The following is a 230,686-nucleotide window of genomic DNA, read 5'->3' as shown; positions in this document are numbered from 1 at the left end:
AAATGATAACTAAAACCTGTTTAACAATGCTGTAACCTGGCTATAGCAAAAGGTTTACTTACTCTTAAACAGGTCTGAAAAGACATTAAAATTCCGGATCATGAAAAAATTGAAGAGAAATTCTGATCATGAAGAATCGTTGCCGAGAGTTTGCCCGCATCACGGTAGAGTTTATTAAACAAAAACCCACCCATACTGATTCTTTTCACACCTATTGCTCCCAGCTCCTCAAACCCTGGCAACTCAGGCATACACATTACATTAACAGGCAGCTTAGTCGCATTGACAACCGCTGTAATATCTGTCTCACGGGTAATGCAGGGAACAAAAATTCCATCTGCACCAGCATTTTCATAACTTTCAATCCGGAGTAATGTTTCAGTCAGTGCATCGGACAGCCCCAGAAGAAATCCATCAGTGCGGACGTTTAAAAACATTTTCAGTTTATTTCTGCTGATATAATCTGAAACTCCGGAAAGAATTTTACTGAACTCAGCGACTGACTGCTGCTGGCGACTCAATCCGGCAACTGTATCCTCCAGGTTTATCCCCACGACACCAGCGTCATGTAATTTGCTTATATTCTCCGTAATACCGGTAATTGTCCGGCTATAGCCCCCTTCCATATCTACAGAAAAAGGAATCTGAACTACCTCAACCACTCTTTTGGCTAGTTGAAGTAAAATTTCGAACGGTAATTGCTCACCATCTTCATAACCAAATGAATTTGCGGCCGCCTGGCTGGATATGCCAATTGCTTTATAACCATTAGCCTCAAATACCTTTGCACTGTTTACGTCCCAGATATTTCCCAGTAAAAAGGGTACTGAATTTCGGTGCAGCTGCACAAATGTTTCAAAAGAATTCATACTATACGATTTATATGCTGTTTAAAAATTAATTCCAGACAAAGATATTGCTGGCTTAAATCTTAAAATTGTACAAATCGGAACAGAATGAAATTTAAGACTGTAACAGCAGATTAACAGGTGTAATATTATCCATATAGGCAGATGGAGTAAACCCCGTAAAGAATTTAAAATCCCTGATAAAATGTGACTGATCAAAATATCCGCAGGCATAAGCTATAGCAGTAAAAGGCTGTTCATTTTTAGCAATCAGCGTAAGACTGAGCTGGAACCTGTTTATTTTATCAAATGATTTCGGAGAGAGACCAGTATGCTGGTAAATCAGTTTCTGAAGATAACGTGGTGTGATATTATGTTTTGATGCGATATCGATAATATGACCGGCTGACACATCATGGCTGATACTCGATAAGATATCAGCCACTTTGGCAATTCTGAACGATTTTTTCTCATTGCTGATCAGTCTTTTCAACAGGAAATTCTCTATAAGCCGGATTCTCTGATCAATATCCCTGGTTTCCAGCAATTGTGCATGCAAAACTTTAACCGGACTACCAACGATATCAGACAGATCAGAAATCTGATCATTAAACACTCCAATTTCATCATTAAAAAAATAAGAAGCCGAATGTGTAAAAAACTTAATACCCAGCATCGTATGCTTACCTTTTGAACGAATGGACAAGGGTTTGGTAATCTGTCCCCATAATTCTACCGGTGGGGTTCTGAGAAATTTATTCTCCACCAAAGATTCCCAGCTACCCTCACCCAGATTAAAGATCACCTCCATATCTCCACTTGGAAACACTGTATCCTCAAATTCTGTTGCTGAATCAGATTCAAAGATATAGTAGTGCCTGATATATGGTTTTAAAATAGCTGAAGGAGGAAAATTCCTGAATTCCATAGCTTAAATTTAAGCATCTTTGCTAAATCCGGCAACTGTTTATTTACCTGTGTTACAACTCACTTAACAACCTGGTCAGTAATTTCCAGATATTTTCCACAGATCTTATTTCTACTTTTTCATCAGGTGAATGGGCTCCATAAATGTTCGGACCAAAAGAGACAATTTCCAGCTCAGGATGATGTTTAATAAATAACCCGCATTCCGAACCACCATGACCGCCATTGATCCTTGGTTTTTGTTTAAAAACTGTTTCATATACCGCTGCCGTTTGCTGAACTATACCAGCATTCAAATCAGCTCTCCACCCCGGATAATCTCCGGTAAAACTAACCTCCCAGTTGAATAGCTTATAAAGCATGCTCAGCACTGTACTCAGTTCTTTCTTTTTCGAGTCTACAGATGACCTGCAAAGATTCAATATACTCAGTTCACCATCCTTCAGCTGCAGTGTTGCCAGATTATTGGAAGTTTCCACCAGATTTACTATTGCTGAACTCATTTGATAAACTCCTGTAGGATTGATCATAACAGCTTCAATAACTTGTAATGAATCACTTACAGAAAGTCCTTTTCCATTATTCTGAACAGCTAATATATTGATCATCAGATCAGGTTCTGCACTATGATGCTCCTGCAACAGATCACTTTTCAATTTTTCAAAGGATGACAAAAATGCTGCAGTTGACTGAACTGCAAAAACAGCTTTACCCTCTCGTGGAATTGCATTCCGAAGCCCTCCTGCATCAATATCAATTAAGCTGACTGCAATCTCTGATTCTGCAAAAAACCGGAATAGAATTTTAATAGCATTCCCTCTGTTTTTATTAATATCTGCTGCAGAATGTCCCCCCTTTAACCCCTTAACAGTGATTTCAAAAGTATCCCAATTATTCTCTACAATCCCGTACTGCTGTGTTGCTGACACATTTACTGCTCCTGCACTTCCGATTCTGAGCAGATCATCGACCATGATATCCAGGTTCAGCAGTCTCCGGGCAGAGAAAAAATCAGCTTCCATTTCGTGTGCTCCGGTCATCCCGCTTTCCTCATTGACCGTGAATATAGCTTCCAGAGGCGGATGATCTAACTGAAGATCATCCAGTACACTCAGTATATAAGCCACCCCTATGCCATTATCAGCACCCAAAGTAGTCTGATTGGCAGTGACAAAATCCCCTTCAATTTTCAGTTCAATTCCCTGACTGTCAAAATCGAATAGCTTATCAGCACTTTTTTGCTGAACCATATCAAGATGTCCTTGTAAAGCAACTTTCTCCCGATGTTTATTTTTACCCTGTCCTTCTTTACAGATCAGTACGTTTCCTATAGCATCAGTTTTACAGAAAAGATTACGTTCGGCAGCAAATGCAATAATATAAGCCGCTATTTTTTGCTCTTTACGTGATCCCCGCGGAATAGCACTTATTTCTTCAAAAAAATACCAGACAGATTTTGGTTCCAGTGCAGAAAGTTTACCCATGAGTGATTTTATTTTTTAAAAGTTCTTTTTTTGACTCCAACCATTCTTTTCTCACTATACTCAATACTGCTGAGTCCCTTCTTGTGCCATCAATTTTGTATCCGTTACTTCTAAGTATGCCTTCAAAAGTACATCCAAGACTTTTTATCGCACGCATACTTCTTTCATTTTCACTATCCAGCCTGAATTCTATTCTTTCAAATTCCAGCTGTTCAAATATGAATTCAAAAAGCAGATATTTACAATGTTTATTGAGCCCGGTCCCCTGGAATTTCTTTCCATACCAGGTATACCCCAGTGATAAGTTATTACTGACCAGATCTATGTCATATAACCGGGTAGAGCCTGCATACTCCTTATTTTTTTTATCAAAGACGATAAACGTATAAGCTGTCCCTTTTTCCTGACGTGTCAGTGCAGTCTCTATATATTGTTTCATTCCCTCCTCACTACCCGCATCCTGCAGCGTATATTTCCAGAGTTCAGGCTCATCCACTCCAAATGCTTTTAAGATTTCAAAATCAGACACTTCTAATGGTCTCAGCTGCACATAATCATCTTCCAGTATATATTTTTTACGCTTATCGAATATAATGTTCATCCCGATCAATTTGTTCTGGTATAAATGTACACTGCATAAGGAGTATTGCAAATCAAATGCTATTCAATGATGTTGATTTTTTAATTCATTAGATATAAATGACAATGCAGATGAGCCGTTATCATCGCCTTTTGCGGTTATTTTCTTCTATAGGATAATTTAAGCCCTGTCAACAACAAGGCGACAGCAATCAGACCAATGCTTGCCCAGGCTGTATACCTGATTCCACTATTGATGATGATCCAGCCTCCTATCGTTGTTCCCATTGCAATACCCAGATTAGTAAAAGCTACGCCCAGACTATTGGCAAACTCCTCTGCTCCTTCCGCAGCAGAACTGATCCATGACTGACCTATTAAAAAACAGCCCGTATGTACAAATCCCCAAACAGCTGTCAGCATAATCGTATAAATATGATAACCACTGTTAAAATACAATATGGTGTAAATAATAGCCAGCATCAGTAAAAAAAACACCAGTGTAGCTGGCAGACTTTTACTTAATAGTTTGCCAGCCGCCCAGTTTCCTGCCACTCCCATCACACCAAATAACATCAGCATTTTACTGATTTCTACGCCGTTCAGCTGATTAATTTTCCCCATGAAATCTGCGAAATATCCATATACAGCAAACATACCTGCAATCATTAATGAAGTAATAACAGCCTGCAAAAGAAAAGCAGGTTTTCCAAGTAAACCCAATTGTGAGCCAACAGTCGTCTTCCCTGTGACAGGCATAGGCGGAATTAAGCATAAAACTGCAACAAGAGCCACCATATTAATTATACCAAAACCAATAAAAGCTGTCTGCCAGGAAAATAAATCAGCGAGATAAGTAGTAAACGGAACTCCAGCAACAGTCGCTATACTTACGCCTCCAAAGATTACCGCAGTCGCACTATGTTTATCTTTTTCCGGTGCATTGCTTACCGCTGCATAAATAGCAGCAGAAAAATACAAGGGATGCAGAAAGGCAGGTAATATTCTGGCAAACAACATTAGTCCGAAAGGTGGTGCCATTGCAGATAAAACATTGGATATTACAAATAACAGCAAAGCCGACAACATCATCTTTTTTCTGTCAATACCTGATGCGGCTAAAGTTACCCATGGCCCGCATAATGCTATAACCAATGCAAATCCACTCAATAACCATCCGGCTTTGTCCATGCCAATCTCATAATGCCGTGCAAGCTGAGGTAAAATACCAATCACACCGAATTCTGTGGTAATCACACCAAAGATCCCTAAAGCAGCAATATATTTTATCCTGTTCATCCTTAATAAGCTACACTAACAGCTACTTCCTTCCAGTCGGCAATAATCTGCTGAAAGGAGCTTATTTTTTGTTCGAGGCTATCTATAGTTGCCTGGGTAAAAGGAAGTCTTAGCGGTGGATTTTCCAGTTTGCTTATTTCAACAATTACCGCTGCAACTTTAGCAGGGTCCCCGCCTTGTGTTCCATTGACTTTTCTGCTTCTTTCACGGATGTCAGCAACGGCCGACTTATATTCAGGAATTTCTTCAGCTGTAAAAACAACTGATCTGCCAAAAAAATCTGTTCTCAGAGGACCTGGTTCTGCCAGTGTTACCTTTATCCCAAACGGAGCTACTTCCTGCGCCAGTGCCTCGCTCATCCCTTCAAGAGCAAATTTACCAGCAGCATATAAACCTCCGCCAGTACCTGCGGCGATTCCTACCCTTGATGAAATCTGAATAATATGTCCTTTTCCTCTTTTCCGCATGGAAGGCAATACTTCTTTAATTAATTTCCATACCCCAATAAAACTTATATCTATCTGATGACGCAGTTCAGCTTCAGTAGCTTCTTCCACAAAACCAAAAAGTCCGTAACCAGCATTATTAACCAGCACGTCAATTTTCCCAAATGCTTTCAGACTTTCAGCCACAACAGCAGACATCGCGGCAGTATCAGCCAGATCTAAAAACACGGCCTTACTCCGTTCGGGAAAATCGAGTTCAAAACGTTTTTTGTCTTCTTCATTTCTTACCGTACCAATGATTATATCACCAGATTCATGAATCTTCTTTGCCAGTTCTTTTCCTAATCCGCCGGAAACACCTGTAACCAGCCATACTTTTTGTTCTGTTCTCATATTTCTATTTATTATTGAATGATCGCTCAAGATTAGAGCAATTTTTTTTACTGCAAACTCTCTATTAAAAAATTACCTGTTGCTATAGCCATATCCTGATCATCAAGCAAAACCTGCATATGCCAGAAACCAGCGAAACTGGCAACGATAAATGTCGCCATCACTTTAACATCTTTATCCGGATTAACTTCTCCGCTTTCCTGTCCCAGTTTCAATAACTTTTCCAGAAAACTGATCAGCTCTGTAGTTTGCTGCTTCAGTAAACGATGAGTATCAGTATCAACGCTGGCCAGTTCAAATGAAGATTTTACAACCATGCAGGCTTTGTTTTCTGTAAAGGCCCGTTCTATGGCTTTCTGAATTATAGCTTTCACCGAACCAAAAGGAGATTTGGATTGGGCTGCTGCATTTTCATATTCATCCAGTGTCTGCTTGCTATATAGTTTTAAGCTTTCTATGAATAACTGGTGTTTACCCCCAAAAGTACCGTAAATGCTACCCGGATTCAGCGCCATGGCATTGACTAAATCCTGCATAGATGTCGCATTATAGCCCTTTTCCCAAAAAAGGTCTTTAGCTTTTCCCAGTCTTTCCGTTACATCAAATTCTTTGTTACGTGCCATATAGCAACAAAGGTACTATTATTGAATGATTATTCAACAATAATAATAAAATAAATACCTGATCAGATTTTACTTTACATTTGACCAACAAACCCACAAACAACGAGTCTAAACATATATGAATAAAGCTAAAATTCTATGGCTTGTACTGGCCCTTATTGCGGTGATAGCAGGAATATGGGTAACCATCAGTATTTCCCAAAAGAGTCAACCTCAGCCGGCAACTACAGACCAGCCTGCCAGAGCTATTGCGACAAAAGATCAGGATACGCTTGCTCAGAAGAATAACATGACATCAGATGCAATCAGTTTAAAAATAAGTGCATTTCAAAAAAAACCTTCCCTGACCACACTTACAGCGGTAGAAAATGAGATACGCAGCCAGCTGCCTCTGCTCAATATCGCAGACCGGTATAAATTACTGGATAAATGGGAGAAAGCACTTACCCCATTAATCAGCCGTCTGGACCCGGAACAGGGAAAATTGCTTTCAGCTTATGGTGCTACAATATATAACCCTGTTGAAGGAGAATCTGTAACCGACACCCAAAAGAAATTTGACAACGACTTTACCGCCAGTCTGGAGGCCAGCCAAAAATCTCTGTTACACCAATTAACAGCTCATCAGATAGAAATCACCACTGAAGAAGAAGTTGGGCCTGTTTTTAGCCTTAAACCACTTTACTGGAAAGAATTATTTGCGTCCTCCTTACCCGAAAGTGATCAGAAGTTCTGGGATCAGAAAGCATTTGAAAATGATCCTGTAATTGATTTTGATGCCGGACTGGCGGTTGACCGCATTACCCTGGGTGAATGGGCTTTTGCCTGGGAACAGTATTTAAAAAAATATCCAGGCAGTCATTATCAGAATCAGGCTAAGGAAAATTACCGGAGTTACATGAGCTATCTTTTAGGTGGTCTGGAAAACACAGCTACTCTGAATACAGAGACCAACAGCATTGAGCCTGATGTGGATGCCGATTTTGATACCATCATCAAACACCATCCTAACAGCACTGTGGCAAATTCAATTATTGCATTCAGAAAAAAGGTTAAAGAGGCCGGTGGTCAAAACAACCTGCAGTCAAACCTCTATAACCTGATTAATTCTATTCTTAAAAACACCAGATAAAGCTGTAATAATTACAGCTTTATCTTTACTCCACTATTCATTACAAAACCATCAACAGGAGCATATATATCCTTAAAAACCGGACTGGTAATACTCCCGGAATAAATTGCATCAAATTTCGTCTGCCGGACATCTGTCAGATTCTCAAAATTCATGAAAACCGAGAAATGTTTCCATAATTTCTCGGCCATTAATCCTGCTGTCCAGTAGCTTCTTCCGGTTGAGCCATCACTTAATCTTTGTTTACTAAAATAATAGGCTTCAGCACCAATTTTCCACTGGTCTTCCAGTTCATACATCAGTACATTATTAAGCCGGTGCCTGGATACCAGAGCATAAGTCGTACTGTTCCCTCTTGTCTCCTGATTTACATCAGCCATTGTATAACCAATAAACAATTTAAAATCTCTATAGCCAAACTTCGCATTGGTTTCAATTCCCTTCGTATTTAAATTGCCCTTAGGCTGTACATATTCAAGATTTCCATTGCCAGCAGGATTAAGCAGGATTGGATTATTGATACGGGTATAGAAAAAGAGCTGGTTAACACTGAAACTTAACAGATCATCAAACCATGCTGTATGGTAATTAATATCATAATTAGCTCCATAAGAACGTTCTGCCCGGGTATTTGCTACATCAACCGGGAGCACATTACGAAACTGAATCCGTTCAGCATCTTCCGTAAAAATACCCGGAGCCTTATACCCCAGGCCACCACTCAGTCTGGTGGAAAAATGATCATCGATCTTCCAGAGTGCCGAGATTCGCGGTAAGAAAAACAACCCATAATCATTATGATAATCACTTCTTATACCCGATTCAATTACAATTTTTCCGGAGACATTCCAGGTATGCTGAATAAAAGCACCAATAGTAGTATAATTATAACTTCTCAGTGCAAAATTACTATTCCTGTGTTCTCTGAAATTGTCTGTCAATAAATTGAGTCCTGCAATCCATTCCGCCTTATTGCCACTATGCGTATAATTCGCTTCACTATAAGTAGCTAACTGAGCACCGGAAAACAAGTAATCAGGCAGGCGGATACTCCGGTCATAATAACTTACCGCATTGCGGATGACTATTTTTTCTTTTTCATTTAGTTTGTGTTCCAGCTCGACCTGAGTACTATACCTGTCGGTTTTATTTTCTTCAAAATAAGTATGTGCGCTGTTTCCGTTCCCTTTAATATACTCCAGATCTCCCCCTAACCTTTTTTCATGGGTTAAATTCAATCCTGCCGAAAGCGTTGTTTTCTTATTGAAGTAAAAGAACATTTTCGGATTCAGCGTAAAACGATCAAATTCCGGTATTGCTGTCAGACCAATAGCTGCGGGATCATATGCCGTACCCTTATTATAGGCTGCATAAACTGTAACACCTGTCTGATTAAACTTCTGTGCATAAAAACTACTGAGATCCAACCCGAGAGCTGAGGTTCCGTTTAAAAGGAAATTAAGCTGCCGGCCGGCCGTTGGTTTCTTAGACACCAGATTCACCAGTCCGGCTATTGCCCCGCCCCCATACAAGGTAGAAGAAGATCCTTTGATTACTTCAACCTGCTGAAGATCCAGAGGAGCAATCTGCAATAATCCCAACCCACCCGAAAAACCGGAATACAAAGGAAAACCATCACGGATAAGCTGTGTATATTTCCCGTCAAGTCCCTGTATCCGGATACTGGAATTTCCACTGATTGCTGAAGTCTGCTGGGTCTGTATACCTGTACTTTCAGCAAGCATCATGCGGATATCTCCTGGTTTCATATTTCCTTTCTCATCCAGTTCTTCCCCCGCAATGACTTCTACACGTGTAGGAATACTGGAAATTGTTCTTGTACCCCGGGTAGCCGAAATCGTCACTTCATCCAATTCTTCCTCCGGTTTCACTGCTTTCAGTAAAACAAGCATTGGAGCAGTCTGAATTACAGGAAAAGTTACCAGCACGGTTTCCGGCTCAAAACCAGTATAACTAAATTCCAGTAACTGTTTACCAGCAGGGATATTACTCACCGTAAAAAGACCCGTACTATCTGCTACTGCATGAATCTGTGTCCCCTCCACTTTTAAAATTGCGCCTGGAAGAATATGATTTGTCTTAGCATCTTTAATGAGTGCTTTATAAATGTTTTGGGTATAAGCAGTCCCTGTAAAAAACAGTAATGCAACAACCACAATAATTTTCTTCATTATGTATTTGAAATTAAGTTATTACCATAAATATCAGCCTTAATGGCTATAAAAAATGTATTAACTCAATTGAGGAGGTTGCCAGACAGCAGTTGGGATCTGCGTTAACCCGCCACACAGATAGATTCCGTTTTGCACAGCTGGCCGGATAATAACCGGCTGACCGGTCAATAAACTAAGTGCTGTAACTGTAAATCCGGTACAGGTTCCGCAAACATAAAATGGAGAACATTCCTTACAACAGTCGTCACCCTTTTCCGGACAACTGTGATGCTCATCTTTCTGCCCCTTGTGTTGTACTACAGTATCACTTTCTGCTAATGCACAACAAGGCATTACAGTAAGCGTGACCACAATAACAGTTAAAAACAAGACCAGAAATTTCACACAGTAAAAGTATTGAATTTGTTTTTCTTATCCGTTAAAGGAGCCCGGTTTATTCTTCCTGATATAAAAATATTCCTGTTCCATCACAATTCCCTGTCCTTTATGTTCAGCCTCAACCTTCCTTAACTCCATTCTTCTGATCTTTCCACTGATAGTTTTTGGCAATTCCGTTACAAACTCAATGATGCGGGGCATTTTATAAGGTGAAAGCCTGTCTCTGGAATAAGAGAATAATTCATCAGCCAACACTCCCTCAGGTTTATAACCCGCATTCAGAATTACGAATGCCTTAACCTCCAGGCCTTTCAGCTCATGCGGACTTCCAACTACAGCAGACTCCAGCACAGCTTCATGTTCAAGCAAAACACTTTCCACTTCAAAAGGACCAATACGGTAATCTGAAGACTTGATCACATCATCGTCCCTGCCCACAAACCAGATATAACCATCCTCATCCTGATAAGCCTTATCCCCTGTATAATACAGACCATGTTTAAAGACTTCTTTTCTTTTTTCTGGATTTCCGAAATAGTCCTTAAATATGCCATTAGGTCTTCCGGTATCCATTTTAACACAGATATTTCCCTCCTCACCAACGGGCAATTCCAGACCATGTTCATCAGCAATTACCACATCATATAAAAAAGCAGGTTTACCCATAGATCCGAATTTAACTTCCATATCCGGCAGATTAGCTACCAGACAAGTGCTTTCAGTCTGTCCAAAACCATCTCTGATTAATATGCCGGTACCATTTCTCCAGGTCTCAATGACTTCAGGGTTCAGCGGTTCTCCGGCCGCAACACAAGACCTCAGGCTGAAATGATAAGATTTCAGATCTTCCTGGATCAGCATCCGTAAAACAGTAGGTGGTGCACAAAAAGTAGTAATCTGATGTTTTTCCATCAGTTGCAGTGTTTCACCGGCATTAAAACGATCCTTTTGATGAAAGGCGAAGATTGAAGCACCTATATTCCAGGGTGCAAAAAAACTGCTCCATGCAAATTTTGCCCAGCCCGGCTGAGAAATATTATAATGAATATCATCCTGTCGCAATCCTATCCACGAACTTGTGGTCAGATGACCAAAAGGATAACTCAAATGTGTATGTACAGCTACTTTAGGCATACCCGTTGTTCCCGACGTAAAAAACAGGAACAAAGGATCATCAGCCCTGGTGACTGCCCCGGCAGCATGATCTGCTTCCTTCGCTATATCTGCTGGTGTATACCAGCCTTCTCTGTGTCCTTCAGCAATGATTTTAACCAAAACCTTTTTCCCGCAGATATTTTCCGCCTCTTCAATCTTGGACGCATTCTCTGCATCAGCAATCACGACCTCCGGCATTAACTTTTCAAACCGGTAAACAATATCCTGAACACCCAGAATATTGGCAGCGGGAATCATCCTGAAACCTCCTTTAATTGCTGCCATCAGACTAAACCAGTTTAATGGCTGCAAAGACATTTGTGTCAAAATAACATGAGTTTGTTGTATCCCTTTATTCCTGAGAAAATTCAACACTCTGTTACTTTCCTGGCTGATCTGCAGAAAAGTAAAATTAAGGGTAACCTTTCCGTCAGTCCAGATTAAAGCATTTGCAGCGGGAGTTTCACTTACATGAATTCCCTCAAAAATATCAGTTGCCCAGTTAAAAAATTCCGGCTTTATAAGCTCAAGACTTTTCAGCTTTTCAAATTGCTTGTCTGCTATAATTCTGCGTATTGTTCTGAATGTTTTTTCCATAAGCTGAACCTAATTTAGTAATAACCGGTCAGTACTTCATCCAGATGACTAACAAAAGATATTGCATTCTCTATATTAAACAGCATTGGAGGCTTAATTTTCAGCACATTATGCAAAGGTCCATCCGTACTGATTAAAAAACCCCGGTCTTTCATTTGCTCTACAATCTCATTAATTTCCGGAACAGCCGGGCTTAAAGTATTCCGGTCTTTAATCAGCTCTACCCCCACAAACAGCCCTTTCCCTCTCACATCTCCAATGATTTTGTGTCTTTTCATTAAGTCCTTAAGCTTCTCCAAAAGATAATTACCGGTTTCCAATGCTCTCTGCTGCAACTTCTCTTCCTGTATCACACGCATTACAGCAATCCCTGTTTCCATAGATACAGGATTCCCTCCATACGTATTGAAATACTCCATGCCATTGTTAAAGGCTTTCGCAATTTCTTCTGTAACCACTACTGCAGCCAGCGGATGGCCATTCCCTATAGGTTTGCCCAGGACTACAATATCAGGTTCAACATCCTGCAGTTCAAAACCCCAGAATTTTTCGCCCACTCTTCCAAAACCAACCTGCACTTCATCTGCAATACATAATCCCCCTGCATTCCTGACCAGCTGGTAAACCTCCTTTAAATACCCTTCCGGTAAGGGGATCTGACCGCCAACCCCTAATAAAGTTTCACAGATAAACGCAGCAATACCAGTTCCTTTTTCCGCCAGACTGTCAATGGTTGAGGCAATTGATTCCGCATATTTCTTTCCGGCATTTTCATCATCATAACGGTAATTTCCGCGATACAAATCAGGATTCATTCCTTTATGAATATAAGACTGCTGCCCCGCCCCCCCTGGTCCGTCAAATTTATAAGGACTCAGTTCCATAGCGACAGTTGAAGTACCATGATAAGCATGATCCAGTACAATTACATCTTTCTGACCGGTAAAGAATCTGCTGATTCTTATGGCCAGATCATTCGCTTCACTTCCCGAATTCGTAAAATAACAGACTTTCAGTTTCGAAGGCAGAGTCGATGTGATCATTTTCCCGTATTCAATCAGGCTGTCATGCAGATAACGTGTATTCGTATTGAGTTTGGCCAGTTGCCTTTGCATAGCCATAACTACCGAAGGATGACAATGCCCGGCATGACTCACATTGTTGACACAGTCAATATAGGTATTCCCCTGATCATCGTACAAGTACTGCAGAGCACCTCTCACAATTTTCAGTGGTTTTTTATAACTGATACTCAGATTTGCACCGATATATCTGCTTCTTTCCTGTTTTAAGCCAGCATAATCATCGTCAGTTTGAAATGCAGAACCATATCCGCAGCATTGATAAAAACGGTCTGCAGCCATTAACGGATTAATTTTAATCAATTGATACAACAGCATCCAGGCTTGCATCTCAGATATAAAATGATGCTTATTATCACTTTTTGATCTTTGCATAGCCGAAGTAGTGACGCTCTTACATAACCTGGCAGCGATCAGATAATACAAAACAGAAAGTTCCTCCTGTTTAAGCGGATATTCCTCATGATAACTTTTGACCAGCTGCACTGCAATAACCAGCGGATCAAACTGCCTGAACATCGCATAAGTACAGGCAACAGCAACATTATTAATCAGATAACTTTCAACCATATCCCCAAAATCTATGATTCCGGTAACCCTGTTATCATTCACCAGCACATTATAATCATTAGCATCATTATGTATAACAGCCTTTCTTAACGAAGACAGTACAGGTACAACCTCCATTTCATATTGCAGCAGAAAATAGGAGACCATAGTTCTTTTCTCATGATCCCTGATATGCTTAAGATTTTCCCTGCTGTTCAGCACATTTGCCAGGTCCCACTCTGTAAAACGATAAGCCGCAGGATGTATAAATCCTGCCAGCTGTTTATCCATTTGACCAAGCGTAGCCCCCAGACTATCAAAAATTTCAGGCTGGGGAAACAAAAGGTCACCTATACAGGTTCCTCCCAGATAAGATAACACCCGGATATATAATTGTTCTCCGTTTTCCAGTATAGTTGTCAGTGCATCCCCGGCTGTATTATATATAACCTGTTGAATCACTCCACCCACCGGAGTACCGGAGAGATGCTGCATAACTTTGAGCTGAGCATCCAGGAAAAATGAATGTGGTAAACCAGCATTTACCTTACAGATAAAGCGGTTTCCCTGCTTATCATGTAATAAAAAATTCTGGTCTTCATAACCTGTCGTTTGCTCAGCCGAAACGTCAAGATTATAATATTTGCAGATGAGTTCTTTAATATAATTTTCAGAAAGTATCATAAAAGGGTGTTTTGTTGAGATCGTAATCTATTTTTCTTTAATATAAGATTTATTAACCTGGTTTAAAATCCGGCAGGTTAATGTGGCTGATTTATCTCTTCTTTAAGCAGGAGTAATAAATGTGCAGCAGACCAGCTGAAATTAATTGCATTCAGACCTTTGCCGGTTACAGGATGATAATTTTCCCTGATTGGTCCCTGTCCGCTTAAACCATTTGCATTTTGTAACAGTTTAGCCAATAATACAGCTGCCTGCTGATGATAACCATACCGCTGTAATCCATTGAGACCAAAATATACCTGATCTATCCAGACCGGGCCTCTCCAGTAACCCTTCAGCGGATCAAAGTCCGGATGATCAGCCGCGATGGTAGGTAAAGGAACTACCGTGTTAAACTTCCCGGCTTTCATCATCATCTTCATGACAGCTGCAGCTTGTTCCTGACTTGAAATTCCACCCCATAAAGGTATCCAGCCTTCAGGTCCGGCTACTTCAACCTGATTCCCGCCTATCAGTTTATCATAGTAAAAACCCTTATCCTGATTATAAAAAGTATCATTGAGTAATTTCTTCAAAACAGGAAGCTGTGCAGACCAGTTTACGGCTTCTTTATTTAAACCGATTGCAGAAGCGATCTTCGCTAAATATTCCTTTTCAGTATAGAGATAGACATTGAGATCAACAGACTCCTGATTTAATGACCAGGCATGATCATTATTTTTAAGTAATACGGCCCGGTCAAACCGGATTGCATTATCCATTCCGCTTTCCCATAAGGCCGCAGTTCTTGTTCCGTCAGTTGATCCGTATTCACAAAGTCCGTTCTGATTATGATCCCTGTTTTTATACCACCATTGATGATAAAGTGTTAGTTTAGGATACATAGTCTTTAAAAAAGACTTGTCCCCGGTACGCAGATAGATTTCCCAGGTTGCCCATGCAGCAAGAGGCGGTTTGGTATCACGCCAGTTATTTTCCTTTTGATCGGTATAAATACAATCAGCTATCATTCCATATTCATCCTGATAGTCAAACAGGGCAAGCATATTATCTTTTGCCAGCGAAGGAAAAAAATAACTGAGTCCTGCTGCCTGTTTCCAGCTATCCCAGCTCCAGAAGCCATAAAAACCCTGATAATTTAACGAAGGAAATACGCCATCATGCAATAAATCTTTAGCCTTACTGCGCCAGTTGGTTATCAGCGTTACTATAGCTTTAACGGCCAGTCTGCGTTGAGTACTATCCGTTAGTTTTACGCCAGGTGCATTAAAATAACTGTTCAGATATCCGTTCCAGCGTACCTTGTTAGCCAGAAGAGCCTGATTAAAATTGATATTTCCGATACTTACAGGTATCTCTCCGGCCTGCAGATAATAACTTTCCCGGCGTATATATTCATGAACCTCTCCCGGCATTAATATCCGGTCTGCAGTACCTGCCTCATATCCGCTGGCTGTCAATTGATAAGAAAGCTGTTCCTTACCCCCAAAATCCAGCTGAAAAACATGCTCCCTGCTAAAATTAATCCGGATACCATGCTCATTTTGCAAAAGCTGCGTATCCTTTAACAAACAGTTTCCCGACCAGCTTAGCTGGATATCTTTTCCCAAAGCGGACTCATTGGTAATCAAAGTTCTGATTACTGCTGTTCTGCCGGATACAAAAATCAGCTGCAGTTTAATCCGGAGTCCTTCGATCTTTATTTCCTGTTCCAGTAAACCCGGATAATAATGCAAATCTGTTTTCCCTCTGCTTAAATCCAGCTTTTTACCCGAAAGCTTTACTGTTAATTTAGCCAGTGTACCGGCCAGCCATTCGCCTTCCATATCCATGATTAAAGGACCAGTAAAAGAGCCATAATTGTTTTTTTCAGCGGGTAAAGTATAAGCATGCCATGCCCCAAAATCGGCAAATACATTGGTCTCAATTTTTGTGGGATCAGAGACCTCGTAACCCAGTTTCAGCACATCAGGATACTGATCCCTGGAATTTTGCCCAAAAACAGTATTCAGCATTAAGCTGAATACTAAAAATAAAAGTTGCTTCATTGCCTGTGAACTAAGGTTTACTGTTTTTTGCCCGGTCTGTCAGTACCTGTTTCTTAAAAACCGGTCTTAAAGTAAATGCGTATTTATAATCCTGATAAGGTAACCGGTACTCCGCATGTGTTTGTGCTCCCCAGCTGTTGTCCCCACCTACCCCTGTTTGCTGAAGATCAATATTCCACCAGATCAGCGGCTCGCTGATCATCGATCCGCCATGAACATTTTCAGGAGCATCTTTATCAAAATCCAGCTTTTGAAGATCAAAATGAAGCACTCCTATACTTAATTCAGGTTTACCAATGGCCATTAGCCCTGTTCCTTCCGCATTCAGTATTGCCGCCCACTTCACACCCGTGCGATAACCACTTTCCTGTGCCCTTGGATAAGGATAAAAAAGAGAATCTGCTTTCATTTGATACAAATCTGTATGTGCAGCATAATTTCTATCCGAATAATTATCAAATGGCCCTCTGCCCAGCCAGCTTACCCGGTCAAATTCCGGGTTTAAAATTACTCTCATTCCTACTCTTTGCATTTCAGGCTCATGGCCGCTTCCGGCTTTTAGCTGATAATTTACTTCAACATCCCCATTGCTATGAACTATATAAGTAGTGCGGCAGTTTAAACCAACCTCTGCCAGCTCATGAACAGCAGTGATCATTGCTTTATCCTTTGAGAGCTGACTTTTTTCAAAAGATATTAATCTTGCTTTTTTAAAAGCATGCTGCCAGACTTTACTTCTGATCTGTAAACTGTTTCCGATGTCATTGTCAGTTGCAGCACGCCAGAAATGAGGTTCCAGAGCCTCTTTAATCAGTTGCCGGCCATCAATAGAATATTCATCCAGTAAACCGTTTTTCTGATTAAAACCAACAGTAAATGCAGCCGTAGAATAACTTATCCTGTCCGCTTTGACTACAGAGTCCAGAGATACAGAAGGCTGCCGGTCGGTACCTGTAAAACGTACAGCTACCGGTAATTCAAACTGCTCTTTGGCTACTACAAAATTTCCGGGCAGCAGGGCCGATGCTTTTTTCAGATAAACCTCAAATGTCAAAAAGTAAGCAGTGCCGGGCTGAGGAGAAAAATCCGGAACATCCAGTTTGATTTCCCGCTCATCCTGCGCTTTTAAAGCGATGCTACCCAATTCACCTTTGGCAACAAACTGACCATCTCCTTTAATAAACCATCTGATTCCATAGGCTGACAGATCAGAGAAATCAAATCTGTTTTTCAGCAAAAAGGCATAGTTTTTAAGATCCTTTGCCTCAAATCCAACGTTCTGATATACTTTTTGCAATTCATAAGCCTGAGGATGAAAAGTCCGGTCTGCAGCCAGTAAACCATCCGCACAGAAACTGGTATCACTGGTTAAACCCACTTTCCCCATATCTCTGCCATAAGCCCATATTTTATTTCCCATTTTATCTTTACGGGCGAAAGTCTGATCCGCAAAATCCCAGATAAAACCTCCCTGCAATTGCGGATATTTATAGATTAAATCCCAGTCATCTTTCAGATTACCTCCGCTGTTTCCCATCATATGTGCATATTCACATTGAATCAAAGGCCGGTCGCGCCATGTTTTCACATAGTCTTTCATGACAGTCAGCGATTTGTACATCGGGCAATAGATATCCGAGTACCGGGCCTGTTTCGCGGCTTCATATTGTACCGGGCGTGTTTTATCCTTTTCCTTTAACCAGTTATAGCCGGCAATGAGATTCTCTCCAAAACCACTTTCATTTCCCAGTGACCAGGTTATAATACAGCTGAAATTTTTATCCCGCTCCCACATTCTTTCTATCCTGTCCAGATAGGCATTTTTCCAGTCCGGTTTATCTGATAAAGTTATCAGCGGTCTCATGCTCATCCCGTCACACTCAATATTTGCCTCGTCAATCACATACAAACCATACTGGTCACATAGCGAATACCATTTTTCTGAATTGGGATAATGACTACATCTTACCGCATTGATATTTAACTCTTTCATCAACCGGATATCCCGCAGCATACTCTCTTCAGTAATCACTTTTCCTGTAAGCATATCATGCTCATGCCGGTTAACCCCTTTAATTTTTATGGGTTTGCCATTGATTAAAAACAAGCCGTTTTTAACCTCTGCTGTCCGAAATCCGAGCTGATGCTGAATACTTTCCACCACTTTTCCGGCCCCGTTCAACTGGGTAATGGTTAACTGATACAGTTCAGGGTGTTCTGCATTCCAGCTTTTAACCTCAGCTATTTTACCGGAAAACTTTAATTGCTGAATATTTCTGATCCACTGATGAGACTCATACACGACCCGCCCGGAAGGATCAGCAATTTTAGCAATGACCTTTCCCTCTACCGGACGCTGCCCCCATGACTTATTGAAAGCCACATCAAGCTCAAAAACACCGTCCCGGTAGTCCTGATCCAGCGTAGCTTTAACCTTAAAATCAAAAATGTGAAATAACGGTCTGGCAATTAAAAAAACACTTCTTTCTATCCCGCTCAGTTTCCACATATCCTGCCCTTCAAGGTAAGTGGCATCGCTGAATCTGAATACCTGCAGCGATACCGTATTCTTACCTTTTTTTAACGCACCGGTAATATCAAATTCTGTTGGTGTTTTGCTATCCTTACTAAAACCCATATAAACATTATTAATCCATAAATAAAAAAATGAGTTTACAGCCCCCAGATGGATAAAGACCTTTTTTCCCTGCCATGCAGGATCAATGGTAAAATCTTTCTGATAAGATCCGACAGGATTATAATCACGCGGAACAAAAGGCGGATCAGGCGGGATGGGATATTCCACATCTGTAAAAATATATTTATCATAACCTTCCGTCTGCCAGTGTGCAGGTACTTTAATCGTTTTCCAGTTTCTGGTCTGCACCGGATTTTTAAAAAAGTCCAATGGTCTTAAAGAAGGATTTTGTACCAGCTTAAATCTCCATAACCCGTCCAGAGATTGCGTCTGAGCCTGCTCAGGAATAAACCAGGCATGTGGATGTACGGTATTTAAAGATGGTTTATGTGGATTTTCCCAGTCAGGATTTTGTGCAAACAGCTGAAAAGGAATAATGAAAAAACAACAGCTAATCAGGTAAATCAGTTTATTTAAATTCATGAATCAGAGGTAAAGAAAGACTATATTTCTATAGCCTTTCTGATCGTGTATTAATTAAGAGCAGCGTTTATTTAGCATCAGGATTATTGATAACTTCTTTCAGTGGTGTAGGATAAAAAGCCTGCGCAGGATTGAATTTTCTGCCTGCAGCCTGCATTTGCTGAGTGAGCAGTCCCCAGCGTCTTAAATCATAAAACCTGCTGCCCTCCAGGGTAAATTCCATTACCCTTTCATGTACAATCTGATTAAACACTGTCTGTTTGTCTCCCGCAACCGCATCCGGCAAACCAGCACGTTTGCGCACCTGGGTCAGGTATGCAGTGGCTCCAGCATTCCCCTGTTCATTGAGCACCTCGGCATACATTAACAACACATCAGCATAACGCATCAGCGGAAAATTGATCGCATTGGACATTCCTATCCTGTCCGGACTTGCAGGAATCCACTTTCTGAAGGCAATGGTTTGTGCACCTGTACCAAAAGTTTCGTTATAAGTACTTCCATAAACCTGCGGATCACTGCTGTTATTGAAATAAGGATCGTTAAAATATAAAGTCTGATACACCCTTGCATCATAATTTCCTCCTGCTATTTTACCTTCCTTCAGCATTTCGGCAAGCAGTCTGGGTGTGCCGTAAATTTCTCCGTAACCTCCAAGTTCTGAAGCTGCAACCCAGTCACTCAGATAAGAGCGGTAAATAGCTCCGCTTGTGGCGTCGGCAGATTGCTGCAGCTCAAAGACAGATTCCGGGCTGTTTTTTGTCACCCCGTTAAACATTTCCAGGAATTTCGGATCAAGCGAGTACTGACCTGAAACGATAACTTTCTGCAACCAGTTCTGCGCCTCTTTATAATAAGCTGCAGCATTGGATTGCTCATCCCCTGCGCGGTATAAATAAACTTTCCCCAAATAAGCCTGTACTGCACTTTTCGTAACCCTGCCCAGTTCAGTAGCAGGTCGCTCAGACCTTAAAGGCAAATCCGGTTCTGCTTCTTTAAGATCTTTCAGGATGAATTCATAAACCTCAGTTCGCGAAGAAAATGGTTTAGACAATTCAGCTTCAGAGGCAGGTACCTTATCCCTGATCATGACCTGACTGAAATTATTCAGAATCTTGAAATGATAATAAGCTCTCAGAAATTTTGCCTCTGCAACGATCTGCTTTTTACTTGCTTCATCAATTGCACTGGTATTCATGGCACTCACATGCTCAATGACCTGATTAGAGAAATTAATCCCCCGGTAATTCTCGCGCCATAACAGGTCAATTGCATAATTTCCAGAAGTAAACTCAAAAGTATAATGTTCTGTCCACCACGGATAATTATAGGCATCAGCCCCGGGAATCACATAATCTTCTCTGTAAAACTCCCTTACAGAACGTGCCTCCACATAATTATCCCAGGCAACAAACCCTTCCAGTTGTGAATAGGCTGCAGCCAGTCCTGAAAGCGCACGCTCTTTCGTGGTCCAGAAATTATCAACAGTTAACTGATCAGGAACACTTTGTTCCAGTTCACTTTTTTTACACCCGATGGCCGACAGCCAGAGACATAATATGAGGTATAATATAGTATTTTTCATCTGCTTAGGTTAAAAGGTCAGTTGAAGACCTGCCAGTAATCTCTTATTTTGAGGATACATCATTCTGTCCACGCCCGTATCCAATGCGCTGAATGTTCCGATTTCCGGATCAAGACCTGAATATTTGGTAAAAGTGACCAGGTTCTGACCGCTCAGATAGACCCTTAACCTGGTAATCTTCATTTTTTGAAGAAGTGAAGCCGGAAGCGTATAGCCCAGCTGTACCAGTTTTAATCTCAGGTAAGCACCATTTTCAAGAAAACGTGTCGATTCCCGGGCATTTCTGTTTGGATCACCCAGTACCGCCCTTGGCATGTCAGTCTGTGTATTTTGCGGTGTCCAGGCATTTAAAGTAGTTGTCAGGAAATTTCTGCCTGCATCCATTCCCTCCAGTTCAAAGCGGTTTCCATTATAAATCTTATTTCCGCCTACACCCTGCCAGAAAAGAGATAAATCAAAGTTTTTATAGTTCACTGCAAAATTCAAACTGTATTCAAATCTGGCAAAACCTGAACCCTGGTAAGTTTTATCAGCTTCGTTGATCACGCCATCACCGTTGGTATCCTTAAATCTGACATCCCCCGCTTTGGCATTCGGCTGCAGCAGATCGCCGCTGGCATTTTTGTAATTAGCAGCTTCTGCATCTGTCTGGAACAGGCCATTAGCCTCATACAGATAAAAAGCACCGATCTCTTTTCCAACCTTTGTTTGTGTAGGAATATGGTCTATACCATATCTTAAACCAGCTCCATAAAGTATCTGGTTCTGGTTCGCCAGGCTAATGACCCTGTTTCTTAGCAGACTAAATGCCCCGCCCAGATCAAAATTCCAGTCGTTTCTGCTAAATTTATAATTGGTTTCCAGTTCCAGCCCCTTATTGGAAATTTTACCCACATTCAGGATAGGGTCATTCAAACCCGCCGAAGGAGGAACTTCTTTGGTAATCAGCAACCCGTCAGTAATGTTATCAAAATAATTCAGGGAACCAGTCAGCTGATTATTGAACAAACCATAATCCAGACCTATGTTTTTAGATTTGATGGTTTCCCAGCGCAGATCTCTGTTTAATAAAGCATAACTTGCTGATCCCGGCCATGGCGTAGATCCTGAGCCCTGTACATAACCTCCGGACCAGTTATTTACCGTTGTGATTAATGCCTGATGATCATAGAAGCCCAGTCCGCCTTCATTCCCCAGTTCACCATAACTGGCTCTGATTTTTAAACTGCTTAACCATTTAACTTCTCTTAAAAAGGATTCTTTACTAATATTCCACCCTACTGAGGCAGACGGGAATACCCCATAACGCCTGTTTTCTCCAAATACTGAAGAACCATCTCTTCTGGCAGATACCTGCAGCAAATATTTCTGATCATAAGCATAACTGATCCTTCCCAGCGTAGATAACCTGACATACTTATTATTAGAACCAGCAGCGTTAAAAGTACCGCCCAAACCAGCTGTAATGGTATTAAAATTCGGATCACTAAATCCTCCCGGCACCTCTTTTTCTACAATCTTACCATTAACTACAGTTCTGATAATCGTTTTACCGTCAACAGTTGCGCTTAAAAACCTGTTTGTTTTTTCCTGAGCAGTATAGCCAGCAACGATCTTGAAGCTATGTTTGCCAAAATCAGTATCATAGTTGATCAGGTGCTCCATCAGGCGCTCCTTATAATTTAAGATCTTATTATAAACTCTCGGATAGGAAACCAGAGGATCATTGGCATTTGCCCTGAATGGTGGATTATGCGCATAATCTTCGGTCTGGCTGGTGATATAGTTTAAATTGGCTGTATAAGTCAGCCCCTTGTATAACTTCAGGCCGAACCTCATATTCCCGCCCAGATATTTGGTTTTGGTATAGCCTTCCAGAAAGTGATCCGCCGCAATCGGATTTTGAAATTTGGGCAGCCCGTTTTCAGTCAGCCCGTAACCGTATTTTTCATTGCTGTCCAGGACAGGCAGTAAAGGAGATTGAAAATAGCTGTCCTTAGTATCAAATTTAGCCGCTTCGGCCATAGTTTCAGCATAAATGATATTACTACCAACGGTAAGAATACCTTTGGTAAAATCATTTCTGAGCTTTACAGATTTCTTATTGAAGGAAGAACCGATAAAAGTACCCTTATCATCAGTCAGGTCACCGCTCAAAGCATAAGTCAGATAATCGCCGCCACCGTTTAAACCCACATTATAATTCTGAGAAATCCCCTGACGGTTAATCAGTTTCTGCCAGTCTGTATTATTCGGGCTGTTTTTAGTCAGATAGGCTGGAAAAGCCGAAGGCAGAATGCCTGCATTGGTATACATCTGGGTATGCAGTTTTTTATAACCTTCAGCATCCAGAAAACTATATTTAGCCGTCGGGTTAACTATACTGTAATAACCCGAAACATCTATAACCGGGGCTCCTTTTTTACCTTTTTTGGTGGTGATCAGAATGACACCGTTTGCACTGCTTGAACCATAAATAGAAGCCGCAGCCCCATCTTTAAGCACCTCAATAGAAGCAATATCAGTGTTACTCAGGTAATAGGGATTTCCGGGTACGCCATCTATAATATATAATGGCTGATGCACACCAAAGGTTCCAATACCCCTCAGCCGGACATCCGCTACCTGCCCCGGATTGCCTCCCGGGCTGCTGACACTTAGCCCCGCAACACGCCCCTGCAGGGCATTTACAGGATTATTTGAAGCTACCTGCTGTAATTTCTCACCGCTGACAGAAGTAACCGCACTGGTCAGATTACTTTTGCGCTGTGTTCCATAGCCAATTACAACCACTTCATCCAGACCTTTCATGTCCATTAATAAAACCACGCGCATTTCCCTGCCCGGGGTAACCTGTATTTCCTGTGTTTTGAAACTTACTGCCGAAAAAACCAGGATATCACTTGCAGAAGCACTGATCGTAAACCTGCCATCTTCTGCTGATCTGGTACTGGTCACAGCACCCTTGATTTTTATATTGATTCCTGCAATGGGCTGATCTGCCTCATTCAGGATTTGTCCTTTTACAGGGATATTTTGTGCAAATGCTGTATACACAGTAAGCATTATGACAAGCAGCCCGAACAGTAAATGGATTGGCCATCGTAGAATTTTAATCATAATATTTGGTTTGGTTAGGTTAATTCCCGGATTTGATCATCCGGTTATTTGTTTAATCAAACGTAATATTAACGGGGTTTAAAAACGAGATTTCCACCCCTACACCGCCCATGGCCTTACCCCTACAAGACCTCTACAAATTTCGAATAAAGTTCTTCAAAACTTCTTTAAAGCCCATTCCACCCCCTCAGCATATCATTAGAATGATTTGAGGAAATCATTCAGGTTATCCTGCTGGGTCAGATCAAAATGTTTACGCAAACGGTACCTTGCCATCTCTACAGATTTAACAGATATGTTATTTAAGGAAGCGATTTCTTTAATTGATAAGTTTAACCTGATCTGAGCAGACAACCTGATCTCATTCTGGGTCAGCGTCGGAAACTTCTGTCTCAGATTATAAAAGAAGTCCTGATATTTTGCTTCAATCTGTAAATTGAAGTCTTCCAGATATTTTTCAATATTAATATCATACCTGAATTTGTTGATCAGTTTATAGAGTTTTGAAGATAACTCTTCCTGATAAGTGTGAGCAAGTGTATTCAGTTCAGCCAGAAAATCAGTAATCAGCTCATTTCTGTGTGACATATAAAGCGCATAGTTCTTCAGTTCGGTATGATTAAATTCCAGTTTATTATTAAGGGCTACTTTATCTGAAACTGTAAGCTCCAGTTCTTTCTGAATCAGCTGCTGCTGCATTTGTGCCAGCTCCGCTTTTTTTCTTTGCTGCGCCCTGAGTTTATTGTAAAGTAAAAATCCGATCACAAACAGCAGCACAATAATAATGGCAAGTGTATTCCGCTGATAAGATTTAAGACTTTTTTCCAGGGACAGCGCTTTAATTTCTCTTTCCTTTTCCTGGGCTTCCCTTTTCATGGTCAGGGTAATGAGTGCATTTACCTTATTTTTAGACAGAAACTCTTCTCTTACCGTATTATATTTATCAATATTTATATAGGCTTGTTTATAATCTCCGGTAAGCTTATATAAAAGAGAGAACACCTTATAGTTATCCAGCAGATTTTCTTTTTTAGAATTTGAGGTAGACTGATCAATATAAGCTCTCGCTTTGTTTAAAGCAGCTAATCCTTCAGGATAACGCCCCAGTCTGATCAATGAAAAAGCCATCTGATTATTAACTTCCGCAAGTGACAGCAGATTACCTGTAGAATGCTGCATTGACTGGTTAAAATAAGTAATGGCCTGATTATAATCATTGGTATTATTGCTGCTTATACCCAGGTTATTATAAGCAGCGCTGATTAAAGCCTGATTTTTATACTGGCCTGCAATACTCAATGCCTGATTAAAATAGGCATTCGCTTTCCGGAATTCATTTTTCAGCTGATAGATCAGTCCGATTCCATTTAAAGAAACGGCAGCTTTATTTTGATTTCCCAGTTTTTTATACAGTTCATATGCCTGCGTATGGTATTTGAGTGCAAACTCTGCATTTTCCACATCATAATAAATCCAGCCCAATAAGGTATAGGTAGCACTGATCTTCTCCTGGTTAGCCTGCTTTTTATATATTTCCAGTGCGTTAAAGGCATACTCCAGGGCCAGGTCATAGATATCATTATAAAGATATCCTTCTGCCAGTACGCTCAGCGCGTCTGCTTCCTGTTCTTTAAATTTATTCTCATAAGCCATTAAATAAGCCTCATAGGCATAGGCAATAGCCTGGTTGGTAGAATCTCTGTTTAAACCAGCTGCTTTTTTATTGAGTCTGGTAATTTTTTCTCTGACAGGATCAGGAACAGCTTTGACTGGATCGGCTTTTGCATCGAAGCAAATCAGAGAAATCAAAAATAAAGCTATAAAACAGCATAGTTCTGAGGGTTTTACCCTTCCGTTTATTATCAGCATATCTGGTTATTTCTGTTTGTTTCCGTCAATCGGATCAAATCAGAAATTAAATATAAAAAATAAAAAAAGCCCGGTAATCAATTTATAGCTGATTACCGGGCTTTTATTTCTACCAGTATGAATTATGGTTTCCCTGTGGTCAGGTAATCCCAGCTCGCTTTAGTAAGCTCTGCAATAATCAGGTCAGTTGCTTTTTCATCTTCTTTAGTCATAGACACGAATGCAGCAACGGCAAAATGTTTTCCGTCAGGAAGAGTTACAATGCCAATATCATTGGAAGCTGCTGTCAGCCCTGATTTATTAGCGCCTGAGCTACCGGTTTTATGGGCGGCTAAAGTACCTGCAGGCAATAAACCTTTAATTTTGTCAGCTCCGGTAGACGTTTCGGTCATGACCTTACATAAAAATTCATGGGATGCCGGAGAAAGTATTTTTTTAGCATAAAACAGTCCCAGTAACTCTGTAGCAGCCTGAGGGGTAGTCCAATTGGTAAACTGGATCTGGTCATTCTGGTGCATTTGTTCTTCAGTAGCTGTAATGGCTACATCTTTTATCCCAAGATGATGAATATACCGGTTTACTTTTGCAGGGCCGCCAATCAACCTGAACAGGATATCACAACCATTGTTATCACTTTGCGAAACTGTAAAACTTAAAATTTCTGACAAAGGAATTTCAACTTCTCCGTTCGGGTATTTATCTCTTAACGGGCTCCAGGTATCTGGTAACAAGTCACTTTTTTTAACCATTATTTTCTGATCCAGCTTTAACTTACCCTGATCAACCTGATCTAAAACGGCAAGTGCAAGATGAAATTTATAGACACTTTGCATGGGTAAATGTTTTGTACCGTTAACCGTTAAGGTATCTCCATTCCGGAGATCTGTCAGCGAGAATCCAATGGTCGCTGAATGTGCATTGACAATACGCTGAAGCTTTTCCCGTAGTTCACTTTTCTGAGCAAAAGCATTGACTGAAATCATCAGTAAAAACACTCCGCAAACCACGCTCTTTATTCTAAAAAATCCTTTCATAATAGTAAACTAACGCTTAATTTTCATTTAGCGTACAAAAGTTTCAGGATAATTCTGCCTGCTCATCACAGTAATTAATCTTCTTTTTCTTAGTCCCTGGTTCTGAGATCTTAAGGAAGAATAAATTTCCTGTTACATGAAATGAGTCAATAAAATGTCCGAAAATTAAAAAAAAAGCTAAGTCACCACTTTTGAATAAAATATCCCCTATATTGCCTTTTAGGAAACATCATTAACCTCTTCCTATGAAAATTATTTTACCTATAGCTAATTTAAAGCGGGCAATTCATGACTTGGTATACATTAATTCCAAGCTGAATATTATCGAAAATTAAGATTGATTGTTCATCTCCCCGGGCTATGGAAAGTAAAGAAAACGTTAAACACAGAAATAAAGAACAGACCAAAAGAAAACTTCTTCAGGCCGTTGGCGAAATTATAATTGAAAAAGGCTATTCGGGTTTGGGAGTTAATAAAATTGCAAACAAAGCCGGCGTAGATAAAAAACTTATTTACCGCTATTTTGGCGATGGAAATCTGCTCGTGGAAACCTATATCCTGGAAAAGGATTACTGGCTTAGTCTGGCTGATAAACTGGAAGAATTTAGTGAGATACAAACTCCTGAAAAGGCCAGAGAAATTATAGCTGACATTTTAGAGCGTCAGTTTACCACCTTCTTTGAAGAAGAGGCTATGCAAAGACTGATCCTGGAAGAACTGACATCCAGAACCTCGCTGATGGCTGGTATCTGCAACATCAGAAGAAACATAGGTGCAAGTCTGCTCAAACATACTGACCCCCATTTTAAAAATTCTGAAGTAAATTTCAGAGCGGTAAGTGCATTGCTTATATCAGGCATATATTATCTGGTTTTACAGGCCAGAATTAATGGGGGCACTATTTGCGGAATAGATATCAATACTCCTTCAGGCAGAAAGGAAATTACCAAAACCATTCGTCATATTATCGAATGGGCTTATGAAATACCCAAAAAGAAATCAAAAGGCAACTAAAACATAATTTTTCAATAAACGCTAGAAATATCATGAAATATGAACTGCAGGAATTCAAGTCAATGGTTGACGCCTTACACGAAAGTGATGGGTTTGAAAGCTGGATGACCAGGCAGCGTAAGCTTATTGAAAATATGGCCTTTGAAGCCGGACGGATTTGTCAGCTATTTAAAGACATCAGTATGGAAAAGGATGCAGTACTTTTTACCAGGTACTTCCATCTGCATCAGCATTCCCTGGTCAGTATGGCAGATCAGGTTTACACTTTCCTGAAAGAACATACGCATGCTGATCATGAGCAGGAGGATCTTGAAAACGACGGAGAATTATCTTTACAGCGCTTATATAATGCACTGGTAAGTATTCTGCAGTTTATGCAGACACAGTTAAAGATCTTTTTTAAAACAGACGGAAAAGTTCCGGTCAGCTTTATAGAGCAGCATCAGTATCAGGAAGAACAGAATCATCTTTTCATAGAGAAAGCATTGCTGGAAAGAAGTATAAATTCTACGATTATCACGCATCTGATAACCGTTTTAAGATTTGAAGATCAGCAACCCAATGAAGAAATATCCTTTGCGGTATATACCTATGTACTCAAAGTACAAAAGGAACTCTTATTTTATCTGCGCGGGAAGGATGATGAAACAAATAATTACAGAATACTCAAATTACTAACCACCCTGAACCTGAACAGTATCGGGATATATGAACACTATCACGGGGTAATTAATGATAATCAACTACCTCATTTCAGGAACATCGGTTTGCAAAAACCTACAGATCCTATTAAAATGTCTTTACTCTTGTTTATTATCACTGAAATTAATTCTTTACATGCCCTGAAGCTGATCGCAAAAGAACTATATCCTTTAGAAAGCCAGGGCCCTGCCTGAAAAGACTGATCCAGGTTATTATTACTGGCAAAGCCAATCTCTCCTCCGGTAAAAAAGAGTGTTACAGCATCTGCAAGACAGAGTGCCGGCAGAGCTATGCCCGATCCTCCGCTGTCATTCAGGGTAAACTATTTGTTTTTTGATCCTGCAAACCTGGCATCTTATTAATCCTGAAAACTTTAGAATGCTTTAGAAAGAAAATCACTATAATTTGCAATATTATGCAAATTTGCTTTTATTTGCAGAGCTATGAGTACAATAACGAAACCAGAAAATTATATTAAGTCTGCACGCAGAGCCAACATGCTTAACTTTCTGCTTTGCGGTTTAGGCATTGCAACCTGGGCGCCAATGGTGCCTTATGCCAAAGAACGCCTGGCATTTAATGATGCAAATTTAGGGCTTCTTTTACTGCTTATGGGCGCGGGAGCACTGATTATGATGCCGGTAACAGGCCTGCTAATCCGTAAATACGGAAGCAGAAAGATTATGCTGATGGCAATAATTTTTGTAGCCCTGACTCTGCCACTGCTTCTGATGATGAATACGCCGGTAAGTATGGGCTGTATCCTGTTTGCATTTGGCGCATCAATAGGAACTATCGATGTGGCTATGAATGCTCAGGCAATCCATATAGAGCGCCATTATACCAAACATATTATGTCATCCTTTCACGGGCTTTTCAGTCTTGGCGGAATTTTTGGTCCGTTGTTGATGGGTGGTATGATTAAGTCCGGGCTGCAACCTGTCTATGCTTCCTGTATAATTTCCATACTGTTACTGACTATAGCAATCAGTCAGTATAAATCTCTGCTATCCAGGGATCAGGAACCTCAGACAGCTGAAAAAACAAAATTCTCGTGGCCGGGGAAAACAGTAATTTTCCTGGGTCTGATGTGTTTTATTGTTTTTCTGGCCGAAGGTTCAATTCTTGACTGGAGCGCTGTATTTTTAAAAGACATCAAAAACTTTGATGCAGCTATAGCCGGAACAGGTTATGCTGCATTTTCTATTGCAATGACTGTGATGCGTCTGGCAGGTGATAAATTTGTAGACCGCATAAGTCCGCAAAAGATAGTTCTGTTTGGTTCTTTACTTTCTTCCGCAGGTTTTTTAATTACTGTATTCAGCCCCTGGGGGTGGCTTACCCTGGCCGGGTTTATCCTGGTAGGTCTGGGAGCTGCCAATATTGTTCCTGTTTTATTCAGCGCAGCTGGTAAACTCAAAGATGTATCTGCCTCCGTAGCTTTGCCTGCAGTAACCACCATGGGATATGCAGGTTCACTTGCAGGCCCGGCGGGAATCGGAATGATTGCCTATTTCAGTTCACTGCCCATTGCATTTTGCTGTATTGCTGCCTTACTCCTGCTGGTAAGTATATCGTATCGTCAAAAATAAACCTGAATCAATTACAAAAAGCAGATTATTCCTGTAAAAATTGACGAAAAATGAATACTATTGATCATTAAATGAAAAAAGAACAACGTTTTAATTATATACTGACAAAACTGGACCAGGATAAAATGGTCGAATTTAATACTTTAAGTATTGAACTGAAAATTTCTGAAGATACCGTAAGACGTGATATTGAAGAGCTGGCAAAGAACGGCTTATTATCAAAGGTACGTGGAGGTGCCATACCAAGATCTGAGAATCCGCTTACCTTCAAAGATCGCATCGGCTATCTGAGTCAGGATAAAGAAGTGATTGCGCTTAAAGCATTAAGGCTGATCAAAAACGGGCAAACCATTTTTCTGGATGGAGGAACTTCAGTTTATACTCTTGTATCCTTATTTCCGGCAGATATTAAATTGACCGTAATCACTAATAATGTAGCTATTATTCCTCTTCTGGCACTTTATAATGGAATCAAAACTATAGTACTGGGCGGAGAATATACCAGAACCACCGAAAGTCTATTCGGACTGGAAGCGGTCAAAGGCGCTGAAAAATTCAGAGCAGATATTTTCTTTCTTGCGCCTTGTTCAATTGATGAAAAAGGAGTTACAGCAACCTATAAAGAAGAAGCCGAGCTCAAACAGGCGATGATTGCTTCAGCAGACCAGGTTGTCCTTTTATGCAACTTTAATAAACTGGACACCAAAGATCCTTACAACGTTTGCCGGCTTGAAGAGCTGACCTATATTATCACTGAAGAAGATATCAGTTGTAAAGAATTTGATTTATACAAAAAATCTGGTATTATCTTTCTTTAAACAGCTCCTTTCAATAAACCTCATTTCGTTTGATTGCCACCCGGCTTCCGGCAGAAAACCTTTTTTCTGCAACCTTATTTTTCTAAATTTCCAAAGAATTCTGATCATATCTTTTTCTTCCGGCTGAACAGTTGTTCTGAATGGATTGAGGCTAGTAGAAAATCTGTTGTATAGTAAGGAGGCAACAGCAAAAGGAACGTATAACAAATAATCAGATAAATTTTAAACAGGATATCAAAATAAGTATCTTGATCATTATAGTTTCAGGGTCAATAACCGTGGTGATTTGATTAAGAAAACGCTCATGAATAAATATATAAAGTACCTGCTGATATTTATTTCAATAACCGGCCTGTTTGCCTGTGTCAATATAGACCGGATGAGAGCATTATACGATGCCCAGCTTGATGTTTTTAAAAAGAATGATACTTATCACGAGGTACAATCGGTAACACATAAAACTCTAAAAAAGTGGATTGCCGAAGATTTGCAGGGAGTCAGGATACTTAAAAAGAGTGACTGGAAACTGGATGATGCCGTTTTTTTTAACAGCAAAAAAGACAGATGTTATTTATTACTCTTAATTCAGGATAAAGATCCGAAAGCAGAGCTGGATTATGTTTATATACTCTATGGTGCAAAAGAAAATGAGCAATGGACGCTCTATTTTTCAGGTCTTCCAACATTGGTTTTTCCAAGAAAAGAAGGTGATGATGGCAAATATCAGCCAGTTGCGATGACAACCCTGTCATTGTTAAGCAAGGATGAGATTCTTAAAAGCTATTATAAAGCTAACAGACGCATCAATGATGAATATGTGAATAAGGCCTATACAGCAGAGCTCAAAAAGAAACAGCAATTGTTTCTTCAAAAAATGCAGTAGAGATTTATCCCGGTTGTGATAGCTACTATGCGGCCTGCTCAGGATCAGCAGACAGTAGATTTTTATCCTCAGCTGATCACCTGATTATCAAAATCATCAAATCAATTAATAATTCCCTAAGCCTCAAATATATCATCAGAATATTTAAACAACCCTCAAATCATTAACTTAATTCAAAAGAATTATTTATTTTTTTTAGCGCAAACAATCCATAAACTCCATTTGTTACTCGTTACATACCATGACTATCTGATGACATAGTCAAACAGCTGACTGCTGCTTTACAACTACGCAGTCAGTATACTAATTCATAACTAAATAATAGAAAAAATGAAAAAAACCATCTTACCTCTCGCCCTTTTAAGCTTAACACTTTCGCTTGGGGTACATTCTGCTTCGGCACAAATTAAACTTAACAGTAAAGGTCTGGGTGCTTTGCAAAAAGGAGTTAAAGCGGCTACTTTCTCGGATGCTGATGCAGCAAAACTTGCTGGTGAAGCCGTAACCTGGATGGATGCCAATAATACAGTTGCAGGCCCTAAAGACCCTTATACCATCAGATTGAACAAAATATTCTCCAAACATGAAAATGAAGGCGGTCTTAAACTGAACTACAAAGTGTACAAAGTAAAAGATATCAATGCATTTGCCTGCGCTGATGGCAGTGTCCGTGTATTTTCTTCTCTGATGGACATTATGAGTGATGATGAATTACTGGGCATAATTGGTCATGAGATTGGTCACGTGGCCAATAAGGATACCAGAGATGCCGTAAGAAGTGCCTATAAAAGAGAAGCGATTACAGACGCAGCTTCTTCTCAGTCTGGCGTAGTAAATTCACTTTCACAAAGTCAGCTCGGAAGTTTTGCCAACGCCCTGCTTGACAGCAAATACAACCGTAAACAGGAGAGTGAAGCTGATGACTATTCTTATGAGTTTATGAAAAAGCATAATTATAAAGTTACTGCTTTAGCCAGTGCATTTCAGAAATTCGCAGATATGGAGAAATCATCCGGTGCCGAGAAAACTAAAACGGAAAGAATGTTAAGTTCACACCCTGATAGCGGCACACGTGCGGCAAAGATTTTAGAAAAAGCAAAAAAAGACGGTTTGTCTAAATAAGACTGAAATCCGGATAAGCTAAGCCCTGCTAACTGATCCGGTAATTTAAAAAACAGGCCCGGATTTTATCCGGGCCTGTTTTTTTATCCGTTTTCCTGTACAATAGCTTTTTTAGTGGTTAACGTAGCCCCTGTACTGGCAATAACTACACAGGCGATGGCCAGCCACTGATAAAAAGTAAGATATTCATGTAAAAGAAACAGCCCGCTTAAAGCCGCTACTGCAGGTTCCAGACTCATTAAAATACTGAATGTACGTGCAGGCATTTCTCTCAATGCATTGATTTCCAATGTAAATGGTATTGCGCTTGACAATAGTGCCAGTGCTGTTCCCAGTAAAAACAGAGCCGGAGTCATTTGCATCAATCCGCCGCTGCTGATTCCAATTGGAGCAACAATCAGCGTAGCAAACAACATCCCGACAGTCACCGCATCACCACCTTTCATAATTTTAGAAATCCTGCCTCCCAGGGCAATATAACCTGCCCAGAATGCCCCAGCTGCAAGTGCCAGGAAAACACCGAGTAAATCAATGCCCTTATTACTCCAGGGCGCAATAAAAGCAATTCCTGCTGCTGCAAGTAATACCCAGAGATAATCCTGTATACGTTTAGATCCAAATGTGGCCAGCATTAAAGGCCCTACAAATTCAAGTGTAACACCCAGACCTATAGGTATTCTTTTAATTGCCATATAAAAAACAAGATTCATAACGCCCAGACACAGGCCATAAGGAATAACTGCTTTCCACTGCTGCGCAGTAAGATTTCTTAAATTTGTCCGGTTAACGGCCATCAGGATCACAGCGGATAATCCTATCCGGATCAGCGCTGTACTTTCGGCTCCTAAAACAGGAAATAAGCCTTTTGCAATTGCGGCTCCCCCCTGTACACTGATAATGGCTAAAAGAACGGCTGGTATTGGTGGTATTGTAATTGATTTTTTAGAATTCATTTTCACTGCAAATTTAGCGATTAAAATATTTTTTCTCGTTAAATTAGGGTAGTGCAAATGCCGGAATAACCAAATGAACTATACGCAGATCAATCCTCCTGATTCACTCAAAAACTATATCAGGTATTGCTGGGTACTGAAAAGTACCGGGACGGACCCTGCTGTGAAAGTTTTCAGGACAATGGCAGATGGCTGTCCGGGGTTGCTTTTTCAGCCTTCAGCAAATGGAATTCTCTACAAAAACACTGATAAATTACCTGAAACCCTGCTTTTTGGTCAGAGCACAAAATATACGATATTAAATTTAGCAGGTAGTTTTAACACACTGGGCATCTATTTTTATCCCAACGCACTGCAATCCATATTTGGTGTTAACGCAATGGAGTTGACCGATTCCTGTATGGATCTGAATTTACTGGCAGAAAAAAATGACTTTTACCTGAAAGAACTACTGCTAACCACAAATGATAGCAATGAACAGCTGGAAATATTATTTTCCTATCTGAATTTTCAGATCCGGAAAAATAACAGGCAGGTTAACCTGCCGATGGAATATGCGTTATCCAGTATGATTACTTCAAATGGAAATATTCCGCTAAAAATGATACAGGATTATTTACGGCTTTCGGAAAGAAGCCTGGAAAGAAAATTTAAAGAATATATTGGAATTTCTCCAAAATTATTTTCCAGAATCTGTCGTTTTCAGGCTTCATTAAGCCAGTTAAGAAATCACGATTATGATAAGTTTTCTGATATCGCCTATGGCAACAATTATGCTGATCAATCTCATTTTATCCGTTCATTTAAAGAATTTGCGGGCTTCTCCCCTTTTCAATATCAAAAACAAGCCAGAGAAGTTGTTCAGAATCTCTCTGAATTAATTTAGGACAGCTGTCGGCTTTGTTCTATTTTAAAAATCCTGTACGCCATAGCTTTAGATCAAAATCATAAAGTTATGCAATCATCAAAAAACACAGAGAAAAAAATACTGGTTCTTGGCGGTACAGGAAAAACAGGCAGCAGAGTAGCAGACAGACTTTCCAAACTGGGCTATCCGGTAAGCATAGGTTCAAGAACTGCTGATATCCCATTTGACTGGGATGATATTTCTACCTGGAAACCTGCATTACAGAACATCAGATCAGTCTACATCACCTTTCAACCTGATTTGGCTGTGCCTAACGCCCCTGGCTGTATAGCATCCTTTTCCAGAATGGCTGCTGAAAACGGTATAGAGAAACTGGTTTTATTATCCGGCCGCGGAGAAGAAGAAGCCAGACACTGTGAGCAGATTGTAATCAACAGCGGCATCGCATGGACCATTGTCAGAGCCAGCTGGTTTTTCCAGAACTTCAGTGAAAGTTATTTTTTAACAGATGTCTTATCAGGCCAGGTTACCCTACCTGTGGGAGATATTCCAGAGCCCTTTATAGATGCGGATGATATTGCTGATGTAGCTGTTGCTGCTTTAACTCAGGATGGGCATTCGGGAGAAATATATGAAATTACTGGTCCCCACTTACTGACTTTTAAAGAGGTCATTCAGGAGATCGCCACAGCAGCAGGAAAAAACATAGTTTATAAGCAGGTATCCGCCGAAGAATATACTGCTTTACTGGTATCCGGTCAGGTACCGCAGGAATACATCGCACTGCTTTCTTATTTATTTACTGAGGTCATGGATGGCAGAAACAGTTATATCGTCAATGATGTAGAAAGGGCTCTGGGCAGAAAAGCCACAGATTTTAGCAGTTATACCCGTAAAACAGCAGCTTCTGGTATCTGGAACTAAGCATAAACGGAGGCCTGTCGGTGAGTCGTTTAAGTTACGTCAGTTATCGGGGTTGGTATAGGGTTGGTATACCCCGGGGGTATACCAACCCTATACCAACCCCGATAACTGACGCTTCTCTCTCTTATTTTGCAGCGTTATTGATATTACGCTCTTTTTTATGATGCTGCAATTGTATAAGGTTTATCTTGTCTGTTTACCTTATTCCGGTAAGCCCAGTAAAATACGATCGGGAAGATAAACAGGTTAAACAGCGTATCAGAGATTAATCCGCCGATTACCACAGTAGCCAGTGGTCTGGAAGTTTCAGAACCTATACCAGTAGACATCGCTGCGGGTAATAAACCTATAGCGGCCATCATCGCAGTCATGACCACCGGACGGATACGAGACTCCACACCGATTCTCAATGCATCAATAAATGTCCATTCAGGATGATTATGACGCATTTCTTTAATGTTAGACTTGAATTTGGTAATCAGTATCACCCCATTCTGCACACAGATACCAAACAAGGCTATAAAACCAATTCCTGAGGAAATACTAAAGTTGATACCCGTCAGCATTAAGGCAAATATCCCTCCTACTATGGCAAATGGCACATTATTTAAAACGAGTAAGGAATCTTTGATTGTTCCGAACAGAATAAACAGGATAAAGAAAATAAGTAATATACTAACCGGTACTACTTGTGTTAACCTGGTAGTTGCACGCTGCTGATTTTCAAAATCACCGGCCCATTCCATACTATATCCCTTGGGTAATTTAACCTGTGCATTGACTTTATCCTGTGCTTCTTTAATTGTACTACCCATATCACGGCCACGTACAGAAAATTTAATTGCACCGTATCTTTTATGTTTATCCCTGTAAATCATACTCGGACCAACCAACTTTCTGATTTCAGCGATTTCCCGCAGCGGAACTTTATTGCCTGATAAAGTTGGTACACGCAAATCGCCTATGGCAGCCGCATTATTTCTGAAATTCTCCGGATATCTGATTCTGAGATCAAATTTCCGCTCGCCTTCATAAATCTGGGTAGCGGCCTTTCCTCCGATCGCGGTTTCAATGACCGCATTGGCATCTGCAGTGGTCACTCCATAAAGGGCCATCTTTTCCTGATTCAGATTAATCTGCAATTCTGGCTGCCCGAGATTGCGCATAATCCCCAGATCCTCGACCCCTTTCACTCCCTTCATAATCTGGAAAATCTTTTCCTCTTTCTCTTCTATAAATTTAAAGTTATCACCAAATAGTTTAATGACGATAGATCCTTTGACACCGGATACCGCTTCTTCCACATTATCAGAGATAGGCTGAGAAAAATTGAGGTCTATACCCGGATAGAAGGCTAGTTTTTGCTGCATCCTTTCAATCAGACTGGCTTTACTTTCTTTTTTCTTCCACTGATCCTGCGGATACAGGTCTACGTGAAACTCTATATTGTAAAAACCTGTCGCATCAGTTCCGTCATCCGGCCGGCCGGTCTGGGAAATAACTTGCCTCACTTCCGGAAAACTCCTGAAAGTTTTACGCATATCATTGGCCAGTTTCACAGATTCTCCCAGCGAAGTACTCAAAGGGCCCGTCGCTCTGACATAAATAGATCCCTCATTAAGCTGCGGTAAAAACTCTGTTCCTAAAAACTTAAAACAGAACAGACTTACAGCCAGTATAATCATCGCGACAGGAAAAGCTATTTTACGACCTTTGAAACAGATATTAAAAAGCCGCATGGAGTTTCTGGTGATCCACTCCACAAAAATGTTATGTTTTTCACGCACATTTTTTTTCAGCAATACGCTCGCCATCACCGGAACCAGCGTGAAAGTTAAAATCAGCGCACCCAATAAGGCAAAACCAAGTGTCCAGGCCAGTGGAGAAAACATTTTGCCTTCTACTTTTTCAAAACTGAAAATAGGCAGTAAACCTACAATAATAATCAGCTTGGCAAAAAATATCCCTTTACCATTAACCAGACAGGCTTCTTTGATCATTCCCAGCTTACTCAGCTTATTGAATTTATCCATGCCTTCTTTTTTGGCCCGATGATCCAGGACGACGAAAATTCCTTCCATCATGACCACTGCCCCGTCTATGATAATCCCAAAGTCAATCGCCCCCATCGAGAGTAAATTAGCTGACATTCCTTTTAACCGCAGACAGATAAAAGCAAATAGCAAAGCCAGCGGAATAACCACGGCGACAATCACAGTAGTCCGCCAGTCGGCCATAAACAGAAATACGATCACTGTTACAAAAACGATACCTTCTGCCATATTATGCAGTACGGTATGGGTAGCAAAATCAACAAGATCTTCCCGGTCATAAAAAGTATCTATTTTCACACCATCAGGTAAAATAGTACTGTTTAATTCATTGACCTTAAGCTTCAGGTCACGGATCACGTCACTGGTATTTTCTCCTTTACGCATCACCACAATACCTTCAACTACATCAGGATCGCCATCCCGGCCTACCTGTCCCAGAGCCGGAAGTCTCGATTCAGTAACTTCAGCAATGTTTTTTACATAAATCGGGGTACCTTTAACATTATCGACGATGATATTTTTGATCTCACTGATATTATTCAGCAAACCAATACCACGGACTACATAAGCCTGTCCGCTTTGTTCAATGACATCTCCGCCTACATTAATATTACTTTTGGATACCGCTTCATAAAGCTGCAGTGCTGATACACCATATTGTACTGCCTTTTCCGGATCTATAGTAATCTGGTAAGCCTTGGTTTCTCCGCCAAAACTATTGACATCAGCTACTCCGGGTACAGAACGTATTTCCCGTTCAACCACCCATTCTTCCAGTGTTTTGAGTTCACGAACCGATTTTTTGTTGCTGCTTAAGGTATATCTGAAAATCTCCCCTGTCGGGCCGTACGGAGGTGAAACATTGGGTTTGGCACCATCGGGCAAATCGGCATCGCCTAAATGATTATTAATCTGTAAACGGGCAAAGGCATAATCCACATCATCTTCAAAAGTCACTTTGACTACAGACAGACCAAAAAGTGAAGATGAACGTATGGTTGTTTTTTTCTGGGTCGGATTCATCGCAATCTCCAGCGGGCGGGTCACAAACTTCTCCACCTCTTCGGCACTTCTGCCCGGCCATTGGGTAATAATAGTGACAGAGGTATTGGTTACATCCGGAAATGCGTCGATAGCGATACTTTTAAAGCTGAAATAGCCGCCGATCAGCAGTAGAAATGTCATAAAGAAAATGAAGAACTTATTCTTTAGGGCAAATGCAAGTACAGTTTTGATTACTTTATTCATTGCGTTGAATTTATACGGGGATAAAAGGTCAATTATTTTTTCAGCGATTCATACAGGAACAGCTGTCTGGAAGCAATGATCTGGTCACCTGGTTTTAGACCTGAGCTGATATAGGCATGATCTTCCAATCTTTTACTGATCGTGATGGGCTGGATATGCACGCCTGCTTTCCCATCTCTGACAATAACATAATTGCGGTCATTATCCAGCACAATCGCGCGGGTATTGATCACAGGTAAATCCTGATTGGATTTTGCACTCACCACCACATTGGCAAACATTTGCGGCTTTAACAGATTACCCGGATTCTCTATTTTCACCCTGGCGCGCATCACTTTCATGTCGGGATCAATCATATTGTAAACTTTATCTATATGACCGGTAAAAACTTTACCCGGATAGGCCAGCGTAGTGATTTTAACAGGATAACCTGTCTGTACGCTGGTGATGTCAGATTCATAAATATTGATCAGTATATAAACTGAGGATAAATCGGCAATAGTAAACAGGTTCTGGCTATTGTCAGCCCGTACCTGCATATTCCCGGTAACGTTTTTTTCAACGACATAACCGCTGATCGGTGCCTTGATCACATAACCGCGGCTATCGCTGTGATTGATAGACATCACTGAACTTGCGCGGTTATGTTCTGCCATCGCTTTCTGATAATCAGACCTGGCCTGTTCGAGATCCTTGCCGGAAGCCAGCCCGCTTTTATACATATCCTGAGTTGATTCCATTATTCTTTTGGTATTGCGCAAATCAGCTTCTGAACTGATCATATCTTTTGAAAAACCAGCTACTTCTGTACTGCGCATGGTAGCCAGTGTCTGACCTTTGGAAACCACATCTCCGAGTAAAACATGTACATCCCGGGTTATCCCGCTGACCATCGGGTAGATTTTGGCCATTTTATTTTCATCGGGTGCGATAGTCCCTGTGAGTGTAATTTCAGAGAGTGCACTTGCTTCTTTAACCGTATCCGTAACCAGGCTGTTCAGCAAACTGTCTGTCACTTTGAATTTAGTATCGAGCGGCTTCTCTGTCTGACGGGTGCAACCGGGAAACAGTAGTGCAGATGTACCCAAAGCAGCTGCAAGAGCTAATAATTTATAGTTGTACATAGAAATAGTATTATTGATTAAAAAATTGAGTGCCGGTGATATAGTTTAACTGTTCGAGTGAACTGATCCTGTTAAGCTGCAGATTATTGAGCTGAAGCGTATTGGTTTTATAGGAATCATAAAAATCGAGGAATTCAAGCAGGCTGATATTGTGCTTTTGATAGTTCTTAAAAACTTCTTCTATTAAATGATTAAAATCCGTCTTGAATGCAGGGTCAAAACTATTATACAATCTTTCCAGTCTGTCTGCACTCTGATAACTGTTATCCAGATCGCTCTGAATCTGTTCTTCCTGCTGAGTCAGTGCAAGCTGATCAGCATCTATCGCAATTTTTGCCTGTCTGATATTCCCCTGATTGCGGTTAAAAAGTGGCAGCGGGATACTAATGCCCAACCCGGTATAATGCCTGATATAACTTCCCTGTTTATCGTAAGTGACAGACAGTGTGACATCTGGCATAGCCATTGACTTCTGCAGTCTTAAATTCAGCTTACTGTAATCAACAGCTGAATGGGCTACTTTCAAATCATAACGGTTGTTATAAGCAGAATCAAGCAGGTTTTTATAAGTTACCTGCTGTAAAACATTTTTGCCATCCAGATTAAATTCCAGCCGGGGTACTATATATTTCTTCGCATCAGTCCTTATTAATAATTTAAACTCACTCTGTACGTCGTCAATCCCGTCTTTCAGCTCGTTCAGCTCAGATTGCAGAGTATATAGCTGAGACTGTATGCGCAGCACTTCTTTTAAAGCAATATTTTCTTTGGCATACTGCTGCTGAAAACCACTGAGTGTTTTAGACAGGGAGCTGATTTCTTTGGCATAGACTTTTGCGGACTGCTCCTGATAATAGATCTTGTAAAAGTCTGTTCGCAGGGTATACTTCAATGTTCGCAGCAAATCAAAAAACTGATATTCGGCCTGCTGAACATTGATTTTAGCCAATTGTATATTCTTATTCCTTTTACCTGCTGTTTGAAAAAGCTGGGAGATATTGGCAGCACGCTGTCCATTCTCTTTACTCATGTCAAAAAACTTTTTAGTTCCTGTATTGTACAATCCGGTTTCATAACCGAGTTGCGGATTCTCAAATAGCCTGGCGGTAATGACCTGTGCTTTCGCCTGATCAATACTGTAACGGCTGGCAATAAGACTCAGGTTGTTTTTGATAAAGAGATCTTCGGCCTCTTTCAGGGTTACACTCAGTGTGTCCCTTTCATTAGCATACCCGTCATCTCTGGCATAGGATGAATTGATATTCATCATAAAACATAGACATACCAGAAATACGGATAGCAGAAATTTAGATTGCATAGCTTTATTATTTGAAAAACAAAGCTATGTTAAGGGCATTAGGGGGCGCTTAATGCAAGGTTACGGGGGCATTAGAAGTACATTAGAATTGTTTAATGTGACCACATCCAGCCAACTGGATCAACTCACCGGCAAATAAAGAGAAAATACAGTGCCCTGCCCTAATATGGATTTTACCTCAATAGAGCCGTTATGCTGCCTGATAATATTATTGGTTAGCGAAAGACCAATTCCATATCCTGAAAAATTCAAAGCATTGGCAGAGCGGTAAAAAGGCTGGAATATTTTTTTAATATCATTTTCATGGATACCAATACCCCGGTCTCTTACGGTAATTGCCATCCGGCGGTTATCATAACTCACAGTACATAAAACCTCCTGCCCTTCTGAAAACTTGATGGCATTCTTAAGGATATTACTTATTGCTATAAATAATAACTGCCGGTTACCCTGCAGCGTTCTTTTAGATTGATCATCCGGTAAGTTATATACGATCTTAATCTGATCATTACTGGTCTTAAAAGCCAGCTCGTCTGCAATTTCCCAGATCAGCTCATCTATCCTGATATGCTGAAAGTCTTTATTATCCAGATTGGTCTGCATCAGCTCCATTAAGCTGTTAATGATATAATTTAATCTTTCTACACTGCCTACGATCTCCTGAAGTGCATGTTTATATTCTTCAGGCTTGCGGTCTTTCATTAAAGTAATCTCTGCTTCGCCCAGAATAGAAGTTATCGGTGTCCGTAATTCATGCGAGGCATTAGCCACAAAAGATTTCTGGCTTTCAAAAGATTGCTCCAGATGTTCCAGCAACTGATTAATGGCCGAAGACAAATTATCAGTTTCATCTGTTTTAGTCACCCGTACAGGCAACCTGTGATGTAAACTTGAAGCTCTGATCCTTTTCAGATTTCCTGTGATCGAGACAATAGGCTGCAGGGAAATACTGGCAAAAATACGGCCTATAAAAAAGGTGATGAAAAGGGAGCTGACAAAAAAAACAGACATAATCAGCCTCAGCTGCTGCATATCATGCAGACCTCTATCGTCAATTGCAGAAACAACGACTATAAAATTACCTGAGTTATCCGGATAATAAATTCCGGTAATCTGGGTATCGCCCTGCCTGGCATGAAGTGACTTTTTCCTGACTATTGTAGCTAGGAAATCATGCTTCCAGCTAATAGAATCGTCTCGGGTAAACTTGGAATTGAATTTATCATCATAAACCCGGATTGATTCATGGGTAAGCGACTGCGGAAACTTTCTGGCTACCTGTTTGAATATATCTTTTGACAGGTTATCTTCAGCAAGATAGAACTGCGCAACAATCACAGCTCTTTCATCGAGCTTATTCATAAAGGATTTTAAACGATTATGTTCAACCAGCAGATAAATGCCTGTCAGTACTACCAGAAGCAAAATGGCGAACATAAATGTAAACTGCAGCGATAACCTGTTCTTGACTTTCATAGGAATCCTTTCAAATTATCCTTTGATGACGTAACCCATTCCGATTACAGTATGTATCAGTTGCTTGTCAAAGCCTTTATCAATTTTTGTTCTCAGATAATTAATATAAACGTCAATCAGATTCGTGCCTCTGTTAAATGAAATACCCCACACAGCTTCGGCAATATATACCCTGGAAAGCACACGCTCTTTATTGGCCATCAGGACTTCAAGTAAAGTGAATTCCTTTGCTGACAGGATGATATTTTTACCTTTACGCGTCACTGTCTTTTTATAGCAATCCATTTCCAGATCATCTATTTTAAAAACTGTACCCGGCAGCACCTGATCCCTGCGGCGGCCTAAAGCCTTAATCCTTGCCAGCAGCTCTGCAAAATGAAAAGGTTTGGTCAGATAGTCATCGGCACCATTTTCAAGCCCCTGTACCTTATCGCTTACTGTATTTAATGCAGATAACATGAGAATAGGGACTTCCTTTTTCAACTGGCGGATCTGTTTACAAACCTCCATCCCATTGACGTATGGCAGAATAACATCCAGAATAATCAGCTCATAATCATTCTCCAGAGCCATTTTACAACCCATATTTCCATCATAAGCAACTGTCACAGTATTCAATTGTTCTTCCAGTCCCTTTTTAATAAATGCAGCAACCTTTGGTTCGTCTTCAATCATTAAAATATTCATGTTGTTCTTATTTTAACAGGCGCTTATTGCGCATTTACAAAGATAACCTGTACTCCCAGGTTTTTAACCTACATTAAAGAATTTTAATGTTGATTATCAATTTATTAGCAATAACAAGCATAGATAAATGAATAACTCTGATAATGAAGCTTCTGGAAATTAAAAGCAGATTAAAATATTCTCAGCAAAGAGAATCTGACAGGATGCGGCTCCTGAAAAATGCAGGAACCGCGTCATATTTACTCCATATAATCAGCCTGGCGGCTAAGCAGAGCACGGTATTTATTAAATACTGCTGTTTTGGAAACAAAGCCTATGTACATTTCCTGTTCATCTAAAACAGGTAATAGCCAGGCATTCTCTTTTTCCATTTTCTTCAGTACTATTTTCAGCGAATCAGTAGTAAATACGATGGCCGGGGCAGTCTGCATCAGATCATGTACAGTTAAATCTGCATTTGCAGGATTATTGATTGCCTTTTTCAATACATCCTCCACATAAATCAGCCCTTTGAAAATATTATCTTCTGCCACTACAGGGAATATATTTCTCCTGGACTGAAGGATCTCCGGTAGTTTTTCAGCTATAGTTTCTTCTTCATTCAATACCAGATAATCTTTCTCTATCAGGTATTTCAGCTTCATCATATGCAGCACAGTCGTGTCTTTATCTTCATGAGACATCAGTTCACCACTTTCAGCCAGAGGTTTGGTATAGATTGAATATTTGTTGGTACTTCTGTTGATCAGATAAGAAATCGCAGAAGTAATCATCAAAGGTACCATCAGCACATATCCGCCTGTTATTTCAGCAATCAGGAATATCCCGGTCAGCGGTGCATGCATAATTGCACTCAGTGAAGCAGCCATCCCGGCTACGATAAAGTTAGAGACATTGACATGGGCAATCCCCAGCGTGTTAATTGTAAAAGCAAGGACAAAACCAATCAGCCCGCCCATAATTAAGCTGGGTGCAAAAATACCTCCGTTACCACCCGCACCGAGTGTAACCAGCGTAGCTGCCGATTTCGCAAAGACAGTTATCGCAGTAAATAAAATAATCACTGCCGGTAAATTGCTGTAGGACGAAAATATACTATTGGTAATGACAGCACTGTAATTACCACCCAGCAGATTTTTAATGGTTACATAACCTTCTCCGTATAAAGTAGGAAAAAGAAAAACCATCGCGCCCAATACCACACCACCAGCCAGAACCTTTTGATAAGGATGTTTGATTTTATAGAACAGGCCCTTGATAAAATAATTGGCCTTGGTAAAATACATAGAAAACAAACCGATCAGCAATGCCAGTACAACATACCAGATCAGGGAATTGAACTTCCATCCTTCTGTAACCAGAAAGAACAATTGTTCATTATAAAAGAAACGGGCCACTACCGCAGCTGTTGCCGAAGAAAGCAAAAGCGGAATAAATGCGGGAATAGTAAATTCAGGTAACAGGATTTCTATTGCAAAAACTATCCCTGCAATAGGGCTGTTGAATGCGCCTGCAATACCAGCGGCTGCACCACAGGCCAGCAGCATCGTAGTTTCGCGGTAAGAGAGGCCTAAAAATCGTCCTACAACAGAACCAATACCCCCTCCGCTGGTCACGATCGGGGCTTCCAGTCCGGTCGAGCCTCCAAAGCCTACAGTCAGTGCCGCAGTAATGATCTGTGAATAGATATTATGCGGTTCTATTCTGCTTGACTTCTTGGATATGGTATAAAGTATAGGAGTCAGTCCGGTTTCAAACTTCCCTTTACGGATAAAACGCCTGACGTACATAACGGAAAGCAGAATACCAATAAAAGGAAATACCAGGAACAGATAGTACTTATACTGCCAGTGAAAACCATCCTGCAGGAAATCTTCAATATGATGGGTAATCGTTTTCAGCAGTGCGGCGGCAAGGCCGGCTAAAACCCCAACTATCATGGCTGCGATCACGAGGAAATTCCTATTGGAGATTTTTGTCCTTCGGTATTGATTTACAGCATCAAGATAATTGACTAGTCTTACGTACATTTCTTACAAATTTAAGAATCAAATTTATCTAACAATTTAATCAGTGTAGCAAAGTCTTTAGGATATGGTGCATCTATTTCTATATCTTCCCCATCCAGACCTTTAAATATGACATGTTTGGCATGCAGTGCGAAACGCTTCATAATAGGCAGCTCTTCGTCATCTTTGGAAATCCGGTAGCCTTTTTTAATACTGGAAAGGAATACTGGTTTACCTTTATAAAGTGTATCTCCGCAAATTGCAGCACGTTGCGTAGCCAGGTGAATCCTGATCTGGTGCATACGGCCGGTTATTGGTTTACATTCTACTAAAGTATAATGTCTGTAAAACTTGATAGAGTTAAAAATAGTTTCTGCACGTTTGCCTTCCTTCCTGTCTATCGTTACACTTCTGTTTCCGTCATTTAAGATAGGCAGGTCAATAAAAAGCTCATTAAAGGTGAACAAACCGTCAACAACGGCATGATACGTCTTTTTAATTTTGCGTTTCTCGAACTGCATGGAAACTGAACGGTAGGCTTCTGGATTTTTAGCAATAATAATTGCGCCTGAGGTTTCTTTGTCTAAACGGTGACAAACCTGGGCATCAGCTGAATACTGTTTGGCAAGGCGAAGTATATTCACTTCGCCCGAGCCGCCACGCTCGTCTAATGAGGCTACAAATGGCGGCTTATTTACGACGATATGATTATCGTCTTCGAATAGAATGAGGTCTTTAAAAGAAGGATATTTCAATGGTGTGGATTTATAAAACAGTACAAAAGTACAATTTCATCCTTTACCATTTGAAATAAGAATGTAAATGATTAAGAAAGTTCGAATTTATAGCCTACTCCTTTTACAGTTGCTACGTAAGTTTCGCCCAGTTTCTCTCTCAGTTTACGGATATGCACATCTATAGTCCGGTTAGTTACCACTACTGAATCTTCCCATATATTTTTAAGGATAGACTCTCTTGTATAAACTTTTCCAGGTTTAGAAGCCAGCAGATACAGCAATTCAAACTCTTTTTTTGCCAGTACTACTTTCTGTCCGTTCTGATAAACCAGGTAAGCTTCCCTGTCGATCACTAAATCCCCGATTTCAACTTTATTCTCAGAAACTTCATCATTACTTACGTTTCTTCTCAGAATGGCATTGATACGGCTAACTAAAGCACGTGGTTTAATCGGCTTTGCAATATAATCGTCAGCACCTACATTAAAACCTGCAATCTCAGAATACTCTTCACTTCTGGCAGTAAGAAAAACCATGAAAGTATTTTTGAACTCAGGAATAGCACGCATCAGACGGCAGGCTTCAATACCATCCATCTTAGGCATCATGATATCCAGAATGATCAGATCAGGGTGCACTTTTTTTGCAACCGCTATCCCATCCTGTCCGTTGCTTGCCAGGTAAACCTGATAACCTTCTTTTTTAAGATTATACTCAACTAACTCTAAGATATCAGGTTCATCATCAACTATCAGTATCTTTTGTTTTACGGCGCTCATGTCTTTAAATATTTGTTACGAAATTAAGTAATCATTTGTATAACTAGGTTAAAAGTAAGTTAACAAATTGTTAATGACACCCCTTAGTTTAACATTGAATTAGGGTTAACGTAAAGTCTTGCCTAAAAATGAATCAAGTTCTTCTGCTCTAAGGTTTTTCGCAATAATTTTTCCTGCCGGGTCCAGTACAAATGAGCTTGGAATAGCCTCTACCTGATACATTCTTACTGTAGGACTTTCAAAATCTTTAAGTTCGCTGGCATGTGTCCAGGTTAATCCGTCTGCAATTACAGCCTGTTTCCATGCTACAGGGTCCTTATCCAGTGATACACCTAAAATCGTGAATTTTTTATCTTTATACTTATTATATACTTTAACTACGTTAGGATTTTCCTGTCTGCATGGCTGACACCACGAAGCCCAGAAATCCAGTAAAACATATTTACCTCTTAAGTCTGATAATTTAACCGATTTTCCATCGATGGTATTCATCGTAAAATCAGGCGCGGTCTGCCCGATCTGTACTGATCTTAGTTTAGCCATTCTTACTAAAAAGTCAGTTACCGCTTCATTTTTATTGAAGTTACTTTTGATTTTCTCTGAGTAAGCAATCATTTCTTTCTCATAGTCACTTGGATTCAGTGAATTGATCGCATAAAATCCGGCAAGAGAGTTTGTATTATCCATCGCAAATTTCAGGATATAATTAACCAGGCCTTCATTCTCTTTAATCAGGGCAGGTCTCATCTGGTTGGCAATCGCATCTCTGTTGTTTGGCTGACTGGCTACATTCTCTTCAAACTGTGCCTGTAAAGCTGCAAGTTTAGCAACATACTGGTTTTTGTTTTTATTCAGTTCTTCCAGTTTATCGGCCTCTGCCGCTCCTGATAATTTATAGGCAAGGGTTTTATCTGCAAGATCAGCTTCCAGTCTGATCGCATCTCCATTTTTAGCAATCAGCATATATTCACTGTTATCAATCTTCACTCTGAAAAAATCTACCTCAGGTGTACTTTTGGTAAATTTAAATTCTCCTTTATCAGACAGGACAGTTGAATCCAGAGGTGTCTCACTGGCTTTATTTATTCCGTACAGATATACTTTTGATTGTGGTGTGGCATGTTCAAATTTCCCGCTGATCTCAAATTTACTTTTATCACTGCAGGCAACAAATGCAAGAGACGCAATTAAAAAGGTGGCTATTTTGTTCATATTGATATAGTATTATATAGATTAATCTTTATTTCAGTTTTTCCAGTAACAGTTCATTAATTTTCTGCGGGTCTGCTTTTCCTCCGGCCATTTTCATTACCTCTCCGACAAACAACCCAAGAACTCCCTTTTTCCCGGTTTTATAGGCTGCTACCTGTGGTTTGAATTTCTCCATTACCTGATCCACAAAACCAGACAGCTCATCATTATTTTCAACAATCAGCAGATTCAGCTGACCAGCGAGTTGTGCCGGATCGGCTTCAGGACTTTTCTGAATAGCCGGCAATAACTGCTGCAGCGCAATCTGCTGGGTAATTTTCTTTTCGTCTACCAGATTAACCACTGCTGCAAGCTGCGCAGGGCTGACTCCGAAATTAGTAACCGTTAAGTTTTGCTCACTTAACAGCGCTCTGACCGGACCGGTTAACCAGTTAATCAGACTCTTAGGATTTTTCACCAGAGCCAGGGCAGCATTCAGATAATCCAGCAGTTCTCTATCTTCAGCAAAAATTGAAGCTTCAGAGTTATTCAAACTAAAGTCTGCCATCAGCTTTGCTGTAATTTCACGGGGTAAGGCCGGCATTGCTGCTTTAATTGCGGCCAGCCATTCATCAGTGATATATAAAGGCGGAAGATCCGGATCTGGAAAATAACGGTAATCATTAGCCATTTCTTTAGTCCGCATAGGTGCTGTAGTTCCCTGATCTGCATCAAAGGTTAGTGTACTCTGAATAATTGTCCCCCCGGCAGTAATGATTTCCTGCTGACGGTTAAATTCAAACTCCATCGCCCTGCGTACATTACGTATAGAATTCAGGTTCTTCACTTCACAGCGTGTACCAAATTCTGTAGTCCCTTTTTCACGGATAGAGATATTTGCATCACAGCGGAAACTACCTTCCTCCATGTTTCCGTCTCCGGCGTCCAGATGCCTGACCAGCTTTCTCATTTCTGTAAGTAATACTGAAGCTTCTTCTGCAGAACGGATATCGGGTTCAGTTACAATCTCAATCAAAGGTACTCCTGCCCTGTTCAGATCTACAAAAGAGAAGTGATCATCCTGGTCATGCAGACTTTTACCTGCATCTTCTTCCATATGAATCCTGTTGATCCCTATTCGTTTTTCAGTACCATCACTTAAAACCAGATCAATATAGCCATGCTGACAAATCGGTTTATTATCCTGAGTAATCTGGTAGCCTTTTGGCAAATCAGCATAGAAGTAATTTTTCCGGTCAAAATAATTTGTCTGGTTAATTGTACAGTTCAGCGCCAATCCCATTCTGATGGCCTTACCGACTACTTCTTTATTCATTTTTGGTAATGCACCAGGCAAAGCCAGGGAAACCGGAGAGATATGCGCATTGGGTTCTGCACCAAAAGCTGCACTGTCTGAAGAGAATATTTTCGATTTTGTATTTAACTGAACGTGAATTTCTAAGCCTGATACCAATTCAAACACTGTGGGAGAAATAGCAGTTTTCGTACTCATTTAAGGGCAATAAATTAAAAAATGTCAAGAATTACTATCTCACAAATATAACCAAATAAGTTTATGACCATTGGTTTACAGCGCAATTATAATAATGGCACAAACTTTGACAATTTACATACACACACAAATTTGAATCGTTATGAAAAAATTACTTTTAATAGCTGTGATCGGGATCATTTCCCTTGCTGCTGCACCGGCGGCCAAGGCACAGGTGAGTTTAAGTATCAATATCGGATCACAACCACAATGGGGTCCCAGAGGCTACGATCATGTAGATTATTATTATCTGCCTGATGTTGATAGTTATTATTATGTACCCACCAGACAATTTGTTTATTTAAGCGGAAGCAGATGGATCCACGCCAGCTGTTTACCATCAAGATATAGCGGCTATGATTTATATGGGGGCAGAAAAGTAGTGATTAATAACTACGCAAATCCATGGAGAAGACACGATTATTACAGAACACAATATGTAAGTAATAATTATTACAGCAGACCGTCCAGAGTAGTAGTCAGAAATAACTACCGTTATGAGAGAAGAGACAGAGACTATAACAGAGGCAGAGGTAATGGCTGGGGAAGAGAAAACAACAGAGGAAACGGCTGGGGAAGAGGTGATCGCGGAGACAGAGGTGACCGTGGGGACAGAGGCAATCATGGTGGCTGGGGCGATCATGGTAATGGAAGAGGTCACAGAGACCGCGGCTAAATTATATTACCAATAAATTACTGATATTTTTATTCAGCTTTGTAAAGTATCACGATCTTTGGATTGTGGTACTTTCTTTTTATAAGCTGTTTACCACGATAAGTTAACCTGTATATCATGACTGAAAACATAGAAGTAATCCTGACACAGAAAGACATTAACCCAACGGCGATGCGTCTTCTGGTGCTCGATTTCCTGCTCAAACAGACTTCAGCAATCAGCCTGACTGACCTGGAAAAGGGCCTGGACCCTTCCGACAGAATTACTTTGTACCGTGCTTTAAAGAAGTTTGAAGAGAAAGGTCTGGTTCACAGTATTGATGATGGTACAGGTGCTACCAAATACGCCCTTTGCGAAGAGGATTGTGTAGCCGGACATCACCACGATTTACATGTCCATTTTTTCTGTAATACCTGCAGGGAGACTTCCTGTCTGCCTAAACACCATATTCCGCAAATTGCTTTACCCGAAGGTTTTAAATCTGAAGAGGTAAATCTGATTGTTAAAGGGGTATGTAATAAATGTGTTTAACCTTTGCAATACTATTGCGCTATAGTTTAAAGTACTTTTGTTCAAAGAGACTCGGAGAAGAATCAAAAAAAGCTTAGCTTAACGAACCTCTTTTGACTTAAGATACGATTATGGCCACAAAAAATAATGACACCTGCTGTGATACAGCAATAGTCACCGACAAAAAAACGACTGCACCGCAGAAAGAAAATAACGCTAAACCACATCATCATAGTCATGAAGGTCATACGCATGACGGCAAAAGTCACGCTGGTCATAATCATGCAGATCATAGTCATGACGACCACGATCATGACCATGATGGACATAGTCATGGTGACGGAGAAGATTCAGGTTGGAGAGGCCAGCTTCCCTTATTAACTTCATTAGCCATACTAGCAGTCATGCTGACCCTGGAATATGGCTTCGGAATTAAACCGGCAAACCCATGGTCGCTGCTTATTTTTGGTACTTCCTATTTACTGGCAGGCTATAATGTATTAAAGCTGGCTTTCAGAAAAGCCATGCGTCTGGATTTCTTCAATGAGTTTTTCCTGATGAGTGTAGCCACACTGGGTGCATTTGCCATTGGCTCTTATAGTGAAGGTGTGGCTGTAATGGTATTTTATTCCATAGGTGAATGGTTTCAGGACTCAGCAGTTGCCAATGCTAAACGTAGTATTAAGGCTTTACTGGACATCCGTCCGGATACGGTAGATGTAATCAGGGACGGCAAAACCGTTACTGTAAAACCTGTTGACGTTGAAATCGGAGAGTTAATTCAGGTAAGACCCGGAGAAAAAGTAGCTTTAGACGGGGAACTGGTTTCTGATAAAGGGACATTTAACACTTCGGCAATGACCGGAGAAAGTAAACCGGACGCTAAGGCCAAAGGCGATAGTGTGCTGGCGGGTATGATTAATCTGAACACCGCTATTGAAGTCCGGGTAGTGTCTTTATTCAAAGACAGTAAACTGAACAGGATACTGGAAATGGTGCAGGATGCAACAGCAAGAAAGTCTAAAACACAACTGTTTATCTCCCGTTTTGCAAAAATATATACTCCGGTAGTATTTGCACTGGCAGTACTGGTTGTCGCACTTCCCTATTTCTTTGTTACCGATTATGTTTTTGCAGACTGGCTGTACCGTGGCCTTGTTTTTCTGGTAATCAGCTGTCCTTGTGCACTGGTTGTGTCTATTCCACTCGGTTATTTTGGCGGGATAGGTCTGGCTTCAAAAAATGGTATTCTGTTTAAAGGCTCAAACTTCCTGGACGTGATGACTACTATCAACACCGTAGTGATGGATAAAACCGGTACACTGACTAAAGGTGTATTTAAAGTACAGCGCATCGTTGCAGTCGATGGAGACGAAAAAGAATTACTGCGTCTTGCAGCAGCTATAGAGAGTAAATCCACTCACCCTATTGCTATGGCTGTAACCCTGCATGCAGGTGATATATTACAGCACACCGCGATTGGTGAGGTAGAAGAAGTACCCGGAAAAGGCCTTAAAGGCCAGATAGATGACAAACAGGTCCTGGCTGGAAACACCAGGTTACTGGATCAGTTTAACATCAGTTATACTGATGAGGTAGCGCAGGAAGAAGATACGGTAGTGGTTTTAGCTGTAAATGGCCGGTATGCAGGTTTTATAACTATCGCTGATGAATTGAAAGAGGATGCTGTACAGGCTATTAAGGAGATGCATGAAATGAAAATACAGACTGTTATGCTAAGTGGCGATAAACAGGCTGTAGTGACTAAAACAGGCAGATTACTAGGTATTGACCGTGCTTTCGGTGACCTTTTACCAGAAAACAAGGTAGAAAAAGTGGAAGAACTGAAACAGCAGGGCAAACATCTGGCTTTTGTTGGGGATGGGATTAACGACGCACCGGTAGTTGCACTGGCTGATGCCGGAATTGCCATGGGTGGACTGGGTAGTGATGCTACTATTGAAACTGCAGATATTGTTATCCAGAATGATATGCCTTCAAAGATCGTTACCGCTATTAAAATTGGCAGGCTGACTAAAAGTATCGTATGGCAGAATATAGCACTGGCAATGGGCGTAAAAGTGATTGTACTGATTCTGGGTGCTGGTGGAGTGGCAACTTTATGGGAAGCGGTAATAGCCGATGTGGGTGTTGCCCTGCTGGCAATTTTAAATGCGGTAAGAATTCAAAAAATAAAGCTTTAGAAATAATATTTAAACGATATTAATCAGATAGAGTCTCATGGGTATGGGGCTCTTTTTGATTAATATTAAATTTGTTTGACAGGAAACACTTTTTTAATTTACTTGTTTAACTATATATGGAACATCTGCAACCTGAACTTAAACAGATAAACTTACTTTGGGAAGGACACAAATATGATTCAGTAGAGAATTGTGTGGTGACCATAGCTGAAAAAGGAACAGAGATTACCTCGGTCATTGTTGGACACTCCGGCGAAAAGCCTTTCCGTCTGGACTATACAATCAGAACTAATCAGCAATGGGAAACCGTATTTTTTGACATTAAAAGCCAGTTCAACGATAAAAGAGTAGAACTCAGTTTTGAAAGTGACGGAAAAGGTAACTGGACAGACCACGGAAGACCTCTTGAAGAGTTTAAAGGCTGTATCGATATTGATATATCGCTCACTCCTTTCACCAACACCCTGCCGATCAGAAGACTGGGATCCCGCCTTAAAAAAGAACAGGAAATCAAAGTGATCTATCTTGATATTTTAAATCAGCTGGTCAGACCTAATCTGCAGGAATATATTGCGCTCACTGATTTCTGTTATCAATACAGAAACGTAGACAGCGGTTATGAGGCATTGCTTACCGTAGACGAGCTTGGACTTGTAGTGGTTTATCCTTCACAATTTGTGAGAGGCACACACGTGGAGAGCAATTATTAATATTCTTTAAACGACAACAGGCTATCCTTTCGGGGATAGCCTGTTGTTTGATCTCAGTGTAAGAGTCGATCTTCTCTTATTGAATTAACGTTGCTGCTTTTTCCAGCACTTTGCTTAATCCATCCTTATTTTTCCCTCCGGCTGTAGCGTAGAAAGGCTGTCCGCCTCCACCACCCTGAATATCTTTTGCCAGTTCTCTAACCATATTGGAAGCATTGAGTTTCTTCTCTGCAACCAGGTTATCTGATAACATCACACTGATTCCAGGTTTGTCATCGATTAATGTCGTGAAAACAAGATAAAGGTTATCTACAATATCCTTAATTGAAAAGGCAAGATTCTTTACCGCATCTGCATTTGGCAGATCCACATGAACAGCAATCATATTAATCCCGTTAATGGTTTTCATATGATGCACGATCTCATGTTTAAGATTTCCTGAACGCTCAATCACAGCTTTTTCTGCTTCTTTTTTAAGTTTGTTATTTTCGTCTATCAAAGCCGTAACCGCAGCTGACAGGTCTTTATTTCCTTTAAGTAATGTTCTTAACTGACTGATTTCCTTGTCCTGGCTAACTACAAACTCTTCTGCACGATCAGCTGTAATAGCCTCTATACGTCTTACACCAGCAGCTACAGCACTCTCAGAAATGATTTTGAAATAGCCAATCTGACCGGTTGCCTGTACGTGTGTACCACCGCATAGTTCTTTCGAATAGTTATCATCAAAAGTGATAATACGAACAAAGTCGCCATACTTTTCACCAAACAAAGCAGTCACCCCGCTAGACAAAGCTTCTTCATAAGGAACTAGTCTTTGTTCTTTCAGCGAGATATTATCTCTGACTCTTTTATTAACGATATGTTCAATCCTGGCTAATTCATCCTCTGTGATCTTTGCAAAGTGAGAAAAATCGAAACGCAGGTAATCTGCATTAACCAATGATCCCTTTTGATTCACATGATCGCCCAGGACGCTTTTTAATGCTGCATGGAGTAAATGTGTCGCCGAGTGATTATTATTCGTTTGTACGCGCTTATCTTCGTCTACAACAGCCCAGAACTGACCATCTATGTCTTCCGGTAATGAATCTGCGAAATGTACAATCACGCCATTCTCTTTTTTGGTATCTGTAATCTCGACAGAAAACATTCTGCTATGATCTTCCAGACGCCCGGTATCTCCTACCTGACCTCCACTCTCTCCATAGAAAGGGGTTTTCTGCAATACAATCTGATACTGCTCTTTTCCTTTTGCAGTAACCTGTCTGTATTTTAATATTTTGGTTTCGATTTCCAGGAAATCATATCCTACAAATTCTGTTTCCGGATCATCATGAACAGTTATCCAGTCGCCGGTATCAATTGCAGTTGCGGCTCTTGATCTTGCCTTTTGTTTCTGGAGACTCTTCTGATATTCATCCATATCCACTATCCATCTTTTCTCCCTTGCCATCAGTTCGGTAAGGTCAATCGGAAATCCGTAAGTATCCTGTAATTCAAAAGCGAAGTCACCGGAAATGACCATCTGATCTTTCAGTATGCTGTATACCCAGGCATCTTCAAAAGATTTCTCCAGATCAATTGCATTTTCGGACATCAGGAATTCTGCCTGTTTAGCTGTGTAGTTTTCAAAACGCTGAATACCTGTAGCCAGTGTTCTTAAAAAAGAAACCTCTTCTTCCAGTACAACTTTCTGTACAAAATCCTGCTGCAGGACCAGCTCTTCAAAAACACCTTTAAATTGTTCTGCCAGTACTGGAACCAATTGATTTAAGAATGGTTCTTTCAGATCCAGGAATGTATAGGCATAACGAACGGCTCTTCTCAGAATCCTGCGGATTACATAACCTGCTTTATTATTTGCCGGTAACTGCCCGTCAGCGATCACAAATGAAATTGCACGGATATGATCGGCCATCACACGCATGGCGATATCTGTCTTTTCAGCAGTTCCGTAAGCTATACCTGATTTTTTTGCTATAAACTGGATCAGTGGCTGAAATACATCGGTATCGTAATTTGAAGCCTTATTCTGCAAAACACGGACTAAACGTTCAAAACCCATTCCTGTATCCACATGCTGCGCAGGCAGGGGCTGTAATGAACCATCTTTTAATCTGTTAAACTGCATAAATACATTATTCCAGATTTCAATCACCTGTGGATGATCTGCATTCACCAGCTCTTTCCCGCTAATAGCCGCACGCTCGTTATCAGGACGACAGTCCACATGAATTTCAGAACAAGGACCACATGGTCCCGTGTCTCCCATTTCCCAGAAATTATCCTTTTTATTTCCTAAGATGATTCTGTCTTCAGGAACATATTGTTTCCATAATTCGTAAGCCTCAGTATCTCTTGGCAGTCCTTCTTTTTCGTCTCCTTCAAAAATAGAAACATATAATTTATCTTTAGGGATACCATAAACTTCTGTCAGTAATTCCCAGCTCCAGGCTATGGCTTCTTTTTTGAAGTAATCTCCAAAACTCCAGTTACCCAGCATCTCGAACATGGTATGGTGATAGGTATCAATACCTACTTCTTCAAGGTCATTATGTTTACCGGAAACCCGTAAACAACGTTGGGTATCTGTTACTCTTGGGTATCTGGCCGGCGCCTCTCCCAAAAAGATGTCTTTAAACTGATTCATACCTGCATTGGTAAACATCAGTGTAGGATCATTTTTTACAACGATAGGTGCGGATGAAACGATATGGTGTTGTTTCGATTCAAAAAATGCTAAATATGCGCGTCTGATTTCTTGTGCTGTCATTCTTAGTAGAAATTATCCAACAAAATTAAAATTTTATTGCGGTATTCTACTAAAATCCCTTTACATTTGAATGCTTTACATAAATGCTATAAACCACTAAATATCAACAGAGAAGTATGCCTTACAAGGAACGGGAAATTAATAAAATGTATTACACGATGGGTGAGGTGACCGAAATGTTCAATGTAAACGCCTCACAAATCCGCTTTTACGAGAAGGAATTTGATGTTCTTCAGCCTAAGAAAAACAAAAAGGGCAACCGTCTTTTCACTCCTGAAGACATTGAGAATCTAAAGATCATTTTTCACCTGGTAGACGACAAGGGCTTCACACTTAAGGGGGCAAAAGACCACTTAAAAAACAATAGTGCAGACGTTAAGGAAAACCAGAAAATCATCGCTTCACTGGAAAAACTGAAAGACTTCTTACTGAAGTTAAACGAAGAAATTTAATTTATAAATTAACATAATTAACTAAATCGGGATTAACTTTGACATTATGATGTTAAAGTTAATCCCTTTTTCTGTTCAGTGCTCCGGGTTCCCAATACTGCGGATTTCTTTTCCGGGATATGGTATATTACTTCCGCTTGTTCTCTGCTGCTCCTGTACTGCTGTATTTGCCCAGCAGGAAGCACAGTTAAAGAAAATCGTCTCCTCCATTGCAGAAACCTTTACCGAACAGGAAGATCTTGCTGAGCTGACTGAAAGGCTTTCCTTTTACCTCAGCCATCCCGCAGATCTCAACCGGATTACCCCGGAACAGTTAAAAGAATTCTTCTTTCTTTCCCCGGTTCAGATCAGTAATTTCTTTACGCATATCCGGATAAACGGAAAATTTAAAGACGTACTGGAACTTCAGTCTGTCGAGGGCTTTGACCTCTCTGTTATTACCATGCTCACTCCTTTTGTCACAGTTAAGGAAGACCAGGGGATTGATTTCAAAAAAGCCGGTAAGGGCAGCAGCGAATTCACCCTGAGATATGGACAGTTACTGGAAACCCAAAAGGGATACAGTTCCCAATCCGGAAGCAAATATACTGGTGGGCCGGAAAGACTTTTACTCCAATACCGGTATAAACTTCATGACCGGGCCGCCTTCTTTCTGACAGCTAAAAAAGATGCCGGGGAAAGCTTTTTCAGCGGAAACAATAAAAATGGTTTTGACTTTATTTCCGCAAGTCTGTCCATAGGCAAAACCGGCCGGTTCAAAAAGATTATCGCTGGAGATTACAGCCTGCAATTCGGACAGGGCCTGAGTCTATGGACAGGCTCTTCATTCGGAAAAGGAGAAGATGTAGCAGGGGTAGCCAAAAAAGATACGGGGCTTAAACCCTATAGCTCAGCCAATGAATATTCCTTTTTCAGAGGAATAGGTGTAACATATAATTTACTAAAAAGCATTGATTTAACTTCATTTATATCATTCAGAGATTTAGATGCAACCTTAACAAAAACAGCAGATGGGAAATATACCCTTTCGGCTATAAACACCAGTGGGCTACACCGGACCGTTACGGAAAACGAGCGCAAAGGGAGTCTTGGATTATTACTTTATGGTCTCGCCGCAACTTATAGCAGCAATAATACAGACCTCGGAATAACAGCATATCGCTCCGGTTACCAGCATGAATTTATCACCGGCAATCAGCGCTATAAACAGTATAATTTTAGTGGAAGAGAACTTACCAATCTCGGGTTTCATTACAACCACACCTTCAGGAATATTTACTTTTTCGGTGAGGTTGCGCAGAGTATTCCCGGAGGTGCAGCTTTATTGAGCGGAGCTATGGCCAGCCTTTCACCCCGCATTTCTACGGTACTTCTTTTCCGGGATTACACAAAAGAACATATTAGCTTTTACAGCAAGGCTATGGGTGAAGGAACTACCGCTGCCAATGAAAAAGGCATTTATGGCGGCATTCGTATTAGTCTTTCAAAAAAATGGTCGGCAGCGGCTTACGGAGACTTTTTCTGGTTTCCATGGGCCAAATACAGGATAGACGAACCATCTGCGGGCTATGAACTTAGCGGCCGCCTCAGTTTTAATCCTGACAAGACATTTAAAGCTTTACTGAGCTGGAAAACTAAACATAATGAGCAGAATGCAGGTTCAGGCCAGCCTGTAAACCCGGTTGTCCCGGTAAGAAAAGATAATTACAGACTGGAAGTACACTGGCAGACCAGCAGAAAAACCACACTGCAAAACAGATTTGAGTTAACCCTTTATCAAAAGGGGAACGGGAATAAGGAGTATGGCTATATGTTTTATCAGGACGTCAGCTATCAGCCCATGTCTTCCAGATTTTCAGGCAATCTCCGGTTAGCTTTCTTTCATACACCTTCTTATAACAGCAGAATCTACGCCTATGAAGATGATGTTCTGCATGGGTCCGGATCGGGTGTTTACAGCGGCAAAGGAATCAGATCATTTCTGAACCTGAGTTACACCCTGTCCAGACACCTCAGGGTCTGGTCCAGGTATGCAGTTTACCTCTATCCCGGAGAGACAAAAACGGGTACAGGACTGGATGAAATCAATGGCAATACCAGGTCTGACATCAGGCTCCAGATACGTTACCGTTTTTAAATAAATGTCTATTATCTCTGCAAATGACCAGGTACGATCATCCCTCCATTTTCGGCAAGATTCTGCTGCCTTTTTGCATAGGAATTTCGGTTCTGCATGGACAAGAGAATACCAAATTAAATTTGCCTGTATTATTTATATCTGTTTCTATATTTATTTTAATATTAACAATCAATAATTTATACAGATTACTTAAAGTTTATAATCATAAGACAATTAGCTCAGTTTTAATCTATCTGTTCTTTTTATCTTTAGGGATACTCTGGTATTGTAATGCCAGTCAGCTTGAAAATTCCAACAATTTTTCGCGTTATCCCGCAGAATTTCTGCGTATATCTGTCGCAGATGAACCGCAGCAGCAAGACTCATTTTTAAGATTTAAAGCGAAAGTTTATACCGCTTACCAGGCAATGCAAAAACAGCAGACAACCGGATATTTACTGGTCACAATACTTCCTGGTTCAGGACATCTGCCGGAGCTCCATTATGGAGAGATTTATTACATACCGGCAAACTACAAGACTGTCGAACCTCCATATAACCTGGCAGAGTTTGACTTCAAATCGTGGCTGGCCCTGCAGCATATTCATCATCAGATACGCCTTGCCCCCCGGGAGCTGGTCTCTTCAAAAGAGTATAAAGGTTATGCCTTAATCAGATTTGCACTGGCATTCAGAAAAAAACAGGTCGATGTGTACAGAAAGCTGATCAGCGATGATAATGCTTTTTCTGTTGCCTCCACACTGATCCTTGGCTACAGGGCAGATTTAAACGCAGAGACCCTTAGCGCTTATTCAAAAACAGGAACTATTCATGCACTCTCCGTTTCAGGAATGCATGTAGGCATTATCTACCTGGTCCTAAACCAGCTCTTAAAATGGATGGACAGGAAATTGATACTAAAGTGGATTAAAGTCATCATCCTGCTTACACTAATCTGGTTTTATACTTTGCTGACCGGTTATTCTGCATCCGTTTTACGATCGGCCGTCATGTTATCCATGTTCATACTAGCCAGATCAGCTCATCAGCATACCGACAGCCGCCATATCTTATATTTCTCGGCGTTCTGCCTTTTACTCTACGACCCTTTTTTACTCTGGGATATTGGTTTTCAACTCTCTTATTCGGCCATTTCGGGATTGATATTTTTACAGCCTCAACTGGAAAAGCTGATCAGATTCAAATCATACCTGCTGCAAAAACCAGCGGGTCTATTGTCGCTTTCTGTTTCGGCTCAGGTCTTCACCTATCCTTTAAGCTGCTATTATTTTCACCAGTTCCCGGTGTTTTTTATGATCAGCAACCTGTTCATTACACTTCCAGTCATACTTTTGATGTATATTGGTATTATTCTCTTAATCTTTGATTTATACTGGCTATCACCACTGTTTGAATGGCTGATTATTTTCATGAATGAGGGATTAAAAAAAATAGCCGCTCTCCCCTACTCCAGCATCAGTGCCATCTGGTATACCACTACTGAACTGCTGCTGCTTTACCTTTTCCTGTTTTTATTCTTAGCTGCCCTGTCGCAAAAAAACAAGCTGCTGCTAACGTTTTCTTTATTACTATTCACCGGCTTTCAGACCCTGCAGACACAGGAGCAGATCAGGGCAGCACAGCAACACCAAATCATTCTTTTCAGCCTGAACAGAAACTACGCAGTAGGGATCATCAGTGGCCGGAAAGCAGTCTTAATCACAGATCTTAAACCCGGTGATCGGGCTTTCAGTTTCCATATACAGCCGGCACTGAACAAACTGAGAGTCGGTAAGATTACCTGCATAAAATGGAAGGAGAACATCCACTCAGATGAGCTGACAATTAAAGAACATCAGCTCCTGTTCAGAAACTTCAGGGTATTACTCCTGGACACTTCATTTAACCACCAAAAGATAAAGCATAAGCCAGTATTTGATGCAATCTGGATACATGACCAGCCAAAAGTAAAAATAACTGAACTGAGGCAGGATATCAGCTTCAGAAAAATATGGATAGATGCCAGCAACAGAAATTACGCTGTCCGGCAATATCTGCAGGACACTTTAAATTTTAGTGGATCGGCCATGGTATTAAGAAAAAATACGGGATATTTGATCGCTATCAAATAATTCATTTATAATCTTTATTCATGACATCATCCCTGGTATTATATACAGTAGAAAACCGTATTGCTACAATTTCACTAAACCGTCCTGATAAACGTAATGCCTTTAGTCCGGAACTGGTGAGTGCTTTAACCCAGATGCTTTTAACAGCATCCGACGATGAAGAGGTAAAAGTGATCATTTTAAAGGCCGTTGGTCCTGCTTTCAGTGCTGGTGCTGACCTTGCTTATCTGCAGCAGCTACAAAATAACACGCATGAAGAAAACGTGCAGGATAGTGAAAATCTAAAAAATCTCTTCACGACAATTTATTATTTGCCTAAAGTGGTTATTGCCCAGGTGGAAGGTCATGCAATTGCCGGAGGATGCGGGCTGGCAACCGTTTGCGACATTGTTTTTGCTGTTCCTGAAGCAAATTTCGGTTATACAGAAGTAAAACTCGGCTTTGTGCCGGCAATAGTTTCCTGCTTTTTAATGCGCAAAACCAGTGAAACTATAGCCAAAAAGATATTGCTGACAGGAGATTTATTTTCAGCAGAGCAGGCACTGGCCTATAATTTGATTACTTATGTAACAAATAAAGATGAAATTAGTCAGAAGGTACAGGATTTTGCGCAAAAGCTTTGCGATGAGGCTTCAGGAAACTCCTTAATGGTAACTAAACAACTGATTGGTCAGACTACGAATCCTGAATTGGAAAAGAGTTTGAATCTGGCAGTAAAAATCAATGCGCGGGTTAGAGAAAGTGACGACTTTAAAAAGGGAATCGCTTCTTTTATCAGCAAGGAAAAAATTAAATGGTAAACTATCAAAAACTAAAAATATGTTAAAATCGATTAAAACAAGTGTACTGGCTGTAATATTAATCAGCACTGCAGTGATTGCAAATGCACAGAAAAAAGTGAACGAAGGTACACTGACTTATGGTATTACCTATGATCTGACAGCTGAACAACAGTCAATGGCTTCACAGCTTCCGGCAGAAACTAAATTCAAATTCAACGGAAATATCCTGAAAATAGAAATGCAGCAGGGACCTGCTAAAATCACAATCATTTCTGATGGTATTCAGAAAAATGGCCTGGTACTGGTAGATGTACCACCAATTCAAAAGCAATATGCAGTAAAAACCACTAAAGAAGAAACTGAACAAACTATGGGTAAAACACCTGTATTAAGTGATTTCAAAGCAACTGGTGAGAAACTGAAAATAGGAAACTACAATACAGAAAAATACACTTACAAAGATGACAAAGGTGCTCCTTTTGAACTTTGGGCAACAACTGACATTCAGTTACCGGAAGGAATTATCGGTGAAGAATTCAAAGCTGTTAAAGGAACTCCTGTAAAATTCACCCGTGTACAAAACGGTGTAAAAGCAGTGATAACGATCAAAGCTCTTGCGGAAGACAAAGTAGGTCCTATTACCCTTGACGTACCTGCAGCTTATGAACTGACTACTATGGATGCTTTAAGAGCAATGGGTGGTCAGTAAGATCTGATTACCTCAAAAAAAAGCCCTCTGGAAGCTGCATTTAAACAATGTTGTTACCAGAGGGCTTTTTTTATGTCTATTTGCCCCAAACTGATAAATGGGTTTTAACCAGAACAAACAATGTATTACATTTGAATTACAGGAAAGATGAGAGAACCCCTAAAAACCGGGTAAAACAAAAATCCTGCAGGGACCACAGGTGCCAAACCAATTATAATTATTCAAAATCAAATGAAGCGGAAACTCATTATTTCAAAATTGACTATTGTCATCTTTGTTACTTCTTTTTACACCCTGCCGGCAAATGCCCAGCATAAAAAAGAAGGAATCAACTGGACTAAAGATGGTAACGGTTACTATCAGAATTCATACCGGGGAATAGAAATAGTCACTCTACCTAAAAACGAAACCAAAGTTTTAATCAGCAGCGCGCTGCTTACCCCGGCCGGACAGCACCAGCCATTAGCCATCAAGGATTTTGTGCTTTCTGCTGACGGAACCAAGGCACTGATCTATACCAACAGCAAAAGAGTATGGCGTTATGAAACCCGCGGAGATTACTGGCTGGCAGATTTAACTGCTAATAAACTAACGCAAATCGGAAAAGACAAACCCGCTTCTTCTTTAATGTTTGCCAAATTATCTCCTGATGCAAGTAAAGTTGCTTACGTAAGCGGACACAACCTCTATATTGAAGATATTAACAGCGGAACCAGTAAAGCGCTAACTACTGATGGTACGGAGAAATTAATCAACGGAACATTTGATTGGGCCTACGAAGAAGAATTCAACTGCAGAGACGGTTTTAAATGGAGTCCGGACGGCACTTCTATCGCCTACTGGCAGATTGATGCGGGTAAGATCAAGAACTTCCTGATGATCAATAATACCGATTCCATCTATCCGTTCACTGTACCTCTGGAGTACCCTATTGTAGGTGAAGATCCTTCTTCGTGCAAAGTTGGGATAGTCAATGTAAGTACCGGACAAACTGCCTGGGTAAAGGTTCCCGGTGATCCGATACAGAATTACATTCCAAGAATGGACTGGGTGCCTAATACAAAAGATCTGATTTTACAGCAACTGAACAGAGAACAGAATACCAGCCGTGTATTTGTGGCTGATACTCAATCCGGATCGGTATCAAATATTTATACAGAAACTGATAAAGCATGGATTGATGCTGCGCCGGAATGGCAATGGATCAACAATGGAAAAGAATTTATCTGGCCAAGTGAAAAAGACGGATGGCGTCATCTTTACCGCATCAGCAAAGACGGTAAAAAACAAACTCTGATTACCAAAGGTGATTATGATGTGATTGAAAGCAGCCTGGTAGATGAGAAAAACAACACTTTCTATTTCATGGCTTCCCCTGTAAATGCAACACAGAAATATCTGTATAAAACAAAACTGGATGGCAAAGGTAAACTGGAATCAGTTACACCATCTATATTTCCTGGAACACATAAATATGATATTTCTCCTAACGGTGTTTTTGCTCACCATAGCTATGAGAATGCAAATGTACCTGCCATCAGCGAATGGATGAAGTTAGACACAGGTAATCCTTTCACTATGGAAGGCAGTTTAACAAATCAGTTAGCCAGGATTAAACCACCTAAAAACAAGACTGAATTCTTCAAAATAAAAACTGAAGATGGCGTAGAACTGGACGGCTGGATGAAAAAACCGGATAACTTTGATCAGACAAAAAAATATCCTGTAGTATTTTATGTTTATGGTGAACCGGGTTCACAAACTGTGACAGATACTTATGGCGTTTCTTACAATTTCTTATATGATGGTGATATGCCAAAAGACGGCTATATCTATATTTCGATAGAAAATCGTGGTACACCAGCACCTAAGGGTCGTGAGTTCCGTAAATCTATCTATAAAAAGATCGGCACATTAAACATCCGTGATCAGGCAATGGCTGCTAAAGAAATTCTGAAATGGTCATTTGTAGATAAGGACCGTGTTACGATCTGGGGATGGAGCGGAGGTGGTTCATCGACACTTAACCTGATGTTCCAGTACCCTGAAATTTACAAAACAGGTATTGCAATTGCTGCAGTAGGCAATCAGCTTACCTATGACAACATCTATCAGGAACGTTATATGGGTTCTCCTTTAAAAACTAAAGAAGCCTATATTCAAGGTTCACCTATTACCTATGCAAAGAATTTAAAAGGAAACTTATTATATATTCATGGCACAGGCGATGATAATGTACATTATCAAAATGCTGAAATGCTGATTAATGAACTGATTAAAAACCAGAAAGTGTTTCAGATGATGGCCTATCCAAACCGTACACATGGAATTGGTGAAGGCGAAGGTACCAGAGAGCATCTTTCTAAAATCTACACTAAATTCCTGCAGACCAATTGTCCTCCGGGAGGCAAATAAGCCTGTTTTACTAAAAAAGCCCCTTATCCGATTACGAGATAAGGGGCTTTTTCAGTAAAACAGGAATTTATTTTCCAATCAGGCTCCCTGCCCTATATTGATCGTTAAGCCGCCATCCATCACATAAGTACTGCCTGTTACGTAGTTTGCTTCATCAGAAGCCAGAAACAATGCCAGATAAGCAATCTCCTCTGGTTTCCCTGCCCTGAGCAGCGGAATATTCTCTTCTGCACGCTCTCTGACCTTAGGATCATCTACTGCTTTCTGATTCATAGCTGTCAGAATCATTCCTGGTGCAATATTATTTACGTTAATCCCGAATTTCCCTACTTCCAGCGCAATTGTCCGCATCAGATTTTTGATCCCTGCTTTTGAAGCATTATAATCTGCATTACCCGGAGCATTAATTTCTTCATGAACAGAAGATATATTGATGATTTTCCCCGGCTTCTTCACTCCTTTGCGGTGCTGAATAAATTTCCTGCTACAGAAAAATGTACCATAAAGATTCGTTTTTATAGTTCTGTCAAAGGTAGCAGTATTCATTTCGTCAACCGGAATTCCGGAACCATTCACACCCGAATTATTTACCAGAATATCAATTCCTCCTAATTCTCTGATGACAGCCTCCAGCTTTTCTTCCACATCCTGTTCATTACTGACATCAAGTTTAATCAGCGTAGCTTCTGGCCCAAATTCCTGTACAGACTTCAACGCCTGCTGTCCTCTTTCTTCGTTGCTATGATAACAAACAATAACGTTTGCTCCGTTTTTAGCAAATTCAATTGCAATGGCACGGCCGATTCCGGAATCCGATCCGGTTACCAGTGCAATTTTGTTTTCCAGTTTCTTCATGTGCTGTATTTATCAATGATCTGCTGATCCTGTTTACAATTCAACTGTTTTAACTAACCCGGAAAGCGAAGATATGTTTTAGCTAATCTGACTCTTGACACAATCATTACCTGTAGCTAATAGTCAGCATCAAACTTTAAAGACAGCCGTTTGTTGTAAAGTCCAATGGCACTGATCTCATTTACGAATAAAGGTATATATTGTAAACAGGGAGGTTTTTACATCGACCCCTGGCATCCGGTTGATCTGGCTGTAACCACACATGGACATGCGGATCATGTAAAATCAGGCAATAAAGCTTATTTATGTCATGAGCTGACCAAACCTGTTTTACTGCAAAGACTGGGTGCTGATTTACCCGTCCAAACCCTGCCCTACAACAAGGAAATCACTATTAATGGAGTTAAACTGAGCCTTTTTCCTGCCGGACACGTAATCGGTTCTGCACAGATCAGACTGGAATATAAAGGTGAAATATGTGTAATTTCAGGAGACTATAAAGTGGAGTACGATGGTATCAGCACTGCTTTTGAACCTGTAAAATGCCACACTTTTGTTTCTGAAAGTACTTTTGGACTTCCTATTTATAAATGGCTGCCACAGCAGGAAGTATTTGGTAAAATCAGAAACTGGATTGCTGACAATCATGATCAGTTAAAAACAAGTGTATTAATAGCTTATAGCCTGGGCAAGGCACAAAGGTTAATTAAAAACCTTGCCGGTGACACCAATATCTATGTACATCAGTCTATTGCCAATTTAAATGATGGTTTTATCAGCGCTGGAGTTGATTTACCTCAAACCATCCGGATTACGCCGGACATCAGAAAGGAAGATTTACAAAAAGGTATAGTCATCGTCCCTCCGGCACTGGCAGATGGAAAATGGATGAAAAGCCTGATGAGTGCTTCAACAGGTATCTGTTCTGGGTGGATGCAGGTCAGAGCGGGCCGGAGATGGAAATCGGCCGATGCCGGATTTGCATTAAGCGACCATGCAGACTGGCCGGGTCTGTTATCTGCCATTAAAGCAACTACAGCAGAAAAAGTATTTGTTACACACGGATTCGTTTCCACCTTCACGAGATATCTCAATGAAACAGGGCTCAATGCCGAAGAAGTCAGTACCCGTTATGGTGAAGATGAGGAAGAAGAAATTTTAAAAGAAGCTTAATTTGAAAAGGTTTACTGAACTAATACAGCAGCTGGAAACGAGCAATAAGACCAACGATAAGATCGCGGCCCTGGTCAGTTATTTCAGCATGGCCGATGAAAAGGATAAACCCTATGTCATAGCTATGTTCACAGGTAAAAGACCTCGCAGACCAGTTACCACCGCCCTGATTAAAGAATGGGCTATAGAATTAAGTGGTATTCCGGCCTGGTTATTTGCAGAGTCCTATCATAGCGTTGGTGATTTAAGTGAAACAATTGCACTCGTACTTCCTCCGGCTAAACAGACCAGAGACCGTAAGTTACATGAATGGATTACAGACCTGGCTTTATTGAACGGACAGGAAGATGCAGTAAAAAAAGAATTTATCCTTCACGCCTGGGACAGTCTGGACACACAGGAACGTTTCATTTTCAACAAACTGATCTCCGGGAATTTCAGGATTGGCGTATCCAACAAAATGCTGGTCAATGCGATCGCTAAACAAAGTGATACAGACAGCAATAAAATCATGCACAGTATTATGGGGAAATGGGCTCCTGGTGAGATTACCTATAAAGAGCTGGTTGAAGGCGTACATGTAAATACAGATAATTCGTGGCCCTACCCTTTTTGTCTTGCCCATGCACTGGATACTGAACCAGAAATGCTTGGAGAAACCACAGCATGGCAGGCCGAATGGAAATGGGACGGTATCCGCGGACAGGTAGTCAAAAGGAACGGGGAATTGTTTATCTGGTCAAGAGGTGAAGAACTCGTTACAGATCAGTTTCCTGAATTACATTTTCTTAAAGATGAATTGCCTGATGGAACAGTACTGGATGGAGAAATCCTCTCTGTAAAAGATGGAAATGTTCAGTCCTTCAGTATTCTTCAGCAGCGGTTAAACAGAAAAGTCATCCATAAATCACAGCTAAAGGATGCCCCGGTAGGTTTTTTCTGTTACGACATACTCGAATTTCAGGGGGAAGATATCAGAACAGAGCCGCTGTCACAGCGTAGAGAAATACTGGTTAATATGCTGTCTGCATTAATAACCAGGAATATTGTTATTCTTTCGCCTGTTGTCAGTTTTGATACCTGGGCAGAACTGGCTGAAATCAGAAAAGGTTCAAGAGAAAACAACAGTGAAGGCCTTATGCTGAAAAAACGGGACTCTCTTTACCATAGCGGCCGCAAACGCGGTGACTGGTGGAAATGGAAAATCAATCCTTATACAGTCGATACGGTAATGATTTATGCGCAGAAAGGAAGTGGTCGCAGAGCTAATCATTTTACAGATTACACTTTTGCTGTCAGAGATGGTGAACAATTAATTACTATTGCTAAGGCTTATTCAGGTTTAACAGATAAAGAAATAAAAGAAGTTGATACATTCGTTAAAAAGAATGCAATAGAGAAGTTCGGCCCGGTCAGGACGGTAAAACCTGAACTGGTATTTGAAATTGCATTTGAAGGAATCGCTGAAAGCAAGAGACATAAAGCTGGTCTGGCTTTACGCTTTCCCCGTATTGCCCGCTGGCGAAAAGACAAAATAGCTGCAGAAATCAATACACTGGATGATTTGAGACAACTTTTAGCTTCTACCTTATGATACTCGAGAAAAGTAAAGGTTACAGACACGTGATCAAATGGCTGAAAAGTAAAAAGAAAAAGCCGTTTAAATTCCAGACTGATGCCTGGCAATACTACGCTGAGGGTTACAGTGGCCTGGTAAATGCACCTACCGGTTTCGGCAAGACATTTTCACTTTTTCTGGCTGTAATAATCGATGAACTGAATAATCAGCAGTCCCCTAAAACGAAGAAAACCAAAAGTTCAGGACTAAAACTGATATGGATTACGCCTTTACGTTCTTTAGCCAAAGATCTGGCAAGAGCGATGCGTGAAGTTTGTACAGAACTGGAAATTGACTGGCAGATTGGTGTCCGCAATGGCGATACCCCCCAAAACGAGAAACTGAAGCAGAAAAAACAAATGCCTGAGGTCCTGATTATCACTCCTGAAAGCATGCACCTTTTTCTGGCTCAGAAAAACGGCTCTTCCTATTTTGATCAGTTGCATTGTATCGTCGCTGACGAATGGCATGAACTACTAGGCAGTAAACGGGGCGTGATGACAGAACTGGCTATTTCCAGGATCAGAGGATTGGTGAAAGAAAAACATCCGGAAAGACTTTTAAGAATATGGGGCATATCTGCAACCATAGGTAATATGGACGAAGCCCTGGATGTTCTGGTTCCTTATCAGGATATATTAAAAACCACTGTTGTGGCCGATGTAGAGAAAAAGATAGAAATCAAGTCTATCCTGCCTGATCATATAGATATGCTGCCATGGGCCGGACACCTCGGACATAAACTTGCTCATAAACTGCTGCCCATTATTGAGAAAAGCAAAACTACGCTGATCTTCTGTAATACACGGGGTCAGGCAGAGCTCTGGTATCAGAATCTGCTGAAACTGGATGAAAACCTGGCCGGACAAATAGCTATTCATCATGGATCAATAGATTATGAATTGCGAAACTGGATTGAAGACGCAATTCATACCGGCATATTAAAAGCAGTGATCAGTACTTCTTCACTTGATCTGGGCGTGGACTTTAAACCTGTAGATACAGTTGTCCAGATTGGATCGCCCAAGGGCGTTGCCCGTTTTTTACAACGTGCAGGTCGTAGTGGTCACTCCCCTTACGAAACTTCAAAGATCTTCTTTTTACCTACCCATGCGCTTGAGCTCGTAGAAGCTGCAGCCATTAAAGAGGCCGCAAAAACTCAGAATATTGAAAGCCGTGAACCGGTGATTATGGCTTTTGATACGCTGATTCAGTTTATGGTTACCCTTGCTGTTGGGGACGGGTTTGACGAAAAGCAATTATATAATGAGATTAAAAGCACTTTTGCCTTCAGAGAACTGGAACAGTCAGAATGGAACTGGATGATGGCTTTTATTACTACCGGTGGTGACAGTTTAACGGCCTATACAGAATTCAGCAAAGTGGAAAATGAAGATGGCCTGTGGAAAGTTAAAAACCGTCAGGTGGCCATGAGACATCGTTTACATATAGGGACGATAGTGAGCGATGCCATGCTAAAGGTTAAATATCTGACAGGCGGATATGTGGGAATGGTCGAAGAATCATTCATTTCCAAAATGAAACCCGGCAACAGTTTTACTTTAGCTGGCAGGGTACTTGAATTTATCATGGTTAAAGAAATGACCGTGCTGGTGAGGAAAAGTAAACTCAAAAGTGCAATTACACCAAGCTGGTTGGGTGGAAGAATATCATTAACAGCTAACCTTGGTGCAATTTTAAGAAAAAAATACAACCAGACACTGGATAAAACTCATGAAGATGAAGAGCTGGATATTATACTGCCTCTGTTTGAACGGCAGGCCAGCGTATCTCATGTTCCCAAAGACGATGAATTTCTGATAGAACTGATTAAAACCAGAGATGGTTATCATTTTTTTGCTTACCCTTTTGAAGGCAGGCAGGTGCATGAGATTATGGCTGCCCTGATTGCCTATCGTTTGAGCAGGACTAAACCGATAAGTTTTTCTATCGCTATGAACGATTATGGTTTTGAGCTGCTCAGTGAACAGCCCATTCCACTGGATGAAGAAAATATAAAACTGCTGTTCAGTCCTGTAAATCTGGGAGAAGATATTGTAGCCAGTATTAATGCGACAGAAATGGCGAGACGTAAATTCAGGGATATCGCCTGTATTTCGGGCCTTGTTTTTCAGGGCTATCCGGGCAAATATGTAGCTAATAAACATCTTCAGTCTTCCTCATCCTTATTTTTCAACGTGTTTAGTGATTATGATAAACATAACCTATTATTGCGGCAGGCCTATGAAGAGGCTTTTTACCAGCAGATAGAAGAACCCAGGCTGGCAGCTGCTTTGCATAGAATACAAGCCGGAAAAGTAATTATTGTCAAAGCAGAGAGTTATACTCCACTATGTTTCCCTATTAAGGTTGATAGTTTAAGAGAAAATATGAGTACAGAAGAGCTGGGAGAAAGAATAGCTAAAATGACAGCTGAAGCAGATAAAAAGCAGACACAACGCAGAAAAAAGAATGACCATCAATTGTAAAGGAGAAGATCTGATATTAAGTCCGCAGAGGGCGATTTACTGGGGAGCAAAAAAGATGCTGATCATCAGTGATCTTCATTTGGGTAAAGGAGCACATTTCCGGAAAGCAGGCATTCAGATTCCTGTAAATATCAATACTGCAGATCTGAATAAACTAACTTCTCTGATTGATGAATTTACTCCCGACAGCCTGTTGATTACCGGTGATATGTTTCATCATCAGCTTAATAGCGAAACGGAAACTTTTCTTCGGTGGAGGGCTCAGTATCCAGAGCTGAGAATCATCCTGATCAAAGGGAACCATGATACGCTGAAAGATAAAGATTATACTACTTTAGCAATCGAAACCTATGACAAGGAGCTTTTATGTAAACCATTCCGGTTTATACACGACCAGCCGGAACTTACTGATGAGTACTATAATATTACCGGACATATACACCCTGGGGTAACTATATACGGAAAAGCACGCCAGCTGATCCGGTTACCTTGTTTTTATTTCGGAAAAACCTGTGCCATTCTTCCTGCTTTTAGTGTCTTTACCGGATTAAGTAAAATCAATGCGAAAGAAGGAGATCAGTTTTATGCCATTACACCTGAAAAAGTAATCCTGGTTTAATCTGCAGACTGAGCGATTAGTGAGAGTAACATATTGACAACAGTCTGATCAGTTTTAAAAGTCATATCGCTTTCAGACAGGTCATGAAGATGAATCCAGCGGAATGCCTGTAAAGTTTCAGGATCAAAATCGAATACTTCAGTTTTAAAGTTCAGTTTCAGCGTATCAACTTCTCTTACCAGATAGTAAATACTTATAATCTGGCTATCATTAAAAGAAGATTTTTCGTAGAAATCTGTTGTATAAAAATGACTTAGCACTTCAATTTCAGCATTACACTCTTCCATAAATTCACGTTTAAGTGCATCGATAAGGCCTTCACCATATTCTAATCCACCGCCCGGAAACTTGCTGAAGCTTCTGCCTCCGGATTGTTCGTCACTAACCAATATCTGATTATCTGCATTGATTAATAGACCGTAAACTCTTACATTGAAATAACTCATGGAATGAAATGTTTTGTATGCTGCTAAATTATTGTTTGCTTATCTGATAATCCGGATCGGCACAATAAGGGCACAAATATAAACAAACATATTACCCTTGCTATGATAAAAGCATTTTTATGTTACCGGCTAAAATGCTTTTTATTTTTAGTGGCATTTTCTATATTCCAGCCAATTTCTCCTGCAAATGCTTCTTGTCTTACCGGACAATCTTTGACTTTGCAATAATTGCAGCATTCAGGTAAACAAGGGTCTGCATGGATAAATAACTCTGTATTTCTTTCCCCGTTACCATTGATTAAATGATCAATTGATGAAATTTCAGTATGCACCTTATTCAGATCATAATAATAAGGAAGGGTAAGATGACAATCAATATGAAGATCTGAGCCATATTGCTGTGCTCTCAGGTTATGTACATCAATCCAGGATTCGTGTCTGTTTTGCTGAAGGATGTCTACGATCGTTTTAACCAGCTCCACATTACTTTCATCCATCAATCCCCCTACTGATTTTCTGGTCAGTTTATATCCGCTGTATACAATATAGAATCCGAGCAGAATAGAAATTACGCTGTCCAGCCAGTAAATCCTGGTCAGCTGAATTAACATGATACCTACAACCAGTCCTGCACTGGTAACTGCGTCTGTTAAAAGATGTTTACCGTCTGCTTCTAAAGTGAGTGAATGATGTTTTTTCCCGGTATTGATCAGATAATAACCAACCAGCATATTGATCAGTCCGGTAATTCCGATAATGATAGCACCGTCAACCAGCTGATGAATTTCTCTGGGAACAACAAGATCATATCCTGATTTGAAAATGATAATTAATCCGGCAATTGCGATGAGTACACCTTCGACAAACGCAGAGAAGAATTCTACCTTACCATGGCCGTAGGGATGATTCTCATCTTTGGGCAAAGTAGCCAGGTAGATACTGTAAAAAGCAAAACTGGTGGCCAGTACATTGACAATACTTTCAGCTGCATCAGTTAAAATTGCGTTGGAATGAGTGATAAAATACGCACCAAATTTGGCTAGCATCAAGATAACACTAATGCAAAGGGAAACGAGTATTGCTTTCTTTTTGGGTTGCAAAGGAAATGATTTAGCTCTCAAAAATACAGTTTCCAGACCATATTATAAAGTTGTTTCTATTTTATAGAATGACCCGATAATTACAATATTCGTAATTCTTAAGGTTTTAGTGCTTAAAATTTCAATTTTATAGCAGCAAATTGACTCAGGTTTTTATATTTGCTATCTTATAAGCGAATCATGACATTTTTATCGAACAGAATCAACAATCTATCAGAATCACAGACCATTAAAATGGCAAAGCTGGGGAGAGAACTCACCGCGAAAGGAATTGATGTAATTAATCTGAGCTTCGGAGAGCCGGACTTTTTTACACCAGAACATGTTAAGGAGGCCGCAAAGAAGGCTATAGATGAGAACTATTCTTATTATACTCCTGTATCCGGTTACCCTGAACTGCGAAAGGCGATAGTTGAAAAGCTGAAGAATGAAAATGGATTAACTTATACTTTTGATCAGATCGTAGTATCAACCGGTGCTAAACAATCATTGGCTAATGCGGTAATGTGTCTGGTTAATCCGGGAGAAGAAGTTATCGTACCTACTCCATACTGGGTTTCTTACTCAGAAATGATTAAACTGGCGGAAGGTGAAACTGTGTTCATCAACGCAACAGTAGAAAATGATTTCAAAATCACGGCTGATCAGCTGGAAGCTGCCATTACTCCAAAAACTAAGCTTTTTATGTTCTCTTCGCCTTGTAACCCAACAGGATCGGTTTACAGCCATGAAGAACTGGCAAGTCTTGCTGCAGTTTTTGAAAAACACCCGAATATTTACATCATCTCTGATGAAATTTACGAACATATCAACTTTGTAGACAAACATGCTTCAATCGCTGCTTTTGATGCGATTAAAGACCGTGTAATCATTATCAATGGTTTCTCAAAAGCTTATGCAATGACAGGCTGGAGAGTCGGCTATATGGCTTCTAACAGTGAAATTGCAGCAGCTTGTGATAAACTGCAGGGACAGATCACTTCAGGAACTTCTTCTATCTCACAACGCGCAGCATTAGGTGCTTACCAAAGCAGCCTGGACAGTGTAATTGCAATGAAAAATGAGTTCAGAAAACGTAGAGATTTAGTTTACGGCCTGCTTAAAGAGGTTCCTGGTATTAAGGTAAACCTTCCTGATGGTGCTTTCTATTTCTTCCCGGAAGTTAAAGAGTACTTTGGAAAAAGCGTAAATGGTCAGGTGATCAATAATGCTGAAGAATTATGTTTGTATTTGTTGAATGAGGCACATGTTTCAACAGTTACTGGTGAGGCTTTCGGTAATGAGAACTGTATCCGTATTTCTTACGCAGCTGCAGAAGAGCAGTTGGTTAAGGCTGTTTCAAGAATTAAAGAAGCACTGGCTAAATTGAGCTAGAGTTTTATTAGAATAATAAAAAAGCTCTGCTAAGATGGTTTTCTTGGCGGAGTTTTTTTAGATCTTTAATTTTTGGTTGTTTTACTATTGATGAATATCGGAATGTTTTTTAAATCCGATCCATCCAGATTCATAGAATGAATATAATTCAACTTGTCTCCCTTTTGAATGAAAAGTCTACCTAATCCTTTATTATAACGAATCACTCTAATAGAGGAGTTGTCAGATGGCAAAATCACTTTTTCCTGCTGAATTTTCATATCAATGTCTACTAGCACATAATAAGAAGCACAAATTATATTGTCTTTATTTATTAAAATAGGATTTGAATACCCTTTAGAATAAGAAAGACTATCATTCTTAAAAGACACTTTATTCAATACTGACTTCCCCTTTTCATAAAAGAAAACACCGCTTTCTGTTCCTTTCATATCAAGAATTAATCGATTACTATCAACATCTGAGATATTAGCTAATGAATAAGCCTTTAGATCCGATATTTTTGACACCTCCCCCCCATTCAATGCAACTGAATAAATATCAAAATCATGGGCAGCTCTATTCGCTAAAGGTGAGTAAGATGCATATTCATTAGCCTGAGCAAAATATATACTTTCCCCATTATTTGAAAAGACTGCCTCAGTTTTTATCCCGCTCGTATCCGTGATTTGTTTTAAACTATCTCCACTTATGTTTGCAATCCATATTGCTCCGTTAAAAGTATCAGGTATTCCGCCAACAAAGACTATTTTTCTTCCATCTGGAGAAAACCTGGGCCTGTAAACAGATATATGCTTATCAGAGTTAATAAGTAATTTTGGATTCTTACCGTCTATATCTGAATGAAACAGACAGGATTTACCTCCAATATTCCAGGTGAAAATTAAAGATTTCCCATCTGGGGATACATCAAAACTTTCCAGCCCATCCTTCATTTTACTGATTTCGGGATTAGAACAGGTTACAGTAATAATTGCAATTGATAAAAGATAAATTTTCCCCGGGCTACTAATTAACCTTTTTATAGTCATATAACTACTAATTCGTTTGTATCAACAATTTTAGAATAATAACCTTAGGATTACAGATTATTCATTTTCACAATATAATAAACAATTATCCCTCCTGTGATTAGAGTTATAGAACCATTTATATACCAAAATCTCTTGACCCATTCCCTAAAGAAATACATGTTAGATAAACTTATTAGAAATGTACCACAAACTAAACCAATAATAGCATAAATCCGTAATCCGAATGAAGCTGGATCACTTGAATCAGAGCCAGCACTGAAGGCAGGAATATATAAACTAAAAATTAAGCACAAGCCTATCCATAATAAGTACAAAATTATAGCGCCAAATCTACTATTTTTCATAGTGTACTTTTTTTTATTTTGGTATGGTGTGACGTAGGATTTGTGTACACTATCATAGCGAAAAATGATTCCTTCACTTATACTATTACTATAAGCAAAAATGAGCGTAAGATCAGGTTCCGAACAGACCCACTATGAAATATAAAGATAAACAGACTACACACAATACATTCAGGATCAATATTACCCCATCTTTTAAAAGAATCTTCTTTTTATACAAAAGAAATAATAGCGATATCTGTAATAATGCAAAAGAAAGTGACACCCAAATTGTTTTATTATTACTACTCACTCCACTACCAAGTAGACCAAATTGCACGAATGATGCTATAATTTGCAGGAAAAAGTACAATGCCACATTCAGCATGAAAGTCAAAATATATAGTATTATTTTTTTCATAATTAATTTACTGTTACATTAATACCATATGACCTCATTAGTTTAGCGAAATCATCTATTAACTTACTATTTTCGCCATTACTTTCCTGAAAGGATTTAATAAAAGCCCCAACTTCATTAACAAATGTCTGATTTTTATGAGACTCACCTACCTTACCCGATTTAGTATTTGTCTTAAAGCCAATATTATTACCCATGTCATCGCCCGATAACATATCCCAATCATGATCAATAGAATATGATTTGACACCTGCCGTGGCATCTATTGCATCAGACTGATGAGGCGCCATATTTAAGACATAATCAATTTCATGTACTGCATCTGCAAATTCTGATGCATTTTGTTTAATCATTTCCAATAAAGCTTCCGTATATCCTGCACCAAATGCAGCTCCCCTACTGTGAGTATATATTTGTATTTTTTCAACAATCTTCCCTGTTTTAGGATCTCTTTCAAGTTGAGAAAGAATTCTCTTAAAATCACCCTTTCCCACCTCATAGCCGGCTTCTCTTCGACCTTCAGCAGTCTGTCCTTCGATTAATCCAGAGTACCTAACCTCCTTTTTGCTAGCAAATCTATATAAATATCTATTGCCATCAACGAACATGGTGGACTGTAAGTACAAAGAGACAACTTGTAGATCACAAAACAACAACAGGCTGCATAATCAGATATGCAGCCTGTTGTTGTTTTGTGATCTACAGGTAACCTTACTTAAACACTGTATTTTCTTTTACATAATCTATATTATACGGATCTGATATAACATAAAGACTACCTTCTTCCTTGCTTTTTTGGGGATTATAGTATATTGTGAGATCTTTAGAAACCACTTTCACTGAATCTCCTAATCTTCTATCAACCGAAACTGTGCAATATAATTCTGCAGTATCCCCAGTAATCCTATAAGGATAGATACCTCCTTTAATCTGTTTGTTAAATTCATTAACGCTAGATCTCACATGCTTTAGCATAATTATACCGAATGCATGGTTAGTTGATTTTTCTATTCTCACGACTACTCCCTCAAATAATACATTATTATTCAAAGAATCATTTAATTTTACTGTCTCTTTACCTGACTTTTGATTATAATAAAAAATCGAGTAAAAAAAAACTATCAACAAAACAATATACAGTAAATACCTCATTATATTCATTTAAAGCCTTTTTATTTTATCAGTTGCTCCTGTTGCTATAGCAGAATCCACAGGATTTAGCGCGTTAAATACCTTATCAAGAACACTTCTTTGAGTGGTGGGCTTCACATCATTTAATAGCCATGTCCGGGATAACGTAGCGCTTACCGCCCCCAAATTACCACCTGCTCCGACTCCAACACTAACTCCTAATGACACACCCTTCCAACCTGGATCTTTTCCTGCCCCTGTAAATTTGCTAATATTTACTCCACCGCCTGCAACAACTTTAATATCGGCAAATATACTTGCAGATCCATATAACCTGCTGGACAAGGTAATGGAAATTTATGAACGCCTCTTTCAAGCTGAACGGAAAAAAACGAACTTCATAAAGCAAACAAGTATCCCCACAGCAGAAACTAAGTTGCGAAGGTTTCATTTCTCCTTCGCCCAAGCGAAGGCAGGCAGGTTTTTAGGTACACAAAAATACAACTTGAAGGTATAAAAACAATAATAGGCTGCATGAACACATATGCAGCCTATTACATTAACGACACAAAGCCCGACATAAGTTAGAGACAGTGTGATGAATGCTACCACTTAATTATCAAGCTTTAGTTTTGTTCTACGTGGTACAATGAATACTTACAATAGGAGACACTAGCTTACATCGACACCCAACGTTTCAAATATTTCAAGATGCGCATAAATCAATAATACAAATATTATTACGCTAAGAACTTTAAGCCAAATAGAAGAATCCTTATCCCTAAAAACACCTATAAGTAACATAATAAAACAAGGGACTAATCCAATAAAAAGCATCGTATGTATCCAACCAACCCCTTCCATATCGTGCCTGCCACCCGAGAAAAGTTTAATACCAATATCATTTAGTCCTATATACAAATAAGCCTATATACAAATAAGAAAGAACTGATTTTTCAATAACATTTAAACCATTATCGGTAAATACGATTAGTCCAATCATTACTGATATTATAAGAGGAGTGATCAAAATTCCCGTTGGTGGTAAAATATGGCCAATGATAATATTTAATAACAACACAAGCGTTAATAAGCCTATAATAGATATCTTTTGCAGTTTCATATTGCTTATGGATTTGGGGTTTTACCAGGTAAGACGGCGGGAGGTGATAAAGGCCATATAGTGACTGTTCCTGTTCTTTGCTGTTTTGGTTGCGGCAAGATAAATAATGTACCGCCTGGATTATTTTTAACAATGCGATCAAATCTTACATTAGGCATTAGTGTTAAAAAAGATTTGTCTTGCGGAGTTTGAAACAAATACCAGAAGATAAATCGGAGTTTTTTTTCATACAATTATTGTTTAGCTTCCACAATGTACCTTATGGGACTAAGAATTAAATTTTCAAACCTGTCTTTTTGTATAGAATTTTCTGATGAGCTAAAATCTCTGTTAATATCTTTCCAATTCCCCAAACGATCACCTTGATTAACACCTACAAAACCTATAGTAGTTGATCCCGAACCATCTGGTCTTGTCCAAACATGAACAATTTCCTTACTTTCCGGATAATAAAAATAGACATCATACCAATGATCGTTAGCATTAAATCGACCATCTTGTAAATTAAAAGAAATTGGGGGTACAAACTTTGGATTTTCATCTTTAAATTTGTTAATCGAATTAATTATTTTCCCTTCACTTGCTCTAATACCATATATTTCAGCATTAGGATAACTTCCTGGTGAATAAAGTTTAGCTAGTTTATAAAAGCCGAATCCGACTAGTAAGAGCAGCAATCCGAAACCTATTTTTTTTACGATATTCATATCAAATTTACTTGTGGGATTATAGCTTTGAATACACATTCAGCTCTTATAGTCTCATCAACGTGTTGTCAGTATCATTTCTGGTTCATTTTTATAATCTGTATATACAACCCGATCCTAAAAACTTATTTTAATCTTTTGCCCGCAATCCAAGTACAGCATCAAATTGCAATCTATTCAATGATTCAATTACTTGAACATTCACCTGATTAGATCCTTTAATTCTGGTTAGACAAGCAACTTCAGTAATATTACCTCCCCAGTATACTTCTTTATCTTTTTCCTTTAGAACTTTATAGAGGTGTTCGACCTTTTCAATATTAATTTTATATTTATCTGAAACAATCCAACCATTTATTCCCAGGCTATATTTCACAATGATAGACTCTTCGCCACAAGAATTTATTAAATACTTGATACTTTGATTTTTTTCGCCCGTATATAAAATCTCGAATATCGAAAGTTCACTGAACTGAATGTTATTGTTGTCTTCCTTCTCTTTGAAGATTTCAAAAAAACTCTTTCTACTGAAAACAGACGCATTATTTTTCTTTTCAAAATCAAGAAGACGAATAGATTTCTCATCGCCTTTTTGAAGCAAAGCCCTGTTGGTTTCATCATTCCACAATCTCAAAAAATCATCGTTCGAATATTGATTAAAGTTTAATGTACACCTCTCTCTATTTGAGCATGAACCTAGCATGACTACAGAGAGGAATAAAATAAAATATCTCATATTAATTAGCATCTCTGGAACAGCACTTTTTTTATTTTGTTCGCTTTTTAACAGGTTGTCATTCTGAGTTACGACTCTATAACTTTTCTTTAGTCAGTGTCGCATATTATATCTTCTTATTACCAAACCCAAGAAACTCATTCTGCAGTCTAATTTCCAAACCAGTATTTCATATCAATATCACATCTCTTTTTATCAACCATTCTTCCATTCAATACAAAATCTCTTCCTTCTTTGGACAATACTTCAAAGGAATTGTTAACTATTTTCCCACTCTCCATCTTCTTAGTTACAGTGATAATAGCCTCTGGAATATCAGGTAATCTATTCTATGAAAAATACCACGTTTTATTTTTTAATGTTCCCTGAATAATCTGGACCTGATCCAAATTTAATTCCTTAACGGTTTTCTCCAGAATTTACAGAAGACATTTGGTCTTGTCATTATTAAAATATCAAGTTTACTTGAAGTAATAAAAGAACTATCCATAATAGGATTTCTTTGATTTACATCTCCTAGATTTTTTAAATCATTTAATGCAGAACGCATAATCAATTTATACTCTTTCGTTTGAACAATACTATCCAAATTAGCTGAGTGACAATCAATTTTACTATCTCCACGTAGACAACAATTAAAAAAGAGAATCGTAATTAACGATAAAAAAAACTACTGTAATATTATTCGTGAATAATATTTTATCATAACAAGAACTTCCATCAAATACATCATATTATTTCACTGAGCTAGATATTTACCTAAACGATCAAACTAATAGTTTTTCTTATCGATAATTAGCAACAAGTTATAAACAGATAAACTACAAAATATAGGAATAGACAAATTATAAATAATATATTCAAAATTAATATTGGCTTATCTTTTAAAAAGATCTTCTTTTTGTATAAAAACAAGAGTAACAATATCTGTAATAGTGCAAAAAAAAGTGAAACCAAAATTGTTGCATTATCGCTACTTTTTCCACTACCAAATAAACCAAATTCGACAAATGATGCTATAATTTGTAGGCAAAAATACAACCCAATATTTAACACTAAAACCAAGATATATGTAAATATTTTTTTCATAATTAATTTACAGTTACATTAATACCATATGCACTCATTTGCTTAATAAAGTTACTTATTAACTTACTATTATCCCCATTACTTCCCTGAAAGGAGCTGATAAAAGCTCTTACTTCATTTACAAAAGTCATATTTTTATGTGACAAACCTGCGCTACCTGATTTTGTATTTGTCTTAAAGCCAATATTATTACCCATGTCATCGCCCGATAACATATCCCAATCATGATCAATAGAATATGATTTGACATCTGCCGGGGCATCTATTGCATCAGACTGATGAGGTGCCATATTTAAGACATAATCAATTTCATGTACTGCATCTGCAAATTCTGATGCATTTTGTTTAATCATTTCCAATAAAGCTTCCGTATATCCTGCACCAAATGCAGCTCCCCTACTGTGAGTATATATTTGTATTTTTTCAACAATCTTCCCTGTTTTAGGATCTCTTTCAAGTTGAGAAAGAATTCTCTTAAAATCACCCTTTCCCACCTCATAGCCGGCTTCTCTTCGACCTTCAGCAGTCTGTCCTTCGATTAATCCAGAGTACCTAACCTCCTTTTTGCTAGCAAATCTATATAAATATCTATTGCCATCAACGAACATGGCGGTATGGCCAGGGTTAGGAATCCCAGAACCAGCTATCGTTGCCAATAATTGACTATCCCAATATGTTTTACTATTGCGTTCACTATCATTACTTGTATTTCCTCCAATATAAATTGGAAGTTCACCATCTTTATCAATAAAGGAAGAAGGACTGTTCAATGCATATACATAAGGTGAAGCCATTTCAAGAAGTTGTGCTTTAGGATCTATTACACTCCACCTTCCTATCACCGGATCATAGAACCTTGCCCCGTAATCGTACTCCTCCAACTCCTCCTGTAACTCTTTCTTATTATAAAGATATTTATTAGTTCCCGCGCTTACAACTTTCCTTAGTCCAAACGCATAATAATCATCACTCTGTATTGGTTGTAACAGACCCGTCACCGGATGCTTGTTAAAACTATAACGCACATTGCCCAAATGATCACTCAGGTTATATTCATAACTGTAAGTTCCGCCGTTATTCCTGGCTAATCCTTCCTCAGTAGCAATGAAATCAATACTTCCATCAGTCTTGTGCTGAATGCCGCCGATATAATCCGTAACCTCCGATCCACTTGTTTTTCTCAGTTTGTTCCCAGTCGCATCATAAGTATAACTCAAAGTCTTATTACCCGTAACTTTCTCCGGCAAATTCAGGTAATTATAAGTCAGCGTTATCCCCTTCCCGCTATCCGTGATTAAGTTTCCATTGCTATCGTAACTATAAGTGCTATTGGTAGCCCCCTCTATTTTAGTCAGCTGATTCCCGGTATATCCACTATAGTTATTGATCACTTGACCTTCCCGGTTCAGCATCTTGATATTTCCCATCACATCATAAATGATGTTCTCTCCCAAACCTGGTGATACCGCTGAAGTCAACCTGTTTAGTTTATCATAACTGTATTTGAACGTATTATCAAATTTACCTTCTCCTCTACCCCAAACCTGACCAGAAATATTACCATTCCATTGAGGCACATCACCCTCAGTATATTTCAGCTGCAGATTGAACTCTTTGCCTGTAGCCTTGTTCAACCAGCCTCTTTCATTATAGGCATAATCTGTATGTTGTAGATAGTTCGATCCGTTATCCGTACTATGTAACTGTTTCTTCAGCAGCTGTCCGGTTTCAGTATAATCCAGCTGACTCAACACCACTTCGGCATCCTTGTTAATCTTTTCCAGTGTCGCAATCTTACGCCCCATATGGTCATAGAAATAACGATTGGCAATCTCTGTGGTCGTACTACCAGTGGTATGACTACGTGTACTCGCTGTCAGCTCACCCGCAAAATTGTAGGTATTATCTATAATATCCTTTCCACCCAGATGGTTCTCACTTTTGCTCTGAATCACCCGACCTTCATCATCATAATAATGAACTGAAAGCAATGAATTTGTCGTCCCCAAAGTAGTCACTTTAGTCCCGGTTAATAACGATTTAACCCGGTCACCCTTCATCTGGCTTCCTGATGGCTCACCAAAAGTATTCTCCGGAAAACTATAATCATCATAATAATTGATCACATGATAAGAACTTATCGAAGAAACCTCTGGAAAAGAAAGATTATCATAACCTATACCACCAGCAACTCTTTTCTCCCAAAGTACAGTCTGTGCATTGACAACTCCTTGTAAAGTAGTTCTATCATTCTCTCCGCTATATATACCCGAACTCACTACCCGCCCAAAAGCATCATATTTGGTAAACAACCACTGACCTGCTCCCTGATTCGCATCCCGGGTCAAAATCACCTGATCCAATGTATTATACACCATAGATTCCTGACCTTTGCCCGGAATTTTCTTTTCTACCAGTCTCTTCCTGCCATCATAATGATACCCGTAAATAAACTGCTTATAGACATCATCACTCTCAGAAAAAGTGCTGATACTTCCAACTCCCGGAGGCAATACATAGCGCAAATTGCCCAGATCATCATACACATAATATGTAGAAAGACCTTGCGCGTCACTTTCCCACACACGTTTTAAAACCACTCTGCCTTCAAAATCTTTATACTCATCTACTGTCCCTGCTTTTAAATCCGCAGCAACCCAGTTCTCATCTTTTGTCGTCGTTTTATATAATGTCCCTGCAGCATAATTAGAGCTAGCCGAGGCACCAGTTGTATTCACCACCCAAAGTTTTACCTCAGCAGCATTAGTTCCATACTCAATCTTCTGAGTATGCCCGGTAGTATTACCAGCAACTGGTTGCCATGCAACACCAGGTGCACCCTGTTCTAAAACACGGTTCAAGGGTGAAGACTCAAAAACAGTTACCCCATAAGCATTAGCTGTTGCTGCGATACCCGCCGGAGGCGTTGTATAGAAAGCCCCTTGTTCAGTTACCCCGCTACCTCGATACCCACCCCCGTTGCTCCCAATAGCATAAGGCTGATACTTTACCGCCTCACGTCCAAAAGCATCATAAACAACAGGCTGCACTACATCAGCAAAACTGGGACTACCCTGTACCGTTACCGTTTGTAGCGGACGGCCCAAGCCATCAAAGTATTGTATACTCTGGTTAACTTCACCCGTATTATAAGCATTCGAGCTCGCAGCAGCATCATCTTTTATACCAGGCTTTTTAAATATCCTGGTCAGTATATAATTCTGATCAGTACTTGGCTTACTCGAAATAGTAACCCATTTCCCAAAACTTGCACCAGTATAAATCCTTACTTTTTTTCCCGCAGGAATACGAAATCCAGACTTAAGTGTAATCCGCCGTTTAGCGGTAATCTCAGTTTGGCCGGTATATGCATTCAACACCGTATCCTGAGGAACCTGTGCCAACACACCACCTGTCACCATCAACAAGGAAGAAAAAAGTAAACCAGAATATCTTAATTTCATGAGACGTTAATTCTTATAACATATATATAATGCTTCCGATAATCCGTCCAATAAAAATGTAAGCTGTTGTATTACCCCTACTCTATATTTTACCTCATATCGGTCAGTCTGGGCATAAAAGAAGCAACTAATATAAATTGCGATAATTTATTCACAAAAAGAGCATATCATATAATCAATAAATATATAAATTATTTCTCCTCTACCCGTCTTCCTAATTAATGATAATCAAAAAAAACTTTGAATTATTATTAACTTCTTAAAAATCAAACCTATATCTACCAGACAAAAAAATCTCACCAAACCTCCTCCTAAATTTCATCTCAAAGTAATCATCCACATTCATGACTTTACAAATACCAACTCACTCTGAAATCTCTTTAACTTTGCACCTTCATCTCAGGATCACCTCAAATTATCCTGAGGATACATAAACGTTATGCAAGCATATACAATTGCGGAGATTTCATCATCAAACATCCGCCTTACAATTACTAAATTCGTCGCATTTACTTTTCTCGGATATTTCACTATCGGATTGTCACTGGCCGTATTACCAGTCTTTATTCATCATCAACTTGGCTATAGCCCAATGATTGCAGGTATAGTGATCAGTCTGCAATATGTTACTACATTTTTATTCCGCGGATATGCCGGAAATATTGTTGATAAAAAAGGACCAAAACCAGCAGTCTTAATAGGCATGGGCGGATTTGCTTTAAGTGGGATCCTACTATTTGTAGCTTATCATCTGCAAAACATCCCTGCACTGAGTCTCGGTGTTCTTGTACTGACCAGATTTATGACCGGTTTTGGCGAAGGTCTGATTGGTGCCAGTCCCGTTAACTGGGCAATCATTGCTGTTGGAGACCAGCATACCGGCAAAGCGATTTCTTTTAACGGTATTGCCAGTTACGGTGCATTAGCTGTTGGAGCTCCGCTGGGCGTTATCCTTCATAATGCTTACGGAATAGGCAGTATTGGTCTGCTGATAATCGTAGTCGGAGTAACCGGATTTTTCTATGCCAGAAGTCAGAAAGCCTTAAAAGGAAATAATAAAGAACCAAGAAAACCCTTCCTGCAAGTACTTAAAACAGTATCTCCCTACGGAATCTGTCTTGCCCTTGGTGGTCTGGGATTTGGAACAATTTCTACCTTTATCACCCTGTACTATTCTTCCTTAAACTGGACTGGCGCTGTTTTATGCTTATCTGTTTTTAGTGTCCTTTTTATAGTTGGCCGTCTGATATTCGGACGTTCTATAGAAACCTATGGCGGGATGAAAACAGCTATAGCCTGTCTTGCCATGGAATCCACAGGCTTGCTCATCCTATCTTTAGCTACTAATCCTCATGTTGCACTTATAGGCGCAGGTATAGCCGGACTTGGTTTTTCACTGATCTTCCCGGCACTTGGTGTAGAAGCCGTTAAAAGAGTACCAGCTTCCAACCAGGGAGCTGCATTGGGAGGTTATGGATTATTCATAGACTTATCACTCGGACTTACCGGTCCACTGGTAGGCGGTGTTGCCAGTCATTTTGGAATGCTGTACATTTTCCCTTTCAGTATGGCCGTTGTATTTACAGGTTTTATTCTCGCTGTACTGATCCAGTACAAACGGGGATAATTCAAGATAAAAAGGCCGGCTATTACAATTTAAGAATGTTGCAATAGCCAGCCTTTATATTTAGTTAATTGCAATATCCGCCCTGGCAGTGAATATCCTTTTAGGATCTCCAAACAGTGCAATACTTTCAATCATAGTGCCTAAGTTTTGCTGAACCACACCATTATATTTTTCAGTACCATTTAAGGTAATCACTACAGGCTTAGTAAAATCAACTTTATCAATATATAGTGTAATATTACCCGTTACACTACCTGACCTGTTGCCTGTTGTAATAGCAAATGTATTTCCAGTCTTAATGACTTTAAACTCTTTTTTCCCTGCTTTACTTAAGCCATCAAGTCTGACATGACCAAAACCTGTTCTGTATGCCCCGTCAGTATCATAATAAAGAAAAGATAAAGTATCCGGATAATTCTTTCTGGTTTGTTTGACCAGCCATGGCGATACATCATAATAATTAATTCCATGCCCTTTTCCAGGCTGAATAACCACAACATGATTAAATTGCCCCGGGTTTGCAGCAGTAGCACTATCTAATCTTTTTTTCCAGTCCGCTCCCATTGCATTTCTGCCAAAACCAGTATCAAACTCTCCTACCTCTACTCTGGTAGCAGTATTTCTCAGATTTTCTATAGCTGCCCCTTCAGGAGTTTCCGGCCCGGCCATTGGTCCTAATCCGGCAAAATAATCAGCAAAAAATGCCCCCATTCTGAAACTGCCATATCCGCCTTCCGAAATTCCCAGTATATAGGTTTTATCAGGATTAACATCTCCAGCCAGAACCGCTAACTGCCATGCTCTTAACCATGCTGTCTGTTGTGGCTTATAATACCAGCGGCCTTTTCTGTCATCAGCCATGCGGGGAATAAAATAATAACTGGGTGCATCAGCATATGCCAGTCCTAAACTTTTTGCAGCATTCCATTCCGAAGTATTCCCGGATGCACCCCATGGTGTGGTTGTACCCGGATAAGATCCGCCGCCATGCAGATTAATTAAAAAAGGATAACCAGTTACCGGTTTAGAACCTTTCTTCCTTAGCTGAACAGGCATACGTTCACCAGATGGGATATCCCATACAAAGTCAGCAGTACTATTCTCAGCAGGTCCGCTAAAAGTACTGAGTCTGCTGGAATTAGCAGCTTTCCAACTATCCCATAACAATGTCTTTGCCGAAGAGAAGTTGTTGCTGTTTACCAGCGAATCATAGTAATTTGTAGCCGGGTTTGCTAGATTACTCACTTCAATATTGCTGCCAAAATATTTGGTGACATAATCTTTGGTATCCTTACCGGTTCCGGTAAATAACCTGGCTGTAGAACTGACTGACGCCGACGGAGCTCCACCACCTTCTTTGAGCGCTCCAACTTTACTGCATGCAGTGACTGCAATAAAAGGGATCAACAATAGTGCTTTGTTTTTCATAATAATTAATTAATAGATGAATAATGATAGGTAATCATTCAAATATATTAATTATATAAACATGCAACAATGTGTATTGTATAAAAAAACGCCATATTATTATATAGCGTTTTTAAAAAATTCTTCTTCCTGTTTAAGACCTTATCGCCTCTACCGGATCCAGTCTTGAAGCTGAATAAGCCGGCCAGAAACCAGATATCATTCCGATAATTACCGATATACTGATTCCCATAATGATATTTTTCAGATAAAGAACGACCTCGACTTTAAACCCATAAGTAAACACCAGCGTTAAACTATACACCAGTAACAGCCCCAGTAACCCTCCCAGTACACAAAGTGCAATAGCTTCAAACATGAACTGCAGTAAAATAAAATAATTCTTTGCGCCGAGCGATTTTTGTATACCTATAATATTGGTTCTTTCCTTCACAGAAACGAACATAATGTTTGCGATACCAAATCCTCCCACCAAAATAGAAAAACCTCCAATTACCCAACCAGCTATTCTGACCATCTTAAACATCATATCCAGCTGATTAGAAATCATTGTTGTTTTGTTCAGTGCGAAATCCTCTTCAGATCCGGGTTTGGTCCGGTGTATAGCACGCATAGCTCCTTCAAGCTCACTTTCCACTTCTTCCAATCGAACTCCTTCTTTCCCTCTTACCGTAATCTGAGGCCCGTAATTACCATTCTGAACATCAAATAATCCTTTTGCCAGATTTAAAGGGATCAGCACGTTTTTATCCTGAGACATCCCGATCATGTCTTCACCCTCTTTCTTGAATACTCCAACTACAGTCACTCTGCGCCCCATCACTTTAATCTGCTTACCTACAGCCGGTTCCCCATTAAACAGGCCCTCTGCCACCAGCGCACCGATAATGGTAACCGGAGCACCTGATTTACCTTCGCTTTCTGTAAAATATCTGCCTTCCTGGAAATCCAGCGTCCAGGTCTTATCATAATCCTGCGTTCCCGCATTTAAAGTTACTCCACTTACAGAACTGCTTCTGTACTTGATGGTTCTGTTACCAGCCGAAGCTTCAAAAGAAATTCCATCAACATTTTCCATACGCTCTTTTAAAGCCGTATAATCTCTCAGACTCGGATCAGGTCTGTTAATATATTTCCACCAGGGATAATCTCCACCAAAACCCCATGGCCATTTCTGCACAAAAAGCGTGTTGGAACCTAATTTATCGACACTTTCCTGTAATTTATTTCTCAGCGTGTCCACACCAGAGAAAACAGCAATAATCGTGAATATACCGATCGTAATCCCCAATAAGGAGAGCATAGTTCTCAGTTTATTCTGACGGAGTGCATCGGCAGCAAACCTGAAACTTTCACCTATAAGTCTGAATATCATCATAATTACACTTTAGATTAAAAAAGGGTGAAAAGGTTACAGTAAAAGTCAGTTTATTATTAAAATTTATTTAACCGGGATAATCATTGTCACTAATCCGCGTTTATTCCTCAGTACGATCAAAAGCCTGAATACCACAAAAAAAAACAACCCTATCCAAATGAAAAATAGCATAAATTTATCAGAATAAATATTTATATACTAGTAAGCATTAATTTTCGTAAATTTGCGGCCTTAATTATTTTATAAAAACATGAAGTTATCTCAATTTAAGTTTAATCTACCTGAATCATTAATTGCCAATAATCCTTCAGAACACAGGGACGAAGCCCGTTTGATGGTTTTGCATAGAGACTCAGGCAAAATTGAACATAAAATCTTTAAAGATATTTTGGAATATTTTGATGATCAGGATGTAATGATATTGAATAACACGAAGGTTTTTCCTGCGCGTTTATACGGTAATAAAGAGAAAACCGGTGCTACAATTGAAGTGTTTTTACTACGTGAGCTAAATAAAGAACTACGTTTATGGGATGTTTTAGTAGACCCGGCACGTAAAATCCGTGTAGGAAACAAACTTTATTTTGGTGATGATGATTTGCTGGTAGCAGAAGTTGTTGACAACACGACTTCCCGCGGACGTACTATCCGTTTCCTTTTTGACGGTACTGACGAAGAATTCAGAAAGAATATTGAGATCCTTGGAGAAACTCCACTTCCAAAATATATCAAACGTAAAGCTACTGCACAGGATAAAGAACGTTACCAGACTATCTTCGCTAAACATGAAGGTGCTGTTGCCGCTCCAACTGCAGGTATGCACTTTAGCCGTGAGTTAATGAAACGTCTTGAACTGAAAGGAATCAACTTTGCAGAAGTAACCCTTCACGTAGGTTTAGGTACTTTCAGATCTGTTGAGGTAGAAGATTTAACTAAACACAAAATGGATTCTGAGCAATTCATTATTGAAGAATCACAGGCAAATATCGTTAACAAGGCACTGGCCGAAAAAAGACGTATCTGTGCTGTTGGTACTACTTCTATGCGTGCTATTGAATCTGCTGTTTCTTCAGGAAGAACACTTAAACCAGCCAATGACTGGACAAGTAAGTTTATCTTCCCTCCATATGACTTCAGCATTGCAAACTCTATGATCACCAACTTCCACACTCCTGAATCAACTTTATTGATGATGATCAGTGCATTCGGTGGTTATGACTACGTAAGACATGCTTATGACGTTGCATTAAAAGAAAAATATCGTTTCTACAGTTACGGTGACGCTATGCTGATCATCTAATTGTTTAAAACAAAGCTGATAAATAGGAGGATCTTTTGATTCTCCTATTTTTTTTGCCTAAAAAACTCAATACTACATTTAATTCTTAAAACCTGTTTTAAATTTATAATTTTAAGCAGCTCTTAATTTTCGTGTATTCCGCTGACCCAATAAACGAACAAATGAACTATTTTGCTATAATTGTTGCAGGTGGCAAAGGCAACAGAATGAATTTAGCTATCGCGAAACAATTTCTGGAACTGGATGGCAAACCTATTCTAATGCATACCCTGGAGGCCTTTAGTCAATGTGCCCTGAATCCGAAGATCATTTTAGTTCTGAATATCCATCAGCATCTGTTCTGGGAAGAATTATGCAGCAAACATGACTTTAAAGTTCCTCATGAGGTGGTTAAAGGCGGACAGGAACGCTTTGATTCGGTACGTAATGGCCTGAAAACAATTAAAGGCAAAGCAATTGTAGCTATTCATGATGCAGTGCGTCCTTTAATTACTCCAGAGCTTATCCTCCGGTCTTATCAGATGGCCGAAGAAACAGGCAACGCAGTTACTGCCATACAACCTGTAGATTCAGTTAGAATGAAACGCGAGGGACAGGCCTCAGAAGCCTTAAACAGAGACGAATTGTTTTTAATTCAAACACCTCAGACTTTCCAGATAGAACAGCTCAAAAAGGCTTATTTGCAGCCTTACAGAAATGAATTCACAGATGATGCTTCAGTTGTAGAAAGAGCCGGATATCCTATTAACCTGTTACCCGGAGAACGGAATAATATTAAAATCACTTATGAACAGGATCTGGAAATGGCCTCCTTCCTGCTCAAAAAGAAAGGCTTCTGATTTCTCAGAAGCCTCTGTCTATGATATTCGCTATGTCTTGCTGTTAAGCGGCCCTATTGATTATTTTCAAGATAATTGCAATTACAGCAATCACCAGTAATACGTGGATTAAACCTCCTACATCACCAAATCCGTGAAAGAAAAAGCCAATTACCCAAAGGATGACTAACACTACTGCAACTAAATAAAGTAAATTTCCCATAATAGTATTTTTTTGGTTTGTTAATTAAATGATTTGAAAGTTTAGACAAACTCCTGACAATTCATAAACAATCATCGTTCCAAAAAAAGAAAGCCCCGTCAACGGAGCTTCCAATTATGCGTATTCAAGAATACTGTTTAAATCGTATTTAAGCAGTTTTTAATATTCGTCTTCATTAAAGAAGAAGTCGTCTTTAGTCGGATAATCCGGCCAGATCTCTTCAATAGTTTCATACGGCTCACCATCATCTTCTAATGCCTGAAGGTTTTCTATAACTTCTACCGGTGCACCAGATCTGATACCGTAATCAATAAGTTCGTCTTTTGTTGCAGGCCATGGAGCGTCTTCCAAATGCGATGCTAATTCTAATGTCCAATACATATTCTATACTATTTTATTGTGCTTATTTATTTTGCAAAAGTATATTAAAAATACTGATGAAAACAAATTTTTTTCTCCACCATTTTATAGTCTTGGCAACCAGATACTTTCATCTGTTTTATCATCAAAACCAAGCTTTCTTGCCAGAACAAACAGATAATCGCTTAATCTGTTTAAGTATATGGTAACCTTATCATCAACAAAACTTTCTGTGGCCAGATGTACGGTCAGTCTTTCTGCTCTTCTGCAAATACACCGGGCTATATGACAATAAGAAACTACAGTATTTCCTCCTGGCAATACAAAGTGCTTCAGTTCAGGCAAAATTTCGTTCATTTTGTCCATCTCTTCTTCAAGCAGCGTGATATCAGTCAGATTTAAATCGGGGATTTTCATCTTTGATTTTTCCGGATCAGCAGCCAGTGAAGCACCTATGGTGAATAAACGATCCTGAATTTCCTTTAGTACCTGTTTTGCATGTATGTCAATATCCTGACATTGAATCAGGCCAACATATGAATTCAGCTCATCTACCGTACCATAACATTCTATACGGAGATGAAATTTTGGGACACGTGTCCCCCCGATTAACGAGGTTTGTCCCTTATCACCGGTTTTGGTATATATCTTCATTAATTATGTCCCATTTTCTCAAAGTTCTCTCCAGTCTCCATTAATTTAGAAAGACGGGGAGAAACAGTTTTAATGTCTGTATTCAGATAATCATTTTCAATCAGTCCGTCACGCATTCTGACAATACGGTGTGCATGCATCGCAATATCTTCCTCGTGCGTTACTAAAATGATCGTATTTCCTTTACTGTGAATTTCTTCCAGCAGCCCCATAATTTCAACAGAGGTTTTAGTATCCAGATTACCTGTAGGCTCATCGGCAAGAATAATGGAAGGATCATTGATCAATGCCCTGGCAACAGCCACACGCTGCCGCTGACCACCTGAAAGCTCATTCGGTTTATGGGTTACACGATTTCCCAGACCAACATTCTCCAGAGCTGTAGTCGCACGTTTGTCGCGGTCTTTTTTGGCAACCCCGGCATAAATCAACGGTAAAGCCACATTATCCAGCGAGGTGGATCTTGGCAGCAGGTTAAAAGTCTGGAATACGAACCCGATTTCCTGGTTCCTTACCTCAGCAAGTGCATCATCAGTCATATGACTTACATTAATGCCGTTGAGGATATAATCTCCTTTACTGGGTGTATCCAAACAACCCAAAATATTCATCAAAGTTGACTTTCCTGAGCCTGAGGGGCCCATTAAGGCCACAAACTCACCTTTATTAATCTGAAGTGAAACTGATTTCAGGGCATGGATAACCTCAGTCCCTATCACGTATTTACGGCCTATTTCTTTGATATCTATTAACGGTTTTTCCATCTGTGCCTTTATTTTAACAATGACAAGCTTTTAGTAGCTTCTGAGGTTAGACATCATCAGCGTCCTGTTGTTACAAACGAAATTATTTATCCAGTATTTTCGGTACAAGAAAGAATTCTTCGTTATGCAATGCAGCATTTTTCAAACCTTCACTGACTGTCAGCTCCTGTTTCACTTCATCCTCTCTCCAGACATTCACCTCAGGATTCATATAAACAAGCGGTTCCACATTTTTGGTATCCAGCTCATTTAACTTCTCCATAAAGGTGAGGATTTTGTTCATATCAGCCTGCAAAGTCCCCACTTCTTCCTCCGCAATCTCAATCCTTGCCAGGTCTGCCACCTTATAAATCGTCGCTTTATCTATGTTCATCTTTTAAAGGATATTTTATATCAGCTCAAAAATACTGTTTTGCCGGCAATAATTTACGCTAAAATCAGGACACTTTGCTGCAGACCGGCTTCGGTACACCAGTTAAGTTGAATACAGGAAACGTACGAATCTACCTCAGCTGCATCGCCTCTCCATAGCGAGTCCACCTTTTTGTTCAAAAAGGTGGACTCGACGTGGACTCACTGTGGACTTGCGGTGGACTCACAGAGTTGTCAGACACTTATTATATCGGTCATACACAGGCTATTCAAACATAAAAATCAATTATTCAACCTTCGGATAAGGGTTTTTTATTAATTTCGACCTCTGGAAGCCTGTACCGGCAGAATTTATATCTGCCAATTCATATTAATCATTACAGGTTTCAGTAAAAAAATCCGGGAAAATGAAAGAAATAGTAGTAAGTGGTATACGTCCAACAGGAAAATTACATCTTGGCAATTATTTTGGCGCAGTAGCCAATTTTATAAAAATGCAGCATGAATATAATTGTTTTTTCTTCATTGCTGATTTACACTCTTTAACTACCCACCCTACTCCCGGTGACCTGCATGGCCATGTTAGAAATGTACTCGTAGAATACCTGGCTTGCGGAATTGATCCTGAAACAGCAACAATCTATATCCAGTCTGATGTTCCGGATGTAACCGAACTGTATCTGTATCTGAATATGAATGCCTATATGGGTGAGCTGGAAAGAAGTACTTCTTTCAAAGACAAAGTCCGTTCCCAGCCGGATAATGTGAATGCGGGCCTGCTTACTTATCCTTCATTAATGGCTGCAGATATCCTGATTCATAAAGCTTTAAAAGTTCCGGTAGGAAAAGATCAGGAGCAGCATCTGGAAATGACCCGTACTTTTGGAAACCGTTTTAACCGTTTATATAATTCAGATTATTTCCCTGAACCTTTCGCGTTCAGCTATTCTGCCAACCTGGTTAAAGTTCCGGGTCTGGATGGAAAAGGGAAAATGGGAAAATCAGAAGGTGATGCGAATTGCATTTATCTGGCCGATTCTCCGGAAAATATCCGTAAAAAAGTATCAAAAGCAGTTTCTGATGGTGGCCCGACTGAAGAGAACCAGCCAAAACCAGAAGCGATTCAAAATCTGTTCGACCTGATGAAAATCGTTTCAACTGATGATACCATTGCACATTTTGACGAGCTTTACAATAAATGTCAGATCCGTTACGGTGACTTTAAAAAGCAACTGGCCGAAGACATGATTATTTTCAATTCTCCGATACGTGAACGTATCGAAGAGATCTCAAAAGATTCAGCTTATTTACGCAAAGTAGCTAATCTTGGTGCTGAAAAAGCAAGAGAAAGTGCTAAAAAGACAATAAAAGACGTTAGAGAACTGATTGGGTTCAAACAATTTTAATAATTTAATACATTAGCTTAAATTAAGCTCATCATAAATAGCATATGCATATAGCAATAGTTGGCAACATAGGCGCCGGTAAAACAACTTTAACAAGCCTGTTGGCTAAGAATTATGGTTGGGAAGCTTTGTACGAAGAAGTAGATAACAACCCATATCTGGAAGATTTCTACAGTGATATGAAACGCTGGAGTTTCAATCTGCAGATCTATTTCCTGAATAACCGCTTTCAACAGATTGTAGACATACAATCCAACAAAAGGGATGTTATACAAGACAGAACGATTTATGAGGATGCGCATATTTTTGCAGAAAACCTGCACGAAATGGGCTTAATGACCACCAGGGATCATCAGAATTACAGGGATATTTTTGAAAACATTACTTCTTTCATTAAGCCACCTGATTTACTGGTTTATCTGCGTGCATCTGTTCCTACACTGGTTAATAACATTCAGCGCAGAGGCCGTGATTACGAAGCCAGTATCCGTCTGGACTATTTATCAAAACTGAATGAAAAATACGAAGCCTGGATTAAAAATTACCAGTTAGGTAAATTATTGATTCTGGATAAGGACAAACTGGATTTCACGAATAATCCGGAAGATCTGGGTACTGTAATACAAGCTATAGAAGCAGAAATTCACGGACTTTTTTAAAATGGCTAAACTAGGAATTATCCCGGCCCGGTACGCGTCCACGCGGTTTCCGGGTAAACCATTGATTGATATCAATGGCAAGAGCATGATTCAGCGGGTTTATGAACAGGCCTGCAGTTCGGCCAGCCTGGACAAAGTTGTCATAGCTACCGATGATGAAAGGATAATTACCGAAATAAAACGCTTTGGAGGAGACTATGCCTTAACCCGGGCAGATCACCAGAGCGGTACAGACCGTTGTGCCGAAGTAGCTGCAAACTTCAGCGGCTTTGATGTGATCATCAATATTCAGGGTGATGAGCCTTATATTGATCCGGTACAGATTGACCTGCTGAGCTCCTGTTTTGAAGATCCGCAGGTAAAATTAGCCACCCTGGTTAAGGAAATTCATCATGAAGAAGAATTGTTCAATCCTAATATTCCTAAAGTAGTACTGAATGCTGCACAGGAAGCTATATATTTCAGCAGACAGACTATCCCGTTTATCAGAAATGCGGCTCCGCAAGACTGGGTAAAGACTTTTCAGTTTTACAAACACATCGGGATTTATGGCTACACCACAGAAACGTTGTTAAAAATCACACAGCTCAAGCCTTCCCTGCTGGAAATTGCAGAAAGTCTTGAACAACTGCGGTGGATAGAAAACGGCTATAAAATCCAAACCAGAGTAACTGATCTGGAGACCATTGCCATCGACACTCCCGAAGATCTGGAGAAGATTGTTAAAATCAAGGGCAATTAATTCCCTATCTTAGGGTTAAAATACCTCTGCATGAAAAGCATTTATACTTACCTTTTGACTTTACCCCTGTTTCTGGCGGCCTGTAACTCTTCTGAACCTGCCGGCGGAACCGATCCTGCATCCAATACTAAAACTGCTTTACGCTCTTTTAGTGATACCACCAAACTGGATACTTTCAGAATTGTACTTAAAGGTGATCAGCCCAAAAACATGGAGCTCGTTTTTACTATTACTCCTCAGGACGGACATCAGATTTATACAAAAACACTGAAGGCTACAGCATTGCTGGACAATTATAAAGAGAGTCTTGATCTGGAAAAAAAGAAAGCACAGCTAAAGTTCATGAAAGAAGAACTTTCCCTGTTTTTTGATGATGAAAATTTTATTGAGCCGGCAGTGACCGATACTGAAAAACCAGATAAGAATACACCAGACAAAAACTTTTTCGAAGAATTAAAAAAAACTGGCGTGAATGGTTTCAAATACCGTTTAGGCAAAGAAAGCAAGGTGTATATCGCCTGGTCTGAGCAGGAAAAAAAGGTAAAAAACTACTACGAATGTTGTAAATAAGCTGGAATGTTAGTGTATAATATGACCTGCTAATAATTGTCAGTGAATCCCCTGTTATTTACCCTGAATGCAGCTATTAAAGCCTTATTTTGACCAAAAACAAAACACTACAGAATAAAACAATAAATAATAACTCTGATAATCAAACAGTTACAATTAAAACTTGTTTTATTCATCAATGTGTATACTAAATTCTAAAATTAATATTAGATTTACCTTAGTGTTATGGCATAGCCTTTTAACATTCGTTTATACAAGCATATTCTAACCAAATATAAAATTGAAAAAGGCCAGGTAATTTACCTGGTCTTTTTTATATCATCTATAATCAGCTGATTATAGATATTCTATCAGATTAATAATTTAGTTTCCCAGTTCAACAATATTTCCGTAGCTTTGTATCCCGTACAAAAACAATAAAAACGCCTTTACAAGCGGCTTTTATTTCACAAACTCACAAACATGACTAAGTATATTTTTGTTACGGGCGGTGTTACTTCCTCATTAGGTAAGGGCATCATCTCCGCTTCATTGGCCAAACTTTTACAAGCAAGAGGTTACCGTGTAACCATTCAGAAATTCGATCCGTATATCAATATTGATCCGGGAACTTTAAACCCATATGAGCATGGCGAATGCTACGTAACAGAAGACGGTGCAGAAACTGATTTAGACTTAGGTCATTATGAGCGTTTTTTAAATGTTCCTACCTCACAGGCTAATAATATCACCACTGGTCGTATTTATCAGAATGTAATCAACAAGGAGCGTCAGGGTGAATACCTGGGAAAAACAGTTCAGGTTGTTCCGCATATCACTGATGAGATCAAACGTAATATGCGTATCCTTGGTGAAACCGGTGATTATGATATTGTGATCACTGAACTGGGTGGAACTGTCGGAGATATCGAATCTCTTCCATTCATTGAAGCTGTAAGACAATTTAAATGGGAAGCTGGCGCGAATAACGCTATAGTGATCCACTTAACACTGATCCCTTATTTAGCTGCAGCTGGTGAACTTAAAACAAAGCCTACACAGCACTCTGTTAAAGCATTACTGGAATATGGTATTCAGCCGGATATTTTAGTATGCCGTACCGAGCAGCATATTACTATGGATATCCGTAAAAAGATCGCCTTGTTCTGTAATGTAAACGTAAATGCAGTAATTGAATCTATTGATGCTTCATCAATCTATTCTGTTCCATTATTAATGATGAAGGAACAACTGGATAAAACAGTATTGAGCAAACTTAAACTGGCACAGAAAAACGAGCCGGATATGGAAAGCTGGAAGGACTTTTTAGGTAGACTTAAAAACCCTACAGCCGAAGTCAGAGTTGGTCTGGTAGGTAAATATGTTGAATTACCGGATGCCTATAAATCAATTATCGAAGCATTTATTCATGCGGGTGCTAAAAATGAATGTAAAGTAAGAGTAGAATACATTCATTCAGAAGAATTAAGTGCTGATAATGCAAAAGAAAAACTGGGTCATCTTGATGGTGTTTTAGTTGCTCCCGGATTTGGTAGCCGTGGTATTGAAGGAAAAATTGATGCTATTCGTTATGTCCGTGAAAACAATGTTCCTTTCTTTGGTATCTGTTTAGGTATGCAATGTGCGGTTATTGAATTTGGCCGTAACGTACTGGGCTTAAAAACTGCCAATACTACAGAGATTGATGAACTGACTATTGACCCTGTGATCAATATGATGGAAGATCAGAAGACAGTAACGACCAAAGGTGGTACCATGCGTCTGGGTTCTTATCCATGTGATCTTAAAAAAGGAACCAAAGCTTTTGCTGCTTATGGTAAACAACATATCAACGAACGTCACAGACATCGTTATGAGTTTAACAGTGCTTATTTAAATCAGTACGAAGAAGCTGGTATGATTGCTTCAGGTACTAATCCGGACAGTCATTTAGTAGAAATTGTAGAGCTTAAAAACCATCCGTTTTTTGTTGGTGGACAATTTCATCCGGAATTAAAATCAACAGTTGCTAATCCTCACCCACTTTTTGTTAAATTTGTCGCCGCTGCGATGGAGTATGCGAAGAAAAAAACAAACTAATACGCGTTTAAATAACAATAATGGATAAAAATACATTCACAGGATTGTTCCTGATCATGATCGTTTTGGCGGGTTCTTTCTATTTCTTCAAGCCTAGTGAGGCTGAAATGAAGAAAGAACGGGAGCGGATATCTCTTGATTCCGCTGGTAAGGCTGGTGTTAAACCTGCTGCCCTTGCTGAAAACGCACCTGCTCCTCAATTAGATTCAGCAGCGCTGAAAGGTCCTTTCGGCACAAGTATTTCTGGTACTGCAACTACAAGTGTATTAGAAAATGATGCTTTAAAATTAACTTTCACTAATAAAGGTGGTAAAATTAAAGCTGTAGAAGTAAAAGGTGAAAAAACTTACCTGGATAAACCGGTAGTATTGTTTGATGGTGACGAGAACATTTTCGGCTTAACCTTAAACGTTGGCGGTAAACTGGTAAAAACCAATGACCTTTATTTCACGGCAACAAAAACAGGTAATTCAATGGTGATGCGTGCTAATTACAACGCAGATAAATACATTGAGTTTGTTTACGATTTACAGCCGAACTCTCATAACGTTGGTTTTAATATCAACTTAAAAGGGATGAACCAGGTTATTCAGAGAGATAGTATCTCACTGGACTGGGAAACTGTATTACTTCAACAGGAAAAATCGTTGAAAAACGAGCAGCAGTATTCTGCTCCTTATTACAAGTATGTAGAAAAGAATCCGGATCATCTGAGCATTGCTAAAGATGAAACAGAGAATCTTTCTAAAGCCAAAATTGAGTGGATTGCCTTTAAGCAACACTTTTTCTCAGCTGTGCTGATTCCTGCTGATCCTTTTGCAAAAGTGAATCTGGGTGTAAAAATCTTAACTACACCAGGTCAGGTAAAAGGTTATGCTGCAAAAGTAAATCTTCCATTCAACCAGCTTGATGCACAGAGCTACAAGATGAAGTTCTATTTCGGAACCAATCAGTTCAAAGTATTAAAAGCGCAGGGACAGGAAATCGAGAAACTGGTAGAAATGGGTTACTGGCCATTGAAATACATCAACAGATTTGTTGTATTGCCAGTATTTAACTTCCTTGAAGGTTTCGGATGGAATTACGGTTTGATTATTCTGATCTTAACCATTGCCTTAAAAGTTGTATTGTCACCATTGACTTACAAGTCTTATATCTCTATGGCTAAAATGAGAATATTGAAACCAGAAATGGATGAGATCAAAGCCAAAGTAGGTGAAGACAATGCGACTTTATTACAACAGGAATATCTTAAACTCTACAAACAGGTGGGTGTAAATCCATTGGGTGGTTGTTTACCGATGTTACTGCAGTTACCAATCGTAATGGCTTTCTTCTTCTTCTTCCCGAATTTATTTGAATTAAGAGGACAGAGTTTCTTATGGATGCATGACCTTTCAACTTATGATGACTTCATTAAATTTGGATTTAGTATTCCATTTATTGGTGACCACTTAAGTTTAATGTGTGTATTGATGACTATTTCTACCCTGATTTATACTTATTTCAATAACCAGGTATCAGGCGCTACAGGACAAATGAAATACATCGGTTATATTATGCCAATCGTATTCTTAGGTGTACTGAACAGCTACCCTTCTGGTCTGAACTATTATTATTTCCTGGCAAACATGTTAACCTTTGGTCAGCAGTTCCTGATCAAATCAATGGTTAATGATGAGAAAATTCATAATATTCTTAAGGAAAACAAAAAGAAACCTGAAGAACAAAAGAAAAAATCTAAGTTCCAGACTCGTTTAGACGATTATATGCGTCAGCAACAACAAGCTAAAACTCAGGAAAAAAAGGATAAATAATTATCCGCTTTTTCAGCTGACAAAAGGCTGTCTTTCTTAATGAAAGACAGCCTTTTGTTATTTAATAGCTTTTAGCATAGCGCAATTGTTTATGAATTTTGTAAAATTTAATATACAAATGGCATATATTGGTGAAAAATTACAAATTTTAGAGTTAATTCAAATCACAACCACCAATTATGCAGAAACACTTTACTCTTATTTTCTTACTCTTTGCAACCGCTACTTTCGCCCAGAAAAAGCCACTTGACCATACAGTGTATGATTCATGGCAAAGTATTGGCGTCAAACAGTTGTCAGACAATGGACAATGGGCAGCTTATTCCATACTTCAACAGGAAGGTGATGCAAATTTGTACCTGAATAACCTGACTACAACTTCAAAGATAAATGTGCCCAGAGGCGAAAAGCTCAGATTCAGCGCAGATTCAAAATTTGCTGCTTTTTTGATTAAGCCTTTATTTGCGACCACCCGTCAGGAAAAAATCAAAAAGAAGAAAGCGGATGAAATGACGAAAGACTCTTTAGGTTTTGTTAACCTGACCTCTGCTGCAATTGTTAAAGTACCAAGAGTAAAATCATTCAAGATACCTGAAAATGCAGGAAACTATCTGGCTTATCAGAAAGAACCACTATTAGATACTGCTAAAAAAGCTAAAACCGCAGCAGAAGAGAAAGAAGATAATGCCAATGATTTCTTTGCTAAAGAAGATACGAAAGAGTCTGCTAAAAAAACAGGATCAGATCTGATTTTAAGAAATCTGGCAACTGGTGCAGAAAGAACTTTCAAATACGTTACTGATTATGAATTCAGTAAAAATGGAAAACAACTGATCTTTGACTGCATAGGCTCCAAAAAAGATAAAACAGTTAAAACAGGCGTATTTTTACTGAATACAGAAAAAGGAACAATCAAAACACTGGTTAACGCTAAAGGCCATTTCAAAGAATTCATTTTTGATGAAGCAGGTGAGCAGGTTGCCTTTTTAGGTGAGACTTCGCCAGAGAAAAAAGAGATTAAAGATTACAGCATTTATTTCAATTCGCTTACGCTTGATACCGCCCAGGCTTTAGTGGATTATGAAATTGATGGCATGCCAGCCAAATGGGCAGTTAGCGGAGATGGAAAATTGACTTTCAGTAAAGATGGTAACAAGTTGTTTTTCGGTATCGCACCAGTAAAAAAAGAGAAAGACACCACATTGGTTGATTTTGAACATGCAAAACTGGATATATGGGGTTATAAAGATGATTATTTGCAACCTATCCAGTTAAAAAACGCTGCTAAAGACGCTAAAAGAAGTTATTTATCAGTAATCGATATTTTTAGCAGTGACCCTAAAATCGTTCCGTTAACTGACATTAAACTTCCTGAAGCAAGTATCGTTAAAGAAGGTGATGCAAATTTTGTCCTGGCTGCTACAGATTATGGAAATCGTGCGCAAACACAATGGACGGGTGCCAGAATAAGTGATTATTACCTGGTTGATACCAAGACGGGCACCAGAAAAAAAATCATATCTGCTCTGGATGGTCAGGCAACTGTTTCTCCGGGTGGAAATTATGTATTATTCTATAACAATAAAACAGGAATCTGGTCTACTTACACAGTAGCTACAGGCAAAACAACGGTATTAAATGCCAGCATAAATGTAAAATTTGCTGATGAAGACAATGATGTACCGGATGATCCGAGAGTTTACGGTATTGCAGGATGGACTGAAGAAGATAAGCAGATTTTAATCTATGATAAATATGATATCTGGAACTTTACACCAGATGGTAAATCGGCACCAAAAAACATGACTAATGGATTTGGCAGACTGAACAGCATTACTTTCCGTTACGAAAAATTAGATACCGCTGCACAGTTTATCAGCAAAAGAGATGACATGTGGTTAAGTGCCTATAATAACCTAACTAAAGAAAGAGGCTTTTATAAGACAAAAGCAGGTGACAACAAGAATCCTGAATTAGCAGTAATGGCTAAATTCAAATACTCTTCATTGGTTAAAGCTAAAGGAGCAGATCGTATGATCTATGATAAAGCAAATTATCAGACTTCTCCAAATGTATATGTATCAACTGATTTAAAAACAGAGACGAAATTAAGCAATACCAATCCGCAGCAGCAGAATTATAACTGGGGTACTGCAGAGCTGGTTAAATGGACTACACCGAAAGGACATCAGTCTGAAGGTATCTTGTATAAGCCTGAGAATTTTGATCCGGCTAAAAAGTATCCGATGATAGCTTATTTCTATGAGAAACTTTCGGACGGACTTTACAGTTATCAGGCTCCTGCCCCTACTCCATCAAGATTGAATATTTCATTTTTTGTAAGTAATGGCTACCTGGTATTTGCACCGGATATCAGTTATGAAAAAGGATATCCAGGAAAATCTGCTGAAGAATATATCAATTCGGGCGTAGAATCACTGAAAAAGAACAGCTGGGTTGATGGTACTAAAATTGGTATCCAGGGTCAGAGCTGGGGCGGCTATCAGGTTGCCCACCTGATTACACGGACCAGTATGTATGCCGCTGCATGGGCTGGTGCGCCAGTGGTAAACATGACTTCTGCATATGGTGGTATCCGCTGGGAATCGGGAATGAACAGACAATTCCAGTATGAAAAGACACAAAGCAGAATTGGTGCAACTTTATGGGAAAAACCAGAGTTATATATAGAGAACTCTCCTCTTTTCTCGCTTCCTAAAGTGACAACGCCGGTAGTGATTATGGCTAATGACGCTGACGGAGCTGTACCATGGTATCAGGGAATTGAAATGTTTACAGGTCTGAAAAGATTAGGTAAACCTGCATGGTTATTAAATTATAATAATGAAGCGCATAACCTGGTACTTCGTCAAAACAGAAAAGATATCCAGATTCGTGAACAGCAGTTTTTTGATTATTATCTGAAAGGTGCTAAAGCGCCGGTTTGGATGACAACAGGAATTCCTGCTACGGAAAAAGGTAAAACATGGGGTTTTGATCTGACGGACGACAAGCCTTAATCAGACATTCTTCGTTGTGATCATAAAAAAGGATCTGTATTCTACTGAATACAGATCCTTTTTTTTTACTTTCATAGCTTCAAACTAAAATATGGCATTAAATTATTTATGGATTGCGTTTTTCATCATCGCATTCGTTGTTGCACTGATCAGATTAATCTTTTTTGGTGATACTGAAATATTCAAACTTATAGTAGACGGCACTTTTGAATCTGCCAAAGTCGGGGTAATGGATATTGCTTTACCACTGGTAGGGATCATGACTTTATGGCTTGGGATTATGAATATCGGGGAAAAAGCTGGTGCTATTAATTTTCTATCCCGTATTATCGGTCCTTTTTTCAGCCGTATCTTTCCTGAAGTACCTAAAAATCACCCTGCCACAGGACATATGGTGATGAATTTCTCTGCTAATTTACTGGGTCTGGATAATGCAGCCACTCCTTTTGGTTTAAAGGCCATGCAGAGTTTACAGGAAATCAACCCGGATAAAGATACTGCCAGTAATGCGCAGATCATGTTCCTGGTACTGCATACTTCCGGTCTTACGCTGATTCCACTGAGTATTATGGCACAAAGAGCTATACTGGGTGCTGCAGATCCTTCGGATATCTTTATTCCCTGCATGATTGCGACTTATGTGGCTACTGTAGTTGGACTGATCGCCGTTGCTATCAAACAAAAAATCAACCTGTTTAATTCGGTAGTGATTTCCTGGCTGGGCGGCATTACTTTGTTTTTAGTGGGGATGATTTATTATTTCACTAACTTCCTGAGTAAAGAACAGATAGAGGTAGTTTCCAGAGTTGTCTCTAATTTTATTCTTTTTTCCATTATTATAGCCTTTATTTTAGGTGCCGTTCGCAAAAAGGTAAATGTGTATGATGCATTTATAGAGGGAGCAAAAAATGGTTTTACAACCTGTATTACGATTATCCCTTATCTGGTAGGTATGCTTGTTGCAATCGGAGTTTTACGAAATTCTGGTGTACTGGGGTATATTGTTGATGGTTTTACCTGGTGTTTTGTACATTCGGGGATCAACGCAGACTTTACCCCTGCTCTGCCAACGGCACTGATCAAACCACTGAGTGGCAGTGGTGCAAAAGCAATGATGGTGGATACGATGAAAACTTTTGGTCCTGATTCATTTGTAGGCCGTCTGTCCTGTGTTTTTAACGGGTCAGCAGATACTACTTTTTATATTGTAGCCCTTTATTTTGGTTCTGTAGGTATTAAACGTACACGTTATGCCATTCCGTTCGGGCTTCTGGCAGATTTAGCAGGAATTATAGCAGCTGTATTTGTGGCTTACCTGTTTTTCCATTAATCATAAACTCATTATCGCCCTGCAAAATCTGGCTTATCATAAAAAATGCCCCTCCTGAATTATCAGGAGGGGCATTTTTCTATATATGGATTATGCTAACTTATGAACTTTCAGATGGCTTATGATCTTCTCAAGCACGCCAGGTTCTACATTTGTATACTTAGATGACCGCCATGTGGATGATGGCTGATCAAGCCAGACGCAAAAGGAATGATAACCATCAACAATAACGGCGTAGGTTTCATGAAAATCATCCTGAATTCTCATGCAAAAACCTTTGACAGGCTTACCCTGTACATCAAACTGGAAATTGAGATAATTACTTAACATAGTCATATCTGGTTAGTTCATCAATCATAACAAATATGGTTATCAAATGTTTAACTAATTTTAAGTTGATAATACTTTTCTGTTAAATTCCTGGTTAACATTTAACATTATAGAGCCCCTTAGTTTAATCTTCACCTTATTTTTCAAATCTTATAAATTGTTTTACTGAGGTCAAAAAAGCACTGTTCATGTATTTCGGGTTGTTCCCCGGCCGAATTTCTTTATTTTTAGCTTTAGCAAACAAATAACCCTATGGACAAGAAACAAATCACCGCAGTTACAGAACTGGACCGTTCACATTATCTGACTAAAGTATATGCAGGCGGACATTTCATTTATGCGGATGAACCTACTGATGTTGGTGGAACTGATGAGGGTATGAATCCTGGTGCATTGCTTTTAGCCAGTTTAGGAAGCTGTACCGCAATTACCATCAGAATGTATGCAGACAGAAAGAATATGGCTTTAGAGAGCATTAGAATTCATCTGGCGATCTGTAACGAAGAACAGATGGATGCCGGAACTAAGATTACCAGGGAAATTGAGTTTACCGGAGACTTATCAGAAGCAGAAATAAGCAGACTGATGCAGATTGCAGATAAATGCCCTATTCACAAAATCTTAACTAATCCTATACAAATAGAAACTACTACCGCATAATTCCGGGAATCTGGTATAACATATAAATTAGTACAGCTTGTTTTAAGCAGCAAGCTGTGCTTTAACAATTTGAACCAGGTGATCTATATCAAAGGGTTTAGCCAGAAAGTTATCAGGAGATCCGGGCAGCAGCAAATCACTCAGCTGATGACTAGCCGAGATGATTACCACAGGTATTTTTTTGAATTGCTCGTGCGCTTTCAATGCTTTACAGATTTCTCTGCCATCTAAGCCACCAAGCATTACATCAAGTAAAATCAGATCCGGAGAAATTTGCTTCACCATATCCAATATATTATTCCCGTTAGCCAGCGTGATCACTTCATAACCTTCTTCTTCCAGGATAAATCTGATAACGTCCAGGATAGCCTTATCGTCATCCACTGCCAGAATTTTCAACATTTATCTTTCATATTTACTTTATTCACAGCTATTTACGTGCCACATAGATTATATTTTCAATAATTATTTATTTTACTAAAATTATTAGCACATTTGTATCAGCCTATAGCTCTATAAATGTTAAAATATGCAGTAGTTGATATTGAAACTACCGGCGGTTTTGCCTCCGGTAATGGGATTACAGAAATCTCCATCCTTATTCATGATGGTTTAAAAGTCATAGAAAGTTTTGAAACACTGATTAATCCCAGACAGGACATCCCTGTTTATATTCAAACACTTACCGGTATCAGTAATAAAATGGTTTATGATGCGCCGCTTTTCGAAGAGGTAGCCCCTAAAATTTATGAGCTGCTGAATGATAAAGTATTTGTTGCGCATAACGTAAATTTTGATTTCTCTTTTGTCAGGCATCAGCTTGCCCAATCGGGATTTGTACTGCAGTCAAAAAAGCTTTGTACAGTCAGAATGAGCAGAAAAATTATCCCTGGTCTTCCTTCTTATAGTCTGGGTAAACTCTGTTCGTCATTGCATATTCCTTTAAATGACCGGCACCGTGCCGGTGGTGATGCTGCTGCAACGGCATTATTGTTAACATTGCTGCTGGAAAAAGATACGGAAGGCGCCATCCCGCTTTCCTTACATAAAAGTTCTAAAGAACAGCTGTTACCTCCAAATTTATCAAAGGATAGTATCGAAGCTTTACCGGCTAACCCGGGTGTATATTATTTTAAAGATCAGAAAGGAAAAATCATCTACATTGGTAAAGCTATTAATCTCAGAAAACGGGTGTACTCCCATTTTTCAGGAAACAAGATCAATCAGCAGAGACAGGATTTTCTAAGAAACATTTATGAAGTAGATTTCACGATCTGTGGTACTGAACTCATGGCGCTGATTCTTGAAGCATCAGAAATACAGAAATACTGGCCAGAAAAAAACAGGGCTTTAAAGCGGTTTGAGCAAAAGTATGCGCTTTACGATTTTGAGGATCAGAACGGCTATGTCCGTCTGGGAATTGACAAATACAAGAAAAACACGAATGCGTTGTACACATTCAATAGCCTATTGTCGGGGCAGAGTTTGCTAAGAGGCATGATTACCGAACACCGGTTATGTGAAAAACTGTGTTTTATTCAGAAAAACAGATCTGCTTGTACTGCTCAGGAGAAAGGTGGATGTAATGGTGCCTGTCTTGGCCAGGAAGATCCAGCTGAATATAATCAGCGGGTAAATGAGGCAATCTTACATTTAAAATCAGCTCTTCCCTCCTTTGCACTGATAGATTCCGGAAGAAACGAAGAAGAAAAGAGCTGTTTATGGATCGAAGGAGGTAAATTTTACGGTATGGGCTATATTTCTTTTTACACTGACATCACGGATCTGGAAAACCTGAAGTCTTGTATAGTACCTTATCCATCAAATGATTATATCCTGAATATGGTTCTTTCTTATGCAGAATCGCATCCTCAGCAAAGAATAGATATTTTAAAATCTATAGCCTTGTAGAATTATTTTCAAATAGATTTGCGTTTAAAGTACTTTAATCCTACCTTTGTCGCTCCAACAAGGGAAAACGCATCCATAGCTCAGCTGGATAGAGCAACGGTTTTCTAAACCGTAGGTCATAGGTTCGAATCCTATTGGGTGTACAAGATTTATTTCTTAATTAGAGGCGACGTTGCTCCAGACGTTGCCTTTTTTTGTTTAGAGGTTTTCCAACAGCTTTTTTTCCTATACAATCTTTAGTATATTCACATACAGGTCCCGCCCATTGCGGACAAAGCAAATATTAGTGTGGCAAACAGTTACATTAACCCAACCTGATATCTGTAGTTTTTCTGACACATAAATGAGTTAGCTGCATTAATAACACGTAAAATGAATAATACAAGAGTATATCAAATGTCTTTTGCTGGTGTCTATCCTCACTACATTCAAAAAGCAGAGAAAAAAAACCGCACAAAAGATGAAGTAGATACGATCATATACTGGCTAACGGGATACGATAAACAAACTCTGCAACAGCTTATCGACAACAAGACCAATTTTGAAGACTTTTTTGCTCAGGCACCACAAATAAATCCAAATGTTTCAAAAATTACAGGCGTAATCTGCGGTTACCGTGTGGAGGAAATCGAAGACGGGCTCATGCAAAAGATACGTTACCTGGATAAGCTGGTAGATGAATTGGCAAAAGGAAAGGCAATGGATAAGATTTTAAGAACGTGAAAAACACTGAGATCACCTGCAGGCAGTATAGGGTCGAACCTGGAGTCAGATAGTCCGGTGAAAGTATAACTGTCGTAAATCAGACTGTAAATTGTCGTATACACCCCTCCTCTACAGCTGTTTTTACTTGCATCTTTGATAAAGCAAATATAAACAGTGGAGCAGCTACCATATAAAAAAACGGGCGAACCGAAAAGCCAAATGAGTAGGAATACAAAAAAATGATTTTATGTCAGACAACAAAGTTTCATTGCACAGAGTTATTAAGGCCTCACCTGAAAAGATATATCGTGCCTTCACTGAAGCTATAGCAATCGCTTCATGGTTGCCACCGTATGGTTATCTTTGTACAGTACACAATATGAATGTACAGGTAGGCGGTACTTTTAAGATGTCATTTCACAATTTCACAACTGGCAACGGTCACTCCTTTGGCGGAGAGTATTTAGAGCTCAAGCCCAATGAGTTTCTGAAGTATACTGATAAATTTGATGATCCAAACCTGCCTGGTACAATGACCACTTCTGTTTGGATTCAAAAAACATCTGTTGGTACAGAATTAAAAATATTGCAGGAAGGGATACCTGCTATGATACCTGCAGAAATGTGTTATCTGGGCTGGCAGGAATCACTGGAAAAACTGAATAAGCTGGTTGAACCTGAGATACCTGATGCCTGATACTTATTAGAAGTATATCCAGAATGCCTGGATATACTTTATTGTATTTTATCTGGTAAGGTTCCAAATATTTTACCGCACGGAACAGGTATGCTTTTCCATTGATTCAACTGTTAAATGAAGCTGGCTTTGATATTGACAGCCAGAATATTTCACAAAAAAGGTGATTTTAACCAACCTCGTAAGCCTGGTTAAAATCACCTTTTAACAAACAAAAAATCTGTTTCTTTCGCTTGTATTTCTTATTGGCAATAAGCTAATCAGCCTTCCGCCGCTGCTCTCTGATCGCCTTTTTTTTAAATGATTGCTGTTACAAAGTTTTCTTTTGGAGTTCTGACCTTTTTCATATTCACCAGCCAGTCATTGGCTTCATCTCTATAACCTAAGGCTAAGATCACCGCACTTTTCAGCCCCAGTTCTTTCAAACCCAGCAACTCATCTAAAGCTGGTGGTAAAAATCCTTCAATCGGAGTTGCATCAACTCTTTGTTCTGCCGCTGCTCCAATTGCCAGACCAAATGAAATATAAGCTTGTCTTGCAGCATGATTTGCATGCCACTCTTGCCCAAGAGGTTCATACATACCCCAAAGTGTCGCTTTATAATCATCCATTGCAGCAGCTGGCAGTCCTCTTTCTGCAATAGTTTTATTAAAGACCTCTTCTATTCTTTCTAAGCTGTAACCATCCCAGGCTGCAAAGACCAATAAATGCGAAGCATCAGTAATCTGGCTTTGGTTATAGGCAATGGGTTGTATTTTCTCCAGTAATTCTTTATTAGAAATCACAAAAACACGAAAAGGCTGTAACCCTGATGAGGATGGAGCAAGTCGCGCTGCTTCTAAAATATAATCAAGTTTGTCTTGTGGGACAACTTGTCCGTTCATTTTTTTTGTGGCATATCGCCAATTTAATGCTTCCAGTAAGACCATTTTAAAAAAATTAATTAACGAGGCAAAAGTAAGAACACTTTATGTACTTTTGTCATCCAGTTACCAAAAGTAACAGTGACAAAAAGTATACTAACTAACATATGATGGAAGAGAAAGTTCAAACCCTAACAGAAAAATGCAGTAAGACTATACTTTCTGTACATGACGCTATGGATATCTTAAATGGACGCTGGAAGATTACCATTATAGGTGCACTCTTCTTAGGTAAAATGAGATTTACAGATCTTTTACGTGAGATAAATGGGATTTCCGGTAAAATGTTAAGCCGTGAACTAAAAGATCTGGAGATCAACCAGCTTGTTACAAGAACGATATTAAATACTCAACCCATAGGTGTTGAATATGAACTTACCGAGTACGGCCGCACCCTGGAAAATGTTCTTAAAGCACTATCTGCCTGGGGAACGGATCACAGAAAAAGAATTACCGGTAAATAGAAGATTTATATATTATCAGCATACCAGCTCCTGCCACCGAAGAATATTATTTAAACTTCACCTCCCAGTTTACCGTTGCATTCTTCGTTGTATTAATAATTAGCTCTGCTATACCAGAATTCCCCTCAATCATTTTAACCTTATACTTCCCTGCTGAAACATTGCAAGTTGAAATCTGGTAACCATTGGTAGCAATGATCACTTTGTATGTATCATCTTTGATCACATCTGAAACACCTTTAAGTGTTTTCTTTTTACTATTCCATATGCAATCCTTCAAGTCTAAATAGCCCTGCATAATATGACGATTGGTCGCAATAAACTGCGGATGATTTTCTTTAGCGTGAACAGACATCATTCTGATTTCACCTGGTCTTAATTGTTGTTCAAAATGGTCACCACCATTAATCAACCCAACTAAACCATTATTCCAGAAATCATATATATTAAAGATCACAGCAGCGATATGTACACCTTATTTAAGGCCTTTCCTGATATGCAAATTATTCCTGCCCGTGCAGACAGCAGCGTAAATTACATTTATCAGTTTGGTTCAGGCAATACCGTTTGTAGTGTAAGTGAACTTGTAGGTACACATACCGGGCCGTTGGATCTCGGTAACGGAAGGGTTATTCCTCCTACAGGTAAGAAAATCCATGTACTTTTTTGTACAGTTGCCAATTTTGTTGATGGAAGAGTCAACAAAGAATACCTTTTCTGGGATCAGCTACTGCTATTACAACAGTTAGGAGTAGTTAATGTAAAATCTGTTCCGGCAAGTTCTCTTAAAAAATAATTAGCCTCCAAATTCAGCATCACATCGCTTGACAAACAGAATTCAGTTATGATTAAAGGCGAGGCAAAAAATAGCCTTGCCTTTGATTATAACTATTTATTTTTTGACAGCCAGGAAATCAGCAGTGAAATTCCAAAAACCAGACTCAGTATAAAACCAATCAGAGCCAGAACTGGAATTCCATTAAAATAAGGCGGTTTATCAGCCAGTACCAATATAGCCGAGCTAATAAATAATCCGGACATCAGTATAGCAAAGACCAACCGGTTCATCAATCGGCTTATCAGTTTTTTAATCAGTGATAAACCTTCAATTTCCTGTACAACTTTCAGATCTCCGTTATTAAGTTTTGCCAGAACAGACTGCACATCATCCGGCATAGTTTTCAGTGCATCTGTTAATGTTCTTAAAAGCTTCATTCCACTGATTTTCAGATTTTCAGGACTGAGTTTACGAATGGCAATTTTGAATATATAAGGTTTTAAACTCTCAATAATATTCAGATCAGGGATCAATGCTCTGCCTATACCTTCAATTAATACAATTCCTCTTACCAAAAGATAAAGATGTTCTGGCATCAGGATTTCATTTTCATTCAGAATAGCCGAAAACCGGCTTAATACTTCTTTGACGTCAATTTCCTGCAATGATGTACTGTTCAGTAAATTGAAAAAATGATGAATATCTTTTTCCAGTTTCTTTTCGTCACTGATATTGAAACGTATCGCCATCTTTTTGATAGTAGCAATCAGTCTGCGGGCATCCTGTTCTATAAAATGAGAGATAAAATCTTCCAGCAGCTCCTTTTCTTTCGGAACCATACTGCCCATTGAACCAAAGTCAATGAAAGCAATTTTACCACTATCCATTACTAAAAGATTGCCCGGATGAGGGTCGGCATGAAAGAAGCCATGCTCCAGCACCTGTACCAGATAAAGATCAAGACCCCGGGAAGCAATCGAAGCAGGATTCAGCCCCAAAGCAATGATAGCTTCTTTATTCGTTATTTTTACCCCCTCAACAAACTCCATACAAAGTATATTGTCGTTGCTTAACTCCGGATAAGCCTTAACCAGATAGATAGTATCCACCCCTTTAAAGTTTCTGTTGAACTTCTCTATATTAGCCAGCTCATTCAAAAAAGAAAGCTCCTGAAAAATAGACTTTTCAAACGCTTCGAGTACTTCATTCAGATTGATCTTCCGGAACAATTCACTATAATTAGTCAGCAGTTTTGCTACATCTTTCATGATGAGCATATCTGAAGCCACGACCTCTCTGATTCCAGCCCGTTTTATCTTCAACACTACAGGCGCACCACTTTTTAATTTAGCTTTATAAACCTGCGATATGGAAGCAGATGCAAAAGGCTCCGTGTCAACACTTTCAAAATACTCATCAGGATCAATACCTAATTCTGCTTCGATTCTTTCTTTGACGTCCAGAACCTCAATTTCTACATTATCCTGCAGTTTTTGCAGCTCAACAATCATTTCTGCAGGCAGAAGGTCTTCTCTGCTGCTAAATGCCTGTCCAAATTTCACATAAGTTGGCCCCAATTCTTCCAGCGCCATTCTGATCCGTTCATAAACAGTCAGAGATAACTCCGCTTCTGCTGCCTGCTCATTGTCATCATCAGAAGGCAACAAGCTTTTGATATTACTTCTGATTAATAATTCCTCAAATCCATATTTCACAAATATGCTGACAAGTGAGACTGTTCTTTTGAGTTTCCTCTTTTGATTAACCATCATATTTTATTGATTTAGCAGCTATGCGTTCCAAAAGATAGAGAAAAATCCATGCCAGAATAAGATAATCTGTCCACCAGCAGGATTAAACAGCCAATCTGGTCAATAATCGCCTAACCCTTATATAATCCGTACCTTTACCAGTTAAATGAATATTTAATATGAAAGATTATAGTGATTTGATTAATAGCGATAAAAATTCCGGCAAGATTAAAGATCTTGAGGATGCACTGGATGGTGTAGAAATAACCTACTCCCGCTGGCTGATTAATCGTGAAAATATTCATACGGGTGAGAAACCAGACAAACTTGGAAATTACTTCCGTTATTTCTATGACGAAAATGGCATACAGTTTTATGTAAAAGACTCACTTCCTATTGATATAAAGAATGCTTGCTGGTCAGCTTTCAGAGGAATCTTTGTGAACAAGCAATAATCGCCTGAAGCGAAACAAAACAGGCAGAGATCATCAAATTTCTCTGCCTGTTTTATAGCATCCTGCGCCGATTCCCTGTAATTCAATTGCTATTTTGCCTGAATTTCCATGAAGTCCAGATTTCCATTTCTGTTGTAAATTAACATATGAGCTATCCTGTCAGCAACCTCTTTGTCATTAATCAGGTCCACCAGATGTAAACTGCCATCAAAACCAGAAGTAATACCCGCAGTGGTCAATATCTTCCCGTCCTGTACATAACGAACATGCTCTACTATTTTGACTTGAGGATATTTTTTAAGTATATCCAAAGCCTGATGATGAGTAGTTGCCTCCTTATGATTTAAAATACCGGCTTCAGCCAGCAGAAGTGCCCCTGTACAGACAGACATCGTCACTACTGAAGATTTACTTTGTTCCTGCAGCCAGCGAATCAGTTCCGGATGCTCTTTTGATAACTGAAGAATAACAGGTGGAAATGCGCCGGGAATAACCAGAATATCAGCCTGAGGGGCATCATTTATAGTATAGGTAGCATTCATTTTCAATACATTGCCTTCTGCATTAACCGCTTTTTTAGTTAACGATACCGTGTACAGGTTATAAACAGTATCAGCATGATTTGCTTTGGTAAAAATATCTACAGGTCCATTCAGATCCAGAGATTCTACCTGATCAAAAACTAAAAACGCAACATTAATCTTCTTTCCTTTTTTAAAATTGAGTTGAGGTTCTTTTTTAAGAGTTTGTGCATTTAAGGCAGCCATAGAGAGTATGATTACCGCCAGTATCAAAATTACTTTGAATATTTTCATTGATTTATATATTAAAATTGTTCTTGTATTCCTGCTGTCAAACAGGCCGTTTCCGAAATTACAATTGCTAATTATTGGGGCATACGGATTCCTGATCATATGCATTTCAAGTCCTGCATATGACAATTATGGACGTTATATCATCCTTTGATAAATTAGCGTGAGGGATAAATTGGAGTACTATTTTGCCACAGCATCCATGAAACTTAAATCACCATTACGGTTATAAATAAGTATTTGTGCAATCTGATCTGCTACAGCCTTACCGCTGATCAATTCGCTTAAGTATAAAGCACCATCCAAACCTGAGGTAATCCCGGCAGTAGTTAAAACTTTGCCATCCTGAATATAACGAAGGTTTTCTACAACCTTAAATTTCTCATTTTTCCTTAACAAATCAATTGCGCTGAAATGCGTGGTAGCCTGTTTTCCATCTAAAATACCTGAAGAAGCTAAAAAGAAAGCACCGGTACATACAGACATGGTTACCTCAGTCGATTCATGTTGTTTTTTTAGCCATGTTATCAGTTCAGGATGATCAGCACACAATTTGTTGATCTGCATAGTGGACCCGCCAGGCATAATTAAGATATCTGCTTGCGGGGCATCTTCAATCGTATAAGTAGCATTCATCTTAAACACATCTCCCTGCGCTTTTACTGCCTCTCTGGTTAATGAAACCGTATATAAATTATAAACCGGATCCATTGTGTTAGCCTTAGTCAAAACATCGATCGGGCCATTTAAATCTAAAGCCTCCACATCGTTGAAGACAAAAAAGGCTACGTTGATTTTCTTGTTTTTTTTGAAATTGAACTGATGACCGGTTTGCGCATTTACCGATCCGAATGACGTGAAAATAACCGCCATTATTAGTAGAAACTGAATACTTCTCATTGGATTAATCGTTTTGTATGAAGCAAAGGTAGCCCTTAACAAAAGCGACAGCAATGACAACTTTCAGTCAATTTCTGCCAAACATAATCACCAGCATTTTTATTGTTTTTCTGGTCTCTGTCCAAGAAATGAACCATCTACGATAAACAATTTCACGCCCTGTTCAGAATAGGTCCGGTGAGAGCTTAATTCATCTGAAACCTGATAAGACATTCCTTTAGTTAGTTTATATTCACTCCCATCTGCTAATTCTGAAACCATTTCACCTTCAATACAGTAAATGACATGTCCTTTGGAGCACCAATGATCTGCCTTATAATTTTTTGAATATTCCACTACTCTAATGCGTAGATCGCCATAGTCTATGGTTTTCCAGAGTGCAAATCCAGTCTCTCCGTTATGTCTGGTTGCAGGAATATTTTCCCAGTCTGTGTTTTCAAATGCAATACCTCCTGAATCCATATTTATACTATTTTTTATTACAAGATAGGATTTTCCAGAGTCTGAAGATCATATAATTTGATAAAACCAGTTCGAATACAGTTAGCTAAATTCCTGGGTTTGTGCCTCTCAATTATAAACTTCTGTATTCAAACCAGTTTATTTAATCTTTTGATTACTGGGCACCGATTCCTTCTTGTGCACCAATTCCTGTGATAAGTGATTTGAAAGTCACCGTATCTGTTACGGCATCCTGCTGTAACGGGAAATAACGATTATTCTCATTACGGATAATTACCGGGCCACCCATATTAGTCATATCACCAATCGGACGCCAGTCATCTGGCCTGTATAGTTCAAAACCAAGGTTATTGTAATATTCCAGTGTACCTCCTGTCTGATACAGATCAAGCATTACACCTTCCCAGTCATGAGATCTGTTTAAAAGACCAGCTGTATTATGATAAACCTTTGCATTGGCAGGTTTCATTCTGGAAGGAAAACTCTGCATGTACTCCTGCATATCCGGAGTAGCCTGTAATTCAAAGGCAGAATATTTCCAGCTGTTCCATACAATATTATTATAGATCATGACATTTTTAACTTCAGATTGAAAGGATGCGCCCCATGCACGGATCGCATTTCCCTGATGATTAGTGATTTTATTATCATGGAATGAACCATTTCCTCTTGCCTGGAATATACCATTATGGTACCCGTTAGGCGCATTGGGATCGGCATACAGTGTATTAATATTATCCACTGTATTCCCGGCGATTTCATAATTTTCCGCGGATCCCAGATAAACCACATTTCCAATATCAGGACAGTTTTTAACACTGCAGTTCAGGAACTTAAAATTAACCATCAGACTTACTATTCCTTCATCTGTAAAACCACCGCCACTATGGAATCCTGTACCTGTGTTTTCAAAAGTTAATCTCTCAAATTTCCAGTCTTTTGAAGCTGTACTATCTGTACCATCATAGACAGTTTTGTTTTCGTAGGCAATCGTATAATTACCTACATTTTTGAAACTTATATCATGCAGATAAATACCATTGCTCTGCTCTCCGATAGAAAGCGCACGATATGGCTGATCAATAATTGCCGCTCCCCATAACTCCAGATTATCAGCCTGGCCGATGTCAATGGTACCACCATTTAAAACTACTCCTGTTGCATCTATTCTAACGTTTGTAGCCTTCTGCACATAGATATAATTATAATTACCAGATACAATCCTGATACTGGCATTTACCAGAGGATCCAGTATAAGTTGCCCCGAACCTGTGCCCACATTTACAAAATCAGGATCTACCGGAACGATAACCGGCGAAGCAACTGCTGTTGCATATGCCTTTTCAAAATCAGTACTTGCAATAGAAGGTCCTGCAATTTTACCATCCGAATAGGTAATTTTACTACCCTCTACTACATAGGTGATGACCTGACCATTGACAATAATTGACCCTGTTTGATTTTGTGCGGTTACTGCCGCCGCCTCTGCTGCTGCTTTATTCATAATTTATTTATTTTATATAATTGATTATTTGAAATTCCAGTATTTTCTGACTGACTCAACAGCTCCGTTCAGATGAAACAGACTTGTATCAGATTTTTTGTTGTTGCTATCCCGCAGCTCTTTATTGTAAGGAGTAAGTTGTCCGGACAAATCCAGTTGTCCCCCCTTCTCCACCGCTCTGTTGATCTTTTCATTTAATAAGGTGATATCCGCAATCCGGAGTCTGTTCATTTCATTAACGACGTTATACTGCCAGAAATTTAAGACTACGGAGAGGATAAGCATAGTTGCAAAAGGGTTCTTCTGCACGGCAGAAAACAATCTGTCAAACATTCTTTCAATCCATGCGGCCTTTCTGTCAATCATATCCTGTGTTTCTGCCTGTGGGTTTTGTAGCTCTTCCATTTTGTTAAGTTTTATAGGTAGTGTAAGTCCATTATTTTTTCTACTTCATAAAATTTGCTAATCATTCTATATTTTCATCAGTATACCAGCAGCAATTACATTTCCCTATAACCCTTTGAACAACCGATCCCATAACACTAAAAATCAATGATTTGCAATTATGTATTTCTTGTATAATTCTATTTTTTGTACATTTACTTCGTTGTACACTACAAAGATAATATAGAATATTCTATATTTGCAATATATAAATAGAATATTCTTTAAACAAAGATGGAAAATACTGAAAATCAACGCCTTAAAATTTTTAGAAAATCACTCAATAAGACTCAGATAGAGTTTGGAGCAGTAACCGGGCTAAAACAAGGCAGCTTCGCAGATGTCGAAAGAGGTAAAGTGAAGGTATCCGGAGATATCAAAAACGCATTAAATAAAGAATTTTCTTTAAATATAGAATGGCTGGAAACCGGCCATGGAGAAATGACAACTGATAGTGTTAAACCCAACGCAAGAGCTATTGGGGAGATACAATATCCACTTGAGTTTACCGACTCTCCTTTTATTGATCTGGGAGATGGTCAGTACCTGATGGTCGTACCATTAGTAAATGAATATGCTTATGCAGGTTATTTATCCGGTTATAAAGATCCAGAGTATTTAGAAGTATTACCAAAGCATACAATTATCGTGGACAAATATCATAAAGGCAGTTACAGAGCATTTGAAATAGTTGGAGACAGTATGGATGACAATACCAAAGAAAGTATCAGTGATGGTAGTATTGCCACAGGCAGAGAAATTCAGCAGCATTTATGGACTTCCAAATTCCATACCCACCGGTTCAAAGATTATATCATTGTACATAGAAAAATGGGAATTATAGCCAAACGCATATCAAACCATGATATTGAAACTGGTATTATCACCTGTCACTCATTAAATCCTGATAAAACTACTTATCCGGATTTTGATATCCAGCTTGATGAAGTAAAGCAAATCTTTAACATAGTTAATGTGCTGCAAAAAAGATAACCAGCATCAAAAGAGCTTATCACACCTGATTTATTCTCTGATAAAAAAATTCCAGGAATAAATCAGGTGTGAAGAATAGTTTCACGTATTTTTACCGGTGTACAGCATCAAAATAGCATTCTGACAACATCATCCTTAGTAATCAATTCAAAAGAGGCAAAGAATAGCCTATAATCTGTTTTACGGGTATAAAACCAAGCTTTAAATAAACCTTCTCTCCAGCTTCAGAAGCATGTAGCACACAGGTCATCCTGCCGTCTTCAATACACGCTGTCATCAAATGAACAGTCATATAATATGCCAGTCCCTTACCTCTGAATTCAGGTAGTGTTCCAATCATGTGCAAACCAGCGTTCCCATATCGATCATAAAATACAAGCCCACAGGCAGCAGGTGTTTCATTAAAATACCCAATGAATAACCTGATGCTGTGATCATTAGCTGAAAGTAATTCTATAATTCTGCCATCAACCTGATATTTAAATGAAGCAGAAGCAATAGATGCAAACAAATCAGCTTCCGCAGCGCCACTAACGGTCTTAAACTTATATTCCGATGGCTGTTCTATAAAACCCAATCCGGACAAATCAATTCTCATCCCCCTTTGCTTCATTTTAGGAATAAACCCGGCTTCCGATAAATCCTCCTGATATAGATTACTCATTGATTCAGTAAGTGTGAGCATATTAGGCAAACTTCCATTACCTATCTGAGCCGATATTTTTTCAAACACATCTGTTTTTGGATCCATATCATTTTTCAGGCTGAATATTCTTTTTGGCCAGTCTGAATTTTTAGGATAAACCGCCTTAAAGTCCTCTGCAGATAAGATAGTCTTAGATAGATTACCTGTGAAATCCCAAAATTCAAACAGGTTATCAATAACAATTTTCTCGTCTTGTATCATATAAATTATATTGTGATACAAATTTACATACCAGTCAAAAATCATTGTAGACCAGTAATATTATCATGGATAGTCCAGTGATATTACAATCCTGATACTATTCTATAAATTACCTTATTTCTATTATAAAGTTATATAACAGAAATTCGTACATCTAATTTTTCAAATTAAAACATATGAAAGTTTTTCTGACCGGAGTTACAGGTTATATAGGTGGTTCAGTAGCAAAAATATTAATCGATGCAGGTCATCAGGTGACCGGCGTGGTGCGCAGCAAAGAAAAAGCAGATGCTGTTTTATCACTGGGAATTACACCCGTAATTGGTACATTGAATGATACAGAAATATTAATCACACAGGCTAAAAAAGCAGACGCAGTTATTAACACAGCCAACTCTGATCACAGAATTGCTGTTGAAACTTTTATTGAAGCACTGAAAGGAACGGGAAAGGCCTTTATTCATACTTCCGGATCAAGCGTTGTGGGTGATGATGCCCGCGGTGACTCAACATCTGCAGAAATCTTCACTGAAGAAACCCCATTTAAACCAATGGATATCAGAGAAGAAAGAGTCGCTATCAATGATCTGGTGCGTCGTGCAGGAGTTAATAGCTGGGTCAGATCCATAGTCATTGTACCAACAATGGTATATGGTGATGCTTTGGGGCTGGATGTCCAGAGTGATCAGTTGCCAGTGATCTTTAGAAAATCAAAAGAAGCGGGTGCTGGCATCTATGTTGGAAAAGGGCTTAACCGCTGGTCCAATGTACATATAGCAGATTTAGCCAATTTATATCTTCTTGCCCTGGAAAATGCAGCTTCAGCCTCTTATTTCTATGCTGAAAATGGAGAAGAGTCTTACGGCGATATTGCCGGATATGTCAGCCATGCACTGGGATTTGGCGGTAAAACGATCAGCTGGCCGGTAGCAGAGGCAATAGCTGAACTGGGGGACTGGGCAAGATTTGCCATAGCTTCAAACAGTCGTGTCCGCGCTGTGCATGCCCGTAAATTATTGGGATGGAAACCTGCAGCTCAATCTGTTTCAGAGTGGATTGCTTCAAAAGCAATTTAATTCAGCATTCTGCAGGATACAGAATGCTGAAGATATAATCTTACTGGAATAGATAAATGTCCATCATTTCCTTTACAATACGTTCAAAGACGATTTTTGCCTCACCATAATTACCCGTATTAACCAGGTTATTAAAGTCTTGTATCTGTAACCTGTGTGCATGCCCTTCAATGCTGTTACTATCCAGAACAGCATTGAGTTTTTCACTTATAGCAGGGCTGACAGAATAATACATTTCAACGAGCGGGCCGTTATCATTGTATTTTAACAGATATTCATCCCGGAAATGAGTATTCAGATTTAAACTATCCGGATGAGAATAGCTTTTGCTTATATTTTCAGTATGATGACCAACCGATCTTGGATCAGTTGGAGAACATGTCGGAGGACAAGGCATAGTGAAATCAAACACATCCAGACCATCCCCCCATGAATTTACGGCTTCAAAAACAGGCTTGTTTTTGATAGATATATCTGAGATAGTATCATCATAACCAAAATTAAAATTGATACCCACACATCCTTCGGTATCCAATAAAGAGAGCAGACTTCTGATCCCAATAAATGAACCACGCATTATTTTATTATAATTATGATGAGGGTAGTAAGCACTGAATCGTAAAGTATGATTGTATAAAAGCTCCCAGCTCCTCTCCAGACTTACCCAGGTACCCTTATCAGTCAGATAACCCTTATACTCTACCATAATATTCGGAATAGAGAGATGCATTGAAGTTATATTGCATGGCATCAGCAGCAATACTCTTGATTCAGGATCATCCGCATTTTCAAAACCATACATAAATCTGATTCCGGAAATCTTATCAGAATGCTCAAAAGACTTCAAAATAGTCTCTTTTGAAAGATATACAGCAGTCTTTTCCTCAGGAAATCTCTGCTTAAATCCACTTTTCAAATAATCCGACAGCTCCACACTAATCCTTTGGCCTACATCCTGTGCAGCTCTTTTGGTAGCAATAGTTTGTGTTTGCATAATCTGGTTTGTTAAGGTTTGAGTTGTTTTGTCTATTAAAGCTAAAACAATTATTCCATTGAATAATGGAATCCGATCTACTAAATTCAACTAAAAAACATTCCTGTTTAGTGTACGATGCATTAGAAAATACCGTGCAGACCTGTATGTTAAATTAAATTATGCAATTAATGCGTGCTATTAATGCATGCTATTGATACGGATACTCGCCTTAATCAGCGCCAGCGCTTTAATATGTTTAAGGTGCATATCTTTTGGGGAGTGATTGATATGCTGACTGACTAACCTGACATATTCCACTCCAAGATCAGATTTCTGAATATATCTTACCATAGTGGCATCATCCCCGTCTATATTTACAGAAAGCAGATACATTTCACCATAGAAAATCCCATCTTCAATATTCCTTACTTTTTTATAAATAGCGATATCTCCGCTTTTCAACAAAGGATACATACTATCCCCTTTGATATGCAGAGCACCATCACTTTTAGGAAGGCCAGGTATAGTGATATAATCTATTATACTTCCATGCCCTTCAAATAGATCAACCAGACTTAACTGTGCACTACTATCATACAGTGGTACCCCCTCATCCTTTCTATGCTCTGTTTGAATGACCGGCTGTCCCGCAACAGGTTTTAAAGTTTCTGTTTGAATGACCCTCATCGGGCCCGAGTTATTAAACATCCACTCCAGACTTATTTCGAGTTCATTACACAATCTGACTATGAAATCTACCTTTGGAATAATTTTACTCCGGTAATTCCTGATATTGGTTTCACTCGTTCCCATTTTAGAAGCGAACCTCGAGTTATTATCATCAAAAAATTCTACTGCGATATCGTTTACTTTTTTGATTATATCCATTTCAATTCAGGTAATTTATGCCAATTGGCAAATGTAGATAAATATGCAAACAGATAGCAACAGATATCTTGAAATACAACTACCTTCTTTTCAACTCCTAACCTTAAAAAATCAGCTTCTTTTAATTTTTAAATCAAATTGCACAAATTTAACCCAGATATTATTCTAATAATCTACCTTTGCACGCGCTAAAACAGCGTATATCAACAAGAATATCAATCTTAATACAGCTGTAAAATCTCCCCGGATCATTTTATAAATGATTGAACGGAGAATTGCCTACAGAAAAAATATTATAAAACAACATTTCCCTTTCGCAATGAGTAAGTTTCTATATGGAATTGATTTTGGAACAACCAATTCTGCTCTTTCTATTTATGATGAAGAAAAAAATGAAATCATCAGTACAATTACAGTCCCTTCCCTGTTGTATTTTCAACAGGAACAAAGTGCAACACAGCCATTAAACTATGTAGTAGGTGAAAACGCCATTGATGCTTACCTGAGTGATGGTATGAAAGGCCGGTTTATCAAATCCATCAAGCAAATCTTATCAAGAAGCAGCTTTATAGAAACACGGATACATAACAAAAGATACAATGCATCAGATCTTGTCGCATTAATTCTTAAGGATCTGAAGACCAAAGCAGATGAAATTATTGGATACGATTGTCAGAAAGCAGTTATCGGAAGACCTGTATTTTTTGATGATGACAGTACATCAAAAGATACACTTGCGCAAACCCGTTTAAGTAAAGCAGCAGAAAATGCAGGCTTTAATGAAGTACGTTTCCAGTTTGAACCTATCGGAGCTGCATTTGCCTACGAGAAGACTATCAAAAAGAAGGAAAAGGTACTTGTAGCCGATTTAGGTGGAGGTACAACAGATTTCACTTACCTGATTCTCGACCCGGATAATGTAGGCAATAAAGACAGAAGAAATGATATGATTGCTTCCGGTGGTATTTATATTGGCGGTGACAGTTTTGATTCAGCATTTATGTGGGATAAAGGGACACCTTACTTTGGTAAAAACACTTTATATGAAGCCACTCCAGGCAAAATCCTGACCGTTCCGATGTCACTTTTTGCCAATATCTGTACCTGGGACAAAATGAACTTTTTCAACGGACTCAGAATACAGAAAGACTTACAGGATTATTATCATTATTCTAAAAAAGACCGCAAATTTAAAAACCTGATCACCCTTATTGAAAACAACCTGGGTTATTCCGTATTCCGTTCTATAGAAAAAACAAAGATCACCCTGTCAGATGAGCCGGTATCTCAGTTTAGCTATTCCAATATGGAAATAGAGATCGATGAAGAAGTTTCTAAAGAACAATATGCTGCTGTAATCGAAAAAGATATTAATAAAATCAGTGTCTATCTGGATGAGTTCATGCTGAAAAACAACATTAAAGCAGAAGAGATCGACAGTTTGTTTCTAACTGGTGGAAGCTCACTGGTTGGAGGTGTACAAAACCTGTTCAGAAATAAATTCCCTCACATCCCGGTAAACTCAGGAGACAACTTTACCAGCGTTGCAAAAGGACTGGCTTATAGCGGTTATTTGTTTGATGCCGACTAAGCTGAGCTGGAATTCGAACACAAGAAGCCAAGTAATAATCCTGTATAATAAACTGAGCTGATTTTCATTAAAACTGCCTATGATACTTATCATAGGCAGTTTTTGTTTTATACAACAAAAATACCCGGGTTTTTCTTCTTCAGCATACCGGAATAAAAACAGCACATCTAAATCAAATCCCCTGTTCTTTGTAACGATATCTAAAACGTATTACACTGATAAACAGAATACAAACATTTTACATTCTACTAAAATGAACAGAAAATGAACGGGAACAACCTTTATTGTTTTTCATTGGTTTGCCTAATTTCATATAGCAAAACAAGCATTTATGAAAACAACAGCTAACAAAAAGTTACAAGCCTTCCGTGTCGGCAGATGGCTTCCATCCGATCAGACTATCCTGGAAAAATGGTTAAATGATTTAATTGCTGAAGTCGAAAAGGATAAACATCCTTTGCTCCCTGTAATTGAAGAATTTAAGGAATTAATAGAAGATGATCCGGAAATCTTTATGTGGTTCCATCTCATGTTCGAGGAGGTTCCGCGCAAACCGCCTTTTAATAACAATCCCGCCGGACAACCACAGGTCAGAAACTATCATTTGATGTTAAGGCTGATCAACAGAATAATGACCAAAGCCCCGGAATTCAATGAAACAGGATTGGTCGGTTTTCCTATTAACGCTATTCTGGACTGGTCTATGGGTACTACCGCCGGTTATGCCGCTTTTTTAAATGAAAAAGTCAACTGGCAATTAAAGAGAATCCTGACCGAATGGTCAATTTTTCTGTGCTCCAATGATTCAAAGTATGTATTGAATGAAGATCCTAAAACAGGATGGTTTGGTGCAGATGCTAAAAAAGCAATGCCCGATTTTGATAAAGAATTTAAATGCGACCCCTCCCTGCCCTATCACGGATTTAAATCCTGGGATGACTTCTTTACCAGAGAATTCAGAGACGGCCAGCGGCCTCTGGCAGATCCGGATAATGATGCCGTTATAGCAAATGCATGTGAATCTGCGCCCTACAGAATCGCCCATCAGGTAAAACAGCATGACAAATTCTGGATTAAAGCACAACCATATTCCCTGGAACATATGATGGCCAATGACCCACTGCTGGAAAATTTTATCGGAGGAACAGTTTATCAGGCTTTTTTAAGCGCTTTAAGTTATCATCGCTGGCATAGCCCTGTAAGCGGGAAAATTGTAAAAGCCTATGTACAGGATGGTACTTATTATGCCGAGGCATTGTCAGAAGGCTATGATCCTGCCGGTCCGAATGACTCACAAGGCTACATCACTGAACTTGCCACAAGAGCGCTGATATTTATAGAGGCCGATAATCCTGCGATCGGGCTGATGTGTGTCATGCCAGTTGGAATGGCCGAGGTTTCTTCCTGTCAGATTACAGTTTATGAAGGTCAGCATGTCAAAAAAGGAGAACAACTAGGGATGTTCCATTTTGGAGGTTCTACTCATTGCCTATTCTTTGGACCACAGGTCAAACTGGTATTTGATATGCATGGACAGACTCCGGGGCTTGATTCCAGCAATATTCCATTAAAATCAAAAATCGCAACTGTGATAACCTAGAAAAAAAATCAGATCAAGACCTAATCACAAAAAAGAAACACCTTGGATTAATTCATTTTATCAAGGTGTTTTTTTGCTTAAAGAGTTCATATTGTTCTGATGATTATTTTCAATTCGACACAAGTATAATTTTGCCTCTGGAAATTTTGCAAAAAACATCAACATAACTTCAATCACATTGTTTATGGTTAATGGATGTGATACTTGATTCTAATATATATAGAGATGATATTCTACTTAGATCGAAATATTTTGATCTTCTGAATGATTATTTAATCAAAACAAATTCCTCAATAGTCCTCCCACAAATAGTACTTGATGAAACTAAAGAGCTGTATTTAAGAGCACTTCAACAACGACAATCTAAAATTCGTACTAACATAAATGAATTAAATTTAGCATTAATAGATAAAACAATACATAATTCACCACCTACGATTGATATTAATTTAGAGGTTGAAAAATATGAGCTTTATATCAAGCGGCGTCTTAATATTAAAAAGGAAAAAGTCATTCCCATTAATAATGATTTTCTTCCTGAGATTATTAAAAGGTGTATCAAGAGACAGAAGCCGGCAGGAGAAAAATACGAAGCTAGAGATACATTAATTTGGCTAACTATTAAACAATACTGTGAAAATACTCATCAAAAACAAGTTACTTTAATTAGTAAAAACCATAGTGATTTTGCTGGATCAGATAAGAAAACATTAGAGAGATCTCTAATAGCCGAATGTGATTTATTACAAATCAGAATAAATTATTTTCAATCTGTCGAAGAATTTATTGCTGCACACGCAACTGAAATTAGTTTTATAAATGAAGATTGGCTTGCAGAAAATCTAGATTTCGAAGTCTTAAAAACAGATGTATTTGATTCCCTGAATAACAGTAATAAAAAAACTGTTTATTCTTATTTCACACAAAAAACAAAGAACAAACAATTAATCTTCAAACCATTATTAATTCAACCCTATGATGATGATTTTTTCATATATGAAATGATCGACAATAGCATTATTGTCAATGCCATTATTAAAGCAGAATTAAAAATTGAATTTAAATATATCCCCGAGGATTCTTGTAAAACCATAGAGCATTTTAATTGCTATAGCCAAAACAAAGATCAAATAATTACGATTGAATATTTATACGTTGCATTGCATATCATAATCACTGTAAAGAACAGAAAAACATTTAAGCAAGAATTGAGTAGTCTACAAATAATTAATTAATCTTCATAACCAATTATAATTTCACAAAAGAATAATCAATGCTTTTACCATTTCCTGAAATAGTTGCTTTCAGATCTTTGCCGGATACCTGATATACAATTTTTTTAGGGAAATCATGTTCCGCATTCTCGCAGACAAAACCAGTTGAAGTAATTGAGCTCAGCTTAAAATAAACAAGACCTTTATTTTCTTTGACATCGGCGACATAAAAAATCTGATCATCTTTCACGAGCAAGCTGAGCTTTTCAACAAAAGTCGTGTCATTTCCTTTAATCACTACCCCCTGCCCTTTAAACCGGGAAGCAGACTCTTTCACCCAGCTTTCTGTAGCTGTCTGGCCAGGTTTAACATTAGTACGCTTCCATTTCCCGATCAGCCATTCCAGTTTTTTCAGCGTAGGTTTTGCTCCCGTCTGTTTGTTGCCCCCGTTCTGTGCTTGTCCGTAAACACTGGTACTGATTATAAAAATCAGAGCCGTAGAAAATAGTCTTAGGTTCTTCATTGTCCTTTTTTATTAAAGATAACAGCTATTTAAGCAAAATCATATCTGAAATATTCCTGAATCAAAATCTCTTAATCTCTAATTCGGCTTTATCATGCATTAAAAACCAATAATTCAATTTTACATTAAAACAAGAACAAATAACACGTATTTTATTTTTCTACAATAAATATGTTTTTCATTACATTTATTAAAAGTTTATTAAATTAAACAATAACAACATTTATCAAAAATCTAACCTATCAAAACATAAACTATGAAAAACACAAAAATTGCAGGAATCACGCTGGCCCTAAGCAGCCTTTTTTTACTGACAAATTGTAAAAAACAGGCCGAAAGTCCGCTTTTACAGAATGATTTAAAAACTTCAGGTACTCAGACCAATGCCGTAAACACCTTAGCCTTATTATTTAACGGAGATGCCTCCAATGGCAGCAGCAATGTCTGGAAAGACATCAATGTGGAACAAACCGGAACTGTTACGACAGTCAATGACGAAACAGGAACACTATGCTGGAGTTTCAATAAACCAATTGGAAGCCATCGTGCAGAAGGGCATGGGGCAAAGAATTTCCAGGCTGTTGAAGGATCAGATATTTATATCGGATGGACCAGCAAATTATACATTCCGCTCACTTTAAAAACTGAAGCTGTATTTCAGTGGAAAGCCTATCCTACTTCTAAAGCAAAAGCGAATCACCCGCTGATGCTGCGCACAAATAATGGCAGATTAGAATTACAGCATTTTGATGAAAATCATACCGCTACAGTTCCATGGTCAATTGCGCTAACTTCCGGTACCTGGCAACAATTTGTTGTCCGCATGAAAGTATCAGAAGATGACACAGTTGGTTTTATAGAATTCTGGTATAATGGAGTTCAGCAAACCTTTACCAATGGCAGTAAAAGACTAAAATGCAGAACATTGGATAGCGACTACTGCGATCCGAAATGGGGTGTATATGGTGGCGACTCTTCAAAGGTAACTCACGTGGTAAAGAAAATACGCATTGCCTCAACCTATGCTGACGCAGCTCAGTAATAACTGTATTCATCAGGAAAATAAAACTACCAGTTTAACCCGGCCTGCTAATAATTAGCAGGCTTTTTTTTTGATCTGATACCACACGTTAAAAAAGCCTTAATAGTTATTATCCAGAATCTTTTGCAACACAGCCTGTGACTGGCTTAGTTTTTTACTTTTAATGGCTTTAAATAATTGCTCATGCAAATGATGATTCATAGCAAAACGGCTGATTCCCTGTTTCTCTCTGGCACTAAAGAAATTACGCATGATCAGCGTAAAACTATAATATAAATCGGATAATACCGGATTGGCAGAAGCCCTGGCAATAGCCGTATGAAAAGCAATATCTGCATCAGCACAAGACTGGGCATCTTCGGCCTGAATAGCTGTTTTACGATTCTCCAGGCATTGTTCAATCTCTAAAAGCTGTTCATCTGTACGATTTTGCGTAGCGAGCTTTACAAGCTCCTTTTCCAGTAATCTTCTGACTGCGTTGACATCATCAAAATCGGCCCGTCTTAACCGCTGTTCAATACTGACCTCCTGAAAACTATTATTGACAAAAGTACCAGATCCCTGCTGTACTTTCAAAATTCCTGAAATTGCAAGCGTTTTAATGGCTTCCCTGATACTTGACCGGCCAACACTGTATAATTTCATCAGCTCAGGTTCAGATGGAATCTTCTCCCCTGCTTTATATTTTCCCTGAGAGATATCTTCCTTAATCAGATTGATGACCTTTTCGTAAAGTTTGATGGAGTTGCTCAAAATAATTGCTTTGCAACAAACATACGATGTTTATTTTAAACATCATAAAAACAGACCTAAATATTAATAGTTTTTAGTTTGTCTGCAACAAGATATAGCCATTAATTCAAGTTTACCACTGCAAAATGATCATTGACCACAAACATATGATGTTAAATCAAACATATGATGTTTTATTATGAATTTTCAAATATGCATTCTATATTTGCCTTATATTAATCTAAAAAGATATGACAACTACAAGACGCGGATTCATTTCCACAGCATCTTTATCAACTTTCGGTTTGGTAACAGCAGCAACAAGCTTAGATTTATTAATTCCCAAAAAGGCTGAGGCAGCAGTAAAATCAACAGTAAAAAATGGCTATGAAGGCCCACAAGCAGAATTGGAAGATTTCGTATACGACATTGAAAACGGCAGTAAAGGTTGGGTTGGCCCTGGTGGTACAGCTAAGGAAGCCACCGTCGAAGAATTTCCGGTATCCCAAAGTATTGCAGGAGTAATTATGCGGTTAAATCCAGGCAGTTTCCGTGAATTACACTGGCACTCTATCGCAGCAGAATGGGCCTATGTTTTGGAAGGAAGTGTACGTACAACCGTTGTTGCTCCGGATGGAACTACAGCAACAGATGATTTCGAAAAAGGTGATATCTGGTATTTCCCAAAAGGCCACGGACATTGCCTGCAGTGTATAGGTAATAAATCATGCCTGTTCTTATTGGTCTTTGACAATGGTCACTTTTCTGAATTTGGAACGTTCAGTTCAACAGACTGGATAAATCATCTCTCTCCTGAGATACTGGCACGCAATTCCGGATTACCGGCAAGTGCATTTGCATCTTCCCCTCATAAAGAGCTTTATATTGGTACAGGTAAAATAGCCACAGCCACAAAACCACAAAACATAGATCCAAATATACCACCGAGTTACGCTGCCCATAAATTCCGCATGGAGACCGATGGTGTTTATCAAAAATACCATGGCGGTTCTACCAGAAAAGTATCTGTTCAGGAATTCCCTATTCAAAAGACATTAACTGCTTTAAGGATGGACATTGAACCGGGAGCAATCCGTGAATTGCATTGGCACCCCAATGCTGACGAATGGCAATATGTTATGAGCGGACAGGGAAATCTGAGTATTTTTGGTTCACATGGACGGGTAAAAACAATGCCCTACAAAAAGGGTATGGTTTCGTTTATCAAACAAGGTTTTGGCCACTATATAGAAAACACCGGTACTGAAACCCTCAAATTGATTATTGTTTTCAACTCTGACGAATATCAGGATATATCACTCAATGACTGGCTGGCATCTAACCCGGCACAACTGGTAGAGGATCACTTCGGCATTACCCCGGCACAAACAGCTGTACTGGCAAATCATAAAAAAGGAATCTTTTAATCAACCTCATAAAAAAGCCCCCGATCTGCATGCAGGCAGACCAGGGGCTCGAATCAATAAACCAAACTATCAATAAGCCCCAACTTCTGATAGGGCAGCAAATGGCTGTCCATCATAAGAAGATTTGGCAATTATTTTATAATAACGGAAGTTTTGCGGTGATGGCAGATTAATATACTGCGCACCATTAACATTAGCCAGCACATAAGATCCCGCAGAAACAAACGAAGATCCATCAGTGCTATATAAGATCTCAAGATCTTTCACAGCTCTTTGTAAACCATTTCTCTGTGTAATACTAATACCCGTTACCTGTTTAGCAGCCGCCATATCAATAGTAAAAGAGTGCGGATAAGCAGCTGTTGTACCAGAATATTGTGAATGCCAGTAAGTATTGATTACTCCATCAATCAGGTTGGCAGATTTACCATCCTCCTGTGAAGTCTCCTGCGAGCTTACATTGATTACACTCCATCCTGTTTTACTGAATTCATCTCTGCTGCTGAAATTCAATACCGGAATATTATTTACAAATTCATAGTTATAAATTGTTTCAGTGACATTTCCATTATCATGAACCAGTTTTACTTTCAGCTCATAAGGATTACCGTCTTTATATTTAAGCTCGGAAATCGGCATTTCAACATAAAAACTATCCAGTCCGATCGCCTTGGATTCCCAGGTAGTTGCATTATAATCTTTATTGACGCCTGTACCTTCATTGTTGACATTCGGGTCATTATAATAAACCACACTGTTAACCTTTACATCAGAAGTAAATCTGCCTGAAACCACAATTGCAGCTTTGCCAGCGTCGTATTTCGCATGAATCTTACTAATTGATGCTTTAACAGCTCCATAACGGGGCTTATCATCTTTATTAAAGATCTGGTTTACATTTAAAATAGCAGCATCTGTAGCTGTTAAAAAAGTTTTAGAGATTCCCAGTGTACCATTACCAGCCCACATCAGCGCCATACCCAGCGTTGCATTTTCTGATACTTTCTGGCAGTTATGCGGCAAATTAAGACCATGTCCTAATTCATGCATCATTCCACCAAACCAAACGCTGAAACGTTTGCCGTCAGCATCAGTTTTTCCCAGGTTTTTAATATCCAGCCCTTCATAATCCAGTGCATAACACCATTTTCCTGTTCCATAAAATGGTCCGCCACTTGGTGTTCCATCCGCTTTAAATTCATAACGTGGTATAATAACCAGAGTATGTGCACTTGTATTTTCTGTCGGATGTGCGGTAAAATATGCATTGATCTCTTGTGAAACCGCACCACTTCCACCAGAATACGGATAACCGCTTTTTGGTTTAGTACCTCTGATTACAATAATTTTCACCCCTTTTGTCAGGCTTGTAAATAAGCCAAAAGTTTTATCTGCATAACCGTTGCGGGTCATTTCATCTTTATAGAATTTTTGTCCCCAAAGCATCAGATCACTTAAACGTTTCTGATAACCCGGTAAAGTATCCAGATCATTCGGTATAAAATAGACAAGATTAAGGTTATGGATATGATCGCTGCTATATCCATCAGCAGTAGTTACTGAGTCGGCTTTCGCACTGCCACCACCTGGTCCTGCGGTGTCCGTGACTTTCTTACAAGCCATAAAGCTGATTAGTACCGGAATTAATAGTAATAGTTTTGTTTTCATAAGTAAAATGGTTAGGTGTATGATAGCTTACTAAAGCACAACACTTTAGTTAACTGTAATCTATAGATAACTATAAAAAACATGCATCATAAATGATACACAAACGTTTGTTCTACGGAAAAAACATTGTTGCATTTCCTCCTCTTTTTCCATCAAAACGTCCTAATAAACAATATAATCCACGGTATTAATAGAAATTTCAAAACGGAAACCATCAAAACCAGCCTGAAAACTAATGATCATCCGGGCTGTTATCATTTGATAAAAGATAACTACAGCTCAAATGACCATATCAAACGTTTGCGCAAAATTTTATGCCGCATGGCTGTTGATTGGAATTCCTGTTCAGACCAGTACCATAATTGCCCATAAAGAAGCTACAGAAATAGCTACCCATAATAAAACTCCCTGAGCAAAAGGTTTGATCCCAACAGCGCCGATAACCTGAAATGATAACCCGCTCCCGATCAGAAACAGTGTTAAAGTCAATCCCACCTTAGCCAGAGAAACCAGATAAGGTGCCAAAGTTTTCACACCCGGCAGATAGGTATTTGCCAGCATTGCCAGAATAAACAAGCCGATAAAGTAAGGGATTTTAATCTTTTTCTGATCAGTTTTAAAAAGAAAAGCAGTACCAAGCGCTACAGGAATAATCCATAATGCACGCGCCAGTTTAACCGTCGTAGCGATTTGTAACGCCTGTTCCCCGTATTTACTGGCTGCTCCTACTACAGAACTGGTATCATGAATAGCTATTGCACACCATATTCCAAACTGGTTCTGTGTTAAATTCAGCATATGGCCAATACCGGGAAATATAAATAAGGCTGCAGAATTCAGTATAAATACAATTCCAAGCGCAGCTGAGATCTCCTTTTCCCCGGCTTTCATGACCGGAGATAGCGCAGCAATAGCACTTCCTCCGCATATTGCTGTGCCTGAAGAAATCAGGAAGGAGGTTTTACGTTCTGTTTTAAATAGTTTACCCAGAATAAAACCCAGTATAAGCACACCAAATATAGAAGCTACCGTGAATAAAAAGCCTTCCCTGCCTGCTGCCAGCGCAGATGAAAGATTCATCCCAAAACCCAGTCCGACTACCGCTAATTTCAACAGCCAGTTAGTAGCCCGATGATTCAGGTGCAGAAATGGATGTTCCATAATCTGGGCAACGATCAGCCCCAGCAGTAAAGCCAGCGGTGGAGACATGAATGGTAGCAGACAGCATAATGCTGCAAGAATAAATATAATTTTACGGGTGGTTAGACTCATTTGCATAATCTTTGTGTTTTGTGCAGCAAAGATGTCCCAAATAGCCAGACAGGTCAAATTGATAAAACTAATCCCCCATTACTTCAGGTTATGAGCCAATTGTGCATGGCGAAGAAAAACTTCTGACAAACCATCCGGTTTACCATGAAGCTGAATGAAATAAAAATAGCGTTCTATGTTTAATCCGGCTACGTCAATGATCCTTAATGTTCCACGCTGCAGCTCATCTGTTAAGGCATGAACAGAAATAAAAGCCAGACAATGAGAGTGCATCAGATATGATTTGATACTTTCGGTACTGCCCAGCTGAATTTCCACCTTAAGATCAGCAACCCTCATCCCTATCTCTTTTAAAGCATAATCAATGACTTCAAGCGTTCCTGATCCCTGCTCCCGCATTACAAAAGAACTTTCCAGAATTGATTCTTTACTCAGTTCAGATTTTCTGGCCAGCGGATGATCTTTGCCACAAACCAGTACGATTTCATCCCTGATAAACTCGGTATAACTGATTTCCTGATGTTTAGATCTTCCTTCTATGATCCCCAGCTGAATTTCCTTTTCCAGTAAAGCTCTTTCTATCTGTTCAGTATTGCCATTGATCAGTCTGATCTCTATAGCTTTAAACTTCTTCCTGAATCCGGCAAGTATTGGTGCTATAATATATTGAGAAACTGTGGTACTGGCACCGAGATACAAAATCCCCTCTTTTTTATGAACCAGCGCGTTCATATCAAAATCAATATTCCTGTAAACATCAAACAAGGCTTCTGTATGGCTTAGTAACAGTTCTCCTGCAGCGGTCAGTTGTATTTTATTGCCTTTACGCTCAAACAATTTATTATCATATTGCTGTTCCAGTTCATTGATATGTTTGGTAACAGCAGGCTGCGTAATAAATAATGCGGCCGCAGCTTTGGTAAAACTGAGCCTTCTGGCAACGGTATAAAAAACCTCTAAACGAAAGTCTGACATAGACTGCCAAGGTCTTAATAAAACAGCAATAAACGAAATAACCAGGCCATCCAAATTATAATGCTGGCGGACAATATATTTATCTAACAAAATTTTCCGCTACATTTACAAATTAATAAGCTATTTCTGCAAACATCATTAACCTGCAAAGCGGATAAGCGAGAGAAAGAACTAAAAAACGAAATGAAGAATAAGCAAGTCTCCTTTATAATCATTCTGGTAATCATTGCATTCTTTATTGTGCTGCTGCTAAGAACCTCTTATATACATTATACCGGACAAAAAACACTTCAGGCTACCAGTCTGCTGAGAGATGTTAATAATGAGCAGATCTATAAACTGGACACCATTAACATGGGACTTCAGGAAGCCGAAAACAACTTTAGAATGTACACCTCCCTTTGGGATAAACAATATTTCATAAAGTATAGTAAAGGAATACAACGTGTTTCTGCCCTGCTGGAGAGCTTTTCCAAAGATGAAATGAAAGATGTTTCTACAGACATATCAAATGATCTGGCTAAAAGAAACAAACAGATTCTGCTTTACGCCAGCATTAAAAAGATGACGGATTCCCTGATGTCTGTCAACTTAAAAACAGATACTTCAAGAAATCCGATTCCGGCGATTGTATTTAAAAGATCTCCCAGACCAGTAGTTAAAAAGACTATCAGAACTGAGGTTATCGCCCCGGTGCCCGAAGTTAAAAAGACAAAATTCTTTCAACGTTTAAAAAGCGCGATCCTCAATAAAGGAGATAAAAAAGATACAGCTAAAACAAGTAAGATAGAAACTGTCACTGTCGAAGCTACTGAAAACGATAATGTTTACAGTAAAAAACAGATAGACGAAATCGAAAAATTCTACAAAAATATTTTTGAAAATCAGAGAGGAAACCATAAGCTGCTAGCTGAGAATGAGCGTTCTATTTTAAAGTTGAATGAACGGATTCTGGCTAATATCAAAGTCATGTTCAGTGAGTTCAGTGACAGGGAACGTCAGCTGCAGGAAAATAGAAGAGCTTCATTCAGAAGTCAGGCCCAGCACTCTTTAGAAGTTCTCGGTACTTCTGTAAAAATCAACTTCCTGATTAATGTATTCGCTATTGTAATCATTGTCTCCCTGCTGATTTCGTTATATATTGCTTACAATAAAATTGTACAGGCCAGCAAACTGGCTTCAGAACAGGTAATTGTTAAATCCAGATTTTTCACCAGTATAAGTCACGAAATGCGTACGCCCCTGAATGCAATTCTGGGCGCAACGGAACAGCTTAAAGCAACCCCGTTAAACACAGAACAGGAAGCTATGGCCAATTTACTGGAAACCTCTTCTTCTATGTTATTGTCTGCGGTAAACGAAATCCTCGACTTTTCACGTCTGGAAACCGGAAAACTATCGCTTTCGAAAACCCCTTTTCATTATAAGACTATTCTGCATGAAATCGTTGCTGCTACCGCTGTACTGGCAAATCAGAAGGGTCTGAAATTGATTCTGAATCAAAAAGACGCACCTGATTTACTGGTAACCGGAGATCCTTATCGTCTGAAACAGATCCTGGTCAACCTGATTGCCAATGCCATTAAATTCACCGACAAGGGCGAAGTGTTGGTAAAAGTAAATACAAAAAAGACCGAAGCCGGTCATATCCAGCTATATATAGAGGTTAGCGATACCGGAATTGGAATTTCAGAAAAAGAACTGCCGTTTATTTTTGATGAATTTTCGCAGGTCATGAACAACAAACGCATGGACTGGCAAAAAGGCTCCGGCCTGGGCTTACCTATCTGTAAAAAACTGGTAGATCTTCATCATGGTAAAATTACAGTAAACAGTACCCTGGGCAAAGGATCTACGTTTTATCTGGAATTACCTTACCCTATTACAGAACAGACACAGGAAGATTTAACAGAAACAGAAAGTCTGGTTTCACAGGCCGATCGTTTCAAAAATATCCATTTACTGGTCGTAGATGATGCAAATATGAATCTTCTGGTGATTAAAATGATATTCAATAAGCTTGATATTAGTTTTGATACGGCCACCAATGGCGAAGATGCTTTAAAGGCATTTGATCAAAAACATTACGATATGGTCCTGACTGACATTGAAATGCCAGGAATGGACGGAGTTGAACTGACCAAAAAAATCAGGGCACATCAGGATAGCAAAAAATGCGGAACACCGATTATAGCTATAACCGGCCAGATATCTCCGGAGTCTCATCAGAATTATATTTCTTCTGGTCTGAATGACTACCTGGTGAAACCCTATAAAGAGAAAGAACTGCTGGAAAAAATCCTCGATTATCTTCCTTAACTCTTTTTTCATCTTCTTTAACCTTTTTTCAATGGAACCAGGGTTCCTGAAACTTATACCGGCAATCAGCCGGTATAAGTTTCAGGTCGTGATTACCCGACTGCTGATCCGGAAGAAACTGAGCTTAAAATTGCTCAGCACCGACACGTATCATGGAGAGTTGTGACAGGTCACCCGAGGTTCGGGGTTGGTATAGGGTTGGTATACCCCCGGGGTATACCAACCCTATACCAACCCCGAACACTTACACTGTTTTGCATTATCAGCGGGGCATCCGGGTAGCGCAGCCCAATATCCAAACAACAAACTCATAATCAAACAGATACAAAAAACACAAAACTAACAATAGTCGAATTTTTCAAATTTCTCGTTGCAGAATGTCTCAGGGTTGGGCAATTATTCCTATAATTACGCTACCTATTATGAAAAACACAAAACAAAAAATCATTGACACCGCAATAGAAATCTTCAATGATGACTATTCCAGCACACTTGAAAAAGTGGCAGAGCGGTCTGAAGTTACCAGGAGAACACTTCACAGATATTTTACAGACAGAAGCGATTTGCTTAAAGCCTGCCAGCTCGAAATGCAGGAAAACTGCGGAACCAGTATTGCGAAAGCAATCAACAGCTCGGAAGATCCGCTGATGCAGTTAGAACAGGTTTTATACGCAGGTATAGACTGCGGATCAAAATACTCCTTTCTGCAAAAATTGTATCAGCAGCAGGATGATCTGTCTCAAAAGAAAGACGAGGGTTACGATGCGTACGATGACATTTTTAGTCAGACTATGTCCATCATTCTGGAGCTTCAGCAACAGAAAGTAATCAGTTCAAATCTCACACTTCCGTGGATCAGCCTATTTTTAAACGGTATCATCACGACCACAATCCTGTCTTCGACTACAGGATCAGTAGCCAGAAATGACATTAAAAATTTCGCCTGGTACTCTTTCAGTAAGGGAATTGGAATTGATCCCGGAAACAACTGATTAACATCCTGAATTTTAAACCGCAAATAATTAGTATACAATTATTTGCGGTTTAAATATTTTTTATCCTTAACTTAATATAACCAAATCAGTCTATCTTAAAAAGGAGGTTATATGAACATGGTTCAAAAAATTGAGCATTGGGGTGATGTCCATCATACCAAATGGCTCGACGTAGTCCGGATTGGACTCGGCTTATTGATTTTAGGTAAAGGTATTGCATTTATCAGTGATACCGGGGTCCAGCAGGAATGGATTATACAAAATAACACACTCGGATTTTCAGGATTAATGGCTTTTGTTGTATTACATACGGTAGCCTTTGCCCACTTGGTTGGTGGCTTGCTGATCCTGATTGGTCTGGTTACCCGTTTTGCTGCTGTGATCCAGATTCCCATACTCTTAGGGGCTATTTTCTTTGTCAATATTTCTAAAGGATTCTCTTTTTTAAATTCAGAATTGTGGTTATCGATTATCGTATTACTGCTGCTTGTGCTGTTCTGGGTAGTCGGTTCCGGCCCTTATTCTGTAGATAATTATATGAGGACACACCGTCCAAAACCATAAATAAAGCGTACTGTTAAACAGTACGCTTTATTTAATTTACCGGTTTATTGCCCATTCGTTTAACTGCAGATCAGGACTGCCATTGTTGGCGGTGCTAAAAAGACGGTAATATTTACAGGCCGCATGGTTAAAAAAACGTAAATCAGTCATACCCTGAAGCCCGCAGAATAACCGGCAACAAAAAAATCATGTTAACTTTATTATCGATCAGCTTTAAGGCCCCTTCCGGAGCGCCGGAACCAGCTGCGTTGTCAGCGCTTAGGTTCAGATTTATAGTTTTTGTTTATCTTTCCATTCAAAACCGGCATCACAACTTTATTAAAACGTTTTATTTAAATCGGCCAGCACATCCGGAACTGTATTAATACTTAAATCACCCGTTTTGTAATTAACTTATTATCAGACATTAAATAAATATATTCAATACTTTTAAGTTAAAAATAAATTTACAATAAAAACATATCATAACATATTTACTACAAACAACTTAACCTGCAAATCAACTGAACATGAAACTTAACAAACTTTAAAAACAACCTGAATAACCTATTTTAACCTTATTTTTACAGACAATAACGAACCAATTCTTTATATAATTTTTATGCAGGCAAATACCAGGAATAATGCCATATCCCTGCTTGATGATACCGAATTGGTTAATCAGATTAAACAACATAACAAACACGCTTTTGATGAACTTTATAACAGGTTTATCAAAACACTTACAGGTTATGGTCTGCGTTTAACAGATGACGTACAAATTATAGAAGACAGTCTTCATGATGTTTTTGTATGGATCTGGACAAACAGGGCCAAATTTGAGATCCGGTATTCCCTGAAAAGTTATCTGATCAAATCGGTAAGAACAACTATTATTCATAAACTAAAAACACAGCAAAAAAATGTACATACTGATTTTGCAGACAATGAGGAGGAGATATTAAATGATTTCTCTTTTTATAATTCCGTTGAAACTGAATTCATATCAAAAGAAAGCTATAAATCTACAGCGGTGAAAGTGCTGGCTATGCTGGAAACCCTTTCCCCTAAACAAAAAGAACTGATACATTTGCGTTATTATCAGGGAATGAGTTTTAAAGAGATCGCTTCATTATTAAATATCAGTATCAAAGGTTGTTATAAACTGATGGGCAGAGCGATAGACGGATTGCGGCAAAAACATCTGCTAATTTTATTTTTACTTTGGGTATATGGGGTAATTACTTCATGAAAAGCCTCTTATAAATTATAAACGATAAAAATGTCATACCAGGAATATACCACGGCTGATTTTGTTAATGACGAGAGCTTTACCTGCTACGTTAAAGCATCTGATGTGCAGGCAGTTTTATTCTGGGAAAAATGGATTCATGACCATCCATCTTGCCTGGAAAAAGTCAATGAAGCAAAAGAAATCATTGAGCTGCTTTCTTTAGGGAAAGATCCTTTAAAGGAACAGTTTTACGAGAGTCTTAAAAACAGAATAGAAAACACAATTGCCACGCAGCAAACAGCCTATCAGCCGGTTATTAAAAAAAGACTCTCTTTTTTCAGGATAGCAGCTATTATTACAGGCCTGGTTATTGGTGCGGGGCTGCTATTTTATGTCACAAAGAAGCCCGAAAATAATATTTTACTGACCATTTCAGCTCCTTACGGTCAGACAAAAACGCTTTTATTACCTGATAGTTCGACGGTAATCCTCAATGCAAACAGCTCGGTAAAGTATCCGGAAAAATGGGATAAGCAAAACAGAGAGGTCTGGTTAAGCGGTGAAGCTCATTTTCAGATCAGACATATTGAAGAGAAAAATCAATCGCCGGTTCCCTTTACGGTACATGCCAATCTCACAGATGTGAATGTTTTAGGCACCGTGTTTAATGTAGACAGCCATACGGACAGTACACAGGTTACCCTGATAAGCGGAAAAGTAGCATTAAGACTAAAAAATCAATCACTAACCCTGTCTCCGGGCGAATATGCCATTTGTAAAAAAGGAGAAACTGTTTACAGAAAAAAGGCTGATCATCTGGAAAGACTGACATCGTGGACAGACGGAAGATATGTATTCAAAAACACCTCACTATCAGTAGTATGCAATAAACTATCAGCATATTACGGCAAAAAATACATGATCAGGGACAAATCAATCACTGATAAAGAAATTTCCGGTACGCTGGAACTTAAAAATGAAGCTGTTTTAATTCAGACGCTGGCAGCCTTGCTGAATACTACAGTAAAAGAGAATGGCAAGGAAGTTTATATCGGGAATTAATCTGTACCTGGCAGGAATTATCCTGTTTACACTCCTTCATATTTTCAGTGAAGATACGTTTGGACAGCACCAGGTTGTAAATACTAATCAGACGCTGGGCAGTGAACTTGATTTTCTTTCCGGCAGGTATAAGGTTAGTTTTGTTTATGAATCCGGTTTAATCAGTGAAGTAAAGCTAACCGGGTATAAGCGTCCTCAACAGGCCGACCTGGATCTGACTCTAACCCGTTTATTAACTCCGTTAAATCTGTCTTTCAAACAGATTTCCGGCAGCCAGTATATCATCAAAGCCGGGGTCATCCAGAAAAAAAAGGAGCTAAAACCTGTAACACTGAGCCTGGAAGAGGTGGCAATTTTAGGTTCTCATGCCAGTATGCCACGCACTAAACTGCAAACTGCTTTACCTGTAGATATTTTCAATCAGCATACCATTGCACAGACCGGTCAGCTGGAACTGGCTCAGATGCTGCATTACAGTTCTTCCTCTTTCAATTCTTCCAAATATGGCATTAACAATGTAGCTTCTTATGCCGAGCAGTCAACTCTGCGCGGGCTTGGCCCTGATCAGCTTCTGGTACTGATTAATGGTAAAAGGAGACATAATATTGCTGTACTGAATCTGAACAATACGATTGGCAAAGGTACCGCAGGAACAGACTTAAGTGCCATTCCATCGGCCATGATTGAAAGAATAGAAATTTTAAGGGATGGCGCAGCAGCACAATACGGATCGGACGCTATCGCAGGTATTATTAATATTGTATTAAAAAAAGACAAGGGAGGTTTTTATACCACTCAGCTTGGCCAGACCTCCAAAGGAGATGGAACTTATACGCAGCATAGTTTAGGTTATGGTTTTCCACTGGCTACGGGCAAGGGATTTATAGATGTCTCGATGAATTATCAGTACGAGCAGACTACTAACCGCGCAAGAACTTATAACGGATTAGTTTACAGGGCAGTTAGTGATACCTCGGCACTGAGCTCTGTTGATTTTCCGGCACCGGCCGATAAAGTCAGTGAGAATAAACGCAGAGATGATTTACTGGTCAGCGAAAAGAGATTCAACCGTAACCAGGCCCGCTATGGTGATGCAGAAGTCAAAAATATAGCACTTTGGTTTAATATGGAAACGCCGGTAAATCCCAACTGGAAGTTTTATTCATTTGGGGGTTATTCCAGAAGAAGAGCAATAACCTTCGGATTTTATCGCTTTCCAAACTTCTATCCTGCCTCATCCGTACTTTTTCCGGAGGGTTATTTACCCGAATTTCCGGCAGTTTTATCAAATATATCCTTAGCTGCGGGTATAAAAAAAACCAGCCCAACGCAATGGAACATGGATTTCAGTGCTGTTTACGGTTTTAATCAGCTAAAGAGTGAAGCTGTCAATACCGTTAATGCTTCTATGAGTGCATCTTCTCCTTTAGCCTTTAAAGCCGGTGGTACAATTTTACAACAAGGGATTTTGAATCTTGATTTTTCAAAGAAACTGGCACCTGGAATAAATTTCGCTGCAGGGGCAGAATCCCGTCTGGAAAATTACCGGATTATTGCCGGAGATGAGTTTTCTTATCTGGATGCCAACCCGGCAGGAACTCCTCCTGCCCTGCTCAAATTACCAGGAACTAACGGAAGACCTGGCTTTCAGCCCGAAGAGAGGTTAACCAAATACCGGGCTAACCTGGGAGTATATGCCGAAGCAAATATTGATATACTGACCAGTACACTGCTTTCTGCCGCTGCAAGATATGAGCGTTACAGCGATTTTGGTGCAAACCTGTCGGGAAAAATTGCTGTCAGACATAAATTAAGCGATCAGCTCTCTGTCAGAAGCTCCATAAGCCGGAATTTCAGAGCTCCATCCTTACAACAGGTTTATTATGAACAGCAGCAATTCCAGTTCTTCCAGAAAAACGGCCAGTCTGGTGTTTATCTGGTACAGCATTTCCGTAATGACAGCCCTGTATTACAGCAACTTGGGGTACCTAAACTTAAACCAGAAACTTCTTTTAATCTGAGCGCCGGGATTGCCGGGAGCGTGAATTCATGGTTATCTTTTTCTGCAGACTTCTACTATATCCCTATCCGTAACCGGATTGTTGTTTCCGGAAGACTGGACAGCTCTGTTACCGCTTTGAAACCTGTACTGGCCAGTGCTGGCGTTACAGATATGCAGTTTTTCATTAATGCCTTAAATACTTATACCAAAGGACTTGAACTCACAGCCAATTACACGACCGTTACGGGCAGCCAACAGTCACTGACAATTAACGGAACTGCTTCTTTCAGTCAGACCAGGGTGAAGATGAGAATAGCGAATCTGCCACTTTCCGGTGGTGGAAATATCCCTGGCAGCAGTTTACTTCCGCGTATAGATATTGGTATTATTGAAAAAGCCCAGCCCAACAATAAAATGATCATTTCCTGTATATATCAGCTAAATGCTTTCAATTTCCTGCTGCGCAATACCTGGTTCGGACAGGTAGCTGCATGGGAAAATGATCCGGTCTTTGATCAGACTTTTGGGGATAAAGTAGTTACGGATTTGCAGTGTTCGTGGCAGCTGAACAAAAAACTGAGCTTTACTGCCGGCTGCAATAATCTCTTTAACATTTATCCTGATGAGATTAAGGAGATCAATGCCCTAAACACCAATTTATCTTTTGGCGGTCAGATTCCTTATAGCCGGACAGCTAACCAGTTCGGATTCAACGGGATGTCTTATTATACCAGCCTGCGTCTAAAATTTTAGCAAGCCTTGTTCCTGTAAAATTACCGGCAGCTGCTGTTTGGCTGTGCTGATTTTTGTTTTTTTTTTCAAAACCTGGGGTAAAAAAATTAGCTGTTCCCTCTTAGCTAATTACAAACCAAATATACTATATGAGATTTTATTATTACCTGCTAGGCTTAATGTCTTTGCTGCCTTCCATTGTCCTGGCACAGAACCAGCCTCCTGCTCCCGATCCGCTCAACATTTTCCTGAACAAAGAAAAAACCCGTTACATCAAATTTGGCGGGTATATGCAGATCTGGTTAAGAAATACACAATTAAATCCGGGCAGTAAGATCAACGATTCGCAGGTGAACTCCGTTACGGATGTTTCTTTGCGCAGGGTAAGATTAAAAGTTACTGCAATGCCGGTAGATAACCTGATGCTGGTACTTCAACTGGGACCAACCAACGTCAATAACCTGACAAAAACGGATACTTATGTGGATTTCCTGGATGGCTATGCCGATTATAAAATCAACAGTTATATTTCTGTTGGTGGCGGACGTTCATCCTGGACAGGTCTGTCACGTTATGCAACCGGTTATACTAAAACGCTGCTTTATGAAACGCCTTTAATCAATCTGGGAGACATTAACAAGACAGATATTACCCAGCGCAAACTCGGACTGTTTGTCAAAGGCGCTGTAGGAAAACTGGATTACCGCTTCGCCTATGCCACTCCTTATAATACAGGAGGAACAGCACCACTGGAAAATATTGCTGTTTTTAATACGAGAGTCATCAAACCCAACTGGTCAGGTTATATCAAATGGCAGTTCTTTGATAAAGAGAGTAATGTTATGGCCCAATCGCAGGGCGCTTATCTGGGTAAAAAGAAGGTCCTGAATATCGGTGCAGGTTTTGAAATCCAGAAGGATGCGCTCTGGCATAAAACCGCTGCTAAAGACACAGTTACAGATAATCTTAAACAATTTGCCGCTGATATTTTTTACGATACCCCACTGAATAAAGAAAAAGGGACTGCTTTTACTTTTTATGGGGTTTATCATCATCATGATTTTGGTCCGCGTTATACCCGGATACTGGCCATAGGTAATCCTGCCAATGGTGTAGATCCTGCCAAAGCCTCATTTAATGGATCTGGAAACGGATACCCTGTGATCGGAACCGGAAACAGTCTGAGTATGCAGACTGGTTTTCTGTTACCTTATTTTAATCAGCAAACAAAGGGTGCCCAGTTACTGCCTGCTATAGGTATACAATATTCAAAATTTGACAGGCTGGCCGATCCGATGATCACCTACGATGCCGGGGTCAGTCTGCTGCTCAAAGGGCATGCTTCAAAATTTGTCTTTAACGCCCAAAGCAGACCCATCTTTATGGCACAGCCAGATGGGAACATTACAGCTGTCAGCAGAAAAATGATGTATGTGCTGATGTATCACATCTCAATTGATTAATAAATATTATTTTTAAACCTTCAATATGGAAATCTCTTTAAACACATCAGTTAAAACGCAAAACAGAAGTTTGATGAAAAGATTATTTACTAATCTCACTTTCTGGGTTTTAATTGCAATTATAGCCGGCATAGTACTGGGAACTTTAAATCCGGCACTGGCAGTAAAAATGGAAATAGTTGGTAAGACCTTTGTGGATATTATCAAACTTTTTATCGCTCCGATTATCTTCCTGACCATTGTATTAGGTATCAGTGGCATGGGTGATCTGAAAAAAGTTGGACGTATTGGTGTCAAATCACTGCTCTATTTTGAGGTGGTCACTACCTTTGCGCTGGCCATCGGTATTTTTGTAGCCTATATTATCAGACCCGGACATATAGACCGCACTGGTCTGAATATACAGGACCCTTCAAAATATACCAAAGCAGCTGAATCAGGTGCTGGTTTTGACTGGGGAAAGTTTTTCCTGTCCAATCTGACCTTACAGGTACTGGTTGTAGCGATCATCGTTGGTATTGCACTTAATTTTTATTCCAGAAGACAAGCAGTTATTGGTGTTTTGGGTAAAGCCTCAAAGATCGTTTTCACAGGTTTGAAATACGTCATGTACCTGGCTCCGCTTGGCGCTTTTGGTGGTATGGCTTATACTATCGGTAAATTCGGTCTGCAAACGCTGATTCCGCTGGGTAAACTGATGGGTACGGTCTATCTGACTATGGCGCTGTTTGTATTTGTAATTCTCGGCTCTATCATGCGATATTTTAATTTAAGCATTGTTAGCTTTCTTAAATATATCAAAGAAGAACTGCTTCTTGTTTTGGGTACCTCATCATCCGAATCGGCCCTGCCTTCTATTATGAAAAAACTGGAGCAGCTGGGTTGCAGTAAATCTGTTGTCGGTCTGGTTATCCCTACGGGATATTCTTTCAATCTGGATGGAACATCTATCTATTTATCAATGGCTATTATCTTTTTAGCTCAATTGTATAATGTTCATTTAACATTTCCGGAAATGTTAAGTATTATCGGAATTTTAATGCTGACTTCCAAAGGGGCAGCCGGGGTTACAGGCAGCGGCTTTATTGTATTGGCTTCTACCCTTACCGCGATTCATAAAATCCCCGTAGAAGGGCTGGCATTCCTGTTAGGAGTAGACAAGTTTATGAGTGAAGCCCGTGCGATTACCAATATTATCGGAAACGGGGTGGCAACAATTGTGATTGCTAAAACTGAGAATGAATTTCATCCCGGCGAGGACAATGTACTTACGCTGAAAAAATAAGACTACCTGCCTTATTCAAAGAAGAAGCCGGTACATATTAAATGCACCGGCTTCTTTTATAAAGTCTGCTTACGCAAAGACTATATATAATTATTTATCGCTGTTTTTCTTTTCAGTTACTTCAGTGCGAATCTCCTGAGCAAGTGTTTTTAAATCTTGCATTGCTTTACGAACTCTGGTACCAGCAGCACCGTTACCAGCGTTATAAAACTTGTCTGCATCTGCCTCAACTCCGGCGATTAACTCTTTTAATTTTGCGAATTTTTCCATGATATTATGTTTATTAAATTTGATTTCTGGGTTTAAAGTTAATAATTGTTTGTTTTCTTCCAAATCAATAACGAACGATAATTGGGTTTTAATATGTCCATATCTTTATTTAAAACCATTTCTATGGGGTATTGTTAAAGATCCTGCAATTTAAAAGCTACAGGAGCCATGAAAAAAGAACCTAAACACCAAAAACATAAATTAACTGATTTACAGATAGTTAAAACAAATAACCCGCAAAAAAACAGCCTTCAGGCATATCATAGTGCTACCGAACACCAGGAAGGATCTGAACTCCCGGCCATCGAAAATTTAAATCAGCAGTAAGGATTAAAAGATGAGCTAGAGGGGGCCAAAAACAAGCATTCTGACAATACAATGACAAAAAACAAAGACTCATTGTATGATAAAAACAAGAAAACAGACCCTGGAGGAAGCCAGCGGGATGAGGATGAAGACGAAAAAGAGAAGATTATAAGCCCCTGATCTCTGGTAAACCAGAGATCAGGATCAGCCCGCCTTAATATACTGCCGGAGATGGCTGATTAGACTTCAGATCAATTTTGGTACGGTTTAGTTTAGGAAATAAAGCAATGACTAAAAGTACAACGATCAGTACAATACTAATCAGCAGATAATAGTCCATCATAGCTCTCAGCTGTGCCTGGTTATCTACAGTTCTGTTCAGCAGACCTCTTGCTGCCTTCGCGGCAAGATCCGGAGCCATGCCTTTACCGGTTAGTGTGCGCGTATATTGTGTTAAACGCTCAGAGACCACAGTATTCAATCCGCTCAGCTGTTCCTGGAAACGATTGATATGGTTATTTTTTTGCTGCAGCTGGAAATAGTTAACCAGTGCTATACTGGTACAAAATCCGGTAAAACGAAAGAATACACCCGTAGCCGATGCTGAACTTCCCAGATGCTCAGGTACAGAAGAGATCGCAAAAACAATAATAGGCGTCATTAGCATCCCCGCTCCCATCCCTTGAATAATTAAAGGGATCACGTAGGTTGAAGGATCAGCCTGTGTGGTAAAAAGAAACCACATCCAGACATGAAAGATCAGTAACAAAACAAAACCATATAACCAGACCAGACGGATGGGTCTTTTCATCAGAATCAGACGGGAAGAAATCAGTACACTCACTACTATACCAGCAATATTTGCCGCCATAATATAACCTATATGTATAGGGTCCATACCTAAAATCACCGCAAAATAGACTGAAACGATTCCCAAAGCTCCGCGAATAAGATAAAGGACAAAGATCATAAACATCCCTACGTTGAAATTTCTGTGTTTAAATACGTCTAAATTCAGGTATGGGCGTTTCAGGTGAAGCTGTCTGAGCACATGCAGTCCGATTAGCAATATCGTTGCCGATAAACTCCAGACAATTCTGGAATCCTGCAGCCAGTAATACTGCTGTCCGTAAACCAGCGTATATCCCAGTAAACACAGCACAGCAGAATAAATGATAAAACTGTAAACATCGAGCTGATAAAGCGGCATCTTTCTGTTCAGCCTTATATTATTCATAATCACTAAAAGCAGCACTCCCCCCGGGATATAGGTAAAAATGATAAACTTGTAAAGTACATTATAATCAAAGGCATCTAAGATCGGCGCGGTAATAATTGTTGATATCGGCGTAATACAGAGTAAAAGACAGTAAAATATGGAATAACCAATTTCTCTGGCTCTTTCACTATGCAGGCTGCCAAAAATGAGCGTAATACAGATACTGGTAGTCATACAATTAGACATCCCCTGAAGAAATCTGAAAAACAGCAGGATATATAAATTCTGTGTATGAAAACAAACGTAAGCAGTAGCCATCTGAATCAAAATACTCAGGATGAAGTATTCCCTGGTGGCAATGAAGATAAAAAACCTTCTTTCCAGCGCAAAGAAACCGGCTACAGCTGCATAAAAGACAACCATGGAATACTGAACGTCTGCAGGCTCAATACCGTAATATCCGGCTGCACCCGGCCCGCTGGCCGTAGATAACCCAAACAATAAGAGGCCCGGAAAAATGACCAGGAAAAGAGTTACCCTGATTAACCAGACCGGCACCCATGATTTAAATACAGGCAAAGCTAAACTCATTAGTCTTTCCTTACTTTAACATTGACATTCATTCCTGCACGCAGTTGATCTACCACTTCTTTACTTTCGGTCAGTTTAATTTTAACAGGTATACGCTGAACAATCTTTACAAAATTACCTGTGGAATTATCCGGCGGCAGCAAAGAGAATCTTGCTCCTGTTGCCGGAGAAAGAGAAACTATCGCTCCTTTAAATGTTTTGCCAGGAAAAGCATCTGCCGTAATTTCTGCTGTTCCATTGATTTTCATCTGGGCGATCTGTGTTTCTTTGAAATTAGCAATCACCCATTTACCGGCTTCCTGGTCTACAATATAGGCCAGGGTTTGTCCGGTCTGGATCTGTTGTCCTTCCTGAATTGTTCTTCTGCCCATTTTCCCGTCATAAGGTGCACGTATAATTGTATAACTCACATCCAGTTTACCTCTGTTTAATAAGGCTTTCCGACGTTTGATTTCAGCTTCATAAACACCTTTCTGAGATCTGATATCATTTACTTTTGATAAGGATGCCTGATAGTTTTCCTGTGCAGCCTGATATTCTGAAGTAGCCACATCCAGCGCTGCTTTACTATTTTCCAGCTGTTGCTGTGTGGCTGATTCTACTTTAAATAATTTAGAATATCTGTCATAATCCTGCTGTTGTTTAATCAGTTTCGCCTTTGCAGATGCAATCTGAGACTGACTTGCCTGTGAAACTTTAGCCGTAGTCACAACGTTACTTTCCAGTACATTAATCTGTGCCTGTGCATTGGAAAGGGCCGCCTCAGCTTCTTCCTGCTGCAACTGATATTCAATATTATCAATAACCAGCAGGGTGTCTCCTTTTTTAACTTCCTGGTTCTCTTCGTATTTAATCTCCCTGATAAAACCACCTACACGGGAGGTAACCGGATTAATGTATTCCTCTATCTGTGCATCATTGGTATCTTCATAATTATAAAGCTGAATCAGGGATATGATTCCCCAGACGGCTAATCCGGCAGCAATGATCCCTGCAATCCAGGCCGTTATTTTAGTAATCAGCTGATCTGTATTCGTGTAGTTATTCTTTGTTTTCATTCTAGAGGTTACCTATGGCCTTTTGTAATTGATAAAATTGTAATTGTGCTGCGATTCTGGCCGCAGCATAGTCGAAACGTGTCTGAAGTAATTGCGTATCTGCATCCAGTAAATCGGTTACCAGTGCCAGCTGATTGAAATATGTATTATTCACGATTCTTAAATTTTCTGTAGCCTGATTGATATTTTCTTTGGCTACTTCTATGCGGGTAAGCGATTCCTGGTATCTCAGGTAAGCCTCATTGACTTCCTGTCTGATTTTATCTTCGGTATCTGAATGTTCCACTTCCTGCTGCTGATATTTTAACTCTGCAGCCCTGGTTTTATGCGTATTATGATAAAATGCAGAAATCGGGAAACTTGCTTTAACCCCTGTCATACCAAGACCGTACATGGCTACTGAATAGGGATAAATAAAGATCTGAGGATAAGAATAGGCGTAATTTGCAAACAGTCCCAGCTTAAATGAAACATTTGCTTTCACGTTTTTCAGTTCCAGTTTACGCAGTTCAGTTTCCTTTTCAGAGATCTTATAAGCAAAGGAATGTGACATCGCGTCTGATAAATAGGCTGTATAAGGTTTTAACACCGGCAATTCATCCTGCGGGTTATCTGCGGGCTGAATCACAGTTTCATCAGGCAATCCGGTCAGTATATTCAGTTTCTGATTGGCAATGGCCAGATCATTATTTAACTGGATCATAGCCATTTTCTGTCTGGATAATTTCAGGGTTACCCTAAGGACATCACTCTTAAGTACAACACCGTTTTTTAGCAGCTGTTTGATTTCTTCGAGCTGTTTCTCCTGATCACTGATGTCTTTTAACAGCAATTTCCTGAAAATATTACTGCGCTGAAGATCAAGAAAATAGGCTGTAGCTCTTAACTTCATTTCTGAAGTAGTAAGATTTCTCTGTTCTATAGCAATTTCATTTTCTTTCTTTTCTTCAGCAATCTTAATATTGGTTTTATTACCGTTATACAGATTAAAATAGGCACTGCCTCCAAATTTATAAGAGGTATGTACAACTTCAAACTGGGTCGGGGTGTGGAAGAGTCCGTTTTCGTAAATCGGCATATTACTGATTTTGGCGTATTCGCCTTCGGCAGAAATTTCCGGCAGACGCTCGGCTTTGGCATCTTTAATCCCTTCAACAGTTCCTTTGACCTTAAGGTCCTGCATTTGTATAGTTTTATTATTTGCTGCTACTTTTTCCCAAATCTGACTGAGTGACATTGAAACCGGTGTTTTTTCCTGGGCACCGGCCTTATTGAACAGGAAAATTGTGCAGAGCAGCAGAACGATTTTTTTATTATTGTAGTACATGTCTTTAAGAATGATACAAAATTACCGCTATGAAATACTTGTAATTTTATCTATATTACCAAATATTTGTCCATTCCAGCCAATGCCACAATTAGACACTGCCACCTACCTGAAAAACATTGATTTTAAGCGAAAAAGCATATTTGTTGTGCATGAGAAGCTGGAACGCACGCTGCCCAGACACACGCATACCAAGAGCCAGCTGACCTACGTGGAAGGTGGTATTGCCTATATTTTCATCGCAAACAAGACTTATATCATTCCGGCCAGGCATTATGTCTGGATCCCAAGCGGTCTGGAACATTATCTGAATGTAAGAAATGCGGCTACGGTTACCCATAACTTATATTTTTACACGCATGATGATCATTTAAACCCTTTCTATCAGAAACTGGGTATTTACCCGATCAACAGTCTGCTGTTTGAAATGCTTATTTTCACAGAAAACTGGATAGGAACAATAGAAAAGAAAGATCCGGGTTATCGCTTTCTGGCAGCGATAAAAGATATATTGCCACAGCTCAGCACCAGGTCCTTCCCGATTGCCTTACCGACTACGTCCAACATGAGATTAAGACCTATAGTTTTATATCTTTCTCAGAATTTTGCGCAGCCGCTGACTTTAGAAAACCTGGCAGATCGCTTTGGTATGGGTGCACGTACGTTATCACGTCTGTTTCAGTCTACCATGAGTATCTCATTTTTGCAGTACCTGAAATTGTTGCGTACAGTAAAGGCTATAGAATTAATTATGTTTAGTGATAAAACCACGACAGAGATTGCCTATCTGACCGGCTATAATAGTCTGGCGGCCTTTAGTAAAGCATTTTTTCAGCTTACTAATATCAGGCCGTCAGATTTTGGCAAAAAGGGTTAATCCAGTCTTTTCAGATAGAAATCAGTTGGTATATCTACAATCAGCGGAACTTTTTCTACCGCTACAAAACTTAAGTCAAGACCAAATCCTCTTTCTTCGGGTACAGAAAACGTTTTAAGGATTGTATAGTAGGCCATCGTGAAACGTTCAATAAAACGCAGACTGTTGGCATTTGAAAGTACTTTCTCAATCACAACAAACCTGAAGTCTCCTGCGATATTATGTTCTTTCAGTGAAGCATATTTACTGGTGATATCAATTTCGCCATTTTTAACCATCTCTTCTACCACTTTTCTGAACAGCACGTTAACACGCTGTTCTACACGGAATCCAAGACGAAAATCTATTCTGATCAGTTTTTTATCAACCAGCTGTTCTACTTTATATTCCATCGTAAAAGGCTCGTCTGTTACATCAACGTGCAGCAACCAGTATACGTCAGCTCTTTTTGGATGTTTCTGAATAATAGAATACATCACCGAAGACTCAATTTCAAAATTGAAATTAGCACTGGTCAGATAAACCAGCTGTGATGCATATTTAGGAATAGTTTCATCTTCACTGATCTTACTGATAATCGGAAAGTATTTTTCTATATCCACAAAACGCATATAGCGGTTTCTGATTCTGCGGCCATTTGACCAGGCCCACATAATAGAGAAAAGGGAAATTCCCAGAATAAGGGTAAACCATCCTCCATGCAGTATTTTCACAGCATTACCAGCAAGGAAAGTCAGCTCAATCACACCGTATATAGTCAGGAAGATCACAATAAGATACATCGGTACCTTTTTACGCATCAGGAAGATCGATACCAGAATGGTAGTCATCAGCATCGCTACAGTAATTGATAAACCGTATGCTGCTTCCATATGCTCTGATTTCTGGAAAATCAACACAACCAGAATACAACCTATAAATAGTACCCAGTTCATCGAAGGCACATATAACTGTCCTTTTGAATTACTTGGATAATTGATTTTAACCTTTGGCCATAAGTTTAATCTTACCGCTTCTGAGATCAGGGTAAATGAACCTGAGATTAACGCCTGGCTGGCTACTGCTGCTGCAACTGTGGCAATCAGGATACCGTAAATTAAAAACCAGTCTGGCATAATATGGAAAAACGGATTAATCTCTCCCAGGTGTTTGCCCTGTAACTGCCATAACCATACACCCTGCCCCATATAACTTAAAATCAGACAGATTTTAACATATACCCAGCTCACACGGATATTGGAACGACCGCAGTGCCCCAGATCAGAATAAAGTGCTTCTGCTCCTGTGGTACATAAAAATACAGCGCCTATAATCAGGAAAGCTTCAGGATTGGTCGTCAGAATATGATAGGCATAATATGGATTGATTGCTTTCAGTATTTCTGGAAACTGCATTACGTAAACCGTACCCAGAACTGCAATCATCGTAAACCAAAGCCACATAATCGGGCCAAATGCTTTACCGATAAACGAAGTTCCAAATTGCTGAATACCAAAAAGAAAAGTAATAATCAGAATAACAATCGGCACAGTAGGCAGATCCTGATAAATGATTCCCAATCCTTCAATTGCAGAAGAAACGGTCACCGCAGGAGTCATAATTCCATCGGCCAGAAGAGCTGCACCACCAATCATTGCTGGAATGATGAGCCATTTTGCTTTACGTTTAACCAGTGAGTACAGGGAGAATATACCCCCCTCACCTTTATTATCCGCCTGTAGTGTGATGACTACATATTTTATAGTCGTTTGAAGTGTCAGTGTCCAGAAAATACAGGATAATCCTCCCAATATCAGATCTGCAGTGATTAATCTATCGCCAATAATCGCTTTAAAAACGTATAGTGGAGAAGTACCAATATCCCCGTAAATAATCCCTAAGCTAATTAATAAACCTGCTGCGGTTAGCTTATTGACGTCTTTATGATTTCCCATTTTTTTTATTTGAATGGCGCAAATGTAGGGATTGTTCTATATCGAAGGGCACAATAATCATAAAAAAATCATATTTAATCCAATCTGTTTAAACATCTTACAATTTTCTTAACTCATATTCCTGCTGGCCGGGAACAAAATTCCGGAAAAAACAAAGCTCAATATTAAATCCATGTTAACTTAAAATCATCATTAACAGAATGATAATTAAACATTACCAAACTGTTAATTTACCTTTACACCGTGCCGTTACCTATTTTCATTTTTCACGAATTACTTTTTAGAATCCAGCTGTTTGACCCTACTGTCGGATCTTATATTTCTCATAGTTATACTAAAACTGGTGCCGTAATTGTCACTTCCACCAGAACTATCAGGATCAGAAACGGGATATTAAACAAACAATTTAAAGATCCCAACCTCATACCGGAAACCGTTTTACGAAAATTGATTGCCTGATAACTAATCTCATACAGATTTGATGAAGACTTAACATTACCTGTTTATTTTTACAGAAACCCCATTCCGATGAATTCTGTATTTAACTTCTTCAGTCCAAAAGATAAAAAATTTCAGCCTCTTTTTGAGCAGGACGCAAAAAATCTGGTTCAAATAGCACAGAGCCTGTTACTCACTGTAACCACTGAGGATGAAGAGACACGTATAGCTCAGTTCAGAGAAACAGAAAGACTTGAACAGGCTGGTGATGATCTGACCCATTCAATTTTCCTGGAGCTCAGCAAAAATTTCATCACCCCGTTTGACAGGGAAGATATTCATGCACTGGTTAGTGCACTGGATGATATAGCAGATTATATCTATGCTACATCCTTAAATATTGAGCTTTATAAAATCAATGTTTTCAGCCAGGAAATTATACATCTGGCCAAGTTAATCACAGAAATGTCCAAAGATCTGGAATTAGCTATAATGGAGCTCCGTAATTTCAAGAATACCAAAATTATTGCCGACGTTTGTTTAAGAATTAATAAAGGAGAGAGCCAGGCAGATTTTCTTTGCAACACTGCCATTGCCCGTCTGTTTATCTCAGAAACAGACGCGATTGAGCTCATCAAGCAAAAAGAGATTCTCCAGACACTGGAGATGGCCACCGATAAATGCGATGATGCTGCGAATGTGCTCGAGGCTATCCTGATTAAAAACGCATAGATAAGCATGTCATCAGAAAATAGAAAAACACCCTTATTCAAATTAAACCAACCAGACGACAATTATAAATTCCAGCCGCTGCCAGAACCGTTTGGAGAATATCCTTACCGTATACAGCCGGAAATATCTTTACCCGATCCGCATAAAATGATATTTCAGGTTGCAGGTGATACCGGAGGCCTGAAATCTCCTTCTTTTCAAAAACTGATTGCTGAAGAAATGGGCAAACAGTATCATCAGGCAAAAAAAGCAGCCGATCAGCCCTCATTTCTATATCATGTAGGTGATATCGTTTATCATTATGGTGAAGCGGATCAGTATGAACAGCAATTCTTTACGCCTTACAGGAACTACCCTTCCACGATTTATGCCATTGCCGGCAATCATGACAGTGATGTCAATCCGGATGCAGCAACGCCTTATCCGAGTCTTTTACCTTTTACCAGTGTATTTTGTGGAAAGACTCCCAGACCGGTTTCTTTTGGTAAAAGACTAAATCGTATGAGCGGAATACAGCCTCATGTCTACTGGACCTTACAGACTCCGCTGGCCAATATTATAGGTTTACATAGTAATGTGCCCAAATTCGGTGTAATTACTGAAGAGCAAAAAGCCTGGTTTATTGATGAGCTTAAACAGGCTGCAACTGAACATCAGGATAAAGCCATTATTGTATGTGTGCACCATGCTCCGTATTCTGCTGATTTCAACCATAGCTCGAGTTTACCCATGATTAATTTCATGGAAGAATCTTTTGAAGCTGCAGGTGTTACTCCGGATCTGGTACTAAGCGGACATGTACATAACTATCAGCGTTTTAATAAAACATATGCTGATGGGAAAGTCGTTCCTTTTATTGTTTGCGGTGCTGGTGGATTTGATGAGCTGCACTGGTTAGTGGAAAGTGACGAGGTGATGTATACGGATAAAAATGAACTTTTCCGGACAGTTACCCTGGAAAATGCGTGTACCATGCTCCATGGTTTTTTAAATCTGGAGATTGAAAAAACAGAAGAAGGACATCAGATTAACGGAAAATACTATGCTATTCCGCATGATGGACTGAAACCTGGTGAGGATGCCTCTCTGTTCGAAGAGTTTACGTATTTTTGTAAACATGGCGACAAACAGGTTGTTCAATAAATCTTCTTTACAAAACTCTAAAAAGGAAAGTTTAACACTAAAAGAGAGAATGGCAGCATTGGGAAACCTGCCGGCATTCTTTAAAATGGTCTGGCAGACGAGTCCCCGCATGACGATATCCAATTTATTCATGCGGATAGTGCGGTCGGCAACTCCTCTGGCCATGTTATATGTAGGCAAACTGATTATCGATCAGGTTATTCTGTTCAGTAAAACTCCTCAAAATCACGACTTAACCTATTTATGGGAGCTTATTGCACTGGAATTTGCTCTTGCTGTCTGCTCAGATTTACTCAACAGGGCAATCTCTCTGCTGGATAGTCTGCTTGGAGATCTTTTCTCTAAACATACATCGGTACAGATCATGGCTCACGCAGCGACACTAGATCTGGATCAGTTTGAAGATTCTGTATTTTACGATAAACTGGAACGAGCCCGTCAGCAAACTGTTGGCCGTACTATCTTACTTTCGCAGGTCATGAGCCAGCTACAGGATCTTATTACCATGGGTTTTCTGGCAGCAGGCCTGATTGCATTTAATCCCTGGCTGATTCTTCTTTTATTTATAGCCATCCTGCCCTCTTTTCTGGGTGAATCTTATTTCAATGATCAGAGTTATGCGTTAACCAGAGGACAGACACCTGAAAGAAGGGAACTGGATTACCTGCGTTTTCTGGGAGCCAGTGATGAAACGGCTAAGGAAATAAAGATATTTAATCTATCGGGTTTTGTAATTGACCGTTTCTCGGTTTTATCTGACAGGTTTTACAAAGCCAATAAAAAGCTGGCACTGCAGCGTTCTGCATGGGGTACTTTTTTTACTTTACTGGGTACTGCGGGATATTATGGTGCCTATATTGTAATTATCCTGGATGCAGTTTCCGGAAAAGTAACTATTGGCGAGCTAACTTTTCTGGCAGGTTCTTTCAGACAGTTAAGGACATTGCTGGAAGGAATTCTGACAAGGTTTACAGCTGTATCCCAGGGAGCTATTTATCTTCGTGATTTCTTTGAATTCTTTGAAATCAAACCTAAGATTACAGCGGCTGTCAAACCACTTCCTTTTCCCAGACCTATCCGTTCTGGTTTTACTTTCGAAAATGTTGGTTTCCGGTACGTGAACTCTAAACGCTGGGCTAACAGACATTTAAGTTTCACTTTGCTTCCTGGTGAAAAGCTGGCTTTAGTAGGCGAAAATGGAGCTGGCAAGACTACACTGGTTAAATTACTGGCCAGATTATACGATCCGACAGAAGGCCGGATTTTACTGGATGGAACAGACCTGAAAGAATACGACCTTGCCGATTTAAGAATGAACCTGGGCATTATTTTTCAGGATTATATCCGCTATCAGATGAGTTTTTCGCAAAATATAGCGGTTGGTAATATCAAAGAAAAAGAGAATGATCCGCTGATACATTCTGCGGCACATCAGAGTCTGGCAGATCAGCTGGCCGAAAAACTGCCGGGACAGTATAACCAGATGCTGGGTAAAAGATTTTCTGAAGGTGTAGAGCTTTCTGGCGGCGAATGGCAGAAAGTGGCTTTAGCAAGAGCTTATATGAAAGATTCCCAGTTACTGATTCTCGATGAACCCACCGCAGCATTGGATGCCAGGGCCGAATATGAGGTATTTCAGCGTTTCTCTGAGCTCACTCATGGAAAATCGGCCGTACTGATTTCACATCGTTTTTCGACAGTAAGAATGGCTGACAGAATTCTAGTGCTGGAAAAAGGCGAACTGATAGAAATCGGAAGTCATCAGCAGCTGCTGGATAAAAACGGCCGCTATGCTGAACTGTTTAATCTCCAGGCAATGGGCTATCGTTAATCGTATTTCAAAGGTGTCCAGTGAATCAGGTTTCCTGTAAATTCTTCATTGAAATAAAGAAAAAAGTCTTCAACAGTAGCAAAACCATCATTGACCGCCAGACGAACCAGCGTTTCTTTATCAAGAAGTTCATAGTTCACAAAAACTGCCGGACCATTATCATTAATCAGATTGGAATAGTCTATCTGTATTCTTTGTACTGACTGGCATCTTAATATGGGCGCAAACTGGAATTCGTCAGTAGAATTCAGATTAATAACCAGCTGAATTTCCATACCCGCCCTCCATTCGTTATCCAGATCTCTGCGAATGGTGTGGATCTTTGGTTCCAGAAACTCACCGAAAGTATCTCCATCCCAGCACTTGCCAAACTTCTCCAGATGACGACGCTGATAATCCTGATAACTGCCGTCAAGATTTCCAGGACCTGATAGCAAACCTTTCCATATTTTCTCCAGAAAATAATTAGGCTGATGATTGACTTCTGTTCCGAATGATAATTTCATTTATTGTGTTTCTTTTTTGTTGGATGGAGTTTTTGCTGATGCTGGTTAGCTGTATAATTTATCTGTGTACTGTATAATTTTGCAGAGGTGATACTCTTTGCAGTAAATCCATTTCCTGTTCGCTAAGCTGCGGAAAATCTGCAGCGACAGCAATATCATCCAATTGGGCTAAAGTTCTTATGCCCATCACTGCACTGTTTAATGCCGGATGCTGCAATACGAAACGGATAGCGGTTTGGGCAGGGGAACTGTTTCTGCTGGTTACTGAACGCACAATTTCAGCTGCATGTGCAACTTCTGCTGCAGACCAGTTTAAATAAGGAGCAGCCGGTTTATCAGCTAATAGTCCCTGGGCAATACTGCCGCGTCCAAGCACACCTATATTATTTTCGTGAAGCAATTTCAGACATTCTTCTTCCGGTCTTCTATCCAGCAGGCTGTATTGCATCATTACACTAACCATCCCGGATCTTTTAATATATTCTCTGATTACATTTGGCCGGATAGATGAGATTCCATAATGTCTGATTTTACCTTGTTGTTTTAAAATTTCAAAGGCTTCAATAGTTTCATCTACAGGATCTTCAATGGTACCGCCATGCAACTGATAAAGATCAATATAATCTGTCTGCAGTCTTTTAAGACTTCCTTCTACTGAGGATAAAATATAAGCTTTGCCAGGATTCCAGTCCCATCCGTTTCCATCGGCTCTATGCTGATTGCCAACTTTGGTCGCCAGAATAACCTGATCCCGTTTTGATTTTAACAATGCTCCTATTTTACTTTCATTCTGACCGTGTTCATAAAGATCTGCGGTATCAAAATAGTTGATTCCTGCCTCAAGTGCTTTTCCAATGATCCGTTCATTTTCATGGAGATTATCGGATAAAGACATACAGCCAAAGCCAATTTTACTTAATATCAGATCAGATTTTCCAAGTTTTGAATATTGCATCTTATTTATTTTTGTAAAACGTCTGTACGTATTTTAAAAGTACAAGCTGTTAATTTTGCATCAGCTCTGTGAACTGACTAAAGTAATCGTTTTTTTTTAATTCTGCAAGAGATTTACCGGAATCAGCATACATTAATCTTTAAAAGAGAATAAACAATTTAGCTTATTTTGTTGTTTAAACCATAAATTGTCAGGAAAACCCTAATTTAATTAATGGATACTTTTACTACGATTACCATTCTGGTAACCATCAGCGCGCTCATCTCTTACCTGAATCATCGTTATGTTAAATTGCCCGGTACTATAGGTATCATGGTGATTGCCATCAGTCTTTCTGTATTAATTCTGATTACCGGAAAGACCTTTCCGGCAGCTTATAATTTCATCTCTGAATTAACTGCGAGCATAGATTTCACCAAAACTCTGCTGGACATTATGCTGGCCTTTTTACTCTTTGCCAGTGCATTACATTTTGATTTTGCCAAACTTAAAGAACAAAAGCGTCCGGTACTGGTATTGAGTACAGTGGGTGTCATCGGCTGTACCACAATATTCGGATTTCTTTTTTACTGGGCTGCATCTTTTCTGCATATAGATATTCCACTAATGTACTGTTTCCTTTTTGGCGCACTGATTTCGCCTACGGATCCGGTTGCGGTATTATCTATTTTAAAGAAGTCTAAAATCCCGCCTTCTCTGGAAACTATTATTGGTGGTGAATCATTATTTAATGATGGTGTAGGTATTCTTTTGTTTGTAACACTCAGGGAGCTTACAGAGAATACAACTATGGCATTTTCCTGGTCCCATTCTTCAATTTTATTTGCGCAGGAGGTATTTGGTGGAATTCTGCTGGGTGTGGCATCTGGTTATTTCTGCACCAGGCTGGTCAGAAAAGTAGATGAACTCCAGACGATATTAATGATTACTTTATCGATGGTAATGGGAATTTCTGTAGTGGGCGGACTGCTGCATGTGTCTATTCCCCTGGCCGCAGTTACTGCCGACCTGATGCTGAGTAATATGAAACTGGGTGAAAATTCAAATACAGCACATCTTAAAGATATACTGGATAAAGTATGGGGATTAATTGACGATCTGCTGAATACCATCCTGTTTGTGATGATCGGCCTGCAGATTGTGGTTATCCCTTTCTCTGCAAATTACTGGCTGATTAGTTTACTTTCCGTGTTTTTTGTACTGATTGCCAGAGGTCTGAGCATAGCTGCACCAACTATCCTGATGAAAAGATCACTGAAAACGGATTATAACAGGTTGGGCATCCTGATCTGGGCAGGATTAAGAGGCGGGATTTCTGTCGCACTTGCACTATCTTTACCTGACTCGGCTTATAAACCACTTATTGTCTCTGCGAGTTATATTATCGTTATATTTTCGATCATCGTGCAGGGACTGACCTTAAATAAGGTAGTTAACAAATTGGTAAAATAAAATATAAGGAATTTATGCACACAAACATTTTTGATCATATTACGAAGCAATTCCAGCTGCCTTTTACTAATCCGGTACTGATATTTTCTTTATTACTGTTTATTATACTGATTGCCCCTATTTTATTGGGAAGGATAAAAATCCCGGGCATCGTAGGTTTTATTATTGCGGGGATAGTGATTGGTCCTAATGGCTTCAATATCCTTAAAAAGAATTCTGCTATAGAACTTTTTGCCACAATAGGTCTGCTTTATATCATGTTTATTGCCGGTATTGAGCTTGATCTGGCGGAATTCAAAAAGAAGAAGCATAAGAGTTTTATATTCGGTTTCCTGACCTTTGCGGTACCTATTCTGATTGGTTTTCCGGTCTGCTATTATCTGCTGCATTATTCTTTACTGACCTCAATCCTGACAGCAAGTATGTTTGCTACGCATACACTGGTAGCCTACCCGATCGTCAATAAGTTTGGTATTGCTAAAAATGAAGCGGTGGCAGTAACTGTTGGGGGGACAATTCTGACGGATACTGCGGTCTTGATTATTCTGGCTGTAATTATGGGATCTGTAGAAGGTGAGCTGAACAGTTCTTTCTGGATACAGCTGGCCATATCACTGACGATCTTTACAGCGACAGTGTTTATAGTCATTCCCAGAATTGCCAAATGGTTTTTCACTAAACTGGAGAGTGAGAAAACATCGCATTATATTTTTGTTTTATCGGTCGTTTTCTTTTCTGCTTTCCTGGCACAGCTTGCCGGTATAGAGCCGATTATCGGAGCCTTCGTAGCCGGATTAGCATTAAACAGACTGATTCCGCATTCTTCTATTCTGATGAACAGAATTGAATTTGTAGGTAATGCCTTATTTATTCCTTTTTTCCTGATCAGTGTAGGAATGCTGGTAGATCTGCGGGTCTTGTTCAGAGGCCCCGAAGCACTGATTGTTGCTGGTGCTTTAACCCTGGTGGCTATACTGGGGAAATATTTTTCCGCAACTTTAACGCAGTGGATTTTCAAATACACTAAAAATCAGCGGCTGCTTATTTTTGGACTGAGCAGTGCGCATGCAGCAGCTACACTTGCAATTATACTGGTAGGTTATCAGGCAAAAATAATCGACGATAATATTCTTAACGGAACAATTATCCTGATCCTGATTACCTGCGTGTTTGCTTCTTTTGCCACAGAGAAAGCCAGCCGCAACATTGTTTCTGAAGAAGAGCTTACCGGGCCTGAGCCTGTACAGAACCAGGAAAACATTCTGATTCCTATTGCAGATTTCAATAACATGGATACGATGCTTGATCTTGCTGTCTTATTTAAGGATAAAGATGCAGAAAGGCCTATCAATCTGCTTTCTGTTGTTCCTGACAGCGATAATGCACAGGCAAATCTGCTGATTGCCCGTAAAAAATTAAATGACTCAGTAAAATACGCTTCGGGAAATGACACGCTGGTCAAAGTGATCGCTACTTTAGATCACAATGTTTCCAGCGGAGTACTTCGTATCGCCAAAGAAAAATCGGCCAATATTATTATTACCGGCTGGCCAAGAAAAAACACGGTTATCGATAAATTTTTGGGAGATAAGTCTGCTGCGCTGATTGAAAAGTCCCCGGCTAATTTATTTATCCTTCATCTTCATAAACCGATCACAGTTCATACTGGTATACAGCTGGTTTGTCCTCCTGCTTATCTGATGGAGAAAAACATGAAAGTATGGCTTTCCAAAGTTTGTAAACTGAGTACTGAACTGAGTTTGTCGGTCAATTGTTTTTGTGATCAGTCTACCCGGTCACATATTGAACATGCATTAAAGTCTATTAAATCAAACGTTATTTTCAAATTTGACGCTACAGAAATCTGGAAAGACTGGAGAATATTAAAGGAAAGAATAATGCCCGATGATTTTATGATCGTAGTACTGGACCGTAAACTGGAAACAACATACCTTCTTTCGCTGACTTATACGCAACGAAAGCTGGAACATCTGTTTGAATCCCAAACCAAACTGCTGATCTATCCGCAGATTTAGTTTCGCTTTACCAGCCCATCCGTTTACGTAATGACAAAATCTGTTCAGCATGGTGTTTTCCGTGCCAGTTGTACATATTTGTCATTTGCCACAGCGGTACATAGGTTTGGTCACCAGGATGGAAATACTCCCGTTCCCAGTCCTGATCTGTCATTTGCATCAGCAAAGAAGTCCAGCGGCGGTGTAAAGCATGGATCAGGGTAATAGAAACATTTAAAGGTACGTCGGTAACATCAGGCAGTTCTGCCCACAGTTTCTCTTCGTAAGGCTTAATTGTCGGACGATCTTCTGTCAATGCGAGTTTCAGCCTGATATAGGCGTTCATATGACTATCAGCGATATGATGGATCACCTGTATAGTATTCCAGCCTCCTTCACGGTAAGGAACATTCAGCTGTGCTTCATCCAGGTTTTCAATACAATAATCCAGCAGCAGCGGTACGGATCTGATAGAGCCTATCCATGCATTCAGTGATTGTGGGGTATAGGTCGCAGCTGGTACAAAACGACCAATAGGATAAGTGTGTTTTTCCTGAGAATTTTCCATAGGTTATCTTTTAAAGGACTTGAATATAATGTTCAACTTTCGGAAAAGGATGATAAAAATGATGAAGTAGTTTTTTCCATTCCTGGTATTCATCTGACTCTCTGAATCCGACAGTATGATCTTCGAGTGTTTCCCATCTGACTAACAAGAGATATTGATCAGGACTTTCAACACACCGCTGAAGTTCATGACTGATATAACCGGGCATCCCGGAAATTATTTGCTGTGCCTGCTTAAAAGCAAGTTCAAATTCGTCTGTCTGGCCTGGTATAACATTTAATATTACCTGTTCAAGTATCATGCTGCAAAATAGATTTTAGGAGATGTGATATTCCTCCAGTTTACGGTAGAGCGTGGTTAATCCTATTCCCAGTAAACGTGAAGTTTCAGTTTTATTATTCCCTGTATATTTTAATACCTTAATAATATGCATTTTCTCTACAGTTTCCATCTTCATTCCGTCTCCTTCTACTGCTCCCTGATGAAACTCATAAGGAAGTAAACTGGCATTAAGTGTCTGGCCATCTGAAAGGATGACGACTCTTTCAATGACATTTTTCAGTTCTCTGATATTCCCTTTCCAGACATGATTAAGCAGATTTGCACTAAACTGTTCGTCCATTGTAAAATCAGGTTTATTGACTTTGGCGGCAAATTGCTTTAAATAATGTCTGGCAATCAGCAGTACGTCTCCTTTTCTTTCATTCAAAGACGGCAGCTCTATAGAGAAAACAGATAAGCGGTAGAATAAATCAAGTCTGAAACGACCCTCTTCTGCTTCTGCTTTCAGATCTCTGTTCGTCGCTGCTATAATGCGCACATTAACTTTCGTGGTTTGGGTATCCCCGACTTTAATAAAAGTCTGATTTTCCAGTACACGTAATAGCTTGGCTTGCAAATCGAGATTCATTTCACCAATTTCATCGAGAAAAAGGGTTCCTTCGTTTGCTTCCTGCAATAAACCTTTTTTATCTTTCTGCGCTCCGGTAAAGGCGCCTTGTTTATAACCAAATAATTCACTTTCCAGTAAATCAGGATTAAAGCCACTGCAATTCAGTGCCACAAAGGGTTTTACTTTCCGCTGGCTTTCAAAATGAATAGCCTGTGCAAATACTTCTTTACCTGTTCCTGTTTCTCCTAAAAGTAATACAGTTGTATCGGTTGGAGCAACTTTACGGGCGAGATCTATGGCTGCTAAAATGGGCTTGGATTGCCCTAATATGGAGGTGAAATCATATTGTTTCTGTATTTTAGATTCCAGTTCGAAAACCCGGTACTGTAATTTTGCTTTATCCATCGCTTTATATACCAGTGGAATAATCTTATCATTATCATCTCCTTTGGTAATATAATCAAATGCACCGTTGCGCATAGCCTTCACTCCATCCTGGATTGTTCCGAAAGCAGTCAGATTGATAACTTCTGCATAAGGTTTTATTTCTTTGATCTGTTTAACCAGTTCCACTCCATTGATATCTGGTAATTTCACATCACTGATTACGACATGAATTTCCTGATTAGTTAATACTTTAAGTCCTTCCTTGCCTGTATTGGCCTGAAACACAGTAAAACCTTCCAGTTCTATAATTCTTGCCAAAAGACTGCATATCTTTTTTTCGTCATCTATAATCAGAACACTCTGCTGCATAGTTAAAATTTTGATCAAAAATAGTTATAATAAGACACATGTAATCCAGGGTAATCCTGTAATAATTGGTAACACGGTCATATTCATTAAAAAATCTTATTTTTGTACTATAAAAACCATCACCGTTTTGGCTAAAATCAAGAAGAATTCACATAAAATCCTTTACCGAAAGTATTCATCTAATATTAAATATATTATGATGGTACTCACCGTACTTATCATTACGTTCTTTTTACCGAAACAACCGCGTTTCAGGTATGAGTTTCAGAAAGGTAAAGTTTGGTTAAACAAAGACCTGGTTTCTCCGTTTAGCTTTGCAATTCTCAAAACCAGTCCGCAGGTAAATACTGATAAGCAGGACGCTCTGGAAAACGTTCTTCCTATCTACCGCTACAGTCCTGAACTGTATACTGCTGTAGAGGAAGCTTACATGAATGAGTTTGATGTGAAATGGCGTGGGAATGCTTTTCCTGAAGAAGAGAAAAATCCAAATAAGATTGCTTCACTGAAATTATTGAAGAGCATTTATGAGAAAGGCATCATCGCGGTAAATCCTAAACATCAGAAAGGCAGGAAATATTACGATATCTCTTTACTGAATAACAACATTACGAAAACAATCAGTACACAGGATGTCTTTACGGTACAAACTGCACTGGATTTTTTCAATACTACTTTTACCTCTACCAAAGTAAAAGAGAAAGAAGTGGTTATGAATCTGGTGGAAGATCATCTTCAGCCTAATATTGTTTTTGATGAAAAACTGACTGCCATTGTGCAGAATAATACGATAAACAGTCTTTCCACTACCCGTGGAATGGTACAAAAAGGCGAACTGATTATTGCTAAAAATAATGTGATTGATGATGAGGTTTTCCAGAAGCTTCAATCTTTTAAAGAAACCTACGAAGCGCAGACTAAAACTATAGGCGACAGTAAACTGGTTTACCTGGGACAAATCCTGCTGGTAGGGTTTATTCTGAGTTTGCTGATGGTATTTCTTTCAATGTTCCGGAAAGATATATTCAGTGATAACAGGCAGTTATCATTATTGCTGTTAATTATTACCATGCTGCTGCTGGCACTGACCTGGTCTATTAAATTAAATATGCCAAGTCTTTATTATATTCCTTTCTGTATCGTTCCGATCATTATCAGGATACTTTTTGATACGCGTCTGGCATTATACCTTCATTTGCTGGTTATTCTGATAGCGGGCTTCTTTGTACCCAACAGTTTTGAATTTGTATTTTATCAGGTTACTGCGGGTATGGTTGCTATCTATAGTATCAGAAATCTGATCAAAAGAGAGCAGTTGTTGTTATCAGCGTTATTTATCCTGACTGCTTATTTTATCTGTTTTGTCGGAATTGCATTATTGAGAGACGGTTCATTTAATGATATAGAATGGATCAACTTTGTACCTTTTATTATCAGTGTACTTTTATCATTGCTGGCTTATCCTTTGATCTATGCTTTTGAGCGTGTATTCGGAATAACTTCTGATGTTGCTTTAATTGAGCTTACCAATACGAATAATAAGTTATTAAGAGAGCTGGCATTCAAAGCGCCGGGAACGTTCCAGCATTCCTTACAGGTGGCTAATTTAGCTGAGGCTGCAATCTTCAAAATCGGCGGAAATTCTCTGCTGGTCAGAGCTGGTGCTTTATATCATGATATTGGTAAAATTGAGAATCCTCAATACTTTATTGAGAACCAGAATACAACTTTAAGCCCGCATGATAAACTGCCTTATGAGCAGAGTGCGCAGATCATTATCAAACACGTTCATAAAGGGATTGAAATTACCCGCAGACATCAGTTACCGGAAAGTGTGATTGACTTTATCAGAACGCACCATGGTAATACCCGTGTCGATTATTTCTATCAGTCATTCCTGAAGAATTCCCCGGAGAAATTTGTGGATGAAAATATCTTCCGTTATCCTGGTCCTATTCCTTTTTCTAAGGAAACAGGGGTATTAATGCTGGCCGATTCTGTAGAAGCAGCTTCAAGAAGTATCAAAAATCCTAACGCACAAAACATAAATGATCTGGTCGAACGCATCATTAATTACAAATTGGAACAAAACCAATTAGATAATTGCGATTTAACGTTAAAAGACATAGAAACTATAAAGCTGATATTCAAGACGATGCTTATGAGCATCTATCATGTGCGTATAGATTACCTACAAAATGTTTAATTTTTTTTTGTTTTAATGATTGTATTGCTATATTTGCAATCCCGAAAAACGGGTAACAATTTTAAACGGAGGGATGCCTGAGTGGCCGAAAGGAACAGTTTGCTAAACTGTCGTACTGGCAACGGTACCGAGGGTTCGAATCCCTCTTCCTCCGCCAAACATAAATGCTGCTTATCGAAGATAAGTAGCATTTTTTGGTTTAAAACCAGTTCTGCACTCCTTTAGTGCAAGGCTGGTTTTAAACCAAAAAATGCGTACGAGCGCAGCGAGCGCATTTCTGTTTGAAGCCTCCCCCCTCAAGGGATCAGCGAGTGCAGCGAGCTAATCCATTTTTAAGAGGATCCCCCAGAAAAACCTGACCCAACGAGCGAGCGGAGCGAGAAAAACTCCAGGCGATGGCTTAATACCTCTTGAAATTTAGAGATACCCTCTCTACTACGAACACAACAGGAATTTCGACGAGGGTTCGAATCCAGTTTCCAGCCTGGGAAGAATCTTAAGGACGACTTGAGGTGAATGTAGTGGTATGACATAAAGTATTATTTATTTCTAAAAAATGAGCAAGAACAGGAAACTTCCATCAGTCACCAGCCTATAGATTCTAAAACATACTATATTAATTTCTCATCCTACCCTTCATGGGCTGATTTTGAGAAAATTACAGCAAACATTTATGCGAGTCTCAATCATCAAACAACAACAAATAAGATTATAATTGATATGCGCCTAAATGTTGGTGGTAATTTTGATAAAGGATTAAAACTAATGCTTCCAATGTTTTTGAACTTTAACGCACTACATCCGGGTGTTAAATACTATGTTATAACCGGCAGACAAACATTCTCGGCCGGCATGTCCAATGCTGTTCATTTCAGAGATTGCCTTGATGCCAAACTCGTAGGTGAGATTACTGGAGCGAATCCAAATGGTTATCAGGAAATCAAATGGTTTAATCTTCCCAATTCCAAGTTAACAGCTTCCTGCTCGCAACTTTATTATACCTTCCAAAAGAAAAATTCAAATGGGGTCTTGCCGGATAAAAAAATAGAACCTTCATTTGAAGATTATAAGAAAGGGAATGACCCAGTATTAAACTGGATTCTAAAAAGAGCTGATTAACCCCAAAAATTTCATCTTCAATTCAAAATCTGCTCTTAAACTTTTTCGTCATTTAATAGCTTAATTTAGCGAAGTTTATTAGTCTTGTCAATTCTATGAAATTCATTATTACGGGTCTTGTCTCTTTAGTCTGGTGTTTGCCGGTAATTGCCCAATCACCTTCTGTTAACACAAAAACAGACATGCAAAAATACCTTCTTGAATATGATCCTGCTGTATTACGTATAAAAGGCAATTCGTTACCCATAGGTATTGTAGTCATATCCGATAAAGGACAAAAAACACAAACCAAAGGATTTTTGAATGGCGTTGATAATTGGTCGAAATATAAAATAGAAGTAGATAGTGGCAATTACTCCAATGGAAAAATTAAAATAAATGGAAATTGGAAAGTATATAAAAAAGGAGATTCACTAACCGTTAATGTCTACACAAAAAATTGGTTTTTAGGCGGAAAAGAGAAGTGGTTATTCAGACAGAAAATACCATATAACTATGAAACAAACATTAATATTTTAACCACGGGGAATTTTTCGAAAGCACCTGGAGATCATGTACAATTTGGTGTGCGAAAACATTTCGACAACAAAATGTTTATTGACAAATGGGCCCCGGTTAAGAAGAATTTAAAAGATTTTATTTTCATGTTTAATGGTGTTCATATTTCAAAATCAAAAGGCGATTTAAAAATTGATAATGATCCTACCCAAATTAAAAATGGTAAAATACAGCTAATAACATTATTAGCTAAAAATACCGCTATAACTGATACACTTAATGTTTTACTCGATTATGTAGCAAATTATCAGTTCAATACACAATCAAATGGAAGAGCATATGATTTAAATGTGACGGCAGATATTTATCCCGATTCGGTCATCAATGCTAAATTGTTAAAAATTAAGATACAAAATGACGCTACACATAAAACTTATCATTATTGGGTAAACGCAAATGGAGGTTCAATTGCTATTTCAAGCAAAGGTGGAAATGGAAGTGACGGTTTAAATGGTACTGATGGTGCTCCGGGTACACCGGGATCATCCGGAACAGTTTCAACTAATATAAAAACTGTAATCAATAGTGATGGAACCACCACCACTACTACCGACATAGTAACCGGTCAGGGTGGAGATGGCGGAAACGGACAAGATGGTGGGAAGGGACAGGACGGCGATTCGGGTGGTGATGGTGGAAATATTATTATAAATTATTCGCCCGCAGTTACACCATACCTAAAACTGATTAAAGTATTTAACATCCCGGGTAAAGGTGGATCCGGAGGTAAGGGAGGCAAAGGTGGTACTGGTGGAACCGGAGGCAGCGGGAACCCAAATGGGAATGCTGGCTTAAATGGCCAGGATGGCCGCCACGGTTTTGATGGTTCCAACGGGCGGAAGGGAAAAGTCACTTTTATAATGACCAATCCGATATAGAGTTAAGACGAAGTAAAAATCAACATGTGTTACCTATCACAAACATCCGGAGAACTTATCTTCGTTATGCTAACCCCACTAAAATAATTTGTTATAACTTTATCCTCATCTTTTACCAAGCATTAAAGAATGACTTCAGTTAATGATAATTCATCAATACTAAAACCACTAACAGAGCACTTTAAAGACTACCTTCCTTTGAATGATGAGGAAGAAGCCCTGCTTCTGCCAAGAATTGTGGAGAAGAAAATCAGACGGAGGAAATTTATTCTTCAGGAGGGATCTGTCTGTCAGCATTATAATTTTGTAGTTCAGGGCTGTTTTAAAATATATAAAGTTGATGAGAAGGGCGTAGAACATAATATCCAGTTTGTAACTGAAAATGACTGGGCAACAGACATCGGAAGTTTTCATTCCGAAAAACCCAGTGAATTATATATAGAAGCAATGGAACCGTCCACTATTCTTCAGATTCACAAAACCGATCTTCTCTTCCTTTATGTCAACATTCCAAAGCTTGACCGGAATTTCAGAGTAATCATTGAAAATAAATTTGTTGAATTACAAAATCGGTTACTTCAATCCTTTTGCTACAATGCAACAGAGCGTTACCTTGCATTTCTTGAACAATACCCGGAGCTTTCCAAACGGCTCCCAAATACACAAATCGCTTCCTATTTAGGAATAACCCCCGAATTCCTGAGTAAAATCAGAAGAGAACTGGTTTCAAAATGAAAAACCTTAACCTAGTTTAAGGTTTTTTCTTACGATAGTTTATAAGTCCGCCATCAGGATCTGCCCCACCTTTGTGTTGTAATAATTGATAACAAAAACAACATAAAAATGAAAGCGATCCTATTAGAAAAAAATGGAGACCAGAGGTTTTAACTATTCAGGAAATTGAAGAGCCTCAAACCACCGATGGCGCAGTAAAAATAAAGATCAGAGCCTTTGGGTTAAATAAAATGGAGTCCTATAAAAGAAAGGGAATTATGGGACCTGTTACAGCACCGACTGTTTTAGGAATAGAAGCTGCCGGCGAAGTCGTTGAAGATAAATCAGGCAGATTTAAAATTGGTCAGAAAGTAGTAACCATGATGGGTGGACTAGGTATGACCCGCCAGGGCAGCTATGCTGAATATGTGGTTTCCCCTGCCGACAATGTCCTGGCTATTAACAGTAATATTTCCTATGAAGAACTTGCGGCTATCCCGGAATCATTTGGTACAGCTGCTGTTGTTCTGGATAAGGTTCTAAAGGTTGTTACAGGAGAAACGTTACTTGTGAAAGGTGGTACCAGTGCAGCAGGTGCAGCAGCCATACTTTACGCCAAACTAAAAGGCGTTAAGGTGATTGCCACCACAAGAAATGCAAACAAATCTTTCCGTCTAAAAGAACTGGGTGCAGATTATATTATCATTGATAATGGAAATGTTTCTCAGGAGGTACGAAAAATAATTCCTGAAGGCGTCCACTATGCGTTGGATATCGTGGGAGGAGAAGGCATACTTGATACAGTTGCAGCAGTAAGGGCTTTTGGTGAAGTTACCGTTATTGGTTTACTCAGCGGTGCCCCTGTCATCTCCAATTTAAACTTAATGACTCAGCTGGGTCAATCTGTTAAATTAAGTTTTTCACTCAGCGGATTATTAGGTTCTAAAGTTTATCCACTGACAGAAACCCCTTTAAATTTCATTGCAGATCAGATCGTATCTGGCAAAATGCCTTCATTAAGAACCGCTACATTCACTTTTGACCAGATTGCGGAAGCTCACAAACTAATGGACAGCAATAAAACAAATGGCAAAATAGTAGTAACTGCTTAAACTGAATAACATGAAAAAGTCAATCCTGCCGATGATTACAGGTATACTCCTGTTATCAATTGGTTTAGCAAACGCTCAAAATAAGACACAATTCAACAACAATAAAAAAACTATCAAAATGGAAACAGCAAAAACAGCAATCGAAAAATTACTTTTCAACTATCAGGATGCACTGAATACATCAGATGTAAATAAGGTACTGTCATTATATACAAAAGACGGCATATTTATGCCACAGGGTGGTCCTTCTGCTGTTGGCCAGGAACAATTAAAAGGATCATATGAGTTTGTATTTAAAACCTTGCAATTGAACATCAAATTTCAAATTGATGAAGTTACCCTGATCAATGAGAATTATGCATTTGCCAGAACAGTTTCAAGAGGAACACAGTTGATTCATGCAACCGGCGTTAAAGGAGAAGAAGAGAACAGAGAGTTATTTGTTTTACAGAAAGAAAATGGTGCATGGAAAATTGCCCGATATATTTTCAACAAAATGAAATAATAAATCTATTACCGGAGCTGCTTAATTAAAGGCAGCTCCGGGATATAGCTATATTTCTACCACTATTTTTCCTTTGGCCTGATTACTTTCCATGTAAGTATGCGCGCTTACAATCTGATCCAGTTTAAATACTTTGTCAATGTTCAAAGCAATATTTCCCTTAGCCACCTCATCAATAAAGTCCTGAAGTAAATTCTTATCTAAATTACCCGCTTCACCCATATAAACCGTTAACCGGCCTAAAGATGGGATATCGCCCATAGGAGTAAATTCATTCATTGTCCATTCTCCGCTTAGTATTCCTGTCATACATACCACACCTTTTGACCGTATACATTTTAATGAATCTTTAAGTGTGGCTGTCCCAATGAGTTCAAGAACCTTATCAACCCCCTCAGGAAACAAGTTTTTCAGTCTCATATTAACTTCACCATCATCTATTAAAACATGATCTGCACCATTTGCTTTAAGATCCTGTTCTTTATCCCAATTCCTGGTAGTGGATATTACGGTTAACCCATAATGTTTGGCCAGTTGGCAGGCCAGCATCCCGATAGAAGAAGTTCCTCCGCGAATTAAGAGCACTTCTCCTTTTTTAACTTCCAATGCCTGGGTTAACGATCCCGATACAGTCTGGAACATCTCTGGTATCGCTCCAAGGACATCCCACGACAAGTCGCTTTCAAATGGGAAGACAATTTCCAAAGGGACTGTTACAAACTCAGCATAGCTACCATCAAAATCTCTACCCATGCCCCCCATAATTGCGGCTACTTTTTGCCCCACTTTATAAGTTCCCGAAGCATCTTCCTCTACCTCCCCCACACATTCTATTCCCTGAATCCTTGGGAACTTCACATTTGGCGAGTCACCCTGTCTTGTAAATATTTCAGACCTGTTAATTCCAAAGGCTTTGATTTTAATTAAGATCCAGCCTTGTTGCAACCGGGGTTTCAGTTTTTCCTCTAATTGAATTACGTCAGGACCGCCTGCTTTAGGAGTTATTGCTGCTTTCATTGTGCTGAATTTATGAATCACTACCGAACTGTTTCTCCTGTTAAGGGACAAAACTAATAACACAAAAATTGAAATAATTGTTTGTCGGGCATACTTCTGTTTAACTATCCATAACTCTTTTCTGAAAGCTTATCAAACACAGACTATACATATTAGTTGATATGAAAAGATCTCCTGAATTCCAGTGGTGAAACATCAGTTTTCTGTTTAAATAATTTACTGAAGGATTGAGGGTGTTCAAAACCTAATTCATAGGCAATTTCACTGACAGAAAGACTTGTGGCAGATAGTTTTTCTTTCGCCTTCCCGATTAGTTTTTCATGGATATGCTGCTGTGCACTCAATCCGGTCAATATTCTGAGTAAACTACTTAGGTACTTAGCAGAAACATTCAGCTGATCAGCCAAAAGCCCGACTGTGGGCAATCCAGTTTTGACGAGATCCTTTTCGTTAAAGTAAGTCGTCAACAGGTGCTCCATTTTTTCCAGGAGTTTGTGTCCGGCCTTTTTACGGGTCAGAAATTGCCGGTTGTAAAACCTTTCCGAATAATTAAGCAGCGTATCAATCTGCGACAGGATAATATTCTGGCTGTATTTATCAATATTGGTTTGGTATTCCTGTCTGATATCTTCTATAATTCGCTCCAGCAGCTGTTCTTCTCTCTTAGATACAAACAAAGCTTCATGGATGGTGTAATCAAAGTACTCATAGCTTTTAATCTTTTTACCCAGGGAAGAGTTCCATATAAAGTCGGGATGTATGAGGAGCATCCAGCCCGATTTTTCACCAGATACATCTGCCTCTCTTTTAATACTGAATATTTGTCCTGGTGCGATAAAAAACATAACCCCCTCGTCAAAATCGTAAGCTTGCTGTCCATATCTGATATTGCCACCTATATTTCGTTTCAGGGAGATGAGATAAAAGTCAAGCATCCAGCTCTGGTTAAGCTGTTCTCCGGTAAGCCGCACGTCAGCATAATTAATCACACTGATTAATGGATGCTCCGGCGCAGCCAGTCCACGGGACCGATGAAATTCGGTAATAGTTTTTATCCGTTGAATGTTAGCCATAACTTATCCAAAAATATATACTTTGTTATTAAAAATAATAAATCAAAGGGAAATCAGAACTATATTTCCCTTTGACAACCCTGCTTAAACAGCGCGAAAAACAGCAAACTTAATCTTCCTGAAAGTAGACCGTGGCAAAGTTCTCTGCAAATTCGGCCAGTTTGACTTTACCCAAAACCGGCTGATTGCAGTAATAGTCTTCGTATAATCTGCCATCGCGCTGACTGGCTTGCATCTCTATAAAACCCTGAGCAATCCGGGGATTAAATCCAATACTTAACCATGAATTTAAAAGCTGCTCATCCGGAATGACTTTCCATTGTAAGTCTGGCTTTCCGATCGCCTTTCCAAACACTGCGGCAATTTCATTCGGCGAAACCTCATCACTGGCTATATAACGCACAGTTCTACCTTCAAAAGGCAGTTCAATCTCTTCTGCAATCACCGCTGCAATGTCCAGAGGAGAAACCCAGGGCTCTTTTTGATCACCGCCATAGTTAGAAATGATAGCGCCCTGGTTTTTGATCGTTGAAACAAAAGAGAACATATTGGTATAGAAACCCACCGGGCGTAAAGTTTTAACAGACACATCAGCAGGTAACTGCTTCAATATATGCTCCACATTATGATGGAATCTTAAAATGCCATTATCTTTATCCATATGTGCGCCAATGCTGCTAAGATGTATTATTTTTTTTACACCTGAATGGCTGACAGCCTGCTTGTAGTTATGACCAATCTGATCAATTACATCCATAAAATCAACTTCTTTATCAGACAAATCACCACCAGCGGCATCCATCGTTTCCATCAGATATACGATATCTGCGCCCTGAAAAGTCCTGGTCAGGAAAGAAGCGTCCTGCATGATACCAATTGCTGCCTGAGCACCAAGCGCCTCAATTGCCGGTTTTCGCTCTGCATTACTGCTGATGACTGTTACAGTATGACCATTTTGTATTAAAGTCTGGGTAAGAGGTTTTCCGATGTTTCCGATAGAACCTGTAAGTACAATTTTCATATTTTTTTTATTTTGCTGATACAAAGTTCTGCAGCAACACCATCGAAAAAGTAACCAAATGACCAGTTCTTGTAGCCAAATGGCATCAGCAATATAAATAGCACGAATCCGGTCCTGTTAGGAAAATACAACAATAAACTGTAGCTTCATCCTTCGTTACAAATGAGGCATAAAAACAGAATCGGCATTTTCATTTTCACCCTTGGGGTGCTTATGTTATTGGTACGTCCTTATTTAGTTTATCAGATAACTACAACCGATAGTTATAAAACGAATCCGGCAATGGCCTGGAATCTCTTACAACGACTGGTCAAAAAAAAGGATGATAACCACGAACAACATGCTGAGGTAGCCCGGATCATGCTTCTTTCGCAAAAGACAGTGATTAGTTCTACCTGTCATTTCCTTAATAAGATAATACAGGCCGTCCCCTCCTATCCAATCTCATGGTATCAACAGGTATCACATCACTGTTTTCAACCAGGCGCGCCATAACTGATCCTTTAGTCAGCAGCACAGAAAAACAATCCTGTTGCTAATTTATCAGATGATATACGGGGTCTGCCTGCGGGCAGAACATTCCCGGTAGGCATCTTAACTATTAAATCATGAATTAAATTTATATTCATTTAATCATTTATGAGAACAATTCTCAAAACTTCTCTTCTTTTACTGAGCACTTTAAGTCTTAAAGCTGTGCCTGCATCTGCGCAATTAAATAAAGTGAAACATGTTGTCGTGATCTATATGGAAAACCACAGCTTCGATAATTTGTACGGGCAATTCCCTGGTGCAGACGGTCTGGAGCAAGCCAGTAAGGAAAATATTATTCAGCTGGATCATGAAAACAAGCCCTATCAGACTCTGCCGCCAATCCCAAGAAGCAGTGCTTTTCCAACCAATCTGCCTAATACCTATTTCAATATCGATCAATATGTAGCCGCAGACCAGGTCACTCCGGATGTTACACATCGTTTTTACCAGGAGCAATTACAGATCAACGGAGGCAAGATGAATAAGTTTGCCCATTATAACTTTACCAAAGGTTTCGCCATGGGGTATTATCGGACCAAAGATATTCCGTTATATGAGCTCGCCAAAAAATACACCCTATGTGATCACTTCTTTCATAGCGTCTTTGGTGGTTCATTTCTAAACCACCAGTGGCTGGTTGCTGCAGCCTCGCCAACATTTCCTAATGCACCCGCCAGTATTGTCGCTCAGGTGGATGCCAGAGGCAAATTAATCAAAGACGGTACAGTTACACCTGACGGCTATGCCGTGAACACAATCAATTCGATTAATCTCTATCCTGCAGGTGGCAACCCGGCGTTCCTGGTACCTACACAGACAGGGCCTAATATTGGTGACCGTTTATCTGACAAGGGTATTTCCTGGGCCTGGTATTCAGGTGGATGGAACAATGCCGTTGCCGGTAAACCAGACCCCTCTTTTACTTATCATCATCAGCCTTTTGCCTATTTTACCCGTTATGCTAAAGGAACGCCTGGGAGAAAAGAACATTTAAAAGATGAAACTGAATTTTTAGAAGCCGCAAAAAATGGTACTTTACCAGCAGTGTCATTTGTTAAACCTATAGGATTGGAAAATGAACATCCTGGTGAATCGACTATAACCGGAGGAGAAAGTCATGCTGTAAAACTGATCAATGCAGTGCTCAATGGTCCAAACAGTAAGGATGTGGTCATCATTCTTACCTACGATGAAAATGGCGGTTTCTGGGATCATATAGCTCCTCCGGTAATTGACAAATGGGGACCTGGAACACGTATACCAGCCTTAATCATCTCCCCTTTTGCCAAAAAGAATTACGTTGACCATACTCCTTATGAAACCGTAAGTATCCTGTCTTTTATAGAAAAAAGATGGGGACTAAACCCCCTTAACAAACGTGATCAGGAAGCTGACCCTTTAAGCCATGCGTTCGATTTCTAAGCTGATTATCTTTAGTCTTCTGGCACTGGTGACAGTGTCCCTGCTTTCGCTGAGACAGCCGGATATTCCGGCTGTCCGGATTAAAGAGCAATTGATTCATCAGGCAAACCATCTGCTCATTGAGGTTAAATTGCTGCAGGCATCAAGAATGGATATTGCACAAAATCATTTACTACAACAGCGTTTCCGTAATGTAAGACTGGCTTATAAGCAACTGGAGTGGGCAACCGAATACTTCGCCCCGCTGACTGCACGACAGGTGAATGGGCCTCCCGTACCTGAAACTGAACTCAGTGGGCTGGTTATCGAGCCAGCAGGGTTACAGGTCATCGAGCAATACCTTTTTCCCCGTTTTGTCCCAGGTAAAAAACAAGAACTAAACGACCTGTTGAATCAGCTGGAAGTCAACGCAACTGAATTCAGAGAATACTTCCAGAAGTCAGATTTGCAGGACTGGCAGATACTCGATGCAGTAAAACTTGAGGTTTTTCGTATCGAGGCACTTGGTCTTAATGATTTTGATGACCCTTTATCCAAAAGATGTTTTATTGAATCAGCAGCCGCTTTACAAAGTGTACAGAAAGTTACCGGTTACTATGCTGAGTTACCTGGATTTGCCCCTGCAGTACGTTATCTGCAGCGTCCTGTAACCTTTAATCTTTTTGACCGCGCTATCTTTATCACCCGTTATGCAAATCCACTGACCCGGTCACTCCAAGTATTAAAGACAGAACTCAAACTGCCCGATGTTCGTTATAACCGCCTGCTTAATCAGAATGCTTCAACTTTATTTGATACAAATGCTTTTAACCGTAATGCCTATATCGCTGAATTGAGAGATTCTGTAACTCCGGAAAAGATAGTTTTAGGAAAGAAATTATTCTTCGATACTATACTTTCCGGCAATGGTAAACGTAGCTGCGCTTCCTGTCATCAGCCAAATCTGGCTTTTACAGACGGACTCATCAAAAATCTGGATGTTACCGAAAAAAAGACGATCAAACGTAATACCCCTACCCTAATCAATGCAGCTTTACAACCAGCACAATTTTATGACCTGCGGGCGCCCTCGCTGGAAGATCAGGTTATGGCCGTGGTGCAGAACAAAGAAGAGATGCATGGAAATATGAGTCTGGTAACCGGTAAGCTCTGGCGTGATAGCAGCTATCGCAAACTGTTCAGCCTGACCTATCCGCAAAAAGAACGTATTAAGATTGACACCTTTGAAGTGATGAATGCGCTGGCGGGTTATGTACGCAGCCTGACTGCGCTGAACAGTCGTTTTGATTCCTATATGCAGGGCGATAAATACGTACTGAAAAATGCAGAAATAGCAGGTTTCAATCTATTTATGGGCAAAGCACGCTGCGGAACCTGTCATTACCTGCCACTGTTCAACAGCGTATTACCACCACGTTATATGCAAATGGAGGCAGAAGTAATCGGAGTACCACAAAAAAGAAATGGCAAGCATATTGATCCCGATCCTGGGCTCTGCAGCATTCAGCCCGGAGATTTTAATCGTCATGCTTTCAAAACTACCACTGTGCGTAACACTGCCCGGACAGCGCCATATATGCACAATGGTGTATTCCGCACACTAGAAGAAGTAATTGATTTCTACAACAAAGGCGGCGGAACAGGAACAGGTATTAAGGTTCCCAATCAAACTCTGGATGCAGCACCACTAAAGTTAAATAAAAAAGAGAAAGCCAACTTGATTGATTTTATCAGGAGCCTGGACAGCCGCATAAACCTCACTCCTCCAGATATTGCACTGCAAACCCTACCCAGTCCTTTACAGAACTATCCACATAAACATCGGGCTGAATCCCAATATTGTCTATCGGATAATCCGGCAGACGCATTGCCCTGTAGGTAGGCATGAAGACCTGATACCCCGGACATCCGAAATCAACCAGATAAGCATTACCATAATCCAATGCGCCATAACTCGAGGTACCTATCAACTTGACTTTTTTGCTTTGTTTTGCAATAAATAAAAAGTACTCTGCCGAACTTCCGGTACCCTTATCAGCAAGGATAACAATTTGTCTGGGAGCTTTAGATGCCAGTTCAACTTTTTCAATGTAGACAGGTTTACCTGCATCATTAAAGTTTACAAAATGCCCCGGATTTTCTTTTAACTTTTTTATCTGTTTGTCTATTCCATCTGTTGGAGTATCCTTATCCAGACTCGCTTTGTAGGCCTGAAGATTTCCAATATAAGTCTGGGTAGATAGAAATTCAGCGCCCGTATTCCGTATTGATTTTCCAGAGATAAAAGGAAGAAGTTTTTGATAAGCACTTGTAGTTCCACCCGGATTGCCACGAAGGTCTATGATCAGGTTTTCGCTCTCTTCGAGCTGTGTCTGGTTCTGAGAGATCAGCTGATCAATTTTTTCCAGGTTATGATATTCAAAACTTGGTAACTTAAGGATTACTGTCCGTGCAGATAGTTTTTTGAAATAAAAGCCAGCCAGCTCTTTCAGTTTTTCTTCCAGTTGAGTCTTAGTTACCGATGGCTTGGGAACTTCTCTAACCAGTACAACACCTACTGCATCCAAAAACAAAATACCTTCTTTATACACGTTGTAATGTCCTCTTTTTTTCGATCGGTCCCGCATTGCATACTCAAAAGCACCATCAGAAAACAACCTGAATTTGATATCCCCGGTTTTCCAGGCTGTTGATTTTGCCTCGATAATAAAACCAGTATATTGATTTCCACTTTCTTTTTTAATTCCAATTTTATACCCTTCTGTTGACCATACTCCTTCCAGTGTGTCCCGCGTGGTCTTAATCTTATCCTGGAAATCTGGTATACCAAAGGCTACAGCTTCTGCAGAACCATTTGCGGCAGAAAAAGGAGATCCGTTTGCCCCAACCCATAAATGCGGATCTCTGAAGAAATCAGTATACTTTTTCAGTACCTTTTCACAGGTACCTGCATTTGCATTTCCAGCCTGCATGGTCAGATGCTGTTTCAGCTCTTCGTAGGCTGGTTTCTCTCCTGTCTTTACTGAAAACCCGGGATACTCAGTCTCGACTTTTTTGACTAGTTTTTCCAGTGTCACTGTACAATTACAAGCTGATTGCTGTGCAAACATGGAATAGGAGAATACATTAAGAGCGAAACAAAGTAGTAGTCTTTTCATATAAAAATCTATTTTTAGAACAGCTAATTTAGCCCTCCGCTCCCGGCTAAAATTGTAAAAATGTAAACTACTAGATAAATAACCAGACGTATGCATTATTGAGATCTACTTTTTTAAAGAAAGTATTGGGATTGACATTGGTGAGTTGTTTAAAATCCTTTATCAGATGTGATTGATCGTAAAAAAGGCTCTCATAAGAAAGTTCAGTAAGGTTATTAATATTTTTCTGTTTTGTTATCGTCTTTCTGAAGCGATGAATGCGCCTAAATTCCGAGGGTGATTTACCAATAAACCTGGTAAAAAGCCTATTCAGGTATTGCCTGGAAAAGTTGTTGTTTTGAGCAATCTCCTCTATCTTCAGATCCGATTCTATATCGGCTATAATTTTCTCCATCAATCCAGGTTCCCGGACATTAAGTTTTGAAATCAGGTAATTTTCAAGGCTTTGCTGCTGAAGGTTCCTATCCTCCTCAACCAGGATCCCGCCCATCGCCGGTATAAAATCTGTAAAGGGATTAAAATCCAGCGAATTCTCTTTCTGCAAAAACTCATGGGCATTATCCAGAAAATAATTGATGGCCAAGGGCTTAAAGTAAATCGTAATTTCTTTTATCCCGTTCTCTAACGTAACCTCGATTGGAGAAATATAACGTGAAACATAGTTGGCAACAATGTTCTTCTGCTTTGAGGGTTTAACGATAATTTTATTATTCCCGGCATCAATCTCAACATCCTTGCTCACTGAAACAATAAAGAAGTTATTCGGAAAAGTCCAGTAATGTAATCTTTCAGGATTTTTATCGGGAGAGATAAAATAATAACCTTCTATATATCTTTTCAGAACCTGATTTACAGGCCTGTAAAATTCCATTTTCATCTTCCTTTTAGTTTATTATTGCCAGGTGGTTAGTTAAAGAACGAGCCTGAGCATAGCGTTTAACCGAAGATGCAAATATAAGATTAGCCTGATATATTGATGGATAAGATTGAATAAAACCTCTGCTGTTTTGTATGTATAACGCCCATATTTCTATCATTATTGCGTACAGAAAAATATAGTCAAAAACCTTTGTTTTAACACATTAGACCATATACTTTTGGCTTTTCACCCTCATAAAACGCCATCTCATGATCCCTGAAAGCAATCTCAACAGCACAAAAAAGACATCCATCATTAGACCTTCCATCCGTCAAAAAAAGGGTAATACATATCTGATTTGCTTTCAGGAGACCGACCGGTCAGGTGTTATGCTGGTTGGTGGTAAAGGGGCTAATCTCGGCGAACTGTCCCGAATCAACGAAATACAGGTACCAGAGGGTTTCTGTATAACCACTAAGGCCTATAAAAAAATTACCCGAAACAATCAGGAATTTAACAACCTCCTGGATGAGCTCATACAACTTAAAACAGAAGAGAGAAAAAGTATAACCACAATCAGTGCAAAAATCCGCACAGTTATCGAAAGTACTCCCATTCCAAAAGAGATCACAGGAGAGATTTTGTATTATCTCACAAAGTTTGATAGAAAAACCGCCTTTGCAGTACGATCCAGTGCTACAGCAGAAGACCTCCCTGCAGCCTCCTTTGCAGGACAGCAGGATACCTATCTGAATATTATTGGAAAAGAGGAAATCCTAAAACATATCAGCAAATGCTGGGCCTCCCTATTTACCGAAAGAGCGGTAATTTACCGTCTTCAGAATGGCTTTGATCACCGTAAAGTACAGCTCTCTGTGATTATACAGCAAATGGTCTTTCCTGAGGCAGCAGGAATTATGTTTACAGCCGATCCCGTCACGTCCAACAGAAAAGTATTATCAATTGATGCCAGCTTCGGACTTGGCGAGGCTATGGTCTCCGGTCTGGTCAATACAGATCTTTATAAAGTCTGTAACAGCACGATTACCGAAAAGAAGATATCCACCAAAAAACTGGCTGTTCATGCCTTAAAAGGCGGAGGTACAAAAGAACAGGAGATCGAGCCTCAATGGCAGAATAAACAAGTATTGACCGATAGACAGATTTTACAGCTTGAGCAAACAGGCAGAAAGATCGAAGCACATTTCGGCCAGCCTCAGGATATTGAATGGTGTTTGGCTGATGAGCTGTTTTATATTGTCCAGAGCAGACCAATTACTACTTTATACCCAATCCCCGAAGTAAATGATAATGAAAACCATGTTTTTGTCTCTGTTGGTCATAATCAGATGATGACAGATGCGATGAAACCATTGGGATTATCTTTCTTCCTGTCAGCAACATTTGGACCGATGCATCAGGCAGGCGGAAGGTTATTTGTAGACATCACTGCCAGACTGGCCTCAGCAGAGAGCAGAAAAACGATAATGAATACCCTGGGTAAATCAGATCTGCTCATCAAAGATGCACTGATAACGATTATAGAACGGGAAGGCTTTATCAAATTTGCACCAGATGATAAAAATAAAGACGATAAGACTGTATCACCTGCCAGCTTAAAGCCACAACCAGAAAATGGTCCGGCTATCGTTTCAGATTTAATTCAGCATAGCCGTGCATCTATAGAAGAATTGAAACTAAACATCCGGACAAAATCTGGTGTGGAATTATTCGATTTTATTCAGGAAGACATCCCGCAATTGAGGAAGACACTATTTGCTCCGCAAAGTCTCAATGTGATTATGAATGCCATAGATGCTTCATTCTGGATTAATGAAAAAATGAACGAATGGTTAGGCGAGAAAAATGCAGCAGATATTCTTTCACAATCTGTTCCCAACAATATTACCTCAGAAATGGGTCTGGAGCTATTGAACGTTGCAGATATAATTCGTCCTTATCCGGCAGTCACGGCTTATCTGCAACAAGTAAAAGAGGATGACTTTCTGGAGGAACTAACCAGATTTGATGGAGGAAAACAAGCCCTGGATGCTATCAATGCCTATCTCAACAAATACGGAATGCGCTGTACCGGTGAGATTGATATTACCAGAATGCGCTGGAGTGAAAAGCCATTAACACTTGTCCCTGCGATTCTCAACAACATTAAAAACTTTGAACCAGGTGCAGGCAGGCAGAGATTTGAACAAGGGCTGCAGGAAGCTTTGAAAAAAGAAAAATACTTATTGGAGCGGTTGAGTCAGCTGGAGGATGGCAAAGAAAAAGCCAGAGAGACCAAACAAAAGATCAGCCTGATCCGCAGCACTATCGGTTATCGGGAATATCCAAAATACGGTATGGTCAATCGTTACTTTATTTATAAACAGGCGCTGCTGAAAGAAGCAGAACAACTATTACAAGCCAATATTATTCAGCAGAAAGAAGACATCTATTATCTCACCATAGAAGAATTTCGTGAAGCAGTACGCACAGGTAAGCCCGATTACCGGATTATTAACGCCAGAAAAGAAGAATACAAATTATATGAGAAGTTAAGCCCGCCACGCGTGATCACTTCAGATGGTGAAATTATTACAGGTAAATATAGATGCGAAAACCTGCCTGATGGAGCCATAGCAGGTCTGGCAGTTTCTTCCGGTATTATAGAAGGAAGGGCACGTGTTATTCTAAACATCGAAGATGCAGAGCTTGAAGACGGGGATATATTAGTTACTTCATTTACCGATCCCAGCTGGACTCCATTATTTGTCTCTATCAAAGGGCTGGTCACTGAAGTTGGCGGACTGATGACTCACGGAGCAGTTATCGCCCGTGAATACGGCTTACCAGCAATTGTAGGTGTAGAAAATGCAACCAGGCTGATCAAAGACGGTCAGAGAATTCGCGTAAACGGAACTGACGGATATATAGAGATACTATAAATGAGCTAAAAATAATCTGAGCCTATCATTATGTAACAATAACGTTTAATAACATTGCTCAATTGCTGTAGAAACCAGATTTGAAAATACGCAGAACGAAACTCATTTTATTGTATAAAAAATTACCGTAACTTTTACAATCATCCTGAATCATGAAGATGCAAATATATATACAGCCATAGCTCACTATCAAATGAACCAATCCCTTTACCACTCTCCTGCTGCTGAGGAAACAAAAGCAGTCAATGCCAGTTCCATTCAAATAACAGAACATCAGGTTGAATATCTTTCTTCATTAACAGCTTTACGCGGGATAGCTGCATTGCTGGTTGCGGTATTTCATTTTGAAATGGCCATTGCCAGGTTTGTTCCTGCCTCACAAACCATGTTTTTTTGAAAAATGCTACCTGATGGTGGATCTGTTCTTTATCATGAGCGGCTTTATTATGATGCATGTATACAGCAGCCATTTTAAAAACAATATACAGGCAAGCTCATTAAAAAGCTTTCTTGTTGCCCGTTTTGCAAGAGTTTACCCACTGCATCTGTTTTCTCTCCTGTTGCTGGTCATTATTGTACGCTGGATTACCAATTGGGGAAATCCGCCTATTATCCTTGAACAACCGGCAGATATTCTGCCAAATATCTTTTTACTCCAGTCCTTTGGCTTTACAAAAATCTATTCCTGGAATATCCCTTCCTGGAGTATCAGTGCTGAATTCGCTGCCTATCTGCTATTTCCATTAATTGCACTAAGCATCAATCGAAAAAAGATTGTTTCAGTTATACTTTTACTCCTGTTTGTTGTAGCGGCATATTATGCCATTATGTATTTGCTCCCGCGAAAAAACCCACTGTATCCTTCAATACCGGTTCCTCATAATCTGAATACCACATTCGATTACGGTTATATCCGCGGAATAGCCGGATTTACAACTGGTATTCTGGTCTACCTGGTCTACCAGCTAACCGCTGTCAGGAAACTTTTCTCTTCTGACCTGGTATCCCTGCTATTCATTCTCGGGATGACCATAGCTATGCATTTTTCACTGAATGACGGAATCACTGTTTTCCTGTTTGCAGGCCTGGTACTTAGCTTTACAGCTAATAAAGGCAGAATAGCTAAATTCTGTAACCGGAAATTCATGCAGTTTCTTGGAGATATTTCTTATTCCGTTTATCTCATGCAGATCTTTTTGCAGGAACCATTTTCACACGATATATATCTGCCAGGCATTACAGGAATAGGCCGGGGCAAACAGAACATTGATTTTTCCAGTGGAATTATGTATTGCATGATCTATCTCGTTTTGCTTGTTCTGCTGTCTTATCTGACTTACCGGTGGGTGGAGCGTCCCAGCCGGAAATTCATCAATCGTATCTGGGGAAATAAAGTCAATAGTTAGCCAAAAACTAGGGCAGAAATATCGTTTTAGCTTCAACAGGATTAGATAAAACTGAAAAAGTAGTGGTTTTCCCAAATTTGGAGAATTCATTCAGCTTCAGACTCAGATCAGCAGATGACCTGATTACTATATTGACAAAAAAGCAATATTCTCCGGTAATATGAGCAATATTGGTAACCCCTTCCATTTCTTTTACTTCGTGCAGAAAGGGATTAATATTCGCATGTGGCAATTGTACGGCGACCATTACTGTTTGCTGATAGTTTAACTGCATAAAATCAATATTTGCAGTAAACCCTTTGATGATTCCTTCCTCCCGCATACGTTTTATCCTTTCTGCCACAGCCGGTGCAGTAAGGCCAACCTTTCTTCCGATTTCTGCATTACTTACTCTTGCATCAAGCTGTAACTCGTTCAGTATGGCATAGTGTAGTTCATCTATCTTCATCATAAAAACATCGATTCAAAAGTTAACTGGCTTTTTTCCTTAGAAACGAAAGCTAAACTAACCAATTATCCGCTGACCTTTATTCCAAAATAAACAGATGACAAAAAACGGATATTAAGATATGAGTAAAAAAGAAGTGCTGAACAATACAGAGCTGAAACATGGTATGGCTCCAATCCACAATAATTTGCGCATACATTATGTAGATGCAGGCAGTGGCGATAAAACAATCGTATTATTACACGGTTTTCCGCAAACCTGGTGGGAATGGCGATTGATAATTCCCCGGCTTGTGAATGCAGGTTTCCGGGTAATTGCTCCGGATTATCGCGGTGCAGGAGATTCCTGGCGTCCACCCGCAGGTTATGATAAACGAACCATGGCAGGTGATATTCATCAGCTCATTAAAGAACACCTCCAGATCAAAGGTCCGGTGATCATGGCTGGCCATGATATAGGTTTAATGGTGGCTTATGCTTATGCGCAGGAATACAGAGAAGATGTATCCCATCTCATTGTTATAGATGCTCCTTTGCCTGGTACCCTGGCTTTTGATAAAATACGCTCAGATCATCGCGTCTGGCATTTTTCATTTCATAACGTACCTGATTTACCAGAATTCCTGATTGCCGGGCGTGAACGCGAGTATCTTCAGGCATTTTTCAACTACCGGATATTTAATACCGGTGCCATAGACAGCGAAGATCTCGACGTATTTGTATCAGCCTATTCAGCTCCTGGTGCTATCCGGGCCGGGCTGGAAGTATATCGAGCCTTTGACCAGGATATCAAAGACAACAGAGCGCAACTTCAAAAAAACGGAAAACTTGCTATACCCGTTCTGGCCATTGGGGGACAGATAAGTACAAGTGGTTCTATCATGAAAGAAATGATGGAAGAAGTAGCGGACCAGGTGACCAGCGTCCGGATACCAGGTACTGCCCATTGGATAGCAGAAGAAAATCCTGAAGTATTTCTCTCAGAAGTTCTGAGATTTTTGCAATAATGTTTCGTATCCTTATTTAAATTATGAAAGAGATGGATCAGATCAAAAGCCCTGCAACCGGGCAAAAACCAAGAGCAAGAACACTTGGAATTCCTTTCGATGGTACTACAGGAGAATTTAATGCCATAACAGATGTAAAAGGCGTTGAGGTAGGTTATAGCACAATTATCTCTGGAGATGATGAAAATTCAGACGGAAAAAAACCGGTCAGAACAGGAGTAACAGCCATATTACCAAGAGGGAGAAATAATAATCCTGTCTTTGCAAACTGGTATACCCTGAATGGAAATGGCGAAATGACCGGCACCACCTGGATGACTGAATCTGGTTTCCTGGAAACCCCGATTATGATCACCAATACCAACAGCGTGGGTGTGGTCAGAGATGCCGTATTAAAGTGGTTTGTAAAAACGGACTGGTATAAAGAGGATTACTGGTATACCTACCCTGTTGTAGCAGAAACTTACGATGGTATCATGAATGATATTTATGGATTTCATGTAAAAGAAGAACATGTCTACGAAGCATTAAATCAGGCTAAATCAGGCCCTATAGCAGAAGGAAATGTTGGCGGTGGAACCGGTATGCGCTGTTTAGGCTTTAAAGGCGGAACCGGAACTTCATCAAGAGTTGTGAAAATTGGTGATTCAACTTATACAGTTGGTGCTTTAGTCCAGTCAAATTTTGGAGAAAAAAGACATCTGACTATTGCTGGTGCTCCGGTTGGGAAAGAACTGTTAAATACGATGAATTATGAGATCAATACACCTTCTTCACGTATAAAAGAAGGCGATGGGTCTATTATTGTAGTAGTAGCAACCGATGCTCCATTACTCCCACATCAGCTAAAAAGGATTGCTACCAGAGTATCCATTGGCCTGGGGATGGTTGGCGGTCTGGGGAACAATGGATCAGGTGATATTTTCATTGCTTTTTCAACTGCAAATCCGGCTGCCTTTCAAAGAACAGCTATTGCAAAAACTGAGGCATTACCGAACGATTTAATGGATCCACTATTCGAGGCAACTGTTCAGTCTGTTGAAGAATCAATTATTAATGCTATGATTGCCGCAGAAACAATGGTAGGTGTCCATGGAAATAAAGCCTATGGAATTCCTCATGATTCAGTCATAGATATATTAAAGAAATACAACAGAATATAATGCCCTTCAGGTCCGGATTAACCCTTTTATCTATATCTTTAGGCTTAAAAAATCCTTATGCTTAAACAGAGTATCAACACGGTAGTACTACTCCTTTTTCTGACATTCAGTTCTTTGTTTGCCTGTGCTCAAAAAGTAGCAGAACCTACAAGAAATCCGCCAGAATGGACTCAGCCTTACCAGCCTTTCCGGATTGCAGGTAATTTATATTACGTGGGTACCAGTGATCTGGCCAGTTATCTGATTACAACCCCAAAAGGTCATATTCTGATCAATACTGGTCTTTCTTCATCTTTATCATCGATTAAAGCGAATGTAAAAACCCTGGGCTTCAAATTTAGCGATATCAAAATACTACTGACCACTCAGGCTCATTTTGACCACATGGGTGCAATGGCAGCTATCAAAAAACTGACTGGTGCTAAGTTTATGGTAGATGAAAAGGATGCGAAAGTTGCAGCAGATGGAGGAAGATCAGATTATGCCCTGGGTGGTCATAGAAGTACTTATGTACCGGTTAAGGCAGACCGTATTTTACATGATAAGGATAAGATAACCTTAGGTGGGATGGAGCTCGTTATGCTACATCATCCCGGTCATACCCAAGGTTCATGCAGTTTCCTGTTTAATGTCAAAGATGAAAGCAGAGTTTATAGCGTCCTGATAGCCAATATGCCAACAATTGTCACAGAAAAAAAGTTCTCCGAAGTAACGACCTATCCAGGCATTGCCAAAGATTATGCCTATACGCTGAATGCGATGAAAAAGCTGAAATTTGATATGTGGCTTTCCTCTCATGCCAGTCAGTTTGGACTGCTGACCAAACACAAGCCTGGTGATGCCTATAATCCTGCCGCATTTATTGATCAGAAGGGTTATGATTCAGCAATCCGAGATTTAGAAGATAAATTTCTCAGGAAAGAATAATTAAGGCTATTTATACCGGAGTAAGCCAGTTATATGAGCAAAAAAATCCCCTGCAATAATGTGTACAGGGGATTTTTTTAAAGAAACAATATTTTATTCAGTAATCAACGCACTAATACGCACCCACTTCGGCTATTGAAGCATTTGCCGGATTAGGCGTATAAGCACTTTTAGCTGTTACTTTGAAATACCTGAATGTTTTTGCAACTGGTAAATTAAAGTACTGAAAGAAATTATTCTGAGCTAATGTAATATTTAACACGCTAGTCCATGTTGTACCATCACTGCTGACCAGTACTTCAACCTCTTTGCTCATGCTGCTGGTACTTCCTGAACGTTGTACAAAGGAGAAGCCATTAGTCAGATTATCCTTACCCATATCTACAGTTACAGAATGCGGAAGACCAGGAGGATTACTTCCGGTCCATCTGGTATGCCAGATGGTTTCCAGATCATTATCAATCATATAAATTCCTAACCCATTGTTTTTTCCTTCACCTGTCTTTTCCTCGGAGGTAACCGCTGTCACTTTCCAGCCAGCTTTATTAAATTCATTCTTTTCAGAGCTAAACAGAAATTTAGGGACTCCATCAACAAATTGAAGCGCATTATTCTTTCTGGTCAGCACTCCATTCTGGTGTACCATTATGGCCTCTATATTATAAGGCGTGTTATCTCTTACCTTAATATCGGTAACAGGAATACTTACATAAAAACTATCCGTTTGAATAATCTTTGTCCGGATTCCTTCTGCCTGATAACCACCTGCATCTACAGTAGGACGGTTAAAGCGTAAAATCACGTCGCTAACCGGAACATCAGTATTAAATTTTCCGCTGATAATCATATTTCCCCCGACATATTTCCCGTACATCCTGCTTATTTTAGCAGTAACAGGCCCGTAAAACGTGCTTTTCTCTTTGCTAAAAACCTGACTGCTGTTCAAAATAGCTGCACTGAATGCACTTAGATAAGTTGGCTTGGTACCATAGGTAGAGTTGCCACCACTCATCAGCTCCATTCCGAAATTAGTATCATTAGCCTCCGACTCAGGCCCTTTACTATGCGGAAGATTTAAACCATGTCCCAATTCGTGATATAAGCCACCTATCCATTGCGCATAAGCACCTTCCGGCCCAGGCTTACCCAGATTTTCAACTTCAATACCTTCAGCATCAAGAGCATAAGCATATCTGCCAATACCATAAAAAGGAGAATCCCTGTTGTTATTAATCAGATCATTGGGAAGTAATATAAAATAATGTTCACTGGTTTTTTCTTCAGGATGCAACGCATAATAAGCATCAACTTCTGCCTTTACATTAGCAGCCCCATTATCATAACCATAATCTTTTTTGGTCAGTTTACCCTTAATCATCGTAATTCTAACCCGTTGTTTTGCATCATCAGTCAATAAACCGAAGGTTTTATCTCCATAGCCCCAATGGTTCATCCATTTAGCAGTAAAGGCACGCATATTCAGCATATATTCACTCACGCGGCGATGGTAATCAGGTATTTCAGGAAAATCGGTGGGGACAAAGTAGACCAGGTTCAGATTATATGGATAATCCGAGGTATACGTAAAGTCACCTTCTTTTACAGTAACCAGAGCCTGAGCAGAATGGTTACCACTTAAGTCTGCGGTACCAGTATCAGCGGCTTTCTTACAGCCACTGAAGCAGATACAGAGTATGGCAATTACTGCCATCAGTTTGTTTTGTTTTTTCATATAGGCTTTTGATAAAGTGTTTCTATTTCGCGATCTGACAAGACCCTGTTAAAAATTTCCAGTTCATCGATCTTCCCTTTAAACCCACCAAGCTTTCGTAATGGAAAAAACAGGGTTTCCACTTTACGGACTTTTGTTTTGTCTTTATCGGTAAACTGAATCCAGTTGTCGTAAAGTTTCTTTTGTAGCTTACCATTTACATACAGGGCGGTTCCTTTATTGGTACCTGTAATTACCAGGTGTGTCCATACATTTGCAGGAACCACATAATCAAAGTCAAAATCGTATCCTTCACGGGAAAAGCCCAGTTTTCCTGTAGTTCCCTGTTTTAATTTAACCACCGCATTTGGTGAACTGAAGATGACTGTATTAGCCGGATTGTCAGCAGTAGTATTGATCCAGAACGAGACAGTATAGTCATATCCGATCTCTGTATAAGGCAGTTTAGCAAAACTATCTGCACGGGAAAACGATAGTGATTTCCCCTGATGCCCCGCAGCGTAAACAGCTCCTTCCAGTTTGACATTTTTGTCTTCCTGATCAAAACTAAAGCCGGCTGCAGAAACGCCTGTTTTTCCGGAAATATGAAGGGAGGGACCTTCTCCAAGATTCTTTCTGAGTATATCAAAATCTTCAAACTTCATCAACGTATCCTGCCCGCCCCACATCTTTTGAGAAAGAACCTGCATAGCAGGAAATACACGGTCATGCACATCCTTTTCCGTAATCCCATTGCCTACAATATCATTCCATACTGCGAATGAACCACCCGTAATAGTTGGATCTCCGGCAGGGAATTGCACATCACCGATTAATAATGGCGTCCATTTACGGTAGATCTTTTTCAGATTCAGATAGTCATAATAATACCCTGCTGCAGGTACAATGTAAAGCCAGCCATCTGGGGTACTGATTTGATTATACCCCAGTTTTTTCATTTCCAGAGGATTCGCATAACCATTGTACCAGGTATTCAGCGTAACATTTTTCACCTTTACCGGAGTTGTTCCTGCCGCATGCGTCAATGCGCCCCATATCCTTACCTCTTTACCAAAACCCTGGACATAATTAATCATATGATCGGTAAAAGCCCGGAAGGCTTCAGCTTCTTTTTTTGCATATTCGTCAGTTCCGATGTGAACCTCATTTCCGGTAAATACCGGGTGTTCACCACTCAGATATTCCTTAAATACATTTTCAACAACCTGAATAGTCTTCGGATTCTGCAAATCCAGATGATCCATTCCGTAGCGTTTACTACCGATTTCCGGAACTACTTTTGTAAAAGCAAGTGCATGTGCCGGTACATCTATTTCCGGAATAATGCGCAATGCATAATCCTTTGCCAACTGTTGTAATGCTATAAATTCCTGTTTAGTATAAGATCCATCTTTAGCGGTAAGTCCCGGGTAGGTGGAATTTTCTAACCGGAATGCAGCATAAGTAGCAGCCCAGTCCTCATTAAAGTATTTTTTAAATCCATTGTCATTCAAATGGATCTGAAAATCGTTCAGCTTATAATAAGACATCAGTTTTACATAGTCTTTCAAAAACTGAAGACTAAAAAATTTACGGCCCACATCCAGTACAAATCCACGAACCTTAAACTCCGGATAATCCCTTGCTACACCTTTTACTATACTTTTTTGATGTTCCAGCAGCTGTAATAAAGTTCGCGTCCCCCAAAACAACCCCTGATAATTTAATGCACTGATGGTAATATACTCCTCACTCTTAAAGTAATACCCTTCATTACCTATGCTATGGTCAGCTTCGCCAAGAGTTAAGAAAATGTCTCCTGTTTTTGGTTTGCCGGTTACTATATTCAAGTCATACCCGGTCTGAATTTTCAATTCTTTTTTCAAGATATCCGCTGCTTTTTGCAGAACGCTTTTGTTCAGTGGATTTAAAACAATCCTGCCCGAAGAACGCAGCACATAGTTCCCCCGATCACCATGCCATTCGCGCAGCGCAGGAATAACAAAAGGCTGAGCATTGATTCCTTTACCGGTAAATTTTCCGGGAACAATGACCTGTTTGGTAATATCATATTTAATGGTATCCGAAACCTTACTTACCAGTTGAAAATAGAGGTTCACTTTTGTTTCAGCCAGAGGCGATTTAATCAAACCGGCACTATCAATTACCGGCAACCGGTCACTGCCCTTGTAAACCAGCTGATATCCATCCGGGCTTACCGGAAAAACAAGCTGCTTATCACCAGTTTTTACTGCAATAATATCAGCTACCGCCGGGATAACAGGGCTGATCTTTTGAGCAAAAGCAAAACTGCAGATACAGGTGAATATCACTGCTGAGATGGCCCTGCGTCTAAATGACTGTAATTTTTGTACTTTTCTTTTCTGAAACATAAGCTATTGAGAATTTGTGGTGACCGTTAACATCGGCGAATAATTATAATAGTTGCCGGGATTTATCGTACGGCCACCTCCGCGTACATAATAAAGTGTGGCAGGCTTTAATTCAGCAATCGTGTAATCATAGTCTTTACTGACTACAGTCTGGTTATCCAGCGCCTCTGTATTGGTTAAACCCCTGTTACTATTATAATTATTGACATCAACCGTGTTGAATGTAGCTGCTACAGCCAATATCCTTGCAATTTTTTGCGTGTTCTGAGCCGGCTGTGCTACTTTTACTCTCACCGTAATACTTGTACTTGTCTTACTCAGTACCTCACAGCTTACCGTTAGATAGGGTACTACCCTGATATCCATTTGTGTTGTACCATTTACCTTTACGTTTATTGTATCCAGGTAAAAGAAAGGTCCGGTTGGCACAACTTTATAATTCCCGTTAAAAGTAAAACCACGGGTATAACTTCCATCAGGATGAAGCGCTGTCTGTATTGCAGACGGTTTTGGATAATCCGTTTGAAAAAGCTGCAGATAACCACCACCAACATTAGTTTGCTGAGGCACATTCTTCCCTGTTGCTGCATCCACAATATTACCTGAGAGCTCTGCATCAGGTGATTTGTAATTGTCCTTTTTACAAGCGCTGACAAACACCGCCAGCGCAAGGAACACACCAATAAATAATTTCTTCATTTTTATAAATTTGATTTTTTAACCTCTTTAATACTTATCAGTTTATTGATAACCAGGATTTTGAATATATGGCGGATTTTGCTGCGGCAAAGGCTCCAGATATAATTTCTCGGGGAAAGTCCGTGATAATTTCGGTGCAACTGCTTTTTCAAAAGTATATTTCATCGTATTGGGATCAGCCCCATTCTGCCACATGATCCAGGGATACAATGCATGAAACTGTGTATTATTTAATACTGTACTGGCAATATGCCACCTGCGTAAATCCCAGAAGCGATGATTTTCAAATGCTAGCTCCACTTTTCTTTCATGTCTGATCTTATCAAGTGTAACCATACTCAAAGGTGCTATACCCGCTCTGCTCCTGAGCTGATTGATCACATCCATCGCAGCACCGTTATTCCCCAGTTCAAAAGCAGCCTCTGCATAATTAAGCAGTACTTCTCCATAACGGAAAACCATCCAGGGTGTAGTAGAGCGTTCGGATGGGACGCGGTTAACAGGGTCCATAAATTTCTTGATATAGAATCCTGTTTTGCTCGGATCTCCGGTGGTTAAAGGCCCGTCTTTTCCTACAATACTAAATGTCCCACCTGCAGGATAAACAGCCGTCAGACTCTCAGAAGTACGTTTCACCCCGTTATCTATCACTCCCCTTCTTACTTCAAGGATACCACCCTGCCAGGAATCAAAAGGAGTTAAAATGGATGCAAACATCCTCGGGTCTTTTCCTTTGAACAGATCTGCAGGCCGATTATAAATAATAGGATTCCCGGCATTATCATTAACCTTAAGGATCCCCGGAGAACCGTCTGTATATTCATATTCCTCCACCATTTCCAGAGTCGGATTGGTTGTATTTCCATAATCGATTTTGAAACTCTGTGGTGCATTATAGAAATCAAAACTATGCGTTTTACCAGGAGACTGAAAAACCTTAGTCAAAATAGCTTCCTGGTTACCCAAAGTCAGAAATAACTGCTGGAAATTTGCAGCTTTGTCAGCATTCACATCATATAATCTATATTTTCCTGATTTGATGATCAGATCAGCTGCATCCAGCGATTTTTGCCAGTATGAATTCGCCATGCTGCTATTGATACCAACTAATCCATTTAGCTGCAAAGTCCCGTATTTAGCACTCGAAGCAGCATACAGCATCGCTCTGCATTTTAAAGCAAGGGCACTATACCTGTTTGCCCGAAAGGCATTAGCCGGATCGCTGCTATAATCTTCAGGTAAGTCAGCCGCCACAGCATCCAGCTCTGCCGAGATGAAATCATAAATTTCCTGTTCTTTGTTACGCGGAACTACAAGACCAGATACATCGTCACCCGTTTGATATGTCTGCACCCGGGTAACCAGTGGAACACCTCCATAACGCTTTACCAAAGCAAAGTATTCAAAAGCCCGGATAAACCTGGCTTCTGCAAGAAACCTCTTTTTAGAGTCATTATCTATTGCAGCACCGGGAACTTTTTCTATAAAGTCGTTCACTCTTCTAATTCGGGCATAATCCCAGTCACCGAACCAGTTTCCAATAACTGCGTTGTTAATATTTCCCCAGACATAAGTTCTGACAGCTTCATCTGTAGTGGTAGACAGATAACCCGCTTCATCACTCACGGTATAATTAAAATCTTCTGCTGGCAGATCATTATAAAGCGTAACAGTCAATGCGGTAACTCCGCTTACGCTACTGTAGGCTACACTTTCAGCAACCAGATTTTTAGGTTGCCTGTCCAAAAAATCTTTCTTGCATGATACCATGCCACTGAGCAACAATATCAAAAAAACGCTATATGTTTTAATTCTTTTCATAACCTTTTGATTAAAAACCAACATTTAAACCCAGTGACCATAATTTTTGCTGAGGATAGAAGTTACCCCGGCCACTCGGCTGTTCAGGGTCGATAAATTTCACTTTACTAAAAGTGAAAACATTCTGACCTGATATATATATTCTTGCCGTACGCATACCAATTTTTTCGATCAGACCTTTGGAAAAAGTATATCCGAAATCCACATTTTTGATTCTCAGATATGTGGCATCCTGCAGCCAGAATGTAGAATAAAGCTGATTATTGGTAGATCCTGAAATCATAGTTGAAGGATATTTCCCTGCTATCCAGGGGCTGTTAGGATCATATAAATCCTGACGGTGCCAGCGATCAGTAAACATGGCTAAAGTATTGGCACCGTTAAAAAACGGACTCTGTAATTCTTCACTGTAATACCTGTTAAAATTTGAAGCTCCCTGCAGCAGTACAGTAAGATCAAACCCCTTATAATTTACATTCAGGTTAAGACCAAAAAACAGTTCAGGTGTAGTCCCTCTTCCAATCACAGTCTGATCTCTGCTATCTATAACCCCATCACCATTCAAATCTTTATAGCGTATATCTCCCGGTAATAATGTTTTGTTTGCCTGGGCATCCTGTACCGGTGCAGTACTAATTTCCTGCTGAGACTGGAACTGTCCGATAGCCTCATATCCCCTGATAATATTGGTCCAGCGATCGGTCATATTACCCTGGTAATTCCCCAGTGAGCTGGTTTGCGGACTCTGTTCTAAATAACCGTTCTTAGTCCTGGTAAATGTCAGGTTTGGTGAAATACTGTATTGCCATTTGCCAACAGTATTTTTATGTGTAAGCTCTAGTTCAAACCCCCTGGTATTATCACCATTCAGATTTTCCTGTGGCAAACTGGCACCAAAGGTATTGGGCAGACTTAAAACCCGGGTAGCTAGTAACCCGGCTCTTTTACGATAAAAAACATCTACCGAAGCCCCTAGCTTTCCTTTCCATAAAGAAACATCCAAACCAACATTACTGGTGTAGGAAGTATACCAGGTTAACAGCGGATTAGTTAAACCACTGGTAGTTAAACCAGGGATCAGCTGAGTACCAAAGACATAATTATCATTCGGATAATTGTAGCCTGGTATATAACGGAAAGGTATGATATAATTGGCTCCATCTGCGTCATCACCACCATCATCCCCTACTTTTCCAAAAGATGCTCTGAGTTTCAGGTTATCTATGGTCGTATTGTTTTTCAAAAAATTCTCCTCATTAATACGCCATCCTACAGATACATTAGGAAAAAATCCATAACGATGACCGGGAGCTACCTTATAAGTTCCGTCATAGCGAAAACCCAATTCTATCAGATACTTACCAGCATAATCATAATTGAATTTCCCGACATATCCCTCGCGTGCAATCTGCGCAGAACTCCCGTCATTGCTTTGGTTATTAGCTACTCCTGCAAACAGTTCATCTAAATTATCCAGCAGAAATTCTTTATAAGCCGACAAAAATGAAGTATTCGTTTCTGTTCTTTCAAATAACAGCAAACCCGACACATTATGTTTAGCGCCGAAAGTTTTCGCATAGTTCAGCGAGAACTGAAAAGCCTGATCATCTTTATGCGCGTTTCTTACATTTAAATTGCTTGGGTCATTAGCCGTATAAGCTATATCATAAGTATTGGCAGCACTATTATATTTGTATAAGTTATATTTTCTGATATAATTTTTATTCTCTGTATCTGTATTCTGATAAGAATAGGTAGCTTTTGCATTCAGACCATCAATCCAGGGTAAATCATAAGTTAACCTGGCTATACCAGAAAAGAATTTGGTCCGCTCTGAGCCATAGCCCGAAATCTGATGATCAGTTTGTGCCAGAGAATTCTGCTGTACATTTGAAGAGGCCAGGTAATTGGTATTATCATTGGCATAGATAGGAAAAACAGGACTTTCCCTTTTCATAGTAGCCATAATCAAACCAGAAGAAACCCCGGGGGTCTGAAGATCTCCCAAACGGCCACTCAGATTAAGTTCAGCTGTCAGACGCTTATTAATCTTTGCACTCACATTACTGCGGAAATTATACCGCTTAAATCTTGTTGAATTGCTTTTCCAGATCGCATCCTGATTCAGATACCCGATATTAAAAAAGTATTTGACATCTTCTGTTCCACCATCTACATTAAGATTCTGATAATATTGCGGTGCATTTTTACGAATAGTTGAATTAAACCAATCATACGAAGGTAATGTCCCATTTTTATACTGGTCTACCTGATCTTTTGAAAAAGGAAGTGACAAAGCCACTGCTGGATTATTATTTTTAACCCAGGCATTTACAGCTCCTTCGTTACTTAATTCGGCAAATACCCCCGCATTGGCAAGTTCAGGATATTTTGTCGCATTATTTTGTAAACCATAATAGGTACTGTAACTGATACGAGGTTTACCCATAACACCCTTTTTGGTAGTCACCAGGATAACACCATTCGCAGCACGAACCCCATATACCGCGGCTGATGCATCTTTTAAAATAGAAAAACTCTCTATCTCATTCGCATCTATCTGAGAAAAATCTGAAGGCACCCCATCTACAATTACCAGTGCACTTCCAAAACCCCTGATATCTATGGTACTCCCGTCTTTCCCCGGCTCTCCACTATTCTGAATAGCTCTTAAACCCGGTAAACGACCTACAAGCGAGTTTGTTATGTTTGCAACAGGGGCTTTAGCCAGCTCTGATCCTTTTACCTGCGCTATTGACCCTGTAACACTTGCCCTTTTCTGGGTACCATATCCAACTACGATCACATCATTCAGATTTGAACTGTTGGGCACGAGCTGGATTGAGCCCAGGTTCTCTTTTGCAGAGACTTCTTTATTAGAATAACCTATAAAAGAAACTACCAGAACCGCATCCTCGGCTATATTTTTCAGGGAGAATTCCCCATTCTGATTGGATACCGTTGATACAGTTGTGCCTTTTACCTTAATACCGGCACCCGGCAGCGGCTTGCCACTTTCATCAATAATTTTACCTTTTACAACGATTAGGAAGTTGCTGCGTTCCTGTGCTCTTTTGATGGCCAAATCTGGTTTGCTTTTAACCAGAATTGTCTGTTCGAGAATCTGATAAGTCAGAGACTGGTTAGAAAAGCAATCATTGAGAGCCTCCTGCAACGAAATATTTTTCTTATTGATCGTCACCGGACTTGCCTTTTCCATCACCTGATCCTGATAAAGCACTAAAAAACCGCTTTGCTTCCTGATAGATTCAAGGACTTTGTATAAAGGGGCATTTTTTTCATTCAGAGAGATTTTCTGACTGAAAACTTTTGCGCTTACCTGCGTAAGTACAATCATCAATAATATAATGGTAAGCTTCATAACCTTTAATAGCTTAGGGGGTAGCCATAGCTGTGCTATGACCAGACGGAATGAGAAAATTTTCATTATTTTTGTACGGTTTGGGTTGATATGTGCGTGATGTCACAACAATAATTTCACCTGTTCGAGCTCAAACGAAAACAGGAAGGTTAACTCAAATCTATTGTCGGGAAGCGTTCCACCGCTTTCCGGCATTTTCATTTTTAACCACTAAGTATTTGTATTTATTTCTCCATGATGTATAAATTTGGTTAGGTGAATAATTTGGTTCTGTTGATTAGCGTCTTACTATTATTTTCTTGTCCTCGATCCTGAAATGCAGGCCCGTAATACTTAGCATTTCCAGTAACCGGGATGCTTTTAAATTACGGGAGAGATTACCTGTAAATGATACTTTAGAAACATCACTCTGATAAACCACTTCAACATTATACCATCTGGCTATCTGACGCATGACAACATCAATACTGGTATGATTAAACTGGAACAATCCGTTCTTCCATGCTGTCACTTCTTCAATATTTGCCGTTCTTGATATTAACTTATCAGACCCTGCTACTGTCACTGCCTGCTGACCAGGAGTCAACACTATTTGATGTGCTTTTTGTGCAACGCGGACACTTCCTTCTACCAGTGTTGTTTTCACCACAGGTTCATCATCATAGGCGTTGACATTAAAACCTGTGCCTATATCCTCAATAGTAAGTCCTTTAACAATTACCCGGAAAGGCTTACTGGCATTATGTACAACCTGAAAATATACCTGCCCGGTAATAGTTACTTTGCGTTCCCCTTTAAAAGATACCGGAAAAGAAATAGAAGATGCGGCATCCAAAAATGCTTTGGTGCCGTCAGGCAGTTCTATGACCGGCCATTGTCCCCCATTTGGTGTTCTGATAGTATTATATGCAACCTGTCCTTCATTAGCAAATGATGAGCTTTCTTTGTAGCTTAAGATATTCACCCCATTTTTTTGAACAAGCGTATTTTTTTCTTTAGCAATAATTCCTGATCCGGCACTGTCTAAACTAATTTGTTTGCCGTTTGACAGGAATAATACAGCCTTATCTGTACCGGGCAAAAGATCTTGTTTAATAGCTGCATTTTGAGAAAGTGGCTGTTTTGGATTTGCGTTAAACCAGTAATAGCTTCCGAATGCCAGAACTAATACAACAGAAGCCGCTGCCAGAATTCTGTACCATAAACGAACAGGATTCCTGTGATGTAATTCTTGCTTAATCTCTGTTTTACGCTGAATGCCCTCCCAAATCAGTTTTTTATACAATTCGAGTTCCTGTTCATCAGTTAATGGCAATTTATCTTTTTTTGACCTGAACAGATACCAGCTTTCCAGTAAAACAGTTTCTTCAGCACTGCAGTTTCCGCTTATATATTTTTCCAGTAAAATTTTTAGTTCTGTCTGATTCATCTGAGAGTAATTCGTCCGGTTTTAGGTTAAGACGTTTTACTGTTACCCAGGTATGAGATGAATGTTAAAAAAATATAAAGAAAATGATTTAGCCTTCTTTAATGACTCATCAGGTAGGCAATCAGGAAAGCTGACGCACCTACTTTCGTTCTTAAAGTTCTTAAGGCATTGCTGATCTGGCTTTTTACCGTATGCTCACTGATATTCAGCTGGAGCGCAATCTGCTGATAGGATAAGTACTGTTTTCGGCTCAGTATAAATACCTCACGCATTTTTGCAGGGAGTGCATTTATTTCATTTTCGATAATCGCGGCGAGTTCTTTTTCTCTTAGCAGTTCATCAGCTACAAACTGTTCCTCCAGTATAAAATCATTGATAGATTTCAGATAATCATTCATGACCTTTTTATGCCTCAGATGATCAAAAACCTTATTACGAACAGCTTTATACAGATAGGACGAAAGCGAACCACTAAGAACGACAGATTTAGACTTTAACCACAACCCGGCAAACAATTCCTGAACAATGTCCGCAGCTTCATCATTATCCCGGAGCAAATTCCGGGCATGAAGAAACAACACAGTCCAGTATCGCTCATAAATTTCAGCGAATGCAGTTTGATCTTCCTGCTTAAGAAGCTCAATTAATTCACTGTCAGTAAGAGATTTTTGGTTAGACATTCAGGTTTTATCTAATTAAATCTAGAGGATTTAAATTTAAATCCTCTGCACAAACGTTTGCGTAATTTATACAGGCAACAAAAAAAGCCTTCCGGTCTGAGTTCCGGAAGGCTTTTCTGTTACTTTCTCCATTTAGCAGTGATGTTCTTATCATAAGAAATCACCTGGTTATTATATTTCAGTTTAATCTTTTTATATACCCCTGCCTGTTAATTAATGCTGGCTATATTGAAGTTCTGAAGGAATCGGAATAGCCTGCATGGTATCTATTATTCCAGGTGTAAGATAACTCAGCTTTAATTTATAACCTTCATATTTATGAAAGTACTCCAGCCGAACCGGATAAAACCCTTTTGCCAATGGTACTATATAAGTACAGGACTGAGTTTCCGGGCCATCCCATTTCATCAGCAATTTATGATCAAGGTAAAATTTTGAACTCTTATCAGAGTCCAGTATAAACATATAATATCCTTCCTCTTTAGTTTCCAGAAATCCATCAATGACCAGCGCAAGATTATTTTTGCGGGGAAGTCTGTCCACATCAAAATCATGATCTGTCAGACCGGTTTTTACCGGATTTTTCAAGCTTTTAAAATCCGGCCATTCTTCCCATTTACCTTCATAGTAAGTATAGTTAAACCCGCCTGGTTTCATATTTTCTTTTTTTGAAACAGGACGTAAAGTTTCCCCATAGACGAAATCACCGGTTCTGACCTTATCATAGCGGCTTCGGGTAGTAAAATGTTTATCAGTGACTCTGGCCGCACCAGTCAGCATAAAATTGTGCTGCATTCTTTTTGATTGTAAGGTAGGTTCAGTTCCGTCAAGCGTATAATACACTTTTGACGTATCACTGAAATACCACATTTTAATTGGTTTATTTTTCAGGACTATACCATTCATCGGATGAAATTCAATCTCATTGTTATAACCGGTATAACAGAACTTTAGTCCATCATATACCCCTTTTAGTCTTAATGAACTATGTGTTTCATCCGGATAATTAATGATTTTCCAGGTCAGACTTGCGGGAGCACTTTTTTTAAGCAGGCTATCCATGCTGTCAATCTTCATTGATTTTCCTTCCTCACCTTCTCTGCCACTTATAAAAAGGGCCGGATTAGAACCATTTAAAACGGGAAGTTTATCCGCAGCAATTTTTTGGATATAAGAGTTATCCCACCATAGACTGGGATCAACTGCAATATATGATTTAAAAACTTTTGGTTCATTTAACAAGGCATAGGTAACAAATAAACCGCCCAATGAATGCCCCCAAAGTGTGTTATCCCCATTGGAGGGATATTTTTTATTAATATAAGGAATCAGTTCATCTTTAATAAAACCCAGAAATTTACTGGCCCCACCCGAGGTTTTCCAACCTTTCATTTGTGTTGGTGTAAGATCTTTATTTCTGTCAATCCCCAGAATACTGACGATTATTGTCGGCGGCATATAGCCCTCCTTTTCCAAAAAATGCTGGGTTTCTTTAATTAACCCGGTATTCCAGTTACCTCCGTCAAGCACATACAACACATCATACTTGCTTGCATTACCTGGCTTGTAATCCTGGGGAATAAACACTTCTATCAGTCTTTTTTCCTTTAAAATGCTTGAATTTATGGAATCAAGTTTTCCAGGCTCAGGTATTCTTCTCACAGTATCCTGAGCGTTAGCATTCATCATAGTCAGATTTCCGATCACTAAAGAAAGGACCAGAAAAAACCGGACTTTAAAAGTAATTTTTTTGTTTTTCAATTTCATTGCAGATGTTTTTTATAGGTTTTGATGTACTGATTTAAGGGTGCATTTACGACTGTCCTGCTCCCGAAAATCAGCTAATTAAAATTGCAAAAAAACACTGAAAATCAATCAATTTAATACCAGATTAAATTATTTTTCACACAAACACTACCTGCGGCGCTACAATTTAAGTAATCCAAAAAAAAATTATAATTCCTATCATCACCTAACCGGCAACTATACGCCTTCTGCAGAATAAAAAACCTGGACTGTATAAACGCTGTCAGAAGCATTAATTCCAGTATAGGACAATAACAGCAATTTAAGTCGCAGACAGGTCAGAGGTCGGAGTTGGCATAGGGTTGGTATACCCCAGGGGTATACCAACCCTATGCCAACTCCGACCTCTGACTTAATCCAAGCGGCCGAAAATATATGGGGTGATATGACCATTATAAAAAAACAAGATCATTCAGGAAATCCTTCTGATTCAAATCATAGGATAACACATCAGAATAATGATATTCTGCATGGTGTATTATAGTAAAACCAGATATTTTTATCTCATCCGGACCAGACGATTAATATTATCTGATCAAACCAGGATCAATTACAGACCTAAAACCGCCAAAAATGTTAATTCAAACCAGCCAGCACAAACTATTTCTTATCAGAATTGCTATTTTCTTATTCCTGACAATAGTATTATTTATTCCTGAATATACTATAGCCCAGTGGTCTGTGCTAAAAAATGACCCTAGACCCCTTTCTATATTGAACCAGAGATTTACACAGGCCGAATGGAATGCCAGTAATTTTGCAACACCAAAAGAAATGGAATGGTTTAATGAAGCGCGTTATGGAATGTTTATCACTTTTGGACTATCTGCCTATGTAAACAAAGATTTAAGCTGGCCAATCCTATATACAAGGAAAGCCCCGGATAGTGGTCATGGTAGTTATCCGGACAGTGTCTGGACAAAATGGCCATCAATGTTTAGACTGGAGAAATTTGATGCAAAAGAATGGGTCAGAATTGCTCAGGATGCAGGAATGAAATATATTGTGGTGATAGCTAAACATCATGACGGATTCCACTTATGGGATACGGAATATAGCGACTTCAAAATCACGAATACTCCTTTTAAACGTGATTATCTGAAAGAGCTGGCAGATGCCTGTCATCAGGCAGGCATGAAGTTTGGAATTTATTATTCACAGCGCGACTGGCATCATCCTGATTATGCTCCGGTAGATCCCTCCAAAATCAAAGAAATCGCAGATGCCCCTTATTATGAAGCCCTGCCGGGGAGAAAAGTTACTCCGGGAACATCCCATCAAAAATATCTGGCTTATCAGTTTAACGTAGTTAGGGAACTTTGCACCAAATATGGTAAAGTCGATATTTTCTGGTTTGATGCAGCTTATTGGGGTGGAATGTTTACCGCTGATATGTGGGATGCTGAACGTCTGACCAGAATGATCCGTAAATTACAGCCAGGCATTATCATTAATAACAGGACAGGTTTGCCAGGTGATTATGACACCCCGGAACAGCGTGTAGGAACTTATCAGGAACGCCCATGGGAAAGTTGTATGACCCTGAATGGCAGCTGGGCTTATTCTCCCGCTCCGATAAAATCTGCATCAGTTTTAATCCGTGAATTACTTTCTTCTGCTTCCGGTAATGGAAATGTTTTGCTGAGCTGGGGAGCGCACTGGAACGGACAATTTGATGTATCACAAAAACAGACGTTACTGGAAATAGGTCAATGGCTCAAAAAATATGGCAACACTTATTATGGAACAAAAGGCGGCCCCTGGATTCCAGAAAGCAATTATGGGGCTACACACAGAGATCATAAAATTTTTCTATATGTCTATCAGTGGAAAAACAAGAAACTCAGCTTACCGGTTATTGCAGAAAATAAGATTTTAAAAGCATCATTTGTAAATCTGAGTGAAAAAATTTCCTGGAAACAAAACGCAGATTCTCTGATTTTCACAGCACCAGCAATTCCTGACAGCATAGCAAGCATTATTGAATTAACAACTCAGGAACCAGTTAAAACAAACTTTTATCTGGTTGACAAATCCATATTTAGTGATCCTGCTTATGGCAAAAGAATCAAAACCTGTCATATAAAAGCTACCAGCTGGATCAATAACCAGATAATCATTGATTTGAATCAAATAGAAAATGTAACTGGTTTGGGATTTCATCAGGACAATAAAGGACTTGAATTCAGTGTATCTGCAGACGGAGAGCACTGGGAAAACACAACTAAAGTTAGCAACAGGGAAATCAGCCTGACAACCTTTATTGCCGGAGCTGCTATTCCCGGAAAAGAAATCAGATATATCAGGTTAAGGACAGGGAGTAAATTACAGCAATTAGGTTTTGATATTTATGCAAAATAGCTATCCCTTTTTCACCTGCCTGTATTGTTCGGGTGATACATGCATAATTTTCTTAAAAAGTTTAGAGAAATGATAAGGATCTTTATAACCTACTTTCAAGGCTACTTCATAAATTTTCAAACCTGTAAAATCCAGTAATTTACAGCTCTCCTGCAATTTGAGATGTATAAAGTAATCGATGGGAGAATACCCGGTTTCTTTTTTAAAAAGATTAGAGAACTGAGATGGAGAATAATTAAATACTGAGGCCAGCTCCTGCAGTGAGTATTGCTGATGAATCTGCTCTCTCATAAAATTTATCGCCTTGTTGGTCAAACTGGTTATCTCTTTTACACTTTCCTGCAAACGAAAAAGCAAGAGTGCAAGTAAATGCTGTAAAGTCATATTGGCATAGGTGAGATTTTGAAGACTGCAACCATTTTCAAGTGTTACAAAAAGATCTTCAAAAAGACGGGCCGCTTCCATTACGTTTTTAGTATACATAGGTCTGAAACACTTTTTAGCCGTTGCCTGCGTACAAAATTTACTCATATTACTTCCGGTAATCCTTATCCAGTAAATACTCCAGGGATCAAGAGCATCGGCCTCATACTGATGCATCTGCCCTGGTGGCAGAATAAAGAATTGCCCCGGTAATACAGTATAACTTCCGGCCTTACTTTCGTATTTTCCTTTTCCGGCAACACAGAGCATAACAACCATCTCAGGGCATCCTGTCTCTCTGAATGTATAATGTGCTGATGCTGCCGGGTAAAAGCCAAGATCAGTCATATATAACTGATTTAACAATATATTAGGTACCACCTTAGTTTTCAGTACTTCTTTGGGAATTACAATCAGTTTTCTTCCTTTTCCCTGCCAGTAGTTAGCCCAGCCTTTTTCTGTTTGTAATTTGTCCATCAACTAATATACAAATAGTAAGATAATCCATCTAATTAATAACCTGGTACATTGCATATAATGGCTTCCTGACTTAATTTTACTTTATCTGATCTGCAAGGCTGATCAGATCTAACCAAATTAATGTATTTTATTCCTGACAATTAGTTAAATTACCTATGTTTAATCCTATACCTGCAGAAAATAGTTTTTCGCTCAGACTGGAAAAATGTTATACAGGTGCTGTATATGACGTTATGCGGAATCTGGGTTATCCCGATCAGTTATTGCCTAATCATATTCGGCCAATGAATCTGCAGCACAAAATAGCAGGTCCCGTTTTTACAATTGCCGGAAATATAGATCTTACCTTAGATAAGGATACTTCTTTATTAAAATGGTGTGAAATGTTATCTAAAGCTCCATCCGGGCATGTATTAATTTGCCAGCCGAATGACAACACGGTAGCACATATGGGTGAACTATCTGCCGAAACACTTACTTTTAAAGGTATTCTTGGTTACATTGTAGATGGTGGCTGCAGGGACAGTTCTTTTGTAGACAGCATCGGCTTTCCGGTCTATTGCAGCTATTTTACACCAAGAGATGTGGTAGCCACCTGGTGTACAACTGAACTGGGAGGAAATATAAACATAGGAAACGTAAGTATTTCAACCGGTGATTATGTGCTGGCTGACAGAGATGGCATTATTGTGATACCGGCAAATCTCGTACAGCAGGTGATCGAACAGACGGAAGAAGTTTTAAAAACAGAAAACCTGGTACGGAAAGCAATATTAGCAGGTACAGATCCTGTGGACGCCTATTTACAGTTTAAAAAATTCTGATCATGAATAAACTCATTCAATTACATCCAGATGATAATGTTCAGATCGTAGTAGAGCAAATCGAACCTGGTGATCTTTTTGTCGTGAATAACAGACTGATCAGTGCTACTCAATCAGTTCCGGTGGGACATAAAATTGCCATACAGCTAATTGGAACCGGGCAAAAGATTATCAAATATGGAGTAGCTATAGGTTCGGCTACTACAAAAATTAATGCCGGCACTCCTATTCATTTGCACAATATGAAAAGCGACTACATCCCAACATATACTATTGAAGATGGATTTAAAGAAAATAATACCTGAGAAAGAAACTATAAACTGGCAGGGATATTTAAGAGAAGATGGCCGTAAAGGTATACGCAATTATCTATTGGTAGTATACCTGGTAGAATGTGCTCATCACGTAGCCAGACAAATTGCTGATCAGTTTAAAGATGAGCCAGTGCAGCTAATCGGCTTCACGGGTTGCTATCCTAATGCCTATGCTGACCGGATGATGAATGCATTATGTACACATCCAAATACCGGAGGAGTACTGCTGGTTTCACTGGGCTGTGAAAGCTTCAACCGGAAAAAGCTTGAAGAAAATATTTCGGCTTCAGGAAGACCGGTTCATACCGTAGTAATCCAGGAAGCAGGTGGTTCAAGAAAAACTATTGAAGAAGGCACAGCATGGGTCAAAACTGCTTTATCAGAGATAGAAACAGTACCTCGTGCACTGATGTCTGTTCATGAGCTGATAGTGGGAACAGTTTGTGGCGGTAGTGATGCAACAAGTGGAATAACAGCTAATCCGGCTGTTGGCCGTGCTTTTAATCAGCTGGTTTCAGCAAATGCGATCGCCATATTTGAGGAAACAGGAGAAATGATTGGTCTGGAGGAAATTATGAGCAGTCGTGCCATTACACCTCAGCTTGCTGCCGAACTTAAAAAATCTGTAGAAAAAGCAGCCAGATATTATACTTTGATGGGACATGGGAGCTTTGCACCGGGAAATGCTGACGGTGGCTTAACCACCATTGAAGAAAAATCCATGGGTGCCTATTGTAAAAGCGGAGATTCACCAATCAGTGGTTTGATTAAACCCGGTGATCGTCCTGCTCAGCCAGGACTATATCTGATGGATGTCGTACCAGACGGAGATCCTAAGTTTGGATTCCCCAATATTAATGATACCGTCGAAATTATTGAAATGATAGCCAGTGGTTGTCATATGATACTTTTCACTACCGGAAGAGGCTCTGTAGTCGGCTCAGCTATATCACCAGTAATTAAAATATGTGCTAATCCGGTTACCTATGAACGTATGCAGGATGACATGGATATTAATGCCGGTGATATTTTATATGGAAAAGCTACAATTGACCAGGTTGGAGAGGAAATCTATGACAGGATACTGGCGGTAGCAGCTGGAAAAAGCACCTGTTCAGAAGAACTGGGGCACCAGGAGTTTATACTGACCTATAAAACCTTTACACCAATTGGCCCTGGCTGTTTGCCGGTATAATTTTTAATCATGGAATTGAACCCGGTAAACGCATCTCCCTTGAAACAAAATAAAAATTCTTATGGAAATATCCTGGTCATCAGCTTATTTTTTCTCTGGGCAATTACAGCAAATCTGTTACCGGTATTGATCCCGCATCTTAAAAAAGCATGCCGGTTAACTGTACTTGAATCATCTTTCATTGACTCTGCTTATTGGATTGCCTACTTTGCTGTAGCCATACCTGCAGGTCTGGTTATGAAAAGATTTGGTTATCAGAAAGCAATCATTACTGGTTTATTGCTGGCTGCAACCGGCTCCTTTTTATTTTATCCCGCAGCAGAATCCCGCTCTTTTGCTTTCTTTTTATTTGCACTCTTTGTAATGGCTTCGGGGATGACTTTTCTGGAAACCTCAGCTAACCCTTTTATGACCATATTAGGCGATCCTTCGACAGCTGTCAGAAGACTTAATTTTGCTCAGGCTTTTAATGGTTTAGGTGCTTTCATCGCCTCGATGTTTCTGAGTAAATTCATTATTGCTAAAAATATAAAAAGCCAGCAGGAACTTGATCTGCTATCTCCGGCCGCTATGGACAATTATTATTCCCTGCTTTTTCACCGGGTAAAATTGCCTTATATATTAATTGGTATGGTACTGGTACTGGTAGCACTTCTTTTTATGTTCACCAGGTTCAGTAACAACAAACCTGTCAGACAAAAAACTGATCATCAGGTTAGAAACCTGTCAGACAGAACTCAGTTGAAATGGGGAATCGTCACACAATTTTTCTATGTAGGTGCCCAGGTTTGTATCTCCAGCTTCTTTATCCTGTATGCTACTTCTGTTGCAGGAATAACAGCTTATGATGCTACCAATTACCTCGGATTGTTATTGCTGGGATTTATGCTGGGCCGTTATTTCGGGTCAATACTAATGAAATATATCAGGCCTGCCAGATTACTTTTCATCTATGGCACTATCAACATTTTTCTGATGTCGTTTATTATATGTATAGGAGGAAAAGCATCAATCCCTGCATTTATCGCTCTGGAGTTTTTCATGTCAATCATGTATCCTACTATTTTCTCTTTAGCGATCCGCAATCTTGGTGAGTATACTCCTACTGCTTCATCTTATCTGGTCATGTCAATTATCGGAGGAGCAATCTTTCCGCCACTGCTTGGTTATCTTTCAGATCTGACCGGGAGCATACAGCTTGCTTATATAGTCCCCTTAATCTGTTTTATACCAGTGGTTTATTTTGGATGGAGACAAATTCACAAAGATCTTAACACACAGACCAATTTATAATATGATAAAAAGACTAACTACGCTGCTGTTACCACTCCTGTTTTTCCTCAATACTTATAGTCAGACCACTCCCCCGGTCCCTTATGGTCCGCTACCCAGCAAAGCCCAGCTTAGCTGGCATGAAACTGAACTCTATGCTATGGTTTGTTATGGGCTAAATACCTATACAGACAAAGAATGGGGCTATGGTGATGTAGATCCGGCGCTGTTTAACCCCACCGCTTTTGATGCCGGACAGATCGCATCCACACTTAAAGAAGCCGGATTCAAAGGGTTATTATTGGTTGCCAAACACCATGATGGCTTTTGTCTGTGGCCAACCCGGTCCACCAGCTATTCCATAGCCGCCAGCTCCTGGATGAAGGGCAAAGGCGATATGGTCAGATCTTTTGAGATTGCTGCGCGTCAAAACGGATTAAGCTTTGGGATATACAATTCCCCATGGGACAGAAACAGTGCAGTATATGGTAAACCTTCCTATTTACCAATTTACAAGAAGCAGCTGGAAGAACTGCATACCAATTATGGCCCCTTATTTATCTCCTGGTATGACGGAGCAAATGGCGGCGATGGTTATTACGGAGGTGCAAAAGAATCCAGAACTATTGACCGTAAAACTTATTACAACTGGGATAAAAACTGGAAAATAGTCAGAAAACTACAGCCCCGCGCCGTTATTTTTAGCGATATAGGATTAGATGTGCGCTGGGTAGGTAATGAAAGTGGATTTGCGGGTGAAACCAGCTGGGCTACCTTTACACCTAAGGGAGAAAAAGATGTAAACAAACCTGCTCCGGGTGAGAGCCGTTATCAGGAGGCACCAGTGGGTAACAGAGATGGTCAATTCTGGATGCCCGCAGAATGTGATGTTCCGCTGCGGCCGGGATGGTATTATCATGCGTCCCAGGATACGCTGGTTAAATCACCATATGAGCTTTTTGATATTTATTTTAAAAGCGTAGGAAGAGGCGCTGCGCTGGATCTGGGTGTAGCTCCGGACAAAAGGGGGATACTCCATGAAAATGATGTAATTGCTTTAAAAGGATTTGGAAAATTACTGAAAGAAACATTCTCGGGCAATTTACTGGAAAAAGCAATGATCAGCGCATCCAATACCAGAGGCGGAGCCCAGGCTCAATATGGTCCCGAAAATCTGCTGGATAATAATAAAAAGACTTACTGGGCTACAGATGACCAGATCACAACGCCCCAATTCACGATTCAGTTAAACAGGAATCAACGATTCAATATAATCAGATTAAGAGAAGAAATTACTCTGGGACAGAGGGTTGAAGCCTTTGCAGTAGATATCTGGAAAAACAACGCCTGGCAGGAAATCTCAAAAGCAACTTCTATCGGGGCACAAAGACTGATCAGACTCCCCTATTTTATAACGACAGACCGGATCAGGGTACGTATTTTAAGCAGCCCTGTTTGTCCTGTTTTAAGCGAATTCGCCATTTTTGCTGAACCTGAATCTTCTTTGTTTCATCAGGCAAAAACAACAAAAAACAAGCCGGATAAGCACAAAAAGGACTGGCATATTCTCTCTGCTCCGGGCGCAGATAATCCTGCAGTGTTGATAGATAATAATGCTACAATCTGGCAGGGGCCATTTAACCGCACGAATACTTCAGCTAATGCCATTGTAGTTGACCTAAACGAACAGCGTGAAATTTCAGGCTTGATATTTACCCCGCCAAATGAGGCTTTCAGTAAAGGAATAACAGACAGGTATCAAATTTCATTAAGCACAGATGGGACAAACTGGAAAGATGAAATTACCGGCGAATTTGGCAACATTAAAGCAAATCCAATTCAACAGCGGATCAGTCTTCCTCATCAGACTACTGCACGCTTTATCCGGTTTATACCGCTGCATATAACGGACGAGAGTAATTTTATCCGCATTGCTGAACTGGGCATTTATTAAAATATCACTTAATAATACACGACAAATGAAATTAACTCTAAAACACAAATTACTCCTCTTTCTATTATTAACCTGCTTTAAACCTCTTGCAGGCTATGCTCAGCATCAAAAACCTAAAATTCCGGATCTTCATTTTGGAATGTTCATTTGCTGGTCACTGAGTACTTTCTCAGATAAAGAATGGACCCGAGGCATAGAAAAGACTTCTTTCTTCAACCCATCTGGCATGGACACTGATCAATGGTGCCGGGTTGCCAAAGATGCCGGTATGGACTATATCCTCTTTTTAACCAAACATCATGATGGATTTTGTTTGTGGGATACAAAAACTACTGCCTGGAAGGTAACTAACAGTCCATTGCAAAAAGATGTGTTGCTGGCACTAAAAAAGTCCTGTCAGAAATATGGCTTAAAACTGGCACTGTATTTTTCTGAGGCAGACTGGACCTGCATTCCAAAAGATTTAAAACCGGAAGATTTCGTAAAACCGGAAAAATACTGGTATATGGGAAAAAACAGTGAATTAAAAAAAGCTCAATTAAAAGAATTGTGTACGCAATACGGCCCGATTGCTTATTTCTGGATGGATCATGCACAATCAGACGGAGGGCTGGATCATGCTGCTACGGTAGCCTGGGTAAAACAGTTTCAACCAGATTGCCTGGTAGGATTTAATAATGGCACAGCAGCTGGCGATATCAGACTGGGAGAAATGGGAAAACCAGGTCCGCTAAGCAGTCCTGAAGGCGGTGGCCCATACAACCAGGTAATGCATAACAGTTACAAAAAAGCAGAATTTACTTATCCGATTCTGGGAGGAGAAAGATGGTTTTATACCAACCCTGAAAATGATAATGTCTGTCTTACTCCGGAGAAAATATACAATGATTATATAGGAGCCATTAAATATGGTAATTTCTTTGCACTTGATGTTGGTCCGGGCAGAGATGGGAAACTCCGCAAAACAGATATAGCAACCCTTACAAAGGTCGGAGCAATGATCAGAAAGAAATAAAAGTCCGGATGTTTTTATAAATTTATCAGCAGACAGACCGTATTGAAGAATATCTGTTATAAAAAGACTTTGAAACAATCAAAATATACTTCCTGTGCAATTACTTAAAAACTACTTCCCTATCCTGTTAACTTTCTTGTTGCTGAGTTGTAAAAACAAAGCCGGAAATCAAAGCGATCCGGCAAAAAAAACAGACACCATAATTCAGGACAAAACTGTAATCGCCAAAGATACCCCGGAGGTAAGAGCGGTCAGGTCTTCCGTCATTGATACTACCGCTATACTTGCTGCATTTAAAAATACGGTCAAAACAGCGCAATTCAGAAAAGAACTGGGAATTGCCAGAGACGATTCAGACGGATCTCTCTTTGATTCAGAACGCCCCATATTAATTGGTGATCTGAATGGTGATCAGTTACCAGATGCTATTATGCCATTTTCTATTGAAGGACGTGGTGGTGGAAATAACTGGGATGCACATTATGCGATCTTTATCAATAAAGGAGATAAACTTGAATACAAGTCTTCTTTTTCACGCGGAGGTGATCTGGCAGAAAGACAGGTTCAGTTTATGAGTATTCAAAATAATGTGATCAAAGGTGCAGAAGTACCGGGCTTTAAATTTCCGGAAGGTGATAGCATTGCCGTCAGCTATATTTATAAAAAAGGTGGCCTTGTAGAAAAATAAGGCCACCCTTCTAAATTTATCCTTTATATGCTTGTTCCAGAGTTTTAATATCCATCTTCTTCATTGTAAAAATGGCATTCATAACCCTTTCCACTTTTTCAGCATCAGGATCTGCTGCAAAATCACCTACAACGGTCGGAACAATTTGCCATGACAACCCATATTTATCTTTCAGCCAGCCACACATTTGTGCATTCGGGTCTCCGCCTGCTGAAAGTTTGTCCCAATAATAATCAACTTCTTCCTGTGTATTACAATTGACGATGAATGACACCGCTTCATTAAACTTAAATTCGGGCCCCGCATTAAGTGCAAGAAACTTTTGACCTTCAATTTCAAATTCTATAGTCATTACCGTCCCTTCGGGTTTATGATGATATTCAAAACCTGCTTTTCCGTAATAGGACTTTTTGCCAATCCCTGACTGTTTAAAAATAGAAGTATAATAATTTACCGCTTCTTCTGCCTGGCCATTAAACCATAAATTTGAAGCGATTTTCTGCATTGTTGACATGATATTTCTCCTTAATGATTAATTGATAATAGTTTAACTGTTGAATAGTGATAACAAAATTAAACTGTTCGCTACAGATCAGTGAGGGGACAATGCGACATTCTGCAGGGGGAATCAGGTCAGCAGGTGATCAGTTCAGTCCTTTAATGGCCCGCGCAAACGTTTGCACAAGATTACCGGTCGTTTTATTTGAGCAAATCATTAGATTGAAAAATAATTACCTCGCAACTGAATGGCACCGGTCTCTTTACATACCGACGAAGAATTGATTATCTTACTAAAAGAAGATGATCAGTCTGCCTATACAGAACTGTATAACAGGTACTGGTCAAAACTCTATAGAGTAGCTTATAATCAACTCAAAATAGCTGAGGAAGCAGAAGAAATTGTACAGGATATCTTTATAGATATCTGGAAGAGACGCAAAACCATCCAGCTGACATCAGCGCTGAATAACTATTTTGCTGTTGCTGTTAAATATAAAGTAATTAAAACACTGGCCAAACGAAATCATCAGCATCAATACTCAAAAGAAGCCCTGTATATCCATAGTAATAATGACAATTCTACCCAGGAATGGCTTGAATTTGACGATCTCAAAGAACAATTAAGCAAACTGGTGGATCAGCTGCCAGATAAATGCCAGAAAGTTTATAAGCTTAGCCGCGAAGAAGAAAACAGCTATAAACAGATAGCAGAAAAGATGAATATTTCTGAAAAGACTATTGAGTCCCATATTAATAAAGCGCTTAAATATCTGAGAACCAATATCAATTATTATTTTATACTATTCTGAATCCGGCTTTATCAAAACCCATAAAATAAATTTCACCCTACACTAGGGGGTAGCTGTTTTTCAACGGACTTATTTATAGAGACCGTAAATTCAGATCAATTGAAAGACAAAGAAATACTTCAGCAGCAGTTAGCCGAAAAATGGCTGAATGGCACAATTACCGCAGAAGAAAAGATACAGTTTGCAGCATATTATAACTCGAATAGTCAGTTACCGCTTGACCTTGGTCATGAGGAGCAGGTATTGAATAAAAAGATGTTTCAGGAAATCCTGCTTCAGATCAGACAGGAAAAATCTGCTCAAAAACCTTCTTTCGTCAAAAAGTACTGGCCCTATGCTGCCGCTGCCGCAGTTCTTGCCGGTATTTTATCACTGGTCATCTTAAATCAAAGCTCTCCTATAGCTGAAACCTATACCGGAACCAACAAACTCTACCAAAACGATGTAGGACCGGGAGGTAATGCAGCCAGACTCACCTTATCAAACGGAGCTACTATAATTCTAAATGAGGCCAGCACTGGTCATCTTTCTGCACAGACAGGTGTCGATGTGATCAAGATGAATAACGGACTGCTTCAGTACAAACAAAGTACCGGAAACGACAAAACCCTGTCAGGAATCAATACCCTGACCACCCCAAAAGGTGGTCAATACGAATTGCTGCTGGCCGATGGAACCAGGGTTAGTCTGAATGCCTCCTCCTCTATTAGTTTCCCTGTGCAATTTTCCGGAAAAAACAGAATTGTAGAACTCAAAGGGGAAGCCTATTTCGAAGTAGCCAAAAATAAAAACAAACCTTTTATCGTACATACGGACAGAGGCAATATTGAAGTTCTCGGTACACATTTTAATGTCGCATCCTATCCTGATGAGAACAGAATGACGGCCACACTGCTGGAAGGATCTGTTAAGGTCAGTAATCAACATAACAGCAGTTTAATTATCCCTGGCGAACAGGCAAATGTAAACCAGAAGATCACGGTCTGCAAAGCTGATATTGATCAGGTAATGGCCTGGAAAAACAAGCTGTTCATCTTTGATCAGGCTACAATCAGAGAGGTTATGCTTCAGTTGGAAAGATGGTATGATATCGAAGTGGTTTTCAAAGGAAATATCCCTGAAGGTTCATTCAGTGGTGAAATTTCCAGAAATATTAAACTGTCAGAAGTACTTAAGGTATTGCAGTCAAGTGACATCAATTTTAAAATAGAAGGAAAAAAAGTAATTATATCACAGTAATAAACCTATAAAAAAGAAGCCTATGCCAGAAGAAATACTATAAAAACAGGTTTTATCCATTAAGATGCCGGATTGCGCTAACAATGCCGGCACCAGCTGCCTGAGCAGCCCAGTTTTTGGATTAAAACTATCAGAATTCTAATCAGGTCATCTAATCCCTCTAACCAAAAACGTAACCAAAGTATGAAATTTAATTTTCTTGGTAAAGAAAATCATGGCCATGATTTTCTTCCGGCTAAAATTCTCTACAGCACAAAATTAATTGTTCTGTTCCTGTTTTTCAATTGTTTACAGGCCAGTGCCGCCCTGTATGCCCAAAAGATTACCTTAACAGAAAAAAACACACCGCTTGGTGAAGTCATCAAAAAGATAAAAAAACAAAGCGGGTATTCATTTTTTTACAGAGACCAGCTGTTTAAAGCCAGTCATCCTGTTACCATCACGATTAAAGATGCTACTATAACAGAGGCCCTGGATAAATGCCTGGACAACCAGCCGCTAACCTACTCCCTGATCGGGCAAACCATTGTCCTCAAACAAAAAACAGAAACCCGGCAAAAACCGGAACCTGAAACTGCCGGAATTGATGTGCGTGGTAAAGTCCTTGATGAAACCAATCAACCTCTTTTAGGGGCTACTGTCAAAGTAAAAGGAACTACTCAGGTTACTTCTACAAATCCCAAAGGAGAATTCATGCTGAAAAATGTAGCTGAAGATGCTGTGCTGGTTATTTCTTATATCGGCTATTTGCCTAAAGAGATTATGGCTGCACAAAATCTGGGAGATATACAACTGGTACTCAGTGCTGCAAAACTCGGTGAAGTTCTGATTGTCGGATATGGCACGCAGAAAAAAGTAAATCTCATCGGTTCGGTAGCCCAGGTATCGGCTAAAGACATCAATAACCGGACTGCTCCTTCTCTGTCCAATGTGCTTACCGGTCAGTTATCGGGTGTAACCCTTATCCAGCGTTCAGGACAGCCAGGCAGTGATGCCAGTGCCATTCAGATCAGAGGTGTAGGTTCATTTGGTGCAACGACTAATCCGCTGATCCTGGTTGATGGGATACCAGTCAACTCTTTCAATGATATTGATGCCAATGATGTAAGCAGTATCTCTGTCCTTAAAGATGCATCAACAGCCGCTATATATGGTTCAAGGGGGGCAAACGGGGTTGTTCTGGTTACCACTAAAACCGGAATGGGCACGGATGAAAAACTGCATATCAATTATAGTGGTTATGCAGGGATACAAAAGCCTACGGCTTATCCAAAGTTTGTAAATGCGGCAGATTATGCCAGCCTGTTAAATGAAGCGGTCCCAAATTCTTATACCGCTGATCAGATAGAAAAATTCAGAAATGGCAGCGATCCTGATAATTATCCAAATACAAACTGGATAGATTTGGTTTATAAAAAATCTGCTTTGCAAACCGGCCATAATTTATCGGTCTCCAATAATACTAAAAATACACAATATCTCTTATCATTCGGATATATGTATCAAAATGGAATTGTGATCAAAAACGATTATAACAGATATAATGTGAGGCTGAATATGACCAACAAGATCCTGCCAAATCTGAGTTTAACATCAAGAATTTCAGGTGCCCAGTATCTTAATAATGAAGCCGCTCCTCCGGCAACTCTTGACTGGAACGATATGCTGACTAATATTGGCCAGGTAATTCGTGTCCCGTCTGTTTATCCGAACATACTGAGTAATGGAAATTACGGGCTTGGGGTTGTAGGTAAAGGAACTCCTTATTCTTATTTTAACAATGATTCCTTTTATAAGAAAAAACAAGCTGACCTGCTGATTAATGAACGTCTGGATTACAACATTATTCCGGACCTGAAATTATCATTGATTGCGGCATATACTCAGTTAAACGATAACAGTCAGCGTTTTTTAGCCAATCAGCGTTTAAATAACCTGGTTACACTTGGCCCGGGCAATCTTACGCAAGAGAATATTCAGAACAATTATAAAACCCTGCAGCAGTTACTGGAATACAAGAAAACATTACAGTCACATCAGTTTGGAATACTGGCAGGTCATACTTATGAATATAGCGGATCAAATACTTTCAGAGCCAGCAGAGGCGGATATATCACCAACAGTCTGACGCAGTTAAATGCAGGAGATGCGAGTACACAAAGTAATCAGGGAACGGGTTCTGAATATGCACTTGACTCTTATTTTGGCAGGTTAAACTATAATTATGACAATAAGTATCTGGTTGAAGGTACTGTTCGTTATGATGGTTCATCCAGATTCCCTGAAAATAATAAATATGCTACTTTCCCGGCTGTGGCTGTTGGCTGGCGTATTTCGCAGGAGAAATTTCTAAAAGATAAACTCAGCTGGTTAAATGAACTGAAAATAAAAGCTTCCTATGGTACTTTGGGAAATCAGAATATTGGTAATTACTCCTATCAGAATGTGCTGAGTACTGGTTTCAATTATCCTTTTGGTAACACCATCAATTCTGGTGTCGCCAATACTACCCTGGTTAATTCCAATATACACTGGGAATCTACCAGAACCAAAGATTTAGGGCTGGAAACTACGGTTTTCAATAACCTCAATTTTTCAGCTACTTATTTTGACCGGTACACCTATGACATTCTGGTTGCTCCTGCCGGCAGCGTGTCTAAAGTTCTGGGTTTTGGCGTAGGTGTTGAAAATTCAGGAAAACTCAGCAACAAGGGCTGGGAGTTTAGCCTGAGTTATAAAAATAATATAGGTGCATTATCCTATAATGTGAGTGGTAACTTCAGTATCATTAACAATAAAGTCCTGGATCTGGGTGTAGGAAATATTTTACAGCCAAATGGGCTGACAGGGAATGGAAGTGATATTTTTATTGGGTATCCACTGGGTTTATATTATGGTTATCAGGCTGATGGATTATTCAGAGATGCTGCTGATATAGCAGGATATCCTAACCAGACGGCCATAAATCCAGCAGCTAAACCAGGTGATATCCGTTATAGGGACATCAGCGGTCCTAATGGAGTACCCGATGGCAAAGTAGATCCTGCTTATGACCGCACTTATCTGGGAAGTTCGATCCCAAAATACAATTATGGAATCAATATCGGCCTGAATTACAAAAATTTTGACTTAGCTATTGTTGGGCAGGGTGTCGCTCAGGTAAAAGGCAGATTAAGTGATTATGCCGGTTATGCTTTTTACAATTACGGAAGTATACAGCAGTATATGGCGGATAATCACTGGTCGGCAAATAATCCCGATCCCAATGCCAGATACCCGCGGTTAGAAGTGATTTCCAATTCCGGAACACCAAATACGCTGGCCTCGTCCTTTTATCTGCTGAATGCGGCTTATTTTAAAATCAGAAGTATACAGCTTGGTTACGCTCTTCCATCAGCTCTTTTCACCAAATCAGGAATAAAAGGGATCAGGATTAATATCAGTTCTCAGAATCCTTTAGCATTTAGTCATTATCCTAAGGGATGGGACCCTGAAACCAATACCGGAGGAGCGTATTATCCGATTTTAACCAATTACACTTTAGGTATTAATGTAAATCTATAAACCTGAACATGATGAAATTTAAATATATACTCCTTCTTTTGACTGTGATCCTTTCTGCAGGTTCTTGTCGTAAAGCACTGGACAGAGAGCCTCTGGATCAGTTTTCAAATTCAACATTCTGGAGTAGTGAGCAGAATGTACAGCTTGCCTTAAACGGAGTGTACCGTGGTAACATCCAGATGTCTGCCAGTCCGGCAACCGGTGCCGAATATACACCTACCGACTGGTGGTCTTATAACGGGCTGTTATTTTTAGAGTTTGCCACAGACAATGCTTATGACAGACGTGGTGATAATTCTGCAGTAAATACCCTGACAAATGGGGCATTAACTTCAAGTAATGGTAATATCAGTGCTTACTGGAATCAGAGTTATTCCAGAATTGCAAGGTGTAATTATTTCCTGGAAAACATTTCAAAAGCAACGCTGGATCCTGCAAAGATGAACCGTTATATTGCTGAGGTCCGTTTTATCAGAGCCAGCCAGTATTTTTATCTGTCACAATACTTTGGATCTGTCCCACTGGTAACCAAAACTTTAACAACCAGTGAAGCTAATACCGTAACCAAAGCATCCCGCACAGATATTATGCTTTTTGCAGAAAAAGAATTTGCGGAAGTTGCAGCTATACTGCCACGTTATAGTTTAATAACGCCTGCCGAAAGAGGCAGGGCAAGTGCACAGGTTGCGCTCGCATTTTTAGGAAGGCTTGATATGGCTGAACAAAAATGGACAGAGGCCGGTGTAGTCTACAAACAGATTATGGATTATAATGATAATATTATAGATCCTGATTATACCAGCCTTTTCAATGGAACAAATGAAAATAGTAAAGAGATCATTTTTGCTACTCAGTATCTGCAGGATCTTGCCCCTAATGCGATGCTGCAACATACCTATCCTGCTGCATTAGGCGGTTTTCATATCTCTAATCCCCTTGGAAGTTTAGCCGAATCTTATGAATTTACTGACGGAACTCCGTTTTCTTTTACCGATCCGCGATATAAACCCGCTGATATTGGTCAAAACCGGGATCCACGTTTAAAAGCGACTATCATTTATAATGGCCAGCCTTTTAAAAGTATTACGTATAACAGTAATCCGGATGCCACTACCTCGGCAGATCAGTTAACGACCACCAAACAGGCAACCAGAACCGGCTTTGCACCCAGAAAGTTTAATTCAGAAGCATTTCAGGGCGGAGATTTGCAAAATACAGGTATAGATCTGCCAATTATAAGATATGCAGAAGTATTGTTAAGCTATTTAGAAGCGAAACTGGAATCCGGGGCAGCTATTGACCAGACTTTACTTGACGCTACAATCAACAAAGTAAGAGGCAGATCATCCGTGAATATGCCGGCAGTAACAGAAACTGATCCTTCAAAATTAAGAGTTATCTTACGGCGTGAACGCAGAAATGAATTAGCTTTAGAAGGTATACGTTTATGGGACTTATTAAGATGGAAAATAGCTGGTGATGTATTAAATGGCGATTTTTATGGTGCGCCATTTCCGGGAGCAAAAAATCTGCGTAAAAAAGGTACCGCAAATGATCCCTACAGCCGCTGGTTTGTGACCTCAAAATCCTTTCGCAAAGGTATTGATGAATACTGGCCGGTTCCTTTAGCTGAAGTAAGCATTAACCCTAATTTAAAATAAGACAAAAATGAAAAGAACCTGTTTAAGTATTTTATTAGCCGCATTATCCTGTTTTTCTGTCTTTGCCCAGCAAAAACGCCCCAATGTAATCATTATCTATGCTGATGATCTGGGTTATGGCGATGTGAGCTGTTATGGAGCTAAAAAGATCAAAACTCCTCATATAGATCAACTGGCAAAAAATGGGCTCAGATTTACTGATGCGCATGCCACCAGCGCAACCTGTACGCCTTCCCGCTTCTCTATTCTGACCGGGGTATATGCCTGGCGCAAAAAAGGAACTGGTATTGCACCCGGAAATGCCGCTTTATTAATTGATACTGCGCAGATCACACTGGCAAAAATATTTAAACAGACCGGCTATACTACCTCTGCTATTGGCAAATGGCATCTGGGTTTAGGTGGCAAAGGCGGACCTGACTGGAATGGGGAGATTAAATCCGGTCCTCAGGAATTAGGTTTTGATAAATCTTATATTATACCTGCTACGCTGGACAGGGTGCCCTGTGTGATCGTTGATAATCACCGGGTTGAAAATCTTGATCCAAAAGATCCGATCACAGTTGATTATCACAAAAAAACAGGTGACTGGGCTACAGGAAAAGAACATCCCGAATTACTTACCATGAAATCATCCAATGGACATAACAACACTATTATTAACGGAATTGGCCGTATCGGATATATGACCGGAGGAAAAGCCGCCATCTGGGATGATTATACTTTAACCGAAAAACTAACCTCCCAGGCAGAAAGCTTTATTGCTAAAAATAAAGAACAGCCTTTCTTCATGTATTTCGCTTCTCCGAATATTCACGTTCCAAGAACTCCAAATAAGAAGTTTGCGGGTAAAAGCGGAATGGGCCCCCGTGGTGATGTTATTTTGGAATTTGACTGGAGTGTAGGCCGTATAATGAAGACACTGGATAGTCTTGGACTAACCAAAAATACGATCATTGTATTGAGCAGTGATAACGGGCCGGTTGTTGATGACGGTTATCAGGATGAGGCAGAAGCTTTACTGAACGGACATCAACCCGCAGGGCCGTTAAGAGGAGGTAAATACAGTGCTTTTGATGGGGGGACGCGCGTTCCGTTTATTGTCAGCTGGCCTTCGGTTATAAAAAAAGGAACAAGTACTGCACTGATCAGCCAGGTAGATTTAGTCAGATCTTTTGCTGTTTTTTTGAATCAGCAATTGAATACTGAGCAGGCTTATGATAGTTTTGATATGAGCAGCCAGCTATTGGGTAAATCCACAGCTAACCGTCCATATCTGATTGAAGATGCCGCCGGTCTTGGAATAATTGAAGATAACTGGAAATATATTGAGCCTAACAATGCTGCTGCTTATGATTCCACCACAAAAACAGAATTAGGTAACAGCAAAGAAGCGCAGTTATACAATCTGTCTGCTGATTTGCAGGAACGTAAAAATCTGGCATCGCAATATCCGGATAAGGTGAAATCATTTGCGCAAAAACTTCAGCAGATCAAAGATGAACATGGTTATCATTTGTAGTATCCACTTATAAAAACAGGCTCTGATGAAAACATTCAAACTGATTTTAACGGCAATTATTGCAGCTCCTTTTTTCATTCATTCAGCATTTGCCCAGGTCTCTGCTCAAAAGCCGAATATCATTTACATCTATGCGGATGATATGGGCTATGCCGAACTGGGCTGCTACGGACAGCAAAAGATAAAAACGCCCAACCTGGACAGAATGGCCAGACAGGGCATGCGCTTTACTCAGCATTATACCAGCACCCCGGTCTGTGCTCCTGCCAGATGTATGCTCATGACAGGTAAACATGGCGGTCACTCCTACATCCGCGGTAATTATGAACTGGGTGGTTTTCCTGACAGCCTGGAAGGAGGACAGATGCCACTGCCGGAAAACACATTTACTATTCCAAAAATGCTTAAGCAGGCAGGTTATACAACAGGAGCAGTAGGTAAATGGGGTCTTGGGATGACCAATACCAGTGGTGATCCGCTAAAACAGGGATTTGATTATTTTTATGGTTACCTGGATCAGAAACAGTCACACAATTTCTACCCTTCCCATTTATGGGAAAATGATAAATGGGACCCGCTGGATAATCCTTTAATCAATGTTCACCTTCAGCTGGATTCTACCAAAGCAACGGACAAAGATTTTGATTACTATATAGGAAAGGATTATGCTGGAGACAGAATGACCAGAAAGGCTTTGGGTTTTATCGGCAAGAATAAAAACAAACCTTTCTTTTTATACCTTCCCTATACGATGCCGCATGTTTCTCTGCAGGCACCGGTCGATTACGTCAATCTGTACAAAGGTCAGTTTAAGGAGAACCCCTACTATGGTCAGCAGGGTTATGCAGCGAGTAAATACCCCTATTCAACTTATGCAGCAATGATTACCTTTCTGGACGCCCAGGTAGGAATTATTATGGAGGAAATCAAAAAACTGGGATTGGATAACCATACGATAATTATGTTTTCGAGCGATAACGGAACTACCTTTAATGGTGGGGTAAATCACGAATTCTTTAATAGTACCGGCGGGCTGAGAGGATTAAAAATGGACGTATTTGAAGGTGGGTTGCGGGAACCTTTTATCGCCCGGTGGCCGGGAAAAATAAAACCCGGTACAACCAGCAACCTGATCTCTGCGCAATACGATATGCTGGCAACTTTTGCCGCACTGACGCAGCAGAAAGTTGAACATACGGACGGAATATCTTTATTACCTGAACTACTGGGCAAAACCAGGGAGCAGCAGCAGCATGAATATTTATACTTTGAATATCCGGAAAAAGGTGGTCAGCTGGCTATCAGAATGGGTGACTGGAAGGGTGTTAAATTAGATGTAAGACAACATAAAGATAAACAGTGGATGCTGTTTGACCTGAAAAAGGATGAGTTTGAGAAAAATGACATCGCATCAGCACATGCCGATATTATAGCTCAGTTTGAAGCTATAGTCAAAAAAGAGCATCAGCATGCGCATATTAAAGAATGGGAATTTATAGACCCCAAAATTGATGTCAGAAATATAAAGCTGTAATTTATTTATCTGCCGGATGCGGCTGTCCGCGATGGCAGGTAATACAGTTTACAGCAAGGATTGCATTAGGCTCATTTGCATTTTTGATATGAAAATACTTCTTATTGATACGGCTGGTCATTTTCATCATTGACCTGGTAATCTCTTTTTCAGGTTTTTCATCACTGGCAAAGTCAAGACGTTTGGGATTTTCTTTACTGGCTGCATGGCAGAAATTACATTTAACACCCAAAGCTGCCTTATAACCATCCATAATTTTGTCCAGTTCTTCATGACTGATATCTTTGGGAAGAACTTTAAGATTACTGGCTTTTTTACCTTCCTGAGGCATAAATCCGCTTAGCATAACCACTGTAGCTAACAATACGGAAAGGATAATAATTGCTTTATATCTCATGACATTTAGATTACATTAACCTAAATTAAAAAACAATCCGGCCTTCATTAAGATGTATCAAACTATTTACTGCATAGAATCAATCTACCTTCCTTCAGTAGCGAAGGAAGGTAGTTGAGCATTCAGCTAAAGATGGGTTTGTTCTTCTTCAAAACCTGGTTCTTCGAGCTGAAATGTAGTGTGTGTGATCTTAAAATTTGCGGTAACCTGATTTTGAAGGGCTGATAAAACCTGTTTACCTGAAGCTCCTTCTTTTAGCACGATATGCGCAGTCATTGCATTGACGCCGGAGGTTAAAACCCATACATGCAGATCATGCATATCCTGTACTCCTTCTACACCAAGGACAGAACTACGTAATTCGGCCATATTAACTTCTTTAGGGGTACCTTCAAGTAAAACCCCTATAGATTCTTTAAGTAAAATCCATGTTCTGGGTAAGATGAAAAGACCAATTCCTGCCGATAGTAACGGGTCCGCATAATACCAGCCTGTAGTCAGCATGATAACACCCGCAGCAATAACGCCAATTGATGTCAGCATATCTGAAAGCACTTCAAAATAAGCTCCTTTCATATTCAGACTTTCACCTGAGCTTTTTCTTAAGATAACCATGCCGGCTACGTTGACTAATAAACCTACCGCAGCCACGATAACCATCTCCTTACTCTGAACTTCCGGAGGATTGAGAAAACGCAAATAGGCCTCGTATAAGATATAGATCGAAATACCGATCAGCACTACTGCATTAGCTAATGCGGCTAATATTTCTGCTCTGTAATAACCATAGGTACGTTCTGCTGTTGCTTTTCGCTCTGCATAGTTTATCGCGATCAGGGCCAGCGCCAGACCACCCACATCAGTCAGCATATGTCCGGCATCGGCCAGTAATGCCAGACTTTTAGTCATAATCCCTCCTATGACCTCTACAATGAGGTACAGCAGGGTAAACCCCAATACGATTTTTAAACGGCCTTTATTCTTACTGGCCTGCGAAATAGTTCCTTCACGCTCCATAATATGTTTTTTTACTCTTCTTCGCTATTTTTCATCTTCGAAATCAGATCATAAGCTCCCCTGGTAACCACTTTAGCAGTAGCAAGATTCAAACTTGCAGGAAGCTTAACCTCTACATACCCGGCATCCGCAGGTCCTATTGTAACTTCTAAAAGCTGGAAATGATAATTAACTTCCTGCTTTTCACCTTTTTTCTCTGCTCCGCTCTGACCGGTTTGAATGAAGATGTATTTCTTACCTGCAAAATCAGCTATTGCAGACTCAGGTAAAGCATCAACTTTTGCTGTTCCGGTCTCAATCAATGCATTCAGATAAGCACCGGGTATCAGATTTCTGCTTTGCGTATTTGCGGTACAGTGAACTGTAACTGTCTTATCTTCATTGATTTCTCTACCTACCAGGGTAACGGTTGCGACACGTTCTTCGGCTTCATTCTGTAATGAAAAACGAACCTTCTGCCCTTTCTTTATTAAATCTACGTCTTTTTGGAATACCTTTAACTCCACATGTAAATTAGCACTGTTTACAATTTCAAACATCACATCATTCGGGCTTACAAATTTGCCTGAGTTAACATTTACCTTGGTCACATAACCATTGATTGGTGCATAGATATTAATGGTACTGCGGATATTACCTGGTGTTAAAGAAGCTGAATTGATATTGATCAGCATTAAACGTTGTCTCAAAGCACTTTCTCTGGATAACATAGTCTGATACTGTGATTTAGCCTGTTGTAATACCTTTTGCGCATTCACATTTTGTCTGGCCAGCTCCTGCTGTCTTTTATATTCCGCGTCTGCCAGTTCCATCTGACTCTTATTTTCCAGGTAATCCTGCTGCAGCTGAACATATTCCTGATTCTGAAGCACGGCAATCACCTGTCCTTTGCTCACCGTTGACCCCTGTAACAGCGGGGTTGATTTCACGATCCCGCCCATTTGGGTAGTAATACTGATCAGGTTTTCTGGTGGTACGTCAATAGTACCATTGACTTTAAGAACGCCACTGATAGCTTTTTTTTCCACCAAACCCAGCGTAATTCCACTGGTTTTATATTGTGCCTCATTTAATTCTACGGTATTAGGCTCCTCCTTGGCCGCAGCTTCGGTATTTGCAGCCGTAGTTTCTGCTGCTTTCTTATTTCCGCATGAAGCCAGAAATAACGTGGCAATAGAAAATATATAAATGGCCTGTTTGAATTCAATTACTGTTTTCATCGTTTTATATTGTTTTTATGACGCTGTTTTATTTATTTTAAGTCAATCAGATATTGAAGTGTGTATACGGATTGATTATATTGATTAATTGCCTGTAAGTAGCTGAAACGGATGTCTGAATAAGTCCGTAAAGCCTGCGAAAATTCCAGATAGCCTATATCACCGCTTTGAAAAGCAATTTGTGACTGCTTAAGGATCAGATTGACATTTGGCAAAGCATTTTTCTCATAATAGTCAATACTGCGTGAATTCTTCAGTAAATCCTGCTCTGCCTGTTTATACTGGGTCTGCAGGTTATTCTGAAACAGATTATACTCAGTCTGCGCAATTTGCTTTTCTATTTTAGCCGCTTTAATCCGGCCTGCAAATGGTTTATAAAACAGCGGAATAGATATACCAGCCTGTATCCCCTGAAAACGTTTACCGGAACTAAAATACTGCTCTTGTCCATTAACAGTCTGATTGCCGATAATGGATTGATTGACATAGCCCACTGTAAAATCAGGACCTGCTTTAGCACGTTCTACTTTTAAGGATTTATCAGCTATTTCGACCTGCTGCTGCTGTAAAGCCAGTAATGAAGTATTCACCAGGCTATCGGGAACTGCCTGATTCCAGTTTTCTTTCTGTAAACGGGTATCACTGACATCGATGGGCTCTTTAGTATTCAGCAGTCTTTGTAATTCTGCACTGTAAATTGAAATATCAGACTGATTTTTTTCTGACTGATTGCGCACTTCATTCAATTGCGTTTCTGCAGTGGTACGTTCCAGCAGGTTGGTTTCTCCGGTCTGATAACGCAGAGATGATGCCTTTAAAAAGTTACTGAAGATAGAATCCTGACTCTTGTACAATTTTTGAAGTGCCTTAAAATAACTGAGCTGCGCATAGGTACTTTTAACCTGGCGAATCAGCTCATTTTGCGTAACCGAAAGATTTAATTCGCTGCTGCGAACCTGTGCGTCATATAAATTACGCTGATTTTTAATCAACCCTGGAAATGGAATATTCTGCTGGATTGATATATTATTATCTCTTTTGATACTGTTAAATTGTCCGTACTGCAAATTCAGGTTCGTTTTTCCCAAATCAAATGCAGTACTTTTTATCGCCTGCTGTTTACTGATCTGCAGTTGCGACGATTTAATTGTCTGATTATTACTCAGCGCAATTTCTACGGCCTGCTGCACCGTTACCGGACGGCCGTTCACAGGAAACTGTGCCATCGTTTTTGAGGGTATACATGATAGCCCCATCAGCAAAACAAGGGTTGCAGTTGCAATTTCCTTTTTGCCTTTTTTAAAGTTTTCGAAATAGGTATATAACACGGGTAAAACGAGTAAGGTTAAAATAGTAGAAGTTAACAGCCCCCCAATCACGACTGTGGCCAGTGGTTTCTGTACTTCGGCCCCCGCAGCGGTAGAAATCGCCATTGGCAGAAAGCCCAGGGAAGCTACGGTAGCTGTCATTAAAACAGGTCTTAATCTCAGCGCTGTACCTTTCAGGACAATTTCTTTGAGATCTGTAATCCCACTTGCTTTAAGTCTGTTAAATTCAGTGATCAAAACTATTCCGTTTAATACAGCTACACCAAACAAGGCAATAAAACCTACGCCTGCAGAAATACTGAATGGCATCCCTCTGAGCAGCAGGGCGAATACTCCGCCAATTGCGGCCATGGGAATAGCAGAAAAAATAAGCACTGATTGTTTGACTGATCCGAAAGAGAAATACAGCAATAACAAAATAAGCGACAGAGCAACCGGAACAGCGATAGACAAACGTTGTTTTGCTGCTTTAAGGTTTTCAAACTGTCCGCCATAGGTGATATAATATCCTGGAGGCAATTTGATCTTCTCATTGACTTTTTGTTCGATCTCCCCTACAACTGTGGCAATATCCTGACCACGTACATTCAATCCGACAATGATTCTGCGTTTGGTATCCTCTCTTTGGATCTGATTCGGCCCGATTTTGAACTCTACAGCAGCCAGCTGAATCAATGGAACTTTAATGCCGTTAGGCGCAGAGATATAGATATTTTTCACATCGTCTATGCCCTGTCTGTTCTGCTCGGATAAGCGGACTACCATGTCGTATCTTCTTTCTCCTTCGTATACCAATCCTGCAGATTGTCCGGCAAATGCCGAATTAATTGCCTGATTAACTGTTTCTATATCTATTCCATAACGGGCCAGCTGATCACGGTTAATTTTTACTACAATCTGTGGCAACCCGGTAGCTTGTTCCAGATATAAATCTTTGGCACCATTAACTGTCGAAACTATTTTCCCTATCTGCTGAGAAATATCTGTGAGTTTTTCCAGGTCATCACCAAATATTTTAATACCGATATCCTGTCTCACTCCTGAAATCAGCTCGTTGGACCTCAGTTGTATGGGTTGTGAGAACCCAAAGGTAACACCAGTCACTTTATCCAGTGCGGCAGCCATTTTATCGGCCAGCTCCTCTCTGGATTTTGTGGTTACCCAATCCTTTTTATCCTTCAGAATAATTGTTAAATCGGTAGCCTCCATTGGCATAGGATCTGTTGGAATTTCGGCAGAACCGACTTTACCTACTACTTCT

186 protein-coding genes, 2 tRNA genes and 1 pseudogene (1 of these 189 cut by a window edge) are annotated in these 230,686 nt (G+C 39.6%); 94 read left to right on the top strand and 95 right to left on the bottom strand.

Going from position 1 to position 230,686, the window contains the following annotated elements:
• Nucleotides 1–98: 98 nt before the first annotated feature.
• The 7 genes from PL_RS24015 to PL_RS23985 all read right to left on the bottom strand — a co-directional run bounded on the left by PL_RS24015 (nucleotide 99) and on the right by PL_RS23985 (nucleotide 6,599).
• Nucleotides 99–869, bottom strand: a complete 771-nt coding sequence (locus PL_RS24015; RefSeq protein ID WP_041878387.1) for an isocitrate lyase/PEP mutase family protein — start codon at nucleotides 867–869, stop codon at nucleotides 99–101.
• A 94-nt stretch (nucleotides 870–963) separates the two neighbouring features.
• Nucleotides 964–1,776, bottom strand: a complete 813-nt coding sequence (locus PL_RS24010) for a helix-turn-helix domain-containing protein (protein ID WP_041878389.1) — start codon at nucleotides 1,774–1,776, stop codon at nucleotides 964–966.
• Nucleotides 1,777–1,828: 52 nt separating this feature from the next.
• The gene (gene pepD, locus PL_RS24005) at nucleotides 1,829–3,259 is read right to left on the bottom strand and encodes a beta-Ala-His dipeptidase (protein WP_041878407.1); all 1,431 of its coding nucleotides are present in this window, start codon (nucleotides 3,257–3,259) and stop codon (nucleotides 1,829–1,831) included.
• A complete protein-coding gene (locus tag PL_RS24000) occupies nucleotides 3,252–3,860 on the bottom strand; it encodes a GNAT family N-acetyltransferase (protein WP_041878409.1) in 609 nt (202 codons plus the stop codon). Before PL_RS24000 ends, pepD begins: the two co-directional genes overlap by 8 nt.
• Nucleotides 3,861–3,997: 137 nt before the next feature.
• Nucleotides 3,998–5,137 carry an MFS transporter gene (locus PL_RS23995; protein WP_348620551.1) on the bottom strand — a complete coding sequence of 380 codons (1,140 nt, stop codon included), beginning with the start codon at nucleotides 5,135–5,137 and terminating at the stop codon, nucleotides 3,998–4,000.
• A gap of 2 nt (nucleotides 5,138–5,139) precedes the next feature.
• Nucleotides 5,140–5,976, bottom strand: a complete 837-nt coding sequence (locus PL_RS23990) for an oxidoreductase (protein ID WP_348620550.1) — start codon at nucleotides 5,974–5,976, stop codon at nucleotides 5,140–5,142.
• Nucleotides 5,977–6,023: 47 nt separating this feature from the next.
• A complete protein-coding gene (locus tag PL_RS23985) occupies nucleotides 6,024–6,599 on the bottom strand; it encodes a TetR/AcrR family transcriptional regulator (protein WP_041881939.1) in 576 nt (191 codons plus the stop codon).
• Between the two features lie 118 nt (nucleotides 6,600–6,717).
• Between PL_RS23985 and PL_RS23980 the strand changes: the two genes are divergently transcribed.
• Nucleotides 6,718–7,731 carry a hypothetical protein gene (locus PL_RS23980; protein WP_348620548.1) on the top strand — a complete coding sequence of 338 codons (1,014 nt, stop codon included), beginning with the start codon at nucleotides 6,718–6,720 and terminating at the stop codon, nucleotides 7,729–7,731.
• 11 nt (nucleotides 7,732–7,742) lie between these two features.
• Here PL_RS23980 and PL_RS23975 read toward each other — a convergent pair whose 3' ends face one another.
• From PL_RS23975 to PL_RS23930, 10 genes are all read right to left on the bottom strand, one after another.
• Nucleotides 7,743–9,923 carry a TonB-dependent receptor gene (locus tag PL_RS23975; RefSeq protein ID WP_041881945.1) on the bottom strand — a complete coding sequence of 727 codons (2,181 nt, stop codon included), beginning with the start codon at nucleotides 9,921–9,923 and terminating at the stop codon, nucleotides 7,743–7,745.
• Nucleotides 9,924–9,983: 60 nt separating this feature from the next.
• Nucleotides 9,984–10,310 (bottom strand): hypothetical protein, encoded by a 327-nt coding sequence (locus PL_RS23970; protein ID WP_152620311.1) that lies wholly within the window; start codon nucleotides 10,308–10,310, stop codon nucleotides 9,984–9,986.
• Nucleotides 10,311–10,337: 27 nt separating this feature from the next.
• The gene (locus tag PL_RS23965; protein ID WP_041881950.1) at nucleotides 10,338–12,056 is read right to left on the bottom strand and encodes an acyl-CoA synthetase; all 1,719 of its coding nucleotides are present in this window, start codon (nucleotides 12,054–12,056) and stop codon (nucleotides 10,338–10,340) included.
• A 14-nt stretch (nucleotides 12,057–12,070) separates the two neighbouring features.
• Entirely contained in the window at nucleotides 12,071–14,371 is a 2,301-nt protein-coding gene (locus PL_RS23960; protein WP_041881952.1) for an aminotransferase class III-fold pyridoxal phosphate-dependent enzyme, read from the bottom strand.
• 77 nt (nucleotides 14,372–14,448) lie between these two features.
• Entirely contained in the window at nucleotides 14,449–16,419 is a 1,971-nt protein-coding gene (locus PL_RS23955) for an MGH1-like glycoside hydrolase domain-containing protein (protein WP_041881955.1), read from the bottom strand.
• A gap of 10 nt (nucleotides 16,420–16,429) precedes the next feature.
• Nucleotides 16,430–19,540, bottom strand: coding sequence for a glycoside hydrolase family 2 TIM barrel-domain containing protein (locus tag PL_RS23950; RefSeq protein WP_052496269.1), 3,111 nt, complete (start codon nucleotides 19,538–19,540; stop codon nucleotides 16,430–16,432).
• A 67-nt stretch (nucleotides 19,541–19,607) separates the two neighbouring features.
• Nucleotides 19,608–21,125, bottom strand: coding sequence for a RagB/SusD family nutrient uptake outer membrane protein (locus PL_RS23945; protein ID WP_041881958.1), 1,518 nt, complete (start codon nucleotides 21,123–21,125; stop codon nucleotides 19,608–19,610).
• Between the two features lie 9 nt (nucleotides 21,126–21,134).
• Nucleotides 21,135–24,245 (bottom strand): SusC/RagA family TonB-linked outer membrane protein, encoded by a 3,111-nt coding sequence (locus PL_RS23940; RefSeq protein ID WP_348620546.1) that lies wholly within the window; start codon nucleotides 24,243–24,245, stop codon nucleotides 21,135–21,137.
• A 198-nt stretch (nucleotides 24,246–24,443) separates the two neighbouring features.
• Entirely contained in the window at nucleotides 24,444–26,114 is a 1,671-nt protein-coding gene (locus tag PL_RS23935) for a tetratricopeptide repeat protein (RefSeq protein WP_041881961.1), read from the bottom strand.
• Nucleotides 26,115–26,236: 122 nt separating this feature from the next.
• On the bottom strand, nucleotides 26,237–27,148 hold the full coding sequence (locus PL_RS23930; RefSeq protein ID WP_041881964.1) for a class A beta-lactamase LUS-1: 912 nt from the start codon (nucleotides 27,146–27,148) through the stop codon (nucleotides 26,237–26,239).
• A 360-nt stretch (nucleotides 27,149–27,508) separates the two neighbouring features.
• Here PL_RS23930 and PL_RS23925 point away from each other — a divergent pair, with 360 nt between their 5' ends.
• The 6 genes from PL_RS23925 to PL_RS23900 all read left to right on the top strand — a co-directional run bounded on the left by PL_RS23925 (nucleotide 27,509) and on the right by PL_RS23900 (nucleotide 33,279).
• The gene (locus PL_RS23925; RefSeq protein WP_348620544.1) at nucleotides 27,509–28,162 is read left to right on the top strand and encodes a TetR/AcrR family transcriptional regulator; all 654 of its coding nucleotides are present in this window, start codon (nucleotides 27,509–27,511) and stop codon (nucleotides 28,160–28,162) included.
• A gap of 32 nt (nucleotides 28,163–28,194) precedes the next feature.
• Nucleotides 28,195–29,058 (top strand): hypothetical protein, encoded by an 864-nt coding sequence (locus PL_RS23920; RefSeq protein ID WP_041881966.1) that lies wholly within the window; start codon nucleotides 28,195–28,197, stop codon nucleotides 29,056–29,058.
• A gap of 249 nt (nucleotides 29,059–29,307) precedes the next feature.
• Nucleotides 29,308–30,456 carry an MFS transporter gene (locus tag PL_RS23915; protein WP_041881968.1) on the top strand — a complete coding sequence of 383 codons (1,149 nt, stop codon included), beginning with the start codon at nucleotides 29,308–29,310 and terminating at the stop codon, nucleotides 30,454–30,456.
• A gap of 71 nt (nucleotides 30,457–30,527) precedes the next feature.
• The gene (locus PL_RS23910) at nucleotides 30,528–31,274 is read left to right on the top strand and encodes a DeoR/GlpR family DNA-binding transcription regulator (protein WP_041881971.1); all 747 of its coding nucleotides are present in this window, start codon (nucleotides 30,528–30,530) and stop codon (nucleotides 31,272–31,274) included.
• Nucleotides 31,275–31,578: 304 nt separating this feature from the next.
• Nucleotides 31,579–32,157 carry a hypothetical protein gene (locus tag PL_RS23905; RefSeq protein WP_041881976.1) on the top strand — a complete coding sequence of 193 codons (579 nt, stop codon included), beginning with the start codon at nucleotides 31,579–31,581 and terminating at the stop codon, nucleotides 32,155–32,157.
• Between the two features lie 330 nt (nucleotides 32,158–32,487).
• On the top strand, nucleotides 32,488–33,279 hold the full coding sequence (locus PL_RS23900) for a M48 family metallopeptidase (protein ID WP_041881993.1): 792 nt from the start codon (nucleotides 32,488–32,490) through the stop codon (nucleotides 33,277–33,279).
• 83 nt (nucleotides 33,280–33,362) lie between these two features.
• Here the strand turns inward: PL_RS23900 and PL_RS23895 are convergent, their stop codons facing one another.
• Nucleotides 33,363–34,232: an EamA family transporter gene (locus tag PL_RS23895; RefSeq protein ID WP_041881978.1), complete on the bottom strand. Its 870-nt coding sequence runs from the start codon at nucleotides 34,230–34,232 to the stop codon at nucleotides 33,363–33,365.
• Between the two features lie 73 nt (nucleotides 34,233–34,305).
• On the opposite strand from PL_RS23895, the gene PL_RS23890 reads away from it, so the two are divergent.
• Both PL_RS23890 and PL_RS23885 read left to right on the top strand, forming a co-directional pair.
• A complete protein-coding gene (locus PL_RS23890; RefSeq protein ID WP_041881981.1) occupies nucleotides 34,306–35,118 on the top strand; it encodes a helix-turn-helix transcriptional regulator in 813 nt (270 codons plus the stop codon).
• A gap of 69 nt (nucleotides 35,119–35,187) precedes the next feature.
• A complete protein-coding gene (locus PL_RS23885) occupies nucleotides 35,188–36,024 on the top strand; it encodes an NAD(P)H-binding protein (RefSeq protein WP_041881983.1) in 837 nt (278 codons plus the stop codon).
• Nucleotides 36,025–36,182: 158 nt separating this feature from the next.
• Here the strand turns inward: PL_RS23885 and PL_RS23880 are convergent, their stop codons facing one another.
• The 10 genes from PL_RS23880 to gatB all read right to left on the bottom strand — a co-directional run bounded on the left by PL_RS23880 (nucleotide 36,183) and on the right by gatB (nucleotide 50,160).
• A complete protein-coding gene (locus PL_RS23880; RefSeq protein WP_041877230.1) occupies nucleotides 36,183–39,326 on the bottom strand; it encodes an efflux RND transporter permease subunit in 3,144 nt (1,047 codons plus the stop codon).
• A gap of 32 nt (nucleotides 39,327–39,358) precedes the next feature.
• Nucleotides 39,359–40,450 carry an efflux RND transporter periplasmic adaptor subunit gene (locus PL_RS23875; protein WP_052495941.1) on the bottom strand — a complete coding sequence of 364 codons (1,092 nt, stop codon included), beginning with the start codon at nucleotides 40,448–40,450 and terminating at the stop codon, nucleotides 39,359–39,361.
• A gap of 10 nt (nucleotides 40,451–40,460) precedes the next feature.
• Nucleotides 40,461–41,720: a TolC family protein gene (locus PL_RS23870; RefSeq protein ID WP_235324388.1), complete on the bottom strand. Its 1,260-nt coding sequence runs from the start codon at nucleotides 41,718–41,720 to the stop codon at nucleotides 40,461–40,463.
• 168 nt (nucleotides 41,721–41,888) lie between these two features.
• On the bottom strand, nucleotides 41,889–43,244 hold the full coding sequence (locus PL_RS23865) for a sensor histidine kinase (RefSeq protein ID WP_041877225.1): 1,356 nt from the start codon (nucleotides 43,242–43,244) through the stop codon (nucleotides 41,889–41,891).
• A gap of 15 nt (nucleotides 43,245–43,259) precedes the next feature.
• Complete coding sequence (locus PL_RS23860; RefSeq protein ID WP_041877224.1) at nucleotides 43,260–43,931, bottom strand: response regulator; 672 nt, start codon at nucleotides 43,929–43,931, stop codon at nucleotides 43,260–43,262.
• A 239-nt stretch (nucleotides 43,932–44,170) separates the two neighbouring features.
• A complete protein-coding gene (locus tag PL_RS23855; RefSeq protein WP_041877223.1) occupies nucleotides 44,171–45,961 on the bottom strand; it encodes a chloride channel protein in 1,791 nt (596 codons plus the stop codon).
• A gap of 11 nt (nucleotides 45,962–45,972) precedes the next feature.
• Nucleotides 45,973–46,695 carry an RluA family pseudouridine synthase gene (locus tag PL_RS23850; protein ID WP_041877221.1) on the bottom strand — a complete coding sequence of 241 codons (723 nt, stop codon included), beginning with the start codon at nucleotides 46,693–46,695 and terminating at the stop codon, nucleotides 45,973–45,975.
• Nucleotides 46,696–46,766: 71 nt separating this feature from the next.
• Complete coding sequence (locus PL_RS23845) at nucleotides 46,767–47,456, bottom strand: response regulator transcription factor (protein ID WP_041877220.1); 690 nt, start codon at nucleotides 47,454–47,456, stop codon at nucleotides 46,767–46,769.
• A 105-nt stretch (nucleotides 47,457–47,561) separates the two neighbouring features.
• Nucleotides 47,562–48,668 (bottom strand): TlpA disulfide reductase family protein, encoded by a 1,107-nt coding sequence (locus tag PL_RS23840; RefSeq protein WP_041877218.1) that lies wholly within the window; start codon nucleotides 48,666–48,668, stop codon nucleotides 47,562–47,564.
• Between the two features lie 28 nt (nucleotides 48,669–48,696).
• Nucleotides 48,697–50,160: an Asp-tRNA(Asn)/Glu-tRNA(Gln) amidotransferase subunit GatB gene (gatB, locus tag PL_RS23835; protein ID WP_041877217.1), complete on the bottom strand. Its 1,464-nt coding sequence runs from the start codon at nucleotides 50,158–50,160 to the stop codon at nucleotides 48,697–48,699.
• 142 nt (nucleotides 50,161–50,302) lie between these two features.
• Between gatB and PL_RS23830 the strand changes: the two genes are divergently transcribed.
• The 4 genes from PL_RS23830 (at nucleotide 50,303) to PL_RS23815 (ending at nucleotide 54,299) form a co-directional block, all read left to right on the top strand.
• The gene (locus PL_RS23830; protein ID WP_041877215.1) at nucleotides 50,303–50,875 is read left to right on the top strand and encodes a hypothetical protein; all 573 of its coding nucleotides are present in this window, start codon (nucleotides 50,303–50,305) and stop codon (nucleotides 50,873–50,875) included.
• A 117-nt stretch (nucleotides 50,876–50,992) separates the two neighbouring features.
• Nucleotides 50,993–51,406: a Fur family transcriptional regulator gene (locus PL_RS23825; protein WP_041877214.1), complete on the top strand. Its 414-nt coding sequence runs from the start codon at nucleotides 50,993–50,995 to the stop codon at nucleotides 51,404–51,406.
• A gap of 110 nt (nucleotides 51,407–51,516) precedes the next feature.
• Nucleotides 51,517–53,589 (top strand): heavy metal translocating P-type ATPase, encoded by a 2,073-nt coding sequence (locus PL_RS23820; RefSeq protein ID WP_082035756.1) that lies wholly within the window; start codon nucleotides 51,517–51,519, stop codon nucleotides 53,587–53,589.
• Nucleotides 53,590–53,705: 116 nt separating this feature from the next.
• A complete protein-coding gene (locus tag PL_RS23815) occupies nucleotides 53,706–54,299 on the top strand; it encodes a putative glycolipid-binding domain-containing protein (protein WP_041877212.1) in 594 nt (197 codons plus the stop codon).
• 76 nt (nucleotides 54,300–54,375) lie between these two features.
• Here the strand turns inward: PL_RS23815 and alaS are convergent, their stop codons facing one another.
• The gene (alaS, locus tag PL_RS23810) at nucleotides 54,376–57,075 is read right to left on the bottom strand and encodes an alanine--tRNA ligase (RefSeq protein WP_041877211.1); all 2,700 of its coding nucleotides are present in this window, start codon (nucleotides 57,073–57,075) and stop codon (nucleotides 54,376–54,378) included.
• A gap of 116 nt (nucleotides 57,076–57,191) precedes the next feature.
• Between alaS and PL_RS23805 the strand changes: the two genes are divergently transcribed.
• The 6 genes from PL_RS23805 (at nucleotide 57,192) to PL_RS23780 (ending at nucleotide 65,684) form a co-directional block, all read left to right on the top strand.
• Nucleotides 57,192–57,527, top strand: coding sequence for a MerR family transcriptional regulator (locus PL_RS23805; protein ID WP_041877209.1), 336 nt, complete (start codon nucleotides 57,192–57,194; stop codon nucleotides 57,525–57,527).
• 46 nt (nucleotides 57,528–57,573) lie between these two features.
• Complete coding sequence (locus tag PL_RS23800; protein WP_052495940.1) at nucleotides 57,574–59,664, top strand: helix-hairpin-helix domain-containing protein; 2,091 nt, start codon at nucleotides 57,574–57,576, stop codon at nucleotides 59,662–59,664.
• Between the two features lie 23 nt (nucleotides 59,665–59,687).
• On the top strand, nucleotides 59,688–61,778 hold the full coding sequence (locus PL_RS23795; RefSeq protein ID WP_348620535.1) for a ComEC/Rec2 family competence protein: 2,091 nt from the start codon (nucleotides 59,688–59,690) through the stop codon (nucleotides 61,776–61,778).
• Between the two features lie 20 nt (nucleotides 61,779–61,798).
• Entirely contained in the window at nucleotides 61,799–62,578 is a 780-nt protein-coding gene (locus PL_RS23790) for an enoyl-CoA hydratase/isomerase family protein (protein WP_041877206.1), read from the top strand.
• A 19-nt stretch (nucleotides 62,579–62,597) separates the two neighbouring features.
• Nucleotides 62,598–63,269 (top strand): DUF4412 domain-containing protein, encoded by a 672-nt coding sequence (locus tag PL_RS23785; RefSeq protein ID WP_041877204.1) that lies wholly within the window; start codon nucleotides 62,598–62,600, stop codon nucleotides 63,267–63,269.
• A 231-nt stretch (nucleotides 63,270–63,500) separates the two neighbouring features.
• Nucleotides 63,501–65,684 carry a S9 family peptidase gene (locus PL_RS23780; RefSeq protein WP_041877202.1) on the top strand — a complete coding sequence of 728 codons (2,184 nt, stop codon included), beginning with the start codon at nucleotides 63,501–63,503 and terminating at the stop codon, nucleotides 65,682–65,684.
• 78 nt (nucleotides 65,685–65,762) lie between these two features.
• Here PL_RS23780 and PL_RS23775 read toward each other — a convergent pair whose 3' ends face one another.
• Nucleotides 65,763–66,539 (bottom strand): SDR family NAD(P)-dependent oxidoreductase, encoded by a 777-nt coding sequence (locus PL_RS23775; protein ID WP_041877199.1) that lies wholly within the window; start codon nucleotides 66,537–66,539, stop codon nucleotides 65,763–65,765.
• 165 nt (nucleotides 66,540–66,704) lie between these two features.
• Here PL_RS23775 and PL_RS23770 point away from each other — a divergent pair, with 165 nt between their 5' ends.
• From PL_RS23770 to pdeM, 4 genes are read left to right on the top strand one after another with little or no spacing between them, the layout of a single operon-like run.
• Entirely contained in the window at nucleotides 66,705–67,712 is a 1,008-nt protein-coding gene (locus PL_RS23770) for a ligase-associated DNA damage response exonuclease (protein WP_041877194.1), read from the top strand.
• Nucleotide 67,713: 1 nt separating this feature from the next.
• Nucleotides 67,714–69,306, top strand: a complete 1,593-nt coding sequence (locus PL_RS23765) for an ATP-dependent DNA ligase (protein ID WP_041877191.1) — start codon at nucleotides 67,714–67,716, stop codon at nucleotides 69,304–69,306.
• A complete protein-coding gene (locus PL_RS23760; RefSeq protein WP_041877189.1) occupies nucleotides 69,303–71,819 on the top strand; it encodes a ligase-associated DNA damage response DEXH box helicase in 2,517 nt (838 codons plus the stop codon). The genes PL_RS23765 and PL_RS23760 overlap by 4 nt, the downstream gene beginning before the upstream one ends.
• Complete coding sequence (gene pdeM / locus PL_RS23755; RefSeq protein ID WP_041877186.1) at nucleotides 71,803–72,438, top strand: ligase-associated DNA damage response endonuclease PdeM; 636 nt, start codon at nucleotides 71,803–71,805, stop codon at nucleotides 72,436–72,438. The genes PL_RS23760 and pdeM overlap by 17 nt, the downstream gene beginning before the upstream one ends.
• Here pdeM and PL_RS23750 read toward each other — a convergent pair.
• Together PL_RS23750 and PL_RS23745 are read right to left on the bottom strand one after the other, a co-directional pair.
• Nucleotides 72,435–72,884 carry an NUDIX domain-containing protein gene (locus PL_RS23750; RefSeq protein ID WP_041877184.1) on the bottom strand — a complete coding sequence of 150 codons (450 nt, stop codon included), beginning with the start codon at nucleotides 72,882–72,884 and terminating at the stop codon, nucleotides 72,435–72,437. The genes pdeM and PL_RS23750 overlap by 4 nt on opposite strands.
• A 122-nt stretch (nucleotides 72,885–73,006) precedes the next feature.
• The gene (locus PL_RS23745) at nucleotides 73,007–73,984 is read right to left on the bottom strand and encodes a cation diffusion facilitator family transporter (RefSeq protein ID WP_041877235.1); all 978 of its coding nucleotides are present in this window, start codon (nucleotides 73,982–73,984) and stop codon (nucleotides 73,007–73,009) included.
• A 180-nt stretch (nucleotides 73,985–74,164) separates the two neighbouring features.
• On the opposite strand from PL_RS23745, the gene PL_RS23740 reads away from it, so the two are divergent.
• The gene (locus PL_RS23740) at nucleotides 74,165–75,358 is read left to right on the top strand and encodes a pyridoxal phosphate-dependent aminotransferase (RefSeq protein ID WP_200890668.1); all 1,194 of its coding nucleotides are present in this window, start codon (nucleotides 74,165–74,167) and stop codon (nucleotides 75,356–75,358) included.
• A gap of 65 nt (nucleotides 75,359–75,423) precedes the next feature.
• On the opposite strand, the gene PL_RS23735 is transcribed toward PL_RS23740, so the two are convergent.
• The 8 genes from PL_RS23735 to PL_RS23700 form a co-directional block, all read right to left on the bottom strand.
• Nucleotides 75,424–76,389: a TolB family protein gene (locus PL_RS23735; RefSeq protein ID WP_041877182.1), complete on the bottom strand. Its 966-nt coding sequence runs from the start codon at nucleotides 76,387–76,389 to the stop codon at nucleotides 75,424–75,426.
• A 749-nt stretch (nucleotides 76,390–77,138) separates the two neighbouring features.
• On the bottom strand, nucleotides 77,139–77,744 hold the full coding sequence (locus PL_RS23730; protein ID WP_348620531.1) for a hypothetical protein: 606 nt from the start codon (nucleotides 77,742–77,744) through the stop codon (nucleotides 77,139–77,141).
• 103 nt (nucleotides 77,745–77,847) lie between these two features.
• The gene (locus PL_RS23725) at nucleotides 77,848–78,288 is read right to left on the bottom strand and encodes a hypothetical protein (protein WP_152620408.1); all 441 of its coding nucleotides are present in this window, start codon (nucleotides 78,286–78,288) and stop codon (nucleotides 77,848–77,850) included.
• 9 nt (nucleotides 78,289–78,297) lie between these two features.
• Nucleotides 78,298–78,612, bottom strand: a complete 315-nt coding sequence (locus tag PL_RS23720) for a hypothetical protein (protein ID WP_041887231.1) — start codon at nucleotides 78,610–78,612, stop codon at nucleotides 78,298–78,300.
• A 1,011-nt stretch (nucleotides 78,613–79,623) separates the two neighbouring features.
• Complete coding sequence (locus tag PL_RS23715; protein ID WP_041887233.1) at nucleotides 79,624–80,097, bottom strand: hypothetical protein; 474 nt, start codon at nucleotides 80,095–80,097, stop codon at nucleotides 79,624–79,626.
• Between the two features lie 130 nt (nucleotides 80,098–80,227).
• The gene (locus PL_RS23710; protein ID WP_235324746.1) at nucleotides 80,228–80,833 is read right to left on the bottom strand and encodes a hypothetical protein; all 606 of its coding nucleotides are present in this window, start codon (nucleotides 80,831–80,833) and stop codon (nucleotides 80,228–80,230) included.
• A 149-nt stretch (nucleotides 80,834–80,982) separates the two neighbouring features.
• Nucleotides 80,983–81,114: a hypothetical protein gene (locus PL_RS23705; protein WP_262497002.1), complete on the bottom strand. Its 132-nt coding sequence runs from the start codon at nucleotides 81,112–81,114 to the stop codon at nucleotides 80,983–80,985.
• Between the two features lie 810 nt (nucleotides 81,115–81,924).
• Nucleotides 81,925–85,386, bottom strand: a complete 3,462-nt coding sequence (locus PL_RS23700; protein ID WP_348620528.1) for a DUF6443 domain-containing protein — start codon at nucleotides 85,384–85,386, stop codon at nucleotides 81,925–81,927.
• A 439-nt stretch (nucleotides 85,387–85,825) separates the two neighbouring features.
• Here PL_RS23700 and PL_RS23695 point away from each other — a divergent pair, with 439 nt between their 5' ends.
• A complete protein-coding gene (locus PL_RS23695) occupies nucleotides 85,826–87,013 on the top strand; it encodes an MFS transporter (RefSeq protein WP_082036031.1) in 1,188 nt (395 codons plus the stop codon).
• Between the two features lie 60 nt (nucleotides 87,014–87,073).
• On the opposite strand, the gene PL_RS23690 is transcribed toward PL_RS23695, so the two are convergent.
• Together PL_RS23690 and PL_RS23685 are read right to left on the bottom strand one after the other, a co-directional pair.
• Entirely contained in the window at nucleotides 87,074–88,441 is a 1,368-nt protein-coding gene (locus PL_RS23690; protein WP_052496544.1) for a hypothetical protein, read from the bottom strand.
• 133 nt (nucleotides 88,442–88,574) lie between these two features.
• Entirely contained in the window at nucleotides 88,575–89,819 is a 1,245-nt protein-coding gene (locus PL_RS23685) for an ABC transporter permease (protein WP_082036030.1), read from the bottom strand.
• A gap of 250 nt (nucleotides 89,820–90,069) precedes the next feature.
• Here PL_RS23685 and queA point away from each other — a divergent pair, with 250 nt between their 5' ends.
• A complete protein-coding gene (gene queA / locus PL_RS23680; RefSeq protein ID WP_041885669.1) occupies nucleotides 90,070–91,119 on the top strand; it encodes a tRNA preQ1(34) S-adenosylmethionine ribosyltransferase-isomerase QueA in 1,050 nt (349 codons plus the stop codon).
• Between the two features lie 161 nt (nucleotides 91,120–91,280).
• Nucleotides 91,281–91,958 carry a 2-C-methyl-D-erythritol 4-phosphate cytidylyltransferase gene (locus PL_RS23675; RefSeq protein WP_041885667.1) on the top strand — a complete coding sequence of 226 codons (678 nt, stop codon included), beginning with the start codon at nucleotides 91,281–91,283 and terminating at the stop codon, nucleotides 91,956–91,958.
• Nucleotides 91,959–92,001: 43 nt separating this feature from the next.
• Here the strand turns inward: PL_RS23675 and PL_RS23670 are convergent, their stop codons facing one another.
• From PL_RS23670 to gatC, 5 genes are all read right to left on the bottom strand, one after another.
• Nucleotides 92,002–92,160 carry a lmo0937 family membrane protein gene (locus tag PL_RS23670; RefSeq protein ID WP_152620382.1) on the bottom strand — a complete coding sequence of 53 codons (159 nt, stop codon included), beginning with the start codon at nucleotides 92,158–92,160 and terminating at the stop codon, nucleotides 92,002–92,004.
• Nucleotides 92,161–92,319: 159 nt separating this feature from the next.
• Nucleotides 92,320–92,541 carry a DUF2795 domain-containing protein gene (locus tag PL_RS23665; protein ID WP_008240955.1) on the bottom strand — a complete coding sequence of 74 codons (222 nt, stop codon included), beginning with the start codon at nucleotides 92,539–92,541 and terminating at the stop codon, nucleotides 92,320–92,322.
• Between the two features lie 84 nt (nucleotides 92,542–92,625).
• A complete protein-coding gene (locus PL_RS23660; RefSeq protein WP_041885663.1) occupies nucleotides 92,626–93,174 on the bottom strand; it encodes a cob(I)yrinic acid a,c-diamide adenosyltransferase in 549 nt (182 codons plus the stop codon).
• Nucleotides 93,174–93,938, bottom strand: a complete 765-nt coding sequence (locus PL_RS23655) for an ABC transporter ATP-binding protein (RefSeq protein WP_041885661.1) — start codon at nucleotides 93,936–93,938, stop codon at nucleotides 93,174–93,176. The genes PL_RS23660 and PL_RS23655 overlap by 1 nt, the downstream gene beginning before the upstream one ends.
• A gap of 82 nt (nucleotides 93,939–94,020) precedes the next feature.
• A complete protein-coding gene (gatC, locus tag PL_RS23650; RefSeq protein WP_041885658.1) occupies nucleotides 94,021–94,311 on the bottom strand; it encodes an Asp-tRNA(Asn)/Glu-tRNA(Gln) amidotransferase subunit GatC in 291 nt (96 codons plus the stop codon).
• Between the two features lie 406 nt (nucleotides 94,312–94,717).
• Here gatC and trpS point away from each other — a divergent pair, with 406 nt between their 5' ends.
• The 8 genes from trpS (at nucleotide 94,718) to PL_RS23610 (ending at nucleotide 105,933) form a co-directional block, all read left to right on the top strand.
• The gene (trpS, locus tag PL_RS23645; RefSeq protein WP_041885657.1) at nucleotides 94,718–95,716 is read left to right on the top strand and encodes a tryptophan--tRNA ligase; all 999 of its coding nucleotides are present in this window, start codon (nucleotides 94,718–94,720) and stop codon (nucleotides 95,714–95,716) included.
• Between the two features lie 44 nt (nucleotides 95,717–95,760).
• The gene (locus PL_RS23640; RefSeq protein WP_041885655.1) at nucleotides 95,761–96,375 is read left to right on the top strand and encodes a deoxynucleoside kinase; all 615 of its coding nucleotides are present in this window, start codon (nucleotides 95,761–95,763) and stop codon (nucleotides 96,373–96,375) included.
• Between the two features lies 1 nt (nucleotide 96,376).
• Entirely contained in the window at nucleotides 96,377–97,117 is a 741-nt protein-coding gene (gene kdsB / locus PL_RS23635; RefSeq protein WP_041885653.1) for a 3-deoxy-manno-octulosonate cytidylyltransferase, read from the top strand.
• Between the two features lie 30 nt (nucleotides 97,118–97,147).
• Complete coding sequence (locus PL_RS23630) at nucleotides 97,148–97,687, top strand: hypothetical protein (RefSeq protein ID WP_348620523.1); 540 nt, start codon at nucleotides 97,148–97,150, stop codon at nucleotides 97,685–97,687.
• A gap of 462 nt (nucleotides 97,688–98,149) precedes the next feature.
• Nucleotides 98,150–99,766, top strand: a complete 1,617-nt coding sequence (locus PL_RS23625) for a CTP synthase (protein ID WP_041885650.1) — start codon at nucleotides 98,150–98,152, stop codon at nucleotides 99,764–99,766.
• Nucleotides 99,767–99,786: 20 nt separating this feature from the next.
• A complete protein-coding gene (gene yidC, locus PL_RS23620; protein WP_041885648.1) occupies nucleotides 99,787–101,583 on the top strand; it encodes a membrane protein insertase YidC in 1,797 nt (598 codons plus the stop codon).
• A 179-nt stretch (nucleotides 101,584–101,762) separates the two neighbouring features.
• Nucleotides 101,763–104,603 (top strand): S9 family peptidase, encoded by a 2,841-nt coding sequence (locus PL_RS23615; RefSeq protein ID WP_348620521.1) that lies wholly within the window; start codon nucleotides 101,763–101,765, stop codon nucleotides 104,601–104,603.
• A gap of 91 nt (nucleotides 104,604–104,694) precedes the next feature.
• Nucleotides 104,695–105,933, top strand: a complete 1,239-nt coding sequence (locus tag PL_RS23610) for a nucleoside recognition domain-containing protein (RefSeq protein WP_041885646.1) — start codon at nucleotides 104,695–104,697, stop codon at nucleotides 105,931–105,933.
• Between the two features lie 90 nt (nucleotides 105,934–106,023).
• Here PL_RS23610 and PL_RS23605 read toward each other — a convergent pair whose 3' ends face one another.
• Nucleotides 106,024–106,269, bottom strand: a complete 246-nt coding sequence (locus PL_RS23605) for a hypothetical protein (RefSeq protein WP_152620381.1) — start codon at nucleotides 106,267–106,269, stop codon at nucleotides 106,024–106,026.
• 246 nt (nucleotides 106,270–106,515) lie between these two features.
• Here PL_RS23605 and PL_RS23600 point away from each other — a divergent pair, with 246 nt between their 5' ends.
• A complete protein-coding gene (locus tag PL_RS23600) occupies nucleotides 106,516–106,923 on the top strand; it encodes an OsmC family protein (RefSeq protein WP_041885643.1) in 408 nt (135 codons plus the stop codon).
• 42 nt (nucleotides 106,924–106,965) lie between these two features.
• Here the strand turns inward: PL_RS23600 and PL_RS23595 are convergent, their stop codons facing one another.
• Entirely contained in the window at nucleotides 106,966–107,325 is a 360-nt protein-coding gene (locus tag PL_RS23595) for a response regulator transcription factor (protein ID WP_041885641.1), read from the bottom strand.
• A gap of 117 nt (nucleotides 107,326–107,442) precedes the next feature.
• Here PL_RS23595 and PL_RS23590 point away from each other — a divergent pair, with 117 nt between their 5' ends.
• From PL_RS23590 to PL_RS23575, 4 genes are all read left to right on the top strand, one after another.
• Nucleotides 107,443–108,834: an exonuclease domain-containing protein gene (locus PL_RS23590; RefSeq protein WP_041885638.1), complete on the top strand. Its 1,392-nt coding sequence runs from the start codon at nucleotides 107,443–107,445 to the stop codon at nucleotides 108,832–108,834.
• A 69-nt stretch (nucleotides 108,835–108,903) separates the two neighbouring features.
• Nucleotides 108,904–108,977: transfer RNA gene (locus PL_RS23585), tRNA-Arg, on the top strand.
• A gap of 229 nt (nucleotides 108,978–109,206) precedes the next feature.
• Complete coding sequence (locus tag PL_RS23580; protein ID WP_348620519.1) at nucleotides 109,207–109,557, top strand: DUF2200 domain-containing protein; 351 nt, start codon at nucleotides 109,207–109,209, stop codon at nucleotides 109,555–109,557.
• Nucleotides 109,558–109,786: 229 nt separating this feature from the next.
• The gene (locus PL_RS23575; RefSeq protein ID WP_041885637.1) at nucleotides 109,787–110,236 is read left to right on the top strand and encodes an SRPBCC family protein; all 450 of its coding nucleotides are present in this window, start codon (nucleotides 109,787–109,789) and stop codon (nucleotides 110,234–110,236) included.
• A 296-nt stretch (nucleotides 110,237–110,532) separates the two neighbouring features.
• Here the strand turns inward: PL_RS23575 and PL_RS23570 are convergent, their stop codons facing one another.
• Nucleotides 110,533–111,165, bottom strand: coding sequence for a nitroreductase family protein (locus tag PL_RS23570; protein ID WP_348620517.1), 633 nt, complete (start codon nucleotides 111,163–111,165; stop codon nucleotides 110,533–110,535).
• Nucleotides 111,166–111,266: 101 nt separating this feature from the next.
• Here PL_RS23570 and PL_RS23565 point away from each other — a divergent pair, with 101 nt between their 5' ends.
• Nucleotides 111,267–111,623: a winged helix-turn-helix transcriptional regulator gene (locus PL_RS23565; protein ID WP_348620515.1), complete on the top strand. Its 357-nt coding sequence runs from the start codon at nucleotides 111,267–111,269 to the stop codon at nucleotides 111,621–111,623.
• Between the two features lie 46 nt (nucleotides 111,624–111,669).
• Here PL_RS23565 and PL_RS23560 read toward each other — a convergent pair whose 3' ends face one another.
• The gene (locus tag PL_RS23560) at nucleotides 111,670–112,080 is read right to left on the bottom strand and encodes a hypothetical protein (protein WP_041885636.1); all 411 of its coding nucleotides are present in this window, start codon (nucleotides 112,078–112,080) and stop codon (nucleotides 111,670–111,672) included.
• Between the two features lie 9 nt (nucleotides 112,081–112,089).
• Here PL_RS23560 and PL_RS23555 point away from each other — a divergent pair, with 9 nt between their 5' ends.
• Nucleotides 112,090–112,419, top strand: coding sequence for an ester cyclase (locus PL_RS23555; protein ID WP_052496543.1), 330 nt, complete (start codon nucleotides 112,090–112,092; stop codon nucleotides 112,417–112,419).
• Nucleotides 112,420–112,511: 92 nt separating this feature from the next.
• Here the strand turns inward: PL_RS23555 and PL_RS23550 are convergent, their stop codons facing one another.
• Nucleotides 112,512–114,173, bottom strand: coding sequence for an ABC1 kinase family protein (locus tag PL_RS23550; RefSeq protein ID WP_052496542.1), 1,662 nt, complete (start codon nucleotides 114,171–114,173; stop codon nucleotides 112,512–112,514).
• A gap of 158 nt (nucleotides 114,174–114,331) precedes the next feature.
• Here PL_RS23550 and PL_RS23545 point away from each other — a divergent pair, with 158 nt between their 5' ends.
• On the top strand, nucleotides 114,332–114,607 hold the full coding sequence (locus PL_RS23545; RefSeq protein WP_041885634.1) for a hypothetical protein: 276 nt from the start codon (nucleotides 114,332–114,334) through the stop codon (nucleotides 114,605–114,607).
• 89 nt (nucleotides 114,608–114,696) lie between these two features.
• On the opposite strand, the gene PL_RS23540 is transcribed toward PL_RS23545, so the two are convergent.
• The 5 genes from PL_RS23540 to PL_RS23520 form a co-directional block, all read right to left on the bottom strand.
• Nucleotides 114,697–115,422, bottom strand: a complete 726-nt coding sequence (locus tag PL_RS23540) for a DJ-1/PfpI family protein (RefSeq protein ID WP_160292151.1) — start codon at nucleotides 115,420–115,422, stop codon at nucleotides 114,697–114,699.
• Between the two features lie 180 nt (nucleotides 115,423–115,602).
• Nucleotides 115,603–116,319 carry a DJ-1/PfpI family protein gene (locus PL_RS23535; RefSeq protein ID WP_082036028.1) on the bottom strand — a complete coding sequence of 239 codons (717 nt, stop codon included), beginning with the start codon at nucleotides 116,317–116,319 and terminating at the stop codon, nucleotides 115,603–115,605.
• Between the two features lie 99 nt (nucleotides 116,320–116,418).
• Nucleotides 116,419–116,781, bottom strand: a complete 363-nt coding sequence (locus tag PL_RS23530; RefSeq protein ID WP_041885630.1) for a DHCW motif cupin fold protein — start codon at nucleotides 116,779–116,781, stop codon at nucleotides 116,419–116,421.
• A gap of 154 nt (nucleotides 116,782–116,935) precedes the next feature.
• A complete protein-coding gene (locus PL_RS23525) occupies nucleotides 116,936–118,285 on the bottom strand; it encodes a hypothetical protein (protein WP_041885628.1) in 1,350 nt (449 codons plus the stop codon).
• Nucleotides 118,286–118,309: 24 nt separating this feature from the next.
• Entirely contained in the window at nucleotides 118,310–118,690 is a 381-nt protein-coding gene (locus PL_RS23520) for a hypothetical protein (RefSeq protein ID WP_041885626.1), read from the bottom strand.
• 273 nt (nucleotides 118,691–118,963) lie between these two features.
• Between PL_RS23520 and PL_RS23515 the strand changes: the two genes are divergently transcribed.
• Nucleotides 118,964–119,722 (top strand): XRE family transcriptional regulator, encoded by a 759-nt coding sequence (locus PL_RS23515; protein ID WP_052496539.1) that lies wholly within the window; start codon nucleotides 118,964–118,966, stop codon nucleotides 119,720–119,722.
• A gap of 142 nt (nucleotides 119,723–119,864) precedes the next feature.
• On the opposite strand, the gene PL_RS23510 is transcribed toward PL_RS23515, so the two are convergent.
• Nucleotides 119,865–120,629 carry a GNAT family N-acetyltransferase gene (locus tag PL_RS23510; RefSeq protein ID WP_041885623.1) on the bottom strand — a complete coding sequence of 255 codons (765 nt, stop codon included), beginning with the start codon at nucleotides 120,627–120,629 and terminating at the stop codon, nucleotides 119,865–119,867.
• A 176-nt stretch (nucleotides 120,630–120,805) separates the two neighbouring features.
• Between PL_RS23510 and PL_RS23505 the strand changes: the two genes are divergently transcribed.
• Nucleotides 120,806–121,705, top strand: coding sequence for an NAD-dependent epimerase/dehydratase family protein (locus tag PL_RS23505; RefSeq protein WP_041885621.1), 900 nt, complete (start codon nucleotides 120,806–120,808; stop codon nucleotides 121,703–121,705).
• 40 nt (nucleotides 121,706–121,745) lie between these two features.
• Here the strand turns inward: PL_RS23505 and PL_RS23500 are convergent, their stop codons facing one another.
• Nucleotides 121,746–122,699, bottom strand: coding sequence for a hypothetical protein (locus PL_RS23500; protein ID WP_152620380.1), 954 nt, complete (start codon nucleotides 122,697–122,699; stop codon nucleotides 121,746–121,748).
• Nucleotides 122,700–122,879: 180 nt separating this feature from the next.
• Nucleotides 122,880–123,569, bottom strand: coding sequence for a S24 family peptidase (locus PL_RS23495; protein WP_041885617.1), 690 nt, complete (start codon nucleotides 123,567–123,569; stop codon nucleotides 122,880–122,882).
• A 319-nt stretch (nucleotides 123,570–123,888) separates the two neighbouring features.
• Here PL_RS23495 and PL_RS23490 point away from each other — a divergent pair, with 319 nt between their 5' ends.
• The 3 genes from PL_RS23490 (at nucleotide 123,889) to PL_RS23480 (ending at nucleotide 127,995) form a co-directional block, all read left to right on the top strand.
• A complete protein-coding gene (locus PL_RS23490) occupies nucleotides 123,889–125,160 on the top strand; it encodes an Hsp70 family protein (RefSeq protein WP_041885682.1) in 1,272 nt (423 codons plus the stop codon).
• A gap of 331 nt (nucleotides 125,161–125,491) precedes the next feature.
• A complete protein-coding gene (locus tag PL_RS23485; RefSeq protein ID WP_041885616.1) occupies nucleotides 125,492–126,760 on the top strand; it encodes a phosphatidylserine decarboxylase family protein in 1,269 nt (422 codons plus the stop codon).
• 191 nt (nucleotides 126,761–126,951) lie between these two features.
• Entirely contained in the window at nucleotides 126,952–127,995 is a 1,044-nt protein-coding gene (locus PL_RS23480) for a PIN domain-containing protein (RefSeq protein WP_041885615.1), read from the top strand.
• Between the two features lie 13 nt (nucleotides 127,996–128,008).
• Here PL_RS23480 and PL_RS23475 read toward each other — a convergent pair whose 3' ends face one another.
• A complete protein-coding gene (locus PL_RS23475) occupies nucleotides 128,009–128,497 on the bottom strand; it encodes a DUF6265 family protein (protein ID WP_052496538.1) in 489 nt (162 codons plus the stop codon).
• Nucleotides 128,498–128,753: 256 nt separating this feature from the next.
• Between PL_RS23475 and PL_RS23470 the strand changes: the two genes are divergently transcribed.
• On the top strand, nucleotides 128,754–129,539 hold the full coding sequence (locus PL_RS23470) for a heparin lyase I family protein (RefSeq protein ID WP_041885614.1): 786 nt from the start codon (nucleotides 128,754–128,756) through the stop codon (nucleotides 129,537–129,539).
• A 99-nt stretch (nucleotides 129,540–129,638) separates the two neighbouring features.
• On the opposite strand, the gene PL_RS23465 is transcribed toward PL_RS23470, so the two are convergent.
• On the bottom strand, nucleotides 129,639–130,292 hold the full coding sequence (locus tag PL_RS23465; RefSeq protein ID WP_052496537.1) for a FadR/GntR family transcriptional regulator: 654 nt from the start codon (nucleotides 130,290–130,292) through the stop codon (nucleotides 129,639–129,641).
• 230 nt (nucleotides 130,293–130,522) lie between these two features.
• On the opposite strand from PL_RS23465, the gene PL_RS23460 reads away from it, so the two are divergent.
• Nucleotides 130,523–131,698 carry a cupin domain-containing protein gene (locus PL_RS23460; RefSeq protein ID WP_052496536.1) on the top strand — a complete coding sequence of 392 codons (1,176 nt, stop codon included), beginning with the start codon at nucleotides 130,523–130,525 and terminating at the stop codon, nucleotides 131,696–131,698.
• A 69-nt stretch (nucleotides 131,699–131,767) separates the two neighbouring features.
• Here PL_RS23460 and PL_RS23455 read toward each other — a convergent pair whose 3' ends face one another.
• The 3 genes from PL_RS23455 to PL_RS23445 form a co-directional block, all read right to left on the bottom strand.
• A complete protein-coding gene (locus tag PL_RS23455; protein ID WP_041885610.1) occupies nucleotides 131,768–133,366 on the bottom strand; it encodes a discoidin domain-containing protein in 1,599 nt (532 codons plus the stop codon).
• A gap of 345 nt (nucleotides 133,367–133,711) precedes the next feature.
• Nucleotides 133,712–134,644 (bottom strand): YeiH family protein, encoded by a 933-nt coding sequence (locus tag PL_RS23450; RefSeq protein WP_052496535.1) that lies wholly within the window; start codon nucleotides 134,642–134,644, stop codon nucleotides 133,712–133,714.
• A 72-nt stretch (nucleotides 134,645–134,716) separates the two neighbouring features.
• Nucleotides 134,717–135,613 (bottom strand): LysR family transcriptional regulator, encoded by an 897-nt coding sequence (locus tag PL_RS23445; protein ID WP_041885674.1) that lies wholly within the window; start codon nucleotides 135,611–135,613, stop codon nucleotides 134,717–134,719.
• A 183-nt stretch (nucleotides 135,614–135,796) separates the two neighbouring features.
• Between PL_RS23445 and PL_RS23440 the strand changes: the two genes are divergently transcribed.
• The 8 genes from PL_RS23440 to PL_RS23405 all read left to right on the top strand — a co-directional run bounded on the left by PL_RS23440 (nucleotide 135,797) and on the right by PL_RS23405 (nucleotide 147,248).
• On the top strand, nucleotides 135,797–137,932 hold the full coding sequence (locus PL_RS23440) for an ATP-binding protein (RefSeq protein WP_348620495.1): 2,136 nt from the start codon (nucleotides 135,797–135,799) through the stop codon (nucleotides 137,930–137,932).
• 422 nt (nucleotides 137,933–138,354) lie between these two features.
• Nucleotides 138,355–138,924, top strand: coding sequence for a TetR/AcrR family transcriptional regulator (locus PL_RS23435; RefSeq protein ID WP_041886918.1), 570 nt, complete (start codon nucleotides 138,355–138,357; stop codon nucleotides 138,922–138,924).
• A 114-nt stretch (nucleotides 138,925–139,038) separates the two neighbouring features.
• Nucleotides 139,039–139,491 carry a DoxX family protein gene (locus PL_RS23430; RefSeq protein ID WP_041886873.1) on the top strand — a complete coding sequence of 151 codons (453 nt, stop codon included), beginning with the start codon at nucleotides 139,039–139,041 and terminating at the stop codon, nucleotides 139,489–139,491.
• Nucleotides 139,492–140,092: 601 nt separating this feature from the next.
• Nucleotides 140,093–140,722: an RNA polymerase sigma factor gene (locus PL_RS23425; protein ID WP_041886874.1), complete on the top strand. Its 630-nt coding sequence runs from the start codon at nucleotides 140,093–140,095 to the stop codon at nucleotides 140,720–140,722.
• A gap of 30 nt (nucleotides 140,723–140,752) precedes the next feature.
• The gene (locus PL_RS23420; RefSeq protein ID WP_041886877.1) at nucleotides 140,753–141,766 is read left to right on the top strand and encodes a FecR family protein; all 1,014 of its coding nucleotides are present in this window, start codon (nucleotides 140,753–140,755) and stop codon (nucleotides 141,764–141,766) included.
• Entirely contained in the window at nucleotides 141,738–144,521 is a 2,784-nt protein-coding gene (locus PL_RS23415; protein WP_348620492.1) for a TonB-dependent receptor plug domain-containing protein, read from the top strand. Before PL_RS23420 ends, PL_RS23415 begins: the two co-directional genes overlap by 29 nt.
• Nucleotides 144,522–144,649: 128 nt before the next feature.
• Nucleotides 144,650–145,963: a hypothetical protein gene (locus tag PL_RS23410; protein ID WP_152620399.1), complete on the top strand. Its 1,314-nt coding sequence runs from the start codon at nucleotides 144,650–144,652 to the stop codon at nucleotides 145,961–145,963.
• 73 nt (nucleotides 145,964–146,036) lie between these two features.
• On the top strand, nucleotides 146,037–147,248 hold the full coding sequence (locus tag PL_RS23405) for a cation:dicarboxylate symporter family transporter (protein ID WP_082036074.1): 1,212 nt from the start codon (nucleotides 146,037–146,039) through the stop codon (nucleotides 147,246–147,248).
• Nucleotides 147,249–147,338: 90 nt separating this feature from the next.
• Here the strand turns inward: PL_RS23405 and PL_RS23400 are convergent, their stop codons facing one another.
• On the bottom strand, nucleotides 147,339–147,518 hold the full coding sequence (locus PL_RS23400; RefSeq protein WP_041886923.1) for a hypothetical protein: 180 nt from the start codon (nucleotides 147,516–147,518) through the stop codon (nucleotides 147,339–147,341).
• Nucleotides 147,519–147,686: 168 nt separating this feature from the next.
• Between PL_RS23400 and PL_RS23395 the strand changes: the two genes are divergently transcribed.
• Nucleotides 147,687–147,845, top strand: a complete 159-nt coding sequence (locus PL_RS23395) for a hypothetical protein (protein ID WP_160292166.1) — start codon at nucleotides 147,687–147,689, stop codon at nucleotides 147,843–147,845.
• Nucleotides 147,846–148,038: 193 nt separating this feature from the next.
• Here PL_RS23395 and PL_RS23390 read toward each other — a convergent pair whose 3' ends face one another.
• From PL_RS23390 to PL_RS23380, 3 genes are read right to left on the bottom strand one after another with little or no spacing between them, the layout of a single operon-like run.
• Nucleotides 148,039–149,634 carry an MFS transporter gene (locus PL_RS23390; protein ID WP_041886885.1) on the bottom strand — a complete coding sequence of 532 codons (1,596 nt, stop codon included), beginning with the start codon at nucleotides 149,632–149,634 and terminating at the stop codon, nucleotides 148,039–148,041.
• Complete coding sequence (locus tag PL_RS23385; protein ID WP_041886887.1) at nucleotides 149,634–150,692, bottom strand: HlyD family secretion protein; 1,059 nt, start codon at nucleotides 150,690–150,692, stop codon at nucleotides 149,634–149,636. The genes PL_RS23390 and PL_RS23385 overlap by 1 nt, the downstream gene beginning before the upstream one ends.
• A gap of 1 nt (nucleotide 150,693) precedes the next feature.
• Entirely contained in the window at nucleotides 150,694–152,019 is a 1,326-nt protein-coding gene (locus tag PL_RS23380) for a TolC family protein (RefSeq protein WP_041886890.1), read from the bottom strand.
• A gap of 82 nt (nucleotides 152,020–152,101) precedes the next feature.
• Between PL_RS23380 and PL_RS23375 the strand changes: the two genes are divergently transcribed.
• Nucleotides 152,102–152,896 carry an AraC family transcriptional regulator gene (locus PL_RS23375; protein WP_041886893.1) on the top strand — a complete coding sequence of 265 codons (795 nt, stop codon included), beginning with the start codon at nucleotides 152,102–152,104 and terminating at the stop codon, nucleotides 152,894–152,896.
• On the opposite strand, the gene PL_RS23370 is transcribed toward PL_RS23375, so the two are convergent.
• Entirely contained in the window at nucleotides 152,893–154,830 is a 1,938-nt protein-coding gene (locus PL_RS23370) for a KUP/HAK/KT family potassium transporter (protein ID WP_041886896.1), read from the bottom strand. The genes PL_RS23375 and PL_RS23370 overlap by 4 nt on opposite strands.
• Nucleotides 154,831–155,358: 528 nt before the next feature.
• Here PL_RS23370 and PL_RS23365 point away from each other — a divergent pair.
• Genes PL_RS23365 through PL_RS23355 form a run of 3 tightly spaced genes read left to right on the top strand, consistent with a single transcriptional unit; the run spans nucleotide 155,359 to nucleotide 158,974 of the window.
• On the top strand, nucleotides 155,359–156,000 hold the full coding sequence (locus PL_RS23365; protein WP_200890821.1) for a DUF47 domain-containing protein: 642 nt from the start codon (nucleotides 155,359–155,361) through the stop codon (nucleotides 155,998–156,000).
• A 6-nt stretch (nucleotides 156,001–156,006) separates the two neighbouring features.
• A complete protein-coding gene (locus PL_RS23360; RefSeq protein WP_052496622.1) occupies nucleotides 156,007–157,143 on the top strand; it encodes a metallophosphoesterase family protein in 1,137 nt (378 codons plus the stop codon).
• Nucleotides 157,118–158,974: an ABC transporter ATP-binding protein gene (locus PL_RS23355; RefSeq protein ID WP_041886903.1), complete on the top strand. Its 1,857-nt coding sequence runs from the start codon at nucleotides 157,118–157,120 to the stop codon at nucleotides 158,972–158,974. The genes PL_RS23360 and PL_RS23355 overlap by 26 nt, the downstream gene beginning before the upstream one ends.
• Here the strand turns inward: PL_RS23355 and PL_RS23350 are convergent.
• Nucleotides 158,971–159,480, bottom strand: a complete 510-nt coding sequence (locus tag PL_RS23350; RefSeq protein ID WP_041886904.1) for a hypothetical protein — start codon at nucleotides 159,478–159,480, stop codon at nucleotides 158,971–158,973. The genes PL_RS23355 and PL_RS23350 overlap by 4 nt on opposite strands.
• Before the next feature lie 58 nt (nucleotides 159,481–159,538).
• Nucleotides 159,539–160,435, bottom strand: a complete 897-nt coding sequence (locus tag PL_RS23345) for an aldo/keto reductase (protein WP_041886906.1) — start codon at nucleotides 160,433–160,435, stop codon at nucleotides 159,539–159,541.
• A 213-nt stretch (nucleotides 160,436–160,648) separates the two neighbouring features.
• Here PL_RS23345 and PL_RS23340 point away from each other — a divergent pair, with 213 nt between their 5' ends.
• The gene (locus PL_RS23340) at nucleotides 160,649–161,887 is read left to right on the top strand and encodes a cation:proton antiporter (RefSeq protein WP_041886909.1); all 1,239 of its coding nucleotides are present in this window, start codon (nucleotides 160,649–160,651) and stop codon (nucleotides 161,885–161,887) included.
• Nucleotides 161,888–161,901: 14 nt separating this feature from the next.
• Nucleotides 161,902–163,923 carry a cation:proton antiporter gene (locus PL_RS23335; protein WP_041886911.1) on the top strand — a complete coding sequence of 674 codons (2,022 nt, stop codon included), beginning with the start codon at nucleotides 161,902–161,904 and terminating at the stop codon, nucleotides 163,921–163,923.
• Nucleotides 163,924–163,930: 7 nt separating this feature from the next.
• Here PL_RS23335 and PL_RS23330 read toward each other — a convergent pair whose 3' ends face one another.
• The 3 genes from PL_RS23330 to PL_RS23320 are packed head-to-tail and all read right to left on the bottom strand — an operon-like array spanning nucleotide 163,931 to nucleotide 166,118.
• Nucleotides 163,931–164,470 carry a YfiT family bacillithiol transferase gene (locus PL_RS23330; RefSeq protein WP_041886913.1) on the bottom strand — a complete coding sequence of 180 codons (540 nt, stop codon included), beginning with the start codon at nucleotides 164,468–164,470 and terminating at the stop codon, nucleotides 163,931–163,933.
• Nucleotides 164,471–164,480: 10 nt separating this feature from the next.
• Nucleotides 164,481–164,771, bottom strand: a complete 291-nt coding sequence (locus PL_RS23325) for an antibiotic biosynthesis monooxygenase family protein (RefSeq protein ID WP_041886915.1) — start codon at nucleotides 164,769–164,771, stop codon at nucleotides 164,481–164,483.
• Nucleotides 164,772–164,786: 15 nt separating this feature from the next.
• Nucleotides 164,787–166,118: a sigma-54-dependent transcriptional regulator gene (locus PL_RS23320; protein WP_348620479.1), complete on the bottom strand. Its 1,332-nt coding sequence runs from the start codon at nucleotides 166,116–166,118 to the stop codon at nucleotides 164,787–164,789.
• 199 nt (nucleotides 166,119–166,317) lie between these two features.
• On the opposite strand from PL_RS23320, the gene PL_RS23315 reads away from it, so the two are divergent.
• The 7 genes from PL_RS23315 (at nucleotide 166,318) to PL_RS23285 (ending at nucleotide 173,210) form a co-directional block, all read left to right on the top strand.
• Entirely contained in the window at nucleotides 166,318–168,324 is a 2,007-nt protein-coding gene (locus PL_RS23315; RefSeq protein WP_087149113.1) for an HD family phosphohydrolase, read from the top strand.
• Between the two features lie 67 nt (nucleotides 168,325–168,391).
• Nucleotides 168,392–168,481, top strand: a tRNA-Ser gene (locus PL_RS23310).
• Nucleotides 168,482–169,044: 563 nt separating this feature from the next.
• Nucleotides 169,045–169,443 carry a hypothetical protein gene (locus PL_RS23305; RefSeq protein ID WP_152620400.1) on the top strand — a complete coding sequence of 133 codons (399 nt, stop codon included), beginning with the start codon at nucleotides 169,045–169,047 and terminating at the stop codon, nucleotides 169,441–169,443.
• Between the two features lie 95 nt (nucleotides 169,444–169,538).
• Entirely contained in the window at nucleotides 169,539–170,879 is a 1,341-nt protein-coding gene (locus PL_RS23300; protein WP_348620476.1) for a hypothetical protein, read from the top strand.
• A gap of 129 nt (nucleotides 170,880–171,008) precedes the next feature.
• Nucleotides 171,009–171,614: a Crp/Fnr family transcriptional regulator gene (locus PL_RS23295; protein ID WP_041884290.1), complete on the top strand. Its 606-nt coding sequence runs from the start codon at nucleotides 171,009–171,011 to the stop codon at nucleotides 171,612–171,614.
• A 122-nt stretch (nucleotides 171,615–171,736) separates the two neighbouring features.
• A complete protein-coding gene (locus PL_RS23290) occupies nucleotides 171,737–172,705 on the top strand; it encodes a zinc-binding dehydrogenase (protein ID WP_348621872.1) in 969 nt (322 codons plus the stop codon).
• Between the two features lie 10 nt (nucleotides 172,706–172,715).
• Entirely contained in the window at nucleotides 172,716–173,210 is a 495-nt protein-coding gene (locus PL_RS23285) for a YybH family protein (protein WP_348620472.1), read from the top strand.
• A gap of 48 nt (nucleotides 173,211–173,258) precedes the next feature.
• Here the strand turns inward: PL_RS23285 and PL_RS23280 are convergent, their stop codons facing one another.
• The 3 genes from PL_RS23280 to PL_RS23270 form a co-directional block, all read right to left on the bottom strand.
• Nucleotides 173,259–174,227: a zinc-binding alcohol dehydrogenase family protein gene (locus PL_RS23280; protein ID WP_041884326.1), complete on the bottom strand. Its 969-nt coding sequence runs from the start codon at nucleotides 174,225–174,227 to the stop codon at nucleotides 173,259–173,261.
• A gap of 152 nt (nucleotides 174,228–174,379) precedes the next feature.
• Entirely contained in the window at nucleotides 174,380–175,300 is a 921-nt protein-coding gene (locus PL_RS23275; RefSeq protein WP_041884294.1) for a helix-turn-helix domain-containing protein, read from the bottom strand.
• A 109-nt stretch (nucleotides 175,301–175,409) separates the two neighbouring features.
• Nucleotides 175,410–176,321 (bottom strand): SDR family oxidoreductase, encoded by a 912-nt coding sequence (locus PL_RS23270; RefSeq protein WP_348620468.1) that lies wholly within the window; start codon nucleotides 176,319–176,321, stop codon nucleotides 175,410–175,412.
• 639 nt (nucleotides 176,322–176,960) lie between these two features.
• Between PL_RS23270 and acpA the strand changes: the two genes are divergently transcribed.
• On the top strand, nucleotides 176,961–178,277 hold the full coding sequence (gene acpA, locus PL_RS23265) for an acid phosphatase (RefSeq protein ID WP_041884297.1): 1,317 nt from the start codon (nucleotides 176,961–176,963) through the stop codon (nucleotides 178,275–178,277).
• Nucleotides 178,261–179,574: pseudogene (locus PL_RS23260) on the top strand (cytochrome-c peroxidase); the annotation flags it as partial. The gene acpA and the pseudogene PL_RS23260, both read left to right, overlap by 17 nt.
• 460 nt (nucleotides 179,575–180,034) lie before the next feature.
• Here the strand turns inward: PL_RS23260 and PL_RS23255 are convergent.
• Both PL_RS23255 and PL_RS23250 read right to left on the bottom strand, forming a co-directional pair.
• Nucleotides 180,035–181,435, bottom strand: coding sequence for a S41 family peptidase (locus PL_RS23255; RefSeq protein WP_160292136.1), 1,401 nt, complete (start codon nucleotides 181,433–181,435; stop codon nucleotides 180,035–180,037).
• A gap of 70 nt (nucleotides 181,436–181,505) precedes the next feature.
• Entirely contained in the window at nucleotides 181,506–182,312 is an 807-nt protein-coding gene (locus PL_RS23250; RefSeq protein WP_041884302.1) for a helix-turn-helix domain-containing protein, read from the bottom strand.
• A 251-nt stretch (nucleotides 182,313–182,563) separates the two neighbouring features.
• On the opposite strand from PL_RS23250, the gene ppsA reads away from it, so the two are divergent.
• The 3 genes from ppsA to PL_RS23235 all read left to right on the top strand — a co-directional run bounded on the left by ppsA (nucleotide 182,564) and on the right by PL_RS23235 (nucleotide 186,642).
• Nucleotides 182,564–185,236 carry a phosphoenolpyruvate synthase gene (gene ppsA, locus PL_RS23245; RefSeq protein ID WP_082036004.1) on the top strand — a complete coding sequence of 891 codons (2,673 nt, stop codon included), beginning with the start codon at nucleotides 182,564–182,566 and terminating at the stop codon, nucleotides 185,234–185,236.
• Nucleotides 185,237–185,429: 193 nt separating this feature from the next.
• The gene (locus PL_RS23240; protein ID WP_041884304.1) at nucleotides 185,430–185,633 is read left to right on the top strand and encodes a hypothetical protein; all 204 of its coding nucleotides are present in this window, start codon (nucleotides 185,430–185,432) and stop codon (nucleotides 185,631–185,633) included.
• Nucleotides 185,634–185,646: 13 nt separating this feature from the next.
• Nucleotides 185,647–186,642, top strand: coding sequence for an acyltransferase family protein (locus PL_RS23235; protein ID WP_041884306.1), 996 nt, complete (start codon nucleotides 185,647–185,649; stop codon nucleotides 186,640–186,642).
• Between the two features lie 7 nt (nucleotides 186,643–186,649).
• Here the strand turns inward: PL_RS23235 and PL_RS23230 are convergent, their stop codons facing one another.
• A complete protein-coding gene (locus tag PL_RS23230; protein WP_052496470.1) occupies nucleotides 186,650–187,093 on the bottom strand; it encodes an Lrp/AsnC family transcriptional regulator in 444 nt (147 codons plus the stop codon).
• Nucleotides 187,094–187,211: 118 nt separating this feature from the next.
• On the opposite strand from PL_RS23230, the gene PL_RS23225 reads away from it, so the two are divergent.
• The 3 genes from PL_RS23225 to bla all read left to right on the top strand — a co-directional run bounded on the left by PL_RS23225 (nucleotide 187,212) and on the right by bla (nucleotide 190,186).
• Complete coding sequence (locus tag PL_RS23225) at nucleotides 187,212–188,096, top strand: alpha/beta fold hydrolase (protein WP_041884307.1); 885 nt, start codon at nucleotides 187,212–187,214, stop codon at nucleotides 188,094–188,096.
• A gap of 23 nt (nucleotides 188,097–188,119) precedes the next feature.
• Entirely contained in the window at nucleotides 188,120–189,259 is a 1,140-nt protein-coding gene (locus PL_RS23220) for a P1 family peptidase (RefSeq protein ID WP_041884310.1), read from the top strand.
• A 72-nt stretch (nucleotides 189,260–189,331) separates the two neighbouring features.
• Nucleotides 189,332–190,186, top strand: coding sequence for a subclass B3 metallo-beta-lactamase (gene bla / locus PL_RS23215; RefSeq protein ID WP_410429567.1), 855 nt, complete (start codon nucleotides 189,332–189,334; stop codon nucleotides 190,184–190,186).
• Between the two features lie 112 nt (nucleotides 190,187–190,298).
• Here the strand turns inward: bla and PL_RS23210 are convergent, their stop codons facing one another.
• From PL_RS23210 to PL_RS23175, 8 genes are all read right to left on the bottom strand, one after another.
• Nucleotides 190,299–191,918 (bottom strand): discoidin domain-containing protein, encoded by a 1,620-nt coding sequence (locus PL_RS23210; protein ID WP_041884313.1) that lies wholly within the window; start codon nucleotides 191,916–191,918, stop codon nucleotides 190,299–190,301.
• Nucleotides 191,915–194,290, bottom strand: a complete 2,376-nt coding sequence (locus tag PL_RS23205; RefSeq protein WP_052496471.1) for a family 20 glycosylhydrolase — start codon at nucleotides 194,288–194,290, stop codon at nucleotides 191,915–191,917. Before PL_RS23205 ends, PL_RS23210 begins: the two co-directional genes overlap by 4 nt.
• Nucleotides 194,291–194,293: 3 nt before the next feature.
• Complete coding sequence (locus PL_RS23200; RefSeq protein ID WP_041884315.1) at nucleotides 194,294–194,989, bottom strand: DUF3823 domain-containing protein; 696 nt, start codon at nucleotides 194,987–194,989, stop codon at nucleotides 194,294–194,296.
• Between the two features lie 42 nt (nucleotides 194,990–195,031).
• Nucleotides 195,032–196,810: a RagB/SusD family nutrient uptake outer membrane protein gene (locus PL_RS23195; RefSeq protein WP_041884338.1), complete on the bottom strand. Its 1,779-nt coding sequence runs from the start codon at nucleotides 196,808–196,810 to the stop codon at nucleotides 195,032–195,034.
• 10 nt (nucleotides 196,811–196,820) lie between these two features.
• A complete protein-coding gene (locus tag PL_RS23190; protein ID WP_082036005.1) occupies nucleotides 196,821–200,258 on the bottom strand; it encodes a TonB-dependent receptor in 3,438 nt (1,145 codons plus the stop codon).
• 211 nt (nucleotides 200,259–200,469) lie between these two features.
• Nucleotides 200,470–201,621 carry a FecR family protein gene (locus tag PL_RS23185; protein ID WP_041884321.1) on the bottom strand — a complete coding sequence of 384 codons (1,152 nt, stop codon included), beginning with the start codon at nucleotides 201,619–201,621 and terminating at the stop codon, nucleotides 200,470–200,472.
• Nucleotides 201,622–201,719: 98 nt separating this feature from the next.
• The gene (locus PL_RS23180) at nucleotides 201,720–202,301 is read right to left on the bottom strand and encodes an RNA polymerase sigma factor (RefSeq protein ID WP_041884322.1); all 582 of its coding nucleotides are present in this window, start codon (nucleotides 202,299–202,301) and stop codon (nucleotides 201,720–201,722) included.
• Nucleotides 202,302–202,514: 213 nt separating this feature from the next.
• Nucleotides 202,515–204,068: an alpha/beta hydrolase-fold protein gene (locus PL_RS23175; RefSeq protein ID WP_052496472.1), complete on the bottom strand. Its 1,554-nt coding sequence runs from the start codon at nucleotides 204,066–204,068 to the stop codon at nucleotides 202,515–202,517.
• A 612-nt stretch (nucleotides 204,069–204,680) separates the two neighbouring features.
• Between PL_RS23175 and PL_RS23170 the strand changes: the two genes are divergently transcribed.
• On the top strand, nucleotides 204,681–206,468 hold the full coding sequence (locus PL_RS23170) for an alpha-L-fucosidase (protein WP_348620461.1): 1,788 nt from the start codon (nucleotides 204,681–204,683) through the stop codon (nucleotides 206,466–206,468).
• On the opposite strand, the gene PL_RS23165 is transcribed toward PL_RS23170, so the two are convergent.
• Complete coding sequence (locus PL_RS23165) at nucleotides 206,469–207,368, bottom strand: AraC family transcriptional regulator (protein WP_041884202.1); 900 nt, start codon at nucleotides 207,366–207,368, stop codon at nucleotides 206,469–206,471.
• A gap of 158 nt (nucleotides 207,369–207,526) precedes the next feature.
• Here PL_RS23165 and PL_RS23160 point away from each other — a divergent pair, with 158 nt between their 5' ends.
• The 7 genes from PL_RS23160 to PL_RS23130 all read left to right on the top strand — a co-directional run bounded on the left by PL_RS23160 (nucleotide 207,527) and on the right by PL_RS23130 (nucleotide 214,633).
• A complete protein-coding gene (locus PL_RS23160) occupies nucleotides 207,527–208,195 on the top strand; it encodes an RraA family protein (protein ID WP_041884200.1) in 669 nt (222 codons plus the stop codon).
• Nucleotides 208,196–208,197: 2 nt separating this feature from the next.
• Nucleotides 208,198–208,500, top strand: a complete 303-nt coding sequence (locus tag PL_RS23155; RefSeq protein WP_041884198.1) for a UxaA family hydrolase — start codon at nucleotides 208,198–208,200, stop codon at nucleotides 208,498–208,500.
• On the top strand, nucleotides 208,475–209,704 hold the full coding sequence (locus tag PL_RS23150) for a UxaA family hydrolase (RefSeq protein WP_052496457.1): 1,230 nt from the start codon (nucleotides 208,475–208,477) through the stop codon (nucleotides 209,702–209,704). The genes PL_RS23155 and PL_RS23150 overlap by 26 nt, the downstream gene beginning before the upstream one ends.
• 9 nt (nucleotides 209,705–209,713) lie before the next feature.
• Nucleotides 209,714–210,997, top strand: a complete 1,284-nt coding sequence (gene fucP / locus PL_RS23145; protein WP_052496456.1) for an L-fucose:H+ symporter permease — start codon at nucleotides 209,714–209,716, stop codon at nucleotides 210,995–210,997.
• A 1-nt stretch (nucleotide 210,998) separates the two neighbouring features.
• Entirely contained in the window at nucleotides 210,999–212,930 is a 1,932-nt protein-coding gene (locus PL_RS23140; protein WP_087149096.1) for an alpha-L-fucosidase, read from the top strand.
• A gap of 25 nt (nucleotides 212,931–212,955) precedes the next feature.
• The gene (locus tag PL_RS23135) at nucleotides 212,956–213,945 is read left to right on the top strand and encodes an alpha-L-fucosidase (protein WP_041884196.1); all 990 of its coding nucleotides are present in this window, start codon (nucleotides 212,956–212,958) and stop codon (nucleotides 213,943–213,945) included.
• Between the two features lie 94 nt (nucleotides 213,946–214,039).
• Nucleotides 214,040–214,633, top strand: a complete 594-nt coding sequence (locus PL_RS23130; protein ID WP_041884195.1) for a hypothetical protein — start codon at nucleotides 214,040–214,042, stop codon at nucleotides 214,631–214,633.
• 16 nt (nucleotides 214,634–214,649) lie between these two features.
• On the opposite strand, the gene PL_RS23125 is transcribed toward PL_RS23130, so the two are convergent.
• Nucleotides 214,650–215,138, bottom strand: a complete 489-nt coding sequence (locus PL_RS23125) for a VOC family protein (protein ID WP_200890779.1) — start codon at nucleotides 215,136–215,138, stop codon at nucleotides 214,650–214,652.
• 241 nt (nucleotides 215,139–215,379) lie between these two features.
• Between PL_RS23125 and PL_RS23120 the strand changes: the two genes are divergently transcribed.
• The 6 genes from PL_RS23120 (at nucleotide 215,380) to PL_RS23095 (ending at nucleotide 225,463) form a co-directional block, all read left to right on the top strand.
• Nucleotides 215,380–215,943: an RNA polymerase sigma factor gene (locus PL_RS23120; RefSeq protein ID WP_041884190.1), complete on the top strand. Its 564-nt coding sequence runs from the start codon at nucleotides 215,380–215,382 to the stop codon at nucleotides 215,941–215,943.
• Between the two features lie 99 nt (nucleotides 215,944–216,042).
• Nucleotides 216,043–217,182 carry a FecR family protein gene (locus tag PL_RS23115; RefSeq protein WP_041884188.1) on the top strand — a complete coding sequence of 380 codons (1,140 nt, stop codon included), beginning with the start codon at nucleotides 216,043–216,045 and terminating at the stop codon, nucleotides 217,180–217,182.
• Between the two features lie 183 nt (nucleotides 217,183–217,365).
• Entirely contained in the window at nucleotides 217,366–220,746 is a 3,381-nt protein-coding gene (locus tag PL_RS23110; RefSeq protein ID WP_052496455.1) for a TonB-dependent receptor, read from the top strand.
• Between the two features lie 8 nt (nucleotides 220,747–220,754).
• On the top strand, nucleotides 220,755–222,407 hold the full coding sequence (locus PL_RS23105; RefSeq protein ID WP_041884186.1) for a RagB/SusD family nutrient uptake outer membrane protein: 1,653 nt from the start codon (nucleotides 220,755–220,757) through the stop codon (nucleotides 222,405–222,407).
• A gap of 7 nt (nucleotides 222,408–222,414) precedes the next feature.
• Nucleotides 222,415–223,929 carry a sulfatase family protein gene (locus PL_RS23100; protein ID WP_041884184.1) on the top strand — a complete coding sequence of 505 codons (1,515 nt, stop codon included), beginning with the start codon at nucleotides 222,415–222,417 and terminating at the stop codon, nucleotides 223,927–223,929.
• A gap of 25 nt (nucleotides 223,930–223,954) precedes the next feature.
• Complete coding sequence (locus PL_RS23095; RefSeq protein ID WP_041884180.1) at nucleotides 223,955–225,463, top strand: arylsulfatase; 1,509 nt, start codon at nucleotides 223,955–223,957, stop codon at nucleotides 225,461–225,463.
• A gap of 1 nt (nucleotide 225,464) precedes the next feature.
• Here the strand turns inward: PL_RS23095 and PL_RS23090 are convergent, their stop codons facing one another.
• From PL_RS23090 to PL_RS23075, 4 genes are all read right to left on the bottom strand, one after another.
• Complete coding sequence (locus PL_RS23090) at nucleotides 225,465–225,860, bottom strand: c-type cytochrome (protein ID WP_041884178.1); 396 nt, start codon at nucleotides 225,858–225,860, stop codon at nucleotides 225,465–225,467.
• A 126-nt stretch (nucleotides 225,861–225,986) separates the two neighbouring features.
• A complete protein-coding gene (locus PL_RS23085) occupies nucleotides 225,987–226,877 on the bottom strand; it encodes a cation diffusion facilitator family transporter (RefSeq protein ID WP_041884176.1) in 891 nt (296 codons plus the stop codon).
• Nucleotides 226,878–226,888: 11 nt separating this feature from the next.
• Entirely contained in the window at nucleotides 226,889–228,097 is a 1,209-nt protein-coding gene (locus tag PL_RS23080) for an efflux RND transporter periplasmic adaptor subunit (RefSeq protein WP_348620455.1), read from the bottom strand.
• A 32-nt stretch (nucleotides 228,098–228,129) separates the two neighbouring features.
• A protein-coding gene (locus tag PL_RS23075) for a CusA/CzcA family heavy metal efflux RND transporter (RefSeq protein WP_041883102.1) crosses the window boundary here: on the bottom strand, nucleotides 228,130–230,686 show its 3' portion. Its footprint extends 1,823 nt past the window's final position; the window shows 2,557 of its 4,380 coding nt (coding positions 1,824–4,380); its start codon lies off the right edge, out of view; it ends in the stop codon at nucleotides 228,130–228,132.

The sequence above is a fragment of the Pedobacter lusitanus genome, from assembly GCF_040026395.1.
In the GTDB taxonomy this organism is placed as follows: Bacteria; Bacteroidota; Bacteroidia; order Sphingobacteriales; family Sphingobacteriaceae; genus Pedobacter; species Pedobacter lusitanus.
The sequence above is the reverse complement of the archived record's forward strand: the minus strand, read 5'-3'. Positions and strand labels throughout refer to the sequence as shown.

What these genes read in the sequence shown, in the direction of transcription:
- PL_RS23795 (WP_348620535.1), top strand. Translation starts at nt 59,688, where the DNA reads ATGACCAGGTACGATCATCCCTCCATTTTCGGCAAGATTCTGCTGCCT.
- PL_RS23450 (WP_052496535.1), bottom strand. Translation starts at nt 134,644, where the DNA reads ATGCAAATGAGTCTAACCACCCGTAAAATTATATTTATTCTTGCAGCA.
- PL_RS23845 (WP_041877220.1), bottom strand. Translation starts at nt 47,456, where the DNA reads ATGAGCGCCGTAAAACAAAAGATACTGATAGTTGATGATGAACCTGAT.
- kdsB (WP_041885653.1), top strand. Translation starts at nt 96,377, where the DNA reads ATGGCTAAACTAGGAATTATCCCGGCCCGGTACGCGTCCACGCGGTTT.
- PL_RS23095 (WP_041884180.1), top strand. Translation starts at nt 223,955, where the DNA reads ATGAAAACATTCAAACTGATTTTAACGGCAATTATTGCAGCTCCTTTT.
- PL_RS23570 (WP_348620517.1), bottom strand. Translation starts at nt 111,165, where the DNA reads ATGGTCTTACTGGAAGCATTAAATTGGCGATATGCCACAAAAAAAATG.
- PL_RS23420 (WP_041886877.1), top strand. Translation starts at nt 140,753, where the DNA reads ATGTCATACCAGGAATATACCACGGCTGATTTTGTTAATGACGAGAGC.
- PL_RS23295 (WP_041884290.1), top strand. Translation starts at nt 171,009, where the DNA reads ATGACTTCAGTTAATGATAATTCATCAATACTAAAACCACTAACAGAG.
- gatC (WP_041885658.1), bottom strand. Translation starts at nt 94,311, where the DNA reads ATGAACATAGATAAAGCGACGATTTATAAGGTGGCAGACCTGGCAAGG.
- PL_RS23665 (WP_008240955.1), bottom strand. Translation starts at nt 92,541, where the DNA reads ATGTATTGGACATTAGAATTAGCATCGCATTTGGAAGACGCTCCATGG.
- PL_RS23345 (WP_041886906.1), bottom strand. Translation starts at nt 160,435, where the DNA reads ATGCAATATTCAAAACTTGGAAAATCTGATCTGATATTAAGTAAAATT.
- PL_RS23770 (WP_041877194.1), top strand. Translation starts at nt 66,705, where the DNA reads ATGGCACTGATCTCATTTACGAATAAAGGTATATATTGTAAACAGGGA.
- PL_RS23355 (WP_041886903.1), top strand. Translation starts at nt 157,118, where the DNA reads ATGGCGACAAACAGGTTGTTCAATAAATCTTCTTTACAAAACTCTAAA.
- PL_RS23270 (WP_348620468.1), bottom strand. Translation starts at nt 176,321, where the DNA reads ATGAAAATTGTACTTACAGGTTCTATCGGAAACATCGGAAAACCTCTT.
- PL_RS23960 (WP_041881952.1), bottom strand. Translation starts at nt 14,371, where the DNA reads ATGATACTTTCTGAAAATTATATTAAAGAACTCATCTGCAAATATTAT.
- PL_RS23955 (WP_041881955.1), bottom strand. Translation starts at nt 16,419, where the DNA reads ATGAAGCAACTTTTATTTTTAGTATTCAGCTTAATGCTGAATACTGTT.
- PL_RS23800 (WP_052495940.1), top strand. Translation starts at nt 57,574, where the DNA reads ATGATGTTAAAGTTAATCCCTTTTTCTGTTCAGTGCTCCGGGTTCCCA.
- PL_RS23440 (WP_348620495.1), top strand. Translation starts at nt 135,797, where the DNA reads ATGAAGAATAAGCAAGTCTCCTTTATAATCATTCTGGTAATCATTGCA.
- trpS (WP_041885657.1), top strand. Translation starts at nt 94,718, where the DNA reads ATGAAAGAAATAGTAGTAAGTGGTATACGTCCAACAGGAAAATTACAT.
- PL_RS23860 (WP_041877224.1), bottom strand. Translation starts at nt 43,931, where the DNA reads ATGAATATTTTAATGATTGAAGACGAACCAAAGGTTGCTGCATTTATT.
- queA (WP_041885669.1), top strand. Translation starts at nt 90,070, where the DNA reads ATGAAGTTATCTCAATTTAAGTTTAATCTACCTGAATCATTAATTGCC.
- PL_RS23985 (WP_041881939.1), bottom strand. Translation starts at nt 6,599, where the DNA reads ATGGCACGTAACAAAGAATTTGATGTAACGGAAAGACTGGGAAAAGCT.
- PL_RS23240 (WP_041884304.1), top strand. Translation starts at nt 185,430, where the DNA reads ATGAACCAATCCCTTTACCACTCTCCTGCTGCTGAGGAAACAAAAGCA.
- PL_RS23510 (WP_041885623.1), bottom strand. Translation starts at nt 120,629, where the DNA reads ATGATACAAGACGAGAAAATTGTTATTGATAACCTGTTTGAATTTTGG.
- PL_RS23105 (WP_041884186.1), top strand. Translation starts at nt 220,755, where the DNA reads ATGATGAAATTTAAATATATACTCCTTCTTTTGACTGTGATCCTTTCT.
- PL_RS23470 (WP_041885614.1), top strand. Translation starts at nt 128,754, where the DNA reads ATGAAAAACACAAAAATTGCAGGAATCACGCTGGCCCTAAGCAGCCTT.
- PL_RS23885 (WP_041881983.1), top strand. Translation starts at nt 35,188, where the DNA reads ATGCAATCATCAAAAAACACAGAGAAAAAAATACTGGTTCTTGGCGGT.
- PL_RS23670 (WP_152620382.1), bottom strand. Translation starts at nt 92,160, where the DNA reads ATGGGAAATTTACTTTATTTAGTTGCAGTAGTGTTAGTCATCCTTTGG.
- PL_RS23370 (WP_041886896.1), bottom strand. Translation starts at nt 154,830, where the DNA reads ATGGGAAATCATAAAGACGTCAATAAGCTAACCGCAGCAGGTTTATTA.
- PL_RS23890 (WP_041881981.1), top strand. Translation starts at nt 34,306, where the DNA reads ATGAACTATACGCAGATCAATCCTCCTGATTCACTCAAAAACTATATC.
- PL_RS23305 (WP_152620400.1), top strand. Translation starts at nt 169,045, where the DNA reads ATGCGCCTAAATGTTGGTGGTAATTTTGATAAAGGATTAAAACTAATG.
- PL_RS23385 (WP_041886887.1), bottom strand. Translation starts at nt 150,692, where the DNA reads ATGAAAACAAAGAATAACTACACGAATACAGATCAGCTGATTACTAAA.
- PL_RS23625 (WP_041885650.1), top strand. Translation starts at nt 98,150, where the DNA reads ATGACTAAGTATATTTTTGTTACGGGCGGTGTTACTTCCTCATTAGGT.
- PL_RS23805 (WP_041877209.1), top strand. Translation starts at nt 57,192, where the DNA reads ATGCCTTACAAGGAACGGGAAATTAATAAAATGTATTACACGATGGGT.
- PL_RS23950 (WP_052496269.1), bottom strand. Translation starts at nt 19,540, where the DNA reads ATGAATTTAAATAAACTGATTTACCTGATTAGCTGTTGTTTTTTCATT.
- PL_RS23685 (WP_082036030.1), bottom strand. Translation starts at nt 89,819, where the DNA reads ATGATGATATTCAGACTTATAGGTGAAAGTTTCAGGTTTGCTGCCGAT.
- PL_RS24015 (WP_041878387.1), bottom strand. Translation starts at nt 869, where the DNA reads ATGAATTCTTTTGAAACATTTGTGCAGCTGCACCGAAATTCAGTACCC.
- PL_RS23590 (WP_041885638.1), top strand. Translation starts at nt 107,443, where the DNA reads ATGTTAAAATATGCAGTAGTTGATATTGAAACTACCGGCGGTTTTGCC.
- PL_RS23555 (WP_052496543.1), top strand. Translation starts at nt 112,090, where the DNA reads ATGTACACCTTATTTAAGGCCTTTCCTGATATGCAAATTATTCCTGCC.
- PL_RS23725 (WP_152620408.1), bottom strand. Translation starts at nt 78,288, where the DNA reads ATGAGGTATTTACTGTATATTGTTTTGTTGATAGTTTTTTTTTACTCG.
- PL_RS23920 (WP_041881966.1), top strand. Translation starts at nt 28,195, where the DNA reads ATGAAATATGAACTGCAGGAATTCAAGTCAATGGTTGACGCCTTACAC.
- PL_RS23730 (WP_348620531.1), bottom strand. Translation starts at nt 77,744, where the DNA reads ATGTTCGTTGATGGCAATAGATATTTATATAGATTTGCTAGCAAAAAG.
- PL_RS23565 (WP_348620515.1), top strand. Translation starts at nt 111,267, where the DNA reads ATGATGGAAGAGAAAGTTCAAACCCTAACAGAAAAATGCAGTAAGACT.
- PL_RS23235 (WP_041884306.1), top strand. Translation starts at nt 185,647, where the DNA reads ATGGTGGATCTGTTCTTTATCATGAGCGGCTTTATTATGATGCATGTA.
- PL_RS23575 (WP_041885637.1), top strand. Translation starts at nt 109,787, where the DNA reads ATGTCAGACAACAAAGTTTCATTGCACAGAGTTATTAAGGCCTCACCT.
- PL_RS23160 (WP_041884200.1), top strand. Translation starts at nt 207,527, where the DNA reads ATGTTTAATCCTATACCTGCAGAAAATAGTTTTTCGCTCAGACTGGAA.
- PL_RS23855 (WP_041877223.1), bottom strand. Translation starts at nt 45,961, where the DNA reads ATGTACGTAAGACTAGTCAATTATCTTGATGCTGTAAATCAATACCGA.
- PL_RS23170 (WP_348620461.1), top strand. Translation starts at nt 204,681, where the DNA reads ATGTTAATTCAAACCAGCCAGCACAAACTATTTCTTATCAGAATTGCT.
- PL_RS23120 (WP_041884190.1), top strand. Translation starts at nt 215,380, where the DNA reads ATGGCACCGGTCTCTTTACATACCGACGAAGAATTGATTATCTTACTA.
- PL_RS23945 (WP_041881958.1), bottom strand. Translation starts at nt 21,125, where the DNA reads ATGAAAAATACTATATTATACCTCATATTATGTCTCTGGCTGTCGGCC.
- PL_RS23230 (WP_052496470.1), bottom strand. Translation starts at nt 187,093, where the DNA reads ATGATGAAGATAGATGAACTACACTATGCCATACTGAACGAGTTACAG.
- PL_RS23630 (WP_348620523.1), top strand. Translation starts at nt 97,148, where the DNA reads ATGAAAAGCATTTATACTTACCTTTTGACTTTACCCCTGTTTCTGGCG.
- PL_RS23605 (WP_152620381.1), bottom strand. Translation starts at nt 106,269, where the DNA reads ATGACTATGTTAAGTAATTATCTCAATTTCCAGTTTGATGTACAGGGT.
- PL_RS23785 (WP_041877204.1), top strand. Translation starts at nt 62,598, where the DNA reads ATGTTAAAATCGATTAAAACAAGTGTACTGGCTGTAATATTAATCAGC.
- PL_RS23740 (WP_200890668.1), top strand. Translation starts at nt 74,165, where the DNA reads ATGACATTTTTATCGAACAGAATCAACAATCTATCAGAATCACAGACC.
- PL_RS23915 (WP_041881968.1), top strand. Translation starts at nt 29,308, where the DNA reads ATGAGTACAATAACGAAACCAGAAAATTATATTAAGTCTGCACGCAGA.
- PL_RS23300 (WP_348620476.1), top strand. Translation starts at nt 169,539, where the DNA reads ATGAAATTCATTATTACGGGTCTTGTCTCTTTAGTCTGGTGTTTGCCG.
- PL_RS23600 (WP_041885643.1), top strand. Translation starts at nt 106,516, where the DNA reads ATGGACAAGAAACAAATCACCGCAGTTACAGAACTGGACCGTTCACAT.
- PL_RS23655 (WP_041885661.1), bottom strand. Translation starts at nt 93,938, where the DNA reads ATGGAAAAACCGTTAATAGATATCAAAGAAATAGGCCGTAAATACGTG.
- PL_RS23820 (WP_082035756.1), top strand. Translation starts at nt 51,517, where the DNA reads ATGGCCACAAAAAATAATGACACCTGCTGTGATACAGCAATAGTCACC.
- PL_RS23445 (WP_041885674.1), bottom strand. Translation starts at nt 135,613, where the DNA reads ATGTCAGACTTTCGTTTAGAGGTTTTTTATACCGTTGCCAGAAGGCTC.
- PL_RS23225 (WP_041884307.1), top strand. Translation starts at nt 187,212, where the DNA reads ATGAGTAAAAAAGAAGTGCTGAACAATACAGAGCTGAAACATGGTATG.
- PL_RS23840 (WP_041877218.1), bottom strand. Translation starts at nt 48,668, where the DNA reads ATGAACAAAATAGCCACCTTTTTAATTGCGTCTCTTGCATTTGTTGCC.
- PL_RS23190 (WP_082036005.1), bottom strand. Translation starts at nt 200,258, where the DNA reads ATGAAAATTTTCTCATTCCGTCTGGTCATAGCACAGCTATGGCTACCC.
- PL_RS23495 (WP_041885617.1), bottom strand. Translation starts at nt 123,569, where the DNA reads ATGGATATAATCAAAAAAGTAAACGATATCGCAGTAGAATTTTTTGAT.
- PL_RS23700 (WP_348620528.1), bottom strand. Translation starts at nt 85,386, where the DNA reads ATGAAATTAAGATATTCTGGTTTACTTTTTTCTTCCTTGTTGATGGTG.
- PL_RS23410 (WP_152620399.1), top strand. Translation starts at nt 144,650, where the DNA reads ATGAGATTTTATTATTACCTGCTAGGCTTAATGTCTTTGCTGCCTTCC.
- PL_RS23490 (WP_041885682.1), top strand. Translation starts at nt 123,889, where the DNA reads ATGAGTAAGTTTCTATATGGAATTGATTTTGGAACAACCAATTCTGCT.
- PL_RS23520 (WP_041885626.1), bottom strand. Translation starts at nt 118,690, where the DNA reads ATGGAAGAGCTACAAAACCCACAGGCAGAAACACAGGATATGATTGAC.
- PL_RS23815 (WP_041877212.1), top strand. Translation starts at nt 53,706, where the DNA reads ATGGAACATCTGCAACCTGAACTTAAACAGATAAACTTACTTTGGGAA.
- PL_RS23175 (WP_052496472.1), bottom strand. Translation starts at nt 204,068, where the DNA reads ATGAAATTGAAAAACAAAAAAATTACTTTTAAAGTCCGGTTTTTTCTG.
- PL_RS23660 (WP_041885663.1), bottom strand. Translation starts at nt 93,174, where the DNA reads ATGAAGATATATACCAAAACCGGTGATAAGGGACAAACCTCGTTAATC.
- PL_RS23675 (WP_041885667.1), top strand. Translation starts at nt 91,281, where the DNA reads ATGAACTATTTTGCTATAATTGTTGCAGGTGGCAAAGGCAACAGAATG.
- PL_RS23910 (WP_041881971.1), top strand. Translation starts at nt 30,528, where the DNA reads ATGAAAAAAGAACAACGTTTTAATTATATACTGACAAAACTGGACCAG.
- PL_RS23400 (WP_041886923.1), bottom strand. Translation starts at nt 147,518, where the DNA reads ATGGAAAAATTCGCAAAATTAAAAGAGTTAATCGCCGGAGTTGAGGCA.
- PL_RS23595 (WP_041885641.1), bottom strand. Translation starts at nt 107,325, where the DNA reads ATGTTGAAAATTCTGGCAGTGGATGACGATAAGGCTATCCTGGACGTT.
- PL_RS23980 (WP_348620548.1), top strand. Translation starts at nt 6,718, where the DNA reads ATGAATAAAGCTAAAATTCTATGGCTTGTACTGGCCCTTATTGCGGTG.
- PL_RS23905 (WP_041881976.1), top strand. Translation starts at nt 31,579, where the DNA reads ATGAATAAATATATAAAGTACCTGCTGATATTTATTTCAATAACCGGC.
- PL_RS23965 (WP_041881950.1), bottom strand. Translation starts at nt 12,056, where the DNA reads ATGGAAAAAACATTCAGAACAATACGCAGAATTATAGCAGACAAGCAA.
- PL_RS23540 (WP_160292151.1), bottom strand. Translation starts at nt 115,422, where the DNA reads ATGAAAATATTCAAAGTAATTTTGATACTGGCGGTAATCATACTCTCT.
- PL_RS23865 (WP_041877225.1), bottom strand. Translation starts at nt 43,244, where the DNA reads ATGAAAGTCAAGAACAGGTTATCGCTGCAGTTTACATTTATGTTCGCC.
- PL_RS23330 (WP_041886913.1), bottom strand. Translation starts at nt 164,470, where the DNA reads ATGGAAAATTCTCAGGAAAAACACACTTATCCTATTGGTCGTTTTGTA.
- PL_RS23375 (WP_041886893.1), top strand. Translation starts at nt 152,102, where the DNA reads ATGCCACAATTAGACACTGCCACCTACCTGAAAAACATTGATTTTAAG.
- PL_RS23475 (WP_052496538.1), bottom strand. Translation starts at nt 128,497, where the DNA reads ATGAAGAACCTAAGACTATTTTCTACGGCTCTGATTTTTATAATCAGT.
- PL_RS23760 (WP_041877189.1), top strand. Translation starts at nt 69,303, where the DNA reads ATGATACTCGAGAAAAGTAAAGGTTACAGACACGTGATCAAATGGCTG.
- PL_RS23515 (WP_052496539.1), top strand. Translation starts at nt 118,964, where the DNA reads ATGGAAAATACTGAAAATCAACGCCTTAAAATTTTTAGAAAATCACTC.
- PL_RS23180 (WP_041884322.1), bottom strand. Translation starts at nt 202,301, where the DNA reads ATGTCTAACCAAAAATCTCTTACTGACAGTGAATTAATTGAGCTTCTT.
- PL_RS23380 (WP_041886890.1), bottom strand. Translation starts at nt 152,019, where the DNA reads ATGTACTACAATAATAAAAAAATCGTTCTGCTGCTCTGCACAATTTTC.
- PL_RS23610 (WP_041885646.1), top strand. Translation starts at nt 104,695, where the DNA reads ATGGCATTAAATTATTTATGGATTGCGTTTTTCATCATCGCATTCGTT.
- PL_RS23390 (WP_041886885.1), bottom strand. Translation starts at nt 149,634, where the DNA reads ATGAGTTTAGCTTTGCCTGTATTTAAATCATGGGTGCCGGTCTGGTTA.
- PL_RS23150 (WP_052496457.1), top strand. Translation starts at nt 208,475, where the DNA reads ATGGATTTAAAGAAAATAATACCTGAGAAAGAAACTATAAACTGGCAG.
- PL_RS23085 (WP_041884176.1), bottom strand. Translation starts at nt 226,877, where the DNA reads ATGGAGCGTGAAGGAACTATTTCGCAGGCCAGTAAGAATAAAGGCCGT.
- PL_RS23525 (WP_041885628.1), bottom strand. Translation starts at nt 118,285, where the DNA reads ATGAATAAAGCAGCAGCAGAGGCGGCGGCAGTAACCGCACAAAATCAA.
- gatB (WP_041877217.1), bottom strand. Translation starts at nt 50,160, where the DNA reads ATGAGTACGAAAACTGCTATTTCTCCCACAGTGTTTGAATTGGTATCA.
- PL_RS23930 (WP_041881964.1), bottom strand. Translation starts at nt 27,148, where the DNA reads ATGAAAGGATTTTTTAGAATAAAGAGCGTGGTTTGCGGAGTGTTTTTA.
- PL_RS23325 (WP_041886915.1), bottom strand. Translation starts at nt 164,771, where the DNA reads ATGATACTTGAACAGGTAATATTAAATGTTATACCAGGCCAGACAGAC.
- PL_RS23580 (WP_348620519.1), top strand. Translation starts at nt 109,207, where the DNA reads ATGAATAATACAAGAGTATATCAAATGTCTTTTGCTGGTGTCTATCCT.
- PL_RS23425 (WP_041886874.1), top strand. Translation starts at nt 140,093, where the DNA reads ATGCAGGCAAATACCAGGAATAATGCCATATCCCTGCTTGATGATACC.
- PL_RS23430 (WP_041886873.1), top strand. Translation starts at nt 139,039, where the DNA reads ATGAACATGGTTCAAAAAATTGAGCATTGGGGTGATGTCCATCATACC.
- alaS (WP_041877211.1), bottom strand. Translation starts at nt 57,075, where the DNA reads ATGACAGCACAAGAAATCAGACGCGCATATTTAGCATTTTTTGAATCG.
- PL_RS23415 (WP_348620492.1), top strand. Translation starts at nt 141,738, where the DNA reads ATGGCAAGGAAGTTTATATCGGGAATTAATCTGTACCTGGCAGGAATT.
- PL_RS23080 (WP_348620455.1), bottom strand. Translation starts at nt 228,097, where the DNA reads ATGAAAACAGTAATTGAATTCAAACAGGCCATTTATATATTTTCTATT.
- PL_RS23710 (WP_235324746.1), bottom strand. Translation starts at nt 80,833, where the DNA reads ATGAGATATTTTATTTTATTCCTCTCTGTAGTCATGCTAGGTTCATGC.
- PL_RS23830 (WP_041877215.1), top strand. Translation starts at nt 50,303, where the DNA reads ATGAAAAAATTACTTTTAATAGCTGTGATCGGGATCATTTCCCTTGCT.
- PL_RS23530 (WP_041885630.1), bottom strand. Translation starts at nt 116,781, where the DNA reads ATGGATTCAGGAGGTATTGCATTTGAAAACACAGACTGGGAAAATATT.
- PL_RS23125 (WP_200890779.1), bottom strand. Translation starts at nt 215,138, where the DNA reads ATGCAGAAAATCGCTTCAAATTTATGGTTTAATGGCCAGGCAGAAGAA.
- PL_RS23940 (WP_348620546.1), bottom strand. Translation starts at nt 24,245, where the DNA reads ATGATTAAAATTCTACGATGGCCAATCCATTTACTGTTCGGGCTGCTT.
- PL_RS23250 (WP_041884302.1), bottom strand. Translation starts at nt 182,312, where the DNA reads ATGAAAATGGAATTTTACAGGCCTGTAAATCAGGTTCTGAAAAGATAT.
- PL_RS23545 (WP_041885634.1), top strand. Translation starts at nt 114,332, where the DNA reads ATGAAAGATTATAGTGATTTGATTAATAGCGATAAAAATTCCGGCAAG.
- PL_RS23935 (WP_041881961.1), bottom strand. Translation starts at nt 26,114, where the DNA reads ATGCTGATAATAAACGGAAGGGTAAAACCCTCAGAACTATGCTGTTTT.
- PL_RS23460 (WP_052496536.1), top strand. Translation starts at nt 130,523, where the DNA reads ATGACAACTACAAGACGCGGATTCATTTCCACAGCATCTTTATCAACT.
- PL_RS23780 (WP_041877202.1), top strand. Translation starts at nt 63,501, where the DNA reads ATGAAGCGGAAACTCATTATTTCAAAATTGACTATTGTCATCTTTGTT.
- PL_RS23790 (WP_041877206.1), top strand. Translation starts at nt 61,799, where the DNA reads ATGACATCATCCCTGGTATTATATACAGTAGAAAACCGTATTGCTACA.
- PL_RS23870 (WP_235324388.1), bottom strand. Translation starts at nt 41,720, where the DNA reads ATGATGAATATCAATTCATCCTATGCCAGAGATGACGGGTATGCTAAT.
- PL_RS23395 (WP_160292166.1), top strand. Translation starts at nt 147,687, where the DNA reads ATGAAAAAAGAACCTAAACACCAAAAACATAAATTAACTGATTTACAG.
- PL_RS23100 (WP_041884184.1), top strand. Translation starts at nt 222,415, where the DNA reads ATGAAAAGAACCTGTTTAAGTATTTTATTAGCCGCATTATCCTGTTTT.
- PL_RS23165 (WP_041884202.1), bottom strand. Translation starts at nt 207,368, where the DNA reads ATGGACAAATTACAAACAGAAAAAGGCTGGGCTAACTACTGGCAGGGA.
- PL_RS23365 (WP_200890821.1), top strand. Translation starts at nt 155,359, where the DNA reads ATGAATTCTGTATTTAACTTCTTCAGTCCAAAAGATAAAAAATTTCAG.
- PL_RS23535 (WP_082036028.1), bottom strand. Translation starts at nt 116,319, where the DNA reads ATGAGAAGTATTCAGTTTCTACTAATAATGGCGGTTATTTTCACGTCA.
- PL_RS23900 (WP_041881993.1), top strand. Translation starts at nt 32,488, where the DNA reads ATGAAAAAAACCATCTTACCTCTCGCCCTTTTAAGCTTAACACTTTCG.
- PL_RS23925 (WP_348620544.1), top strand. Translation starts at nt 27,509, where the DNA reads ATGGAAAGTAAAGAAAACGTTAAACACAGAAATAAAGAACAGACCAAA.
- PL_RS23110 (WP_052496455.1), top strand. Translation starts at nt 217,366, where the DNA reads ATGAAATTTAATTTTCTTGGTAAAGAAAATCATGGCCATGATTTTCTT.
- pepD (WP_041878407.1), bottom strand. Translation starts at nt 3,259, where the DNA reads ATGGGTAAACTTTCTGCACTGGAACCAAAATCTGTCTGGTATTTTTTT.
- acpA (WP_041884297.1), top strand. Translation starts at nt 176,961, where the DNA reads ATGAGAACAATTCTCAAAACTTCTCTTCTTTTACTGAGCACTTTAAGT.
- PL_RS23135 (WP_041884196.1), top strand. Translation starts at nt 212,956, where the DNA reads ATGAAATTAACTCTAAAACACAAATTACTCCTCTTTCTATTATTAACC.
- PL_RS24010 (WP_041878389.1), bottom strand. Translation starts at nt 1,776, where the DNA reads ATGGAATTCAGGAATTTTCCTCCTTCAGCTATTTTAAAACCATATATC.
- PL_RS23140 (WP_087149096.1), top strand. Translation starts at nt 210,999, where the DNA reads ATGATAAAAAGACTAACTACGCTGCTGTTACCACTCCTGTTTTTCCTC.
- PL_RS23550 (WP_052496542.1), bottom strand. Translation starts at nt 114,173, where the DNA reads ATGATGGTTAATCAAAAGAGGAAACTCAAAAGAACAGTCTCACTTGTC.
- PL_RS23615 (WP_348620521.1), top strand. Translation starts at nt 101,763, where the DNA reads ATGCAGAAACACTTTACTCTTATTTTCTTACTCTTTGCAACCGCTACT.
- PL_RS23405 (WP_082036074.1), top strand. Translation starts at nt 146,037, where the DNA reads ATGAAAAGATTATTTACTAATCTCACTTTCTGGGTTTTAATTGCAATT.
- PL_RS23990 (WP_348620550.1), bottom strand. Translation starts at nt 5,976, where the DNA reads ATGAGAACAGAACAAAAAGTATGGCTGGTTACAGGTGTTTCCGGCGGA.
- PL_RS23315 (WP_087149113.1), top strand. Translation starts at nt 166,318, where the DNA reads ATGGTACTCACCGTACTTATCATTACGTTCTTTTTACCGAAACAACCG.
- ppsA (WP_082036004.1), top strand. Translation starts at nt 182,564, where the DNA reads ATGATCCCTGAAAGCAATCTCAACAGCACAAAAAAGACATCCATCATT.
- PL_RS23705 (WP_262497002.1), bottom strand. Translation starts at nt 81,114, where the DNA reads ATGGAGAGTGGGAAAATAGTTAACAATTCCTTTGAAGTATTGTCCAAA.
- PL_RS23090 (WP_041884178.1), bottom strand. Translation starts at nt 225,860, where the DNA reads ATGAGATATAAAGCAATTATTATCCTTTCCGTATTGTTAGCTACAGTG.
- fucP (WP_052496456.1), top strand. Translation starts at nt 209,714, where the DNA reads ATGGAATTGAACCCGGTAAACGCATCTCCCTTGAAACAAAATAAAAAT.
- PL_RS23195 (WP_041884338.1), bottom strand. Translation starts at nt 196,810, where the DNA reads ATGAAAAGAATTAAAACATATAGCGTTTTTTTGATATTGTTGCTCAGT.
- PL_RS23275 (WP_041884294.1), bottom strand. Translation starts at nt 175,300, where the DNA reads ATGGCTAACATTCAACGGATAAAAACTATTACCGAATTTCATCGGTCC.
- PL_RS23455 (WP_041885610.1), bottom strand. Translation starts at nt 133,366, where the DNA reads ATGAAAACAAAACTATTACTATTAATTCCGGTACTAATCAGCTTTATG.
- PL_RS23880 (WP_041877230.1), bottom strand. Translation starts at nt 39,326, where the DNA reads ATGAATAAAGTAATCAAAACTGTACTTGCATTTGCCCTAAAGAATAAG.
- PL_RS23360 (WP_052496622.1), top strand. Translation starts at nt 156,007, where the DNA reads ATGTCATCAGAAAATAGAAAAACACCCTTATTCAAATTAAACCAACCA.
- PL_RS23155 (WP_041884198.1), top strand. Translation starts at nt 208,198, where the DNA reads ATGAATAAACTCATTCAATTACATCCAGATGATAATGTTCAGATCGTA.
- PL_RS23335 (WP_041886911.1), top strand. Translation starts at nt 161,902, where the DNA reads ATGCACACAAACATTTTTGATCATATTACGAAGCAATTCCAGCTGCCT.
- PL_RS23205 (WP_052496471.1), bottom strand. Translation starts at nt 194,290, where the DNA reads ATGTTTCAGAAAAGAAAAGTACAAAAATTACAGTCATTTAGACGCAGG.
- PL_RS23340 (WP_041886909.1), top strand. Translation starts at nt 160,649, where the DNA reads ATGGATACTTTTACTACGATTACCATTCTGGTAACCATCAGCGCGCTC.
- PL_RS23825 (WP_041877214.1), top strand. Translation starts at nt 50,993, where the DNA reads ATGACTGAAAACATAGAAGTAATCCTGACACAGAAAGACATTAACCCA.
- PL_RS23995 (WP_348620551.1), bottom strand. Translation starts at nt 5,137, where the DNA reads ATGAACAGGATAAAATATATTGCTGCTTTAGGGATCTTTGGTGTGATT.
- PL_RS23505 (WP_041885621.1), top strand. Translation starts at nt 120,806, where the DNA reads ATGAAAGTTTTTCTGACCGGAGTTACAGGTTATATAGGTGGTTCAGTA.
- PL_RS23480 (WP_041885615.1), top strand. Translation starts at nt 126,952, where the DNA reads ATGGATGTGATACTTGATTCTAATATATATAGAGATGATATTCTACTT.
- pdeM (WP_041877186.1), top strand. Translation starts at nt 71,803, where the DNA reads ATGACCATCAATTGTAAAGGAGAAGATCTGATATTAAGTCCGCAGAGG.
- PL_RS23185 (WP_041884321.1), bottom strand. Translation starts at nt 201,621, where the DNA reads ATGAATCAGACAGAACTAAAAATTTTACTGGAAAAATATATAAGCGGA.
- PL_RS23695 (WP_082036031.1), top strand. Translation starts at nt 85,826, where the DNA reads ATGCAAGCATATACAATTGCGGAGATTTCATCATCAAACATCCGCCTT.
- PL_RS23485 (WP_041885616.1), top strand. Translation starts at nt 125,492, where the DNA reads ATGAAAACAACAGCTAACAAAAAGTTACAAGCCTTCCGTGTCGGCAGA.
- PL_RS23210 (WP_041884313.1), bottom strand. Translation starts at nt 191,918, where the DNA reads ATGAAAAAACAAAACAAACTGATGGCAGTAATTGCCATACTCTGTATC.
- PL_RS23715 (WP_041887233.1), bottom strand. Translation starts at nt 80,097, where the DNA reads ATGAATATCGTAAAAAAAATAGGTTTCGGATTGCTGCTCTTACTAGTC.
- PL_RS23200 (WP_041884315.1), bottom strand. Translation starts at nt 194,989, where the DNA reads ATGAAGAAATTATTTATTGGTGTGTTCCTTGCGCTGGCGGTGTTTGTC.
- PL_RS23750 (WP_041877184.1), bottom strand. Translation starts at nt 72,884, where the DNA reads ATGAGTTATTTCAATGTAAGAGTTTACGGTCTATTAATCAATGCAGAT.
- PL_RS23255 (WP_160292136.1), bottom strand. Translation starts at nt 181,435, where the DNA reads ATGAAAAGACTACTACTTTGTTTCGCTCTTAATGTATTCTCCTATTCC.
- PL_RS23895 (WP_041881978.1), bottom strand. Translation starts at nt 34,232, where the DNA reads ATGAATTCTAAAAAATCAATTACAATACCACCAATACCAGCCGTTCTT.
- yidC (WP_041885648.1), top strand. Translation starts at nt 99,787, where the DNA reads ATGGATAAAAATACATTCACAGGATTGTTCCTGATCATGATCGTTTTG.
- PL_RS23775 (WP_041877199.1), bottom strand. Translation starts at nt 66,539, where the DNA reads ATGAAGAAACTGGAAAACAAAATTGCACTGGTAACCGGATCGGATTCC.
- PL_RS23220 (WP_041884310.1), top strand. Translation starts at nt 188,120, where the DNA reads ATGAAAGAGATGGATCAGATCAAAAGCCCTGCAACCGGGCAAAAACCA.
- PL_RS24000 (WP_041878409.1), bottom strand. Translation starts at nt 3,860, where the DNA reads ATGAACATTATATTCGATAAGCGTAAAAAATATATACTGGAAGATGAT.
- PL_RS23350 (WP_041886904.1), bottom strand. Translation starts at nt 159,480, where the DNA reads ATGAAATTATCATTCGGAACAGAAGTCAATCATCAGCCTAATTATTTT.
- PL_RS23975 (WP_041881945.1), bottom strand. Translation starts at nt 9,923, where the DNA reads ATGAAGAAAATTATTGTGGTTGTTGCATTACTGTTTTTTACAGGGACT.
- PL_RS23735 (WP_041877182.1), bottom strand. Translation starts at nt 76,389, where the DNA reads ATGACTATAAAAAGGTTAATTAGTAGCCCGGGGAAAATTTATCTTTTA.
- PL_RS23435 (WP_041886918.1), top strand. Translation starts at nt 138,355, where the DNA reads ATGAAAAACACAAAACAAAAAATCATTGACACCGCAATAGAAATCTTC.
- PL_RS23690 (WP_052496544.1), bottom strand. Translation starts at nt 88,441, where the DNA reads ATGAAAAACAAAGCACTATTGTTGATCCCTTTTATTGCAGTCACTGCA.
- PL_RS23280 (WP_041884326.1), bottom strand. Translation starts at nt 174,227, where the DNA reads ATGAAAGCAGCAATAACTCCTAAAGCAGGCGGTCCTGACGTAATTCAA.
- PL_RS23500 (WP_152620380.1), bottom strand. Translation starts at nt 122,699, where the DNA reads ATGCAAACACAAACTATTGCTACCAAAAGAGCTGCACAGGATGTAGGC.
- PL_RS23875 (WP_052495941.1), bottom strand. Translation starts at nt 40,450, where the DNA reads ATGTACAACTATAAATTATTAGCTCTTGCAGCTGCTTTGGGTACATCT.
- PL_RS23640 (WP_041885655.1), top strand. Translation starts at nt 95,761, where the DNA reads ATGCATATAGCAATAGTTGGCAACATAGGCGCCGGTAAAACAACTTTA.
- PL_RS23320 (WP_348620479.1), bottom strand. Translation starts at nt 166,118, where the DNA reads ATGCAGCAGAGTGTTCTGATTATAGATGACGAAAAAAAGATATGCAGT.
- PL_RS23285 (WP_348620472.1), top strand. Translation starts at nt 172,716, where the DNA reads ATGAAAAAGTCAATCCTGCCGATGATTACAGGTATACTCCTGTTATCA.